The organism is Streptomyces sp. NPDC041940 (assembly GCF_055589465.1).
Genome location: NZ_JBVJBP010000007.1, coordinates 113,812 through 305,393 on the forward strand (window position 1 = coordinate 113,812; position 191,582 = coordinate 305,393).

184 protein-coding genes and 4 pseudogenes (1 of these 188 running past the window's edge) are annotated in these 191,582 nt (G+C 72.2%); 83 read left to right on the forward strand and 105 right to left on the reverse strand.

Going from position 1 to position 191,582, the window contains the following annotated elements; genetic code table 11:
* The 4 genes in view from ACZ6I3_RS14745 to ACZ6I3_RS14760 are tightly spaced (at most 21 nt apart) and all read left to right on the forward strand, a layout consistent with a single transcriptional unit that may run on beyond the window.
* Positions 1-594 carry the 3' portion of an Ldh family oxidoreductase gene (locus tag ACZ6I3_RS14745; RefSeq protein WP_469415027.1) on the forward strand. Its footprint begins 477 nt before the window's first position, so only the last 594 of its 1,071 coding nucleotides appear in the window; its start codon lies off the left edge, out of view; its stop codon occupies positions 592-594.
* Positions 591-893: a putative quinol monooxygenase gene (locus tag ACZ6I3_RS14750; protein WP_469414722.1), complete on the forward strand. Its 303-nt coding sequence runs from the start codon at positions 591-593 to the stop codon at positions 891-893. Before ACZ6I3_RS14745 ends, ACZ6I3_RS14750 begins: the two co-directional genes overlap by 4 nt.
* A 21-nt stretch (positions 894-914) precedes the next feature.
* Positions 915-1,349 (forward strand): cupin domain-containing protein, encoded by a 435-nt coding sequence (locus ACZ6I3_RS14755; RefSeq protein ID WP_469414724.1) that lies wholly within the window; start codon positions 915-917, stop codon positions 1,347-1,349.
* Positions 1,346-2,731 carry an aldehyde dehydrogenase family protein gene (locus ACZ6I3_RS14760; protein WP_469414726.1) on the forward strand — a complete coding sequence of 462 codons (1,386 nt, stop codon included), beginning with the start codon at positions 1,346-1,348 and terminating at the stop codon, positions 2,729-2,731. The genes ACZ6I3_RS14755 and ACZ6I3_RS14760 overlap by 4 nt, the downstream gene beginning before the upstream one ends.
* A 45-nt stretch (positions 2,732-2,776) precedes the next feature.
* On the opposite strand, the gene ACZ6I3_RS14765 is transcribed toward ACZ6I3_RS14760, so the two are convergent.
* On the reverse strand, positions 2,777-4,549 hold the full coding sequence (locus ACZ6I3_RS14765) for an ABC transporter permease subunit (protein ID WP_469414728.1): 1,773 nt from the start codon (positions 4,547-4,549) through the stop codon (positions 2,777-2,779).
* 5 nt (positions 4,550-4,554) lie between these two features.
* Positions 4,555-6,078: an ABC transporter substrate-binding protein gene (locus tag ACZ6I3_RS14770; protein WP_469414730.1), complete on the reverse strand. Its 1,524-nt coding sequence runs from the start codon at positions 6,076-6,078 to the stop codon at positions 4,555-4,557.
* A 159-nt stretch (positions 6,079-6,237) separates the two neighbouring features.
* Between ACZ6I3_RS14770 and ACZ6I3_RS14775 the strand changes: the two are divergent.
* A pseudogene (locus tag ACZ6I3_RS14775) lies at positions 6,238-6,723 on the forward strand (oxygenase MpaB family protein); the annotation flags it as partial.
* 66 nt (positions 6,724-6,789) lie between these two features.
* Positions 6,790-9,018, forward strand: coding sequence for a serine/threonine-protein kinase (locus tag ACZ6I3_RS14780; RefSeq protein WP_469414731.1), 2,229 nt, complete (start codon positions 6,790-6,792; stop codon positions 9,016-9,018).
* Positions 9,019-9,077: 59 nt separating this feature from the next.
* Here ACZ6I3_RS14780 and ACZ6I3_RS14785 read toward each other — a convergent pair whose 3' ends face one another.
* The gene (locus tag ACZ6I3_RS14785) at positions 9,078-9,623 is read right to left on the reverse strand and encodes a GNAT family N-acetyltransferase (protein ID WP_469414733.1); all 546 of its coding nucleotides are present in this window, start codon (positions 9,621-9,623) and stop codon (positions 9,078-9,080) included.
* Positions 9,624-9,715: 92 nt separating this feature from the next.
* On the opposite strand from ACZ6I3_RS14785, the gene ACZ6I3_RS14790 reads away from it, so the two are divergent.
* A complete protein-coding gene (locus ACZ6I3_RS14790) occupies positions 9,716-11,293 on the forward strand; it encodes a phytoene desaturase family protein (protein ID WP_469414735.1) in 1,578 nt (525 codons plus the stop codon).
* A 7-nt stretch (positions 11,294-11,300) separates the two neighbouring features.
* Here ACZ6I3_RS14790 and ACZ6I3_RS14795 read toward each other — a convergent pair whose 3' ends face one another.
* Positions 11,301-13,091 carry a serine hydrolase domain-containing protein gene (locus ACZ6I3_RS14795; RefSeq protein WP_469414737.1) on the reverse strand — a complete coding sequence of 597 codons (1,791 nt, stop codon included), beginning with the start codon at positions 13,089-13,091 and terminating at the stop codon, positions 11,301-11,303.
* A 138-nt stretch (positions 13,092-13,229) separates the two neighbouring features.
* On the opposite strand from ACZ6I3_RS14795, the gene ACZ6I3_RS14800 reads away from it, so the two are divergent.
* The 6 genes from ACZ6I3_RS14800 (at position 13,230) to ACZ6I3_RS14825 (ending at position 20,415) form a co-directional block, all read left to right on the forward strand.
* Positions 13,230-14,342, forward strand: a complete 1,113-nt coding sequence (locus ACZ6I3_RS14800; protein WP_469414738.1) for an NAD(P)H-dependent flavin oxidoreductase — start codon at positions 13,230-13,232, stop codon at positions 14,340-14,342.
* Positions 14,339-15,889 (forward strand): acyl-CoA synthetase, encoded by a 1,551-nt coding sequence (locus ACZ6I3_RS14805; RefSeq protein WP_469414740.1) that lies wholly within the window; start codon positions 14,339-14,341, stop codon positions 15,887-15,889. The genes ACZ6I3_RS14800 and ACZ6I3_RS14805 overlap by 4 nt, the downstream gene beginning before the upstream one ends.
* A 102-nt stretch (positions 15,890-15,991) precedes the next feature.
* Complete coding sequence (locus ACZ6I3_RS14810) at positions 15,992-17,251, forward strand: DUF418 domain-containing protein (protein ID WP_469414742.1); 1,260 nt, start codon at positions 15,992-15,994, stop codon at positions 17,249-17,251.
* Positions 17,252-17,357: 106 nt separating this feature from the next.
* The gene (locus tag ACZ6I3_RS14815; protein WP_469414744.1) at positions 17,358-18,881 is read left to right on the forward strand and encodes an acyl-CoA synthetase; all 1,524 of its coding nucleotides are present in this window, start codon (positions 17,358-17,360) and stop codon (positions 18,879-18,881) included.
* Positions 18,882-18,940: 59 nt separating this feature from the next.
* The gene (locus ACZ6I3_RS14820; protein ID WP_469414746.1) at positions 18,941-19,783 is read left to right on the forward strand and encodes an alpha/beta fold hydrolase; all 843 of its coding nucleotides are present in this window, start codon (positions 18,941-18,943) and stop codon (positions 19,781-19,783) included.
* 65 nt (positions 19,784-19,848) lie between these two features.
* Complete coding sequence (locus ACZ6I3_RS14825; protein ID WP_469414748.1) at positions 19,849-20,415, forward strand: alpha/beta fold hydrolase; 567 nt, start codon at positions 19,849-19,851, stop codon at positions 20,413-20,415.
* On the opposite strand, the gene ACZ6I3_RS14830 is transcribed toward ACZ6I3_RS14825, so the two are convergent.
* On the reverse strand, positions 20,387-22,225 hold the full coding sequence (locus tag ACZ6I3_RS14830; protein ID WP_469414750.1) for an alkaline phosphatase family protein: 1,839 nt from the start codon (positions 22,223-22,225) through the stop codon (positions 20,387-20,389). The genes ACZ6I3_RS14825 and ACZ6I3_RS14830 overlap by 29 nt on opposite strands.
* Before the next feature lie 115 nt (positions 22,226-22,340).
* Positions 22,341-23,960 (reverse strand): acyl-CoA synthetase, encoded by a 1,620-nt coding sequence (locus ACZ6I3_RS14835; RefSeq protein ID WP_469414752.1) that lies wholly within the window; start codon positions 23,958-23,960, stop codon positions 22,341-22,343.
* Positions 23,961-24,135: 175 nt separating this feature from the next.
* Between ACZ6I3_RS14835 and ACZ6I3_RS14840 the strand changes: the two genes are divergently transcribed.
* The 8 genes from ACZ6I3_RS14840 (at position 24,136) to ACZ6I3_RS14875 (ending at position 30,748) form a co-directional block, all read left to right on the forward strand.
* A complete protein-coding gene (locus ACZ6I3_RS14840; RefSeq protein WP_469414754.1) occupies positions 24,136-24,936 on the forward strand; it encodes a crotonase/enoyl-CoA hydratase family protein in 801 nt (266 codons plus the stop codon).
* Positions 24,937-24,979: 43 nt separating this feature from the next.
* Positions 24,980-25,921: a Zn-ribbon domain-containing OB-fold protein gene (locus ACZ6I3_RS14845; RefSeq protein WP_469414756.1), complete on the forward strand. Its 942-nt coding sequence runs from the start codon at positions 24,980-24,982 to the stop codon at positions 25,919-25,921.
* The gene (locus tag ACZ6I3_RS14850) at positions 25,918-26,982 is read left to right on the forward strand and encodes a thiolase domain-containing protein (protein WP_469414758.1); all 1,065 of its coding nucleotides are present in this window, start codon (positions 25,918-25,920) and stop codon (positions 26,980-26,982) included. The genes ACZ6I3_RS14845 and ACZ6I3_RS14850 overlap by 4 nt, the downstream gene beginning before the upstream one ends.
* On the forward strand, positions 26,979-28,145 hold the full coding sequence (locus ACZ6I3_RS14855; RefSeq protein ID WP_469414760.1) for a thiolase domain-containing protein: 1,167 nt from the start codon (positions 26,979-26,981) through the stop codon (positions 28,143-28,145). Before ACZ6I3_RS14850 ends, ACZ6I3_RS14855 begins: the two co-directional genes overlap by 4 nt.
* Positions 28,146-28,251: 106 nt before the next feature.
* Positions 28,252-28,494: a DUF397 domain-containing protein gene (locus ACZ6I3_RS14860; protein WP_215123856.1), complete on the forward strand. Its 243-nt coding sequence runs from the start codon at positions 28,252-28,254 to the stop codon at positions 28,492-28,494.
* A gap of 163 nt (positions 28,495-28,657) precedes the next feature.
* The gene (locus ACZ6I3_RS14865; RefSeq protein WP_469414763.1) at positions 28,658-29,551 is read left to right on the forward strand and encodes a universal stress protein; all 894 of its coding nucleotides are present in this window, start codon (positions 28,658-28,660) and stop codon (positions 29,549-29,551) included.
* Between the two features lie 40 nt (positions 29,552-29,591).
* Positions 29,592-30,191 carry a CGNR zinc finger domain-containing protein gene (locus tag ACZ6I3_RS14870; protein WP_469414764.1) on the forward strand — a complete coding sequence of 200 codons (600 nt, stop codon included), beginning with the start codon at positions 29,592-29,594 and terminating at the stop codon, positions 30,189-30,191.
* A gap of 59 nt (positions 30,192-30,250) precedes the next feature.
* Positions 30,251-30,748 carry a hypothetical protein gene (locus ACZ6I3_RS14875; RefSeq protein WP_469414766.1) on the forward strand — a complete coding sequence of 166 codons (498 nt, stop codon included), beginning with the start codon at positions 30,251-30,253 and terminating at the stop codon, positions 30,746-30,748.
* 77 nt (positions 30,749-30,825) lie between these two features.
* Here the strand turns inward: ACZ6I3_RS14875 and ACZ6I3_RS14880 are convergent, their stop codons facing one another.
* Positions 30,826-31,965 (reverse strand): aminoglycoside phosphotransferase family protein, encoded by a 1,140-nt coding sequence (locus ACZ6I3_RS14880; RefSeq protein WP_469414768.1) that lies wholly within the window; start codon positions 31,963-31,965, stop codon positions 30,826-30,828.
* A 233-nt stretch (positions 31,966-32,198) separates the two neighbouring features.
* Here ACZ6I3_RS14880 and ACZ6I3_RS14885 point away from each other — a divergent pair, with 233 nt between their 5' ends.
* On the forward strand, positions 32,199-33,692 hold the full coding sequence (locus ACZ6I3_RS14885) for a DNA-binding protein NsdB (RefSeq protein ID WP_469414770.1): 1,494 nt from the start codon (positions 32,199-32,201) through the stop codon (positions 33,690-33,692).
* A gap of 5 nt (positions 33,693-33,697) precedes the next feature.
* On the opposite strand, the gene ACZ6I3_RS14890 is transcribed toward ACZ6I3_RS14885, so the two are convergent.
* Complete coding sequence (locus ACZ6I3_RS14890; RefSeq protein WP_469414771.1) at positions 33,698-35,086, reverse strand: PP2C family protein-serine/threonine phosphatase; 1,389 nt, start codon at positions 35,084-35,086, stop codon at positions 33,698-33,700.
* A gap of 271 nt (positions 35,087-35,357) precedes the next feature.
* Positions 35,358-36,452, reverse strand: a complete 1,095-nt coding sequence (locus ACZ6I3_RS14895; protein ID WP_469414773.1) for a baeRF3 domain-containing protein — start codon at positions 36,450-36,452, stop codon at positions 35,358-35,360.
* 112 nt (positions 36,453-36,564) lie between these two features.
* Here ACZ6I3_RS14895 and ACZ6I3_RS14900 point away from each other — a divergent pair, with 112 nt between their 5' ends.
* The gene (locus ACZ6I3_RS14900) at positions 36,565-36,921 is read left to right on the forward strand and encodes a hypothetical protein (RefSeq protein ID WP_469414775.1); all 357 of its coding nucleotides are present in this window, start codon (positions 36,565-36,567) and stop codon (positions 36,919-36,921) included.
* A gap of 36 nt (positions 36,922-36,957) precedes the next feature.
* On the opposite strand, the gene ACZ6I3_RS14905 is transcribed toward ACZ6I3_RS14900, so the two are convergent.
* The gene (locus ACZ6I3_RS14905) at positions 36,958-38,532 is read right to left on the reverse strand and encodes an alpha/beta hydrolase (RefSeq protein ID WP_469414777.1); all 1,575 of its coding nucleotides are present in this window, start codon (positions 38,530-38,532) and stop codon (positions 36,958-36,960) included.
* A gap of 274 nt (positions 38,533-38,806) precedes the next feature.
* Here ACZ6I3_RS14905 and ACZ6I3_RS14910 point away from each other — a divergent pair, with 274 nt between their 5' ends.
* A complete protein-coding gene (locus ACZ6I3_RS14910) occupies positions 38,807-39,478 on the forward strand; it encodes a chaplin (RefSeq protein WP_469414778.1) in 672 nt (223 codons plus the stop codon).
* Positions 39,479-39,671: 193 nt separating this feature from the next.
* Here ACZ6I3_RS14910 and ACZ6I3_RS14915 read toward each other — a convergent pair whose 3' ends face one another.
* The 3 genes from ACZ6I3_RS14915 to ACZ6I3_RS14925 all read right to left on the reverse strand — a co-directional run bounded on the left by ACZ6I3_RS14915 (position 39,672) and on the right by ACZ6I3_RS14925 (position 41,135).
* Entirely contained in the window at positions 39,672-40,406 is a 735-nt protein-coding gene (locus ACZ6I3_RS14915; RefSeq protein ID WP_469414780.1) for a class I SAM-dependent methyltransferase, read from the reverse strand.
* A 6-nt stretch (positions 40,407-40,412) separates the two neighbouring features.
* A complete protein-coding gene (locus ACZ6I3_RS14920) occupies positions 40,413-40,535 on the reverse strand; it encodes a hypothetical protein (RefSeq protein ID WP_469414782.1) in 123 nt (40 codons plus the stop codon).
* 114 nt (positions 40,536-40,649) lie between these two features.
* Positions 40,650-41,135: a nucleoside deaminase gene (locus tag ACZ6I3_RS14925; RefSeq protein ID WP_469414784.1), complete on the reverse strand. Its 486-nt coding sequence runs from the start codon at positions 41,133-41,135 to the stop codon at positions 40,650-40,652.
* Between the two features lie 114 nt (positions 41,136-41,249).
* Between ACZ6I3_RS14925 and ACZ6I3_RS14930 the strand changes: the two genes are divergently transcribed.
* Positions 41,250-42,257, forward strand: a complete 1,008-nt coding sequence (locus ACZ6I3_RS14930; protein WP_469414786.1) for an NAD-dependent epimerase/dehydratase family protein — start codon at positions 41,250-41,252, stop codon at positions 42,255-42,257.
* A gap of 53 nt (positions 42,258-42,310) precedes the next feature.
* Here the strand turns inward: ACZ6I3_RS14930 and ACZ6I3_RS14935 are convergent, their stop codons facing one another.
* Both ACZ6I3_RS14935 and ACZ6I3_RS14940 read right to left on the reverse strand, forming a co-directional pair.
* Entirely contained in the window at positions 42,311-42,574 is a 264-nt protein-coding gene (locus tag ACZ6I3_RS14935; protein WP_184595905.1) for a GlsB/YeaQ/YmgE family stress response membrane protein, read from the reverse strand.
* Between the two features lie 160 nt (positions 42,575-42,734).
* Positions 42,735-43,175: an SPW repeat protein gene (locus tag ACZ6I3_RS14940; protein WP_469414788.1), complete on the reverse strand. Its 441-nt coding sequence runs from the start codon at positions 43,173-43,175 to the stop codon at positions 42,735-42,737.
* Between the two features lie 229 nt (positions 43,176-43,404).
* Here ACZ6I3_RS14940 and ACZ6I3_RS14945 point away from each other — a divergent pair, with 229 nt between their 5' ends.
* Positions 43,405-43,584 carry a hypothetical protein gene (locus ACZ6I3_RS14945; protein ID WP_189725354.1) on the forward strand — a complete coding sequence of 60 codons (180 nt, stop codon included), beginning with the start codon at positions 43,405-43,407 and terminating at the stop codon, positions 43,582-43,584.
* Between the two features lie 146 nt (positions 43,585-43,730).
* A complete protein-coding gene (locus tag ACZ6I3_RS14950; protein WP_469414791.1) occupies positions 43,731-44,945 on the forward strand; it encodes a serine hydrolase domain-containing protein in 1,215 nt (404 codons plus the stop codon).
* On the opposite strand, the gene ACZ6I3_RS14955 is transcribed toward ACZ6I3_RS14950, so the two are convergent.
* Positions 44,942-45,991, reverse strand: a complete 1,050-nt coding sequence (locus ACZ6I3_RS14955) for an acyl-CoA dehydrogenase family protein (RefSeq protein WP_469414793.1) — start codon at positions 45,989-45,991, stop codon at positions 44,942-44,944. The genes ACZ6I3_RS14950 and ACZ6I3_RS14955 overlap by 4 nt on opposite strands.
* Before the next feature lie 146 nt (positions 45,992-46,137).
* On the opposite strand from ACZ6I3_RS14955, the gene ACZ6I3_RS14960 reads away from it, so the two are divergent.
* Both ACZ6I3_RS14960 and ACZ6I3_RS14965 read left to right on the forward strand, forming a co-directional pair.
* Positions 46,138-46,488, forward strand: a complete 351-nt coding sequence (locus ACZ6I3_RS14960) for a YciI family protein (protein WP_382833188.1) — start codon at positions 46,138-46,140, stop codon at positions 46,486-46,488.
* On the forward strand, positions 46,485-47,666 hold the full coding sequence (locus ACZ6I3_RS14965; RefSeq protein ID WP_469414795.1) for an RNA polymerase sigma factor: 1,182 nt from the start codon (positions 46,485-46,487) through the stop codon (positions 47,664-47,666). The genes ACZ6I3_RS14960 and ACZ6I3_RS14965 overlap by 4 nt, the downstream gene beginning before the upstream one ends.
* Positions 47,667-47,679: 13 nt before the next feature.
* Here ACZ6I3_RS14965 and ACZ6I3_RS14970 read toward each other — a convergent pair whose 3' ends face one another.
* On the reverse strand, positions 47,680-48,792 hold the full coding sequence (locus tag ACZ6I3_RS14970; protein ID WP_469414797.1) for a substrate-binding domain-containing protein: 1,113 nt from the start codon (positions 48,790-48,792) through the stop codon (positions 47,680-47,682).
* 77 nt (positions 48,793-48,869) lie between these two features.
* On the opposite strand from ACZ6I3_RS14970, the gene ACZ6I3_RS14975 reads away from it, so the two are divergent.
* The 4 genes from ACZ6I3_RS14975 to ACZ6I3_RS14990 all read left to right on the forward strand — a co-directional run bounded on the left by ACZ6I3_RS14975 (position 48,870) and on the right by ACZ6I3_RS14990 (position 52,827).
* Positions 48,870-49,307: a MarR family winged helix-turn-helix transcriptional regulator gene (locus ACZ6I3_RS14975; RefSeq protein WP_469414799.1), complete on the forward strand. Its 438-nt coding sequence runs from the start codon at positions 48,870-48,872 to the stop codon at positions 49,305-49,307.
* 193 nt (positions 49,308-49,500) lie between these two features.
* Complete coding sequence (locus tag ACZ6I3_RS14980) at positions 49,501-50,391, forward strand: glycoside hydrolase family 19 protein (RefSeq protein ID WP_469414801.1); 891 nt, start codon at positions 49,501-49,503, stop codon at positions 50,389-50,391.
* A 111-nt stretch (positions 50,392-50,502) separates the two neighbouring features.
* The gene (locus tag ACZ6I3_RS14985) at positions 50,503-51,867 is read left to right on the forward strand and encodes a phospholipase (RefSeq protein WP_469415029.1); all 1,365 of its coding nucleotides are present in this window, start codon (positions 50,503-50,505) and stop codon (positions 51,865-51,867) included.
* A gap of 42 nt (positions 51,868-51,909) precedes the next feature.
* Positions 51,910-52,827 (forward strand): oxidoreductase, encoded by a 918-nt coding sequence (locus ACZ6I3_RS14990; RefSeq protein WP_469414803.1) that lies wholly within the window; start codon positions 51,910-51,912, stop codon positions 52,825-52,827.
* On the opposite strand, the gene ACZ6I3_RS14995 is transcribed toward ACZ6I3_RS14990, so the two are convergent.
* Together ACZ6I3_RS14995 and ACZ6I3_RS15000 are read right to left on the reverse strand one after the other, a co-directional pair.
* Positions 52,824-53,282 (reverse strand): pyridoxamine 5'-phosphate oxidase family protein, encoded by a 459-nt coding sequence (locus tag ACZ6I3_RS14995; RefSeq protein ID WP_469414805.1) that lies wholly within the window; start codon positions 53,280-53,282, stop codon positions 52,824-52,826. The two genes, ACZ6I3_RS14990 and ACZ6I3_RS14995, sit on opposite strands and share 4 nt — an antisense overlap.
* Positions 53,283-53,344: 62 nt before the next feature.
* On the reverse strand, positions 53,345-53,740 hold the full coding sequence (locus tag ACZ6I3_RS15000) for a tautomerase family protein (RefSeq protein WP_469414807.1): 396 nt from the start codon (positions 53,738-53,740) through the stop codon (positions 53,345-53,347).
* Between the two features lie 127 nt (positions 53,741-53,867).
* Between ACZ6I3_RS15000 and ACZ6I3_RS15005 the strand changes: the two genes are divergently transcribed.
* Together ACZ6I3_RS15005 and ACZ6I3_RS15010 are read left to right on the forward strand one after the other, a co-directional pair.
* The gene (locus tag ACZ6I3_RS15005; protein WP_469414809.1) at positions 53,868-54,260 is read left to right on the forward strand and encodes a VOC family protein; all 393 of its coding nucleotides are present in this window, start codon (positions 53,868-53,870) and stop codon (positions 54,258-54,260) included.
* A 46-nt stretch (positions 54,261-54,306) separates the two neighbouring features.
* Positions 54,307-55,386 (forward strand): adenosine deaminase, encoded by a 1,080-nt coding sequence (locus ACZ6I3_RS15010; RefSeq protein ID WP_469414811.1) that lies wholly within the window; start codon positions 54,307-54,309, stop codon positions 55,384-55,386.
* Here ACZ6I3_RS15010 and ACZ6I3_RS15015 read toward each other — a convergent pair.
* Together ACZ6I3_RS15015 and ACZ6I3_RS15020 are read right to left on the reverse strand one after the other, a co-directional pair.
* Positions 55,368-55,883 carry a mycothiol transferase gene (locus ACZ6I3_RS15015; protein WP_469414813.1) on the reverse strand — a complete coding sequence of 172 codons (516 nt, stop codon included), beginning with the start codon at positions 55,881-55,883 and terminating at the stop codon, positions 55,368-55,370. The two genes, ACZ6I3_RS15010 and ACZ6I3_RS15015, sit on opposite strands and share 19 nt — an antisense overlap.
* A gap of 41 nt (positions 55,884-55,924) precedes the next feature.
* On the reverse strand, positions 55,925-56,809 hold the full coding sequence (locus tag ACZ6I3_RS15020; RefSeq protein WP_469414815.1) for a LysR family transcriptional regulator: 885 nt from the start codon (positions 56,807-56,809) through the stop codon (positions 55,925-55,927).
* 120 nt (positions 56,810-56,929) lie between these two features.
* Here ACZ6I3_RS15020 and mgrA point away from each other — a divergent pair, with 120 nt between their 5' ends.
* The 5 genes from mgrA to ACZ6I3_RS15045 all read left to right on the forward strand — a co-directional run bounded on the left by mgrA (position 56,930) and on the right by ACZ6I3_RS15045 (position 63,066).
* On the forward strand, positions 56,930-57,922 hold the full coding sequence (gene mgrA, locus ACZ6I3_RS15025) for an L-glyceraldehyde 3-phosphate reductase (RefSeq protein WP_469414817.1): 993 nt from the start codon (positions 56,930-56,932) through the stop codon (positions 57,920-57,922).
* Between the two features lie 278 nt (positions 57,923-58,200).
* Positions 58,201-58,611 carry a hypothetical protein gene (locus ACZ6I3_RS15030; protein ID WP_184595929.1) on the forward strand — a complete coding sequence of 137 codons (411 nt, stop codon included), beginning with the start codon at positions 58,201-58,203 and terminating at the stop codon, positions 58,609-58,611.
* Positions 58,612-58,657: 46 nt separating this feature from the next.
* Positions 58,658-60,988 carry an FHA domain-containing protein gene (locus tag ACZ6I3_RS15035; protein WP_469414818.1) on the forward strand — a complete coding sequence of 777 codons (2,331 nt, stop codon included), beginning with the start codon at positions 58,658-58,660 and terminating at the stop codon, positions 60,986-60,988.
* 9 nt (positions 60,989-60,997) lie between these two features.
* The gene (locus ACZ6I3_RS15040; RefSeq protein ID WP_469414820.1) at positions 60,998-62,083 is read left to right on the forward strand and encodes a hypothetical protein; all 1,086 of its coding nucleotides are present in this window, start codon (positions 60,998-61,000) and stop codon (positions 62,081-62,083) included.
* Positions 62,080-63,066 carry a serine/threonine-protein kinase gene (locus ACZ6I3_RS15045; protein WP_469414822.1) on the forward strand — a complete coding sequence of 329 codons (987 nt, stop codon included), beginning with the start codon at positions 62,080-62,082 and terminating at the stop codon, positions 63,064-63,066. Before ACZ6I3_RS15040 ends, ACZ6I3_RS15045 begins: the two co-directional genes overlap by 4 nt.
* 10 nt (positions 63,067-63,076) lie before the next feature.
* Here the strand turns inward: ACZ6I3_RS15045 and ACZ6I3_RS15050 are convergent, their stop codons facing one another.
* Positions 63,077-64,375 (reverse strand): streptophobe family protein, encoded by a 1,299-nt coding sequence (locus ACZ6I3_RS15050; protein WP_469414824.1) that lies wholly within the window; start codon positions 64,373-64,375, stop codon positions 63,077-63,079.
* A 179-nt stretch (positions 64,376-64,554) separates the two neighbouring features.
* On the opposite strand from ACZ6I3_RS15050, the gene ACZ6I3_RS15055 reads away from it, so the two are divergent.
* Positions 64,555-65,682, forward strand: a complete 1,128-nt coding sequence (locus ACZ6I3_RS15055; RefSeq protein WP_469414825.1) for a DUF6777 domain-containing protein — start codon at positions 64,555-64,557, stop codon at positions 65,680-65,682.
* Position 65,683: 1 nt separating this feature from the next.
* On the opposite strand, the gene ACZ6I3_RS15060 is transcribed toward ACZ6I3_RS15055, so the two are convergent.
* Genes ACZ6I3_RS15060 through ACZ6I3_RS15070 form a run of 3 tightly spaced genes read right to left on the reverse strand, consistent with a single transcriptional unit; the run spans position 65,684 to position 66,818 of the window.
* Entirely contained in the window at positions 65,684-66,100 is a 417-nt protein-coding gene (locus tag ACZ6I3_RS15060) for a PRC-barrel domain-containing protein (protein ID WP_469414826.1), read from the reverse strand.
* Positions 66,097-66,681: a PRC-barrel domain-containing protein gene (locus tag ACZ6I3_RS15065; protein WP_469414828.1), complete on the reverse strand. Its 585-nt coding sequence runs from the start codon at positions 66,679-66,681 to the stop codon at positions 66,097-66,099. Before ACZ6I3_RS15065 ends, ACZ6I3_RS15060 begins: the two co-directional genes overlap by 4 nt.
* Positions 66,678-66,818, reverse strand: a complete 141-nt coding sequence (locus ACZ6I3_RS15070; protein ID WP_469414830.1) for a hypothetical protein — start codon at positions 66,816-66,818, stop codon at positions 66,678-66,680. The genes ACZ6I3_RS15065 and ACZ6I3_RS15070 overlap by 4 nt, the downstream gene beginning before the upstream one ends.
* Positions 66,819-67,008: 190 nt before the next feature.
* Between ACZ6I3_RS15070 and ACZ6I3_RS15075 the strand changes: the two genes are divergently transcribed.
* Positions 67,009-67,473 carry an ATP-binding protein gene (locus ACZ6I3_RS15075; RefSeq protein ID WP_184595941.1) on the forward strand — a complete coding sequence of 155 codons (465 nt, stop codon included), beginning with the start codon at positions 67,009-67,011 and terminating at the stop codon, positions 67,471-67,473.
* Between the two features lie 190 nt (positions 67,474-67,663).
* Here ACZ6I3_RS15075 and ACZ6I3_RS15080 read toward each other — a convergent pair whose 3' ends face one another.
* The gene (locus ACZ6I3_RS15080; RefSeq protein WP_469414832.1) at positions 67,664-68,548 is read right to left on the reverse strand and encodes an RNA polymerase sigma factor SigF; all 885 of its coding nucleotides are present in this window, start codon (positions 68,546-68,548) and stop codon (positions 67,664-67,666) included.
* Positions 68,549-68,849: 301 nt separating this feature from the next.
* Here ACZ6I3_RS15080 and ACZ6I3_RS15085 point away from each other — a divergent pair, with 301 nt between their 5' ends.
* Positions 68,850-69,242 (forward strand): helix-turn-helix domain-containing protein, encoded by a 393-nt coding sequence (locus ACZ6I3_RS15085; RefSeq protein ID WP_469414834.1) that lies wholly within the window; start codon positions 68,850-68,852, stop codon positions 69,240-69,242.
* 25 nt (positions 69,243-69,267) lie between these two features.
* Here ACZ6I3_RS15085 and ACZ6I3_RS15090 read toward each other — a convergent pair whose 3' ends face one another.
* Both ACZ6I3_RS15090 and ACZ6I3_RS15095 read right to left on the reverse strand, forming a co-directional pair.
* Positions 69,268-69,870, reverse strand: a complete 603-nt coding sequence (locus ACZ6I3_RS15090) for a ClpP family protease (protein ID WP_469414835.1) — start codon at positions 69,868-69,870, stop codon at positions 69,268-69,270.
* A complete protein-coding gene (locus tag ACZ6I3_RS15095) occupies positions 69,870-70,511 on the reverse strand; it encodes an ATP-dependent Clp protease proteolytic subunit (RefSeq protein ID WP_469414837.1) in 642 nt (213 codons plus the stop codon). The genes ACZ6I3_RS15090 and ACZ6I3_RS15095 overlap by 1 nt, the downstream gene beginning before the upstream one ends.
* A 227-nt stretch (positions 70,512-70,738) precedes the next feature.
* Between ACZ6I3_RS15095 and ACZ6I3_RS15100 the strand changes: the two genes are divergently transcribed.
* Positions 70,739-71,221 carry a VOC family protein gene (locus ACZ6I3_RS15100; protein WP_469414838.1) on the forward strand — a complete coding sequence of 161 codons (483 nt, stop codon included), beginning with the start codon at positions 70,739-70,741 and terminating at the stop codon, positions 71,219-71,221.
* Between the two features lie 37 nt (positions 71,222-71,258).
* Here ACZ6I3_RS15100 and ACZ6I3_RS15105 read toward each other — a convergent pair whose 3' ends face one another.
* From ACZ6I3_RS15105 to ACZ6I3_RS15130, 6 genes and pseudogenes are all read right to left on the reverse strand, one after another.
* The gene (locus ACZ6I3_RS15105; protein WP_469414840.1) at positions 71,259-72,134 is read right to left on the reverse strand and encodes an aminoglycoside phosphotransferase family protein; all 876 of its coding nucleotides are present in this window, start codon (positions 72,132-72,134) and stop codon (positions 71,259-71,261) included.
* Positions 72,135-72,167: 33 nt separating this feature from the next.
* On the reverse strand, positions 72,168-73,070 hold the full coding sequence (locus tag ACZ6I3_RS15110; protein WP_469414841.1) for an SGNH/GDSL hydrolase family protein: 903 nt from the start codon (positions 73,068-73,070) through the stop codon (positions 72,168-72,170).
* Between the two features lie 114 nt (positions 73,071-73,184).
* Positions 73,185-74,069: a geranyl diphosphate 2-C-methyltransferase gene (locus ACZ6I3_RS15115; RefSeq protein ID WP_469414843.1), complete on the reverse strand. Its 885-nt coding sequence runs from the start codon at positions 74,067-74,069 to the stop codon at positions 73,185-73,187.
* A 44-nt stretch (positions 74,070-74,113) separates the two neighbouring features.
* Positions 74,114-75,139: pseudogene (locus tag ACZ6I3_RS15120) on the reverse strand (family 2 encapsulin nanocompartment cargo protein terpene cyclase); the annotation flags it as partial.
* Positions 75,140-76,352: 1,213 nt separating this feature from the next.
* Positions 76,353-77,810 (reverse strand): family 2B encapsulin nanocompartment shell protein, encoded by a 1,458-nt coding sequence (locus ACZ6I3_RS15125; RefSeq protein ID WP_469414845.1) that lies wholly within the window; start codon positions 77,808-77,810, stop codon positions 76,353-76,355.
* Between the two features lie 378 nt (positions 77,811-78,188).
* A complete protein-coding gene (locus ACZ6I3_RS15130) occupies positions 78,189-79,196 on the reverse strand; it encodes a zinc-binding alcohol dehydrogenase family protein (RefSeq protein ID WP_469415030.1) in 1,008 nt (335 codons plus the stop codon).
* A 144-nt stretch (positions 79,197-79,340) separates the two neighbouring features.
* On the opposite strand from ACZ6I3_RS15130, the gene ACZ6I3_RS15135 reads away from it, so the two are divergent.
* Positions 79,341-80,141 (forward strand): VOC family protein, encoded by an 801-nt coding sequence (locus tag ACZ6I3_RS15135; protein ID WP_469414846.1) that lies wholly within the window; start codon positions 79,341-79,343, stop codon positions 80,139-80,141.
* Positions 80,142-80,182: 41 nt separating this feature from the next.
* On the forward strand, positions 80,183-80,896 hold the full coding sequence (locus ACZ6I3_RS15140; protein WP_469414847.1) for a ribonuclease H family protein: 714 nt from the start codon (positions 80,183-80,185) through the stop codon (positions 80,894-80,896).
* Here the strand turns inward: ACZ6I3_RS15140 and melC2 are convergent, their stop codons facing one another.
* The gene (gene melC2, locus ACZ6I3_RS15145) at positions 80,897-81,718 is read right to left on the reverse strand and encodes a tyrosinase MelC2 (protein ID WP_469414848.1); all 822 of its coding nucleotides are present in this window, start codon (positions 81,716-81,718) and stop codon (positions 80,897-80,899) included.
* Between the two features lie 31 nt (positions 81,719-81,749).
* Positions 81,750-82,118 (reverse strand): apotyrosinase chaperone MelC1, encoded by a 369-nt coding sequence (melC1, locus tag ACZ6I3_RS15150; protein ID WP_469414850.1) that lies wholly within the window; start codon positions 82,116-82,118, stop codon positions 81,750-81,752.
* A 233-nt stretch (positions 82,119-82,351) separates the two neighbouring features.
* On the opposite strand from melC1, the gene ACZ6I3_RS15155 reads away from it, so the two are divergent.
* Positions 82,352-82,477, forward strand: coding sequence for a hypothetical protein (locus tag ACZ6I3_RS15155; protein WP_469415041.1), 126 nt, complete (start codon positions 82,352-82,354; stop codon positions 82,475-82,477).
* On the opposite strand, the gene ACZ6I3_RS15160 is transcribed toward ACZ6I3_RS15155, so the two are convergent.
* Positions 82,467-84,188, reverse strand: a complete 1,722-nt coding sequence (locus tag ACZ6I3_RS15160) for a cholesterol oxidase substrate-binding domain-containing protein (protein WP_469415032.1) — start codon at positions 84,186-84,188, stop codon at positions 82,467-82,469. The genes ACZ6I3_RS15155 and ACZ6I3_RS15160 overlap by 11 nt on opposite strands.
* Before the next feature lie 154 nt (positions 84,189-84,342).
* Between ACZ6I3_RS15160 and ACZ6I3_RS15165 the strand changes: the two genes are divergently transcribed.
* A complete protein-coding gene (locus ACZ6I3_RS15165) occupies positions 84,343-85,326 on the forward strand; it encodes an aldo/keto reductase (RefSeq protein ID WP_469414852.1) in 984 nt (327 codons plus the stop codon).
* Between the two features lie 24 nt (positions 85,327-85,350).
* On the opposite strand, the gene ACZ6I3_RS15170 is transcribed toward ACZ6I3_RS15165, so the two are convergent.
* Complete coding sequence (locus ACZ6I3_RS15170; protein WP_468189451.1) at positions 85,351-85,695, reverse strand: hypothetical protein; 345 nt, start codon at positions 85,693-85,695, stop codon at positions 85,351-85,353.
* A 149-nt stretch (positions 85,696-85,844) separates the two neighbouring features.
* Here ACZ6I3_RS15170 and ACZ6I3_RS15175 point away from each other — a divergent pair, with 149 nt between their 5' ends.
* A complete protein-coding gene (locus tag ACZ6I3_RS15175) occupies positions 85,845-86,342 on the forward strand; it encodes a DUF6328 family protein (RefSeq protein ID WP_469414853.1) in 498 nt (165 codons plus the stop codon).
* A gap of 39 nt (positions 86,343-86,381) precedes the next feature.
* On the opposite strand, the gene ACZ6I3_RS15180 is transcribed toward ACZ6I3_RS15175, so the two are convergent.
* The 3 genes from ACZ6I3_RS15180 to ACZ6I3_RS15190 all read right to left on the reverse strand — a co-directional run bounded on the left by ACZ6I3_RS15180 (position 86,382) and on the right by ACZ6I3_RS15190 (position 88,964).
* Positions 86,382-86,807, reverse strand: a complete 426-nt coding sequence (locus ACZ6I3_RS15180) for an SsgA family sporulation/cell division regulator (protein ID WP_469414854.1) — start codon at positions 86,805-86,807, stop codon at positions 86,382-86,384.
* A 62-nt stretch (positions 86,808-86,869) separates the two neighbouring features.
* On the reverse strand, positions 86,870-87,901 hold the full coding sequence (locus ACZ6I3_RS15185) for a hypothetical protein (RefSeq protein WP_382833262.1): 1,032 nt from the start codon (positions 87,899-87,901) through the stop codon (positions 86,870-86,872).
* Between the two features lie 91 nt (positions 87,902-87,992).
* On the reverse strand, positions 87,993-88,964 hold the full coding sequence (locus tag ACZ6I3_RS15190; protein WP_469414856.1) for an LLM class F420-dependent oxidoreductase: 972 nt from the start codon (positions 88,962-88,964) through the stop codon (positions 87,993-87,995).
* A gap of 73 nt (positions 88,965-89,037) precedes the next feature.
* Here ACZ6I3_RS15190 and ACZ6I3_RS15195 point away from each other — a divergent pair, with 73 nt between their 5' ends.
* Positions 89,038-90,471, forward strand: a complete 1,434-nt coding sequence (locus ACZ6I3_RS15195) for a serine hydrolase domain-containing protein (RefSeq protein WP_469414857.1) — start codon at positions 89,038-89,040, stop codon at positions 90,469-90,471.
* On the opposite strand, the gene ACZ6I3_RS15200 is transcribed toward ACZ6I3_RS15195, so the two are convergent.
* From ACZ6I3_RS15200 to ACZ6I3_RS15230, 7 genes are all read right to left on the reverse strand, one after another.
* On the reverse strand, positions 90,463-92,100 hold the full coding sequence (locus tag ACZ6I3_RS15200; RefSeq protein ID WP_469415033.1) for a serine/threonine protein kinase: 1,638 nt from the start codon (positions 92,098-92,100) through the stop codon (positions 90,463-90,465). The two genes, ACZ6I3_RS15195 and ACZ6I3_RS15200, sit on opposite strands and share 9 nt — an antisense overlap.
* A 343-nt stretch (positions 92,101-92,443) precedes the next feature.
* Positions 92,444-93,403 (reverse strand): threonine/serine dehydratase, encoded by a 960-nt coding sequence (locus ACZ6I3_RS15205; protein ID WP_469414859.1) that lies wholly within the window; start codon positions 93,401-93,403, stop codon positions 92,444-92,446.
* A gap of 99 nt (positions 93,404-93,502) precedes the next feature.
* Entirely contained in the window at positions 93,503-94,573 is a 1,071-nt protein-coding gene (locus tag ACZ6I3_RS15210) for a polyprenyl synthetase family protein (protein ID WP_469414861.1), read from the reverse strand.
* On the reverse strand, positions 94,570-95,634 hold the full coding sequence (locus ACZ6I3_RS15215; RefSeq protein WP_469414863.1) for a tetratricopeptide repeat protein: 1,065 nt from the start codon (positions 95,632-95,634) through the stop codon (positions 94,570-94,572). The genes ACZ6I3_RS15210 and ACZ6I3_RS15215 overlap by 4 nt, the downstream gene beginning before the upstream one ends.
* A gap of 182 nt (positions 95,635-95,816) precedes the next feature.
* Positions 95,817-96,494 (reverse strand): AIM24 family protein, encoded by a 678-nt coding sequence (locus ACZ6I3_RS15220; RefSeq protein ID WP_469414865.1) that lies wholly within the window; start codon positions 96,492-96,494, stop codon positions 95,817-95,819.
* Positions 96,495-96,573: 79 nt separating this feature from the next.
* Entirely contained in the window at positions 96,574-97,998 is a 1,425-nt protein-coding gene (locus ACZ6I3_RS15225) for a CAP domain-containing protein (protein ID WP_469415035.1), read from the reverse strand.
* On the reverse strand, positions 97,998-98,123 hold the full coding sequence (locus ACZ6I3_RS15230) for a hypothetical protein (RefSeq protein WP_469414866.1): 126 nt from the start codon (positions 98,121-98,123) through the stop codon (positions 97,998-98,000). The genes ACZ6I3_RS15225 and ACZ6I3_RS15230 overlap by 1 nt, the downstream gene beginning before the upstream one ends.
* Before the next feature lie 175 nt (positions 98,124-98,298).
* Between ACZ6I3_RS15230 and ACZ6I3_RS15235 the strand changes: the two genes are divergently transcribed.
* Entirely contained in the window at positions 98,299-99,543 is a 1,245-nt protein-coding gene (locus ACZ6I3_RS15235; RefSeq protein ID WP_469414868.1) for an SGNH/GDSL hydrolase family protein, read from the forward strand.
* A 47-nt stretch (positions 99,544-99,590) separates the two neighbouring features.
* Here the strand turns inward: ACZ6I3_RS15235 and ACZ6I3_RS15240 are convergent, their stop codons facing one another.
* From ACZ6I3_RS15240 to ACZ6I3_RS15255, 4 genes are read right to left on the reverse strand one after another with little or no spacing between them, the layout of a single operon-like run.
* Positions 99,591-102,527 (reverse strand): helix-turn-helix transcriptional regulator, encoded by a 2,937-nt coding sequence (locus tag ACZ6I3_RS15240; protein ID WP_469414870.1) that lies wholly within the window; start codon positions 102,525-102,527, stop codon positions 99,591-99,593.
* Between the two features lie 29 nt (positions 102,528-102,556).
* Positions 102,557-102,919 carry a UBP-type zinc finger domain-containing protein gene (locus ACZ6I3_RS15245; protein ID WP_469414872.1) on the reverse strand — a complete coding sequence of 121 codons (363 nt, stop codon included), beginning with the start codon at positions 102,917-102,919 and terminating at the stop codon, positions 102,557-102,559.
* On the reverse strand, positions 102,916-104,361 hold the full coding sequence (locus ACZ6I3_RS15250) for an ATP-binding protein (RefSeq protein WP_469414874.1): 1,446 nt from the start codon (positions 104,359-104,361) through the stop codon (positions 102,916-102,918). Before ACZ6I3_RS15250 ends, ACZ6I3_RS15245 begins: the two co-directional genes overlap by 4 nt.
* Positions 104,358-106,034 carry an NAD(P)/FAD-dependent oxidoreductase gene (locus tag ACZ6I3_RS15255; protein ID WP_469414876.1) on the reverse strand — a complete coding sequence of 559 codons (1,677 nt, stop codon included), beginning with the start codon at positions 106,032-106,034 and terminating at the stop codon, positions 104,358-104,360. The genes ACZ6I3_RS15250 and ACZ6I3_RS15255 overlap by 4 nt, the downstream gene beginning before the upstream one ends.
* A 189-nt stretch (positions 106,035-106,223) precedes the next feature.
* Here ACZ6I3_RS15255 and ACZ6I3_RS15260 point away from each other — a divergent pair, with 189 nt between their 5' ends.
* Entirely contained in the window at positions 106,224-107,105 is an 882-nt protein-coding gene (locus ACZ6I3_RS15260; protein ID WP_469414878.1) for a universal stress protein, read from the forward strand.
* A gap of 15 nt (positions 107,106-107,120) precedes the next feature.
* Here the strand turns inward: ACZ6I3_RS15260 and ACZ6I3_RS15265 are convergent, their stop codons facing one another.
* The 3 genes from ACZ6I3_RS15265 to ACZ6I3_RS15275 form a co-directional block, all read right to left on the reverse strand.
* The gene (locus ACZ6I3_RS15265) at positions 107,121-108,353 is read right to left on the reverse strand and encodes a DUF4032 domain-containing protein (protein WP_469414879.1); all 1,233 of its coding nucleotides are present in this window, start codon (positions 108,351-108,353) and stop codon (positions 107,121-107,123) included.
* Between the two features lie 41 nt (positions 108,354-108,394).
* Entirely contained in the window at positions 108,395-109,141 is a 747-nt protein-coding gene (locus tag ACZ6I3_RS15270) for an MBL fold metallo-hydrolase (RefSeq protein WP_469414880.1), read from the reverse strand.
* 116 nt (positions 109,142-109,257) lie between these two features.
* The gene (locus ACZ6I3_RS15275) at positions 109,258-109,881 is read right to left on the reverse strand and encodes an alpha-ketoglutarate-dependent dioxygenase AlkB (protein WP_469414881.1); all 624 of its coding nucleotides are present in this window, start codon (positions 109,879-109,881) and stop codon (positions 109,258-109,260) included.
* A 119-nt stretch (positions 109,882-110,000) separates the two neighbouring features.
* Between ACZ6I3_RS15275 and ACZ6I3_RS15280 the strand changes: the two genes are divergently transcribed.
* Both ACZ6I3_RS15280 and ACZ6I3_RS15285 read left to right on the forward strand, forming a co-directional pair.
* Entirely contained in the window at positions 110,001-110,633 is a 633-nt protein-coding gene (locus tag ACZ6I3_RS15280; RefSeq protein ID WP_469414883.1) for a TetR/AcrR family transcriptional regulator, read from the forward strand.
* 17 nt (positions 110,634-110,650) lie between these two features.
* Positions 110,651-112,324, forward strand: a complete 1,674-nt coding sequence (locus ACZ6I3_RS15285; RefSeq protein ID WP_469414884.1) for an FAD-binding dehydrogenase — start codon at positions 110,651-110,653, stop codon at positions 112,322-112,324.
* A 19-nt stretch (positions 112,325-112,343) separates the two neighbouring features.
* Here ACZ6I3_RS15285 and ACZ6I3_RS15290 read toward each other — a convergent pair whose 3' ends face one another.
* From ACZ6I3_RS15290 to ACZ6I3_RS15300, 3 genes are all read right to left on the reverse strand, one after another.
* Positions 112,344-112,694: a DUF488 domain-containing protein gene (locus ACZ6I3_RS15290; RefSeq protein WP_469414885.1), complete on the reverse strand. Its 351-nt coding sequence runs from the start codon at positions 112,692-112,694 to the stop codon at positions 112,344-112,346.
* Between the two features lie 75 nt (positions 112,695-112,769).
* Positions 112,770-113,021: a WhiB family transcriptional regulator gene (locus ACZ6I3_RS15295; RefSeq protein WP_193478998.1), complete on the reverse strand. Its 252-nt coding sequence runs from the start codon at positions 113,019-113,021 to the stop codon at positions 112,770-112,772.
* Positions 113,022-113,133: 112 nt separating this feature from the next.
* On the reverse strand, positions 113,134-114,351 hold the full coding sequence (locus tag ACZ6I3_RS15300) for a saccharopine dehydrogenase family protein (protein WP_469414886.1): 1,218 nt from the start codon (positions 114,349-114,351) through the stop codon (positions 113,134-113,136).
* A 112-nt stretch (positions 114,352-114,463) separates the two neighbouring features.
* Between ACZ6I3_RS15300 and ACZ6I3_RS15305 the strand changes: the two genes are divergently transcribed.
* Entirely contained in the window at positions 114,464-115,171 is a 708-nt protein-coding gene (locus ACZ6I3_RS15305; protein ID WP_469414887.1) for a TetR/AcrR family transcriptional regulator, read from the forward strand.
* Positions 115,172-115,182: 11 nt separating this feature from the next.
* Here ACZ6I3_RS15305 and ACZ6I3_RS15310 read toward each other — a convergent pair whose 3' ends face one another.
* Entirely contained in the window at positions 115,183-116,082 is a 900-nt protein-coding gene (locus ACZ6I3_RS15310) for a LysR family transcriptional regulator ArgP (protein ID WP_469414889.1), read from the reverse strand.
* Positions 116,083-116,163: 81 nt separating this feature from the next.
* On the opposite strand from ACZ6I3_RS15310, the gene ACZ6I3_RS15315 reads away from it, so the two are divergent.
* Together ACZ6I3_RS15315 and ACZ6I3_RS15320 are read left to right on the forward strand one after the other, a co-directional pair.
* Complete coding sequence (locus ACZ6I3_RS15315; protein WP_469414890.1) at positions 116,164-116,781, forward strand: LysE/ArgO family amino acid transporter; 618 nt, start codon at positions 116,164-116,166, stop codon at positions 116,779-116,781.
* Between the two features lie 83 nt (positions 116,782-116,864).
* Positions 116,865-118,157 (forward strand): MFS transporter, encoded by a 1,293-nt coding sequence (locus ACZ6I3_RS15320; RefSeq protein WP_469414891.1) that lies wholly within the window; start codon positions 116,865-116,867, stop codon positions 118,155-118,157.
* A gap of 4 nt (positions 118,158-118,161) precedes the next feature.
* Here ACZ6I3_RS15320 and ACZ6I3_RS15325 read toward each other — a convergent pair whose 3' ends face one another.
* Both ACZ6I3_RS15325 and ACZ6I3_RS15330 read right to left on the reverse strand, forming a co-directional pair.
* Positions 118,162-118,617, reverse strand: coding sequence for a cyclic nucleotide-binding domain-containing protein (locus tag ACZ6I3_RS15325; protein ID WP_469414893.1), 456 nt, complete (start codon positions 118,615-118,617; stop codon positions 118,162-118,164).
* Positions 118,618-118,901: 284 nt separating this feature from the next.
* On the reverse strand, positions 118,902-119,123 hold the full coding sequence (locus ACZ6I3_RS15330; RefSeq protein ID WP_469414895.1) for a hypothetical protein: 222 nt from the start codon (positions 119,121-119,123) through the stop codon (positions 118,902-118,904).
* 274 nt (positions 119,124-119,397) lie between these two features.
* Between ACZ6I3_RS15330 and ACZ6I3_RS15335 the strand changes: the two genes are divergently transcribed.
* The 5 genes from ACZ6I3_RS15335 to ACZ6I3_RS15355 all read left to right on the forward strand — a co-directional run bounded on the left by ACZ6I3_RS15335 (position 119,398) and on the right by ACZ6I3_RS15355 (position 122,634).
* Positions 119,398-119,832 carry an ATP-binding protein gene (locus tag ACZ6I3_RS15335; RefSeq protein WP_469414897.1) on the forward strand — a complete coding sequence of 145 codons (435 nt, stop codon included), beginning with the start codon at positions 119,398-119,400 and terminating at the stop codon, positions 119,830-119,832.
* Positions 119,833-120,033: 201 nt separating this feature from the next.
* Positions 120,034-120,897 carry a SigB/SigF/SigG family RNA polymerase sigma factor gene (locus tag ACZ6I3_RS15340; RefSeq protein WP_469414898.1) on the forward strand — a complete coding sequence of 288 codons (864 nt, stop codon included), beginning with the start codon at positions 120,034-120,036 and terminating at the stop codon, positions 120,895-120,897.
* Between the two features lie 29 nt (positions 120,898-120,926).
* On the forward strand, positions 120,927-121,163 hold the full coding sequence (locus tag ACZ6I3_RS15345) for a DUF5133 domain-containing protein (RefSeq protein ID WP_469414900.1): 237 nt from the start codon (positions 120,927-120,929) through the stop codon (positions 121,161-121,163).
* Positions 121,164-121,331: 168 nt separating this feature from the next.
* Positions 121,332-122,171 (forward strand): DUF1206 domain-containing protein, encoded by an 840-nt coding sequence (locus ACZ6I3_RS15350; protein WP_469414902.1) that lies wholly within the window; start codon positions 121,332-121,334, stop codon positions 122,169-122,171.
* Between the two features lie 28 nt (positions 122,172-122,199).
* Entirely contained in the window at positions 122,200-122,634 is a 435-nt protein-coding gene (locus ACZ6I3_RS15355) for a hypothetical protein (protein WP_391111676.1), read from the forward strand.
* 12 nt (positions 122,635-122,646) lie between these two features.
* Here ACZ6I3_RS15355 and ACZ6I3_RS15360 read toward each other — a convergent pair whose 3' ends face one another.
* The 8 genes from ACZ6I3_RS15360 to ACZ6I3_RS15395 all read right to left on the reverse strand — a co-directional run bounded on the left by ACZ6I3_RS15360 (position 122,647) and on the right by ACZ6I3_RS15395 (position 131,997).
* Positions 122,647-124,890 carry an FUSC family protein gene (locus ACZ6I3_RS15360; RefSeq protein ID WP_469414903.1) on the reverse strand — a complete coding sequence of 748 codons (2,244 nt, stop codon included), beginning with the start codon at positions 124,888-124,890 and terminating at the stop codon, positions 122,647-122,649.
* A 91-nt stretch (positions 124,891-124,981) separates the two neighbouring features.
* Positions 124,982-126,355: an NAD(P)/FAD-dependent oxidoreductase gene (locus tag ACZ6I3_RS15365; RefSeq protein WP_469414905.1), complete on the reverse strand. Its 1,374-nt coding sequence runs from the start codon at positions 126,353-126,355 to the stop codon at positions 124,982-124,984.
* Between the two features lie 230 nt (positions 126,356-126,585).
* Complete coding sequence (locus ACZ6I3_RS15370) at positions 126,586-128,316, reverse strand: PP2C family protein-serine/threonine phosphatase (RefSeq protein ID WP_469414907.1); 1,731 nt, start codon at positions 128,314-128,316, stop codon at positions 126,586-126,588.
* Positions 128,313-129,698: an anti-sigma regulatory factor gene (locus tag ACZ6I3_RS15375; protein ID WP_469414908.1), complete on the reverse strand. Its 1,386-nt coding sequence runs from the start codon at positions 129,696-129,698 to the stop codon at positions 128,313-128,315. The genes ACZ6I3_RS15370 and ACZ6I3_RS15375 overlap by 4 nt, the downstream gene beginning before the upstream one ends.
* Positions 129,698-130,138 (reverse strand): anti-sigma regulatory factor, encoded by a 441-nt coding sequence (locus ACZ6I3_RS15380; RefSeq protein ID WP_469414910.1) that lies wholly within the window; start codon positions 130,136-130,138, stop codon positions 129,698-129,700. Before ACZ6I3_RS15380 ends, ACZ6I3_RS15375 begins: the two co-directional genes overlap by 1 nt.
* Positions 130,138-130,557, reverse strand: coding sequence for an STAS domain-containing protein (locus ACZ6I3_RS15385; protein WP_469414911.1), 420 nt, complete (start codon positions 130,555-130,557; stop codon positions 130,138-130,140). The genes ACZ6I3_RS15380 and ACZ6I3_RS15385 overlap by 1 nt, the downstream gene beginning before the upstream one ends.
* The gene (locus ACZ6I3_RS15390; protein ID WP_469414912.1) at positions 130,554-131,441 is read right to left on the reverse strand and encodes an STAS domain-containing protein; all 888 of its coding nucleotides are present in this window, start codon (positions 131,439-131,441) and stop codon (positions 130,554-130,556) included. The genes ACZ6I3_RS15385 and ACZ6I3_RS15390 overlap by 4 nt, the downstream gene beginning before the upstream one ends.
* Before the next feature lie 154 nt (positions 131,442-131,595).
* The gene (locus tag ACZ6I3_RS15395) at positions 131,596-131,997 is read right to left on the reverse strand and encodes an STAS domain-containing protein (protein ID WP_469414914.1); all 402 of its coding nucleotides are present in this window, start codon (positions 131,995-131,997) and stop codon (positions 131,596-131,598) included.
* A gap of 344 nt (positions 131,998-132,341) precedes the next feature.
* Between ACZ6I3_RS15395 and ACZ6I3_RS15400 the strand changes: the two genes are divergently transcribed.
* A complete protein-coding gene (locus ACZ6I3_RS15400) occupies positions 132,342-132,713 on the forward strand; it encodes a PRC-barrel domain containing protein (RefSeq protein WP_469414916.1) in 372 nt (123 codons plus the stop codon).
* 54 nt (positions 132,714-132,767) lie between these two features.
* On the opposite strand, the gene ACZ6I3_RS15405 is transcribed toward ACZ6I3_RS15400, so the two are convergent.
* From ACZ6I3_RS15405 to ACZ6I3_RS15440, 8 genes are all read right to left on the reverse strand, one after another.
* The gene (locus tag ACZ6I3_RS15405; RefSeq protein ID WP_469414917.1) at positions 132,768-133,202 is read right to left on the reverse strand and encodes an ATP-binding protein; all 435 of its coding nucleotides are present in this window, start codon (positions 133,200-133,202) and stop codon (positions 132,768-132,770) included.
* A gap of 114 nt (positions 133,203-133,316) precedes the next feature.
* Positions 133,317-135,215 carry an AMP-dependent synthetase/ligase gene (locus ACZ6I3_RS15410; RefSeq protein WP_469414918.1) on the reverse strand — a complete coding sequence of 633 codons (1,899 nt, stop codon included), beginning with the start codon at positions 135,213-135,215 and terminating at the stop codon, positions 133,317-133,319.
* A gap of 155 nt (positions 135,216-135,370) precedes the next feature.
* Positions 135,371-136,459, reverse strand: coding sequence for a glutamate--cysteine ligase 2 (locus ACZ6I3_RS15415; protein ID WP_469414919.1), 1,089 nt, complete (start codon positions 136,457-136,459; stop codon positions 135,371-135,373).
* Between the two features lie 112 nt (positions 136,460-136,571).
* Complete coding sequence (gene glgB / locus ACZ6I3_RS15420; RefSeq protein WP_469414920.1) at positions 136,572-138,779, reverse strand: 1,4-alpha-glucan branching enzyme; 2,208 nt, start codon at positions 138,777-138,779, stop codon at positions 136,572-136,574.
* Positions 138,780-138,782: 3 nt separating this feature from the next.
* Positions 138,783-140,153, reverse strand: coding sequence for a maltokinase N-terminal cap-like domain-containing protein (locus tag ACZ6I3_RS15425; protein WP_469414921.1), 1,371 nt, complete (start codon positions 140,151-140,153; stop codon positions 138,783-138,785).
* A gap of 28 nt (positions 140,154-140,181) precedes the next feature.
* Positions 140,182-141,900 (reverse strand): maltose alpha-D-glucosyltransferase, encoded by a 1,719-nt coding sequence (gene treS / locus ACZ6I3_RS15430; protein WP_469414922.1) that lies wholly within the window; start codon positions 141,898-141,900, stop codon positions 140,182-140,184.
* Positions 141,897-143,894 carry an alpha-1,4-glucan--maltose-1-phosphate maltosyltransferase gene (locus tag ACZ6I3_RS15435; RefSeq protein WP_469414924.1) on the reverse strand — a complete coding sequence of 666 codons (1,998 nt, stop codon included), beginning with the start codon at positions 143,892-143,894 and terminating at the stop codon, positions 141,897-141,899. Before ACZ6I3_RS15435 ends, treS begins: the two co-directional genes overlap by 4 nt.
* A 75-nt stretch (positions 143,895-143,969) precedes the next feature.
* The gene (locus ACZ6I3_RS15440) at positions 143,970-144,296 is read right to left on the reverse strand and encodes a DUF5133 domain-containing protein (protein WP_469414925.1); all 327 of its coding nucleotides are present in this window, start codon (positions 144,294-144,296) and stop codon (positions 143,970-143,972) included.
* A gap of 363 nt (positions 144,297-144,659) precedes the next feature.
* On the opposite strand from ACZ6I3_RS15440, the gene ACZ6I3_RS15445 reads away from it, so the two are divergent.
* Positions 144,660-145,172, forward strand: coding sequence for a pep a2 (locus tag ACZ6I3_RS15445; protein WP_469414927.1), 513 nt, complete (start codon positions 144,660-144,662; stop codon positions 145,170-145,172).
* Positions 145,169-147,313 carry a glycogen debranching protein GlgX gene (gene glgX / locus ACZ6I3_RS15450; protein WP_469414928.1) on the forward strand — a complete coding sequence of 715 codons (2,145 nt, stop codon included), beginning with the start codon at positions 145,169-145,171 and terminating at the stop codon, positions 147,311-147,313. Before ACZ6I3_RS15445 ends, glgX begins: the two co-directional genes overlap by 4 nt.
* Before the next feature lie 6 nt (positions 147,314-147,319).
* Here the strand turns inward: glgX and ACZ6I3_RS15455 are convergent, their stop codons facing one another.
* Positions 147,320-148,123: a VOC family protein gene (locus ACZ6I3_RS15455; protein ID WP_469414929.1), complete on the reverse strand. Its 804-nt coding sequence runs from the start codon at positions 148,121-148,123 to the stop codon at positions 147,320-147,322.
* 252 nt (positions 148,124-148,375) lie between these two features.
* On the opposite strand from ACZ6I3_RS15455, the gene ACZ6I3_RS15460 reads away from it, so the two are divergent.
* A complete protein-coding gene (locus ACZ6I3_RS15460; RefSeq protein ID WP_469414930.1) occupies positions 148,376-148,696 on the forward strand; it encodes an ANTAR domain-containing protein in 321 nt (106 codons plus the stop codon).
* A 20-nt stretch (positions 148,697-148,716) separates the two neighbouring features.
* On the opposite strand, the gene ACZ6I3_RS15465 is transcribed toward ACZ6I3_RS15460, so the two are convergent.
* Complete coding sequence (locus tag ACZ6I3_RS15465; protein ID WP_469414932.1) at positions 148,717-149,508, reverse strand: RNA polymerase sigma factor SigF; 792 nt, start codon at positions 149,506-149,508, stop codon at positions 148,717-148,719.
* A 255-nt stretch (positions 149,509-149,763) separates the two neighbouring features.
* On the opposite strand from ACZ6I3_RS15465, the pseudogene ACZ6I3_RS15470 reads away from it, so the two are divergent.
* Positions 149,764-150,108 (forward strand): annotated as a pseudogene (locus tag ACZ6I3_RS15470) (MarR family transcriptional regulator).
* A gap of 199 nt (positions 150,109-150,307) precedes the next feature.
* The gene (locus ACZ6I3_RS15475; RefSeq protein WP_469414934.1) at positions 150,308-150,829 is read left to right on the forward strand and encodes a hypothetical protein; all 522 of its coding nucleotides are present in this window, start codon (positions 150,308-150,310) and stop codon (positions 150,827-150,829) included.
* Positions 150,830-150,862: 33 nt separating this feature from the next.
* Here the strand turns inward: ACZ6I3_RS15475 and hemC are convergent, their stop codons facing one another.
* The 4 genes from hemC to ligD form a co-directional block, all read right to left on the reverse strand.
* A complete protein-coding gene (gene hemC, locus ACZ6I3_RS15480; protein ID WP_469414935.1) occupies positions 150,863-151,798 on the reverse strand; it encodes a hydroxymethylbilane synthase in 936 nt (311 codons plus the stop codon).
* A gap of 68 nt (positions 151,799-151,866) precedes the next feature.
* A complete protein-coding gene (locus ACZ6I3_RS15485; RefSeq protein WP_469414937.1) occupies positions 151,867-152,889 on the reverse strand; it encodes a questin oxidase family protein in 1,023 nt (340 codons plus the stop codon).
* Positions 152,890-152,989: 100 nt separating this feature from the next.
* A complete protein-coding gene (locus ACZ6I3_RS15490; RefSeq protein WP_469414938.1) occupies positions 152,990-153,763 on the reverse strand; it encodes an NPP1 family protein in 774 nt (257 codons plus the stop codon).
* 143 nt (positions 153,764-153,906) lie between these two features.
* Positions 153,907-154,887 (reverse strand): non-homologous end-joining DNA ligase, encoded by a 981-nt coding sequence (gene ligD / locus ACZ6I3_RS15495; protein WP_469414940.1) that lies wholly within the window; start codon positions 154,885-154,887, stop codon positions 153,907-153,909.
* An 8-nt stretch (positions 154,888-154,895) separates the two neighbouring features.
* Between ligD and ACZ6I3_RS15500 the strand changes: the two genes are divergently transcribed.
* Both ACZ6I3_RS15500 and ACZ6I3_RS15505 read left to right on the forward strand, forming a co-directional pair.
* Entirely contained in the window at positions 154,896-155,093 is a 198-nt protein-coding gene (locus ACZ6I3_RS15500) for a ferredoxin (RefSeq protein ID WP_469414941.1), read from the forward strand.
* Between the two features lie 48 nt (positions 155,094-155,141).
* Positions 155,142-155,657 (forward strand): MarR family winged helix-turn-helix transcriptional regulator, encoded by a 516-nt coding sequence (locus ACZ6I3_RS15505; protein WP_469414942.1) that lies wholly within the window; start codon positions 155,142-155,144, stop codon positions 155,655-155,657.
* Between the two features lie 453 nt (positions 155,658-156,110).
* Here the strand turns inward: ACZ6I3_RS15505 and ACZ6I3_RS15510 are convergent.
* Positions 156,111-157,267 (reverse strand): annotated as a pseudogene (locus ACZ6I3_RS15510) (MFS transporter).
* A gap of 90 nt (positions 157,268-157,357) precedes the next feature.
* On the opposite strand from ACZ6I3_RS15510, the gene ACZ6I3_RS15515 reads away from it, so the two are divergent.
* The 4 genes from ACZ6I3_RS15515 (at position 157,358) to ACZ6I3_RS15530 (ending at position 161,427) form a co-directional block, all read left to right on the forward strand.
* Entirely contained in the window at positions 157,358-158,104 is a 747-nt protein-coding gene (locus ACZ6I3_RS15515) for an AraC family transcriptional regulator (RefSeq protein WP_469414944.1), read from the forward strand.
* A 75-nt stretch (positions 158,105-158,179) separates the two neighbouring features.
* Entirely contained in the window at positions 158,180-158,560 is a 381-nt protein-coding gene (locus ACZ6I3_RS15520; RefSeq protein ID WP_469414946.1) for a DoxX family protein, read from the forward strand.
* Positions 158,557-159,024, forward strand: a complete 468-nt coding sequence (locus tag ACZ6I3_RS15525) for a peroxiredoxin (protein ID WP_469414948.1) — start codon at positions 158,557-158,559, stop codon at positions 159,022-159,024. Before ACZ6I3_RS15520 ends, ACZ6I3_RS15525 begins: the two co-directional genes overlap by 4 nt.
* A gap of 60 nt (positions 159,025-159,084) precedes the next feature.
* A complete protein-coding gene (locus ACZ6I3_RS15530; RefSeq protein WP_469414949.1) occupies positions 159,085-161,427 on the forward strand; it encodes an ATP-binding SpoIIE family protein phosphatase in 2,343 nt (780 codons plus the stop codon).
* Positions 161,428-161,478: 51 nt separating this feature from the next.
* Here ACZ6I3_RS15530 and ACZ6I3_RS15535 read toward each other — a convergent pair whose 3' ends face one another.
* Positions 161,479-162,309: an aldo/keto reductase gene (locus tag ACZ6I3_RS15535; RefSeq protein ID WP_469414950.1), complete on the reverse strand. Its 831-nt coding sequence runs from the start codon at positions 162,307-162,309 to the stop codon at positions 161,479-161,481.
* 103 nt (positions 162,310-162,412) lie between these two features.
* Between ACZ6I3_RS15535 and ACZ6I3_RS15540 the strand changes: the two genes are divergently transcribed.
* Positions 162,413-163,477, forward strand: coding sequence for a LacI family DNA-binding transcriptional regulator (locus ACZ6I3_RS15540; protein WP_469415036.1), 1,065 nt, complete (start codon positions 162,413-162,415; stop codon positions 163,475-163,477).
* Here the strand turns inward: ACZ6I3_RS15540 and ACZ6I3_RS15545 are convergent.
* From ACZ6I3_RS15545 to ACZ6I3_RS15560, 4 genes are read right to left on the reverse strand one after another with little or no spacing between them, the layout of a single operon-like run.
* A complete protein-coding gene (locus ACZ6I3_RS15545; protein WP_469414952.1) occupies positions 163,440-164,822 on the reverse strand; it encodes a glycoside hydrolase family 32 protein in 1,383 nt (460 codons plus the stop codon). The genes ACZ6I3_RS15540 and ACZ6I3_RS15545 overlap by 38 nt on opposite strands.
* Positions 164,819-165,673 carry a carbohydrate ABC transporter permease gene (locus ACZ6I3_RS15550; RefSeq protein ID WP_215123989.1) on the reverse strand — a complete coding sequence of 285 codons (855 nt, stop codon included), beginning with the start codon at positions 165,671-165,673 and terminating at the stop codon, positions 164,819-164,821. The genes ACZ6I3_RS15545 and ACZ6I3_RS15550 overlap by 4 nt, the downstream gene beginning before the upstream one ends.
* A gap of 17 nt (positions 165,674-165,690) precedes the next feature.
* Positions 165,691-166,647, reverse strand: coding sequence for a carbohydrate ABC transporter permease (locus ACZ6I3_RS15555; protein WP_469414954.1), 957 nt, complete (start codon positions 166,645-166,647; stop codon positions 165,691-165,693).
* The gene (locus ACZ6I3_RS15560) at positions 166,644-168,053 is read right to left on the reverse strand and encodes an extracellular solute-binding protein (RefSeq protein ID WP_469414955.1); all 1,410 of its coding nucleotides are present in this window, start codon (positions 168,051-168,053) and stop codon (positions 166,644-166,646) included. Before ACZ6I3_RS15560 ends, ACZ6I3_RS15555 begins: the two co-directional genes overlap by 4 nt.
* Before the next feature lie 160 nt (positions 168,054-168,213).
* Between ACZ6I3_RS15560 and ACZ6I3_RS15565 the strand changes: the two genes are divergently transcribed.
* Positions 168,214-169,752, forward strand: coding sequence for a glycoside hydrolase family 32 protein (locus tag ACZ6I3_RS15565; RefSeq protein ID WP_469414957.1), 1,539 nt, complete (start codon positions 168,214-168,216; stop codon positions 169,750-169,752).
* 89 nt (positions 169,753-169,841) lie between these two features.
* Complete coding sequence (locus ACZ6I3_RS15570; protein WP_469414959.1) at positions 169,842-170,816, forward strand: TauD/TfdA dioxygenase family protein; 975 nt, start codon at positions 169,842-169,844, stop codon at positions 170,814-170,816.
* A 236-nt stretch (positions 170,817-171,052) separates the two neighbouring features.
* Here ACZ6I3_RS15570 and ACZ6I3_RS15575 read toward each other — a convergent pair whose 3' ends face one another.
* From ACZ6I3_RS15575 to ACZ6I3_RS15595, 5 genes are all read right to left on the reverse strand, one after another.
* On the reverse strand, positions 171,053-172,081 hold the full coding sequence (locus tag ACZ6I3_RS15575; RefSeq protein WP_469414961.1) for an LLM class flavin-dependent oxidoreductase: 1,029 nt from the start codon (positions 172,079-172,081) through the stop codon (positions 171,053-171,055).
* Positions 172,082-172,157: 76 nt separating this feature from the next.
* Entirely contained in the window at positions 172,158-173,663 is a 1,506-nt protein-coding gene (locus ACZ6I3_RS15580; protein WP_469414962.1) for a metallophosphoesterase family protein, read from the reverse strand.
* 46 nt (positions 173,664-173,709) lie between these two features.
* Positions 173,710-174,555, reverse strand: coding sequence for an MHYT domain-containing protein (locus ACZ6I3_RS15585; protein ID WP_469414964.1), 846 nt, complete (start codon positions 174,553-174,555; stop codon positions 173,710-173,712).
* 122 nt (positions 174,556-174,677) lie between these two features.
* Complete coding sequence (locus ACZ6I3_RS15590; protein WP_469414966.1) at positions 174,678-175,433, reverse strand: dienelactone hydrolase family protein; 756 nt, start codon at positions 175,431-175,433, stop codon at positions 174,678-174,680.
* 193 nt (positions 175,434-175,626) lie between these two features.
* Entirely contained in the window at positions 175,627-176,247 is a 621-nt protein-coding gene (locus ACZ6I3_RS15595) for an L-threonylcarbamoyladenylate synthase (RefSeq protein WP_469414968.1), read from the reverse strand.
* Positions 176,248-176,383: 136 nt separating this feature from the next.
* Between ACZ6I3_RS15595 and ACZ6I3_RS15600 the strand changes: the two genes are divergently transcribed.
* Positions 176,384-177,877, forward strand: coding sequence for a helix-turn-helix domain-containing protein (locus tag ACZ6I3_RS15600; RefSeq protein ID WP_469414969.1), 1,494 nt, complete (start codon positions 176,384-176,386; stop codon positions 177,875-177,877).
* 214 nt (positions 177,878-178,091) lie between these two features.
* Here ACZ6I3_RS15600 and ACZ6I3_RS15605 read toward each other — a convergent pair whose 3' ends face one another.
* From ACZ6I3_RS15605 to ACZ6I3_RS15630, 6 genes are read right to left on the reverse strand one after another with little or no spacing between them, the layout of a single operon-like run.
* Positions 178,092-179,318, reverse strand: coding sequence for a cytochrome P450 family protein (locus ACZ6I3_RS15605; protein ID WP_469414971.1), 1,227 nt, complete (start codon positions 179,316-179,318; stop codon positions 178,092-178,094).
* Complete coding sequence (locus tag ACZ6I3_RS15610; RefSeq protein ID WP_469414973.1) at positions 179,315-180,553, reverse strand: cytochrome P450 family protein; 1,239 nt, start codon at positions 180,551-180,553, stop codon at positions 179,315-179,317. Before ACZ6I3_RS15610 ends, ACZ6I3_RS15605 begins: the two co-directional genes overlap by 4 nt.
* The gene (locus tag ACZ6I3_RS15615) at positions 180,550-181,176 is read right to left on the reverse strand and encodes a GTP-binding protein (RefSeq protein WP_469414974.1); all 627 of its coding nucleotides are present in this window, start codon (positions 181,174-181,176) and stop codon (positions 180,550-180,552) included. Before ACZ6I3_RS15615 ends, ACZ6I3_RS15610 begins: the two co-directional genes overlap by 4 nt.
* Positions 181,148-181,510, reverse strand: a complete 363-nt coding sequence (locus ACZ6I3_RS15620) for a DUF742 domain-containing protein (RefSeq protein WP_184598817.1) — start codon at positions 181,508-181,510, stop codon at positions 181,148-181,150. Before ACZ6I3_RS15620 ends, ACZ6I3_RS15615 begins: the two co-directional genes overlap by 29 nt.
* Entirely contained in the window at positions 181,507-181,929 is a 423-nt protein-coding gene (locus ACZ6I3_RS15625; RefSeq protein ID WP_382488620.1) for a roadblock/LC7 domain-containing protein, read from the reverse strand. The genes ACZ6I3_RS15620 and ACZ6I3_RS15625 overlap by 4 nt, the downstream gene beginning before the upstream one ends.
* Complete coding sequence (locus tag ACZ6I3_RS15630) at positions 181,926-183,593, reverse strand: ATP-binding protein (protein ID WP_469414975.1); 1,668 nt, start codon at positions 183,591-183,593, stop codon at positions 181,926-181,928. The genes ACZ6I3_RS15625 and ACZ6I3_RS15630 overlap by 4 nt, the downstream gene beginning before the upstream one ends.
* Before the next feature lie 288 nt (positions 183,594-183,881).
* Here ACZ6I3_RS15630 and ACZ6I3_RS15635 point away from each other — a divergent pair, with 288 nt between their 5' ends.
* On the forward strand, positions 183,882-185,216 hold the full coding sequence (locus ACZ6I3_RS15635) for a hypothetical protein (RefSeq protein ID WP_469414976.1): 1,335 nt from the start codon (positions 183,882-183,884) through the stop codon (positions 185,214-185,216).
* A gap of 13 nt (positions 185,217-185,229) precedes the next feature.
* Here the strand turns inward: ACZ6I3_RS15635 and ACZ6I3_RS15640 are convergent, their stop codons facing one another.
* Positions 185,230-186,084, reverse strand: coding sequence for a fructosamine kinase family protein (locus ACZ6I3_RS15640; protein ID WP_469414978.1), 855 nt, complete (start codon positions 186,082-186,084; stop codon positions 185,230-185,232).
* A gap of 277 nt (positions 186,085-186,361) precedes the next feature.
* On the opposite strand from ACZ6I3_RS15640, the gene ACZ6I3_RS15645 reads away from it, so the two are divergent.
* Positions 186,362-186,685, forward strand: a complete 324-nt coding sequence (locus ACZ6I3_RS15645; RefSeq protein WP_189729797.1) for a hypothetical protein — start codon at positions 186,362-186,364, stop codon at positions 186,683-186,685.
* A gap of 20 nt (positions 186,686-186,705) precedes the next feature.
* Here the strand turns inward: ACZ6I3_RS15645 and ACZ6I3_RS15650 are convergent, their stop codons facing one another.
* Positions 186,706-187,242 (reverse strand): hypothetical protein, encoded by a 537-nt coding sequence (locus tag ACZ6I3_RS15650; protein ID WP_469414980.1) that lies wholly within the window; start codon positions 187,240-187,242, stop codon positions 186,706-186,708.
* Positions 187,239-187,871, reverse strand: a complete 633-nt coding sequence (locus tag ACZ6I3_RS15655; protein WP_469415037.1) for a hypothetical protein — start codon at positions 187,869-187,871, stop codon at positions 187,239-187,241. Before ACZ6I3_RS15655 ends, ACZ6I3_RS15650 begins: the two co-directional genes overlap by 4 nt.
* Positions 187,872-188,122: 251 nt before the next feature.
* On the opposite strand from ACZ6I3_RS15655, the gene ACZ6I3_RS15660 reads away from it, so the two are divergent.
* Together ACZ6I3_RS15660 and ACZ6I3_RS15665 are read left to right on the forward strand one after the other, a co-directional pair.
* Positions 188,123-188,653 carry a hypothetical protein gene (locus ACZ6I3_RS15660; RefSeq protein ID WP_469414981.1) on the forward strand — a complete coding sequence of 177 codons (531 nt, stop codon included), beginning with the start codon at positions 188,123-188,125 and terminating at the stop codon, positions 188,651-188,653.
* A gap of 129 nt (positions 188,654-188,782) precedes the next feature.
* Complete coding sequence (locus ACZ6I3_RS15665; RefSeq protein ID WP_469414982.1) at positions 188,783-189,748, forward strand: NAD-dependent epimerase/dehydratase family protein; 966 nt, start codon at positions 188,783-188,785, stop codon at positions 189,746-189,748.
* Between the two features lie 75 nt (positions 189,749-189,823).
* On the opposite strand, the gene ACZ6I3_RS15670 is transcribed toward ACZ6I3_RS15665, so the two are convergent.
* Both ACZ6I3_RS15670 and ACZ6I3_RS15675 read right to left on the reverse strand, forming a co-directional pair.
* The gene (locus ACZ6I3_RS15670; RefSeq protein WP_469414984.1) at positions 189,824-190,387 is read right to left on the reverse strand and encodes a hemerythrin domain-containing protein; all 564 of its coding nucleotides are present in this window, start codon (positions 190,385-190,387) and stop codon (positions 189,824-189,826) included.
* Positions 190,388-190,462: 75 nt separating this feature from the next.
* A complete protein-coding gene (locus tag ACZ6I3_RS15675) occupies positions 190,463-190,996 on the reverse strand; it encodes a DoxX family protein (protein WP_469414986.1) in 534 nt (177 codons plus the stop codon).
* A gap of 210 nt (positions 190,997-191,206) precedes the next feature.
* Between ACZ6I3_RS15675 and ACZ6I3_RS15680 the strand changes: the two genes are divergently transcribed.
* Positions 191,207-191,395, forward strand: a complete 189-nt coding sequence (locus ACZ6I3_RS15680) for a hypothetical protein (protein WP_469414987.1) — start codon at positions 191,207-191,209, stop codon at positions 191,393-191,395.
* Positions 191,396-191,582 lie beyond the last annotated feature (187 nt).

Sequence of the window (191,582 nt, forward strand, 5' to 3'; positions counted from 1 at the left end):
CCGTGGTCGATCGCCGCGCCCGGCGGCCGCTACGGCACGGTCGTGATGGACATCGCCAACACCGCCGTCGCACGGGGCAAGATCTACCACGCCAAGGAGCGCGGCGAGCCGATTCCCGAGGGCTGGGCCGCCGACGCGGACGCCGTGCCGACCACCGACCCGCGCCGCGCCATCGAGGGCCTGATCCTGCCGATGGCCGGCCACAAGGGCTACGCCATCTCGTTCATGTTCGACGTCCTGGCGGGCGTGCTGACCGGCAGCGCCTTCGGCTCGTCCGTGGTCGGCCCCTACCAGCCCACCGGCCGCAGCGGCGTCGGTCATCTGCTGATCTGCGTCGACATCCGGTCGATGGCCGACCCGGCCGACTTCGAGCGCCGGATGGAGGCCCTGATCGAGGAGACCAAGTCCACCCCCACCGCTCCGGACACGGCCGAGGTCTTCGTCCCCGGCGAGCCGGAGGTCCGCACCGCTGAACGCCTGCGCACCGAGGGCATCACGCTCGTCGACGACACCTGGGCCTCCCTCGGTCGTATCGCCGAAGCCACCGCCGTAGCCCTGCCCACCCCCGTCACTCCGCAGGAGTTGTCCACATGATCGCGCTGACCGTGTCCCTCCAGGTCGCCCCCGGCTGCCGTGACGACTTCCTCAAGGCCATCGAGGAGAACGCCGAGCGTTCCTTCACCGACGAGGTGGGCTGCCGCTACTTCGACGTCGTGTGCGACCTGGCGGACGACCACCACTTCGTCTTCCACGAGATCTACGACGACGAGGCCGCCGTCGAAGCCCACCGCACCGCACCCCACTTCAAGGTCTGGCGCGAGGCCGCGGCGAAGTACGTCGTCCCCGGCAGCCAGGTCAACACGCTCTCCCGCCGCCTCTTCCACCACTCCTGACCTCTCGAACGGAGCCGCCGCATGTGCACCGAACCCGCCGCACCGAACCTGCTCATCCACCCCGACGAGGTCGAACGCTTCGACCGCGGCGGCGGCGTCGCCACCGTCCCCTACGTCGGCAAGTGGAACTCCGAGAAGGCGGTCATCACCACCGGGCAGACCGTCTTCCAGCCGGGTACCGGCCTGCCCTTGCACAGCCACAACGTCGAGGAGTCGGTCCTGATCCTCGAAGGCGAGGCCACCGCCGAGATCGACGGCGAGTTCTTCGACCTCGAGACCGGCCAGGCGACCTGGGTCCCGGCGGGCGTCCCGCACCGGTTCCTCAACCGGAGCGACGGCGTCATGCGGATCTACTGGGTGTACGGCGGCCGGGACGTCACCCGCACCATCACCGCGACCGGCGAGACCTTCGAGCACCTCTCCGCGAGTGACAAGGGAGGGGCCCCCACCTCATGAGCGCCACCATCCGGATCATCAACCCCGCTACCGGCGAGCGGACAACCACATACGAGGGCTGGGACGCGGGCCGCATCGAGGCCGCCGTGGAGCGGGCGCACACCGCGAGCCGCGCCTGGGCACTGGTCCCGGTGCCCGAGCGAGCCGCCCGCGCCGCCCGTCTCGCCCGCACTCTGCGCGAGCACACGGACCACCTCGCTTCCCTGGCCGTCGCCGAGATGGGCAAGCCGGTGCGGGAGGCCGAGGGCGAGGTGGAGAAGTCGGCCGTCACGGCCGAGTACTACGCCCGGCAGGGACCCGGCATACTCGCCGACGAGCACGTCGAGGTCGACGGAGCGGAGGCCTGGGTGGCATACGAACCCGCCGGCCTCGTCCTGGCCGTCATGCCGTGGAACTTCCCCGTCTGGCAGGTCATGCGCTTCGCCGTCCCCTCCCTGGTGGCGGGCAACGGCGTCCTGCTCAAGCACGCCGCCAACGTCACCGGCAGCGCCCTGGCGCTTCAGGACCTCTTCGTCGAGGCGGGCTTCCCCGAGCACCTGGTGACCACCCTGGTCATCGCGGATTCGGACGTACCGGACGTGACGGCCCGGCTCATCGAGGACGACCGCGTCGCCGCGGTCACCCTCACCGGAAGCAACCGGGCGGGCGCGGCCGTCGGATCGGCGGCCGGACGCGCGGCAAAGAAGTCCGTACTGGAGCTGGGCGGTTCGGACGCCTTCGTGGTCCTCGACGACGCCGATGTCGAGGCAGCCGCCGCGGCGGCGGTGCGGGCGCGCTTCACCAACTCGGGCCAAAGCTGCGTCTGCGCCAAGCGGTTCATTGTCAGCGCCTCCGTGGCGGACGCCTTCACCGCCGCTTTCGTGTCCGGCGTCGAAGCCCTGCGCGTCGGCGATCCGCGCGACCGGGAGACCCAGGTCGGCCCGCTCGCCCGCGACGACCTGCGAGCGGCGATCCAGCGGCAGGTCGAGGACTCCGTCGCCGCCGGGGCCCGTCTCCTCACCGGAGGCAAGTCCTTGCCCGGCGACGGGTACTTCTACCAGCCGACCGTCCTGGCGGAAACCGGCCCCGGCATGCCCGCCTTCGACGAGGAGACCTTCGGCCCGCTCGCCGCCCTCACCGTCGCCCGGGACGACGAGGACGCCGTACGGCTTGCGAACGCCACCGCGTTCGGACTCGGGCTGAGCATCTGGACGGCCGAACCGGGCCGTGGCGTTGCCCTGGCCCGCCGTATCACCAGCGGAGCCGCCTTCGTCAACGCGATCGTCGCGTCCGACCCCCGTCTGCCTTTCGGCGGCGCCAAGCGCAGCGGCTACGGCCGCGAGCTGGCCGCCGCCGGCATCCGGGAGTTCACCAACACACGTACGTACTGGGTCACCGCCTGACACCGGCGGGCAGGGCAGAGCCAGGAATGGGCTGATGCCGGGTCTTCACCCGCTGACGCCCCTCGTCCCCGTCCTTCCTCGCCCCACCGCGCTGCCCGTCACCGCCAGTACGGAGAGCACCACCAGGGCGGCGGCCGGACCCAGCACGGTCCAGGGGGCCAGTTCGGCGTAGGGCTGGTTCTCCGACAGGAGGCGGCCCCACTCGGGGGTGGGCGGCTGTTCGCCGAGGCCGAGGAAGCCGAGTGAGGCGAGGACCAGGACGGTGGTGGGCAGCCGGAGCAGGGCGTTGCGCAGAAGGGCCGGTACCACCGCGGGGAGCAGGTGGCGGCGCAGCAGGTGTGTCCGCCCGGCCCCGAGTGCGACGGACGCGGCGATGTGACCGCTCGCGCGTTCCTGTTCGAGCAGGGCGGCGGTCTGGGCGGCGTAGGGGCTCCAGCCGACCGCGCAGACCGCGCAGGCCGCGCCCCACACCGACGGTCCGGTCACGCCCGCGATCAGCAGTCCCGCGAGGACGGCGGGCAGCGTCGACACGACCTCCGTCGGACCGGCGCTCGCCCGCGGGGCCATGCCCAGCAGGAGTCCGGTGACGGCGCTGAGCGTGGTCACGGCGAGGGCGACCCCCGCCGTGCGCACCGCCCCGTGGCCCAGCCGGGCCAGCAGATCCCGGCCCAGAGCGTCGGTGCCCAGGGGGTGGTCGAGGGAGGGGGACAGCAGTCGCGCCGTCGTGTCGACCTGCAGCGGGTCGCGCAGGAGGCCCGCCGTGACCAGGGCGAGCAGCCCCAGCGCGCAGGCCGCGGTGATCCAGCGCAGGGAGCGCGACGGGACGAGTGGCGGCCGGTGCAGCGCCGGCAGGGCGCCGTCGCGCAGGGGGCGGCCGAGGAGCGCGTGGCGCAATGCCCGGATCAGGACGCCGGCGCTCACGCCGAGCAGGACCAGGGCCAGCGTCGCCGTCTGCAGCACCGGGAGGTCCTGCGCGACGGCGGCCTCCAGGGCGAGTCGGCCGAGCCCGGGGATGTTGAAGATCTTCTCCACGGCGACCGCACCGCCGACCAGGGCGACGACGGTCGGCAGCAGTTGCGGCAGCATGCCCGGCAGGGTGCGGCGCAGCGCGCCCCGGGCGATGTGGCCGGGCGGGAGGCCCACGGCGTACGCCGTGCGCGCCCACGGTTCGTGGAAGGCGGCGGGCAGCGCCTGGTCGAGCAGTCCGCCCAGCATCGCGCCCGACGGGATGCCGAGGGCGAGCGAGGGCAGCACCATCGACCGCGGCCCCTCCCAGCCACTGGACGGGAACCATCCCCACCACACCCCGCACACCGTGGCCAGCACGGAGGCGAGCAGGAACTTCGGCAGCGCGGCCAGCACGGCGGCCGTCGTACCCGCGCGGTCCTGCCGCAGCCGGCGCCGGGAGCCCAGGAACACCGTGCGGGCGCATACCAGCGCCGCCACGACGGCGGTGACCGTGAACGCGCCCAGCATCAGCGTCAGGGACACCGAAAGGGCGGCCCCCACCTGCGGCATGACGGCTTCTCCGGACACCCACGAGACGCCCGCGTCCCCGTACGGCAGACCGCCCGCCCAGTCGGCGAGATGCGCGAGCGGGCCTTCGTCCAGGCCCAACTGCTCCCGTACGGTGGCCAGTTCGGCCGGTGTCGGGTTCTGGTCGGCGGCGCGGGCGCGCAGCACCGTGCGGGCCGGGTCCGCGCCGGTCAGCCACGGCAGCAGAGCCACCGCCCCGAGCAGCGCGACTCCGGAGAGCACACGGCCGGCCGCCGCCGGCCAGAGGGACAGGCGGGCGGCCGGGGCGTGGGCGACGCTCATGCGGGCTACTTGACGCGCGTGTCGACGTCGACGAGGGAGCGCTCGCGCGGGTCGAGGATCACGCCCTCGACATCGGCCGCGATGCCCTGCACGGCCTGCTCGTGGACCAGCGGCAGCACGGCGTCCGTGCGCAGGATCTCCGCCTCCGCCTTCATGATCTTCTCCTGACGGCGCTCCGTGTCGCGCTCGGCGGCTGCGGCCCGGATGGCCTTGTCCACGGCGGCGTCCTTCAGGCCGGGGAGGTTGTAGACGCCTTCGCTGGTGAAGTCGCTGGCGAGGTAGTCGACCGCGTCACCGGTGTCGAGCAGCGTCACGCGCGAGAAGACGAGGGCGTCGTACTTGCCCGCGAGCAGGTCGGCCTCCATCTGCGTGTACTCGCGCACGTCCTGCTTCACCGTGAACCCGGCCTTCTCCAACTGCTGCTGGAGCACGGTCGCGGCCTCCGGCAACTCGGCCCGGTTGGTGTAGGTGGCCAGCCGCAGGGTCCTGCCGTCGGCCTCTGACTTCACCTGGGCGGTGGTCGCGCCCTCGGCGCGGCCGGTCACCTTCACACGCCGGTCGGCGGCCCAGGGGACGGCGGGTCCGAACAGACCCTCGGCGGGGTCGGCGTAGCCGCCGAAGACGGAGTCGACCAGAGCGGAGCCGTCGACGGCCCCGCGGGCGGCGGCACGCAGTCCGGCGTCGGTGAACAGGCCGCTGCCGGTGTTGAGGATCAGGCTGTCGGTGCGCACGGAGGGCACTTCGTGCCGGGTGCCCTCGGCGAGCAGCTTCGCCTGGGCGGTGGGGATCCACTCGGCGATGTCGGCCTCGCCGCCGCGCAGGGCGTTGGCGCGGGCCGTGCCGTCCGCGATCCAGCTGACGTCGATGCCCGGCGCCTTCGCCTTGCCGCCCCAGTAGCCGTCGAAGCGGGTGAGGGTCGCCTTGGCCTTGCCGCTGAGCCGGGTGATCTCGAACGGGCCGGTGCCGGTGCCGACCGGGCTGACGGCGCCGTCCTTCGCGTACGCCTTCGCCGACAGGATCGCCAGTGCGGGGCTGGCCAGGCGCAGCGGCAGCACCGGGTCCGGCGACTTGGTGGTGAGCGTGACGGTGTCGGCGTCCTCGGCCTTCGCGGTGAGGGCCACATCGCTCAGCACGCGGGGCTTGGGCTTGGCCCGGCCCGCGTGGTCGAGGGCGTCGACGACGGACCGGGCGCTGAGTTCGGTGTCGTCCTGGAACCTGGCCTTGCGCAGTTCGAAGGTCCAGGTGGTGTCGCCCTCCTGCTTCCAGGACTTCGCCAGCGCGGGCTTGGCCGTCCCGTTCCTGTCGAGGGCGGTGAGGCCCTCGGCGACGGACAGCTTGCTCAGCACGGTGGCGTCGTTGCTGTACGGGGACAGCGCCTGCACCGGCGGCACGGCCAGCGCGACCCGCAGCCGACCGCCCGATCCCGCTCCGGCGCCCTCGCCGTCTCCGCTGCCGCTCGGCGCGAAGCAGCCGGCCAGCAGAGGGGTGAGAGCGAGTGCCGCTATGAGGCCGCGGGAGGTGGTGCGCATGTCGAGTCCTGTCGTGCGGGAGGCCGGGCATGCCGCTGAGGCCCGGTGCGGGCTCGATCGGCGCCGTCAGCCTATAAGGGGAGCCTTACCAAACCTTTAACCGGGTGGGTGAAATCTCAACGACTGGACGGTGCTGCGGGTGCTCTTGCGGTGTCGATTTGTTGTTCGAGCGACTCGTATCCGCACGTGCTGCGCGGGTCCGGGTTCCGGCTCACCGAAGCGGAGGCCGACCGTCACATCGGCGAACACCGGCAGAGGCGCCCGCCTGGTGGGACTCGATCCGGGCACCGTACCGGCCGACCGGAGAAGGCGCGCCCGGACCTGGCCCTCGGACCCGAGGCACGCGCAGTGGACGACTGCCTCCTCCACCCGCCGACGCACCCGCTCCTGGTACCGGCGCGGGAGGTGCTCCGGCGGCGCGTGGCACAACTGGCGTACGCCTCTCTGCCTCCGTACGCCCACGAGTTGTACGGCAGACCGGCCCCCGCACCCGCCACCGCCGCCCGGCAACTGCGCCTCACCGGTCTCCTGTTGCGCCGGATCCCCGCACGTCTGCGATGGCGACTCCCGCCCAAACACATCCTGGGCGCCATGGCGAGGCTCGGCCCCGACGCGCGCCCGGCACCGTACAAACTCGGACGATAGGCCGCCATACTGAGTGGGCCAGTGGGAGGAGCGGGCGAACAGCTACCGGGGGGAGCGTCGCGCGACATGGGGGAGACCAGGCTCATCCACGGCCGATACCGGCTGCTCGATCTGATCGGGCGCGGCGGCATGGGGGAGGTGTGGCGGGCACGGGACGAGTCTCTGGGCCGGCACGTCGCCGTCAAGTGCCTCAAACCGCTGGGCCCCAACCACGACCACGCCTTCACGCGGGTACTGCGGGAGCGGTTCCGGCGTGAGGCCCGGGTGGCCGCCGCGCTCCAGCACCGGGGCATCACCGTCGTGCACGACTTCGGCGAGTCGGACGGCGTCCTCTACCTCGTCATGGAACTGCTGGACGGCCGCAACCTCAGCCAGCTCCTGGAGGACAACAAGCAGCATCCGCTGCCGGTCGCCGACGTCGTGGAGATCGCCGAGCAGGTCGCCGCCGCGCTGGCGTACTGCCACGAGCAGAACATCGTCCACCGCGACCTGAAACCCGCCAACATCGTGCGCCTCGGCGACGGCACCGTGAAGATCTGCGACTTCGGCATAGCCCGCCTCGGCCACGACATCGGCTTCACCTCCCGGCTGACCGGCACCGGCATCGCCATGGGCACCCCGCACTACATGTCCCCGGAGCAGATCAGCGGCACCGAGGTCGACCAGCGCAGCGACCTGTACTCGTTCGGGTGCGTGCTCTACGAGATCGCCACGGGCGTACCGCCGTTCGACCTCGACGACCCCTGGGCGATCCTTGTCGGCCACCGCGACACCCCGCCCCGGCCGCTGCGCGAACACCGCCGCGAAGTGCCCGAATACCTGGAACGCGTGGTGCTGGACCTGCTGGCCAAGGAGCCCGGCCAAAGACCCGACGACGCCCGCGAGCTGGCCCGCCGGATCAGCATGCACCGGGCGGCGCCGGCGTATGTCCCGACCGTGCTGGCGGCCCGTCCCGCGCCTGACGCACTGGCGGGAGCGGGCCGGCTGCCGTCCTGGACCCAGGGCATGACCACCGGCCACAAGGCGGCCGGCGCCGGGCTGCGCACCGCACCGCCGGACCCGGCGGCCGGGCTCTCCGGCGAATGGATCGCCCGGCCCGCCGCCGGCCCCGTCGAGGAACCCGTCCCCGAGGAACGGCCCACCCCGTCCCCGGACGCCCTGACCGTCCTGGCCGGCCGCCACAACGCGGGCCTCAGCCTCGGCCGGCTCGGCCGCTGGGCCGAAGCGGGAGAGGTGCACCGGGCGGTCGCCGCCGAACGCGAGCACCTCCTCGGCCCCGACCACCCCGACACCCTCGCCAGCCGCTACGAGGTCGCCTTCACCCTCAGCCGCACCGGCCGCGCCCAGGACGCCCTGCGCGAGTACAAGCACGTCACCGAGGCCAGGATCCGCAGCCACGGCGCCGACCACCCCGACACGCTCGCCGCCCGCCAGGAAATGGCCTACGCGCTCGGCCAGCTGGGCCGTCCCTTCGACGCCCACCGGGTGTACACCTCGGTGCTCACCGCCCGGGAGCGCACGATGGGGCCCGACCACCCCGACACCCTGCGCTGCCGGCACAACCTCGCCTTCAACCTCAGCCGCCTCGGCCGCCTGGAGGACTCCTACCGCATGGCCCGCGAGGTGGCCTCCGCCCGTGCCCGGGTGCTCGGCACGGACCACCCCGACACCCTGGTCACCCGCTACGAAGTCGCCTACGCCCTCGGCCAGTTGGGCCGATGGCCCGAAGCCCTGGAGACCTACCGTGAGGTCGCCGGCGCCCGTGCCCGTGCCCTCGGCGCCGACCACCCGGACACGCTCGCCGCCCGGCACGAGATCGGCATCAGCCTGGGCCGCCTCGGCCGCAGCGCGGAGGCCCTCGACCTCTACCACGACCTGGCCGAGGACCGTACCCGCGTCCAGGGCCCCACCCATCCCGAGACCCTGCGCGCCCGCCACGGCCGCTGCGTCAACCTCGGACGGCTGGGCCGCTGGGAGGAGGCCCTCGCCGAGTCCCGGGACGTCGCCGCCGTCCGCGAGCGGGTCCTCGGCCCGGACCATCCGGACACCCTGGTCAGCCTCCGCGAGGTCGCCGTCGGCCTGGGCTGGCTGGCCCGCTGGGCCGACGCGCTCACCGAGTACCGGCGCGTCGCCGCCGCCCGCGAGCGCGTCCTCGGCCCCGACCACCCCGACACCCTCGCCAGCCGCAACGACGAGGCGCACTGCCTGCAGCAACTGGGCCGCGGCGCCGAAGCCGTGGCCCTCTACCGCCGGGTGGCGGCCCTACGGGAGCAGCGGGCGTCGGCCGGGCGGTGACACACGGGGCAGCCAGGTCGGACAAGGCCGACCTCAAGGAGTGGCCATGACCGGCCACCTCACGATGGCGCTGCGTAGCAGCGGATGGCCACCGTCTGCTCCGGACTCCACTCCTGCTCGACCGTGCCCATCAGCTCCCAGCCCAGCCGCTCATACAGGGCTGCCGCCGCCGTGTCGGATGCCACGACGTCGAGCACCGGGTGCAGGCCACTCCGCCGCGCTTCCTCCACTGCTTGGCCGATCAGCAGTGCACCGATCCGATGTCCCCTCGCCTGCGGGGCAACGAACAACCTGCTGACCACGGCGGTCATACGCCGAGTCGCCCCGTTCCGCTCACTCCACAACGCAGGGGCCACGTCGTCTTCGCCGCCATGCGACAAGCTGACATGCCCCACCAGGCCGCCTTCGAGTCCGGCGACCCAGGAACCCAGCAACGGACCGCGTGACAGCCACTCGCCTGGCTGATCGGGCCAGTTCACCGGATAGCCGTCGCACGCGTGGACCTCCGCGAGGGCCCGTACGCACTCCTCGACATCGCCATCAGCCCTCGGCCGGACCCAACGGCGCGGACTCTCATCAGGCACCCCGGAGTTCTCGATGTTCACTCCGGCATGGAAACACGGGCCACAGAGCCGCAACCAGCCACTTTCGCTACCGGCCCGTGGCCGACCCGGATCACCCCGTGTTACGAAGAACCATGACCGCACCCGAGGGACCCCGCGCACACCGGACGTACGACGCCGTCATCGTCGGCGGTGGCCACAACGGCCTGGTCGCCGCCGCCTACCTGGCCCGGGCCGGCCGCTCCGTGCTGGTTCTGGAGCGGCTGGACCACACCGGGGGCGCGGCGGTGTCCACCCGGCCGTTCGCCGGGGTCGACGCCCGGTTGTCCCGGTACTCGTATCTGGTCAGCCTGCTGCCGAAGAAGATCGTCCGGGAACTCGGCCTGGACTTCCGCGTCCGGACCCGCACCGTCTCCTCCTACACGCCCGCCGAGCGTGACGGCCGCCCCACCGGGCTGCTCGTCGGCGGTGGCGAGCGGCGGACCAGGGAGGCCTTCGCCCGGCTCACGGGGTCGGACCGCGAGTACGAGGCCTGGCAGGAGTTCTACGGCATGACCGGCCGCGTGGCCCAGCGGGTCTTCCCGACCCTCACCGAGCCGCTGCCCACACGGGCGGAACTCCGCGACCGCCTCGACGACGAGCAGGCGTGGCGGACGCTGTTCGAAGAGCCGATCGGTGTCGCCGTCGAGGAGCGGTTCGCGGACGACCTGGTGCGCGGCGTGGTCCTCACCGACGCGCTCATCGGCACGTTCGCCGACGCCCACGACCCCTCGCTCAAGCAGAACCGTTGCTTCCTCTACCACGTGATCGGCGGCGGCACCGGCGACTGGGATGTCCCGGTCGGCGGCATGGGCGCCCTCACCGACGCACTGGCCGACACCGCACGCGCCGCCGGCGCGGTCATCGCCACCGGCCACGAGGCACTTCGCATCGCCACGGACGGCCGTACGGCCGAGGTCACCTACCGTACGGCCGAGACCGAGGGCACCGTCGCCGCCCGCCATGTCCTGGTGAACGCCTCCCCGCAGGCCCTGGCGGAACTGACCGGCGACACAGCCCCGGCTCCCGCCGAGGGCGCCCAGCTGAAGGTGAACATGCTGCTCAAGCGGCTGCCGACGCTGCGGGACAGCGCCGTCGACCCGCGCGAGGCGTTCGCCGGCACCTTCCACATCGCCGAGGGCTACGGCCAACTGGCCACCGCCCACGCCCAGGCCGCCGCCGGTGACCTGCCCGCGGCGCCGCCCTCCGAGATCTACTGCCACTCGCTCACCGACCCGACCATCCTCGGGCCGGATCTCGCCGAGCAGGGCTACCAGACCCTCACCCTCTTCGGTCTGCACACCCCGGCCCGCCTGTTCGAGCGGGACAACGACGCCGTACGCGAGGAGCTGCTGAAGTCGACCCTCGCCCAGCTCGACGCCCACCTGGCCGAGCCGCTCGCCGACTGTCTGGCCACCGACGCGGACGGCCGGCCCTGCATCGAGGCCAGGACACCGCTCGACCTGGAGCGGGACCTCGGCCTGCCCGGCGGCAACATCTTCCACCGCGACCTGAGCTGGCCCTACGCCGAGGACGGCACCGGCCGCTGGGGTGTGGAGACCGGCCACGCGAACGTGCTGCTGTGCGGTGCCGGAGCGGTGCGCGGCGGCGGAGTGAGCGGGGTGCCCGGGCACAACGCCGCGATGGCGGTCCTGGAGAATGACCCCCGGTGACAGCTCCTCAGTCCGCCGACGGCGTCCACCCCACCGCCTGAAGGCGCGACGCGTCCGCCGGGCGGGTCTCGTCGAACAGGACGCCGTCCGCCGTCTCGACCCGCAGCCCGTCCACGTAGCACCCGCGCCCGACATAGAGCCGGTCCGTCGCGTACCGCCAGCGCACGGCAAGCCCGCGTGCGGTGGGGAGGTCGGCGGTGAGCCGGTGCCAGACGCGGCCGGACCAGCCGGTGACCGAGCCCGACGGATGCTGCCGGGGATCGTCGCCCCGGCGGGACGTCGTGAAGGGCACCGGCCGCCACGTCGTGCCGCCGTCGGTCGTGGCCTCCAGGACCAGGACGTCGGCCTTCGGCTCGGTGTCCCACCACAGCGCGCAGCGCAGCCGCGCCCCGCCGGCGGACGTGTCGAGCGCGGGGAGAGCGAGCGTCGCTGTCGTGGAGACCGCCATACCGGAGAACCAGGCGTCGCGCCCCCGGGCCGGCCGGACCGGCACCGCCCGCGCCAGGTTGTTCGCGGCCGCGACCCGAGGGGCGGACCCGGAACGCCAGCTCCGTACCGGATGGACGGAGTTGCCGAGTACGACGAGGAAGGAGTCGGTCGTCGGGTCGAGCACCAGCGAGGTGCCCGTGAAGCCGGTGTGCCCGGCGGTGCGCGGCGTGGCCATCGCGCCCATGTACCAGTGCTGGTAGAGCTCGAAGCCGAGGCCGTGCTCGTCGCCGGGAAAGGCGGTGTTGAAGTCGGTGAACATCAGCTCCACCGACTCCGGCTCCAGGATCCGCCCCCGGCCGTAGACACCGCCGTTGAGCAGCGTACGGCCGAGGACCGCGAGGTCCCACGCGTCGGAGAACACACCCGCGTGGCCCGCGACCCCGCCCAGGCTGAAGGCGTTCTCGTCGTGCACCTCGCCCCACACCAGGCCCCGGTCCAGGCCGGACCACGGAGGGCGTGCGTCCTCCGTGGCCGCGATCCCCGGCCGCCAGGACGCGGGCGGGTTGTAGCGGGTGCGGCGCATGCCGAGCGGCGCGGTGATCTCGTCCCGCAGGAGGGTGTCCAGAGAGCGGCCCGTGATCCCTTCCAGCACGAGCTGGAGCGAGACGAGGTTCAGGTCCGAGTAGAGATACGCCGTGCCCGGCGCGCTCACCGGCTTCTCGTTCCAGATGAGCTGGAGCTTCTCCTCGTACGTCGGCGCGCTGTACAGCGGGATCCACGCGCGGAAGCCGGAGGTGTGCGTGAGGAGCTGACGGATCGTGACGTCCTGCTTGCCCGCACGTCCGAAGTCCGGCAGGTACGAGGCGACCTTGCCCTCCAACCTCAGCTTGCCCCGCTCGATCTGCTGCACGGCGAGGATCGAGGTGAACAGCTTCGACACCGACGCCAGGTCGAAGACGGTGTCCTCGGCCATGGGGATCTGCTCGTCCGGTGGGAACTCCACACCGGTGTCGGTCTTCTCGTCGTAGGCCCGGTAGCGCACCGCCATGCCGAGGGGCCGGTGCAGGGCGACGGTGCCGCGACGCCCTGCGAGCAGGACGGCGCCCGCGTACCAGGGGTGCGCGGGGGAGGGGCCGAGGAACGCCTCGGCGTCGGTGACCAGCCGGCGAAGGTGCGAGGAGAGCAGTCCGGCGCGTGCGGCGGAGCCGTGCCGCAGGGTGGGGTGGTGACGTGTCGCCGGGGCGGCCGCGGCGGGCCCCGCGGGCAAGGAGGCGAGGGCGAGTGCACCGCCCAAGGCCACGGCCCGTCTGCCCAGTTGCCGCCGGGTCGGTTCAGCGGACGCCGCTCTGTCTGCCGCTCCCTCGGTCACCGCACGCCCCTTCGCCTCGACCGTCTCGCATGTCCCCGAAAGTATGTTCCTCGCACGCCTCCATGAATCTGACCGGGAATCTGACGGTGTATCAGAAAACCCCTTCCGTCCTCCGGAGGACTCCGGCATCCTGCGCCCATGCAGACGGAGCTGAGCCAGAAACTGGGAGTCGAGCACGCCGTCTTCGGCTTCACGCCGTTCCCCGCCGTCGCCGCGGCCATCAGCCGGGCCGGCGGCTTCGGCGTGCTCGGCGCGGTCCGCTACACCGCCCCCGACGAGCTCAAACGCGACCTCGACTGGATCGAGGCACATGTGGACGGACGGCCGTACGGCCTGGACGTCGTGATGCCGGCGAAGAAGGTCGAGGGCGTGACCGAAGCCGACGTCGAGGCGATGATCCCCGAGGGGCACCGGCAGTTCGTCCTGGACACCCTCGCCAAGCACGGCGTGCCCGAGCTCGCCGAGGGCGAGGCGTCCGGCTGGCGCATCACCGGCTGGATGGAGCAGGTCGCCCGCAGCCAGCTCGACGTCGCCTTCGACTACCCGATCAGGCTCCTCGCCAACGCCCTCGGCTCCCCGCCCGCCGACGTCGTCGCACGCGCCCACGACCAGGACGTGCTCGTCGCCGCGCTCGCGGGCAGTGCCCGGCACGCCCGCAAGCACCGGGACGCCGGGATCGACATCGTCGTCGCGCAGGGCTACGAGGCCGGCGGCCACACCGGCGAGATCGCCTCCATGGTGCTCACCCCCGAGGTCGTCGACGCCGTCGCCCCGCTGCCCGTGCTGGCCGCCGGCGGCATCGGCAGCGGACAGCAGGTGGCCGCCGCACTCAGTCTCGGCGCTCAGGGCGTGTGGCTGGGCTCCCTGTGGCTGACCACCACGGAAGCGGACCTCCACTCGCCCGCCCTGACCCGCAAACTGCTCGCGGCCGGCTCCGGCGACACCGTCCGCTCCCGCGCCCTGACCGGCAAGCCCGCACGCCAGCTGCGCACCGAGTGGACCGACGCCTGGGACGACCCGGCGGGACCCGGCACCCTGCCCATGCCGCTGCAGGGCCTGCTCGTCGCCGAGGCCGTCTCACGCATCCAGAAGCACGAGGTCGAACCGCTGCTCGGCACCCCCGTCGGGCAGATCGTCGGCCGGATGAACAGCGAACGCAGTGTCCAGGCCGTCTTCGACGACCTCACCCGCGGCTTCGAACAGGCCGTGGACCGCGTCAACCGCATCGCCAGAAGGAGCGGCCAGTCGTGAGCACACCCGCAGTGGGCTTCTGGGCCCAGGCCACACAGGACCCCGGCCGCACCGTGCTCGTCGCGCCCGACGGCGAGGAGTGGACCGCGGGGCGCCTGCACGCCGCCGCCAACCGGCTCGTGCACGGCCTGCGTGTCGCCGGACTCGAACGCGGCGACACCTTCGCCGTGGTCCTGCCCAACAGCGTCGAGTTCCTGACCGCCTATCTGGCCGCCAGCCAGGCCGGGTTCTACCTCGTCCCGGTCAACCACCACCTGGTCGGACCGGAGATCGCGTGGATCGTCTCCGACTCCGGCGCCCGGGTCCTCCTCGCCCACGAGCGCTTCGCCGACGCGGCACGCGCCGCAGCCGACGAGGCCGGTCTCCCGGTCACTCACCGGTACGCCGTGGGCACCGTCGAGGGCTTCCGGCCGTACGCCGAACTCCTCGACGGACAGCCCGAGTCGGCGCCCTCCGACCGCACGCTCGGCTGGGTCATGAACTACACCTCGGGCACCACCGGCCGCCCCCGAGGCATCCGCCGCCCCCTGCCGGGGAAGCCGCCGGAGGAGGCGTACCTGGGCGGTTTCCTCGGCATCTTCGGCATCCGGCCGTTCGACGACAACGTGCACCTGGTGTGCTCGCCGCTCTACCACACGGCCGTCCTGCAGTTCGCCGGCGCGTCCCTGCACATCGGCCACCGGCTGGTCCTGATGGACAAGTGGACGCCCCGGGAGATGCTGCGCCTCATGGACCACCACCGCTGCACCCACACCCACATGGTCCCCACCCAGTTCCATCGCCTGCTGGCCCTGCCCGACGAGGAGAAGGACCGCTACGACGTCTCCGCCATGCGGCACGCCATCCACGGCGCCGCGCCCTGCCCCGACCACGTGAAACGGGCCATGCTCGACTGGTGGGGCCCCTGTGTGGAGGAGTACTACGCGGCCAGCGAGGGCGGCGGCGCCTTCGCCACCGCCGAGGACTGGCTGAAGAAGCCCGGCACCGTCGGCAAGGCCTGGCCCATCAGCGAACTCGCGATCTTCGACGACGACGGAAACCCGCTGCCGCCCGGCGAACTCGGCACCGTCTACATGAAGATGAACACCGGCGGTTTCTCGTACCACAAGGACGAGGCCAAGACCCGCAAGAACCGCATCGGCGACTTCTTCACCGTCGGCGACCTCGGCCACCTCGACGAGGACGGCTATCTCTTCCTGCGTGACCGCAAGATCGACCTGATCATCTCCGGCGGCGTCAACATCTACCCGGCCGAGATCGAGTCGGCCCTGCTCGCCCACCCCGCCGTCGCGGACGCCGCCGTCTTCGGCATCCCGCACGACGACTGGGGCGAGGAGGTCAAGGCAGTCGTCGAACCGGCCCCCGGACACCGGTCCGGACCCGCCCTCGCGGCCGACCTCCTCGACCACTGCACCCACCGGCTCGCCGGGTACAAGCGGCCCAGGAGCGTCGACTTCATCGCCGAGATGCCCCGCGACCCCAACGGCAAGCTGTACAAGCGGCGGCTGCGGGAGCCGTATTGGGAGGGCCGGAACCGAACGGTGTGAGGTGACGCGGCGGCTTTGGTCGCACAGACGTCATCCTTTGGTCGGAGGGCGCTCGCCCTCCGGCCGATGTCCCGCCCTGCCCCGCTTTCCTAGCGTGACGACATGACGATCGCGACCGAAGAGGGACCGCTGAGGCGGGGAGCCATACGGCCGGGCGAGCGGGCCCTCGCCCCCGATCTCGCCCGCGGGATCATGCTGCTGGGCATCGTGCTGTCCAACACCGCCTTCCACCTCTGGGCGGCCCGGCGCGGGCCCTCCGGATGGCAGCCCGTGGACGGCTCGTGGCTCGACCACGCCGTGCAGTTCATCATGATCATCGTGCTCGACCTGCGGGTCTACCCGCTCTTCGCCTTCCTCTTCGGCTACGGCATGACGCAGCTCTACCTCCGTCAGACCGCCGCCGGCACCGACCCGCGCGACGCCACGAGAATCCTGCGCAGGCGCAGCCTCTGGCTGATCGTCATCGGCCTGACGCACGCCGTCCTGCTGATGGCGGGCGACATCATCGGCTTCTACGGAGTGCTGAGCCTCGTCCTCGGCCTGGCCTTCCTGCGACGCGGCGACCGCGCCCTGACACGGTGGATCGGGATCGGAGTCGCCCTGATCGTGCTCGTCTCGGCCGGGCCCGCACTCTCGGCCCTGCTCCGGGGCGAGCTGGGCACGTTCGGCGACGCCGGGGCCGACCCGGGCTTCAAGGCGTACGCGGCGCAGGAGGGAAACTGGCTCACCGCGGCGGGCACCCGACTCCAGACCGGCCTGTTCGTCACCTTCGTCGCCGCCCCGCTGACCCTCGTCGGCGGCGGGTTCATCCTCTTCCTGCTCGGCTTCCGGGCCGCACGGCGCCGCATCCTGGAGGAGCCGGGCCGCCACCGCACACTGCTGCGCCTGACGGCGCTGCTCGGCATCGCGGTCGGCTGGCTCGGAGCGCTGCCCGCCGCACTCGCCCACATCGGCGTCCTGCACGTACCGGACGACATGCAGAGCGAGTCCGGGGCGCTCACCGTGCTCCGCGACATCACCGGCAACGCCGCGGGCCTCGGCTATGTCGCGGCCGTCGCCCTCTTCGCGCACTGGTGGACCACCCGCGGGCCCCGGCGTGGAGCGACGGCGGTGGCCGCGGTGACTGCCGTCGGCAAACGGTCCCTGTCCTGCTACCTCGCCCACTCGCTGCTCTTCGCCCCGGCGCTGGCCGCCTGGGGACTCGGCCTCGGCGAGCATCTGGGCAGCGCCACCATGGCGCTCTTCGCGTTCGCCGTCTGGCTGGTCACGGTGGCCGGAGCGTACGCCCTGGAACGCGCCGGCCGCCGGGGCCCCGCCGAAACGGTGCTGCGCCGGCTGATGTACGGCCGCCGGGCGGGATGAACGGGGTGCCGCCCCACCGGGAGCGGCACCCCACCGGAAGCGGCCCCGTCCTGGACCACGCGAGGCGACTTGACCTCCCCCGGACGCCGACCCAGGATCGACTCTCATGACAACGCCCGGACACGGCAGCACGGTCGACGGAGTCCTACGACGCAGCGCCCGGCGCACACCGGCGCGCGTCGCGGTGGAGTACGGCGAACGCACCTGGACCTACGACGAACTCGACACCGCCGTCTCCCGCGCGGCGAGCGTCCTCCTCGACCAGGGCCTGTCCCCCGGGGACCGGGTCGGCGCCTACGGCCACAACTCCGACGCCTATCTGATCGCCTTCCTGGCCTGTGCCCGGGCCGGCCTGGTGCACGTGCCCGTCAACCAGAACCTCACGGGCGACGACCTCGCCTACATCGTCGGCCAGTCCGGCAGTTCCCTGGTCCTCGCCGACCGGGACCTCGCCGGCCGGCTCCCCGACGGCGTACGCACATTGCCCCTGCGCGACGCCGACGACTCGCTGCTCGCGCGACTGGCCGAGGCGCCCGTGTACGACGGCCCCGAGCCGCGCGCCGAGGACCTGGTGCAACTGCTGTACACCTCAGGGACCACCGCCCAGCCCAAGGGCGCGATGATGACGCACCGGGCCCTGGTGCACGAGTACCTGAGCGCCATCTCGGCCCTCGACCTCAGCGCGGGGGACCGCCCCGCGCACTCGCTGCCCCTGTACCACTCGGCGCAGATGCACGTCTTCCTGCTGCCCTACCTCGCGGTCGGCGCGACGAACCTCGTCCTCGACGCACCCGACGGCGACCGGCTCCTCGACCTGGTCGAGGCGGGCCGCGTGGACAGCCTGTTCGCCCCGCCCACCGTCTGGATCGCCCTGTCCAGCCGCCCCGACTTCGCCACCCGCGACCTGAGCGGTCTGCGCAAGGCCTACTACGGGGCGTCCATCATGCCGGTCCCCGTACTGGAACGGCTGAAGGAACGCTTCCCGAAGCTCGCCTTCTACAACTGCTTCGGCCAGAGCGAGATCGGCCCCCTCGCCACGGTCCTCGCCCCCGAGGAGCACAAGGGCCGCATGGACTCCTGCGGCCGTACCGTGCTGTTCGTCGACGCGCGCGTGGTCGACGAGGACGGCGAGGACGTACCCGACGGCACCCCCGGTGAGATCGTCTACCGCTCCCCGCAGCTGTGCGAGGGCTACTGGGACAAGCCCGAGGAGACCGCCGAGGCCTTCCGCGACGGCTGGTTCCGCTCCGGCGACCTCGCGGTCCGCGACGCGCACGGCTACTTCACGATCGTCGACCGGGTGAAGGACGTCATCAACTCCGGCGGCGTCCTGGTCGCTTCACGCCAGGTCGAGGACGCCCTGTACACCCACCCCGAGGTCGCCGAGGCCGCGGTCGTCGGCCTCCCCGACGAACGCTGGATCGAGGCCGTCACGGCCGTCGTCGTCCCGCGCGGCAAGGTCACGGAGGCGGAACTGGTCGACCACGTCCGCGAGAAGCTGCCGCACTTCAAAGCGCCGAAGAGAGTGTTCTTCGTGGACGAACTCCCGCGCAACGCCAGCGGGAAGATCCTCAAGCGGGAGCTCAGGAAAGACCTCGGAGGCGGGACGGGGGCGGTAGCGTCCGGGTAGGCACGAGAGGCTGACAACTCCGTTGCCACCGGCCGTGCTTGCGCCTGATGATCGACCGCATGCCGATCTTCAGCGCCCCGGACGGGACCCGACTCGCCTGCCACATCCGCGGCGAGGGCGAGCCGCTCGTCGTGTTGCCCGGCGGCCCCATGCGGGCCTCCGCGTACCTCGGGAACCTGGGCGGACTGGACGCGCACCGGCAGTTGGTCCTCCTCGACCTGCGCGGCACGGGCCGGTCCGAGATCCCGGCGGATCCGACGACGTACCGCTGCGACCGGCTCGTGGACGACGTCGAGGCGTTGCGGCGCCACCTGGGCCTGGAGCGGATGGACGTGCTGGCGCACTCGGCGGGCGGGAGTCTCGCCATGCTCTACTCGGCCCGCTGTCCGGACCGGTTGGGACGGTTGGCCCTGGTCACCGCCACACCTTGGGCGCTGGGCCGGCCGGCGACGGCCGAGGACCGGCTGGCGGCGGCCCGGCTGCGCGAGCCGGAGCCCTGGTTCGCGGACGCCTTCCCGGCGTTCGAGGCCTGGCTGGCCGGCAGCGCGGACTTCGACCCCGTGTTCCTCCCGTTCTTCTACGGACGCTGGGACGACGCCGCCCGGGCCCACGCCGACCGTGAGGAGGACGAGACCAACGACGACGCGGGTGACCTCTACGGTGCGGACGGCGCCTACGATCCGGATGCGACCCGGATCGCGCTCGCCGGCGTCTCCGCCCCGGTGCTCGTACTGGCGGGTGAGGTCGACGGCGGCCCGCGTCCCAGCCTCGCCCGGCGCGCCGCCGAGGTCTTCCCGGCGGCCGAGTTCGCGGTCCAGCCGGGGGCGGGGCACTACCCGTGGCTGGACGACCCGGAGTGGTTCGTGCGCCGCGTGGCCGACTTCTTCTCCGGAGCGGCGTGAGGCTTCCTTCTGCTGTCGGCAGAGAGGGCCCTGCCTGCTGAGCACCGGTCGCTACCGTTCCCGGCATGGACACAGAGCGGCGTACCGTACGGGCGAACGGCATCACCCTGGCCTACCGCGCCTGGGGGCCGCAGGACGCGCCGCCCGTCCTGCTCCTCCACGCCCGCGGGGCCGACGGTGCCGACTGGTCCGGGATCGCCCCCGCGCTGGCCGCCGGGCCCCGCCGGGTCTACGCTCCGGACCTTCGCGGGCACGGCCGCAGCGACTGGCCCGGCGACTACGCCTACGAGACCCTGCGCGACGACGTACGCGCCTTCCTCACCGCCCTCGGCATCGACCGCGCCGATATCGTGGGCCACTCGCTCGGCGGCGCCGTCGCCTGCCTGCTCTCCCAGCACAGTCCGCACCTCGTGCGGCGCCTTGTGCTGGAGGACGTGCCCGCGCCCTTGTTGATCGGTGGCGGGCCGACCAGTCTGATTCCCCAGGAGCAGATCGTCGCCCTGGCCGATCGGCTGCCCGATGCCCGGCGCGTCACCATCGACGCCGGGCATCTCGTGCACGAGGTTCGGCCCGAGGAGTTCCTCGCGGTCGTGGAAGAGTTCCTCAGCCCTGCGGACCGTACGCCGTCATGAAGCGGTCGCGGAACTTGTCCATGCCCCACCGGGGCGCGTTCTCCGCGGGCTTGAGGCCGTCGGTCCAGCCCCAGTCGGCGACCCGGTCCAGGACCTTCTTGTCCTTGGCGACGATGGTGATCGGCACGTCCTTGCCGGTGTCCCCGGCGGTGACGGTCGGCACCGGCTGGTGGTCGCCGAGGAAGACGAGGACCGTGTTTTCGTCGCCGTAGCGCTCGAGCCACTCGGTGAGGCTGCGGATCGAGTACTCGATGGCCTTGCGGTACTCGGTGCGTACCTTCTCCGGGTCCTTCCAGACCTCCGTGGGGTTGGTGCCCTCCTTCTTGATCTGGTGGAACACCGAGCCGTCGCCGAGGTCCTCCCAGTCGATCATCTTCGCGATGGGCGACCACGGGTTGTGGCTGGAGGCGAGGATGATCTCCGCCATGATCGGCTCACGGTTCTTCTTGCCGTGCTCCAGACGCTGGAAGGCCTCCATGCTGAACTGGTCGGGCACGGGCGTCCAGCTGAAGTACGGGCCGTGATAGCCGAGGTGCTCGGAGTCGTAGATGTGGTCCAGGCCGAAGTACTTGCCCTCCGGCCAGGCCCGGCGCACCCCGGGCACGACACCGACGGTCCGCCAGGCCTTCGTCTTGCCGAAGTAGTTGGTCAGCGTCATGCGGTCACTGGTGGTCAGGCTGCGGTACCGCTGCTGGTTCTTGATCCACAGCCCGGACAGGAACGTCGAGTGGGCGAGCCAGCTGCCCGCGCCCGTCACCGGCGACTGCAGCCAGCCGCTGCGCGACTCGAAACCGGCCGCCTTCAGCGAGCTGGTGCCCTCCTTGAGCACCGAGTCGATCTGGGGCGCCATCGCGGGGTCGTCGATCGCGACACGGCCGTAGCTCTCGATGAAGGTGAACAGCACGTCCTTGCCGCGCAGCCCGGTGAGCAACTGGTCGGGCGGCGTCTTCGCGAAGGCGTCCACGGCGGCCTGCTTCCGGAACACCCGCGCGTCGGCCAGGCCCGCTTGCACCTGGTCCACCCGGTTGCCGATGAACTCGGCGTTGCCCTTGGTGGCGAACGGCACGCTGCCGACCTGCACGCCCAGAGTCATCGCGGTGATCCACGCCGTGCCGAGGATCAGTGTCGTACGGGCGGCGACGGGACGGTGGCTGACCATCAGGTTCGTCAGCCGCACCATGGCCAGCGTCGTGAGGACCAGCACCGCGACGAACAGGACGATCACACCGACCACGGCCAGTACCTGGCCGGTACGGCCGAACGTCTCCCTTAGGAAGTCCGTCGCGTTCTCGATCAGTATCCAGTCCAGGACCAGATCGAAGGGCCGGGCCAGCACCTGGTAGAAGCCCATGTCGACGAACTTCAGGATGGTGACGAGCCCGAGGAACGCACCCGAGACGACCGCCGCGATCCGACGGGCCCGCGGCGGCAGCGCGAGCAGCAGGCCCGCGAGCAGCACGCCCTCGGCGGGAATGCGGACGAACGAGGCGAACTCGATCTTCTCCGTCCGGTTGGGCAGGAGGAGCGCGAAGAACACGAGCGCACCGGCGAGAACGGTCGTCCCGACGCTGACGCCGCGAGCCGCACGGGGGTAGCGCCGCCGCCAGCCGAACCAGCCGGCCCTCGCCGTGCCCGCTACCTCAGCAGGGGCGGCTTCCTGCCCACCGTCCGCTGCCGCGTCGCCCGCACCGGCGTCCGACTCCGTCCTGTCGGCATCGCCGTCCGTCCTCGCCCCACCGGCATCGTCATCCGGTTCCGCCCCGTCCCCGTTCGAGTCCGACAGCTGACGGGAGCGAGTGAAGAGCGACACCCGGAGGTCCTTCCGTGCGGTCTTGCTAGGCATGGCAAACAGGGCCCGGTGAACCGAGCCTGCCACCACCAGTACGTCCGCAGGTCACCTTAGGTTCAATCGACAGGCCGGAGAATCACTCGTCCGCCGCCACCGCCACCTCTCGTGCCCACCGGTAGTCCGCCTTGCCGCTCGGCGACCGCCGGACCGACTCGGTGATCACCAGCTGGCGCGGGATCTTGTAGCCGGCGAGCCGGTCACGGCAGTGCGTCCGGATGTCCTCCAGCGACGGCCGCGCCGCCCCGTCACGCAGCTGCACCACGGCCGCCACATGGTGTCCCCACTGAGGGTCCGGCACCCCGGCCACCAGCGCGTCGTAGACGTCCGGGTGGGACTTGAGGGCCTGCTCGACCTCCTCCGGGTACACCTTCTCGCCGCCGGTGTTGATGCACTGCGAGCCGCGCCCCAGGACGGTGACCACGCCCTCCTCGTCGACCGTGGCCATGTCGCCGAGCAGCACCCACCGCTCGCCGCCCCTCTCGAAGAAGGTCCCGGCGGTCTTGGCGGGGTCGTTGTAGTAGCCGAGCGGCACATGTCCGCACTGGGCGATACGCCCCACCTCACCGGCCGTCACCGGCTCATACGTGGCCGGGTCCACCACCTGCGTACGGGCATGGACCCGGATCCGGAAGCCCCGCTCGGGGCCCGAGTCCTCCGTCGCCGTGCCGTTGAAACCGGACTCCGACGAGCCGAAGTTGTTCAGCAGCATGGCGTTCGGCACCAGCTCCTGAAACTGCCGGCGCACCGTGTCCGACATGATCGCGCCGGACGACGACACGCTGAACAGCGACGAGCGGTCGATGTGCTTCAGCGGGCCGGCCAGCGCGTCGATCAGCGGCCGCAGCATCGCGTCGCCCACCAGCGAGATGCTGCTGACCCTCTCCTTCTCCACGGCCCGCAGCACCTCCTCGGGCACGAACTTGCGGTGGATCACGACCCGCTGCCCGAAGTTGAAGCCGATGAACGCCGTGAGAGTGGAGGTGCCGTGCATCAGCGGAGCGGTGGGGAAGAAGGTGATCCCGGCCCCACCGGCCGCCACCCGCTCGGCCAGTTCCTCCGGCTTCTTCACCGGCTCACCGGTCGGGGCGCCCCCGCCGAGGCCCGCGAAGAACAGATCCTCCTGCCGCCACATCACTCCCTTGGGCATCCCGGTCGTACCGCCGGTGTAGATGATGAACTGGTCGTCGGCCGAGCGTGCGGGAAAGCCGCGTGACGACGACCCCGCGGCCTCGGCATCCGCGAACTCCGTACACGGCACCTCGGCGGCCCCCGGCGCCGGCGCACCCACCCGGACCAGATGCCGCAGCTTCTCCGCCCGCGGCCGCGCCGCCGCCACCCGGTCCGTGAACTCGGCGTCGAAGACCAGCGCCACCAGATCCGCGTCCCGGTAGAGGTACGCCAACTCTTCTTCGACATACCGGTAGTTGACGTTGACCGGGACGATCCGGGCCTTCAGGCAGCCCAGCACCGTCTGCAGATACTCCACCCCGTTGTAGAGGTGGAGACCGAGGTGCTCACCGGGCCGTATCCCGCTGTCGAGCAGATGGTGGCCGACGCGGTTGGCCGCCGCGTCCAGCTCCGCATACGTCAGACGGCGCTCCGCGCCCGTACCGGGATGGTCGGCGTACACCAGTGCCTCACGGCCGGGGACCACGTCGACGACCGACTCGAACAGGTCGGCAAGGTTGTACTCCACCGTTCCTCCTGACCCGGGACGTGCCTGGCATCGGACGGTTCGCCGGTCATCAGAGCAAAGGGCGGTCCAAGTGTGAAGGGTCCGCGCGAAGAAAACTGACTACCTGTCAGAAAACCCTTGAAGTGCCTCACGCCCTACTGCAACCTGTTCTCGTTCTTCGAGAGGGGAGTTGGCCATGGGTGGGACGGAACACCTCACCGTGCGGCGCGAAGGCGCCACACTGGTGCTCACGCTCAACAGGCCGGAGGCCAGGAACGCGCTCTCGCTGCCGATGCTCGTCGGCCTCTACGACGGCTGGCTGGAGGCCGACGCGGACGACTCGGTCCGCTCGGTCGTGTTCACCGGCGCGGGCGGCTCGTTCTGCTCGGGCATGGACCTCAAGGCCCTCGCCGGGAACGGCATGGCCGGCGAGGAGTACCGCGACCGGCTCAAAGCCGACCCCGACCTGCACTGGAAGGCGATGCTGCGCCATCACCGCCCCCGCAAACCGGTGATCGCCGCCGTCGAGGGGTACTGCGTCGCGGGCGGCACCGAGATGCTCCAGGGCACCGACATCCGCGTCGCCGGCGAATCGGCGACCTTCGGCCTCTTCGAGGTGAAGCGGGGCCTGTTCCCCATCGGCGGCTCCACGGTCCGGCTACAACGCCAGATCCCGCGCACCCACGCCCTGGAGATGCTCCTGACCGGCCGCGCCTACAGCGCCCGCGAGGCCGCCGCCGTCGGTCTGGTCGGACACGTCGTCCCCGACGGCACCGCGCTCGCGAAGGCGCTGGAGATCGCCGAACAGATCAACTCCTGCGGCCCGCTGGCCGTCGAGGCCGTCAAGGCCTCCGTCTACGAGACCGCGGAGATGACCGAGTCGGACGGCCTCGCGGCCGAACTCACCCGGGGCTGGCCGGTGTTCGACACCGCCGACGCCAAGGAGGGCGCCCGCGCCTTCGCGGAGAAACGACCGCCCGTCTACAAGCGTGCCTGACCGCCTCTCCCGTCCGCGCGCCTGACCGAAGGAGCCCCGTGGCATGCCCGAAGTCCTCAAAGCCCCCCTCGTCGTCGAGTTCCCCTTCACCCGCTCCCTCGGCCCCGTCCAGAGCGCCTTCCTGACCGGCCTGCGCGAACGCGTCGTCCTGGGGGTGCGGGCGAGCGACGGCCGCGTTCTCGTCCCGCCCGTCGAGTACGACCCCGTCACCGCCGAGGAGATCCGCGACCTCGTCGAGGTCGCCCCCACCGGCACCGTCACCACCTGGGCCTGGAACCACGCCCCGCGCCGGGGCCAGCCCCTCACCACCCCCTTCGCCTGGGCCCTGGTACGCCTCGACGGCGCCGGCACCGCCCTGCTGCACGCCCTCGACGCCCCGGGCCCCGACGCCGTGCACACGGGCATGCGCGTCCGCGTCCGCTGGGCCGAGGAACGCACCGGAGCCATCACGGACATCGCCTGCTTCGAGCCGTACGACGGCGAGCCGCCGCGACTCACCGGCGCCACCGGCGAGTTCGAGGACCCGGTCACCGGCATCGTCGCCCCCGCCCGCCTTGACTACACCTACTCACCCGGCCGCGCCCAGACCGCCTACATCAAAGCCCTCGGCGGCCGGCGTACCGTCGGCGAGCGCTGCCCGTCCTGCCGGAAGGTCTACGTCCCGCCCAGGGGCGCGTGCCCCACCTGCGGGGTCGCCACGGCCGAACAGGTCGAGGTCGGGCCGCGCGGCACGGTGACCACGTTCTGCATCGTCAACATCAAGGCGAAGAACCTCGACATCGAGGTGCCGTACGTCTATGCCCACATCGCCCTCGACGGCGCCGGCCTCGCGCTGCACGGCCGTATCGGCGGCATCCCCTACGACGAGGTCCGCATGGGGCTGCGGGTCGAACCCGTGTGGACGCAGGGCGCCCGCTACCCCGACCACTACCGGCCGACGGGTGAGCCCGACGCGGACTACGACACCTACAAGGAGCTGCTGTGACGAGCGCACCGCGGGACCGCGAGATCGCCGTCGTCGCCTTCGCCCAGACCGCCCACCGGCGCACCAGCGAGGAGCACTCCGAGGTGGAGATGCTCATGCCGGTGCTGCACGAGGTCCTCGAACGGACCGGCCTGAAGACCGCCGACATCGACTTCACCTGCTCCGGCTCCAGCGACTACCTCGCCGGGCGTGCCTTCTCGTTCACCCTCGCCCTCGACGGCGTCGGCGCCTGGCCGCCGATCTCCGAGTCCCATGTCGAGATGGACGGCGCGTGGGCCCTGTACGAGGCCTGGACCAAACTCCTCACCGGCGACGCCGACACCGCCCTGGTCTACTCCTACGGCAAGTCCTCGCCCGGCCCGGTCCGCGACGTCCTGACCCGCCAGCTCGACCCGTACTACGTGGCACCCCTGTGGCCCGACTCGGTGGCACTCGCCGCCCTCCAGGCACAGGCCCTCATCGACGCCGGTGACACCGACGAGCCCGCCCTCGCGGCCGTCGCCGCCCGCAACCGGGAGGCGGTCGCCGCCAACCCGCACGCGCAGCTCAAGGGGTCCGTGGCACAGGGCGACTACCTGGTACGGCCCCTGCGCACCGGCGACTGCCCGCCCATCGGCGACGGTGCCGCCGCCGTGATCCTCGCGGCCGGGGACCGGGCCCGGGAACTGTGCGCACGCCCCGCCTGGATCCGCGGCATCGACCACCGCGTCGAGGCCCACGGCCTCGGCGTGCGCGACCTGACCGACTCGCCCTCCACCCGCCTGGCCGCCGAGCGGGCCGGCGCCTTCGAACGGCCCGTCGACACCGCCGAGCTGCACGCGCCCTTCACCTCGCAGGAGATCGTCCTGCGCAAGGCCCTCCGGCTCGACGACGGCGTACACGTCAATCCGTCCGGCGGAGCCCTCGCCGCCAATCCGATCATGGCCGCCGGGCTCATCCGACTCGGCGAGGCCGCCGCCCGCATCCACCGAGGCGAGTCCGACCGCGCCCTCGCCCACGCCACCTCCGGCCCCTGCCTGCAGCAGAACCTGGTCGCCGTACTCGAAGGGGAGCCCCGATGAGCAAGGAGCCCGTGGCCGTCGTCGGCATCGGCCAGACCAAGCACGTCGCGGCACGCCGGGACCTGTCGATCGCCGGGCTGGTCCGGGAGGCGGCGCGCCGCGCGCTCGACGACGCCGAGCTGACCTGGGCCGACATCGAAGCCGTGGTGATCGGCAAGGCGCCCGACTTCTTCGAGGGCGTCATGATGCCGGAGCTCTACCTCGCCGACGCGCTCGGAGCCGTGGGAAAGCCGATGCTCCGCGTGCACACCGCGGGCTCGGTCGGCGGATCCACCGCGCTCGTCGCCGCCAACCTCGTCGCGGCCCGCGTCCATGGCACCGTCCTCACCCTCGCCTTCGAAAAACAGTCCGAGTCGAACGCCATGTGGGGCCTGTCCCTGCCGATCCCCTTCCAGCAGCCCCTGCTGGCCGGGGCCGGCGGCTTCTTCGCCCCGCACATACGCGCCTACATGCGACGCAGCGGCGCACCCGAGTCGATCGGCGCCCTGGTCGCCTACAAGGACCGGCGCAACGCGCTGAAGAACCCCTACGCCCACCTGCACGAACACGACATCACGCTGGAGAAGGTGACGGCCTCGCCCATGCTGTGGGACCCGATCCGCTACTCGGAGACCTGCCCCTCCTCCGACGGCGCCTGCGCCATGATCCTCACCGACCGCGCCGGAGCCACCCGGGCACCGCGACCACCCGCCTGGATGCTCGGCGGCGCGATGCGCAGCGAACCCACCCTCTTCGCGGGCAAGGACTTCGTCTCCCCGCAGGCCGGCCAGGACTGCGCGGCCGACGTATACCGGCAGGCCGGCATCACCGACCCCCGCCGGGAGATCGACGGCGCCGAGATCTACGTGCCGTTCTCCTGGTACGAGCCGATGTGGCTGGAGAACCTCGGCTTCGCCGACGAGGGCGAGGGCTGGAAGCTCACCGAGGCGGGCGTGACCGAACTGGACGGGGACCTGCCCGTCAACATGTCGGGCGGCGTCCTGTCCACCAACCCCATCGGCGCCTCCGGCATGATCCGCTTCGCGGAGGCGGCGCTCCAGGTGCGCGGCCAGGCCGGGGAACACCAGGTGGACGGCGCCCGCAGGGTCCTCGGACACGCCTACGGCGGGGGATCGCAGTTCTTCTCGATGTGGCTCGTGGGAGCACAGCCCCCCAAGTCCTGAAACGACTCCCGACACGACTCCTTGAAGGTCCCCCTCACGTGCCCTGTCGGCCATGGGAAGCGATCGCTAGGCTGGCCGCGGACGACGAACCGGGAGGAGCACGGACGTGGCCGAGACCACCACCCAGCAGCGCCCGCTCATGGGCTGGGACAAGCCGGAGCTGGACCTCACCAACGCCGACTGGCAGTCCAGCAGCCGTGGCGTGGGGGATGTCCAGATCGCCTTCGTGGAGGGCTTCATCGCCATGCGGAACAGTGGCCGCCCGGAAAGCCCTTCCCTGATCTTCACGCCCGACGAGTGGGGCGCGTTCGTGTCGGGAGCGCGGGAAGGGGAGTTCGACCTCACGTGACACGGGCCGGGTGAGCCGTCCCCCAGGGCCGTGATCCGACGGCCGATCCGGGGGTGTCGCGCCCGCATTTCCGGACACGCGACCCGAGACATCCTCCCGGGGCCGGCCGCTGAGCCAGGCTGGCCCCCGGAACGGACGGTCGTATCCCGGAGGTGAGGTATCCGTGAGCACCCTGCCGGTCATCGCGGCGGTCGACGGTTCGGACGACAGCCTGCGCGCCCTGGAGTGGGCCCTCGACGCCGCCCGCGGGCGTTCGGCGCCCCTGCGCGTGGTTCACGTACGCCAGTACGCCCACTGGGCACAGCCCGAGGTCCTCGCCGCCGGGGCGGCGGACCCACAGGACGACCCCGTCCTCGACCGGGTCCGCACCCGCCTGGAAGGACGCGCCGACCGGCCGGACACCGAGTATGTCGGACTGGAGGGCGCGGTCGGCGCCGTCCTGCCCGAACTGGGAGCCTCCGCCCAGCTGCTGGTGCTGGGCTCCCGTGGCCGCGGCGGGTTCGCCGGCCTCCTGCTCGGCTCCAACGGCATGGCCGCCGCGCGTGACGCCGAGTGCCCCGTCGTCGTGGTGCCCCGGACCGGAGGCGAGGTCAAGGACGACGGCCCTCGCCGGCGGGTCGTCGTCGGCCTGAAGGTGGACGGCCTCGACGAGGCCACGCTCGAGTTCGCCTTCGCCGAGGCCGCCCGGCGCGGCGCGCGGCTCCAGGCGGTCGCCGCCTACCCATGGCCCGCGCAGCCCTGGATGATGCCCGGGGAGATGCCCCCGCCGGTGGTCGACCAGGACGTCATCGAGGACGAGGCCCGGGTCCTCGCCGAGGGCTTCCTCGCCCCGTACCGGGAACGGCACCCCGACGTCCGGGCCGAGCCGCTCGCCGCGGCGGGCGACGCGGCCGGACACCTCGTGGCGGCCTCCCAGGACGCCGACCTCGTCGTGGTGGGCCGGCACCGGCGGCACCTGCTGGCACCTGCCCGCATGATGGGCTCGGTCACCCACGCCGTCCTGATCCACGCCGCGAGCCCTGTCGCGGTGGTCCCGCCGGCGCCGCCCGAGGACTGACCTCGCTGTCATGGATACCGGCAGGCCTATCATCAGGCCCATGCGGGAACCGATCAGCAGGGACGCCCGGCTCGCCCTGGACCTGGCCCTCACCGTCCGGCACAACGGCGACGGCGGCGTAGCCGACGATCTGACCGACCTGGCGGGCCTGACCGTCTGGCTCCGGGAACACGCCGAGCTCCTGCCGGACACCGAGGGGTTCGCCGTCGACGCCGCGCGGCTCGCCGCCGTCCGCGAGCTGCGTGCCGCCGCCCGGGCGCTCTTCGCCCGCGCCGTGCGCCCCGGCGAGCCCAGCCCTGCGGACGCGGCCCGCCTCCTGCCCGAGGCCGAGGCCGTGCGGCGCCTCAACGAGGCAGCCGCCCGCACCCCCACCGTGCCGGTCCTGCACTGGCCCCGGGACGCCGGACCCGTCGTCCACCAGCGGCCGGTGGACGGCGCCGACGACTTGACGTCAACCCTCGCGCGCGCCGTGATCGCGTTCCTCGCGAGCCCCGACCGCGACCGGCTGCGAGCCTGCCACGCGCCGCGCTGCGTGCGGTACTTCCTCAAGGAGCACCCACGCCAGGAGTGGTGCAAACCGTCCTGCGGCAACCGCGCCCGGGTCGCCCGTCACCACCAACGGCACCGGGTGCCGGTCTAGGCCGACCGGGACGCCGCCCTCCCGACACTTCGCAGGCCGGGACACGTACCATTGGCGACATGTCGTTCCTCCGCCGCCGCAGCGCCACTCCCGCCGGGCCTGACTTCGACGTACTGGCCATGGACCCGGGCGACTGGCCCGGCAACCTCGGTGCGGGACTGCTGCCCGCCCCCGACGGCACCTGCCAGGGCGTCTTCCTGCGCTACGACCTGTTCGGCGGCCGCGGCCCCGCGATGATCATCGGCAATCTGCCCGAGGGCTCCCCGGCGCGCGAGGTCCCCGAGGGGCAGGTCCCCTTCGAGGTGGCCCAGCTGCTGCTGGCGCTGGAGAACGACGAGGAGGTCACCGTCGTCAGCAGCGAGGACGTGCCGGTGATGCAGGGCGACAACCTCCTGATCGTGCGCCGCGTCAAGCTCTCCGAGGGCCGGATCTCCTGCGTGCAGTTCGACCGCAGCGACAACGTCCTGGTGACCATCGCCGCCTGGGACCGCCCCATCACGGACGATCTGTACGCCCTCCTCAAACCCCTGCCCGCGGAGCTGTTCCAGCAGGGCTGACCGCCGAGGCGGTACGCCACACACACGAAAGGGCCGCTGTACGCCTGTCCAGGCGCACAGCGGCCGCTTCGTCCCCGTCAGCGAGTGCCGACCGCCGCGCGCACGGCCCGCCGGGCCAGCTGGCAGTCGTCGTGCAGCCGCCGCAGCAACAGCCGCTGCTCCTCGCCGGACGGCGCAGCACCAGGGTGGGCCGAGCCCGGTGCCGCCGGGGCCGGGTCGTGCATCGAACGCTGCACGGCCGTCTCATACGTGCGGATCTCACGGGTCAGCACCAGCATCAGGTTCACCAGGAAGGCATCCCTGGACGCCGGGCCCGCCGACTGGGCGATCTGGCTGATCTGGCGACGAGCCACCGGTGCGTCCCCGAGCACCGACCACAGCGTCGCCAGGTCGTAGCCCGGCAGATACCAACCCGCGTGCTCCCAGTCCACCAGCACTGGACCGGCTGGTGACAGGAGGATGTTCGACAGCAGTGCGTCGCCGTGGCAGAACTGGCCCATGCCCTGGCGCCCGGCCGCCTGCGCGATGCCGTGCAGCAGCTTCTGCAGGTCACCCAGGTCCCGGTCGGTGAGCAGGCCCAGCTCGTGGTAGCGCGAGATCCGCGCCGCGTAGTCGAGCGGGGCGTCGAAGGTGCCCGCCGGCGGCCGCCAGGCGTTCAGCCGGCAGATCGCGCCCAGCGCGGCTCTGATGTCCGCGCGCGGCGGTGCCTCGGCCGGGTGCCGCTGGAGTGCCGCCACCCGCCCGGGCATCCGCTCGATCACCAGGGTGCAGTTGTCCGGGTCCGCCGCGATCAGTCTCGGCACCCGCACGGGAGGGCGGTGCCGGACGAACGAGCGGTAGGCCGCTATCTCGTGCTGGATCCGCTCGGACCAGGCGGGGGAGTGGTCCAGTAAACACTTGGCGACGGCCGTGTTGCGACCCGTCGTACCGACCAGGAGCACCGACCGGCCGTTGCGGCGCAGTACCTGCACCGGGGCGAACTCCGGGCAGATGCGGTGCACCGACGCGATGGCGGTGCGCAGCTGCGCGCCCTGGGGGCCGGACAAGTCGAGTCTTCCGCTGAGCGGTTGGGTTCCGAGAACCGCGCCGCGCCGCGCCCTGCCCGCACCGAGCACGGGGGCCGCCGGCCGCGCGGGGGCGAGGTAGGGGCCGCTGTCCGTGGGACGCGCGTGCAGCGACCGGGGCGGTGCGGACACGGAGGACGATGCTGCGTACATGGGCGAGACAGATCCCTTCGTGTGCCTGCGACGACTGCGCCCACCCGGCCCGGACTCCCGGGAGCATCCTGGGGAATGTCCCTGCGGTGACCGGGTCGGGGTGGCGCGTTCCTACCTGACACCGGATGTCCGGTGGCACACCATCTGGCGAACCCTGGCGAACCCTGGCGAATAGTCGCCCGGCATGTCTCCCCGGGCTACTGTCAACTCAGCCGAGTACCTGGGGGCTTGATGTGAGCGGACAACCCAACACCCGTCTCTCGGACCTGTTCGGCCTGGCCGGCTGGTCGAAGGGCGAACTCGCGAGGCTGGTCAACCGGCAGGCGGCGGCCATGGGCCACCCCCAGCTCTCGACCGACACCTCCCGGGTGCGGCGTTGGATCGACACGGGAGAGATCCCGCGCGATCCGGTGCCGCGGGTGCTGGCGGTTCTGTTCACCGAGCGTCTCGGCCGTGTCGTGACCATCGAGGACCTCGGTCTGGTCCGGCACGGGCGTGCGGGGAAACGGCAGGGCGGCGGGAGCGCGGAGCCTCCCGACGGTGTGCCGTGGGCGCCCGAGCGGACAGCCGCGGTCCTCACCGAATTCACGGGAATGGACCTCATGCTCAACCGACGCGGCTTGGTGGGCGCGGGCGCCGCGCTCGCCGCGGGATCCGCACTCAGCAGCGCCATGTACGACTGGCTGCACACCGACCCTGCCCTGGCTGTCGACGCTCCCGATCTCGACCAACCCCTGCACGCCGACCCCGCCGGGTTCGACCGTTACGAGGCCGCCCCCATCGGGTCGCAGGAGATCGAGGAACTGGAGCGCTCGGTCGAGGTGTTCCGCGCCTGGGACGCGGCCCGCGGCGGCGGGCTCCAGCGCAAGGCCGTGGTGGGCCAGCTCAACGAGGTGGGCGGCATGCTCGCCTACCGTCACCCACCCCATCTCCAGCGGCGCCTGTGGGGCGTCGCCGCCAACCTGGCCGTCCTCGCGGGCTGGATGTCGCACGACGTCGGCCTGGAACCCACGGCCCAGAAGTACTTCGTCATCGCCGCGCACGCGGCCCGAGAGGGCGGGGACCGGCCCCGCGCGGGCGAGGCGCTCTCCCGTGCGGCCCGCCAGATGGTCCATCTGGGCAAGCCGGACGAGGCCCTGGACCTGATGAGGCTCGCCACGTCCGGCTCGGGCGACGACGTGCTGCCCCGCACCCGGGCGATGCTCTGCACCATCGAGGCCTGGGCGCAGGCCGCCATGGGCAAGGGCCAGGCGATGCGCCGCACGCTCGGGCAGGCCGAGGACCTGTTCGTCTCCGACAAGGCCGACGTACCGCCGCCGGACTGGATGCAGACCTTCAAGGAGGAGGACCTCTACGGCATGCAGGCCCTGGCCTACCGCACACTCGCCGAGTTCGATCCGGGTGCGTCCGCGCATGCCCAGCACTACGCGGAGAAGGCGCTGGCCCTGCGGGTCGACGGCCGGCAGCGGTCGAAGATCTTCGACTATCTGTCGATGGCCTCGGCCTGCTTCATCGCGGACGACCCCGAACAGGCGGACCGGTACGCGCGGTTGGCCCTGGTGTCGATGGGCTCCAATTCCTCCCACCGCACCTGGGACCGCCTGCGCGAGATGTACCGGCTCACCGCCGAGTACGCCGGCTACCCGAGGATCCAGGAGCTGCGGGAGGAGATCAAGCTCGCCCTGCCGAAGACGAAGGGCAGGGGCGGCAACAGCGCGCGGGCCTGAGTCTCCTATGACGTGACCTTGGCGACGAGCACGCAGGCGTTGTCCTCGCGCGCGCTCTCGCCGAACTCCTGGACGAGTGTCTGTATGCAGTCCTCCGCGGTGTGGTTCCCGGTCAGGCGCGGGGCCAGGTCGAGGAGGAGGTTCACTGCCGCCGCTCCGGTGTGCCCGGGTACCAGCCCGTCGGTGTGCAGGAGCAGCAGGTCGCCCACGTCGAGGCTTTCTTCGGCCTGGCCGTAGACGGCGCCCGAGGTGGCGCCGAGCAGGACGCCGCTCGGCGTGTCCAGCGCGTGCCCCGTCCCGTCGCGGAACAGCAGCGGGGCGGGGTGTCCGGCCTGCGCCCACATCAGGGTGCGGGTCCCGGGCCGGTAGCGGCAGCAGACGGCGCTGCCGAGGGCGGGTTGCACGGTGGCGTCGAGTAACTGGTTCAGCCAGGCCAGCAGCTGTCCCGGCGGGGCGCCGGCCATCGCCATGCCGCGTACGGCGCCGAGCAGCATGGTCATGTTCGACGTGACACCGACTCCGTGTCCGGTGAGTTCGCCGATGCTGAGGAGGGTTTCGCCGCCGGTCAGTTCGAGCGCGTCGTACCAGTCGCCGCCGATCGGCGTGTTCGTGGACGCCGGCAGATGGTGGGCCGCGAGGTCGAGGGTCCCGGGGCCGCGGTGCGGGAGCCGCAGGGAGCCGCGCCACGGCGGCAGCACGGCCTCCTGCAGCTCGACCGCGAGCCGGTGTTCGGTCTGCGCTGCCTGCCCCCGGTGGTGGAGCGAGTCACGGGTCTCGCTGACCACCCGCTGGCTGCGGCGCAGTTCGCTGACGTCCCGCAGCACGGCCCACATCGAGGCGGTGCAGCCGTCAGTGTCGAGCACCGGTTCGCCCATCATGTGCACGGTCCGGACGCCGCCGTCCCGGCCTGCGATGCGGAACTCGCCGTCGATGGGCCGGGCGTCGACGAGGCAGTTCGTGACCATCGCCGTCAGCTTGGGCCGGTCCTCGTCGAGGACCAGCGACGGCATCTCGTCGAGGGTGAGCGGCGGAGCCTCGGGATCGCGGCCCAGGATCTGGTAGAGCTCACCGGACCAACTCGCCTCATCCGTCAGCAGGTTCCACTCGGCGCTGCCGACCCGGCTGAGCAGTGAGCCCTGCGGGGCCGCCGCGGGCGGCGGGCCCTCCCGCAGCTGGGCCAGGTGCTCGTCGAGGTCGTTGAGCTGGTGGAGGGCCAGGTCGTACAGGGCGCGCTGCCAGCGGCCCTGCGGGTGGTCCGATCCGTCCCCCTCGGCGTCGCGCCGCACCGCGTCCATATCGCCCTTGAGCCGCCGCGTCTGCGATATGAGCGAATCGACCGAGCCGCGTCCGGGCGGCTGGGCGGCTGGGCGGTCCGCGGAGAGGTGGGACGGCATGACGCACTCCGATGCGGGGACGATACGACCAAGGCGGACGGAGGGACCGTTACGACTGTCGCACAGCCCGCGACGCCCTGTAAGGGATTCGGCAACACACGATACGGTGGTGCTTCTGGCATATGTCACAGTCTCGCGGAGTTACTCCGAGGTAGGCGCGAGGTGCGTCGCGCGGATGCCCAAGTCGTAGGTTACACAGGCCATTTGGCGACCCGTGGGTAACGTTCCGCCCCGGTGCCGCGCATGTTCGACGGCTCTGTGTTCGACGCCTTCAGTACCGCAGGACCCCGGCGATGCCGTCCGCCTCGCCGAGTGCGCCGTCCGGTACGAAGCGGACGTCGGCGCCCGTCTCCAGGCACTGCTCGACGATCTCGTCCACGATGTCCTCGCGGGAGTCGACGTCGCCGGACTCGGTGAGGATCAGATGGTCCCCGGCGTCGCGGACCGTCACGCGGTAGTTCTCCTCGACGGCCAGCAGCCGGACGCGGCCGACCCGGGCGCTCTGCCACAGCTCGTCGACACCGGCGGCGAACTCCCGCCGTCCGCGGGCCGTTTCGAGGGCACGGCTCACCGCGTCCGTGCTCCTGAGGGCGTCCGCCTCGATCACCGGCCGCATGGCCTGCCACACCGCTTCGGGCGTCCCGTGGGCGAGCCCGCCGTGCGGCACGTGCGTCGCGCCCTTGGCGGCGCCGCCGACCTCGTCCAGCAACGAGAGGGCGGCAGGCTCGCCGGTGACGTACAGCCGTCGCGGGTGGTCGCGCAGGACGGTGCCCAGCGCGGTGTCGGTCTCGCGCAGGAACTGGCGGCTGCGTTCCTCCCGGAAGGCGCTCGGCAGGTCCCCGATCCGCTGCTGCCGTTCCGGGTCGAAGTTCTCCACGCGTCTGGTCAGCGGGAACCCGCCGACGCGTGCCTCGGTCACGCGGTCGACTCCGCCGTTCCACAGCGTGACGCGGTCCGCGGCGAGCGACAGCACCCAGAAGGGCCGCCCGGCCGTCTGGGCGGAGACGAGGTTGCGGGTGAGGAAGGTGTCCGAGAGGACCACGCGCTCGGGCACGGACCGGGCGAGCGACCACACCTGGTGCTCACCGGGAGCCGCGAAGATGACCAGGCCGTCCTCGGCGTGCGTCAGGTCGACCTCGGACAGGGCCCGGTCGAGATGCCGGGCGACCTCGGTCCGCCGGTCCCGGCTGACCGCCGGATCGGACTCCAGTTGCCTCTTGGCCTCGGCCACCCCGTTGCGCAGCCGGACCTGGTCCTGGGTGTTGTGGGGCTCGCGCCGGTGTACCGGCGTCAGCACGGAGACCGCGGGGTAGGGGCGCGGGCGCCGCAGCTCGGCAAGGGTCGCGGGACTCAGAACGTGCTCCATGACAGCACGATAGAGCCGATTCGGGATTGGGGCATTTGGGGCAATCGCATCGCCGGTTCGAGTGCTCCTGAGCGCGTTCGCGGAGGCACGCTGGGGGAGGAGGTGGCTGCCGATGGCACGCCTGGTGGTGGACGGCGCGGAGGTCGTGGTCCGGCTCGCGATGCGGGAAGGGCTGTCGGCCCGACGCCGCGAGGTGCGGGTGCCGCTGGCGCAGGTGCGGGCCGTGCGCGTCGAGGGTGACTGGTGGCGCGGTCTGCGCGGCACCCCGCTCGGCGGGCGCTGCCGTCCCGGCCGGTGGTGCGTGGGGGAGCGGCTGCACCCGCTGGGCCGGGACTTCGTCGCGGTGCGCGCGGGGGTTCCCGTCGTGGTCGTGGATCTGCGGCGGCCGGTGCCGTTCACCCGTCTCGCCGTCTCCGTCACGGACGCGGAGCAGGCCGCCGAGACAATCCGGCGACGCTCACGCGAGTGAGGGCCGGGTGCGCCGTCCCGCAGCGGATCCGTGCTCTCACTCGGTGTCGTGGTCGGAGCCGCAGGAACTGCCGTCCGGCGGGAGAGTGCCGTACAGCAGGAAGGCGTCGACCTTGGCGTGCACACACTTGGAGGACCCGTAGCCGGTGTGGCCCTCGCCCCGGTTGTCGAGCACCACGGCCGACGAGCCGAGCCGCTCGGCCGTCTCCACCGTCCAGCGGTACGGCGTGGCGGGGTCGCCCCGGGTGCCGACAAGCAGCATCCGCGCCGTGTCGACGTCCTTCACCTCGTCGCGGATGAAGTCGGTGCCCTTGGGGCGGCCGTAGCACAGCAGCACCTGGGTGAGCCGGTACCGGCCGAAGACCGGTGACGCCTGCTCGTACCGGGCGCGCAGCCGGCCGAGGTCCCTGGTGACCTGCGCGGCGGCGGGACGGTCGGGATCGTCCGCGCAATTGACCGCCATCAGCGCCGCCGGCAGGTTGTCCAGGGGCACGTCCCCGGGGTCGACGAGTCCGCGGTGCTTGCCCCGCAGCGGCGGCAGCGTGACACCTCCGGACGCGAAGGCCTCCAGGCCGCGCGTGTCGCCCTCCTCGAGCAACTGGGCGACCGCCCGCTGCAGCAAGGGCCACAGCTCCCTGCTGTAGAGCCCCTGCCCGAGCGCGCCCGCGAAGTCCTGGCCGGAGAACGCCTCGCCGAAGTCCGTCGGCACCGGGTCCTCGTCGAGTGACCGGACCACCTGTACGACGTGTCTCCTGGCCTCTCGCGGATCCTGCCCGAACGGGCAGGCGATGTCCTCCGTGCACCAGGTCAGGAAGTTCTCCAGCGCGGTCTGCTGTCCCCGGGCGCTCACCATGCCCTGCTCGGACAGCGGCTCGGTCAGCGTGTCCACGCCGTCCAGCGCCACCCTGCCGACCTTCTCGGGGAACCGGGCCGAGTACACCGCACCGAGCCGGCTTCCGTACGAGAAGCCCAGGTAGTTGAGCTTGTCGTCGCCGAGCGCGTCGCGCATGACGTCCATGTCGCGGGCGGCGTTCACCGTGCCCATGTGGCGAAGGACGGGGCCCGAGTGCTCGGCGCATTCGGCCGCCGCCGCGCGCAGCTTCTCGAGCACGGCCTGCGGATCGGCGGCCTCGGCGTTCCCGTCCGTCGCGTCCAGTGCGCCGGTGGAGGCGTTTCCGCAGCTCACCGGTGCGGAGCGGCCGACGCCGCGAGGGTCGAAGGAGACGACGTCGTAGCCGTTCGTCAGGCCCATGAAGTGTTTGCCGCCGAGGGCGAGTTGGGTCACGCCCGGAACGCCCGGGCCGCCGAAGTTCAGCAGCACCGAGCCCCGGGACCTGCCCGTGGCCCGGTAGCGGGCCAGGGCGAGATCGAGAGTCCCCTCGCCGGGCCTGGAGTAGTCGAGCGGGACGGTGACCTTGCCGCACTGCAGGTCCTTAGGCATGTCCATGCCCTCGCAGGCCGACCACTTGACCTTCTGGTCGTAGAAGCGCGCCAGCCCGGGCGGGGGGTCGTCGGCCGCGGCCGGCAGGCCCGCGCCCAGCAGGGCCAGCCCCGCCACGCCGGTGACCGCGCAGCGCCGGATCGAGAGGTGCGTGGACAGCTTGGCCAGCATCAATGCCTCCAGGGGCGCCCCACAGCGGACCGGGAACCGGCGCCCTCGCCCACCATAAGCGGGCCCCGGAAGCGGCGCCTCCGGGCGGGTGGAGCCGCTCGAAGTGCCTGGTGGCGCGCGGCTTCGTCCCGCATACGAAGGGCTTTACCGCTAGTTCGACAACCGGGCCGCTCGATGGAGTGAAAGGCCGATAAGCCATAACTCGGATCGTGCGCCCCGCGTTCTATCCCGTGCGGGTGAGTGCCCGCGACGATGTCTGGAAGGCAGGGAACCTATGAAACGGGTTACCCGAAACGGTGTGATCGCCGTCGCCGCCGCCTCGGGCGCGATGGCCATGGCCGTCCCCGCGTACGCGGATTCCGCGGCGGACGGATCGGCGGCCGGTTCGCCCGGGGTGGTCTCCGGTAACACCATTCAGCTGCCGGTGCATGTCCCGGTGAACGTGTGCGGGAACACGGTGAACGTGGTGGGGGCCCTGAACCCCGCCGCGGGCAACAGCTGCGCGAACAAGGGCGACGGGCGGGCGGGGCGGCCGGGCAAGCCCGGCGGGGCGGTCGCCGAAGGCGGCGGAAAGGATTCGCCGGGCGTGGCCTCCGGCAACGGCGTACAGCTGCCGGTCGACCTCCCGGTCAACGTCACCGGCAACAGCGTGAACGTGGTCGGCATCGGCAACGCGGCGACCGGCAACGAGTCCTCGAACACCCCCGGTAACCGGCCGGTCCGCCCCCACCACCCACCGAAGCCGACGGCCCCGGAGCCGTCCGTCCCGCCCCGGGCGCACCCGGCCCCCGACCCCGTCCCTGCCCCGCACTCCGTGCCGCAGGCCACGGGTGCCCTCGCCCACACGGGCTCGGACCACACCCTGCCGGTCGTCGCGGCGAGTGCGGCGCTGGTGCTCGGGGGTGTGGTGCTGCGCCGGCGCTTCCGCCCGGCCGCGGACGACTGACCGGAGGGCTCGCAGCGGCGCGTCCGGGCGTATCGCGGTGAGTGGCCCGATACTGCTCCCGGGCCCGGAAGCGGTGGCGCCCTCGCGGCCCCGCCGATCGGTGGCAGGCGACACCGAACTGTTCGGGCCCGGGAGCGGGGCCGGCGTCCGAGCCCCGCCGAGCGGCCCTGGCCGCTCAGCGGGCCCGGTGTCGTCACACCGGCTCCGCCACCCCCGTGAGCAGCACCATCCCGGAGTCGCCGTGGTCCGGCACGGCACGGTCGGTGTCGATGTGGGTTACATCCAGGTCGCGGGTCAGCGGCGTGAAGACCTCGGTGACCGTCGTCGGGTTCACCGGACAGCCCGGCCAGCGCGACGCCGGGCCGATGCGGTAGGTCGGCAGGTTCTCCATGAAGGCGGCGACCAGGTGGCCGCCCGGCGTGACCGCGCGGACGAAGGTGCGGCAGAAGTCGGCGAACTCGGCGAAGTCCTCCGTGGCGCCCTCGGCGACGAAGTGCATGGAGGCGAGTTCGTAGAAGCCGGGCGGCAGGGTCCGGACGTCGGCGTGGACGACGTTCACCGGCGCCAGCGCCCCGGCCAGGGTCGCCGGGACATCGGGGTTGAGCTCTCGGCACAGCGCGTGGAAGGGGAGCCAGCTCGCGTCGAGGCGGTGACAGATCTGTTCCTGGAGGTAGGCGACGCCGCTCGCCCCCGCCTCCACGGCGTCGATCCTGCGGCACGCGGCGGACGCGAGGATCAGCGGGTAGAGGTTGGGGCCCGCCCCGAACTCCACCGAGCGGGCGATGCCGCCGGGCGGGAAGCGCCGGTAGAACGTGCTGTGGTGCGCGATGATCGCCGCGTCCGAGGGATGCACCTCGCGGTAGTTCTCCGCGAGGTAGTCCGCGACCGGCCAGCGGTCCCAGTCCACATCGTCGTTGTGCGTCGTCATGGCCGTTCAGCCCTTCAGCCGCGGCGGGAAACGCTCGGGAAGCCGGGTCAGGGTCCCGTACACGAGGGCGGCCACCGTGACCAGGGCGGCGTGGACGGTCGTCAACCGCCGTGCAGGCAGCGAGGACATGCGCCTCCCCCCCCGTCGGGGAGAACGAGGCGGGACGCCTGGTCCAGTTGAATTCGATCGTAGATTCGCCCATGCGGCCCTGCATCTCGGGCGCGCGGGGAATCCCGGGGCGGCTCAGCCGCGCCCGTGATGGAACCGCACGTGCAGATCCCGGATCCGTTCCGTCAGTTCGGGTACCGGACCGTCCACGGTCACACCGGGTGCGACCTCGTGGACGGGGAGTGTCCGCACCGGTGGCGCGGGGACTCCCAACTCGCCCAGCCAGGATACGAGTTGCTCGGACGAGGCGACGTAGGCGATGCGTCCCAGACCGACCCAGGCGTGCGCCGCCGCGCACATCGGGCAGTGCTCGCCTGAGGTGTAGACCGTGGCCGCCGCCCGCTCCTCGGGCGTGAGATGGGCGGCCGACCAGCGCGCCAGCTCGAACTCGGGGTGCCGGGTGCGGTCGCCCGAGGCCACGCGGTTGCGGTCCTCGGCGAGGACCGTGCCGTCCTTCCCCACCAATACCGAACCGAACGGTTCGTCCCCGTCGTCCAGTGCCTCGGCCGCGAGCTCCACACAGCGGCGCAGGTGAGGCAGTTCCGAGTCCTTCACGACCATGGTGCCGTGCCCTTCCTCGTGACGAAGTGATCAACAGGACTGTACGGCGGGATCGACGCCGGCCGCCCCGGATGTCCCGTCCGATGTCACATCCACGCCCGTCCGGTCCGTCGCATGGTCATGACGACGAACGAGAAGAACCAGAGCATCCTCCTCGCCGGCGCGAGCGGTGTCCTCGGCCGGCACATCACCCACGCGCTCACCGAGGCGGGCCACCAGGTCACCGGACTCGGCCGGAGCCGGGACAACGGCATCCGCGCCGACCTCATGGACCGCGACGCGCTGCTGCGCGCCGTCGACGGACACCGCTTCGACACCGTGATCCACGCCGCGACCGCCCTGCGCAAGACCCCGATGCGCGACCGCGACATGGACGCCACCGACGCGCTGCGCACCCAGGGCACGGCCCACCTCGTCGAGGCGGCCCACGCCACCGGTGCCCGCCGCTTCGTCGCGGAGTCGATGGTCTTCGGCTACGGCTACGGAGATCACGGCGACCGCCCCCTCACCGAGGACGACCCCTTCGGTCCGCTCGGCAGGACTCCGCAACTGGAGCGGCACATCGCCGGCATGCGGACCAAGGAGCGGCTCACCTTCGAGTCGGAGGCGCTGGAGGGCATCGCGCTGCGCTTCGGCCTGTTCTACGGACCCGGCGGCACCGACGCCCTGCTGCCGCTGCTGCGCAGGCGGCAGTTGCCCCTGCCGGGCGATCGCGACCGGGTGCTGCCGTGGGTGGAGCTCACCGATGCCGCCCGCGCGGTGGCCGCCGCCGTGGAACGCGGCCGGCCGGGGCAGGCGTGCGTACAACATCGCGGACCGCACCCCGCTCGGCTTCCGCGCCCACCTCGAGAGCGTGGCCGGGACGTTCGGGCTGCCGAAGCCGATGACCGTGCCGCTGTGGCTGATGAAACCCATGTCGTACGCGCACACCGTGATGGCGTCGCGGCTGCGGGTGTCCTGCGCCAGGGCGGAACGCGAACTGGGCTGGACCGCGCGCTACCCGTCCACTGGCGAGGGGCTCGCCGCGATGCGGTCGACGGGCCGCTGATGCCGGGGGAGCACCGGCCGGTGCGGCTCCGGTGTGCCGGGCCGCCGGGCCGCGGCACACCGGGTACCAGGTGACTCCTGGTGTCGCGCACGTACTGTCGATACACCGTCGTCGCTACGCCGTCAGCTCAGCGGCCTGCCTTCGAGCGGTCCAGCGCGGCGACGCCGAGCGCGGCGAGGCCGATCTGGATGAGCCATTCGACCCAGTCGACACCCTTGGTGTCGGCCACGCCGAACGCGCCGGCGAGTGCGGAGCCGATCAGCGCGGCGATGATGCCGACGACGATCGTCCACAGGATTCCGATGCGCTGACGGCCCGGGACCACGAGCCGGCCCAGGACGCCGATGACGATGCCGATCACGATGGCACTGATGATGCCGTCGACTTCCATCTCCGCCCCTTCTCCTCAGGACCCCCGCTGCACTGCGTGTGCCCCCTGGCGGCCGGGACAGTCCGGGGTCCCGCGCCTCGTGGCCGTTCGCGGCGCGGGCGCGGACACGAAGGGGCCGGTCCGGGAGCGCGGACCGGCCTTCGATTCCGTCCGGCGGGGGCTAAGGCTTCGGGGAGGCCTTCGCCGCGGTGCCGGCGCACACCAGACCCAAGAGCACGGCCAGTGCACCGATGATGATGTTGTTCCACACGACCCCGGCGTCCGGGCTCTCGCCGACGATCCACGGCGAGACGATCATCCACACCCCGAGGGCGCACATGGCCCAGCTCAGCCCGTACATACGCTCCGGAGCGCGAGTGAACCCGAGCGCCAGCAGGCCGATCGCGATGCCCATGATCAGGTTGTGCGTCACGAGCGACGGCTGGCTGGTCGTGTAGTGGACTATCCACGGGGAGGCCGCGCAGTACAGACCCAGCAGGAACACCGGTCCGTCCACGAGCGCCACATCGCGACCACCGAGCATGCGGGCGTACCGATCCCGCATCTCGGAGGCATCAGGGTGGCTGGTGATGTCACCTCTGGTGGGCGAGACGTTGGCCATGACTCGTCTCCTTCGTCTTACAGGGCGACCGCGTCTGGTGGGGTATGCGGTAAGCGCCGGGTAAGCACATTCTGCTCTTATTTTTCCTTTATGTGTAGAGGGTGCGCGGGGAGTACGGACTCCTACCGGGCGGTACATGTCCGGGCGGATCGCGGGCAACCGGACGGGTACGGCAGTGACCGATCGATGCCGCCCGGCGGGCGGCGCAGGGCAGCGGAGGGCAGCGGACATGTCTACGGCGATCAGCGCGAAGGTGTTGGAGCGGTTCCCGGCGGGAGCCCCGCGCGGATCGTGGCCGGCGGAGGAGTACGCGGCACGCTGCCGCGCCGAGGGCGAGCCCGCCACCGTCGTGATGGACCTGGAGTCGGACGCCTTCCTCGTGGTGGTTCCGTCGGACGACGACGCCTGAATCCGTCCGGAACCCTGTCGGACCTGCTCCCGCACGTGGCGGGCTGACGTCTCCGAACCTCCAAAGATCAACCCCGGCGCCCGACTTCGGCGTCCTGGTCACCAAGGGGCAAGCCCTGCCCCTTGGTGACCGGGAGGCACATACGCATGAAGCAGCGGACCGCACGCACTGTCTCATGGGCCTTGGCCGCGGCGTTGTCCGCCGGAACGGCGGCACTCGCACCATCCGCCCACGCGGCACAGGCCGAGCACGGCCACGAGACGACCCGAACCGCCCTGCGGGATCTGACCGAGAAGGGCGGACTCCCCGGTGTCGCGGCCAAGGTCCGTGACGGCAAGGAGAGTTGGTCGGCCGTGTCCGGATACGCGGACACCGGCACCGGCCGCAAGCGTTCCACCGCCGACCACTTCCGCGGTGCCAGCATCACCAAGACGTTCGTCGCGACCGTCCTGCTCCAACTGGAGGCCGAAGGCAGACTGAGCCTGGACGACACGGTCGAGTCCTGGCTGCCCGGCCTGGTGCGCGGCAACGGCTACGACGGCAGCAAGATCACCCTGCGCCGGCTCCTCAACCACACCAGCGGCATCGCCAACCACACCGACGACCCCGCGTTCGTCCACGGCGCCGCCGGCCCCGGCTTCCCGCAGCACCGGTACGACACCCACACGCCCGAGGAACTCGTGGCGATCGCGCTGAAGCACCCGCCCCTGCCCGACCCGGAGACTGCGCCGGTGTACTCCAACACCAACTTCGTCATCGCCGGGATGGTCATCGAGAAGGCCACGGGCCGCTCGTACGCTCAGGAGATCACCCGTCGCGTCATCCGGCCGCTGAAGCTGCGCGGGACGTCCTTCCCCGGGACATCGCCGAAGATGCCGAACCCGCACCCCGTCGGCTACTCCCGGCTCCACCAGGAGGCCCCGGACGCGGAGATCCATGACGCCACCGAACAGAACATGACCTGGCTGGGCGCGGCCGGCGACGTCATCTCCACCAGCGGTGACCTCAACCGGTTCCAACGAGCCCTGATCATGGGCGAGTTACTGCCGCCGGCCCAGTTGAAGGAGATGCTCGACGAGGTCCCGGCCGGGGGCGGCATCGGGTACGGACTCGGAATCGAGTTCGCGGAGCTGTCCTGCGGAGTGAAGGTGGTGGGCAAGAGCGGCCGTGCCAACGGATCCCTGTCCGCGATGGTGGGCACACAGGACGGCAAGCACCAGATGACGTTCAACATCAACGGTGACTGGCTCCAGGACGGATCGCTCTACGTCGATGTGATCGAAGCGGAGTTCTGCGGCAAGGTCCCGTCCCGCACCGGAAAACCCCTGACCGACAGGCCGCTCCTGCCCCGGCTCGGTTAAGCCGACGCCAGCGATCCGAGGTGCCTCCGGCGTGCCTCGGACGTCTGTCCCTGCACCAGGAGGAACATCCCCTCGCGAGCCAGCCGCTGCGCCCGGCTCTCCAGGGCCATGGACCGGCCGCCCCCGGCCACGACCGCCGCGGTCGTGGCCGCGCGCAGGAGGTCGTACGCGCGGGTCTTCACAGCCAGGCGCTCCGGGACGCACTCGTGGGGGACCGGGTGGTCGGCCAGCGCATAGGCCTCCCGCCGGACCTCGTCCAGCCGGACCCGCAGCGCATGGGCCGTGTCCTCGCCGTCCGGGGCGTCCGCCACCAGGTCCAGCGCCGCGTACGCCACCCCGAAGACGGCCGGACTGGCGTTGGCGGCCCTGGGCAGGTCGACCAGGGCGAACTCCTTCTGCGGCACGCGCAGCACGACGGACTCGTCCGGCACCCACAGGCCGTCCAGTCCCAGGGAGACCGTACGGGCGGCGGTGAGGGCCGCGAGCCGCATCGGCGCCGACGGGGACAGCCCCGGCTGCTCGCGGGCCTCGGCGAGGACGAACACCACCTCGGCCGTGTCCGTCACACCGGCCAGCAGCATCACGTCGTTCAGGCCCCAGCCCGTGAACCAGGGCACCGTTCCCTCGAAGCGCCAGCCGCCCCGCTCCGGCACCGCCCGCACCGGGACGCGGGGGAAGGCGCGGACATGGGCGAACGCGATACCGGCCATCACCTCGCCGGTCGCCAGCGGACGCAGGAGCTTCTCGCGGACGGGCGAGTCATAGGTGGCGAGCAGCTTCACCGGAGTGTGGTGCTGTGTCTGCACGAACCATGTGGAGCAGCACGCCCCGGCCAGGATCTCCGCGGTCTCCCGCGCCACCTCGACGGGCGCCTCCGCCCCGCCGTACTCCTTCGGCGCGCCCACCCCGAGCAGCCCGGCCCGCTTCACCGCCTCGATATGGCTTTCCGGCACACCCTCCTGGTCGACGCGCTCGGCGTGCGGGACGAGGAGATCGCGCGCCAGTCGCTGTGCGCGGGTGACGAGGGGATGGGGTGTGGTGGTCATGGGAGAAATTCTCTCGGTCGCGCGGCACGGGGTGTCGATCCGGGGGCGTGTCGTTCGTGTAGGAGGTGCAAGGACACCCCGACACCCCGACATCCCCATACCCCGACATGTCGACAGCCCGACACAAGGACGCCATGGAGGCCGTCATGAAGTACTACCTGCTCAGCGTGATGCAGCCGGTCGGCGGTCCGCCCGCCATCGAGGTCCTCGAAGAGATCGGCAAGAACCTCGACGCCTTCCACCAGGAGCTGCGCGAGGCGGGTGCGTGGGTCTTCGCCGGAGGACTGCACGGCCCGGAGTCTTCCACCGTGCTGCGGCCCCGTGACGGCGACGTCCTGATCACCGACGGCCCGTACGCAGAGGGCAAGGAGATGCTCGGAGGCATCTGCCTCGTCAGGGCGCCCGACCTGGACGCCGCCCTGGAGTGGGGGCGCAAGGCGGCCCTGGCCACCACTCTGCCGATCGAGGTGCGCCCCTTCATGGGCGGCGCCGAATGACGGGTGTGGACGTCGAGGCGGTCTTCCGCGCCGAGTACGGGCGCGCGGTCGCCGTCCTGGTCCGCTTCCTCGGCGACATCGACCTCGCCGAGGAAGCGGTCCAGGACGCCTTCACCACGGCCGTGCGGCGCTGGCCGGAGACGGGCGTCCCGCCCAGCCCGGCCGGATGGATCATCACCACGGCCCGGAACCGGGCCGTCGACCGGCTGCGCCGAGAGTCGTCCAGACCGGCCCGGCACGCCGAGGCCGCCCTGCTGCACGCCTCCGGCGCACCGCCCGAGGAGGGTCCCGTGCGCGACGACCGGCTCCGCCTGATCTTCACCTGCTGCCACCCCGCGCTCTCCCTCCAGGCCCGCGTCGCCCTCACCCTGCGCCTGCTCGGCGGGCTCACCACCGCGCAGCTCGCCCGCGCCTTCCTCGTACCGGAGCCGACGATGGCTCAGCGGCTGGTCCGGGCGAAGGCGAAGATCCGCGACGCCGGGATCCCGTACCGGGTGCCCCGCGACGCCGGCCTGCCCGACCGGCTCGGCGGAGTCCTGGCCGTCGTCTACCTGATCTTCAACCAGGGGTACGAGGGCGCGCCCGGCCTGTGCGCCGAAGCCGTACGGCTCGGCCGCCTCCTGGCCGACCTCATGCCGGACGAGTCCGAGGTGACCGGCCTGCTCGCACTGATGCTCCTGGTCGAGGCGCGCCGCGAGGCCCGTGCGAACGACCAGGGCGAACTGGTGACGCTGCCCGAGCAGGACCGGGCCCGCTGGGACCGTGACCTGATCACCGAGGGACAGGCACTCGTCCGCCGCTGCCTGCGCCGCGACCGGCCCGGGCCCTACCAGATCCAGGCCGTGCACAGCGACGCGCCGACCGGCGACGCCACCGACTGGGCCCAGATCCGGCAGCTGTACGACCAGCTCATGACCCTCGCCCCCAGCCCGGTCGTGGCCCTGAACCGGGCCGTCGCCGTCGCCGAGACCGACGGCCCCGGGCCTGCCCTCGCCCTCGTGGACGCACTCGGCCTCGACGGCTACCACGTCCTGCACGCCGTCCGGGCCGACCTGCTGCGCCGTCTGGGCCGTGACACCGAGGCCGTACAGGCGTACGACGCGGCCCTCGCGCTCGCGGAGAACCCGGCGGAACGCGCGTTCCTCCACCGCCGCAGGACAGCGCTCACCCGGCGCTGACCGGACGACCCGGTCAGGGACGGGAGCCGCGCGGCTCCAGCTCCGTGAGCACGTCGAAGTCGAGACCGTCGGCACGGGCCAGGTAGATGCGCTGGCGCACATGGCCGTCCCGCAGGTGCAGCAGCCCGCGCGGACCCTCGTACGACACCGCGCCCGCCGCCGCGCCGATCGCCGACACGTCCAGCGTCCCGGCCCGCTTCAGCAGCGCGGCCAGCAACAGCACGCCCTCGTAGCAGGATTCGCCCAGGCTGCCGAGGGCGGGTGCCTCGACGCCGTAGCGGGCCGCGTACCGCCCGTGGAAGTCGAGGGTGTCCCCGTTGGCCAGCGAGGCGAAGAAGCCGGCCGTGCTGTAGAGGTCCTCGGTGGCCGCCGGGCCGCTCGCGATCAGCATGTTCTCGTCCATCAACGTGCTCAGCCGCAGACAGCGCGCGTGCAGACCGTGCGCCGCGAACGCCCGGTTGAAGCGCACCGCGTCGCTGCCGACGAGCAGCGTCAGCACCCCGTCGGCGTCCGCGCGCTCGACGCGGCGCAGCACCGGCTCGAAGTCGTCGGTGCCGAGCGGGAGATAGGCCTCACCGGCGACACACCCGCCGCACGCGCGGGCGTACGCCCGGGCCGCCCGTGCCGTACGCCGTGGCCACACATAGTCGTTCCCGACGACGAACCACCGCCGCACCCCGCGCTCGTGCGCCAGCAGGTCCATCGCGGGCCGCAGCTGATCGCGCGGGGTCTCGCTCGTCAGGAAGACGCCCGCCGTGTCCTCCCCGCCCTCGTACAGCGCCGTGTACACATACGGGACGCGGTGCGCGATCCGAGGCGCCAGCGCCTGCCGCACCGAGGAGATGTGCCAGCCCGTGACGCCCTGCACGACGCCCAGCTCCACCAGTGCCTCGACCTGGCCGGCGACCTCGTGCGGCGGGCCCGAGCCGTCGACCGGCACCAGCCGCAGCTCCCTGCCGAGCACGCCGCCGTCCCGGTTGACCTCCTCGGCGGCCAGCCGCGCGCACAGCTCGCACGTCGGCCCGAAGATCCCGGCCGGCCCCCGCAGGGGAAACACGAGGGCCACGCCGAGCACGGAGTCGTCGGCCGTGAACCACTCGGGCGCGGGGAGGTCGTGCCGGAACATGGCGTCATGATTCCGGCTCCACCGTACGAACTCCAGTGCGTCTCTTACCATGGACGCATCTCAGAGCTAGGAGCGGCATGCCCACCCCAACTCCGCGTCGGTCCGACGACCTGGTGCAGCTGCTGACGCGGGCCGAGCGGCTCGCGGCGCGGCGGTTGCGGGCCGTGCTGGAGGAGGAAGGCTGCTCGCTCGACGCGTGGCGGGTGCTGGTCCTGCTGTCCGACGGCGAGGGGCACCACATGGCGGCGATCGCGGAGGCCGCCTTCCTGCCGCCTCCGACGCTGACCAAGCTGGTCGACCAGCTCGTCGACCAGAACCTGGTGCACCGCCGGGTCGACCCGTTCGACCGCCGCCGCATCCTCGCCCACCTCACCCCGCGCGGCCGGGAGCACTGGCAGCGCGTCGACCGAGCGGTCCGCGCCGGCCGGCCCATGCTCGGCGACGGCGACGACGAACTGCTCCGGTCCCTGCTGGACCGACTCGCGGCGACGCTGGCGGAGTCGGCCCACGTGTGAGCCCCTGACAGCCCCGAAGTCAGATGACTGGTCTACACCCTTGACTGGTACAGACCAACGCGGTTGAGTGTGCCTCCACACCCCCCACCACGGTCGCCCCACGCCGTGACCGGCCCCGCCGGTATGTGCGCCAAGGGCCCTGCTTCGCCCTGCCCTGCCGGGTGCGGCCGTGCTCCGCAAAGGAGTTGAGTCCGTGTCGAGACGCCGCCTGTCCGCCGTCCTGGTCACCCTCGCCCTCGCGGGCACCGCCCCGGTGCTGCTGCCCGCCTCGAACGCCTCCGCCGCCGCGTGCTCCAGCTACCCGAACTGGGTGGCGGGCAAGTCCTACGCGGCCGGCGACATCGTCCGCTACACCGACGGGAAGGCGTACATCGCCGAGCACGCCAACCCGGGCTACGACCCGGTCATCAGCACCTGGTACTGGGAGCCGTACGCCTGCGACAGCGGTCCGGGCACGCCCAACGCGCGCTTCGTCGTCACCGAGGCGCAGTTCAACCAGATGTTCCCGAACCGGAATTCCTTCTACACGTACAGCGGGCTCACCGCTGCCCTGAGCGCCTACCCCGGCTTCGCCAACACCGGCAGCGACACGGTGAAGAAGCAGGAGGCCGCCGCCTTCCTCGCCAACGTCAGCCACGAGACCGGCGGCCTGGTGCACGTGGTCGAGCAGAACACTGCCAACTACCCGCACTACTGCGACTGGAGCCGGCCCTACGGCTGTCCGGCCGGCCAGGCCGCCTACTACGGGCGCGGCCCGATCCAGCTGAGCTGGAACTTCAACTACAAGGCCGCGGGCGACGCGCTCGGCATCGACCTGCTGAACAACCCCTGGCTGGTACAGAACAACTCGGCCGTCGCCTGGAAGACGGCCCTGTGGTACTGGAACACCCAGACCGGCCCCGGCACCATGACCCCGCACAACGCCATGGTGAACAGTGCCGGCTTCGGCCAGACCATCCGCAGCATCAACGGTTCCCTGGAGTGCGACGGCAAGAACCCGGCGCAGGTGCAGAGCCGCGTCAGCAACTACCAGCGGTTCACGCAGATCCTCGGGACGTCACCCGGCGGCAACCTCTACTGCTGACGCCGGACCCCAGGGCGTGGTGTCATACGGGATGTCATGAACCTGATCAGCTTTCATCTGATCAGTCTCGATCGGTCCTGATCAGTCCGATGAAGGGCATCCCTCATGCGTCTGCGCACCCCCCACGCCCTGCTCGCCACGACCGCCGCGCTGGCCGCCGCGGTCGTGGCCCCGCCGCCCGCCACTGCCGCCGCGGTTCCGGCCCCGGGCACGTACTACGTCCAGAGCGCCACGACCGGGCTCAACGCGGCCGACAGCGGCGGAGCGGTCGAGCAGCACAGACCCCGCGGCAACGAGGACCGCCAGCAGTGGCGGCTGACGGCGAACGGGTCCTCCTCCCTCCTCGAGAACACCGACACACCGGGCACCTGCCTCGGCCGCAACGGCGACCAGGCCGCGACCGTCGCCTGTACGAGCGCCGACGCCGCCTGGGAGATCGCCCCCTCCGGCACCGACCGCTACACCCTCAAGGCCCCGGGCACCACGCGTCACCTCACGGTTGCCCCCAAGCCGTCCAACGCCAACCATCCAGCCCGGCTGGCGGTCGGTGGGGCGGGCGACCTCGCCGCCTGGTACCTCACCCCCGTGGACCCCGCGACCGGCCCCATGCCGCCGCAGGATCGACGCACCCTGGACCAGGTCACGTTCCTCACCTCGCACAACGCGTACGCCAACGGTGTCGACGGCGGCTTCGCCCCGCCCTTCGTCAATCTCGTGCCCAACCAGACCCGCGGCATCGAGCGGCAACTCGCCGACGGGGTCCGCGGATTCATGCTCGACATCCACCAGACCCCGGACGGGGCGATCCTCTGCCACAACAGCTGCACCCTCGTCAGCAGGCCGGTCGCCCTGTGGGTCGACCTCCAGCGCATGGTGGACTTCCTCAAGGCCCACCCCGACCAGTTCGTCACCGTCTTCCTGGAGGACTACGTCGACCCGGGCGTCCTGCGCGCGGAACTCGCCCGCGTCAACGGTCTGTCGGACGTGCTGTACCGGCCCGACCGCACCGGCGTACGGCAGAACGGCTGGCCGACGATGGCGGACCTGGCCGCCGCCGGCGACCGGCTGCTGATCTTCACCGACCACAGCCGCTCCGCCGACCAGGCGGCGGGCCTGACCCGGGACAGCTTCGGCGTCATGTACCAGCGCGAGTGGACCGTCGAGAACTACTGGTCCATGGGCTCGGGCATCGGCTCCTCCGACTGGTCCTGCTACAGCCGCTGGTACGACGCCGGCACGAACATCCCGCTGACCCGCACCGAACCCGGCTTCCGCCCGCTGTTCGTCATGAACCACTTCCGCGACGCCGGCATCACCTCCACCGCCACGACGGACAACACCAAACTCGCCGACCGCGCGCAGCGGTTCTGCCGGCCGGCCGCCCGCAAGAAGCCCAACTTCCTCGCCGTGGACCACTACGACCGCGGCAACCCGGCCTCCGCCGTCGCCACGCTCAATTCGTACACCTATCCGTAGAACGGCTCCACCGGCCCCCGCGGCGTGTGTGAGACTCCGCCGATGAGCTCACAGACGATCACCGCGGACGCCGCGGGAACCTGGAAACTCGGTGACCTGCCCGTCCACCGCCTCGGCTTCGGCGCCATGCGGCTGACGGGCAGCGCCGCCTTCCATCACGGCACACCGAGCGACCGCTCGCGGTCGATCGCCGTCCTGCGCAAGGCGATCGACCTCGGCGTGAACCACATCGACACGGCCGCCTTCTACTTCTCGTCGCTGCGCTCCGCGAACGAGCTCATCAACACCGCGCTGGGGCCCTACCCGGACGACCTGGTCATCGTCACCAAGGTAGGCCCGTACCGCACCCACGACGGGGAGTGGGGCACCTCGGCCCGCCCCGAGGATCTGCGCGGCCACGTCGAGGAGAACCTGCGCCAGCTCGGCCGCGACCATCTGGACGTCGTCAACCTTCGCCGGATGCCGAAGTACGACTCGATCGCCGAGCACTTCGGGGCCCTCGCGGAGCTCCGGGACGCGGGCCTGATCCGGCACCTGGGGGTCTCCAACGTCGAGCCCCGTCAGCTCGCCGAGGCGCAGGCCATCGCGCCCGTGGTCTGCGTGCAGAACCGGTACGCCCTCGACCGTCCCGACTCCGCGACCGACGAACTGCTGCGGATCTGCGGCGAACAGGGCATCGCCTTCGTGCCGTTCTACGCCGTCGCCGGCGAGAGCGGGGAGCACGGTGCGACCACCGCCCACGACGAGGAGGTGCGAGCCGTGGCCCGCGCCCGCGGTGCGAGCCCCGCGCAGATCCGCCTCGCCTGGACGCTGCACCAGGGCCCGCACGTCCTCGCCATCCCCGGCACCGGCGACCCCGGCCATCTCGCCGAGAACGTGGCGGCGGGTGCGATCCGCCTCACCGACGAGGAACTGGACCGGCTGGGCGCACCGCGGCGCAGGGCCGGGGCCACCGGCTAGACAGCCCAGCTCCCGTCCCGCATGAGATGCCTGCGGGGCAACTCGTGCGCCTCGCACCACGCCTGCACCGCTCGTGGACGCACCCGGAAGAACGCGTACGACGCGTGGTCCTCGCGCGGATCCCAGCCGGTCTTCGTGCGGAACGCCTCGGCCGCGGCGGCCGGCACCCCGGCGGACGTGAAGGTCTCCACGTCGCCGTCGACGAGCACGACGTCCCGGGTGTCCCCGAACGCCAGCCGGGCCCGCCGGCCGTCCCGCAGATTGCGGCCGGTGGGGTTGGTCAGCCGGGTGCACAGCCACACGGCCTCGTCGTGCCACACGAACCACAGCGGAACCAGACACGGCACCCCTTCGGCGTCGGCCGTGGCGACCCAGATGTCCATTTCCCGCTCCAGCCGGACCAACAGGTCAGCCTTGCGCTGGGCGGGGGTGCGAGGTGGCTCGGTGATCTTCATGAGCGGGACGCTAGCGGTCGGTCCCCGGGCGCCGCCTCGGGCTGCAGGCGTAGGCCGAAGGCCTAGGCCTTCGCGGAATCGAGGTACTGCGCCAGCCCTTCGCCCAGTGACCAGTCGGCCGACTCGTTCTCGGTCAGGACCACGAACACGTTCCTCGGCTCGGTGCCCGCGTACGCCTGGGCGACTTCGGCGATTCTCCGGTACAACGCCTGCTTCCGCTCCGGCGTGCGACCGGAGCGGAGGGTGATCACGACGTAGACGATGCCGTCGTCGCGGCGCACACCGAGGTAGTCGTCGTACCGCAGCGAGCCGCTCGTGCCGTCGTGGTCCCTCAGGATCTGGAACCGGTCGTCGGGCGGAATGCCGAGCGTCTCCCTCAGGGCGTCGTGGACGGCACGGCCGATCGCGGCGAGGCGCTCGGGGCCGGCGCGGAGCGTGTCGATGCGGACCAAGGGCATGGGGCCTCCCTAGGGTCGGGGATCGTGAGTGTACATACTAGTAGTTACAGAGCTGGAAATGCAGGTTGGCATCCCGTGCGTTTTACGTATAACCTCTCCCGTCAACCGCACGCTCCGAGAGGTCCCGATGAGACGTATCGCCCTGGTCACCCTCGTCGTCGACGACTACGACGAGGCGATCCGCTTCTACACCGAGGCCCTCGGATTCCGGCTCGTCGAGGACGCGCCCCGGCCCGACGGATCCCGCTGGGTCGTCGTCGAACCCGGCGCCCCGGGAGCCGGCACCGGCCTGCTGCTGGCCCGCGCCAAGGGGGAGGCCCAGGCCGCCCGGGTCGGGGACCAGGCCGGAGGGCGGGTCGGGTTCTTCCTGCACACCGACGACTTCGCCCGCGACCACGCCCGGATGACCGCCGCGGGCGTCACCTTCCTGGAGGAGCCGCGGCACGAGCCGTACGGCGTCGTCGCCGTCTTCCAGGACCTGTACGGCAACCGCTGGGATCTCCTTCAGCCCGCCGGCTGATCCACCCCCTTCCGCTTCGAACCGTCCGCTCAAGGAAAGACCCGCCATGACTGCTACGCGCGTAGACGACGCACTGATCCGCCGGCTGCCCAAGGCCGTGCTGCACGACCACCTCGACGGCGGCCTGCGCCCCGCCACCGTCGTGGAACTCGCGGACGCGGTCGGTCACACCCTGCCCACCACCGACCCCGACGAGCTCGCCGCCTGGTACTACGAGGCCGCCAACTCCGGCGACCTGGTGCGCTACATCGCCACCTTCGAGCACACCCTCGCCGTCATGCAGACCCGCGAGGGCCTGCTGCGCACCGCCGAGGAGTACGTCCTCGACCTCGCCGCCGACGGCGTCGTCTACGGCGAGGTGCGCTACGCCCCCGAGCTGAACACCAACGGCGGGCTGGCCCTCGCCGAGGTCGTCGAGACGGTTCAGGAGGGCCTCGCCGCCGGTATGGCGAAGGCCGCGGCCGCGGGCACCCCGGTCCGTGTCGGCACCCTGCTGTGCGGGATGCGGATGTTCGACCGGGTGCGGGAGGCCGCCGACCTGGCCGTGGCCTTCCGGGACGCCGGTGTCGTCGGCTTCGACATCGCCGGTGCCGAGGACGGCTTCCCGCCCGCCGACCACCTCGCGGCCTTCGAGCACCTGCGCCGTGAGAACGTGCCGTTCACCATCCACGCCGGGGAGGCGCACGGCCTGCCCAGCATCCACCAGGCCCTCCAGGTGTGCGGCGCCCAGCGCATCGGGCACGGCGTGCGCATCACCGACGACATCCCCGACCTCGCGGCGGGCAAGCTCGGCCGGCTCGCCGGCTGGGTGCGCGACCGGCGCATCGCCCTGGAGATGTGCCCGACCTCCAACCTCCAGACCGGCGCCGCGACCTCCATCGCCGAGCACCCGATCACCGCGCTGAAGGACCTCGGCTTCCGCGTCACCCTCAACACCGACAACCGGCTGGTGTCGGGCACGACGATGACCCGCGAGATGTCCCTGCTGGTCGAGCAGGCGGGCTGGAGCGTCGAGGATCTGCGCACGGTCACGGTGAACGCCGTGAAGAGCGCGTTCCTCCCCTTCGACGAGCGGAACGCCCTGATCCGGGACGTCGTACTGCCCGGCTACGAAGCCGCGCTCTGAAGGAGCCCGCGCAGGTAGGCGGCCTGTCCGATGTGCTGGAGATCGTCGGACAGGACGCTGACCAGCCGGACCCCCAGAGTGACCGGGGGGTCCCAGCGCTCGTCGACGACGCGCTCCAGGTCCTTGGCGGCCAGGCCGCGCAGGGCGGTGAGGCTCTGGTCGTGCACGGCGTCGTGGTAACCGGTCAGCAGCTCGCCCGAGTCGACCCGGACCTTGGCGACCTTGGCGGGGCTGTGGCCGTAGCCCGTGTCGTGGCGGGGAAGGCCCAGGCCGAAGCGCTTCTCCCAGTCCTGGGCGAGCCACACCTGATCGAGGCCGAAGGCGTCGGCGATGTGGTCGTCCTGGACGCGGGTGAGGTGCCAGACCAGCCAGGCGACGGAGTTGGCGTCGGGGGAGGGGCGGGCGGCCAGTTCGTCGGGCCCGAGGCCCTCGACGGTGGCGTGGACCTCTTCCCGGATGCGGTCGAAGCCGTCGATGAGGATGTCCTTCGCATACATGGCTCCACCCTCGCGCATCGCCGCGCGGCGTGCGCCCCCGCTCACGCGCCGGTGGCCTCCAGCAGCCCCATCAGCGCACGGGCCGCCGGACTGGTGGCCCCCGGGGGCGGCAGCAGGGCCACCGTCTCGTACACCGCCTCGCCCGTGCCCTTGACGGGCAGCGCGGTCAGGGAGGCGCGCTTGTGCGCGAAGTGCCGCGGCACCACGGCGACGCCGAGGTTCTCGTCGACCAGGTCCAGCAGGGTGTGCACGTCGTTCACCTCCAGGGCCACGGTCCGCCGTACGCCCGCGGCGGCGAACACCGTGTCGGTGCTGCGGCGCGGCCCCCAGTCCGGGTGGAAGTCGACGAACACCTCCCCGCCCAGCTCCTCCGGAGTGACGGCCGCGCCCGCGGCGGCGAGCCGGTGGCTGGCGTGGCACAGCAGCGTCATCGGCTCGCTGGTCAGCGACACCGACCGCAGCTGGTCGCCGTCCTCCTGCGTGCGCACGACGAAAGCCAGGTCGAGCCGGCCCGCCGCGACGTCCTCGGCGAGGGCGCCCGACCCGGCCTGCCGCAGGCAGATCTCCACGTCCGGGTGACGGTGCCGGAACGCGGCGAGCAGCCCCGCCACATGCACCCCGGCGATGCACTGCTCGCTGCCGAGCGCCAGCATGCCGCGCAGTACGCCCTGTACCGCCGCCACCGCCTCGTGGGCCGTCCGCACCTGCGCCAGGATCCGCTCCGCCTCACACAGCAGCGCCCGACCGGCCGGAGTCAGCGTCACCCGGCGGGTCGTCCGCACGAACAGCGGCGTCTGCAGCTCCCGCTCCAGCGCCCGGATCGAGGCCGACAGGCCCGACTGGGAGACCAGGAGGCGTTCCGCCGCCCGGGTGAAGTGCTGGTCCTCGGCGACCGCGACGAAATGCTGCAAGTGGCGCAGTTCCATGACTGAGAAGCGTAACCGCTGAATTCCATCGGATTCTTCTGTTGGACGCATGGGAGCAGGTCACGCCAGAGTGGACAGCGGTTTCATCCGACCGCGCCAGCCAACCCCTCTGGAGTCGCGTTGTACACCGCACACCCCGACCGCTACGCGGACATGCCCTACCGGCGCACCGGACGCAGCGGCCTGAAGCTCCCCGCGCTCTCCCTCGGCCTGTGGCACAACTTCGGCCCGGACCGGCCCGTCGAGACCCAGCGCGCCATCCTGCGCCGCGCCTTCGATCTCGGCGTCACCCACTTCGACCTCGCCAACAACTACGGCCCGCCCCCCGGCTCCGCCGAGTCCGCGCTGGGCGGGTTCCTGAAGTCGGACTTCGCCGCGTACCGCGACGAGCTGGTCATCTCCACCAAGGCCGGCTACCTGATGTGGCCCGGCCCGTACGGCGAGTGGGGCTCGCGCAAGTACGTGCTGTCCTCACTGGACCAGAGCCTCACGCGGATGGGCCTGGACTACGTCGACATCTTCTACTCGCACCGCCCCGACCCGGACACTCCGCTGGAGGAGACGATGGGCGCCCTGCACTCGGCGGTGCAGCAGGGCAAGGCGCTGTACGTCGGCGTCTCCAACTACTCCGCCGAGCAGACCCGCGAGGCCGCCCGCATCCTGGGCGAGCTGGGCACCCCGCTCCTCATCCACCAGCCGCGCTACTCGATGCTGGACCGCCGCCCCGAGGACCAGGGCGTGCTGGACGCCCTCGACGAGCTCCAGGTCGGCTCCATCGTCTTCTCCCCGCTGGAGCAGGGCCTGCTCTCCGCCCGCTACCTGGACGGCATCCCGGAGGGCTCCCGGGCGGCGAGCGACAGCCCGTTCCTGAACTCCGACGCGCTCACCGAGGAACTGGTGGGACGGCTGCGCGACCTGAACGACATCGCCAAGTCGCGCGGCCAGACCCTGGCACAGCTGGCGCTGGCCTGGGTGCTGCGCGGCGGCCGGGTCACCTCCGCGCTGGTCGGCGCGAGCAGCGCGCGGCAGATCGAGGACAGCGTCGGCGCCATCCGCAACCTGGACTTCGACGCGGACGAGCTGGCCCGGATCGACGCGATCGTCAAGCAGTAGAGGTCTCCCCGGCAGGCACCCGGGAGGTCGTGCCCGCCGGGCAGGATCCGGATCGCCGCTCGTGACGAACCCGGCAGGGACCACCCTGCCGGGTTTCGGCCAGCTCGGGGTGTGAATATGCCAGGAGAGTGGCCGGAAAGTCGTGGTGACAGTGTTTCAGCAGTGAACATACTGACCTGCGAGAGCGTTTTCACATCCAGCGACGGCGCCCTCACGCACAGCACGCGAGCCGCGGAGAGTCGAGTCCGGCGGGCGGGCAGGGCAACGGGGGAGGTCACGTGCACGACGAGTTCCTGTGTCACGTCACTGCGTACGGAGTCTGCGACGGCCGCCGCATCGGAGTGCCCCTGGGAACCTACCGGGCGCCCACCCTCGCCCTCGCCCTGTGGTGGCTGCGCGACCGCGCCTCCTGGATCGCCCAGCGCCTCGACCCCCAGCCCGACGCCGAGCACTTACCGCCGGGCGCGCTCGTGCCGGTGGCCGACACCGTGCCCGACGTGCCCACACAGCTGCGCGCCTGGTGCGCCGACCCCGGTCACCAGGAGAGGGTCGCCGAGGAGTTGGCGGCCGGACGGCTGGTACGCATCGCCACCAGCGACGACACCACCGAGTACGAACTGCTCGCCGAGTCCGTGGACGCCCTGCGGATGCAGCGGACGGCCCCCGGCCTGGGAATCCCCGTGGCCTGACCTGCTCGCAGAGGCATATAGCAGGCAAATCGGTAGAATCTTGGTCATGGCGCAGTCTTCGGTAGCACCAGAACTCGTCCTGGAGACCGAGACGGACTCCACCGTGATGATTCCGGGTCGCGACTACCGCGTAGGACGCGACCCGTTGAGCGACATCGTCATCGACGACGACCGGGTCTCCTGGCACCACGCCGTGCTGCGGCCCACCGACGGCCACTGGACCATCGAGGACGAGAACAGCACCAACGGCACCTATGCCGAAGGCCGCCGCATCCACGAGTGGGACGTCGGCCCCGGCACCGTCATCCGCTTCGGCAACCCGGCCGACGGACCGCGCGTGGTCCTGCTGGGCCGCCCCGCACCGGCCCCGGAACGCCCCTCCGCCGTCTCGATGCCGGCGGCGACCGGCACCTACCGGCAGCCCACGACCGTACGGCCGCTGCCCGCCCGGACCGTCCGCATCGGACGCGCCACCGACAACGACCTGGTCATCGACGACCTGGTGGTCTCCCGCCGGCACGCCGAGCTGCGCGCCCTGCCCGACGGCACCTACGAGATCACCGACCTGGGCAGCCACAACGGCACTTACCTCAACGGCAGCCCCGTCACCAGCGCCCCCGTCGGCCAGGGCGACATCGTCGGCATCGGCCACTCGGTGTTCTGCCTCGTCGGCGACGAACTCCAGGAGTACGTCGACACCGGTGAGATCTCCCTGGACGTCCAGGACCTCGCGGTCACCGTCGACCGGGGCCGCAAGACGCTGCTCGACCACGTGTCGTTCCCGGTGGGGGAGAAGTGCCTGCTCGCCGTCGTCGGCCCGAGCGGCGCCGGAAAGTCCACGCTCCTCAACGCCCTCACCGGCCAGCGGCCCGCCGACCACGGCACCGTCCTCTACGACGGCCGCGACCTCTACCGCGACTACGCCGAGCTGCGCCAGCGCATCGGCCTCGTCCCGCAGGACGACATCCTGCACGCCCAGCTGACCGTCCGCAAAGCCCTCTCCTACGCCGCCGAGCTGCGCTTCCCGCAGGACACCGCCAAGGCCGAACGGCGCGCCCGGGTCGACGAGGTGATCCGCGAACTGGGCCTGGAACAGCGCGTCGACCAGCCCGTGCACAGCCTGTCGGGCGGCCAGCGCAAGCGCGTCAGCGTGGCCCTGGAGCTGCTGACCAAGCCGTCGCTGCTGTTCCTCGACGAGCCGACCTCCGGCCTCGACCCCGGCATGGACCGCTCGGTGATGCACATGCTGCGCGGCCTCGCCGACGACGGCCGGACCGTCATCGTCGTCACCCACAGCGTGCTCAGCCTGGACGTGTGCGACCGGCTCCTCGTGCTCGCGCCGGGCGGGAAGACCGCCTACTACGGGCCGCCCGAGGACGCCCTGGCGTACTTCGGCTTCGAGCAGTGGCCCGAGGCCTTCGAGGCCTTCGAGCGGGACAAGGACCGGGACTGGGCGGGGGACTACCGCGCCTCGCCCTTCCGGGACCGCTACATCGCCGACGCCACCGCGCAGCCCCGGCAGCCCCGGTCCGAGCCCGTCGTCATCGCCGCGCCGCCCCGGCCGCGCAGCCGGGCCGCCCAGCTGAACACGCTGGTGCGCCGCTACGCCTCCGCGCTCAGCGCCGACCGCACGTTCCTGATCATCATGATCGCCCTGCCGTTCGTGATGGGCGTGATGGCGCGGGCGCTGTCGGGCGGCAAGCTGACCCTCGACACGGCGATGAACACCCTGCTCATCCTCTGCGTCGGCGCCGTGCTCACCGGCGCCGCCAACGCCGTGCGCGAGCTCGTCAAGGAACGCGTGATCTACCAGCGGGAACGGGCGGTGGGCCTGTCCAGATCGGCGTACCTGATGTCCAAGGTCGTCGTCCTGGGTGCCATCACCGTGCTGCAGGCGGTGGTGCTGACACTCGTCGCCCTGCTCGGCGTGGACCTGGGCGCGCCCGGCGACGAAGGCGTGCTGATGCCGCCCCTGGTGGAGATCGCGGTCGCCGTCGCCCTGCTGGCGTTCACGGCGATGATGCTCGGCCTGCTCATCTCGGCGCTGGTGCGCAAGGAAGAGGTGACGATGCCGCTGCTGGTGCTCGTCGCCATCGTCCAGGTCGTCTTCTGCGGTGCCCTGCTGAAGTTGGACGGCGTGCCCGGGCTGGAGCAGCTGGGCTGGCTGGTGCCGGCGCGCTGGGCGCTGGCCGCGATGGCCGGCACCGTCGGGCTGGCCCGGATCGTGCCGGACGATCTGACCAAGGATCCGCTCTTCGAGCACTCGGCGGGCATATGGCTGCTCGACGTCGGGATGCTGGTCGTGCTGTCGGCGCTCTTCGGCTTCCTCGTGTCCCGGCTGCTGCGCCGGCACGAACCGGCCGTGATGCGGAAGTAGGGAGCCTCCATGACGACTCCCGGATTCCGGCCCACGCACGTCGTCCCGCAGCACGGGATGCCCGCCTGGGAGGCCCCCGACCCGGCCCGGCCCACCGTGGACCTCGACCCCCTGCTGCCGGTGCAGCTCGTCGAGCAGCAGGGCGACTGGGGGCATGTGCTGTGCTTCAACGGCTGGTCGGCCTGGGTCGACGGCCGCCACCTGGTCGCCGTACCGCAGGATCCGCCCGCCGCGGACGCGCCGCTGACCTTGACCGCCGACTCGCGTCCGCTGCTGACCCGCACGCAGGAGGCCCTGGCGCGTTACCGGTCCGCGGTCGAGGACCTCGCGGGCGGCCTCGACCGGGAGGCCTTCCACTCCCGCACCCACGGGCTGCGGATCGGCGTCGTCGTCGACGGCGGGTCGGTGTGGCTCTACGACGCCGCGCACGGGCACTGGGTGTACGCGGAGGGCATCCGGGCGACCACGTACGCGACGGACGAGACCCCGAGTTCCCAGCCGGAGTCCCGACCGTCCGAGACCCCGGCGCCGGCACCCACCCCCACGCGGGTGGTCCCCCCGGAGGCGGTCGAGGACCCGCCTCCGGCAGAGGAGAGGCCTCGGGCCGAGGATCCCGCGCATCCGGCCGGGGCACCGCCCACGCCGGGCGCCCCGCCCGATCCGACGCGGGTGGTGTCGCCTGAGGCGCCTGAACCGGCGGGTGCCGTGCCGCCCGAGGCGCCTGAGCCGACGCGGGTGGTGTCGTCTGAGGTGGCTGAACCGGCGGGTGCTGTGCCGGCTGCGGGGTCTGAGCCGACGCGGGTGGTGTCGCCTGAGGTGGCTGAACCAGCGCGTGCCGTGCCGCCCGAGGCGCCTGAGCCGACGCGAGTGGTGTCGCCAGAGGCGCCCGAGCCGACAGCGGCGGTGTCTGCCGAAGCTCCCGAACCGACCAGGGTCGTGTCGTCCGATGTCCCCGAGCCCACTCGCCTCGTGTCCCCCGAGGACGCTGTGGAGGAAGAGGCCGAGGAGCCGGACAGTACTGCCGAGGCGGCGCCCACGCGCGTCGTGGGGTCCGAGCCCGCCCGGGTCGTCTCGCCCGAGGGTGACACCCGTTGACCCGCGAGACGAGCCTGTTCTCCGGGCGGCCCTCCGAGCTGCTCGGGCAGCAGATCGCCGGGTACCGGATCGAGAAGGAGATCGGGCGCGGCGGCATGGCCGTGGTGTACCGGGCCCGCGACCTGCGTCTGGAACGCACCGTCGCCCTGAAGCTGCTCGCCCCGGAACTCGCCCGCAACGACACCTTCCGGCGCCGCTTCACCCACGAGTCCCGGGCCGCCGCCGCGATCGACCACCCGCACATCGTGCCGGTCTTCGAGGCCGGTGAGACGGACGGCGTGCTGTACATCGCCATGCGGTACGTCGTCGGCAGCGACCTGCGTCATCTCCTCGACCGGGAGGGCCCGCTGTCGCCCGCCACCACCCTGCGTATCGCCGCCCAGGTCGCCTCCGCGCTGGACGCGGCCCACGACCACGGGCTGGTGCACCGGGACGTCAAGCCCGGCAACATCCTGGTGGCCCGCGGCACCGACAGCGACCACCCCGAGCACGCCTACCTCACCGATTTCGGCCTGACGAAGAAGTCGCTGTCACTGACCGGGTTCACCACGGTCGGCCAGTTCGTCGGCACGCTCGACTACGTCGCTCCCGAGCAGATCTCGGGCCGCCCGGTCGACGCCCGCTGCGACGTGTACGGATTCGGCTGTGTCGTCTACGAGATCCTCGCAGGCCATCCGCCCTTCCGCCGGGACGACGACATGGCACTGCTGTGGGCCCACCAGTACGACGAAGCGCCGCCGCTGACCGAGGCCCGGCCCGACCTCGCCCCGAAGGTCGACCCCGTCCTCGCCAAGGCCCTCGCCAAGAGCCCCGAAGACCGGTACCCGTCCTGCCTCGCCTTCGTCGCCGCCCTGCGCGCCGCGACGACCGGCGGCGGGCCCGCCGCCGGCCACACCCCCACCCGGGCGGGCCGGGAGCCGGGGGAGGAGCGGCCGAAGCCGCCGCCGCGCTGGGCCGAACCGGTCTTCACACAGCGGACGTAGAACCCCGGCGTCAGCTCTCGCTGTCGGAGCGGACCTCGCCCCGGCGTCGTACGTGCCGCGCCAGCAGCGCCCCGGCGAACCCGGTCACCAGACCCCAGGGGACGGCCAGGCCGACGGCACCCCACAGCCGGGGTCTGAGGAAGAGTTCGCCCCCGAGGCCCCCGCCCAGGTCGCCGATGCCGAGCACGGACAGGCCGAAGTGCGCGGAGATGCGTCCGACGAGGCAGATCATGAACACCGTGAGCATGAGGGCGACCGCCATGTGCACGGCGTGCTGCCAGGCCCGGACCCGGGCCGGTGACCGGGCCGCCATCACGAACGCCGCGGCCAGCAGCAGCACCACGTCGATGACCAGCAGCCACCACACCCTGCCGTCATGCTCCGAGAGCGTCCGCAGGTTCAGCTCCGAGATGTCCGGAGTGCGCAGCACCTCGTCGAGCACCTGCGGCATGGGCAGTCCGAACGGCCCTTCCACGCGGCCGGTCCAGGTCGCGCCGAGGCCGATCGTCAACGCCAGCCACACCAGGTTGGGCATGCCGAGCAGAATCACGGCGAACGTCTCCGTCGCGTGGCCCCGCGTCGCCGCTACGACCAAGGCGATGACCACGCCGATGACGACGTACGCGAGCAGCAGCGCGACCATCGCGTACGCGGCCGGCCGCACCGACGCCTGGAAACGCAGCAGCCCGGCAGGCAACGGGGCGGCCCGCGACACCAGCAGGGCCAGCACCAGCACACCGGCCAGCCACACCAGTCCGACGAACACGGACAGCGGAACGTCCGTGGTGAAACCGATCTTCGGCGAGGCGCCGAACAGGTCGCCGAGTTCCCCCAGCTCCTCGTCGCCCAGGGAGAGGGCGAACGTGTGACGGGCGGCGAGCGTCAGGCCGATCAGTGCGAGCAGCCACAGGACCGCGATCCTGGCGGCCCAGCCGGCCAGCTCCGCGGCGCCGGCGACCGCGCGATGGCGCAGCGGCCGCAGGAAGCCCCAGGCGATCACCAGCGCCCCGGTGAGCGTGACGGACAGCGGGATCACGGTCAGTCCGGCCTGGGTGTCGGCGAAGTCGCCGGCGCTGCCGGAGAGCTTCACCGTGCCCCCGACGGCGGTGACCACGGTCGCCATGACGACCGGGGCGAACGCGCCGTCCGGAAGGTCCGTGGCCCCGGCGGCCCACAGGCCGAGCGTGGCCACCACCATCATGGCGAGCAGCCCGCCGAGCACCGTGCCGAGGGCGTGCACCCAGCCGTGGCGGGCGACGGCCCGCGCGCCGGAGGTACGTGGCTGCCCGGAGGAGGTGCGCGAACTCACGCTGCCACGCTAAGCAGCGCCCGCGCCGGGCGCCCGTCGGGTGGTCCGTCCGCGTCGGCTTGCGGGCCGGACGGGGCCGGGGCACACAATGAACGCGTGGTGGAAGAAGCGGTACATATCAGGATTGATCGCCTCGGGTGTGCGAAGGCCGTACAGAACCCACGTGGGAAGAAGAGCTCGTGAGCGTCGAACCGCCGTCGTCCGGTCGCCCCACAGGACCTCCCTCGGGCCCGCTGTCGGGTCCCTCCCAGCCGCCCTCGGGGGGCGGCGCGCCACCCCCCGAGCCGCCGAGCGGGGGTGGTGGTGAACCGCCGGAGCCCCGCCGCCCGTGGTGGGGGTCCGTCCCTCGTGTCGCGCTGATCGCCGGCGCGGTCGTGGCCGCCGTGGTCCTGGCCGTGGTGTTCACCCGCCCCGACGGCGGCACGGGCGCGTCAGACGGAGGTACCAGTACCTCCGACAGCGATGTGCTGCTGCAGCCCGCGGCGGACACCGGCCCGGACCCGTTCACCGACTCGACGGCCAAGGAGAGTTCCGCCCCGTCGATCACGCCGACGCCCGCCGGATCGGCGTCGCCGAACGCCGTCCGGGCCGTCCGGGGCGGGGCGCCCGGCCTGTACGGCGGCACCCGCAACGTCGCGAGCTGCGACGTGGAGAAGCAGATCACGTACCTCAAGCAAGCCCCGGACAAGCAGCGCGCGTTCGCCTCGGTCCAGCGCATCGAGCCCTCCGAGGTCCCCGCCTACCTGCGCTCGCTCACCCCCGTGCAACTCCGCATGGACACCTGGGTCACCAACCACGGCTACAAGAACGGCCGCCCCACGCAGTACCAGGCCGTCCTCCAGGCCGGCACGGCCGTGCTCGTCGACGACCGGGGCGTTCCCCGGGTGCGCTGCGCGTGCGGCAACCCGCTGACCCCGCCGGTCTCCCAGCAGGGGAAGACGACCGGGGACAAGTGGGCGGGCTACAAGGCGTCGGACGTCGTCGCGGTCAAGCCCGCCGAGGAGCCGATCGACGTGTTCGTGATGTGCGAGCCCGACGGCGAGTGGTTCAAGCGCGACAAGGGCGACACGGGCGAGAACGACCGCAAGACGGCTCCGCCCAGCAAGCCCACCCCGTCGGCGACCGTCACCACGCCGACCGGCTCGACCTCGTCAGAGCCGACCACGAGCGAACCGCCGACCACGGAGACGACGTCCGGACCGACGACGGACGAATCGCCGCCGGCGGACGACTCGCCGCCCCCGCCCGCAAACGACACAGGCCAGGACACCGGGGGCGGCGCGACGGACCAGGCCCCGGCCTCCTGAGTCACCCGGCGCGGACCACCAGGGCGTAGTCCCCGAGCCCGAGCAGCCGATCGGCCGGCACATCGCCCTGGGCGGTGACGACCGCCTCGACGCGGCCGGTGTCCGGTTCGAACGCGACGTCTTGGACCGTGCCGAGCCAGTCGCCCGTCTCGGTGAGGATCCTGAGGCCCGGCAGCTCGTGGTGCGAGGGCACCTCGGCCGGGGCGGTCGCCGAACGGACGAGCACGGCGTCCGGGCCGAGGGCGTGCAAGGCACCCCAGGCCAGCACGGTCTCCTTGCGGGAGTGCCGGCCCCGCACCCGGACATGGGTGACCACACCGGCCGCGGCGTCGACCGTCAGCGACTTCACGACACCGAGTTCGTCCGCCTCGGCCAGGGTCAGCACCGGCAGGCCCCGCGCCTGCGAGAACAGCATCATGTCGGCGTCCCCCCGTGCCCCTGCCGGAACGCGCCCACCCGGGCGACGAAGGCCGGCAGGTCGTCGGCGACGTAGCGGGTGGCGTCCGCCGGAATGACCAGGGCGCGGCCGGAGACGGCGAGCGTCTCGCCGCGCGGTACGTACACCCGGTGCCGGCGTCGCCGGGAGCCCTTCACCAACGCCTTGACCGCGGCGATCCGGAATCCCACGACCCGGCCGCTGGTACCGCCCTCGACGACCACGTCGAGCACCGTGCCGACCTCGGCGCCCTCGTCCGTCAGCACCTTGGCGTGCAGTACCCGGCCCTGCTGGGCCTCACGCCGTGCCACCACGACGGGCGTGTCCGCCAGGGCACCGGCATCGACGATCATGACCGCGTGCGGGCCCAGCGCGTGCACCGCCGGCCAGGGCAGGCTCTGCTTCAGCGGACCCGACAGCAGCCCCCGGCCGCTGAGCGTGAACCCGGTGATCCGCCCGGCCGCGGCGTCGAAGACGGTGTCCTTGATCTGCGCGACGGCATCGCCGCCCAGGGTGACCACCGGCAGGGTCGTCAGGCTCCGTGCCGCCATCAGCTGGTTCATCGCACGTCCTTCCCGCCGGGCCGGCGACGGACCGCGATGACCGTCCCCGACCGCCGGCCGGCCTGCACGGCCAGCGTCACCACGGCGACGCCGACGAGCGTCGCGACCACCACGACCAGCCATATCCACCAGGCCACCGCACACCTCCGGCGATCCGGCCCGGCCGCCCTCGGCCGGTCCTTTTTCCCTCCGAGTGCCCCTCCCGCGGGGGACAATGCCCAGGGCAGGGGACGGACGAGAACGTGTCAGGACTGCGAAGCCCGGCTCGGGGTACGAGCACTGGTGCAGAGCGTCCGGCCAGTCCGGCTTCTTCCCAGAAAGAAACGAATGATCGACCACCTGGACGGGGCAGTGATACCGACTGGTTTCGACGTGCCCGTGGAACCGCTGAGGCGGGCGGCACACTACACAGGCGAGCAGGGATGTATCGCCGAGGCGCGGTCCTTCGCCGCGCTCTTCCTCGACCAGCTCAGGACCGAGTGGTGCGCGAGCATCGACGACCGGGCCGACGGCGCGGTGCAGCTCGTGGTCAGTGAGCTGGTCACCAACGCCGACCGGCACAGCAACGGGCCGTACATCCTGGAGCTCGTGGGCACGGACACCGCCGTGACCGTGTCGGTCTACGACAGCAGCTCCGCCCTGCCCCGCATCTTCCCGCGCAACCCGGAGCGCGTCGGCCGGCACGGCCTGGAGATCGTCCACGCACTCGCGGAGCAGGTCAGCGTGGAGCGGGTGCCGGTGGGCAAGCGGGTGCGCGCCGTGCTGCCGCTCGCCGGTGCGACCGGGGGCTGAGCAGTCCGGCTGAGCCGTCCGAGTGAGGTTGGTTCCCCCTCCCGGTGAGGTGTCCGTTCCCGGTGAGGTGTCCATAGAGGGCGCTCGCGCGCCATGGTGCCGGCACAGCGTCGCGGGTGCCGTCGCACCCCCGCACAGGGAGGGACAGCACCCGCTGGTCGCCGTATGTCCGGCCGGCCCGCCGTCCGCGTCAGGCGCAGCCGAGTTCGCCCAGCATGCCCTCGCGCAGCCGGGTGATGATCCGCTTGATCAGACGCGAGACGTGCATCTGCGAGCAGCCGAGCTCCTCGCCGATCTCCGCCTGGGTGGCCTCCTCCACGAACCGCATGTGGATGATCTGCCGGTCGCGCTCGCTGAGCTCCGCCATGAGCGGCGCGAGCGAGTGGAAGTCCTCGACGAGCCGCAGCCCGTCCTCCTCGACGCCGATGAAGTCGGCCAGGACCGCCTCGCCGCCCTCCGGCCCGTCGCCGGTGAGCGCGGCGTCCAGCGACGACGAGTTGTACCCGTTCGCGGCGATCTGCCCCTCGACGACCTCGTTCTCGGTGATGTTCATCAGGGTGGCCAGCTCGGCGACGGTCGGCTCGCGGTCCAGCCGGCTGGCGAGTTCCTCGCGGGCCTTGGCCAGCTCCACGCGCAGCTCCTGCAACCGCCGCGGCACATGCACCGCCCACGTCGTGTCCCGGAAGAACCGCTTGATCTCACCGACGATGTACGGCAGCGCGAAGGAGGTGAACTCGACCTCGCGCGACAGCTCGAACCGGTCGATGGCCTTGATCAGGCCGATCATGCCGGTCTGGACGATGTCCTCCATGTCGTCGCCGCGGCCACGGAACCGGCCTGCCGCGAACCGCACGAGCGACATGTTCATCTCGATCAGCGTGTTGCGCGCGTACTGGTACTCGTGCGTGCCCTCCTCGAGTACCGTCAGGCGCTGGAAGAACTGGCGGGACAGCGCCCTGGCGTCCCGAGGGGCCACGGACCGCGGATCCACGACCGGCAGTGCTCCGCCACTCGTTCCGGCCTCGGCGTTCTCCCCGGCGACTTCTGCCTTTGACCGGATCACGGCGGTCTCCATTGCCTCTCCCCACGAAGTCACGGCTACAGCTGCCTAGGTCCTTCCGGGTTGCGGGTACCCGGGAAGGCGCAACACATGCCCCCGAATGCCGTACGGCGGAAAATCGGTGGAGCACGGCATTCCGGTCTGCCCATGCTCACCCACAAGGCCGACCGTGGGCAAGAGGCGGTACCGCTGCCGGAGTGCGGGAGTGAAGCGTCTCGGCCCCAACGCCGTGACCAGGTCTTCGCGTTCCGCTGATTCCACCCAGGGCGGAACGCCGGGCCCTTCCCTCGGGGGCCGGCGCTCCTAGGCTGGAGCGGTGAGTAACCACGTGCCGAACGAAGCCCGCGTCATCCCGCTGCGCCCGCACGGCGCGAGCCCTCCGGCCCCCGCCGTGAAGGAGCCGCTCTGGCGCGACCTGGTCGGCGATGTCCTGCGCCGTGAACGCCTCGCGCAGGAGCGCACCTTGAAGGACGTCGCCGACGAGGCACGGATCTCCATGCCGTATCTGTCGGAGGTCGAGCGCGGCCGCAAGGAGGCCTCCTCGGAGGTCCTCGCGGCCGCGGCCCGCGCCCTCGGGCTGAGCCTCGGCGACCTGCTGTCGAGGACGCAGGGCGAACTGACCCGCGTCACCTCGCGGTACACCGGTGGCGGCAGCCGCCGGGGGATGGCGTCCCCGTCCTCGTACGACGGAATGTGCCTGGCCGCCTGACTGGGTCTGCCTGTCGGCCGGCGCCTCAGACCTGCACGAGGCGCCGGCTGAGCACCTCGTCGGCCAGCCCGTAGTCCACGGCCTCCTGCGCGGTGAACACCTTGTCGCGGTCCATGTCGGCCCGCAGGGTCGCCACCTCGTGGTGGGTGTGCCGTGCCAGCACCTCCTCCACCTGGGAGCGGATCCGCACCATCTCCCTGGCCTGGAGCGCCAGGTCGGAGACCGTGCCGCGCTGCCCTCCGGTCGCCGGCTGGCCGAGCAGCACGCGGGCGTGCTCCAGTACGAACCGCCGTCCGGGGTCCCCGCCCGCCAGCAGCACGGCCGCCGTGGAGGCCGCCTGCCCGATACAGAACGTCGAGATCGGCGCCCGCACGTACGACATGGTGTCGTAGATGGCCATGAGCGAAGTGAACGATCCCCCGGGCGAGTTGAGGTAGATCGCGATCTCGCTCTCCGGGGACGAGGACTCCAGATGGAGCAGTTGCGCGATGATGACGTTGGCGACACCGTCGTCGATCTCCGTGCCGAGGAAGATGATCCGCTCGGACAGCAGCCGGCTGAACACGTCGTAGGACCGCTCGCCCTGCGGGGTGCGCTCGACGACGTTCGGAATCGTGTAGGTACCCATCACTGCAGCCCCATCCTGCGCCGGCCGGCCGTCGGGCGGACGTCCGCGAGGGACTCCACGACCCGGTCGACCATGCCGTACTCCCTGGCCTCCTCGGCCGTGAACCAGCGGTCCCGGTCGCCGTCCCGGGAGATCGTCTCCTCGCTCTGCCCGGTGTGCTCGGCGGTGATCCGCTCGATGGTCCGCTTGGTGTGCTCCAGGTTCTCCGCCTGGATCTCGATGTCGGCGGTGGTCCCGCCGATGCCGGCCGACGGCTGGTGCATCATGATCCGCGCGTTGGGCAGGGCGTAGCGCTTGCCGGTCGCGCCGACGCTGAGCAGGAACTGGCCCATGCTCGCGGCGAAGCCCATGGCCAGGGTGGAGACGTCGTTCGGGATGAGCCGCATCGTGTCGTAGATGGCGAGGCCCGCGTGCACCCCGCCGCCGGGGCTGTTGATGTACAGGCTGATGTCGGTGCGCGGGTCCTCGGCGGACAGGATCAGCAGCTGGGCGCAGACCCGGTTCGCGGAGACCTCGTCGACCTGGGTGCCCAGCAGCACGATGCGCTGCGCGAGCAACTGGGCGGCCAGCTGGTCGTCGAACCGGCTCGGAGGGGTGTCGCCCTCCTCGGCCCGTGGGGCGAGTGCGGTGAGTGGAGTCATCGGTTCTCCTCGTCGTTGCGGAAGTTCCGCGGAAGTGCCGTCGACTCCACTCTTGACCTCGGACGACGCCGTTGTGCGGATTCTCTGCCCGGGGCAGATTCGCTACGGGCAGAGCGGGCGTCAGCCCTTCGTGACGGCCACCTGATTTTGCCGGCGAGCGACCGATGAGTTCCGGGGCGAGAGCCGGTCGACAGTGGTGACAGCGTTCTACGCGCCCGGGAGGACTCATGACCACCGACGGTTTCACCACGTGCCTCTGGTTCGACGGCCAGGCCGAGGAGGCGGCCCACCTCTACGTCTCGATCTTCAAGAACTCCAGCATCGGCGAGATCGCCCGCTTCCCCGAGGGAGCGCTCCAGCCCGCCGGCAGCGTCATGACCGTCGAGTTCACCGCCAACGGCCACAAGTTCCTCGCGCTCAACGGCGGGCCACAGTTCACGTTCACCGAGGCGGTCTCCTTCATGATCTTCTGCGCCGACCAGGAGGAGATCGACTACTACTGGACCAAGTTCACCGAGAGCGGCGGCGAGCCCGGCCCGTGCGGCTGGCTCAAGGACAAGTACGGCCTGTCCTGGCAGGTCGTCCCCGACCGGCTCCAAGAGATGGTCACCGACCCGGACCCGGCGCGGGCGGCCCGGGTGACCAAGGCGTTCATGGCGATGAGCAAGTTCGACATCGCCGCCCTGGACAAGGCCTACGCGGGCGAGTGACACCCCCGGTCAGGGGCAGGCCCGGCCGAGCCTGCCCCTACGCCGCCTCGGCCAGGATCTCCCGGATCACCAGCCGGGAGTTCTCCGCGACGGGCGGGTTCGTGTCCCAGTAGTACGGCAGTGCGATGACCGCGATCGACAGGGCCCAGCCCCGGCCCCGTGCCCACTCGGCCTCGCCGGCGCCCGTGGCCTCGCGGAAGGTGCCGCGGACCCCGGCGGGCAGCACGCACCAGGCGCTGATGAGGTCGACGGCGGGATCTCCCACCCCGACCGTGCCGAAGTCGATCACGGCGCTCAGCCGTCCGCCCGTGACCAGCAGGTTCCCGGCCATCAGATCGCCGTGCGCCCAGACCGGCGGCCCGGCGTACTCCGGGGCGCGCAGGGCCTTCTCCCACGCCTCCGTCACGGCTTCGGTGTCGATCCGCCCCGAGAGCTGGGCGAGCGCCTCGCGCAGGAAGGGATCCCGGGCCGCCAGCGGTACTCCCCGGCAACCGGTCGGGCCCTCTGCCGGGTCGATCCGGCGCATGGCCGCGACGTAGGAGCCCAGGTCCTTGGCCAGCAGCCCCGGTTCATCGAGGGCGCCGGGCACCGGGTTGCGGCCGTCCAGCCAGCCGTACACCGACCAGGGCCACGCGAAGCCCTCGCCCGGCTCGCCCTGCCCGACGGGTTCGGGGGAGGTGACGGGCAGGCCCGGGCTCAGCCGGGGCAGCCAGCGCAGTTCGTGCGTGATGGACTCGACGGCGCGGGGATGACGGGGGAGCCGCACGACCTTGTCCGCGCCGAGGCGGAACATGGCGTTCTCGCTCCCGGAGGACTCCACGCGTCGCAGGGGCAGCCCCGCCCACTGCGGGAACTGACCCGCGATCAGCCGGCCGACGAGCGCGACGTCGACCTCTCGTTCGTCTTCATGCATTCGCACAGCGCACATGACCCCCCATTCGAGCGGTCAGTTCGCCGACTGTCGAATGGTTTTGGTGATCTCCCGGGCGATGCGCAGGATGCCGGGGGAGCGTACCGGGCAGGGCTTCGGCGTGGACGTCGTGGGAGCCAGGCAGAAGTGCAGATAGTCGTCGTCGCGGTGCAGGGCCGTCCGGTCGCGGCCGGGCTGGGTGCAGTAGTCGGGGTGGGCACGCTCGTAGTCCGTGCAGGGCAGGTGCTGCGTCCATGTGTAGCGGTCCGCGCCGGGGCTCACCGTCCCCCCGGCGTCGGCGACGATGTCGTCCGTGCCGGCGGTCAGCCGCTCGTACAGCCCGTTCACGCGCCGCACCCGGTCGGGCGTGATCGGGTCCGGCCCTTGGAGCACCCACACGATCCGCGGCCGTCGCGCCCCGCCGGCCGTCGCGATCTGCTCGACGAGCCTGCGCGCGTCGGCCTCGTACCGCTTGAAGTACCGCTCCCGTGAACCGTCGTACGTGATCTTCTCCATGCACCAGGTGAAGTCCCAGGCGTTGCCCCAGAACTGCAGGACCACGAAGTCCGGCCGCAGCGACCGCACCAGGGCGGCCGCCTTGTCCCGTGCCGGTACGAGCGACCGCTCCGCCGTGCCCTCCAGGTAGTCGCACAGGGTGGTTCCCGAGTAGGGGGCGCTCGTGTACTTCGCGCGCAGGTCCCGGCGCAGCTCCTGGCCGAGGACCTTCTGGTTCTCCATGGCGAGCGAGTCGCCGAGATACAGCACCCGGGGTGCCTTGGCCGGGGTGCGGGGGCCGGGTGAGGCCGGGGCCCGCTGGCGCGTGGTCGTGGACACCTCCGGCGCGGACGGCGGGGACGTGTCAGGTCCGGACGAGGGATCCCCGCACGCCCCGAGCAGCAGCCCGGCCAGCAGGACACCCACGATCCACGGTCCGCGCATACGGCAACTCCCGCCCCGGCCGGTGAAACGGCTCCCCAGGCAAGCACAGCCGGGCCCGGGGCGGAAGACGCGCGTCGGCCACGAGGCGCCCGTGGCCGACGACTTGACGTGCGGTCAGACGCGGTCGGCGACGATCATCAGGTACTGGAAGCTGCCGTTCTTGTACGCGGTCAGGAACGTGTCCTCGATGCCCGTGACGAGATGATCGGCCCGCCGGCGCAGCTCCCAGTAGGGGATGGCCGTGTCGGTGAGGTCCTGCACATGCACGGGGACCAGTCGGTTGCGGGCCATCGCCCGGAAGTACTCCGACCGCGGATGGATGTCGCAGATGTAGTGGGCGTTGATCAGGGAGACCTCGCGGGAGGCCCGCCCGTAGGTGTCGTTGTAGCAGCCGGTGATCACCACGTAGCGTCCGCCGCGGCGCAGCAGCCGGGCGTGCTCGGCGAACAGCAGGTCCAGCTCCACGTACATGGTCGACTCGTTGTTCCACGACGCGGCGAACGCGCCCGAAGGGAACCCCGTGTCGAGCATGTTCCGGCAGTGGTAGCGGACCTTGCCGTCGATGCCGCGCCGCCGGGCCTGCTCGTTCGCGAAGTCCGCCTGCTTGGCCGAGAGGGTCACGCCGTCGGCGCGGCAGCCGTACCGCAGGTTCGCCACGACGCTGCCGCCGCCGCGTCCGCAGCCGGCGTCGAAGGCGCGGTCGGCGGGGGCCAGGGGGCCGAGGTGGGTGGCGAGCAGTTCCGCCTGGGCGTGCTCCAGGCGGTGCAGTTCGGTGGTGACCCGCTCGCGGCGCAGCTCCGGGTCGGACTCGTCGAGCACGGACCAGTCGGCGTCTCCGACGCCGTAGTGATGGTGGTACAGGTCGTCGATCTTCCCCAGTTCGAGGTTGACCGGGTTCTCCTCCGCGTTCCAGTAGTCGGCCACGCGGGTCTGGTACGTCGAGTCGGCGGCGGGCGAGGGCTGCAGTGATGCGGTCGTGGCGTCGGCGGTGGTGGTCAAGGACGGCTCCTCGTGCTTCTGGCGTGATGTCAAGGGACTGTGCTCTACCAGTAGTCGGGCAGGTGGTAGCGGTGGGTGTTGGTGGCGTGCCACTCGTGGTTGCCGGACACCCAGGCCGCCAGGCTCCGGGCGTAGCGCTCGACGAGCGGCGAGCCGGCGGACAGGACCGCGGACTCCTCCTCGAAGGCGTCCATGATCTGGTTGTGGATCTCGACGGCCTTCAGATAGGCGGCCTTGAGTCCGCACCGGTCGTTGGCGGCGATGACCAGCGGCAGGTTGAGGTGGTCGGGTTCGGCCGCGAGTTCCTTCGTGAAGGAGTACAGGTCGTTGACGATCGTGGTGGCGTTGCACGCGAGCGCCGTGATCCGCTGGATCTCCGGCCGGGCGTAGACCGCCTCGGGCAGTTCGTAGCCGTCCACGGCGTCGACGATCGACAGGCAGGGGCGGAAGTTGTTGAACTGCCGCATCACCAGGTACTCCCAGACGCGCGGCACGTGCCGCGTCTCCGCCCAGGCGGCCTCGGCGACGTAGCCGAGGTGCAGCCGGGCGATGTCGTGCACGAACCGGTCGGTCTGGCTGGGCGTGGCGAACCCGGCGTAGTCCCGCAGCGCGCGGTGGTACGAGCGCAGCGGACCGTCGGCCGTCAGCCCCTGGCGCCACTCGCGCTCCGCCTCGGGCGGCCCGTGGAAGGGGTCGAGTGCCGACTGGGCGATGATCAGCCGGCCGCCGACACCGCGTGAGGATCCGCCCCGGTCCTCGTCCTCCGAGCAGTAGCAGCTGTCGACGAGGTTCTCGGCCAGCAGCAGCTCGCCTGCGACGGTGAGGCGGTCCAGATCGGCGGCACCCGGATGCTGGAGCACCACGGCCCGGCCGAACTGGAACCCCGCGAAGTCCCCCGTCCACGCCGGCGGAAACAGATCGAGCCGGTGCGCCCAGGCCTCCAGCCTCCGGTCGATCTCCACGACCTTCTCGGGATCGGCGGGCACGGCGGGCCGACACCGAAGCCCAGGCACGGGCCCGCCGGGCCGGGCCCGTCCGGTACGGGCGAGGCTCGGGGGGCCGGGCGGGGTGAGCCGGGGGGTGGAGGCGGGCGGGGGCGGTTGGGGTGTCGAGCTTGGGGGGCTCGGGACCGAGAAGCTGAGGGTGGGTGGGGCGGGAAGGCGGAAGACCGGGCGGGTCGCGCGGGCTGGTGGAGTCGCGGAGCCGGGGGGTTGAGGGACCGGCGCTTCGGCGGTCGGTGGGCTCGGGAGGCCGACGGTTCTTGAGGCCGAAGGATCGAGGGCTGGACGAGGCTCGGAGCCCGAGGGCAGCGATGCCGGAGCCCTGAGTGCCGGTGGGACAGAGAAGCCGAAGGTCGGTGCGCACGGAGGTCGGAAGACCGCCCGGTGCGCGGAACTCGGTGAGGTCGCGGAGCCCGGGGACAGTGGGCCCGGGGATTCGGCAGTCGGTGGAGTCGGACAGCCGGGGGGTGCTGGGGTGGGAGACCCATGGATTGGTGGGGCGGGTTGGTGCGTGGAACCCGAGGGCGGTGGGGTCGGGGACCCGGGAGCCGGCGGGGTCGGGAAGCCGAGGGTTGGTGGGCCGGGTTGGTGCGCGGAAGCCGAGGGCGGTAGGGCCGGGGCCCCCGGAGCTTGTGGGGTCGGGAGGTCGAGGGTTGGTTGGGCTGGTGGGCCTGGGGGTTCGGCGGTCGGTGGGGTCGGGAAGCCGAGGGGTGCTGAGGTCGGCGACCCCGGGGCCGGTGGGCCGGGTTGGGGCGTGGAGGCCGCCGGGGGACCGGGAGCCTGCGGGGTTGGGAAGGCGGGGGGTGGTGGGGCCGGTGGGGGAGGGGAGCCGGAGCGTTCTGGAGCCGGAGTTCCAACGGCCGGTGGGGTCGGGGACCCGGGAGCCGGCGGGGTCGGGAAGCCGGGGGTTGGTGGGCCGGGTTGGTGCGCGGAGGCCGAGGGCGGTAGGGCCGGGGATCCCGGAGCTTGTGGGGTCGGGAGGTCGAGGGTTGGTTGGGCTGGTGGGCCCGCGTATTCGGCGGTCGGTGGGGTCGGGAAGCCGAGGGGTGCTGAGGTCGGCGACCCCGGGGCCGGTGGGCCGGGTTGGGGCGTGGGGGCCGCCGGGGGACCGGGAGCCTGCGGGGTTGGGAAGGCGGGGGGTGGTGGGGCCGGTGGGGGAGGGGAGCCGGAGTGTTCTGGAGCCGGAGTTCCAACGGCCGGTGGGGCCGGAAGGCCGGGCGTCGGGTGGGGCTCGGAGCCGGGGGGCGGGGGAGTGTTCATGGGCGTACTCGACTCCACCCCGTCAGCCGGCTGTCCGGCCGATCTGGACGTTCTCCAGAATGCCCGCGGCGTCGGGCACCAGGATGGCCATCGAGTAGTACGCGGTGACCAGGTAGCGGATGATCGCCGTCTCGTCGACGCCCATGAACCGTACGTTCAGGCCCGGCTGGTACTCCTCCGGGATACCGGTCTGGAACAGTCCGACGACGCCCTGGTCGGCCTCGCCGGTGCGCAGGGCGATGATGCTGCTGGTGTGGTGGTCGTTGACCGGGATCTTGCCGCACGGGAAGAACGGCACACCTCGCCAGGCGGGCACCTCGTGCCCGTCGACGTTCGCCGTACCGGGCACCAGCCCGCGCTTGTTGCACTGCCGGAAGAACGCCGCGATCGCCTTGGGATGGGCGAGGAACAGCCGCGTCTTGCGCCGCATCGACAGCAGCTCGTCCAGGTCGTCAGGGGTCGGCGGGCCCGAGAACGTACTGATGCGCTGGCTGTAGTCGATGTTGTGCAGCAGCCCGAACTCGCGGTTGTTGACCAGCTCCCACTCCTGCCGCTCACGGATCTCCTCGATGGTCAGCCGGAGCTGCTGCTCGGTCTGGTCCATCGGGTCGTTGTAGAGATCGGCGATCCGCGTGTGGACGCGCAGCACGGTCTGCGTGAGCGACAACTCGTACTCGCGCGGGTCGAGTTCGTAGTCGACGAAGCCGCCGGACAGCACCGGCTCGCCCACATGCCCGGCCTGCACCGGCACATCCGCCTCGCCCTTGCGGTTCATCGGCTTGCTCTGCCGCTCCGCGTAGGCCTCCAGCTGGGCCGCGAAGGACGGGACGCGGTCCGTGTACTCCCGGAGCGCGTCCCAGGACAGCACCAGCACCACGCCCGAGGTCTCCGCCCGTACGGAGGTGAGCCACAGCGGGTCGGCCCGCCCGACCGCCTCGTCCCCGAGCCCTTCGCCGTCCGAGACGACCCCGATGACCTCCTCCTCGCCGTACTTGCCGATGGCGTACCGGGTGAAGCGGCCGTGCACGATCAGGTAGGCCTCGGTGACGGGCTGGCCGGCCTCGAAGAGCACCTCGCCGACGCGCACCTCACGGACCTCGAAGCGCGACGCGATCTGCTTCAGCACCTCGGCGTCGGAGTAGCCGCGCAGCACGGGCAGTTCGGTGAGCGTCTGGGGGATGACCCTGATGTCGTCGGCACCGTTCTGCTCGAACTGCACCCGGCCCCGGCCGAGACGCAGCGTCAGACGCCGGTTGACCCGGTAGGCGCCGCCCCGGACATCGACCCACGGCAGCATCTTGAGCAGCCAGCGCGAGGTGATGGCCTGCATCTGCGGCACGGACTTGGTGGTGGTGGCGAGCCGGCGCGCCGCCTGCGTGCTGAGACTGGTGAGCTGAGCCTCGGCCGCGCCGGTGCCGGCAGCGGGCTCGGGAGCCGGCTCGTCGGTGGCGGGGCCGGTGGTGCTTTCGGGGGCGGACACATTCCCTCCCTGGGATCGAACGGGATGTTCGCTGAGTGAGCGGGGCGAGGCCGTTGCTGAGCGGGGGTGGCCCGGGAAGCCCGGGACGGTGGGGTGGCAGGCGAAGGCGGCGACTCGTGGCGCCCGTGAGCCGGACGCGCCGCGAGGCATAGCCAAACAGCGGCAGAGGTGACCGGATAACCGCGTGAAGGGGGCGGTTTCTCGCGCCGGAGGTGGCAAACCCACGATGGGAGTGGAGGACGAGCGGGCGTATGCCCCCACGCCGCTCGCCGACCCGGCCGCGCCCGGCGCACAGGGTGCACAGCACCGCGTGTCGCCGCGGTCACCGCCCGTACCGCTCCGGCGCACACCCCGTGGTGACTCGCACGCCGACACCACTCACACCCAGTCGTTCACCAGCACCGCCGCCCCGTCGAACCGCCCCGCCTTCAGGTCCCCGAGCGCCTCCACGGCCCGCGACAGCGGGTAGGGACGCGTCGTCGCCCGGACGCCGTGGCGAGCCGCCAGCATCAGGAACTCGCGGCCGTCCGCACGCGTGTTGGACGCGACGCTGCGCACCTGCTTCTCGTAGAACAGCTCGGTCTCGTAGTGCAGGGGAGGCGTGTCGGTGAGGTGGATGCCGGCGATGGCGAGGACGCCGCCCCGGTCGAGGGCGCGCAGCGCTACCGGGACCAGTTCGCCGACCGGGGCGAAGAGGATCGCGCTGTCCAGCGGCTCCGGCGGCCTCGCGTACGCGTCCTGCGCGGACGCGGCGCCCAGTTCCAGCGCCAGCCGCCTCGCGGCCGCACCACGCGTCATGACGTGCACGACGGCCCCCTCGGCCAGCGCCACCTGCGCGCACAGGTGGGCGCTGCCCCCGAAGCCGTACAGCCCGAGCCTCCCGCCGGGCGGCAGCGCGGCCCGCCGCAGCGCGCGATGGCCGATGATGCCCCCGCACAGCAGGGGCGCCAGTGCCACGTCCGGCACGTCGTCCGGCATCCGATAGGCGAACGCGGCCGGTACGGTCGTGTACTCCGCGTAGCCGCCGTCCGCGAACCAGCCCGTGTACTCGGACCGGGGACAGAGGTTCTCCGCGCCGCGTGCGCAGTACGCGCAGTCGCCGTCCGTGCGGCGCAGCCAGGCCACGCCCACCCGGTCGCCCACCGCGAAGCCGCGCACCGCCGCGCCCGCCCCGGCCACCGTCCCGACGACCTCGTGCCCGGGCGTGACACCCGCCCGGTGCACGGGCAGATCACCTTCGGCGACATGAAGATCCGTACGGCACACTCCGCAGGCGCGCACCCGCACCAGCAACTCGTCGTCCGCGGGCACCGGCACCGGTTTCCCGACCAGTCGGAGCGAACCCTCCCCGACCGGACCCGGCCGCTCCACCGACCACGCGCGCATCGTCCCGTCCGCCATACCGCTCCCCGTCCTGCCGAGGGCTCCCGCCCAGTCTGCGGCGGAACGTCCTGTTCGGCGCGCGGGCCGACCCGAGGATGACTAGCGTGAGGAAACGGACCATCCACCCATCCGGAGAGGGCCGCAGCCATGGCCGTGCAACCTGAAGGAGCCCCTTGCTGGGCCGACGCGACGTTCAGTGACCTCGAAGGGGCCAAGAGCTTCTACGGAGACGTCCTCGGCTGGACCTTCGCCGAGGCGTCGCCGGAGTACGGCGACTACACCCAGGCCTATGCGGACGGCAAGGCGGTCGCCGCCGTCGTCCCGCCCATGCCCGGACAGCCGGAGGCCCCGTCGCAGTGGTGCCTGTACTTCGCCGCCCGGGACACCGCCGCCACTGCCGCCCGGATCCGCGACAACGGCGGCGAGGTGCTGATGGAGCCGATGCAGGTCGGCGACTTCGGCACCATGTGCCTGGCCCGCGACCCGAGCGGCGTCGTCTTCGGCGTCTGGCAGGCGGGCACTCACGAGGGCTTCGAGGTGATGGCCGAACCGGGCGCCTACACCTGGGCCGAGGTCTTCACCCGCGAGCCCGAGAAGTCCGACGCGTTCTTCCCCGCCGTCTTCTCCTACCGGCAGCGGGACATGCAGGACGGCGAGATTGACTTCCGCATCTACGACCTCGGCGAACGCACCGTCCTGGGCCGGATGCAGATGACGGAGGAGTTCCCGCCCGAGGTGCCGCCGTACATCAACGTCTACTTCGCCGTCGGGGACTGCGACGAAGCTGTGGCGAAGGCGACCAAGCACGGCGGTGTCCTGCGGTTCGGCCCGATGACCACGCCGTTCGGCCGGTTCGCCGCCATCAGCGATCCGCAGGGCGCGTTCTTCTCGGTGATCGACGTCACGACGACCGAGGGAGACATGCCGAACCTGTCCGACGTGTCGTAGCCACCCGGCCCTCCCGGCCCGGCGGACCGTGCGGCCATGGCATGATCGAGCCCATGCTTGAACGTGTTGTGGCCGCGTGCGACGGGGCTTCGAAGGGAAACCCGGGGCCCGCGGGCTGGGCCTGGGTCGTCGCCGACGCTTCCGAGAGCCCGGTGAGCTGGGAGGCGGGGCCGCTCGGCAAGGCCACCAACAACGTCGCGGAACTGACCGCGCTGGAGCGCCTGCTGACGGCGACCGACCCGGGCGTACCGCTCGAGATCCGGATGGACTCGCAGTACGCGATGAAGGCCGTCACCACCTGGCTGCCCGGCTGGAAGCGCAACGGCTGGAAGACGTCCGCCGGCAAGCCGGTCGCCAACCAGGACCTCGTCGTGCGCATCGACGAACTCCTGGACGGCCGCTCGGTCGAGTTCCGCTACGTGCCCGCCCACCAGGTCGACGGCGACCGGCTCAACGACTTCGCCGACCGCGCCGCCAGCCAGGCCGCCACCGTCCAGGAGTCCGCGGGCAGCGAGCTCGGTTCCCCCGAGCCGCCGCCCGCCCCGGACACCCCGGTCAAGGCACCCCGCTCCCGCCCGCGCGGCGGCTCGGCCCGCACCGCGAAGGCCTCCGGCGCCAAGGGCTCCTCGCGCACGATCAAGGCGAAGTTCCCCGGCCGCTGCCAGTGCGGCCGCTCCTACGCGGCGGGCGAGCCCATCAGCAAGAACGACAGCGGCTGGGGACACCCGGAGTGCCGCGCGGCCGCCACAGCCTGATCAGACGTCGAACGTGTAGTGCGCCGTGTGGTCCAGCAGATCCGCCGGGCTCGTGTCGTGCCACGGCCTCATCGTCTCGTTGAGGTCGATCACGTTCGGGGTGCCCGAGACCGGCAGATAGCCGGAGCCGGGGTGCCGCCGCTGCCACTCGGCCCACAGCTTGTCGATGTACGCGTGGTGCAGCCAGAACACCGGGTCGTTGGGCGAGGCACCGGTGGCCATGTGCCCGCCCACCCACACGTGGACGCGGTTGTGCAGATTGACGCCGCGCCAGCCTTCGAGATGGTTGCGGAATCCGTCCGAGCCGCTGTTCCAGGGCGCCATGTCGTACGTCGGCATCGACAGCACCGACTCGACCTCGGCCGCCGTGGGCAGCTGGCGCCCCCCGGCACCGAGGGACCGGCGCAGGAACGTACGGCCGTCGACCCGCACGTTGATCTGCCAGTTCCCGCCGGCCGCGGCGAACGGACCGTCCGACACCCGGCCGTCCCGGTCGCGCCCGGTGCCGCCGAGGAATTCGGGCGCCCAGAGCGAGGCACGCGGGGAACGGTCGACGGTCCAGTCCCAGTACGGCAGGGCCACCGACGCGTCCACCGACTGGAGAGCCCGCTCGAACTCCAGGAGGAATCTTCGGTGCCAGGGCAGGAAGGACGGTGAGCGGTGGCCCGTCCGCTCGCCGTTGTCGGTGTCGGAGACGATGAAGTCGTTGTGCGTCGTGACGAACGCGTCGTAGCGGCCGCTGCGCTTCAGCTCCACGAGGGCGGCGACGAAACGCCGCTTCTCGTCGGCGGTCAGGGCGGACTGGTTCTTGCGGACGGTCATGTGCGGGTGCTCCAGAGCCTTTCGGTGCGGGTCAGTTGGCGGGGAAGGGCAGCAGCCGCGCGCCCTGCAGCTCGTCCACCGCGGCGCGGGCGGCGGCGCGCGGGGTGGCCACCGGGTCGTAGTGGCTCACGACGCTGATCCAGGTGCCGTCGGCGTTGCGCATCACGTGCAGTTCCACACCGTCGACGAACACCGCGTATCCGGCGCCGTGGTGGTGATGACCGGTCCCGGCGGCCGGGCGGCCCTGTATCCGGCGGCCCTTGTAGACCTCGTCGAAGGTCCCGGGGGAGTCGTGGTGCCCGGTGGCGGCCGTGGCGGGTACGACGGCGGGCAGGACGCCGGCCGTCCCGGCGAGGACGGCCGCGGCGGTGAGCGCGCGGCGACGGCTGAGTTCCGGCATGCGGACCTCCTGGGTCGGTTGGGGTGTTGACCTGGGCATGCCTACCGGTCCGTCCGGTACCGGGAGAAATCCGCGCGAGCCGGTTGGCTGCGATCCGGGCAATTCCCCTTATGTCGTGCAAGGTTGAACGAAGATGATCTTGCCGTCAGGGGGCGGGGCGTGGGCACGGAAGGGGAGATTCCACCTGCTTGGGGTGTCGCGGCGGTTGTTCCTCCCCGTGGGGCCCGCTGCCCGTGGTGCACGTCACGCCGCGAAACTGGCGCGATCGCGCCGAACTGGCCGTCGCCACCCTGCTCGGCCTGGGCGTGATGTACGGCATCGCCCGCGGCACCGAGGTGCAGGCACACCTCAGCCCGTAGCGCCCTGGCCGAACAGCCGGTCCAGGAAGGCGTTGCCGTACACGCGGTGCGGGTCGAGCCGGTCCAGCACCGCGTCCGCCTCGGCCCACTCCGCCGTACCGACGGCGGCCGGCACCACCGATCCCAGTACCTCCTCGTCGCTCCACACCCCGTCGTCCGTGTACGCCCACCCCTTGGACCACTCCACCCGGGTGAGCGCGAACCCGCCGTCGAAGGTGCGCAGCAGGAACCGCTCGATCTCCCGCAGGAACGCCTCCGCGTCCGGGGTGCCCGGCAGCGTCAGGACGTCCAGCCACACGGCCGTGTCCCACTCGGGGTGGTCCGCGCGCGGCCGAAGCGCGGACAGCAGGGGCGGGCGGGCCCCGGCCGCCCCGGCGTCGCCCGGCTCGTCCAGGCCGGTCACCCGGATCTCCACCGAGCCGTTGACCGGGAAGCTGCCCCGGGCCGCGTACGCCGCCAGCCGCTCCCGGTAGAAGGCGGCGAACTCCGAGAGCACCCGCTGCACCTGCTCCCGCGAGGTGAGGACCGCGTAGCCGTCGGCGTGCACCCGCAGGGTGCTCGGCTTCAGATACAGCAGGGTGTTCTTGGACGGTCCCCAGAGGTCGGCGGAGAGCGTCGTCACCAGCCCGAGCGCGGCCGCTTCGTACTGCGCGGCGCCCAGCACCGGCGCCAGATACCAGGCCGCGTCCGACGTCATCCGGCCCACCAGCTCCGCCACCGGCGTCGGGATGTTGTCGGAGAACGGGTAGTTGTACGGCCGCGTCACACGCCGCGAGGTCAGCGGCCGGGTGGGGGAGACGCTCCACACCTTCAGCCAGGGATGCTCGGTGAAGGCGAACCAGATCGCCTCGACCCGCCCGGCCTCGTCCAGGAAGCGTGTGAAGGTACGCCCGTCGGAGCCGGGCGCTGCGAACAGTTCGCCGGCCGGGATGTCCGTACGGCTCAGGCACCGCAGGTTCGTGTTCGCCCCCACCCGCAGCACCACCTCGGTCACCAGGGAGCGTCCGAGATGGGTCAGCAGCGCGGCACAGTCCGCCTCGTCGCGACGGAACGTGCGCACCACGTACGCGCCGGCCCCGGAGTCCCAGACGACCGCCGTCAGGGACAGGACCAGATTGCTGAGCGAGCCGTACGTGTGCCCGGGCCGCCGGTGTTCGCCCCGCGCGGGTACGGCGGTGCCGTGCGCGTCGATCGCCAGGGCGCCGCCCAGGGTGAGGACACCCGGAGCGGGAGCGGCCGTGACGCCCAGGCCGTGTTCCTCAAGGAAGGTCAGCAGGGCCTCCATGGTCACGCCGGTTCCGGCGCGTACGGCCGTCGGCGAGTCCAGCGCGAGGCCGGTCAGACGGGGCGTGGTGTCGACGAGGAGGACGGGCGCGCCGGACGGCGTCCCCTCCGTCACGGTCAGGGGCGACCAGCCGTGCGAGGCGCCCCGGGCGCGCACCCGCCACCCGTGCCGCCACGCCCAGTTGACGACCTCGGCCACCTGCTCCGGGCCGTCCGGCGCGCAGGCCCACAGGCCATCCGCGGTGATCTCGCCGACCCAGTTCCGGTACGCCGAGCGGTACAGCGCGACATCCGCCGGGAAGTCCGGCAGCTCCGCCGCCGCGGCCGCCGGATCCGCCGGCAGACTCGGCGCGGCGGCGAGGGCGGCCGCCGTGCGGAGGAAGCCCCGGCGCGTCCAACGCGGCTCTTGGGAAGGGCAGTTGCTCATTGAACCGGTAGTCACGTGGAGTCACGCTAGGGGCCCGGCTGACACGTGACACGTTCCCGTCGCAACTATTCACTCGTGTGAGTGAACGGGCAGGGGTGGCGGGCCGGAGCGACACGTTCCGCGCGTGGCCGTGACGGATGACAGACTGACGCCCATGGACGAGCGCACATTCGACAGGTCGGGTCAGCACGCCTCCGTCGTAGGCCTGGGCACATGGCAGCTGGGTGCCGACTGGGGAGACGTCGACGACAAGGAAGCCCTCGCGGTACTGGAGACGGCGGCCGAATCCGGGGTGACCTTCTTCGACACCGCCGACGTGTACGGCGACGGCCGCAGCGAGCAGACCATCGCCACGTTCCTCAGCGGCAGGCCGGACCTGCACGTCCTGGTCGCCACGAAGATGGGCCGCCGGGTCGACCAGATCCCCGGGAACTACGTGCTCGACAACTTCCGCGCCTGGAACGACCGCTCCCGGCGCAATCTCGGCGTCGACCGGATCGACCTGGTGCAGCTGCACTGCCCGCCGACATCCGTCTACTCCACGGACGAGGTGTTCGACGCCCTCGACACCCTGGTCGAGGAGGAGCGCGTCGCCGCGTACGGCGTCAGCGTCGAGACCTGCGAGGAGGCGCTGACCGCGATCGCCCGGCCGAACGTGGCGAGCGTGCAGATCATCCTCAACCCGTTCCGCATGAAGCCCCTGCGCGAGGTGCTCCCGGCCGCCCGTGCGGCGGGGGTCGGCATCATCGCCCGCGTCCCGCTCGCCTCCGGCCTGCTGTCGGGCAAGTACACGCGGGAGACGGTCTTCCCCGACAACGACCACCGCGCCTACAACCGGCACGGCGAGGCCTTCGACGTGGGCGAGACCTTCTCCGGCGTCGATTACGCCACCGGTGTCGAGGCCGCCGCCGAGTTCGCGGCGCTCGCCCCCGAGGGATACACCCCGGCCCAGCTGGCCCTGCGCTGGATCGTCGAGCAGCCCGGCGTCACGACCGTGATCCCCGGCGCGCGTTCACCCGAGCAGGCCCGTGCCAACGCGAACGCCGCCCGCCTGCCGGAGCTGTCCGGCGAGACGCTGGCGGCGGTCCGCGACCTCTACGAGCAGCGCGTCAAGGACCAGATCGAGTCCCGCTGGTAGAGACCGCCTGGCTCACGGCATCCGTCACGGCACCAGGAGCAGCTGCCGCTCCTGCTCCTGGTCGCCGGAGGCGACACCGTCGTCGCGGGCCGTGAAGGCCCGGGTGAGCGTGTCGCTCGCCCGCCGCACCGCCTCCGGGGTGCCCTGCACGGTCACGGTCACCGGCGCGGACAGCCGCTCGGCGCTCTCCCCGGCACTGCCGGCGCGCCCCGCCTCCGCATCGCCGAAAGTGGCCATGTGCACCGTCGCGTTCTCGTCGGCGGGAAGCTCGTCCGGCGCCCCGAACGTGCCTTGCAGGGCGCGGACGACCGCTCGTGCGTCGTCCGTGCCGCCGCCGCTGAGCGTCACGGTGAGCTGCGTTCCGGACATGCGTCCACGACCTCCTCGGGTTCTGCGTCATTCGCGTCGTCCGTGTATCCGACGCCTGATCGCTCAAACCGCCGCGCGGCCCGGGACGACGCCGTTTTACGGGGAACTCGCGGGAGAGAAGGACGCGAGGTCTCACACCGGGAGGAACAGTGTCGGACGCGGTAGAGGGCGGGGCCAGGCGCCGGGGGCGCGACGAGACCGAGGAGGAGAGAGCGGACCGGATGTGGCAGGAGCTCATCCAGGAGGTCCGCGTGGCCCAGATGGGCGTGCAGATTCTGTTCGGTTTTCTGCTCACCGTGGTGTTCACCGAGAAGTACGACGATCTGACCAGCACGGACCAGACGATCTACCTCGTGACGGTCGTGCTCGGCGCGTGCGCGACCGGTGCGCTCATAGGCCCGGTGTCCCTGCACCGCCTCGTCTCCGGGCGGCGCGTCAAGCCGCAGGCGGTACGGCTGGCCTCCCGGCTGACGCTGCTCGGCCTCCTCCTGCTGCTGGCCACGACGACCGCCTCCCTGCTGCTGATCCTGCGCGTGGCCACGCACAACGGCTTCGTGCCCTACCTGGTCGCCGGAGTGGTCTGCTGGTACCTGCTGTGCTGGTTCGTCCTGCCCCTGTGGACCAGGTACCGCCATACGTCGGAGTGACGGCCGCCGTGCCGCCGGGCCGGACCGAGGACCCGGGGATCAGCCTCCGGCGATGACGTCCGCCAGGAAATCGTCCACGTGGACCTCCTCGCGGCCCGGCGGGACCATCTCGTGGGTCTCCCGCAGGAACGCCGCGAACCCCGGGGCCCACGCGAACACCAGGGCGTGGTGACGGCCGCCGTCGGGGCGGGCGTCACCGAGGAACTCCAGGCGCAGCTCCTGCCACATGCCCCGCGACACCGGGCGGATCCGCACGTCGCCCACCCCGACCGGACGCCGCAGACCGTCGGCGAGCATCTCGCGGTCCAGCTGCCACCGGGCGAGGACCCGGCCGTCGTGGCTGAACACGAGGGTGACGGCGAACGGGTCCGCGGCGTCGTAGCTCAGGTGGGCGAGCACCGAGAAACGGTCCGTGTCACCGGCCTGGAGCTGCACCACCAGGGTCTTGTGCACGAAGGAGTTCACGAAAGGGCCTCCGGGAAGAACCGACGTAGAGCCCTCTAGTACCCCTCACACGCGCAAGATGCTCAGCCCTCCGGGTGATTCCCCCGGGCACCGCGCAGCGACTCGATGCAAACGGCCACGGCCCGCTGCAGCTCCTCCAGGCGCTCCACCATGTCGTCCTCGTAGAATTCCGGGGTGTCGTCGAAGGTCAGCTCCTCGAACACCTTGGTCGCCCGCTGCAGGCTGCTGTAGAACTTCGTGCGCCGCTCCTGCACCCGCAGCCCCGGGTCGGCCTCCACGGTCTCGACCACAAGGGACTTCATGGTGTCGTACGCCTCGGTGGCCCACTCGCCGGAGTCCTCGTCCTCGTCCAGCTCGTCGATGAGCGACAGATGCCTCTCGGCCTCCTGACGCAGATCGGCGGGCGCGTCGAGGGTCTGCCCGGCGGGCGTCTTGATCTGGCCCGACTCGGCGATCTGGCGCACGTAGCCGATGCGGTCGGCCGCCCTGCTCTCGCCGGCGACGGCCTTCTTCAGCTCGTCGGTGCGCACGACGTCACGGGCCAGCTCGGCCTGCAGGTCGGGGTCCTCCCGGACCCGGTCCAGCAGGGCCTGACGGGCCGCGCGGGCGGTGGAGGGGTCGGCGAGGATCGCGGCACGCAGGGCGGTGGGATTCTCCGCGACCTCCAGCGCCTTCGTGGGCCGGATGCCCTCCGCCTCGGCGGCCTCGGTGATGGCGGTGCCGCGCTCGGAGGTGGCGCTGTTGCGGGAGACGTAGTAGCTCAGCCACACGTCGGCGTCCGGCAGTTCCACGTCCGCACCCGGCGCCAGCGCCTCGAAGTGCGGGACCAGGCCGTCGTCGGCGGCCCGGTCCCACGCCTTGTAGTAGCGCATGACCCGCTCCGGAGAGCACCCGGCGAGCTCCGCGAACTCCTTCGCCGACACCTTCGGCGTCTCGTCCGCGCCCTGCCCGCCGGGCCGCACGCTGCGCGCCACCTTCAGCCCGAAGGCCCACCCTCCGGTCCGGGCGTACGCCCCGAACTCCCGCGCGTCCAGCGCGACCAGGTCGGAGACGGGCGCCGGGGAGGTCTCGGGCGGGGTGATGGCTACGGTCACGGACGACTCTCCTGAAGGGGGTTGGCTGCGTCGAGTACGTGCAGGCCAGCAGCCTATCCCCACCGGCGGAGAGCCATCCGCGCCACCGGCCTCAGCCGAAGGCGTCGCGCAGCGCGGGCAGCAGGGTCTTCTCCGACCAGTCCAGGTACGCCGGCTGAGACTCGCCGCCGATCTGGACCAGGGCGATCTCGGTGAAGCCCGCCTCGGCGTACGGGCGCACGGCCTCGACGAAGGCGTCCGGGTCGTCACCGCAGGGGATGGCGTCGGCCACGTCGTCGGGCGTGACGAACTGGGTCGCCGCATCGAAGGAATCCGGGTGCGGCAGCTCCGAGTTGACCTTCCAGCCGCTGCCGAACCAGCGGAACTGGGAGTGGGCGCGCTCGACGGCCGTGTCCCGGTCGGGGTCGTAGCAGACGGGCAGCTGCCCGATGCGGGGCTTGCCCGCGCCGCCGTGCCGGTCGAACGCCTCCAGCAGCCCCGCCTTGGGCTCCGTGGCGATCACCAGGTCGCCGAGCCGGCCCGCGAGTTCGCACGACCGCTCCCCGGAGACCGCGACACCGATGGGCGGCGCCTCGTCCGGCAGATCCCACAGCCGGGCCGACTCCACGTCGAAGTGCGTGCCGCGACGGTTGACGTGGCCGCCCTTGAAGAGGGCCCGGATGATCTCCACGGCCTCCTCGAACATCTCGTGCCGTACGTCGACGGACGGCCAGCCGCCGCCCACCACGTGCTCGTTGAGGTTCTCGCCGGAGCCGAGTCCCAGCCGGAACCGGCCCTCGGACAGCAACTGCAGCGTGGCCGCCTTCTGTGCCACCACCGCCGGGTGGTAGCGGAACGTCGGGCACGTCACATACGTCATCAACGGGATACGTGACGTGGCCTGGGCGGCCGCGCCGAGCACGGCCCACGCGTAGGGCGAGTGACCCTGCGAGCGCAGCCACGGGAAGTAGTGGTCGGAGGTCACCGAGAAGTCGAAGCCCGCCTCCTCGGCCCGCACCACATGGTCGACGAGCTCTCGGGGGCCGGCCTGTTCGGTCATCATCGTGTATCCGATTTGCACCATAACCGGCGAGTCCCCGGACAGCGGGCGTGAAAACGGCTCGATCAAGGTCCGTCGGCGGGGAGAGGATGCCTCCATGAGTGCCTCCGCCCTGCCGACCGGCAGCCCCGCCTCCCAGGGCGTCGACGCCTCCGGTGTCCACGCCTTCCTCGACGCCCTCGAAGAGGCCCCGGAGATCGAGCCGCACAGCCTGATGATCATGCGGCACGGACACCTCGTCGCCTCCGGCTGGTGGGCGCCCTACACCCCCGACCGCCCTCAGCTGCTGTACTCGCTCAGCAAGAGCTTCACCGGGACCGCCGCCGCCCTGGCCGAGGCCGAGGGCCTGCTCGACTTCGACGCGCCCGTGATCTCCTACTTCCCGGAGTTCGAGGCCGACATCACCGACCCCCGCAGCCGCGCCATGCTCGTACGGCACGTGGCGTCCATGTCGAGCGGCCACGAGCGGGAGACCGTCGAGGAGACCTACGGGCTGGACCGGGCGGAGCCCGTGCGCGGGTTCCTGCTCCTGCCGCCGGACCGCGACCCCGGCACCGTCTTCGCCTACAACCAGCCCACCACCTACACCCTCGCCGCGATCGTCCAGCGGGTGACCGGGCAGCGGCTCACCGAGTATCTGCGCCCGCGGCTGCTGGATCCGCTCGGCATCGGCGAGGTGTTCTGGCAGCGGGACCGCGCCGGCCGCGAGATCGGCTACAGCGGTCTGCACGCCACCACCGACGCGATCGCCCGGCTCGGCGAGCTGTATCTGCGCGACGGCGTCTGGGAGGGCGAGCGCCTGCTGCCCGAAGGGTGGGCGGCCCGGGCCGCGCGCCCGCACATCCCGACCGCCGGTGAGATGGGAGACACGGACCGGCAGGACTGGGACCGGGGCTACGGTTACCAGTTCTGGACCTCCCGGCACGGCTACCGGGGCGACGGCGCGTACGGCCAGTTCTGCCTGGTGCTGCCCGAGCACGACGCGGTGATCGCGACGACCGCGGCGACCGAACGGATGCAGGACTTCCTGAACCTCGTCTGGAAGCATCTGCTGCCCGCCTTCGGCCCCGAGCCGCTGCCCGGCCGGGAGACCGCCGACGCGGCCCTGCGCGAGCGTCTCGCCGGGCTCGCGCTGCCGCCCGCCCCGGGCAGCCCCGCACCGCCCGGACGGGCCGAGGACTGGGCCGCGGCCGCGTTCGGCTCCCCGGTGGGGGACGGCCCGGCCCGGTCGGCCGGGCTCGTACAGGACACGGACGGCTGGACACTCCGGCTCGCCGAGGGCGAGAGCCTCCTGGACCTGCGGATCGGGACGGCGGGCTGGACGGTGGCGGAGAAGCCGCTCCCGACCGCGGTGAGCGGCGGCTGGACCGACGCCGGCACGCTGGCCGTGGAGGTGGCGTTCCTGGAGACCCCGCACCGCCTGGCGCTGACGTGCTCCCTCGCGGACCGTACGCTCACCGCGCGCTGGCGCACGCAGCCCCTGCGTCCCGGCCCGCTCACCTCCCTGCGCGCGCCGCGCGGCTCAGTCTGAGTCCGGCCGGAAGGTCTTGAACACGGTGCGCAACGTCTGCTCGTTCGCGCTGTCCTCCCAGTCGGCGGCCGGGGTCGTCCAGCGCAGCGAGAAGCTCCGGCCGCCGCCCAGCAGGATGCCCCGGCCCAAGGTGCGCACACGGGTGTCCCCGACGTCCGCCGTCCACTCCATGTCGGCGGCCTCGCGCCCCTGGTACGTCGTCGCGCGGATCGCGCCGATCCGGTCGTAGTCATCGGACTGCTTCAGGTTCGGTTCGACGTCGTCCCGCCACACGGCCACGGGGTCCGGGCCCGCGTCCGCGCTGAAGGTGACGGCCAGCGTGCGGTCGTCACCCTCAGCGCCGAAGACGACCCGGTACGCCTGGCCCTGGCGGTCGGTGTCCAGCCGCTTCCAGTTCTTGGGGAGTGCGACGGAGAAGCCCTCCGGCGCGTGGTAGCGCTGGAAGCCGGGGGGCAGGCCGGTGGCCGGGGCGGACGGCGTGGGCTCGGGGGACGACGGGGTGGGCGTCGGGGAGGAGGGCTTCTCCGTCGGGCTGGGCGTCCGGGACGGCTCGGGAGCGTCGCCGCCGGCGCTCTCGCCCGGCGAGGCGGCGGAGGCCGGCGGCCGGGCCGGTGACTCGGCCGCCTCGCTACCGGTGTCACTGCCGGGCAGTCCCTGGGTCGCGGCGAGCACGGCGACCGCGACGGTGACCACGGCCAGGGCCGTCCCGGCCACCATGGTCCGTCTGCTCCAGGCCGGGTTCCCCGGCAGCATGGCGGCGTACGAGCCGCGCAGCCGCGGGGCCTGCACCGACGCCAGGGCCGCTTCCGGGTCCTCGCTGAGCGCGCGGGTCAGTGCCTCCCGGACCACCGGACGGGTCAGCCGCTCGCGTGAGTCCTTGCGGAGCAGCCCCTGCACGACCTGGGTGAGCGGCCCGGAGCGCACCGGCGAACGCAGCGGCAGCCGGTCCACGGCCTTCAGGGTGTTCTCCGGGCGCCCCCGGTCACGGAACGGCGGGCGTCCCTCGGCCATCGTGTAGAGGATCGCGCCCAGCGCCCACAGGTCGGCGGCGGGGCCGATGCGCTCGTCCCGGGCCTGTTCCGGAGAGGCGTACGCGGGGGCCGTGAGCCGGGGCGCGAGGGTGGCGCCGGCCAGGCCGTAGCCGGTGACGACGACCGAGTGGTCCTCACGGACGAACACCTGCCCGGGGCTGAGTTCGCCGTGGGTGATGCCCTCGGCGTGCGCCGCGTCCAGGACGTCGAGCAGCTCCAGGCCGATACGCGCGGCGCGCACGTAGTTGAACGTGCCCTGCTCCGAGAGGAGTTCGCCCAGCGGCGTGCCGTCGATCCACTCGTTGACGGTCCACAGGGCGCCGGCCTCCTCGACGGTGTCGACGACCGCGGCGATCCGGCCCGGGCACAGCAGCGCCATGTTCTCGGACGTGCGCAGCAGCCGGGCGGAGGCCCGGCGCTCCGGTTCGAGGGGGTCGTCCGGAAGCCCGATCTGGGTGACGAGACACGGCCGCGAGACCTCGCCGGCGCCGGTGTCCTCGGCATACCAGCAGATGCGGTTGGTCTCGCGCTGGATGATCTCGAGCAGCCGGTACCGGCCGGCGACCAACTGGTGTGTGGAGACGTGCGCCCTGCCCATGGCCATCCCTCGACTGGAAACCTGGCTCTCAACCTTTTCCAGATGTACGGGGAGTGAGGCGCACTCTGTTCAATCGGATCGCAACTCCGTGTTCATTCTTGTCTTTTGTTCAAGAGATGGGGGCAAGTGCGCGAGGAGAAACGGTCTTTCATGGGCTCCGGCACGGCTCACCTCGGCCGCCCGGTCCACCTTGAGCGCGGAGAATTGGCACGCCGCCGCCCGCGGATTCGCAAATTCCGGGCTGGCCTGGTGGTAACCGCCGGTAAATGCGGCGGTGTACAACAGCTGAACTCGGAGCCCTCCGATGAATTCCGCGACGGATTCCCCGAGGGCGGTCGGATCCTCAGCGCAGCCCGAAGCGATGCGTCCAGGCGATCATGTCTCCCGTGGTCGCGTTGCCCCCGCACACCACCAGGCCGAGCCGGGCTCCGTCACCGACCCGCTCCAGGACCTGCCGGGCGGCGGGCAGCAGACAGCCGGCGGCCGGTTCGGCCCACACCTTGGCGTGGTCGGCCAGCTCCAGCGAGCCCCGCACGGCTTCCCGGTCCGGGACCACGAGCACCTCGGTGACCAGGGCCGAGACATGGTCGTACGTCAGCCGCGACACGGACGGGGCGCTGAGCGTGGAGACGATCGACGACAGCGCGACCGGCAGCGGACCGCCCGCCGCCAGCGCCTCGGACATGGCCTGCGCGCCCTCGGTCTCCACGCCCCACACCCGCACCCCGGGCCGGCGTGCCCGCAGTGCCGCGGCGACCCCGGAGATCAGCGCGCCGCCCCCGATGCTGACCAGCACGTCGGTGAGCTCCCCGGCGTCGGCGGCGAACTCCAGGCCGACCGTGCCCTGCCCGGCGATCACCACCGGGTCGTCGAAGGGGTGGACCAGGGTCAGGCCCTCCTGCTGGAGGCGCGTCATGAGCGCGAACGCGCCGTCCATGTCGTCGGTCAGCCGCACCGACGCGCCGGACGCCTCCGCGATCTCCACGGCACGGGAAGGCGCCGAGCGGGGCATGACGACCGTGGCCTTCACATCGAGGGCCGCCGCCATGACCGCGACGGCGATCCCGTGGTTGCCGCCGCTGACCGCCACCACCCCCGCGGCCTGCTCGGCCTCGCCCAGCGACAGCAGCTTCGCCGCCGCCCCGCGCGCCTTGAACGAGCCGGTGCGTTGCAGCAGTTCCAGCTTCGCGGTGACCGGGGCGCCGAGCAGCGCCGACAGCCCCGGGCTGGGCACGGTCGGGGTGCGCTCGACGTGCCCGGCGATCCGCTCGGCCGTTGCTTCGATCTCCGAGATGCCGATCACTGCTGTCGTCCTTCCGGGCGCGGGTCGCGGAACGCGCCTGGTCGCACCCTGGCCCGCCGACCCGGCCGAGGTCAATCACGCCGGGCGGAGGCCACCGGATCAGACGTCGCGCCGGACCAGGAAGTCGAGCAGCGAGCGCAGTTCGCCGGCGGCTCCCGCCGCCAGTGGCACCCCGGCGAGCGCCGTCTCGACGGCGGCGAGGTGACGCCGGGCCTCGGCCAGGGCCGCCGAACGGCCGCCCGCCTCCTCGATCAGGGCCGCCGCCGCGTCGGGCTCCTCGCCGCCCTCCAAGAGCGCGGCGATCCTGCCGCCGCTCGGGGAGCCGAGCGCGACCAGCACCGGGAACGTCTTCTTGCGCTCCCGCAGATCGCCGTGGACCGGCTTGCCGGTGACCCGGGGGTCACCCCAGATGCCCAGCACGTCGTCGACGATCTGGAAGGCGATCCCGAGGTGCCGGCCCGCCCGGTCGAGCGCGGTGACCGTCTCCGGGGCGGCACCCCCGAGCACGGCGCCCAGCGCGGCCGCGCAGCCCAGCAGGGCGCCCGTCTTGAGCTCCGCCATCGTCCGGTACTCGTCGGGCCGTACCCGCTGCGGTCCCGTCCAGGGCCGCTCGGCGAACAGCAGGTCGTCCGCCTGCCCCCGCACCAGATCGCCCAGCGCCCCGGACAGCGTCCGCACGGCACCGGCACCGCCCGGCTGCGCGGCGAGCGTCTCGACGGCCAGCGCGAACAGGGCGTCGCCCGCGAGCACCGCGGGTCCCGTGCCGTAGGCCTTCCACACGGTCGGGCGGCGGCGCCGGTCCGCGTCACCGTCCATGATGTCGTCGTGCAGCAGGGAGAAGGTGTGCACCAGCTCCACCGCCACGGCCGCCGCCACCCCGGACCGGCCGGGCGCACCGGCCGCCTCGGCGCCCAGCACCGCGAGCGCCTGCCGTACGCCCTTGCCGCCCGAGGCGGCGGCCGGGGCGCCGCCCACCTCGCACCAGCCGAAGGAGTACGCGGCCATCTCGCCGATCCAGGGGTGCAGCCGCCCGACGGCCTCGGCCAGGGCGGGGCGCACGAGGGTGCGGCAGCGTTCGAGGATCTGGTGGGCGTCCGCGGAGCGCGTGGTGCGGGCCGGGGCCGCGAGGTCCTGACGTGTCGCCCGTACCGCCATGGGGAGCGCCGTCATCGGGCCGCCTCCGCCCCGGCGAGAGCGAGCCCCGTGTCCGGTATGCCGAGCTCCTCATGGGCGCGGGCCACCATCTTGCGGGCGTGCTGGAGGCCGATCCGCTCCAGCCTGCCGGCGAGCTCGGCCAGTTCGGCCGCCGTCTCGCCGCGGTCGCGGCCCAGCCGGGCCAGGGACTTGGCCAGCCCGAGGCGCGAGAGCGCCTCCCCGCGCGGCTCGCTCATCTCACGGAACTCCGCGAGCGCCTGCTCGTACAGATCGCGTGCCTCGGCGTAACGCCCGGCCCGGTACAGCACGTTGCCGCGCATCTTGTGGTTGTAGGCCAGCGCGCTGGACAGCCGCATCGCGCGGCAGGTCGTCTCCGCCTCGCTCAGCAACTCCAGGGCTCGCTCGGTGTCTCCGTCGCGCACCGACACCACGTCGGCCAGACCGCGCAGCGCCCAGGCGTGACCACGCCGGTCGTCGGCGCGCGCCGCGATCTCGGCGGACTCCTCGAACAGGGCGTACGCCCTGTCGTAGTCCCCGGTGTTGCGGTGCATCTGCGCGATGCCCTCCAGCGCCCACACCGTGTGCCGCGCCTCCCCGCGCCGCCGGGCCTCGGCGAGCAACTGCTCGTGCAGCCGGCCGACGGCCTCGTAGTCGCCCTGGATGCGGCCGGTCTCGGCCAGGCCCGCCAGCGAGTAGCCGCGTACGACGATGTCCCCGCCGCGTTCGCCCAGGTCGGCCGCGAGCTGGAGGAGGCGGCGGGCCAGCGGGAGCGCGCCGCGCTGCCGGGCCAGTGTGCCGCCGCTCCACAGGGCCCAGGCCATCGCCCCGACGTCCTCGGCCTCGCGGGCGGCGCGGTAACTCGCCTTCCAGGCCCGGTCCGCGTCCGCGACCCGGCCCAGCCTGCGCTGCGCCTCGGCCACCGCGAGTCCGGAACGCGCCACCTCCCCGGGCTCGCCGGCACGCTCGGCCGCCCTCAACTGCTCGGTGCCGGCGGCCAGTACGTCGGTCAGAGAGGAGTTGACGGACAGAGTGGTGAGCGCGCCCTGGTACTCCGGGGCGAATGCCTTGCCGTACATCGATGCCTTTCGGTCCGTATACCCACCATGTATACGCGCTGTGTATACATGGTGGGTATAGAAGGGGGGAAACCGGCCCTGGCCACGAGGGCCAGGGCACACCTGTTGCCGATCAAGACGTCGGTGGAACGGACCGGGTTGCCTGTGAGGCGTAGATCACCCGAGGGGCTTCAGCGCTTCGATCAGTGCTGCCCGGGCTTCTGCGGGGTCGCCTCGCTCGGCCGTACCACGACGTGTCCCTCGCCCTGGAGCAGCAGTTGCACGGCCTCGCCGGAGCCGCCGCGCAGCATCGACCCGATGGACTGGGAGCGGTGCAGGGAGGTCTGCAGGCCTGCGGTCCAGCCGACGATCGCGTCGGTGTCGACGTACACCGGGTACTGCGCGGAGACCGGGATGACGAGCGGGGTCCCCTCGCAGACCAGGCCCAGTTTGCCGTGCCCGGTGAAGACGCTGTTGAACAGACCGCCGCCGGTGATGCCGGCGCCCTTCACGGTCGCGATGCGATACGACAACGTGGCGTCGAAGCACAGCACGTTGCGGCCGTTGACGGTGAACTCGTCGCCGGGTTCGACGTCGACGATGAAGCAGTTCTGCGCTTCGTGGGCGAACCAGGCCTCGCCCTGCCCGCGCACCGCCATCAACGGCAGTCCCTCCCCGGTCACCGCGCGCTTGAGCATGCCGCCCATGCCCTGGCCCTTGCGCTCGAACTGGAGGTTGCCGCGGTAGGCGATCATCGCGCCCTGCCGGGAGAGCATCTCGCCGTTCACCGTGTACCGGACGCACTTGGCGTTCTCGATCGTCATGCCCGCCGCGACGGGCGGCTGGGCCATGTGCTCGCTGGAAAAGAGGTCACCCTTCATGCGGGCATCCTCGCCCGGAGCGTCTCCCTCCGCCAAGATCGCGGGCGGGGGCGACGGCCCGGAGCGCGGTGGCGCGGTGTCAGGCGCCGAAGAGCTGCGTCCAGTACGTGCCCGCCCGGCCGCCGCCCGCGAAGCCGATGCCGATGTGGGTGAAACCGGGCTTGAGGATGTTGGCCCGGTGGCCGGGACTGTTCATCCAGCCCTCCACGACCTCGGCGGGGGAGCGCTGTCCGCAGGCTATGTTCTCGCCGATGGAACGCCGGGTGGATCCGGCCGCGGCGGCCCGGTCCCAGGGCCGGCTGCCGTCGGGCGCGGTGTGCGCGTAGAAGGCGCGGGCCACCATGTCGGCGCTGTGCGCCTGCGCGGCGGTGGTGAGCAGCGGGTCGACGGCCAGGGGCGGGAGCCCGGCCCGTGCCCGCTCCCGGTTGGTGAGGTCGGTGACGGCCGCTGCCGTGCCGACCAGTCCGTCCGGTGTGAACGGCCGGGCCCACAGGGCGGTCCAGTAGGTGTCACCGGAGGGGCCGTCGTGGACGTGGGCCAGTCCGGTGTGGGTGAACGCCGGGTCGAGCAGGGTGCGGCGCGGAGCGTCGGTGCGCAGACAGTAGGCGACGAACTCGGCGGGTGTGCGCGGGCCGGACACGAGGTGCTCGCCGACGGTGAGATACGCGTATCCCGCGCCGGTGACGCGCTGGTAGACGGAGACACCGTCCCGGCTCTCGACGCCGAGGCGTCCCGTCATGGCCATGGCGGCGGCGTGCTCCCGGGCCGCGGACGCCAGACGGGCGTCGAGGGCCGTCGGCGGCGAACCGGCTTCGGCCCGCGCGGAGTTGACGAGCGCCACGAACCCGTCGGGACCGGGTGCGGAGGGCGTGAAGGCGGGAGGTCCGGGGGAGTGGACGGCACGGTGGGCCGGTTCGGCCGCTGCCCGGTGCCGTGCGGCCGAGGCCGCCGCCTGCCCGGCCGCGGGCGCGAGAGCCGCTGGGAGCACCCCGCCGCCGAGCGCGCCCGGCCCCGACGCGGACGTGTCGTCCACGACATCGACGCCGAAGTCCCGGGCGACTCCCGCCAGTCCGTCGGCGTACCCCTGGCCCAGGGCCCGTAGCTTCCAGCGGTCGCCGCGCCGGTAGAGCTCCGCGAGCAGCAGCACCGTCTCCTGCCCAGGGTGTGGCGGGGTGAACCGGGTGAGGGGGCGGCCACCGGCGTCGGTGACGTGGAGCGTGGGGGAGGGCAGGCGGCCCAGGGTGGTTCCGGGCTCTGCCGGACTGACGGCGACGGTGAGCCGGGTGGCTCCGGGACGCAACCTCGCCGGGTCCACGCTGAGCGTGTCATCCCGCAGCGCGGCTCCCGGGGCGGCCGGCTGGTTGTAGAAGACGAAGTCGCCGTCGCCCCGGACCTTTCCGCTGTCGTCCGTGATCAGCGCGGACACGTCGAACGGCCCGGGCACCCGGACGGTCACCGCACCGCCCGGCAACGCCAGATTGCCACCGGGGACCAACTCGCCTATCACGCCCGGACAACGGCCTGGGGAGCGCGAGGGTTCCGGTCGACGACCTCTGCCTCGGTGGCCGGCTCACTTTCCACCAGGCCGTCGTCGGCCGGATCGACGTGCCGCAGTCGTCCTGACGCCATGATCGAGACGCTCGTGCCGTCGCGGCCGGGGGCGTGGAAAGCGTCGGAGGACGCACCACTACCGTGTCGTATGCCGGGACCACCCGGACGAGCCGCCGCGCGCCCGGCGGCTCGACGACCCTACGAGACCTCGCGCCGTGAGAACGCCCGCCGACCGGCCGAAGGAGCGCCGACGATGCCCCGCAGCGCACGCCCCCGCCGCCGTACCGCCCTGGCGGCCCTCTCCACCTGCCTGGTGCTGGGCTGCGGAGCCGGCGCGACACCCCAGGGGGCCGAGCCGGCCCGGCCTCCCAGCGCCCCGGCCGAGCCAGGGGACGGCGTGGTCACCTGGGCCTCCTCGGCCGACCACATCGGCGAGGCGGTCGACGGCCGCGGCTACCGGCTGGTGGTGCACACCAGCGTCGGCGGCAGCGGTATGCGGGTGCGGCTGTCCAACGCCTTCGGCAAGCAGCCCGTGACCTTCGGCAGCGTCCACGCCGGCCTGCAACGGGAGGGAGCCGCGCTCGTCCCCGGCAGCAACAGACGCCTGACCTTCGACGGCGCGCGCTCCGTCACCGTCCCCGCCGGCGGCATCGTCCACAGCGACCCGTTGCCCGGCCACGTCCCCGCCGCGAGCTCGCTCGTCGTCAGCCTCTACGCCGCCCGGGCGGCAGGCGCGCTCACCGGGCACTGGATGGCGATGCAGACGTCGTACACCACCGAGGGCGACCACACCGCGCAGGAGAGCGCGGCCCACTGGAAACAGCGGACCGGTTCCTGGTCCTACCTCGACGCCGTCACCGTGCGGCCACGGTCCGCCGCGGGTGCCGTGGTCGCCCTGGGCGACTCCGTCACCGACGGCTGGCAGTCCACCACCGACCTCAACCGGCGCTGGCCCGACTACCTCGCCCGCCGGCTGGCCGAGTCCCCCACGACGACGGTCAAGGGGGTCGCCAACGCGGGGATCGCCGGAAACAGGGTCCTTACCGACGGTCCCGGGCAGAGCGCCCTGAACCGCCTCTCCCGGGACGTGCTCTCGCTGCCCGGCGTGCGCACGGTGTTCCTCTTCCAGGGTGTCAACGACATCAAGCTCGAACCGGGCCCCACGGCCGCCCAGCTGATCGCCGGGTACCGCACCCTGATCGACCGGGTGCACGCGGCCGGCAAGTGTGTCGTGGCGTCCACGATCGCCCCCTTCAAGGGCTGGCAGGAATGGGACCCCGCCGGGGAGGCCGTGCGCCGGGAGGTCAACGCCTTCATCCGCAACAGCGGCGAGTTCGACGCGGTCGCCGACTTCGACCGCGTCCTGCGCAGCCCCGACGACCCCGAGCGGATCCGCCCCGTCTTCGACGGCGGCGACCATCTGCACCCCAACGACAAGGGGATGCAGGCGATGGCCGACGCCGTCGATCTCGAGAGCCTCGACTGCGGAAGCCGCTAGCCCGGTCTGTTCGGCGCCTCGACGGCGTGCTCACCCGGTCGTGCCGGTCAGCCGGACGCCGTCGGCTCCGGGGTGATCAGGCCCTCCCGGTAGGCGATCGCCACCGCTTCGCCGCGGCTCGACGCGCCCAGCTTGGCGAGGATGTTGGAGACATGGACGCTCGCCGTCTTGCCGCTGATGAACAGCTCGTCGCCGATCTGCCGGTTGCTGCGGCCGAGGGCGAGCAGCCGCAGCACCTCCTGCTCGCGGGCGGTGAGCGCGCCGGCCCGGTCCTCGGCGCCCGGTGTGTCCGAGAGCCGGCCGCGCCGGACCAGGGCGTCGAGCTGCTCCCGCAGCGGCGTGGCGCCGAGGGCGTCGGCGGTCTCCCGGACCGCCCGCGCCTGAGCCACCGCCTCCTCGCGACGCCCGGCCGCCACCAACGCCTCGGCGTACCGCAACCCGCAGCGAGCCCGCTCGTAGACATCGCCGTAGCCGAAGGCCTTCACCGCATCCGACCAGGCCGCGGCGTCCGGCCCCGACACGGCCCGGAGCCACTCCGCCTCCGCCCGGGCCAGCCAGGCCTGCCCCTCGGGGCCCTGGGGGCCGCCGTCCTCGCCGCGTGTGGCGGTGGCCCGTGCCAGTTCCACGAGTTCGGTCGCGGTGTCCGTCCAGCGGCGGGTTCCCGCCTCGTCGCCGGTCAGCCGCAGCCCGGCCGCCGCGTCGGCCACCGCGGACAACGCCAGGGCGGCGAGCCGGACCGCGACGTCCGGGCGGGTGCCCGCCTCGTCGGTGAGGGCCGTGACCGTGGACCGCGTCCACCGCACCGCGTCCTCGGGATCGCGGCGCAGCCCGGCGGCGTCGGTGAGCACGATGCCCGCGACCAGGGTGCCCATCCAGTCGAACGGCCCCTCCAGCAGCGCCCGCGCCCGGTCGGCGGCGACGAGATCGCCGCGCGCCAGCGCCACGGACAGCGCCGGACCGTCCGTGTAGCCTCCGGCCGCCGGCAGCACGTCCGCGTCCGTCGCCGCCGCGCGCACGCACTCGTCCCAGCGGCCCAGCACATGCAGCACCAGCAGCCGCAGGTACCGCATCTCCAGCGGATACGGCGAGGACAGCAGCCCGGCGCGCCGGGCCCGGTCCAGGCCCTCCGTCAGCCAGGGCAGGCACTCCGCCAGCGCACCGGACTCGTAGCACCCCATGGCCAGGTTGAACAGGGCGCGCAGCTCCACCGGCGCGTTGCCCGAACTCCGGGCCAGCTCCCGGGCCTTGATCAGCCGCTCACGGCCCTCCGGGCTGCGCCGCCCGCCGCCGTCGAACACGGCCAGGGAGATTAGCAGGTCCGCCTGGGCATCGGTCACCCGCAGCCGCTCCGCCACACCCAGGGCCCGGCGGGCGACCCGCACCGCGGTCTCGTTCTCCCCGACGTGACGTGCGGCCATGACATGAGTGGCCGCCGCCCACACCCAGGTACGCGACGGCGGATCCTCGGGGATCATCCCCAGAGCCTCGCTGCTGTAGGCGAACGCCGCCGTCAGGCTGTCCACGCTCAGCAGGTTCCCGGCGAGGGTGTAGCGGACCCGGGCGGCGAGTTCGGAGTCGGCGTCCTGGCCGAGTTCGCCCAGCGCGGACCGGGTGAGGGAGACGGCGCGGTGCAGTTCCCCGGCGTGCACGGCCGCCGCCGAGGCGCGCAGCGTCAGCGTCACCCGGTCGATGCCGCCGCCCGAGGGCCGGACCTCGGAACCCACCGCGGGCCACAGGTCCAGGGCCGCTTCGAGATGCCGCTGCTCCTCGGCGGGCGCACCGACCCGCTGGGCGTGGTCGGCCGCCTCCAGGGAGGCGGTCAGCGCCTCGGCGAGGTCGTGGCTCTCCCGGTAGTGGTGCGCGCGCTCGGCGGCGCTCTCGGCGGTCCGGCCGCGCCCGGCGAGCAGCCGCGCGAACGCGCCGTGCAGCCGCGCCCGCTCCCCGGGAAGCAGATCGGCGTAGACGGCCTCGCGGGCGAGGGCGTGCCGGAACGAGTACGTGTCGTCGTCCCCGGCCACGAGAAGCTGCCGTCCCACCGCCTCGCGCAGCGCCGACTCCAGTTCCTCCTCGGGCAGTCCGACCGCCTCACGCAGCACCTCGTGCTCCACCCGGCGTCCGGCGACGGCGGCGGTCCGCAGCACCTGCTGCGCGGTGTCGGAGAGCTGCTCGAAGCGGATCAGCAGTACGTCGGCGAGGCCGCCGGGCACCCCACCGGGCTCCGAGTCGGTGGCCGCGAACAGTTCCTCCGCGTAGAAGGCGTTCCCCTCGGCGCGCTCCACGATCCGCCGCACGGTGGTGTCCGGCAGCGGCCGGTGCTCCAGGGCACGTACCAGCCGGGCCACATCGGGGTCGGCCAGCGGCCGCAACTCCAGCCGCTCCACGGAGGGCAGCCGTATCAACTCCGCCAGCAGCGGCCGCAGCGGATGCCGTCGGTGCAGGTCGTCGGCCCGGTACGAGGCGAGGACCGCCAGCCGGTGCCGGAGGACACCCCGGCCGAGCAGGAACCGCAGCAGATCCCGTGACGACTGGTCGGCCCAGTGCAGATCCTCCAGCACGAGCAGCAACGGGGCGACATCCGCCGCCGCGGCGAGCAGCCCCGCCATCCCCTCGAAGAGCCGCAACCGCCCGTCCACGTCCCGGACACCGTCGGTCCCGGCCCCCAGCAACCGCTCGACGACCGGGTGCGCGGACAGAGCGGCGGCGAACCGCTCATCCCCCGCGAGCACCCCCAGCACCTCGGTGAACGGCAGATACGGCAGCCCGACGTCCCCGAGGTCCACGCAGTGCCCGGTGACGACGGTCATCCCGGCTTCGGCGGCCTGTCCGGAAACCTCCTCCAGGACCCGCGTCTTACCGACCCCTGCGTCTCCGGCGACCAGTACCGCACGGGCTTCCCCACCCCGGGCACGCTCCAGCACGCCACTCAGCCGGGCAAGTTCGGACTCCCGCCCCACAACCGGCGTGACGAATGAACCCTGGGGCACTGAACCAACCTTCTTCTGTCAGGGGGCACCTAGGCCCGCAACACCTTCGCCCAGTCAACCGGCACCCGCCCCGCGGGACCCGGCGTCGGCTGATCCGCGGGATGACTCCCCGGCGGAGCCAACTCGGGCCCGGCCTCGTACAGCTCGTTCGCCGAGTAGTCCCAGTACCAGTTCTCACCGGGCTCGAAGCTCTGCACCAAGGGATGCCCGGTGGCCCGGAAATGCCCCGTCGCGTGCTGCGCGGGCGAACTGTCACAGCACCCCACGTGCCCGCACTGCGCACACCGCCGCAGATGGAACCACCACCCGCCACCCGCATCGCACTCGACGCACCCGTTGCCGCTCGGCGGCACGCCCGGGTCGATCCCGCTGTCACCACTGTCGCCACTCATGAAGGCTCCTCCTCGACCGATGTAAGCGGAAGCAGCACCTGGAACCGTGTGTCCCCCGGCTCCGACTCCACCTGAATGCTCCCGTGGTGCTTGTTGACCACGATCCGCCAGGAGATGTCGAGCCCGAGCCCGGTCCCCTCACCCACGGGCTTCGTCGTGAAGAAGGGATCGAAGATCCGCCCCCGGTCCTCCGCCGGAATGCCGACGCCCGTGTCCCGGAACTCCACCAGCAGCCGGTCGTGGTCCGGAGCCGTCCGCACGGTCAACGTCCCCTCGCCGCCCGCGCTGTTGATGGCCGACACCGCGTTGTCGATGAGATTCGTCCACACCTGGTTGAGCTCGGCCGGGTACGCGGGGATCCTCGGCAGCGTCCGGTCGTACTCCTTGACGACCTTGATCCGCTTGCCGGTCTTCGCCGACAGCATCAGCAGGGTGGAGTCGAGGAGTTCGTGCACATCGGCGTTCTGGAAGGGCGCGCGGTCGAGCTGCGAGTACTGCTTCGCCGCGTCGACGAGATGCGAGATGCGGGTGGTCGAATCGTTGATCTCGTCCATCAGCAGCTCGGTCTCGACGGTGTAGTTGAGCCACCCGATGGCGCTCGGCAGGATATCCTCGTCCACGGCCGCCGCGACCTGGTCCAGCCAGTCCACGTCGAGACCGGCCTGGACGAAGGTGGGCGCGATCCGCCAGCCGTCCGGTATGCCCTGGTCGTCGAGCCAGTCGCTGAGCGCGTCCTCCCGGTCGGAGGCCTCCAGCGGACTCAGCGTGGGGGCCTTGGCGACCCGCTCGGCGGTGCGCTCCTGGAGGTCGATGAGGTTCGCCATGACCTCGGGGGAGTACGAACCCTGCGCGATGATCGCCAGCTTGTGCCGCATCTTGCCGACCCGCTCCCGCAGGGTCGCGGTGGCCCGTACGGCCGCCGCCGCTGGGTTGTTGAGTTCGTGGGTGAGCCCCGCGGACAGCGAGCCCAGCGCCAGCAGCCGTTCGCGCTGCCCGATGGCCCGCTGGGTGCTCTTCGAACCGAAGAACAGCCCCTCCAGCAGATGCACCGCCATCGGGAACCACTCCTGCATGATGTCCGCGAACGTGTCGGCGGGCAGCACGAAGAACCGCGTCGGCTCGGTGACGCGCATGGAGTTGTTGTAGACCTGCCGCACCCGGTCGCCCAGATACGCCTGCATGGACCCGGCGTACACCCCGCGCTGGGAGGTCCGGGTCACCTCCACGTCGTCCCCGCCGACCCGGCGGTACAGCACGACCGTGCCCTCGAGCATCACGTAGAAGCAGGTGGCGGGCTCTCCCTCGGTGTACACCGGACCGGGCTCGAACCGCTCCACCCGCCCCTCGCCGCACAGCCTGCCGAGCTGCTCGGGCGTGAGCTTCTCGAACAGGAACAGCGCCCCGATCTCCTGGGGGCTGCACGGCATCGACCGCCCGCTCATGACTGCTCCAGATACCGGTGGACGAGCATCACGGCCATGGCTCCCTCTCCGACGGCGGACGCGACGCGCTTGGCGGACTCGGCACGGGCGTCGCCCGCCACGAACACGCCGGGCACGTTCGTCTCCAGGTGGTACGGCGGCCGGTCCAGCTCCCAGCTCTCCGGCGGACGGCCGTCGGAGGTCAGATCGGGCCCGGCGAGGATGAATCCGCGCTCGTCCCGCAGCACCGTGCCGTCCAGCCACCCGGTCAGCGGGGCCGCTCCGATGAACACGAACACCCACTGCGCGTCGACCTGTTCGGTGTGCCCGCTGTCCACGTCGCGCAGGGTCAGCCGTTCCAGGTGGCCGTCGCCGTGCGCCGCCTCGACGACCGTGCGGGAGCGCACCTGGATGTTGGGCGCCTCGTCTATCTGCTGGATGAGGTAGTGCGACATCGAGGCCGACAGCGACGGGCCGCGCACCAGCAGCGTCACCGACTTGGCGCCCCGGGACAGGTACATCGCCGCCTGCCCGGCGGAGTTGGCGCCGCCCACGATGTACACGTCCTGCCCCTGGCAGGAGGGGGCCTCCGTGAGGGCCGACCCGTAGAACACCCCGCACCCGGTCAGGTCGTCGCAGCCGGGCGCGGCCAGCTGCCGGTAGGACACGCCGGTCGCCAGGATCACGCTGTGCGCGGCGACCGCAGAGCCGTCGGAGAACCGTACGATCCGGGCGGCGCCGTTGACCTCCAGCGCCGTCACCTCACGCGCGGTGAGGATCTCGGCGCCGAACTTCGCCGCCTGCCGCCGAGCCCGGTCGGTGAGCTGCCCGCCCGACACACCGTCGGGGAAGCCCAGATAGTTCTCGATGCGCGAACTCTGACCCGCCTGGCCACCGGTCGCCGACCGCTCCACCAGCACGGTGCGCAGCCCCTCGGAGGCGCCGTAGACGGCGGCGCCGAGCCCGGCCGGTCCGCCGCCGATCACGACCAGGTCGTAGAAGTCGGCCGTCGGCGTCGTCGCGAGTCCGACCCGGGCGGCGAGGTCGACGGCCTCCGGTTCGACCAGGGGCGTCCCGTCCGGCGTGATCACCACCGGCAGCCGCATCCCGTCCGCGCCGGCCGCGGCCAGCAGCCGCCGCCCCTCCGGCTCCTCGGCGGAGTACCAGCGGTACGGCACCTGGTTGCGGGCCAGGAACTCCCGTACGTCCGAGGACCGCGACGACCAGCGGTGCCCCACGACCTTGGTGCTGGGCACCGGCCTGAAGTCGCTGTTCCGCCACGCCTGGAGCAGGTCGTCCACGACCGGGTAGAGCTTCTCCTCGGGCGGGTCCCACGGCTTGAGGAGGTAGTGGTCGAGGTCGACGACGTTGATCGCGTCGATCGCCGCGTTGGTGTCCGCGTACGCCGTCAGCAGCACCCGCCGCGCGCCCGGGTACACGTCCAGGGCCTGTTCGAGGAACTCGATGCCGTTCATCTGCGGCATCCGGTAGTCGGCCAGGATCACCGCCACGAGATCGCCGCGTAGCTTCAGCTCCCGCAACGCGTCGAGCGCGGACTCGCCGGACTCCGCGCGCACGATCCGGTACGACGCGCCGTACCGCCGCCGCAGATCCCGGGCCACGGCCCGGGAGACCCCCGGGTCGTCGTCCACGGTCATGATGACGGTCCGCGCCGCGTCGGCGGCCTGTGCCATACGTCCCCCACACCGGGCGGTCGACTACCGGCACGGAGCCCCGGGGCACCGCACCGACCTTCGCCCATCGTATGTTCGATCGCCGCGCCGCGCTCCGATACCGAGATCAGCTTCGGACGCCTCGGCTCACCGACGGGGGGTAGTGAAGACTGAGCAGCACGCCGTGACGTTCCACAGGGAGGCAGCCGGATGACACGCCCGATCACCGCAGGGGTCGACGGATCGCGGGAGAGCGTCGCCGCTCTGTCCTGGGCGGCCCGGGAGGCAGTGCGGCGCGGGCTGGCACTTCGGGTGGTGCACGCCTGGCGGCCCCAGCCGCAGGAGGCGCCCGAGGCGCGGATCGCCGGGGACGCCGACCGCCAGGCGGAGTGGGTGCGCAACGCGGTGACCGAGGCCGTCGGGACCGTCACCGAACGGCACCCGGACCTCGACGTCAGCACCGACATCGTGGAGGGGCCGGCCGTCGACACCCTGCTCGCCGCCGCTGCCGGCGCCGAGTCGCTGGTGCTGGGCTCGCGCGGGCACGGGCCGATCGTCGGATTCCTGCTCGGCTCGGTCGGCCAGCAGGTCATCGCCGGGGCCGCCCGGCCCGTCGTGCTCGTCCGGGCCGGCGACGAGCCCTCGGCCGAGGCCGCCGGGCGCGAGATCGTCGTGGGCCAGCAGGGCGATCCGGAGGACAGCGCCGACGCGCTGCGGTTCGCCTTCGAGACGGCGGCCGCGCGCGGGGCGACCGTGCGGGTCGTACGGGCCTGGACCCTGCCGCCCGTGTTCGCCTACAGCCCGGGCTCGCTGAAGCTCCTCGACGAGGCCGGGGGACTGGAGCCGTACGAGAAGAAGAGCCTGGACGCGGCGGTCCGGCCGTGGCGGGAGCGCTTCCCCGAGGTGCCGGTGACGGAGCACGTGGAGATGGGCAGCGCCGGCCAGGTCCTGCTGTCGGTGGCGGGGACGGCCCAGCTGATGGTGGTGGGCCGCCGGGCGCACCGTACGGCCGTCGGCGCCCGGATCGGCTCGGTGGCGCACGGGGTGCTGCACCACGCGGGCTGCCCGGTCGCCGTGGTGCCGCACGCCTGACGCGGCCGCGGCGGCTCAGTCCGCGGTCGGCTGCAGGGTCTTGCGGGCCTTGGGCAGGATGTTCTGGATGTAGTCCTCGACCGCGGTCTCGATGCCGATGTCGTGCTGGGCCCGCTCGGACATGTACCAGCGGTGTTCGAGGAGCTGGTGGTAGATCTCCGCCGGGTCCACGGCGCCGCGCAGCTCGGGCGGCACGGCCCGCACGGTCGGCCGGAACACCTCCCGAACCCAGCGGTGGGCGAGCACCTCCGGGCGCGCGCCCAGGGGGTCGCCCGGCGCGTAGTCGTCCTGGGTCGCCATCCAGCTCTCCAGGTCGTTCAGCAGCCGCCGGGCCTGGTTCTCCTCCGTGTCGAGGCCGGTCAGGCGCAGCAACTGCCGCTGGTGATGGCCGGCGTCGACGACCTTGGGCACGAAGCTGACCGTGTCACCGTTCGAGGCGTGCTCGATCTGCATCTCCGCGACGTCGAAGCCGAGTTCGTTCAGGCGGCGGATCCGCCGCTCGATGTGCTGGTACTTGCCGGCCGGGTAGACGGACGTGCGGGTCAGCTCGTCCCACAGGCCGCGGTAGCGGGCACAGATCTCCATGCCGAACTCGATGGGGTCCACGGACGGGTGCAGCGCCCCGGACGCCTCCAGGTCCAGCAGCTCCCCGCTGATGTTCACCCGGGCGAGGTCCAGGTCGTACTCGCGCTGTCCGACGCTGAGCTGCGGATGCAGGTCACCGGTCTCGGCGTCCACCAGGTAGGCGGCGTAGGCACCCGCGTCCCGCCGGAAGAGGGTGTTGGACAGCGAGCAGTCACCCCAGGCGAACCCGGCCAGGTGCAGCCGCACCAGCAGCACGGCGAGCGCGTCCATCAGCCGGTGCATGGTGGCCGGGCGCATGGTCGTCTCGAACATCGAGCGATACGGCATCGAGCCGCCCAGGTGCCGGGTGACCAGGACGCTCTCCAGCGGGGCGCCGTCCGCGGCGGTGCGGCCGGTCACCACGGCCAGGGGGTCCACCGACGGGATGCCGAGCCGGTCCAGGTCGCGCAGCATGTCGTACTCGCGCTGCGCGGGCCGCGCGGCCAGTTCCTTGACGGCGATCACCTCGTCGCCGGCCCGGGAGTAGCGCACCACGTGCCGGGAGATACCGCGCGGCAGGGGCACGAGGTACTCCTCCGGCCACTCCTCCAGGGGCACGTCCCACGGCAGTTCCAGCAAGAGCGCGGGGTGCTCCGGGTTGGTCGCGCTGATCTGCAGTGCCATGGGCCGGGTGTCCTTGTCTCGCCGCCGATCGTCACATCAGATTAGAGGGCGTGCTCGCGGGCCCGCAGAGCGGCGTCCCGCACCGGACCGCGATGGACCGGACCGTGCCCCGGCAGCAGCAGCTCGCCCTCCAGTTCCGCGAGCAGGTCCAGGGAGGCCACGGCACGCGGGCGCTCGTGGTGGAACATGTCCGGCAGCAGCTGCGGTCCCTCGATCCGCGAGGTGGGGTGCCCGCTGACCAGGGCGTCGCCGGAGATCAGCACGCCGGTCCCCGGCACGTGGTAGGCGCAGTGCCCGTCGGTGTGGCCCGGCGTGTGCACCGGTACGGGCCGTCCCGGCAGGTCCAGGGCACCCGCCGTCGGGAACGGCTCGGGGGCCGTGACCGGGTTGTGCGTCGTGCCGCCGGAGCGCAGCGCGTGCACCACCCACGGCAGCACACCCGGCCGCCAGGCGTTCCCCAGCACCGTCCCGACGGACACCTGGTGCAGGAACTCCCGGCGCGCGTGCGGCACTTCGGCCTCGTGCAGATAGACGGGCGTGCCGTACGTGGCGCGCAGGTACTCGGCGGAACCCAGATGGTCGTTGTGCGCGTGCGTGATCAGCACCGCCGCGACCGCCTCCGGGGAGCCGCCCACCTCCGCGAGCGAGGCGAGGACCTGCTCCCGGTCCCCGGGGTAGCCGGTGTCGACCAGTGTGACGGCGTCCCCCTCCGTGAGGATCACCCAGTTGGTGTTGGAGCCGTGCACCAGATAGGTGCCGTCCGCGACTTGCCGTACGTCTGCCCGCATGATCGCCCCGCGTTGTGTGGTCCCAGCCCGACGAGAGAAGGAAACCAGACCCCGCCGTAGGCGGAATCGCCGGGTCCGCCTCAAGGGGCCCGCGCGACAGGGCGGTTCGGGCTGCCTCAGTGCACGCCGTGCGGGCGGAACTGGACGCTGACGCGCGGCCCCGTCGCCCGGGTGCTCTTGGGGACGGAGTGTTCCCAGGTGCGCTGGCAGGAGCCGCCCATCACGACCAGGTCGCCGTGGCCCAGCGGGCGGCGCACGGTGTCGCGGCCACCGCGCATCGGGCGCAGCAGCAGGTCCCGGGGTGCTCCCACCGACAGGATGGCGACCATCGTGTCCTCGCGGGCGCCGCGTCCGATCCGGTCGCCGTGCCAGGCCACGCTGTCCCGGCCGTCGCGGTAGTAGCAGAGCCCGGCCGTGGTGAACGGCTCGCCGAGTTCGCCGGCGTAGTGGGCGGACAGGGCGTCCCGCGCCTCGTCCAGTACCGGGTGCGGCAGCGGGTCGTCCGCGCCGTAGAACGCGAGCAGCCGGGGGACGTCGACGACGTGGTCGTACATCGTGCGCCGCTCCGCCCGCCACGGCACCTCGGCGGCCAGCTGTTCGAACAGGTCGTCGGAACCGCTGAGCCATGCGGGCAGGACGTCGAGCCAGGCGCCGAAACCGAGGTCGGTCCGGCTGATCCCGTCGAGAGGACCGAGGCGCAGCTCGTCGGTCTGGTCGAAGAGGGAGCCCTGGAGGTGCATGAGCCCAGCCTACTCCGTAATCGAAAGTATGTTCCATCTCGTCGGAGAGGGCTTCCGTGCGCGAGGCTTTCGATACATCGGTGTATCGAATACAGTCATGTATCGAAAGGAGGCCGGACATGGCCGTGGAGGGGACGACGGGGCGCGTGACCAGGCGCCGGGTGCGCACGCGGGCCAAGCTCCTTGACGCGGCGTTCTCGGTGTTCGCGGCCAAGGGCTTCGGGCACGTCTCCATCGAGGAGGTCTGCGAGGCCGCCGGCTACAGCCGAGGCGCCTTCTACTCCAACTTCTCCAGCCTCGACGAGCTGTTCTTCGCCCTCTACCGCGAGCGTGCCGACCTGATCGCCGAACAGGTGTCGGGCGCCCTCGCCCTCGACGGACCCGGCCTCGACGTGCCGGCCGCCGTGGACCGCGTCACCGACGTGCTGCTCCTCGACCGGGACTGGCTCCTGGTGAAGACGGACTTCCTCGTGCACGCGGCCCGCGACCCGGACGTGGCGCGCAGCCTGCTGGAACACCGCGCACGGCTGCGGCAGGCGATCGCCGACCGGCTCGGCCGGGCCCGCGGGCACACCGCACTGCCCGCCGTGCTGGGCGACACGGACGGCGCGGCCCGTGCCGTGGTCGCGGCGTACGACGGCGTCACGACGCAACTGCTGCTGGACCGGGACGTCGAGCACGCCCGCGTCTGGCTGAAGCAACTGCTCACGGCCCTGCTGACCGACGGCAGCGGCACCCCCGATCAGAACTGAGGAAGGGAACGGTCGCCATGGATGCCGACGCCATCGTCGTAGGAGCGGGCCTCGCCGGCCTGGTCGCGGCTCACGAGCTGACCAGCAAGGGCCGCAAGGTCGCCCTCGTCGACCAGGAGAACGCCGCCAACCTCGGGGGCCAGGCCTTCTGGTCCTTCGGCGGGCTGTTCCTCGTCGACTCGCCGCAGCAGCGGCGCCTGGGCATCAAGGACTCCTTCGACCTCGCCTGGAGCGACTGGCGCGGCAGCGCCGGCTTCGACCGGCTGGAGGACGAGGACTCCTGGGCCGTGCGCTGGGCGCGCGCCTACGTCGAGTTCGCCGCCGGGGAGAAGCGGTCCTGGCTGGACGGACACGGCATCACGTTCCTGCCCACCGTCGGCTGGGCCGAGCGCGGCGACCTCACGGCGCACGGGCACGGCAACACCGTGCCCCGCTTCCACATCGCCTGGGGCACCGGCACCGGCGTGGTCGAACCGTTCGTGCGCTACGCCCAGCAGGCCGCGCGCGACGGCCTGCTCACCTTCCACCACCGTCACCGCGTCGACGCACTGGTCGTCGAAGGCGGCACCGCCCAGGGCGTGCGCGGCACGGTCCTGGCCGACGACTCCTCACCCCGCGGCGTCGCCTCCAACCGCGACCCGGCCGGCGAGTTCGAACTCACCGCCCAGGCCGTCATCGTCACCAGCGGCGGCATCGGCGCGAACCACGACATCGTCCGCCGCCACTGGCCCGAGCGCCTCGGCACCCCGCCGCGGGAGATGGTCACCGGCGTGCCCGCCTACGTCGACGGGCGGATGCTCGACATCAGCGCCGAGGCGGGTGTACGGCTGGTCAACCGCGACCGCATGTGGCACTACACCGAGGGTTTGCGGAACTGGGACCCGATCTGGCCCGGCCACGGCATCCGCATCCTGCCCGGGCCGTCCTCGATGTGGTTCGACGCCCTCGGCCGGCGCCTGCCCGGGCCGTACCTGCCCGGCTACGACACCCTCGGCACCCTGAAGCATCTGCGCACCACCGAGGACATCGCCGGATACGACCACTCCTGGTTCATCCTCACCCAGAAGATCATCGAGAAGGAGTTCGCGCTCTCGGGCTCCGAGCAGAACCCCGACATCACCGCCAAGGACCGCGCCGGGTTCCTCAAGGAACGCATCCTCGGCAAGGGCGCGCCCGGACCGGTCGACGCGTTCCTGCGCAAGGGCGCCGACTTCGTGACCGCGCCCAGCATCGAACAACTCGTCGCGAGGATGAACGACCTCACCGACAAGCCGCTCCTCGACACGGCCGGGATCAAGCGCCAGATCGAGGCACGCGACCTGCAGATCGCCAACCCCTACGCCAAGGACGCCCAGGTGCAGGGCATCCGCAACGCCCGCCGCTACATCGGCGACCGCCTCGGCCGGGTCGCCACCCCGCACCGCATCCTCGACCCGGCGGCCGGCCCCCTGATCGGCGTCAAGCTGCACATCCTCACCCGCAAGACCCTCGGAGGCATCCAGACCGACCTCGACTCCCGTGCCCTCGGGGCCGACGGCAAACCGGTGGAGGGGCTGTACGCGGCCGGCGAGGTCGCCGGATTCGGCGGCGGCGGGGTCCACGGCTACAACGCGCTGGAGGGCACCTTCCTCGGCGGCTGCCTCTTCTCAGGGCGGGCCGCGGGCCGGGCGGCGGCGAAGCAGACCGCCTGACCGGCTCGGGCCCGCCTCCTCAGCCTTCGAGGAGGCGGGCCAGCACCGTCGCGTGGCTCCGCTCCGGCGTCTTGGACGCGGTCAGCAACGTCACGTCACCCGCACGGACCAGGTCCCGCACATGGCCGAGGAGTTCGGCGGCCTCGTCGCCGGCGAGCTCCGCCTCGTACCGCCCGGCGAACTCTTCGTAGGAGGCCTCGCCCGTGTGGTACCAGCGGCGCAGCTCCGTCGACGGGGTGATCGCCTTCGGCCACTCGTCCACCCGGGCCGCGTCCTTCGACAGTCCGCGCGGCCACAGCCGGTCGACCAGGACGCGCGTCCCGTCGTCCGGCTCCGGCGGATCGTAGACACGGCGGACGCGCACGCTCATGGCCGGCCCCTTCTGTGACGGACGGGTCTGCCGCGAGCGTAACCCCGGCCGTACCGAACGGCCGGTGGACGGACGTCAGCCGGAGCGGCGCCGGGCTGCCGCGCGCCGCTTCAGCGCACGCCGTTCCGTCTCGCTGGTGCCGCCCCACACACCGATGGACTGCCCCGTGTCCATGGCCCATTGCAGGCACTCGTCCTGGACGGGGCAGCGCCGGCACACCGACTTGGCCTGCTCCGTCTGCAGCAGGGCCGGGCCCGTGGTGCCGATCGGGAAGAAGAGCTCGGGGTCCTCGTGCCGGCAGGCAGCGTGGTCTCGCCAGTTGTCCATCGAAGTCACCTGCATCACAGTAGAAACGTGCCCGTTCGGATGCTTACTCCTTTTCGGGTGGCCTGTCGATGCCTCGTGAAACAAAATCCCCCGGACACGGGTCCCTCACCGGTCACTGCTCGCGCAGGCCCCAGGGCGAGCCGTAGGCCGTCAGCAGGTCCAGGAACGGGCCGGCCGGGAAGGCCTCCGGGCCGAGCACGCCCGTGCCGGACCAGGCGCCGGTGGCGAGGAGTTCGAGCGCGACGACCGGGTTGACGGCGGTCTGCCACACCACGGCCTGGCTGCCGTACTCCTTCATCGACCACTGGTTGTCGACCACGTGGTACAGGTACACCTCGCGCGGCTTCCCGTCCTTGACGCCCCGCACCCAGGTGCCCGCACACGTCTTGCCGTGCATCCGCTCGCCCAGGGTCGCCGGGTCGGGCAGGCACGCGGCGACCACGTCCCGGGGCGAGACCGCCACCGGCCCGTCCGGCCCCGGCACGGTCACCGGGTCGGTGCGGTCCAGACCCAGCAGGTGCAGTGTCTTCAGTGTCTCGACGAACTCCCGGCCCAGGCCGTACTTGAAGGTGACCCGGTGTGCGTCGACCCAGCGCGGGACGAGCAGCACCTCCTCGTGCTCCACGTTGACGCACTCGACCGGACCGATGCCCTCGGGGAAGTCGAAGACCTCGGGCTCACTGAAGGGTGCGGTGGTGAACCAGCCCCGGTCGCTCTCGTAGACGACCGGGGGATTGAGGCATTCCTCGATGGTGGTCCAGATGCTGAACGAGGGCGCGAAGTCGTAGCCGTCGACGGTCAGATTCGCGCCGTCGCGGATGCCGATCTCCTCGATCTCGTCGAAGAGTTCGTCGGCGGCGTACCGCGCGAAGACGTCCGACAGGCCCGGCTCCACCCCCATGCCGACGAGGGCCAGCACCCCCTCCTTCTCCCATTCGGCCGCCTGCGCGAACTGCTCGTCGCCGAGCTTCACCCCGCACTCCGCGTACGGCCGGTCCCCGTGCGGGTGGGACAGCGACATCGCCATGTCGAGATAGGTGGCGCCCGCGGCCCGGGCCGCGCGGAACAGGGGCATCACGAAGCGGGGGTCGGTGGCGTTGAGCAGGACGTCGCAGCGGTGCCGTGCCAGCAGACCGGCCACCGCCGGCTCGTCGCCGGCGTCCACCTGCTCGGCGGTGAACCGCGAGTCGCCGCCGAGCGCGGCGACCGCCGCCTCAGCCCGGGCCGGTGCGTAGTCGGCCACCACCATCGCCTCGAAGAAGGGTCGCCGGGCCGCGATACGGGTGATCGCGCCGCCCACACCGCCGGCGCCCACGAGCAGTACACGCATGACAGAAACTCCCTTTTCGCGAAGAACGTGGCGGGCCCTTGAGGAGATGAAACGCCGCCCCGTGTCTTAAGGTCAATGGCGTTGGCATAAGGCTCCGAGGGAGGGAACCGTCGTGCCGAAGCCCGTGGTGCCCGAGGAGAAACGCCGTCGGCGCAGGCCCACCAAGAGCGGCACCGTGCTGTCCGAGGAGCTGATCGTCGAGACGGCGCTGCGCATGCTGCACGAACACGGCAGCGCGGGACTGACCGCCCGCAGGATCGGCCTGGCCCTGGACGCCGACCCGAGCACGCTCTACCGGTACTTCCGGGGCATGGACGACCTGACGCTCGCCATCGGCGACGCGCTGATCGGGCAGGCGCTCGGCGGCTGGACGCCCACGGGGGAGTGGCGGGCGGACCTGCGGGCCGTCGGGCTGCGCATCCACGCCGCGTACGTGGCGCATCCGCAGGCGGCCGTGCTCACCGCCAGCCGCGTCTCCGGCCGGGCCCACGAACTCGCCGCCGACGAGGCGGTCCTGGACGTCCTGCGCACGGCGGGCTTCCCCCTGCCGGACGCGGTGCGGGTCTACCACGCCTTCGTCGACACCACCCTGGCCTTCGCCGCGCTCGACGCCGCCTCGCTGGCGCTGCCCACCGCCTCACTGCACGCCGACGAGGAGATGTGGCGCTCGACGTACGCCCGCCTGCCCGCCACCACCCATCCCCGCATCGCGGAAGCGGCACCCCTGCTCGCCACCCGCATGCTGACCAGCGCCTATCCGACCGCCCTTGACATGCTGCTGCACAGTGCGGCGGCGCAGTTGGAGAGCATGGGGGACTAGGACGGCACGCCTCAGGTGCGCAGCGCCTCCGCGGCGGTCGCCGTCACCGTCTCCGCGACCTGCGCCAGCGCCGGGGAGTCGAGCTTCCACTGCTGCCAGTACAGAGGAACGTCGACCGTCCGGCCCGGGGCGAGTGCCACGAGCCGGCCGGTGCGCAGCAGGGGATCAGCCTGGGCCTCGGGCACCAGACCCCAGCCCAGTCCGGCGGCCACGGCGTCGACGAATCCCTCCGACGTCGGTACGTGGTGCCGCAGCGCGCTCGCCCCGCTCCGCCCCCGGGTGAGCCGGCGGACGAAGCCGTCCTGGAAGTCGTCCCTGCGGTCGAAGCACACGACAGGCACGTCGAGAAGCACCTGCTCCAGCGCGCGTCCGTCGACGTGGCGTGCGGCGAAGTCCGGCGCGGCCACCGGGAGGTAGCGCATCCGCCCCAGGGACCGCACCGAGCAGCCCGGCACCGCGTCCGGTGACGAGGTCACCGCGGCCATCACCACCCCCTCCCGCAGCAGCGCCGCCGTGTGGTCCTCGTCCTCGCGGCGCAGCTCGAAGTAGAGCCGCAGCTCCTCCGGCACGCGTGTGAGCACCCCGAGGAACCAGGTGGCCAGCGAGTCCGCGTTCACCGCCACCGACACCCGGGTCGGCTCGCCCGTACCGCTCAGGCCCAGCTCCGCGTACGCGTCGCGCTCCAGCCGCGCCACCTGGCGGGCCAGCCGCACCAGTACCTCGCCCGACTCGGTGGGCCGCACCGGCTTGGTCCGCAGCAGCAGGACCCGCCCCGTGCGCTGCTCCAGCGCCTTCACACGCTGGCTGATCGCCGACGGCGTCACATGCAGCGCGGCCGCCGCCGCGTCGAAGGTGCCCTCGTCCACGACCGCGAGCAGGGTCCGCACCTGGTCCAGAGGCAGGTCCGCCATCCCGGAAGTCATCACGTGAGCTAATGATACGTAAGAATCTTTAGCTGTACCCAGCCCGGGTCCATCCGTAGCGTCGAGGTCATGACCAGCACCTTCACCGCCGCAGCCGCGGGGTTCGGCACCGGACTGTCCCTCATCGTCGCCATCGGCGCGCAGAACGCCTTCGTTCTGCGCCAGGGGATCCGCCGCCACTCCGTCCTCGCCGTCGTCGGCATCTGCGCCCTGTCCGACGCGGCCCTCATCACACTCGGGGTCGGCGGCGTCGGCGCGGTGGTGGTGCGGTGGCCTGGCGCGCTGACAGCGGTCGGCTGGATCGGCGGCGCGTTCCTGCTCTGCTACGGCGCCCTGGCCGCACGCCGGGTGATCCGGCCGGACGGCGGCGCGCTGCGGGCGGACGGGGAGGCGGCCGGGTCACGCCGCCGGGCCGTGCTCACCTGCCTGGCGATGACCTGGCTCAACCCGCACGTCTACCTCGACACCGTGTTCCTGCTGGGCTCCGTCGCCGCCGACCAGGGCCCGCTGCGCTGGACGTTCGGCCTCGGCGCCGTGCTGGCCAGCCTGTGCTGGTTCACCGCCCTCGGCTTCGGCGCCCGGCTGCTCGGCCGTCACCTCGCCAAGCCCGCCGCCTGGCGCGTCATGGACGGCCTGGTCGCCGCCACCATGATCGTGCTCGGTGTCGCGCTCATCGCCGGAAGCTGAGACCTCGACCCCGGGGCGCTCGGCGGCCGGTGGGATAGTGATCCCCGGCCCGGTAGATGTAGCGAGCATCCAGGAAGCGGCGAGTGGACACGAGCGAGAGCGGGACCAAAGAGCAGGATCCGGCGCCGGAGGCACCCCGGCGCCGCGGCTGGCGCCGCTGGACGATGGACACCCGCCCCCTGCGCCGGCCCGCCTACCGGCGGTTGTGGGGCTCGACGATCGTCACGGCCGTCGGCAGCCAGCTCACCGCCGTCGCCGTGCCCAAGCAGATCTACGACATCACCGGCTCCTCGGCCTGGGTGGGCGCGGCGAGCCTGGCGGGCCTCGTGCCCCTGATCGTGTTCGCGCTGTGGGGCGGGGCGATCGCCGACAGCATGGACCGGCGCAAGCTGCTGCTGATCACCAACAGCGGCATCGCCGTCACCTCGCTGCTGTTCTGGCTCCAGGCCTTCGCCGGCCTGGAGTCGGTCGCCGCGCTCATGGTGCTGCTCGCGATGCAGCAGGCCTTCTGGGGCCTGAACGCACCGGCCCGCACCGCCTCCATCGCCCGCCTGGTCCCCGAGGACGAACTGCCCGCGGCGGGCGCCCTCGGCTCGACCGTGATGCAGACCGGCCAGGTGGCGGGCCCGCTGCTCGCCGGTGCCCTCATCCCCGTGATCGGCCTGCCCGAGCTCTATCTGATCGACGCCCTGGCCCTGTGCGTCACGGTGTGGGCGGTGTACCGGCTGCCGTCGCTGCCGCCCCTGTCCGGCACGGGAAAACGCCGCGCGGGCGTACGGGAGATCGCCGCCGGCTTCCGCTACATCTCCGGGCACACCGTGCTGTTGCTGTCGTTCCTCGCCGACATCATCGCCATGGTCCTCGGCATGCCGCGCGCCCTGTTCCCCCAGCTCGCCGCCCAGACCTACGCTCCCTACGGCGAAGGGCTCGCGCTGGGCCTGCTGTTCGCGGCGATCCCCATCGGAGCCGTGCTCGGCGGCCTGTTGTCCGGCACCTTCTCCCGGGCGCGACGGCACGGCTGGATGGTCATCGGGGCGGTGGTCGCATGGGGTGTGGCCATCGCCGGCTTCGGACTGAGCGGCAGCCTGTGGGTGGGCGTGGCGTTCCTCGCCGTGGCCGGTGTGGCCGACATGGTCTCGATGGTCTTCAGGGGCGCGATCCTGCTGTCCGCCGCCACCGACGAGATGCGCGGGCGCATGCAGGGCGTCTTCACCGTGGTCGTGGCGGGCGGCCCACGCCTCGCCGACGTACTGCACGGCACGGCGGGCTCCGCCTTCGGCCCCCGCACCGCCGTCACGGGCGGCGGCCTGCTGGTCGTCGCCGTGATGCTGGCCCTGGCCGCCGCGGTCCCGGCGCTGCGCCGCTACCGCGTCTGACGTCTCACAGGGCTCCTCGCCGGTGCAGTGTGTACTGCTCCATCAGCTTGCCCCGGGTCATCTCCAGCCGGTGCGCGAGCACCTCGGCGACCGACCGGACCAGCAGCAGTCCCAGCTTGGAATCCTCCTCGCACAGCTCCAGCACGGCCGCCGCGTCGAACTCGTAGGCCCGTACGGGACTGAACGCCACCGAGCCGAAGTCCCAGGTGTGCGGCGGGAACAGCCAGGACCAGCCGAGCAGGTCGCCCGCGCCGAGGCTGGCCACGGTCACCCGTTGCAGGGAGTTGACCTCCTGGTCCAGGGAGACCGCGCCGGAGCGGATGACCCAGAAGCGATCGGCCGCGCCGCCCGCCTCGAAGATCCGGGTGTCCTCGGCGAAGGACACCTCCCGCGCGAGCGTCATCAGACGTTGCCGCTGGGGCGGAGGCAGGGCGGTCAGGAGTTTGATCGCTTTGGTCATGACGCGGAGCTCCTCGCCGGGCGGTCGACTTCCGGTGCTTTCTCCCTACGCCCATTTCAGCCGCTGGCGGGGTCTCGGGCACCTCGGCGTGCACAACTTTCTCCGGGCATGAAAAAGCCCTGGCTGGACGGGGGAGACCAGCCAGGGCCGTTAGCGGTGATGCACGGAGGACCACGGGTTCGACTCCGGCACCACGTATGAATGAACGATAAACCATCCATGGGCCGGCTGTGCACCCCGGAGCGGGGCGGGTGACCCGTTTCACCTTCCGTGCCGGGCCCCGGTCAGTCCTCCGGACTGTGTTTGCCCGGCGTCAGGATCTCGTCCAGCACCCGGACCACCGCCTCGTAGGACATCCCTCGCACGGTCGCGTCCCTGGCCCCCTTCGGGTCGGTCGCGACCAGTTCCTCGCTTCTGGCACGCCAAGTCCGCTCCTCCCGTACCGCGCAGGTCCTCGCGCGCCGGATGCGCCGCAGCAGTTCGTCCGAGTCCACCACATCGGTCATGCACCCCGCCTACCCACGCATCGCGCCGAGATGGCACCGACCGGCGGCCGTTCGGGGGCTTTTCGACAGGAGGAGGCGGACCGGAGGTTTGCAGGTGCGGGGAGAGGTCAGCCGAAGAGAAGAGGACCGCGGCGCTCGCGAGGTGCGCGCCCCGAACGCCGCGGCAGGCTGAAGGAAGCAGCGGGCACCGTGAGCCCCAGGCGTGCCCGTGCGGGTGGCCATGGAACGCGGGCCGGACCCGGCTTCCCGTCTTCACCGACCAGGGAGCTGCAGGATGTGCGACGAGCACATGATCGAATCCGTATTCGGGCCGCTCGGCGCGGACCGGGCCCGGCCGTACAAACCCGCCGAGGCGCGCCGGGCCGTGGAGCGAGCCGTGGCCGAACGCTGCCGCGACACCCACACCCCGTGCGACGCGGACGCCCTGTCCGACGCGCTGCTCGTCGTCTCGGAACTGACGACCAACGCGATCCTGCACGGCGGCGGCGTCACCGACTTCCGGGTCGACGTCGACGGCCCTGGCGTGCGAGTCTCGGTGAGCGACCGCAGTGACGCACTGCCCGTCACCGCGCCCCCGACCGATCCGCACGGACGGCTGCGGCACGGGGGCCACGGCTGGCCCATCGTGTGCCGGCTCTCCCGTGACGTCCGCGTCGCGGACCTGCCCGCCGGCGGCAAGTGCATCACCGCCGTCGTACCCCTCGCCTGAGACCCGGGTGCCGGCTCCCGGGCAGATTGCACAGCAAAGTGGAGTTTGTTCCACCGGGGGCAGGGCAGTCGCAACCTCGTGCTTCGGACCGGAGGCGCGCCGGCGGGAGCGGTATGACTGCCCCGGAGGCCCTCCAGGCGATCCGGGCGGCGACCTTCCCGCGGTAGACCCTGAAATCACCGTTGTCAGGAGCGAATCCGCATGCTCATCGACACGCCCACGAACCGCCCCGGCACGCCCGGAACGACGACCACCGCCGCCCGGCGGCGGCACGACGACGCCCCGGACACCGCGGCCCTCTTCACCCGGATGGCGGAACTGGAGGAGGGGCCCGAGCGGGAGGCCGTCCGGGACGAGCTCGTCGCGCTCTGGCTGCCCATGGCCCACCGCATCGCCGGCCGCTTCCGCGACCGCGGAGAGTCGCTGGAGGATCTGAAGCAGGTCGCGGCTCTCGGGCTGGTCAAGGCCGTCGACCGCTTCGACCCGAGCCGGGGAGCCTTCGAGAGCTACGCCGTCCCCACCATCACCGGCGAGGTCAAGCGGCACTTCCGGGACCGGATGTGGGCCCTGCGGGTCCCCCGCCGGGTTCAGGAACTGCGCAACAAGGTGCGGGTGGCACGCCGTGAACTCACCCAGAACCCGGGCAGCCCCGAGCCCTCCGTGGCCGACCTCGCCGCCCGCACCGGCCTGACCGAGGAAGAGGTCGGCGCCGGGCTCGAAGCGCTGGAGAGCTTCAGCACCCTGTCGCTGGACGCCGAGCTCTCGGCCGACGACGACGGCTACAGCCTCGCGGACACCCTCGGCGCGGCGGACGCCTCCTACGACGTCGTGGTCGACCGCGAGTCCGCCAAGGAAGGCCTGCGCCGGCTGCCGGAACGCGAACGGGCCATTCTCTACATGCGCTTCTTCGAGGACATGACGCAAAGCCGCATCGCCGACCACCTCGGCATATCGCAGATGCACGTCTCCCGGCTCATCAGCCGCAGTTGCGCCCGCGTGCGCGACGAGGCCCTGGGGCAGCGGACGGGCGCCCAGGACAGCGGCGGCACCTCCACGACGGCCTGACCGACCGACCCACGAGGAGCGAGAACCACATGCTGAGACCCCATCCCGCGGTGCTGCGCCGCCTCGTCGACGAGTACGAGGCACTGTTATCGGCCGCAGGGGCCGCAGGCGCACCGGCGGAGCCCGGTCAGCGGGCACGCGACCTGGCGTACACGCTGTGTGTGTCCACCGGCACCCGTGACATCGGGAGCGCCCTGGAAGCCGCACACCGGTGGCTCGCGACCGCACCCGCACCGCCCCGGGAGACCGCTGCCCTGGTCACCTGACCACGGGCGGAACAGGGGCCCGGCCGACGGCATCAGCCGCGGCCGGGCCCTTTCGCGTACCCGCCACGGCCGGGCACTCCCGGGCGGCCAGGCCGGAATGCGCTGGTCCGGGGGCCGGCCGGGTGTGTGGCCGCCGTGCCGGGGCATCCGGAACGCCGGGAGGCTGACATGAACACAAGTGCGCTGGCACAGACCGGACGGTTCCGAGCCCGACGGGCGGCACGGGGTTCGGTGACCGAGGGGGCGGCACGGGCGGGATTCGCCGCCCGGGGCGTGATCTATCTGCTGGTCGGCGCGCTGGCGCTGCAGATCGCCTTCGGTGACACCAAGGAGCAGGCCGACCGCGGGGGAGCCCTGGCGGCGATCTCGCAGAAGCCGTTCGGAGCGGTACTGCTCTGGGCCCTGGGCATCGGGCTGGTCGGCATGGCCCTGTGGCGGCTGTCCGAGGTGTTCTTCGGCTCCGTCGGACAGGACGGCCGCAGCGCCCGCAAGCGGCTGATGGCAGCGGTCCGCTGCGTGTTCTACGCCTTCGTCGCCTACTCCGTGCTGTCCTTCGCGGCCAGCCGTGACCAGAGCGGCGGCGGCTCCAGCGACCAGCAGTCCCGGGACGCCACCGCCAGGGCACTGGAGGTACCCGGCGGGCAGTGGCTGGTCGGCGCGGCGGGGCTCGCGGTCGTCGCCGCGGGCGGATGGATCGGCGTACGGGCGGTCCTGCGCAAGTACCACGACAAGCTCCGGCTCGGGCAGATGGGCCCCCGCACCCGGCGGCTGGTGGACGTCACCGGCGTGGCCGGCGGCGCCGCGCGCGGGCTGGTCTTCGCCGTGGCGGGTGTCTTCGCCGTCCGCGCCGCGATCGACTACGAACCCGACAAGGCCAAGGGCCTGGACGACACCCTGCGCACCTTCGCCGACACGCCCCTCGGCCCCTGGCTCCTGGTCTGCGTCGCGGCCGGGCTGGTGCTGTTCGGGGTGTTCTCCTTCGCGATGGCCCGCTGGCGACGCGTCTGAGCCGCGTCCCGCGGGGAACACGAAGCCAATGAGCGATTCCGAGATTCCGCATGGCGACGACCGGCCCGTGGACATGTACCTGGACCTCCTGCGCATCCGGATGGACACCGAGGACTACCGCCTTCTGATGCGCGTGGTGGAACCGGTCCTCGAGGCGATCGACGAGGAGCGCCTGTCCAGCCTCGACTTCGCGCTCGATTCAGGGGCCGGCGACGAACTGCCCCAAGAGGTGCGTGACGAGGTGGCCCTCGTCATCGCCACCGCCGTCACCGGCCGCCTGGACAACGAGGTGGTCGAACTCGACGTCGACGAGGCCGGCCCGGTCAGGATCGTCACGGACGCGACCACCGCGTCCGACCCCGACCGCCTCGGCGAGATAGCCGACTACATCAAGGAACGGCACAAGCAGACCGAGGAGCTCCGGGGCATCGCCGAGGTGAGCGGACTGCCCACGGACTTCTGAGCGGTACCCGCCTCAGCTCCGGGGTTCCGCCACCGGCACGCCGAGCGGCCGGGCCAGGCCCACCACGGCCTCGTCCAGTCGCTCCAGGTGCCGCAGCACGCGGTCGGTGATCCGGCCGTAGCGCGGTGTGCCGGCGTCGGACCCCAGCAGTGAGGCGATGCTCGGGCCGGTCTCGACCCGGGCCCCGGTGTGCTCGTCCTCGACCCGGGCCGCGATGGTCCCGATGTTGCGCACGGTACGCGCCGCGGCCCCGCGCAGCCGCGGGTCCGCCGCGATCGAGGGATGCGTGGGCAGCAGCTCGGCGGTCGCCGCCAGCGTCCGCGCGTGGTAGGCGCATGTCTCCAGCAGCGCCACCACGTAGCGGGCCGTGTGGCGCCGCGCCCGCAGCGGCGTGACCGGGTGGGTCAGCGGCTGTGTGGCGGCCCGCAGGTCGGCCAGCGCCTGGTCCAGGTCGCGCGCCTTGTCCAGCAGCTCGTCCGCGGGCCCGCCGCTGAGCTGCCCGACGGCGGCCTCGGTGACGTCGGCCAGCCGGTCGAGCACGGTGCCGAGCAACTCGTTCGTACGGCGGTCCGTCCGCACCGGCAGGACCAGCGCCGCCGCGAACACGCCGCACGCCGCGCCGAGGGCGGTCTCCTCCACCCGCAGCACGAGCACGTCGAGGCTGTAGGTGTGCAGCAGCGTGTACAGCAACCCCAGCATCGCCGTGACGAAGAACGACATCAGCGTGTACGACAACGGCGCCGAGTAGAACATCGCGAAGATCAGCACCAGTACCAGCGCGAACGCCGTCCAGGTGTTGTGCCCGACCAGGCCCGCCAGCACGATTCCGGCCACGACGCCGAACACCGTGCCGAGCAGCCGCCGGTAGCCCTTGACGAGGATCTCGCCCGTGGAGGCGGTGTTCAGGAAGACGATCCAGCAGGTCAGCACCGCCCAGTACCAGCGCTGCGTGGACAGCATCTCGCCGCCCACGATGGCCAGCGTCGAGCCGACGGCGACCTGCACGGCGGCGCGGGTGGTGGGTCGCCGCAGACCCGTCTCCTCCTCGGCGGCCGGTTCTTCGCCGCCGCCGTCGATCGCGGCGTCCTCGGCGTCCAGCTCCTCGCGGGAGCGGGCCGTGGCAGGGGTGTCGTCCGACTCGTCCTGCGGACCGTCCAGCGCGATCCGCAGCCCCATGACCGCGCGGGCCGCCTCGCCGATGCCCCGGAAGACGTCCTGGACGGCCGCGGGTGCGGGCGGCAGGTTCTCCTCGTCCCGGTAGCCGAGCAGCCGGTTGCGTAGGTGCGCCAGCGCCGTTCCCGTATCGCCGCTCCCGGCCCGCAGCACGAGGGTGCGCAGCGCCTGGAGATCCCGGCGGAGCGTGGCGGTGGCCTCGTCCGGCACCGCCGGCGCGCTCAGCGACGGCGCGGGCGCGCCCGGCAGGTGCAGGGTGAGCGTGTCGGCACGCTCGGCGCTGCGGGCGGTCAGCAACAGCAGACCGAGCCGCTCGGCGGCGATCTCCGCGTCCGCGACCCGGCGCTGCACCAGCCGCGCCACCGACTCGTCCGGGGTGCCCTCGTCCAGCTGCGCCTGGATCATCATGGCCGTCTCGTGCAGCCGCCCGGTGCCCTCGCGCACGGCGTCCAGGGCCTTGTCCATCTCGTCCCCGTCGGCGTCGAGGAGGTCGAGCTGCGCGGCCACCAGCTGGGCCAGCCGGGCGCGGAAGGCCAGCCGCAGCCGCATCAGGACGCCCGTCGGCGTCGCGGGCACCACCGCGAAGCGCAGCACGGCACTGGAACAGAACGCCACGGCCATCACGCCGCACAGCGCGGGCAGCGAGGAGACGGTGACGCCGACGAACAGGGACAGGAAGTAGATCTGGAAGCCGATCAGCCCCAGCGCGGTGCCGCGGTCGCCGAACCGGCGGCCGTAGACCGCGCAGAAGATCAGGACGACGAAGAAGATGTCACCGACGTAGAGACGCGCGTTGAGCACCGCGCCCAGGGACACGGAGGCCAGCGCCACCGGCAGGCCCAGCGCCAGCGTCACGGCCTGCGGGCCGAGCTGCTTCTCCCGGATGGCGAAGGTGGCGACCATCGCCGCCATGGCCCCGGCCACCAGCAGGTGCACATCGGCCCCGAACAGGCTGAGCACGGCCAGCGTGAGCGTGATGGCGCCGACCGTGCGCAACCCGGCCGTCAGGCGCAGCAGTCCGGGGTCGTTCGCCGCGATCCGGTCCCGCAGTCCTGTCCACACCGACCGTCCCGCTGCCCTCACGCCGCCGCACTCTCTCCCGACCACACCAAGATCCGCGTCTCAGCATGTCATGCCGGAATCGGAAGCTCCCCTTCGACCCTGCCCAGTCCCGCTAGTCCCGCCGGCCGGTCCCCTCGATGTGCTCCCGCACCTGTTCCGGCGTCAGATAGGCGTCCGTGTACTCGAAGTCCTTCAGCCGGGCGGCCTTGCGGGTCTGGAAGCCGGTCCGCACGAAGTCGTCGCCGGCCACCGCGTTGAGCAGCCAGTTCGTCATCACCCGGGTCTTGGCCACGTTGGTGCGCAGGGCCGACCAGTGGTAGCCGCGGGCGACGGCCTGGGCGGGCAGGCCGCGCAGTTCGATGCCCAGCGGCTTGGAGACCGCGTCGGTGCCGCCGAGGTCGACGACGAGTCCGAGGTCCTTGTGGACGTAACGCTGCATCGACTGTCCCCGCAGCGCCGCGATGACGTTGTCGGCGACATGCTTGCCCTGCCGCAGGGCGTGCTGCGCGGTGGGCGGGCACATGGCGCCGTCGTCGCCCTTGGCCAGATCGGGCACGGCGGCCGAGTCGCCGAGCGCGAACACGCCGTCGCTGCCCGGCAGGTTCATCTCGGGGGCGACCGCGAGCCGTCCCTTGACCGTCTCGGCGCCGAGCGTGGCGATGAGGGGGCTGGCGACGACCCCGGCGGTCCAGATGAGCGTGCGGGTCGGGATCACCCGCCCGTCGGTGAAGGTGACCTCCTCGGGGCCCGCCTTCGCGATGGAGACGCCCAGGGAGATCTCGATGCCCCGCCGCCGCAGGATCTCCTGCGCGCTGCTGCCGAGCTTCTCGCCGAGCTCCGGCATCAGCTTCGGCGCGATGTCGATCAGATGCCACTTGATCAGCCCCGGGTCCAGCCGCGGGTAGCGCTTCACGGCGGCATGCGTCAGACGCTGCAGGCACGCCGCGGTCTCGGTGCCCGCGTAGCCGCCGCCGACCACCACGAACTGCAGCCGCGAGGCCCGCTCGTCCGGGTCCTGGCTCGCGTCGGCCAGATCCAGCTGCGAGATGACGTGGTCACGGACGTACGCCGCCTCGGCGAGCGTCTTCATCCCGAACGCGTGCTCCGTCAGACCCGGAATGTCGAAGGTACGGGTGATGCTGCCGGGGGCCAGCACGATGTAGTCGTACGGCTCGTTGACGATCTGGTCGGTGATGGTGCGGATCACGCAGACCTTGGACTTCAGGTCGACGCCGACGGCCCCGCCCGGAATGATCCGCGTGCGGTACTTCTTGCTGCGGCGCAGGGACACGGCGATCGACTGCGGCGTCAGCACGCCGGAGGCGACCTGGGGAAGCAGCGGCAGGTAGAGCTGGTAGGCGAACGGCGTCACCAGCGTGACGTCGGCCTCGTCCGGGGAGAGTTTCCGTTCCAGACGGCGGACGCACTCCACGCCGGCGAAGCCTGCGCCAACCACCAGGATCCTGGGTCGTGTCACGGTGTTCATCCCTTTCTGCGGCTCCAGGCGGTCTGCCTCGAACGCCTTCCGACTGCCCCTGGATCGCCGGTTCGCACCCCTTCGATCCCACCGCGTGTCCGACCGGGACGCCAGCCGGACGCGGCATGCAGACGAACGCGTCGATCACCACCATGCCCGCCCCATGGCCGAAAAGCACCAGGCGGGAGTGAAGAACGCGTGCAAGGCACGGCCTGCCGGACGCCGGCCGGACCACGCCGTCAGGACGTGGCGTCCCCGTGGAGATGACACAGCAACAGACACACGTCGTCGTCGCGCTCGGAATCGCTCAGCAGCGGAGGCAGGAGCCGGTCCGCCGAGCCCTCCAGATCCGCGTCAAGCTCCGCGGAACGGAACCCGCCGAGCGCCGTGGCCAGCCGCTCGATGCCCGGGTCTATGCCCTGCGCGCGCCGTTCGACCAGCCCGTCCGTGTACAGCGCGAGCGTCGACCCGGGCTCCACGTGCTCCGTGTGGTCGGCGATCTCCTGGGTGAGCGGGATGCCGAGCATGGCGCCGGGTTTGGCGTCGAGCGTGCGCACGGTCCCGTCCGGCAGCCGCAGCACCGGAGGCGGATGCCCCGCGGCAGCCCAGGTCAGGGTGGGCTCGTCCGGGTGGAAGCGCGCGATGACGGCGGTGGCGTACAGGTCGGGCTGCAGATGGTGCAGGAACCGGTGCAGCCGGGTCAGCAGCCGGCCCGGGCTGTCGCCGTCGACGGCGTACGCCCGCAGCGCGGTGCGCAGCTGGCTCATCATGACGGCCGCGTGCAGCCCGTGCCCGGTCACATCGCCGATGACGGTGATGAGACCGCCGTCCCGCTGGCGGAACGCGTCGTACCAGTCACCGCCGATGTTCATCCCGTGCGTGGCCGGCAGATACCGGGCGGCCAGGCTCAGGCCCGGCGTCGTCGGCAGGTCCGTGAGCAGGGCGCGCTGCAGCGTCTCGGCGATGTCGCGGTTGTGCTCGAAGCGCCGGGCGTTGTCGATCGCGATGCTGGCCCGCCGGGTCAGCTCGATGAGCATCACCGCGTCGTCCGGGTCCCAGCGCGCACCGGGCGGCGACAGGGTCAGGACTCCCAGCGGCGCCCGCCGCGTCGGCAGCGGCACACACAGCAGCGGCCGCCCGGGATCCAGCGCCGACGGCGGCTGGTCCTCGACGCCGGGCAGGCCACCCGGATGGTCGGCGGCGTACTGGGGCCGGCCGGTCCGGGCCGCGACCACGGCGGCTGCCGGATGCGGCGCCGACCCGTGCCGGTCGTCCTCGTGGTCGAACAGCCAGATGTCGACGCTGCGCGCGTACTCCGGCACCAGCAGGTCCGGCAGCCGGCGGACGATCTCCTCGTGGTTGAGCGAGGCCGTCAGCACGGCACTCGCGTCCGCGAGGAACGTCAGCCTGCGGCGGGCGCTCTCCGCCTCGGTGCGGGCCCTGCGCTCGGCGGCGAAGGCCTCGCGCTGGGCCCGCCCGGCAGCGTCCAGCTCCGCGTGCAGCGCCAGGACGCCCTGGTTCGTCTGGTGCAGCTCCTCCCGGTGGAAGGAGACCAGGTCCTCCTGCTCGGTGAGCTTGTCCAGCACCACGGCCGTGTCCTCGTCGGCACCGAGCAGTGCCTCCGCGAGGGCGGCCGGGTCGTCCGCGACGCTGCCGCTCTCCCCGGCCCGGGCCGCCTCGGGGCAGGGGACCGTGACCTCCCACGGCGGCTCCCCGGCCGCGGCGGACGCCTCCGGCGACGGGGTCACCACGGCGTGCAGCAGCCCCTCCTCGGCGGGCGAGCCGGCCAGGTCCGTCGTGAGCAGCCAGGTGCCGCCCTTGGTGAGGCACTGGCGCAGGTGGGCGCTGAGCGCGGCGGCCAGCCTCGTCCGCTCGACGGTGGGCACACCGTACGCGGCGGCCAGGCGCGCGAGGGCGATGCGGGCACGTGCCGCATCGGTGACGGTGGTGATCTGCCAAGTGCGCATCATGGGCGTTCCGGCGGGGTCGGAGTCAGCACGGCCACGGCGGTGTCGTCCCGCACCGGCCGGGCGGGACTGCTCGCGTCACGTATCGTCACGGCGGCCGTCACGGCCGGGTCGGCCGCGGGCAGCCCGGCGCCGGACGGCGGCGTCCAGCGGCTGGGCAGGCCGTCGGTGTGCAGGATCAGCAGCCGGTCGTCCGCCCAGTCGGCCTCCTCCTCGCGGAGGGTGCCGGGCCGGTGGACGCCGACGATGCCGGGCCGCGACAGCAGATGGCGCCAGGTGCCGTCCGTGCGCAGCCGCGCCCCCACGTTCCCGATGCCGGCGAACCGCAGCCGCCCGGCCCGCAGATCGAGCTGCGCCACGGCGACGGCCGCGCCCCGGGTGCCCTTCAGCGCGTCGTGCAGTTGCCGCAGCACCTCGGCGGGGGAGAGGTGGGCCCAGCGGTGCAGCGCCACGACCGCGGCCGACGAGGCACGAGCGGCCTCCGGACCGTGCCCCAGACCGTCCGCCAGCATCAGCGTCACCCGCTCCCCGGCCCGCACCCACGCCCAGGCGTCGCCCGAGCACTCGGCTCCGGCGTAGGGGATGTTCACGCCTCCGGCCCGCACAGGGGCGAGGGGAGCGGGGTCGTCGTACGACGATCCGGGCCGCCCTTCCTGCCCGGGCACATCGGAGACCGGCCGGGACCAGGTCCTGTCCCCGGCCTGCCCGGCGCCCGGCTCGCCGGCCACCTTCGCGTGCCCCGTCCGGCTGCCGCACGCCATGGCTCCGCCCGGCGGGCGGCCACCCTCCGAGGCACCTCCCGGCACGCCCGCCGGCCGCAGCGCGCCGCCGGAAACTCCGCCACCGGACCACCCCGGCACGGCACCACCCGGCGTGTCGGCCCCGGGCATGTCACCCCAGCTTCCCGAGACCCCGTCGGCCCACACGCGCACAGCCGGCCCGGCGGGCGTGCCGTCAGCGCGGGGCGTGGCGCCCACGCGCGCCACCGCGACCGTGCCGCGGCCGGGCGTGCTGTGCAGGCCGAAGTCGTCGGCGAGACGCAGACACGTGCCGAGGCCCGCGCCGAGCGAGCGGGTCGTGGAGAAGCCGTCGCGCAGCGCCGCGGGCACGTCGGCGATGCCCGGGCCGTGGTCGATCGCGGTGATCTGCACGACCCGGGACTCGTCACGTCCCTCCCGCAGCACGGTCGGCGCCACGACGTCGATGAGCACCTGACCACCCTCGGCGTGCTTGAGCAGATTCGTGGCGAGCTCGGTCGCGACCAGCGCGGCGGCCGCGGTGCGCCGCTCGTCGAGGCCGGCCAGCGCGGCCGCGTCCTCCGCGGCGACCCGCGCGTCGCGCACCCGCGTCGAGTCGCGTACCGGGACGTCCCACACGCGCGGCATCAGACCTCCTCGCGCGGACGCGGCGGGTGGGCGACCCAGCAGGTCACCCGCACGGTGGTGCCGCCGCCCGGCGTGGTGTCGACGTGGAAGTCGTGCACCAGGCGCCGCGCGCCGCTCAGCCCCATCCCCAGCCCGCCGCCGGAGGTGTAGCCGTCGCTGAGCGCCCGGTCCAGGTCGGCGATGCCCGGCCCCTCGTCGGTGAAGGCCAGCCGCAGGCCCCGCGCACCCGCGCTGCTGACGTGCGTCGCCTCCATCTGCCCGCCACCGCCGTGCACCAGGGTGTTGCGGGCCAGCTCGCTGGCCGCGGTGACCAGCTTGGTCTGCGCCACCAGGCCGAAGCCGAGCAGGGCCGCGGCCTGCCGCACATGCTGTCGCACCCACACCAGGTCCAGGTCCGACCGGATGGGCAGGCAGGCCTCCACGCCCGCGGCAGTGTGCATCACAAACTCTCCTGACGCGGGCCGCCGGGACGGGTCACCGGCTGCTGCTGCGTGAGGAGCTCCATGCCCGCCTCGGTGCTGAGCGCGGTGCGCAGCCCCGGCAGCGTCAGCCCCAGTTCCACCAGGGTGATCGCGACCGCCGGGCGCATGCCGGCCACCACGGTCCGCGCGGCCAGCAGCTTGGCCTGCGCGGCGATCTCGGCCAGCACCCGGCCGAGGAAGGAGTCGACGATCTCCACGCCGGAGATGTCGATGAGGACACCGCGCACCCCGGTACGGGAGATCGTCTCCGCGAGGTCCTGCTGGAGCTGCTGCGCCGTGCTGTCGTGCAGGTCCCCCTGGAGCGTGACCAGGAGGACGTCGCCGAGCCGCAGGACCGGCACATGGCCCGTGACGGGACGGAGGAAGGCGTCGCTCACCGCTGTCCCGTACCCGCGTTCACGATGCCCGCGCCGAGCTGGTGCAGCGCGTACCCCAGCGCGTCGGCGAGGTTCGCACGGGTGATCACGTCCAGGTCCAGACCGAGGTGGACGATGGTCTGCGCGATGGCGGGCCGGATGCCGGAGACGATGCACTCGGCGCCCATCAGCCGCGCGGCGGCCACGGTCTTCATCAGGTGCTGCGCCACCAGCGAGTCGACCGTGGGCACGCCGGTGATGTCCAGAATCGCGAACCGGGCGTGCTGGTCGACGACGGCGTCCAGCAGCGTCTCCATGACCACCTGGCTGCGAGCGCTGTCGAGCGTGCCGATCAGCGGCACGGCCACGATGCCGTCCCACAGCCGGATGACGGGCGTGGCCACCTCCATCAGCTGCAGCCGCTGCCGGTCGCTGAGCGCCTCCCACTCGCTCAGCGCCGTCTGCATGGCCACCAGCCGCAGGGTGCCCATCAGCACGGCGAACGCCGTCGAACACGCCCGCAGGTGCTCGGGCGGCGCCTGCTCCAGGTCGGCGGCCAGCAGGTTCTCGACGGGCGGCCGCAGGGCGGCCAGCTCGCTGGAGACCTGGGTGTTGGACAGCCCGGCACGGGAACGGGCCGCGCCCATCCGGGCCAGCTGCTCCCGCACCCCGCTGAATCCCGCGGAGTCCGGGTCCTCCACCTGGTCCGAGTCGGCCACCTGCGCCAGCGCGTCCACGACGGCCTTGCCCGCTTCCACCGCCTCGTCGCGCGAGACCGTGAACACGGTGCGGAACAGCGGCTCGTCCGCCCACCGCTGGGCGATCTGTTCACGCCGGCGGTGCAGGAAGTCCCTGACCTCCCGCGTGGGCGTTTCGAGCTGTCCGTCCGCTTCCTGCTCCGGCACCTGGTTCTCTCCTCTTCCGCGTTGCGTCGACCGAGCCCGCTTCGGGAAACGAGAACGGCATGATCACACTTGCCGGGCGACAACTCTAACCATGCCCCGACCTCGTACGACACCGGATCCGGCGCAAGCGACGCGGAGCGAGGGCACCGGGTCGTCAGGCGCCCGCTTCCCCCGGCTCCTGGGGGGTGTCCGGCACTTCGTCGGCACGGGCCAGGGCCTCGTCCACGCTCTCCGATATGGGAACCGTGATGCTGACGCCCGTCAGGTCGAGTATGCGTCGCACGGCGGACGTCGGGCTGATGACGTGCACGCTGCCGGCGGTCTTGCGGGTCTCCTGGTACACGCGGAGGATGATGTTCATCCCCGATGAGTCCATGAAGGGGACGGACGACAGGTCGAGCAGGAAGTGCCGTCGGCCGTGGTGGAGTTGGTTGGCCAGATGGGCCTGGAACTCGGTCGCGGTGTCGACGTCCAGGTAGCCGTCGACCGTGATCAGGGCCACGTCCTCCCGGGGCAGCTCGACTTCCACGGACAGCGGGTTCTGGGCGAGGGGCACGGATACCTCCAACAAAAGCTACGGCCTGGGCTGGTCACCTCTCAGGGGTGACCGCGGTACGGGGCGATGCCGGTCGTGGGGCGGGCTCGACTGCCGTGTCTCATGCGCCTCCCTTCGTCACCGGGCTCCGTTTTCACCGCGCCCCCGCGATTACCCCGGAAGCCGCCCTCCATTCCCCCTGACCCGAATCTCTCCGAGACCTGCCGCTCCGCGTCGTACGGTGGCAGGGGTGTGCGCCGAATGCGCGTGCGGCAGGAGGGTAACTGCTGCTGTGGAACCGGGTGTGCGGGAACCGTCCGCCCGGGGATCCGCGATCCGCACACCGCGAAGGAGGATGGAGCAGCGTGGCCATCGACAGAATCTGGTCGTACGCGCCGGACAGCGGTCACGTCGAGGGGCAGGACCTGACCGGGTTCACCGTCGCCGCGACCGACGGCACGATCGGGCACATGGACCGCGAGGCCGCCCCGCACGGCATGCGGCACCTGGTCGTCGACACCGGAGTCTGGGTGTTCGGCCGCAGCGTGCTGGTGCCGGCCGGAGTCGTCATCGGCATCGACACAGAGGCCCGGAAGATCACACTGGCCTGTACCAGGGGAGACGCGAAGGAGGCCCCCCGCTTCCAGACGGACAGCGAGACCAGGGACCGGGAGTACCTGACGGCCGTGGGCGACTACTACGACCGGCTGCCGCCACGCGAGACGGCCTCGGTCTGAGACGGCCTCGGTCTGAGCCGGTCACGGGGGCTCCGCGCCCGTGACGCTCCCGGCTCACCAGGGCAGGAACACGTGCACGTCCTTGCCGCGCTCGTCGGCCACCACGCTGACCTGGTCGCACAAGGTGTGGATCAGGTGCCAGCCGATGCCGCCGCCCCCGCTGCGCGGATCGAAGGGCCGCGGGGCGGGCTCCGTGCTGCTGGTGTCGTGCACCACCACGTGCACCCCGTCGAAGGTCCGGCGCATCCGCAGCGCGAACGGCCCCGGGGCGTACTGGACCGCGTTGGCGGCCAGTTCCGTCACCACCAGCAGGATGTCGTCCCAGTACTCGGGGGCAGAGGGCGGCGAGGATCGTGCCAGGTCACGCAAGAACCCCTCAGCGGCCAGCCGCGCGCCGGTCACGTCGTGCGGCTCGCCCACGAAGCTGTTCGTGCGGCTCGGGATGTCCTCGGAGGTCAGTGCTTCGTCCCCACGCGGCTCGGTTGACATATCGCCTTTCCGGCCCGGTCGTCAGCAAGGGCTGCCGTCAGGGCTGTCGTCCTCTCTCTTGCGTCGCCACTGTCGTGTTCCCGTGCGAGCGCGGACTACGCGTCCGGTCCGCGTTCAACGGAACACGTTGTCCGAGTCGTCCCAGTGCGACGGATCCTCCGGAGTGCTCGGCCGCCCGGGACGCCTGCGCGACTCGTACATCGTGTCGATCTCGGCCGCGTAGTGCCGCACGATCTCGTCCCGGCGCAGCTTCATCGACGGTGTCAGCAGCCCGTTGGCCACGTCGAACGGCTCCGGCAGCACCCGGAACACCCGGATCGACTCCGAGCGCGACACGGCGCTGTTGGCCGCGGCCACGGCCCGCGCGACCTCCTCCCGCAGGGCGTTCTCCTCCCGCGCCTCCCGCATCTCGCCCTGCAGCGCCAGCGCCGCCCGCCAGTGCGCCAGGAACTCCGGATCCAGCGTGATCAGGGCGCCGACACAGGGCCGGTTGTCACCCACCACCACCGCCTGATGGATGAGCGGATGCATCCGCAGCCGCTGCTCCAGGGAGGCCGGGGCGACGCTCTTGCCGCTGCTCGTGATGATGATGTCCTTCTTGCGGCCGGTGATCGTCAGATAGCCCTCCGCGTCCAGTCGCCCGAGGTCCCCGGTGGCCAGCCAGCCCCCGCGCAGAGCGGCCCGGGTGCCGGCGTCGTCACCCACGTATCCCTGGAACACCGACGGGCCGCGCACCAGGATCTCCCCGTCGTCGGCGACCTGGATCTCCGTGCCCGGCAGCGCCTGCCCGACGGTCCCGGACTTCTCCCGGCCCAGCGGCTGCATCGTCACCCCGCCACTGGTCTCCGTCAGGCCGTAGCCGTCGTTCACGTAGATGCCGATGCCCTCGTAGAAGAGGGACAGGTCGCGGCTGAGGGGGGAGCCGCCGGATGTCGCCCGCCGCACCCGGCCGCCCAGCGCGGCCCGCAGCCTGCGGTACACCGTGCGGTCGTAGAGGGCGTGCTGGAGCCGCAGATCGAAACCGGGTCCGCGGCCCCGGCCCAGCCGCTGGCGTTCGAGGGCCGCGGCGAAGCCCCGCGCCGTCTCGGCGGCCCGCTCGAACAGCCCGCCGTGGCCCCCCTGCTGCGCCGTGCGCAGGAAGTTCTTGTAGATCTTCTCGAAGACCGACGGGACCGCGTAGAAGTACGTGGGCCGGAAGGAGCGCAGCGCCGAGAACAGCGCCTCCCCGCCGAGCTCGGCCTGGTGCCCCATCAGCAGGCCGCCGCGCACGCACAGGCCCTGGATCATGAGCCCGTACACATGGGAGAAGGGCAGGAACGCCAGCACGGAGCCCTGCTCCCCGCGCGCCGCCGCCGTCTGACCCCAGCCGGCCAGCAGCGTGTCGCAGGTCCCGGCCAGATTGCGATGGCTGAGGGCGCAGCCCAGGGCGTGGCCGGTCGTGCCGGAGGTGTAGGCGATGACGGCGGTGGAGTCCGGCAGCACGATGCGGCGCATCGAGTCGACCGTGGCGAGCGCCACGGACTCCCCGCGCACCGCCAGCTCCTCCAGCGCTCCCGCGTCCAGCTGCCAGACATGGCTCAGCAGCGGCAGCGCCGCGCACACCGAGCCGACGGTCATGACGCCCTGCTCGTCCTCCACCACCACGGCCACACAGCCGGAATCCCGCAGGATCCACTCCACCTGGTCGCGGGACGACGACGGGTAGACCGGGACGACCTCGGCGCCCACGGCCCACAGCGCGTAGCACAGGACGGTCCACTCGTACCGGGTGCGCGCCATGATCGCCACGCGGTGGCCCGGCGCGATCCCGGACGCGATCAGCCCCTTGGCCACGTCCACCACCTCGTCGCGCAGCTCGATCGCCGTCACCTCCTCCCAGACGGCGGAGGACGGGTCGGTGCGGCGGGCGAGCATCGGCCGGGTGGGTTCGCGGTCCGCCGTCTCGAAGACGCTGTCGGCGAGCCCGCCGGTCAGGGGCGAGAAGGCCGGTGGAGCGAGGGCCGTGTCGCGCATGCACTGCTCCTGACGTGTACGGGGTGTGACATTGCCGACGGGTACCGTCATCGGCGGTGCTCGAATGTAGTCGAGTCGGGACCCTTCGGGGTCGGGAAATACGGAAGTGACACCGCTGATGATCTCGGTGTGATCGAAGGGACGTGCGGGACGGCTCAGCCCTGGGTGTGGCGCACGCACTCGGTGACGACGTCCCGCAGGCTGCCCGTACGCTCCATCAGCTCGCGCTGAACCTGTGCGCCGTTGCCCTCGCGCAGCAGCTTCGCGCAGGCGGTCCGGGCACGGTCGAAGTCACCGGTGTCCGAGAGGGCCGGACCGACATGGTCCAGCAGGGCACGCACCACTGCCTCGGCGGGCATGCGCCGCATGGTCGCGGGGTGCAGCAGCTCGCCCGTCAGACCCGACCGGGCGGCCTGCCAGTAGGCCAGCCGCAGCAGGCTGACGCTGTGATCGAGGGGCTCCCGGCCCGCCCGCCACTCCCGTGCGGCGGTCTCGACGAGCCCGCGGACCAGGGTGGCGACCAGCGCGGCCGTGCCGGAGCGCAGACAGACGTCCGAGACCCGCACCTCCACCGTCGGATACTCCCGGGACAGCCGCGCGTCGAAGTAGATCATCCCGTCGTCGAGGATGACCCCGGTGGCGACCATCTCCGCGACCAGCCGGTGGTATCGCTCGGCCGAGCCGAAGATCCCGGTCGGACCGGCCGACGGCCAGCGCTGCCACACCCGGCTGCGGTAGCTGCTGTACCCCGAGTCGTGGCCCTGCCAGAACGGCGAGTTCGCGCTGAGCGCCAGCAGCACCTGCAGCCACGGCCGCACCCGGTCGATGACCGCCACGCCCTCCTCGTCGGACTCGACCGACACATGCACATGGCAGCCCATGACGAGCTGCTCCCGGGTGGCGATGCCGTAGCGCTCCGCCATCCACTGGTAGCGCTGGTTGACGCTTATGGCGGGGCTGACGGGCAGCGGGGAGGTGGCGAGCGCCGCGACGGTGCAGCCGATCTCCCCGGCGTGCCGGGCGGCCTCCTCGCGGCAGCGGACGATCTCCGCGCGCAGGCTCTCCATGGACGACTGCGGATGGGTGGCGAACTCCAGCATCTGCTCGTGGAGTTCCTTCTCGAAAACGTCCTGATCCGCGCCGTCCCGCGCCGCGTGGGCCAGCACCGCCGCGGACAGCGCCCGCGGCTCGCCGCTCTCCGGATCGACCAGGAGGAGTTCCTCCTCCACTCCGACGGTGCGCACCTGATGCCCGCCCTTCTGCGACCCTGCCGCGTCGTACCACCGGATCCTCCCGGTGGTACGACCCCCAGTGCCCCTCACGGGCGGGTCGGACACCTGGCGCGTCCGTGGGACGTCACGGAGCGAACGGCTTCAGCCACACGGTGGCCAGCGGAGGCAGCGTGATCCGGACCAGGCCGGCCTCCGGTTTGGCCGGATCCGGGTTGGTGACTCCGCTTCCGCCGTAGCGCGTGTCGTCGGTGTTGAGGGTCTCCTGCCAGGCGACGACGTCGTCCGGGACCCAGAGGCCGTAGTCGTGCCGGACGACGGGGGAGAAGTTCGACACCGCCAGCAGCGGACCGCCCTCGGCGTCGTACCGCAGGAACGCGAAGACGTTGTCGTCGGCCGAGTCCACCGCCACCCACCGGAAGCCCTCCGGACGGGTGTCGCACTGCCACAGCGCCGGCGTCGCCCGGTACGCCGTGTTCAGGTCACGCACCAGATCGCGCACGCCCCGGTGGTCGCCCGCAGAGTGGTAGCCGTCGTCGAGCAGCCACCACTCCGGCCCGTGCTCCACCGACCACTCGGCCCCCTGCGCGAACTCCTGCCCCATGAAGAGCAGCTGCTTGCCGGGGTGGCCCCACATGAAGCCGAGGTAGGCGCGGGTGCTCGCGCGCCGCTGCCACCAGTCGCCCGGCGCCTTCGACACCAGCGCCTGCTTGCCGTGCACGACCTCGTCGTGGGAGATCGGCAGGACGTAGTTCTCGCTGTACGCGTACACCATCGAGAAGGTCATCTCGTGGTGGTGGTACTTGCGGTGCACCGGCTCGTGGCTCAGGTACTCCAGCGAGTCGTGCATCCAGCCCATGTTCCACTTCAGCCCGAAACCGAGCCCGCCGGTGTCGGTCGGCCGGGTCACGCCGCCCCAGGCGGTGGACTCCTCCGCGATGGTGACCACGCCGGGAGCACGCCGGTACACGGTCGCGTTCATCTCCTGCAGGAACGCCATGGCCGCCAGGTCCTCCCGGCCGCCGTAGGCGTTGGGCTCCCACTGGCCGTCCTCGCGTGAGTAGTCGAGGTAGAGCATCGAGGCGACCGCGTCCACCCGCAGCCCGTCGATGTGGAACTCCTCGCACCAGTACACCGCGTTCGCCACGAGGAAGTTGCGCACCTCGGTGCGGCCGAAGTCGAACTCGTACGTGCCCCAGTCCGGGTGCTCGGCCCGCCGCCCGTCCCCGGGCTCGTACAGCGGGTCCCCGTCGAACCGGGCCAGCGCCCAGTCGTCCTTCGGGAAGTGCGCCGGCACCCAGTCCATGATCACGCCGATGCTGGCCCCGTGGCAGGCGTCGACGAAGAACCGGAAGTCGTCCGGGGAGCCCAGCCGGGCCGTCGGCGCGTAGAAGCCGGTGACCTGGTAGCCCCACGAGCCGTGGAAGGGGTGCTCGGCGACCGGCATCAGCTCGAGGTGCGTGAAGCCGAGGTCCTTGACGTACGCGGGCAGCTCCTCGGCGAGCTGCCGGTAGGTCAGCCCCGGGCGCCAGGACGGCAGATGCACCTCGTACACCGACATGGGCGCCTCGTGCACCGGCGTGTCGGCGCGGTGCGTCATCCACTCGGCGTCGGCCCACTCGTAGTGCGAGGCCGTCACGATCGACGCCGTGTTCGGCGGCTCCTCGGCGCGGCGGGCCATCGGGTCCGCCTTGAGGAAGCGGTGCCCGTACCGGGAGTGGATCTCGAACTTGTACGCGGTGCCCTCGCCGACGCCCGGCAGGAACAGCTCCCACACCCCGGAGGCGCCCAGGGACCGCATCGGGAACTGCGTCCCGTCCCAGTGGGTGAAGTCGGCGGCGACCCGCACGCCCTGCGCGTTCGGCGCCCACACCGTGAACCGGGTGCCGGTCACGCCCTCGTGGGTCATGGGCTCGGCGCCGAGCGCCTGCCACAGCTGCTCGTGCCTGCCCTCGCGGATCAGGTGCAGGTCGAGTTCGCCGAGCGCGGGCAGGAAGCGGTACGGGTCGTGTACCTCCTGCTCACTGCCCTCGTACGCCACGTGCAGCGTGTACTCCGGGATCGCCTCCAGCGGCAGCACGCCCGAGAAGAGGCCGTCGCCCTCCGAGACGAGGGCGGTGCGCTTCCCGCCGATCACGACGCTCACGGAGCGGGCGAAGGGACGCAGTGCCCGGAACACGATCCCGCCGGGGACCGGGTGGGCGCCTAGCAGCGCGTGCGGATCGTGGTGGGCGCCCGCCAGCAGGCGCCCGCGGTCCTCCGGGCTCAGGGCGGGCGCGGTCGCGCTCGGGACCGGGCCTGACGGCTCCGGGATTGAGGTGTCTCGCAGGGCCACGGCTCAGTCTCCTCTCACAGCGAGGCGCTCGATCGCCGCCATCGGTACAGGCAGCCAGTCGGGGCGGTGCCGTGCCTCGTACAGCACCTCGTACACGGCCCGGTCCGTCTCATAGGCGCGGAGCAGTCCGTGTTTCTTGCGCGGATCCCAGCCGGCGCGGGCGGCATAGCCCGCGCAGTAGGCCTCGCGGCAGCGCCGCGCCCACTCCGGGCGCCAGGGGCGGCGCTGCCGGGCGGCGTAGTCGAAGGAGCGCAGCATCCCGGCGATGTCCCGCACGGGGGAGTGGGCGCTGCGCCGTTCGGAGAGCGGCCGGGACGGCTCGCCCTCGAAGTCGATGACGAACCACTCACGCCCGGCCCGCAGCACCTGGCCCAGGTGCAGGTCGCCGTGGATGCGCTGGGCGGGCGGCCCGGGGTCGCAGGCGGTGAGTGCGGCGAACGCGGTCCGCAGGCCCGGCACGAACGGCTGGAGCGCGGGCACGCAGTGCGCGGCGGCGTCCAGCCGTTCGGTCATCGCCGTCGCCGTACGCCCGTTCTCCCCGGGCGCGCCGACCGGGAAGGCCGAGGCCAGCGCGAGGTGCACATCCGCCGTGGCCGCGCCGAGCGCCTGGGCCTGCACCGTGAAGTCGTCCCCGGCGGCCAGGGCGTGCAGCGCCAGCGTCCAGCCGTCGGAGGCGTCCCGCAGATACGGCTGGAGCACACCGAGCGTCGCCTTGAAGGGATGGTTCATCTGGAACCAGGCCACAGGCGCGGGGACGCGGTGGCAGCCCTGGCGGGCCAGCGCCCCGGGCACCTCCAGGTCCGGGTTCACGCCCGGCTGGATGCGCCGGAAGATCTTCAGGATGTACTCGTCGCCGTACACCAGCGAGGAGTTGGACTGCTCGGCGTCGAGCAGCCGCGGCACCAGTCCGGCGGGCACCCGCTGGTCCGGGTCGCAGTCGAAGCGCAGCGGGCCGGCCGTGCCGGGCTGGCGCAGCCGGTCAAGGAGCAGCTGGGACGAACGGGGGTCGTGCAGCGCGTCGTAGACCGTCAGCCCGGCCAGCGGCCCGTCCTGCACCCGCCCGATGAGTGCCCGGCCGAGGCGCGGCGACGGGTGCTCCCGTACGCCCAGCAGGAGCTGGTAGCAGTCGCCGGGCGGGGGAGCACCGCCGGGCGAGGGCACACCCGTGTGCCCGGCGTGCGCGGCGTGGACCAGCAGGTGCAGACAGCCCGGGAACAGCTCGGTCATCGACAGCAGGCCGAGCTCCGTGACGGGCCGGTCCTTGCCCGCGAACCAGCGCTGGCGGGGCAGCCAGTCGCGCAGCAGCGCGCCGAGCGACTCCATGGGTTCGGCCGGGCGCGTGAGGCTCGGACGGAGGGATACGGTCTTCGCCATGGTCACGCCTCCTTGTCCCGGCGCGTGCTCACAGTCGCCGTCCGATGCGGGATACGACTCGGGTGAGCCGGAACCAGTAGAAGCCGTGACCCCCGAGGGTCAGCAGATACGGCAGCTCCCCGATGGCCGGGAAGCGGACCCCGCCGAACAGCTCCACCGGATGGCGCCCGGCGAACTCGCGCAGATCGAGTTCGGTGGGCTGCGCGAACCGCGCGAAGTTGTTCACGCACAGCACCAGGTCGTCCTCGTACTCCCTGAGGAACGCCAGCACCGCCGGGTTGGAGGAGAGCAGCTCGGTGTACGTGCCGAGTCCGAAGGCGGGGTTCTGCTTGCGGATCTCGATCATGCGGTGGGTCCAGTGCAGCAGCGACGAAGGCGAGGTCATCGAGGCCTCGACGTTGGTCACCTGGTGGCCGTAGACCGGGTCCATGATCGCGGGCAGGAAGAGGCGGCCCGGGTCGCAGGTGGAGAAGCCGGCGTTGCGGTCGGGCGTCCACTGCATCGGTGTGCGCACCGCGTCCCGGTCGCCGAGCCAGATGTTGTCGCCCATGCCGATCTCGTCGCCGTAGTAGAGGATCGGCGAGCCCGGCAGGGCCAGCAGCAGCGCGGTGAACAGCTCGATGGTGTGCCGGTCGTTGTCGAGCAGGGGAGCCAGGCGCCTGCGGATGCCGATGTTGGCGCGCATGCGGGGGTCCTTGGCGTACTCGGCCCACATGTAGTCGCGCTCTTCGTCGGTGACCATCTCGAGCGTGAGCTCGTCGTGGTTGCGCAGGAACATGCCCCACTGGCAGCCCGAGGGGATGGCGGGGGTCTTGGCCAGGATTTCCGAGACGGGGTAGCGGGACTCGCGTCGTACGGCCATGAAGATGCGCGGCATGACCGGGAAGTGGAAGGCCATGTGGCACTCGTCGCCGCCGCTCGCGAAGTCGCCGAAGTAGTCGACGACGTCCTCGGGCCACTGGTTGGCCTCGGCGAGCAGCACGGTGTCCGGGTACTGCGTGTCGATCTCCTTGCGCACCCGCTTCAGGAACGCGTGGGAGGCGGGCAGGTTCTCGCAGTTGGTGCCCTCGGCCGCGTACAGATAGGGCACCGCGTCCAGCCGGAACCCGTCGATGCCCAGGTCCAGCCAGAACTTCAGCGCGGCCAGGATCTCCTCCTGGACGCGCGGGTTCTCGTAGTTGAGGTCGGGCTGGTGGGAGAAGAAGCGGTGGAAGAAGTACTGACCGCGCACGGGGTCGTACGTCCAGTTCGACGTCTCCGTGTCGACGAAGATGATCCGGGCGTCCGGATAGCCCTTGTCGTCGTCGGCCCACACGTAGTAGTCGCCGTAGGGCCCGTCGGGGTCCTTCCGCGACTCCTGGAACCACGCGTGCTCGTCGCTGGTGTGGTTCATGACGAAGTCGATGATCACGCGCATGCCGCGCTGGTGGGCGGCGTCGACGAACTCCACGAAGTCGGCGAGGTCGCCGAACTCCGGCAGCACGGCCGTGTAGTCGGAGACGTCGTAGCCGCCGTCGCGCAGGGGCGACTTGAAGAACGGTGGCAGCCACAGGCAGTCGACGCCGAGCCACTGGAGGTAGTCCAGCTTGGCGGTCAGGCCCTTCAGGTCCCCGACACCGTCGCCGTTGCTGTCCTGGAACGAGCGGACGAGCACCTCGTAGAAGACGGCGCGCTTGAACCACTCCGGGTCCCGGTCCCTGACGGGGGTGTCCTCGAAGGTGTCCAGCACGGGCTCGTTCACGGTCATGACGTTCCTGCCCCTCCGATCGCTTGCGCGGCGGGCGGTGACAGGACGTGGAAGACGTGCGCGGGAGCCCGCCCCGGCTCGAGACGCACGTAGTTGTTCCTGCTCCAGTGGTAGGTCTCGCCGGTGAGCTCGTCCCGCACCGGCACCGACTCGTGCCAGTCCAGGCCGAGTTGCGGCATGTCCAGCGAGACCGTCGCCTCCTGGGCGTGGTGGGGGTCGAGGTTGGCGACCACCAGGACGACGTCGTTTCCCGTGCGCTTGCTGTACGCGATGAGGGCGTCGTTGTCGGTGTGGTGGAAGCGGAGATTCCTGAGCCGGTGCAGGGCCGGGTGGTCCCGGCGGATGGTGTTGAGCCTGGTCAGCAGGGGGGTGAGGGTGCGTCCCTCGCGTTCGGCGGTGTCCCAGTCGCGGCGGGTGAGCTGGTACTTCTCCGAGTTGAGGTACTCCTCGCTGCCCTGCCTGAGGGGGGTGTTCTCGCACAGTTCGTAGCCGGAGTAGATGCCCCAGGTCGGGGAGAGGGTCGCGGCGAGGACGGCCCGGACCTCGAAGGCGGGGCGTCCGCCCTGCTGGAGGTAGGCGTGCAGGATGTCGGGGGTGTTGGCGAAGAAGTTCGGCCGCATGTAGGTCGCGGCCTCGCCGGAGAGTTCGGTGAGGTAGTCGGTCAGTTCCCGCTTGGTGTTGCGCCAGGTGAAGTAGGTGTAGGACTGCTGGAAGCCGATCTGGGCCAGGGTGGCCATCATGGCCGGGCGGGTGAAGGCCTCGGCCAGGAAGATCACGTCGGGGTCGGTGCGGTTGACGTCCGCGATGACCCGCTCCCAGAAGACGACCGGCTTGGTGTGCGGGTTGTCGACGCGGAAGATCCGCACGCCGGTGTCCATCCAGTGCCGCAGGACCCGCACGGTCTCGGCGATCAGGCCGTCCAGGTCGGCGTCGAAGGCGATGGGGTAGATGTCCTGGTACTTCTTGGGCGGGTTCTCGGCGTAGGCGATGGTGCCGTCGGGGCGGTGGTGGAACCACTCGGGATGCTTCTGCACCCAGGGGTGGTCGGGGGAGCACTGCAGGGCGAAGTCCAGGGCCACCTCCATGCCCAGGTCCCGGGCCTGGCCGACGAACCAGGTGAAGTCCTCCAGGGTGCCCAGGGCGGGGTGGACGGCGTCGTGGCCGCCCTCGGGGGAGCCGATCGCCCAGGGCACGCCGACGTCGTCGGGGCCGGGGGAGAGGGTGTTGTTCTTGCCCTTGCGGAAGGTCGTGCCGATCGGGTGGATCGGGGGCAGGTAGACCACGTCGAAGCCCATCGCGGCGATCGCCGGGAGGCGGCGGGCGGCGGTGCGGAACGTGCCGTGCGGCTGCTGCCGGGTGCCCTCGGAGCGGGGGAAGAACTCGTACCAGGAGCCGTACAGGGCCCGCTCCCGCTCCACCAGCAGCGGCAGGGGCTCGGAGGTGGTGACCAGGTCCCGCAGCGGATGCCGGGCCAGCACCTCCTCCACCTCAGGCGTCAGCGCCGCCGCCAGCCGCGCCGGAGGAGGCAGTGAGTCGTCGCGCAGTGTCTGCGCCGCGCCCAGCAGCACGCCGCGGCCGTCGTTCTTCGGAACGCCCGCCGCTGCCCGCTCGTAGAGGTCGGCGCCCTCCTCCAGGACCAGGCCCGGGTCGATGCCGGCCGGCACCTTGATGCCCGCCGCACGGCGCCAGGTGGCCACCGGATCGCTCCAGGCCTGCACCCGGTACGACCAGCGGCCGACCGCGTCGGCGGTGACCTCGGCGCCCCACCGGTCGCTGCCCGGAGCCAGCTCCCGCATCGGCGTCCACGGTCCGGGGCGGCCCTCGGGATCCTTGAGCACGACATTGGCGGCCACCGCGTCGTGCCCCTCCCGGAACACGGTGGCGGTGACCTCGAACGTCTCTCCCACGACCGCCTTCGCCGGCCGGTTGCCGCTCTCCACGGCCGGTCGGACATCCCGTACGGGGATACGGCCGATGGCCCGGGTCCTACTCATGGTCCTCACCTCCACCGTGCTCGGAACCGGGCCCTCGGGGCCCGGTTCATGGGGACAAGATGTACGGAAAGGCCGTTACCTTCCCGCTGGGTACCGCCGCTCCGCCGCCGCCGGTGGTCGTCGTCGCACCGCGGTGGCCGGACGGGGTCGTTCGTTCTGTTCCTGCCGACAGGTGACCTGCTGTTCCTGCAGATAGGTGATCTGGTTCGTGCGCAGGTACCGCTCGGCCGCGTCCGCCGCCTCCCGTGCGCAGCGCTTGCCCATCAGCACGCAGAGCGTGTAGCCGGAGTCCTCGAACGTGGTCCGCACCGTGCGGTCGTTGGGTGCCGCGAGCATCACGCGTTCCCAGGCCCGGTAACGCCGCAACTGCCGGGCGACTTCGGCTTTGGCGGGTAGCAGCATGGCGCCGATCACCTTTCGGGCTCGAGGGGCACGGTCTCCCGACGGTCGGACGGCGGCCGCGCGCACAGCGCCACGGAACCGTCACGGCGATCGAGTTCTGTCACACATGGTGCATGTATGACCACTAAACGTCCTGTTAGAGCTTCAACCAGTGGCGCGTCCGGGTGAGAGGTTCAGGCCGTCAAGGTGCACCCGGTCGTGGCCCGACCGCCTCGGCCGTGCGCTCGTGTTGCACGAACGGGCTAGCCCCCTCACTCTGAGGGTGACTCAGAAGCGATACACGCTCACGTTCCGTGCTCGGGGCTCGTCCCGCAGGACTGCGGGAGCGAGGAGGAGCTGAGCCTCGCGGTGAGGAGCCGACCGATGAAGACCGCAGTGCCCTGCTACTACCACCTCGACGTGGAAGTCAGCCCGGAACGGGTGGGACAGGTCAGCCGCATTCTGGCCGCTCACCTGAAGTTCTGGGACCTGGACAACCTGATCCAGCCCGTCTGCGGCGGTGCCGAGATGCTGCTCGAGGCCATCGACGAACACGCCACGGACAAGAACACCTCGATCGAGATGTGGTGGAACGGGCAGCACCTGATCACCGCCATCGGGGACAACGACCGCGCCCTGCGCCCCGACCAGGAACTGCGAGGCTGCCTGGAGCACCTCGCGGCGATGAGCGACGGCTGGGGGTGCTGCGCCACCGAGACCGGCAGCAAGGTCATCTGGTTCTCGCAGCGCGCCCGCGCCGGCGAACGCGTCCCCCTGGTGCCGACCGCGCCCGCCCCGCGGGCGAGCGAGGGCCTCGACGTGCCCCGCGAGGTGCGCGTCGCACAGCTGGCCGGCCCGGCCGGCACGCCGGACGAGGTCCTGGAGGAGGCTCGGTGACCCGTCGGCAGAACCGGTCAGGGGCGTCCGCCTGGAGCGGGCGCCCCTACCCGCTGGGCGCGTCCTACGACGGGGAGGGCACCAACTTCGCCCTCTTCAGCGAGGTCGCCGAACGCGTCGAGCTGGTCCTCGTCGACGACGACGGCACCCACACCCGGGTGCCGCTGGCCGAGGTCGACGGCTTCGTGTGGCACGGCTACGTTCCCGGCGCCGGCCCGGGCACGCGCTACGGCTACCGCGTGCACGGCCCCTGGGCGCCGGCCGCCGGCCACCGCTGCAACCCGGCGAAGCTGCTGCTCGACCCGTACGCCCGCGCGGTGGACGGGCAGATCGACAACCACCCCTCGCTCCACGAGCGGAACCCGGACGGCCCCGACCCGGCCGACAGCGCCGGGCACACCATGCTCGGCGTGGTGACCGACCCGGCCTTCGACTGGGGCGACGACCACCCGCCCAGCCGCGCCTACGCCGACACCGTGATCTACGAGACCCACGTCAAGGGCTTCACCCGCACCCACCCCGGGGTGCCCGCCGAACTCCGCGGCACCTACGCCGGACTGGCGCACCCCGCGGCCGTCGAGCACCTCACCTCGCTCGGCGTCACGGCCGTGGAGCTGATGCCAGTCCACCAGTTCGTCCAGGACGGCGTGCTCCAGGGCCGCGACCTGGCCAACTACTGGGGCTACAACACCATCGGCTTCTTCGCCCCGCACAACGCCTACGCCGCGCACGGCACCCGCGGCCAGCAGGTCGCCGAGTTCAAGTCGATGGTGAAGACCCTGCACGCGGCCGGGCTCGAAGTGATCCTCGACGTGGTCTACAACCACACCGCCGAGGGCAACGAGAAGGGCCCCACCCTGTCGTTCCGCGGCATCGACAACTGCTCGTACTACCGCCTGGTCGACGGCGACTGGGAGCACTACTACGACACCACCGGCACCGGCAACAGCCTGCTGATGCGCCACCCCTACGTGCTCCAGCTGATCATGGACTCGCTGCGGTACTGGGTCACCGAGATGCATGTCGACGGCTTCCGCTTCGACCTCGCGGCCACGCTGGCCCGGCAGTTCCACGAGGTGGACCGGCTGTCGGCGTTCTTCGACCTCATCCAGCAGGACCCGGTGATCAGCCGCGTCAAGCTGATCGCCGAGCCGTGGGACGTCGGCGAGGGCGGCTACCAGGTGGGCAACTTCCCGCCGCTGTGGTCGGAGTGGAACGGCATGTACCGTGACGCGGTCCGGGACTTCTGGCGCGGCGAGGACCATACGCTCGGAGAGTTCGCCTCCCGGCTGACCGGCTCCTCCGACCTGTACGCGCACAGCCGGCGCCGGCCCCGCGCCAGCGTCAACTTCGTCACCGCGCACGACGGTTTCACCCTGCGCGACCTCGTGTCCTACAACGACAAGCACAACGAGGCCAACGGCGAGGACAACCGGGACGGCGAGAGCACCAACCGGTCCTGGAACTGCGGCGCCGAGGGACCGACCCGCGACCCGGCCGTACGGGAGCTGCGCACCCGCACGCAGCGCAACCTCCTCGCCACGCTGCTGCTGTCCCAGGGCATCCCGATGCTCTCCCACGGCGACGAACTCGGACGCACCCAGTGCGGCAACAACAACGCCTACTGCCAGGACAACGAGATCTCCTGGATCGACTGGCGGCTCACCGAGGAACAGCGCGACCTGCTGGAGTTCACCCGGTACCTCATCCGGCTGCGCACCGCGCATCCCGTGCTGCGCCGGCGCCGCTTCTTCCTGGGTGAGACCCTGACCCGCGCGGACCAGCCGCTGCCCGACCTGGTGTGGCTGGCGCCCGACGCCCGGGAGATGACCGACGACGACTGGCGGCGCGGCGACGCGCACTCGGTCGGCGTCTTCCTCAACGGCGACGCCATCGCCGAACCCGCCCCCCGCGGCCGGCCCGTCGTGGACGACTCCTTCCTGCTGCTGGCCAACAGCCACTGGGAGCCGGTGGACTTCCGCCTGCCGGACGCCGCCTACGGCGAACTCTGGTCGGCGCTGATCGACACCGCCGACCCGGACGGCGTCCCGGACGAGGCGGAGCACAAGGCGGGCACCGGCCTCACCGTCGGAGCGCGCAGCCTGGTCCTGCTGTCCCGGCCGTCCCGGAAGACGGGCTGAGCCGGCTCAGCGGCTGCGGCGCGACGTCACCGTGAACTGGGCGCCGTCGTGGTCGCGCAGCACGGCCTCGTCGCCGCCCTTGGACAGCACGCTGCCGCCGTGCAGCTCCGCCGTCCGGGCGCAGGCCTCCACGTCGTCGACGGTGAAGTGGACCTGCCAGTGCGGCCGGATCGTGGGGTCGGGGGCCGTCTCCAGCGCCCCCGACTCGATCCGCGCCACCACGTCACCGCGGCTGCGCAGTACGACCTCCCCGCCCTCGTAGTGGACCTCGCAGCAGCCGGGACGCTGCGTCGCCCAGTCGAGGATCTCGCCGTAGAAGATGGCCGCGTCGAAGGCGTCACGCGTGTGGAGGGTGATGAAGACCGGCTGCGCGTTGCGCCAGGTCTCCCAGTCGGTGAACAGGTCGCCCTCCCAGATCCCGAAGGTCGCCCCGTCCCGGTCGGCCAGCAGCGCCGCCCGCCCCGGCGGCAGGGAGAGCGGCCCGACCGCGACCGTGCCCATGCGTTCCTGCACCCGCGCCACCGCCTCGTCCGCGCTGCGCACCGCGAAGTACGGCGTCCACGCCACCGCCATCTGCCACATGGTCGCCACCCCCGCGACCCCGGCCACCGGCGAGCCGTCCGCCAACGCGATCCGGTGCCGGTCGCCCAGCTTGGCCGGCCGCCACCGCCAGCCCAGCACGGCACTGTAGAACTCCTCCGTCGCCTTGACGTCCCGGCTGGTCAGGCTCACCCAGCAGGGTGCACCGACCACGGAGTGTGATGAGACGACGTCCTTCGTGCCGGAGGAGGCGGGCATGTCGTGGTTCATGGTGTCGCGTCCTGATCTCGTCGGCCTGGCAGCCACCGGAGGATGTGCACCCAGTGTCCAACCGGAACCGCTGTGGGCGCCTGCCGAGTACCCCGGCGGCGACACGCAAACGGTGTCGTGCACCGGCCTGGTCCGCCCCGGTGGCACCGGGCGGGCCGAGTGACGACGATGGATGGGTCGGACACTGCGTCAAAGCACTCAAGCACCCTGTGAGGCCACACGGACAGCGGCGCACCGGACCCGGAGGTGACCATGCCCACGGACGGGGGCTCGGAGCGGATCTTCGAGCTGCAGGAGGAGATCCAGCAGCTCAAGGAAGCGGTCGTCTCCCACGCCGTCGTGGACCAGGCGATCGGGATGGTCGTGGCGCTCGGCCGGGTCTCGCCCGACCAGGGGTGGGCCGTGCTGAAGGACGTCTCCCAGCACACCAACATCAAGCTGCGCAACGTCGCGGAACTGATCCTTGTCTGGGGGCGCACCGGCATGATGCCCCGGGAGATCCGGGCCGCACTGGAAGACGCCCTCGACCGCGCCGGACCGACGCAGATCCCGGGAACACCGCCGGAGGCGTGACCCCCGGCGGCCCGCGTCGCTCATCCGGTCTCGGCCAGCAGCTCCTCACGCAGATGGGCGAAGCAGCTGCTCAGCAGCCGGGAGACGTGCATCTGCGAAATGCCGAGCTGCTCGGCGATGCGGCTCTGCGTCATGCCCTTGAAGAACCGCAGATAGAGGATGATCCGCTCGCGCTCCGGCAGCGCCTCCAGGCAGGGCCTGACGGCCACCCGGTTGACGACGGTGTCGAAGGCCGGGTCCGGCCCGCCGATCGCGTCCCCGAGGGCGTAGCCGTCCGTCCCCGGCATCTCCGCCTCCAGCGACAGCGCGGAGAAGCACTCCAGGGCCTCCATGCCGGTGCGCACCTCGCCCTCGGTGAGGTGCGCGTACTCGGCGATCTCGGCGACCGTGGGGGCGCGGCCGGGGGTGGTCTGCGACAGCTCCTTGGCGGCGTGCCGCACCCGGTTGCGCAGGTCCTGGACCCGGCGGGGCACGTGCAGCGTCCACATGTGGTCACGGAAGTGGCGCTTGATCTCGCCGGTGACCGTCGGCACGGCGTAGGCCTCGAAGGCGTTGCCGCGCGCCGGGTCGTAGTGGTCGACGGCCTTGACGAGACCGAGGGCGGCCACCTGGTACAGGTCCTCCAGGGCCTCGCCCCGGCCGCGGAATCGGACGGCGATCCGCTCGGCCATGGGCAGCCAGGCCTCGACCAGCTCGTCGCGCAGGGCCTTGCGCTCGGGCCCCTCGGACAGCCGCGTCAGACGTTCGAACGCCGCGGCGGTGTCGGGGGCGTCGTCGTGGGGGTGCGTTCTGGTGCTGCCGGCGATACGCATGATGCGCACCTCCCTGAGCAGGTGCCGAATGGACAGACACCGTGGGAAGCGCGGACTCGGACCTCACGGCAGGCACCGGGGGCCCGGGCGGCTCCCACGGACGTGCCTCCTGTCCGAAGCACTCACAGCCCATTCCCGGGCGGGAAGATTACGAAACAATTCAGACAATACGCCCACTGGCCTTTCTTGACCTCTCCCTGGATCGATTAGCTCTGCTGCAGAGCCTTCCCCGACGCGCTCGTCGGGGTCCAGTGGCTGATCAGGCGGCGCCTGCGGCGAGAGATGTCCGACCGGCGGCTGCGCGGCGCCGAGGCAGAGCTGCTGCGGCTGGTCGTGACACGGTCCGGGATCGGCATCTTCGCGCCGCCAAGGACCCGAGTCTGGGTGCGGCCAATTCGGTGTCGACCCTGGTCAACCGGCTGGCAGGGGCGGGCTGTCTGGTCCGCGAGACCGCCCCGGCCGACCGGCGGCCGCCGCGCCGCCCTCGTGCGACGCCATGTGTCCCGTCTCGACGAGCCGGACCGCCAGGCGCTGCACGCGGCCCTCCCGGCCCTGCGCAAGCTGGCCGACACCCTGCACGAGGAGCCCGGGGAGTCATGACCCGTTGATCTTCACTCGGGAAAGTGATGTGCGGCACGCCTCGGCAACCGCTTTCTCCGGCTGTTTCCGGATAACCGCTGGGCACGGCTTGATCGCCGATTAAATGGGATGAACTGCCTGGCCACAGCGCATTCCGCTCATTTGACAGTGCGCTGAGACCACAGATAGGAAGCAGCTTCCAGAGGTCGAGAGGGGCACCGTGTACGAGCCGAACGTGGTCGGGGACTGGCAGGAGTACGACGAGCATGCCGGTCTGCGGGTCCGCGTCCACCGTCTGGAACCGGCCGAGCCGCCCCGCGGCCGTGACGACGCCGCCGACGGGCTGACGTACTTCTGCCTCCGCGTGACGGTCGAGAACCGCGGCCGCCGGCACCTCGGCGTCCACCTCGAGGACGGCCAGATCGACGTACGGATCGGCCCCGACGGGGAGAGTGCCTTCCTCGACTGGCGCAACTCGCAGTTCATCGAGGGCTTCGACGTCTATCCGCTGCGCCGGGCCACCGCCGTGCTGTACGCGGCCGGCACCGAGGCGTCCCTGAGTCTCGTGGACGTCCAGGTCCAGCTGCGCGTCGAGGAGGAGTGGACCGAGCGCCGGCTGTGGTCGGGCGGCATCGGTGTCCACGACGGGCCCACGGGGACCCAGCAGGGCGCGGTGCGGGACAGCCTGGCGCACCAGGTGAGCGTCTTCCTGAGGGAGCAGGCGGAGGAAGGCACCGCCTGATTCGGCGTCAGAACATCCCCCGCGTCCCGCCGCTCAGTGCGCGATGCCGTCGATGATCTCGCGGGCGCCTTGGCGCAGCAGGGCCACGGCGACCGAGGTGCCGAGCGTGGCCGGGTCGAGCCGGCCCGCCCACTCGTGGGCGTTCAGCCGCGTCTTGCCGTCCGGGGTGAACACGCAGGCCCGCAGGGACAGTTCACCACTGCGGTCCACCCGCGCGAACCCGGCGATCGGGCTGTTGCAGTGCCCCTGCAGTACATGCAGGAACATGCGCTCGGCGGTCGTCTCCCGGTAGGTGTCCGGGTCGCCGAGGCCGCTCACCGCGTCGATGAGCTCCGCGTCGCCCTCGCGGCACTGGAGCGCCAGCACGCCCGCGCCGATGGGCGGCATCATCGCCTCGGTGGACAAAATCTCGCTGATCACGTCCTCGCGGCCGATGCGCTCCAGTCCGGACACCGCGAGCAGCAGCGCGTCGGCCTCTCCGGCGGCGAGCTTCGCCAGGCGACGGTTGGCGTTGCCGCGGAACGGCACGCACTCCAGGTGCGGGTGCGTGGCGGCCAGTTGGGCGACCCGGCGCACCGACGAGGTGCCGATCCGGGTGCCGGCCGGCAGCTCGTCCAGGGTGAGCCCGCCGGGGTGGATCAGGGCGTCCCGGATGTCGTCCCGCTTGAGGAACGCGGCGAACACGGTGCCCGCGGGAAGCGGCCGGTCGGCGGGCACGTCCTTCACGCAGTGCACCGCGAGATCGGCCTCCCCGGCCAGCAGCGCCGCGTCGACCTCCTTGGTGAACGCGCCCTTGCCCTCGACCTGGGACAGATCGCCCATCCACTTGTCGCCGGTGGTCTTCACCGGCACGACCTCGGTGCGCACTCCGGGGTGGGCGGCGGCCAACTCGGCCCGGACACGCTCCACTTGGGCGAGCGCCATGGGCGAGTCGCGGGAGACGATACGGATCAGTTCGGGGACGGACATGCGGACACGATAGACCCTCGCACGGGTGTGTCCGTGCCGTACCTCCCCCGACCGCCCGGCATCGTGCGTCAGTTCGGGACGAGCGGCTCGCTCAGCTCGACCGCGCGCAGGGCCGCGGCGAGGGCCCGCTCGTCGCCGACGTCCAGGGCGGTGTCGGTGAGCTTGATGACGTGTTCGTCACCATGGGCGAGGGCCGTTTCCAGCACCTCCTCGGCCGTGCGGTCCGGTGCGGGGACGGCGGCGACGGGCTCGGCCGGGGCGTACATGGCGGTGACCGCCGCCGACGCCGTCCACGCCGCGTGCAGGCTCGGCGCCCACAGCCCGCGCGGGAGGGAGGGGAGAGCGCGCAGTACGGCGTTGGGCGCCGTCGCCGCGTGCACGAGCATGGTCTCCTCGCCGTGCCCGTGGGTGGCGTACCGGTGGGTCGCGGCCCGGACCAGCTCGGTGAGGCGGGCCCGGGCCGTGTCCGGGTCGGTCACGTCGCCCGCCCACAGCGGCAGTCGCCGTACGGCCGTCAGCCGGTCGGTGAATCCGCCCCGGGGATCGTCGATCGGCGGCACGGCGTCCAGGGATTGCGCCGCATCCGGTGCTCCGGGCAGCGATGCGATGCCGGAGACGGGCCGGTGCCGGGCCGCCCAGTAGCCCAGGCCGTGCGCGAGTTCGGCGAGCCGCGGCGCGTTCTCCCCGGCTTCCAGGGCGCGTACGGCATGCCCGACGCGGATCACGGGATGAGTGGAGCCGCCGTACATCCCGGGCAGCAGCCGGGGCCACCACGCGGCGAGGACGTCCCGCCAGGGCTGCTCGGTGAGCGCCCGGGTGAAGTAGGCGATCCAATCGGCGGCCCGGCGCGGATCACCCAGGGCCTCCCGCCAGTCGGCGTCGGTCACGGGCGCGAGGGGCGCGGGGAACTTTTCCAGCTTGTGCCGGTACAGATCCAGCCAGCGGTGCACGGCCCCCGGCCGGCCGTGCGCGGTCAGTGCCTCCACGACCATGGGGGCGTGGTTGGTGAGTCTGCCGAGCCGCTCCGGGCCCGAGGCGTGGAGCCGTTCGAGGGCTTCTTCGAGGGTGCCGGTCGCGTCGTGGGTGTCCATGACGGGACGCTATGCGGCCGTCCGGCGCCCGTGGATCGGACGCCGGACGGAAGCCGCACCGGCCGAACGGCCTAGGCCTCGAGGCCAGGGCCCGGCGGAATCAGGCGTAGGGATCGAAGGCGATGCCGGACGGCTTGGCGGAGGCGAGGTGGTTGGCGAAGTTGGCGTCCTTCAGGCCGAAGTTGGCGCTGCCGAAGTTGTAGGACGTGAGCTTGTCGCGCACCCCGGCCGGGTAGCCGTTCCAGCCGACCAGCGCCGGGTACTGCCAGTTGCCCTTGTGGTTCTCCGGCGGCTCGTCGCCCGAGTTCGCGAGGCGGAAGCAGTGCGTGCTGACGCCGTCCTTGTGGTAGACGATCTTCGCGTGCGTGCCGTCGAAGCGGACCGCGGACGCCGCGTGCACGTCGAACGAGCCGTGGGCCGACGTCGACACGTACTTGACCTGGTTGTCCTGCACGAACACCGCGACGTGCTCGAAGTCGTGCCGGTGGCCGCCGGTACCGCTCCCGGCGACGGCCTGGTCCTTCTCGAAGTAGAGGGCGTACAGGATCGCGCACCAGCCGTTGTTGCACTTGGAGCGGGAGTAGCCGTTGGTGTTGTCGAGGTCCGAGGCGTCGCGGCAGTCGCCGTTGAGGGCGCCGGTCGGGTTGAGCCCGCCGTTGACCGTGCCGTCCGGGCCGATCGCGGGCGTGGAGTAACAGCCGTCGGTGTCGTAGTCGTAGGCGGGCTGGTACGTCTGCTCCAGCGACTCCGCGTTGGCGGGCAGCGCCCGCGGCGGCGCGGCGAAGGCCGTGGCGGGGAAGGCGAGGACGAGCACGGCGGCACCGGCGACTCCGGTGAGCCATCTCCTGCGGGGGGCGAACGGGCGTGACGACACTGCGTCCTCCTCATGTTCCGGGCGCAGCCCAACGGCTGTGGGGGAAAGGGAGGTTCAGCTTCCAGGTTGAACGCGTCCATGCCAAGAGAAGTGAGGGATCTCAGGAGTGAATCACTGCCCAACAACCGGCGTCCGGTGCCGCTTCAGACCAAGTCGTCCGGGATGTCGGCCGCCGCCTCCTCGGGCGCGAGGTCGGGCCGGAGCCGCAGCCAGGACGGCTGCCGCAGCAGGCCCTCCCGGGTGCGGGTGCTGTAGCGGACCTCGCCGACCAGCCGGGGGACGACCCAGTGCGCGCCCGGAGCGCGCGGGGCCGGGTCGAAGGGGCAGGTGTCGCTCGCGGCGGCCCGCAGCAGCCCGGCGAGTTCCGTCCGTTCGGCCTCGCTCCAGCCGGTGCCCACGCTCCCGACGTAACGCAGCCGCCCCGCGGCACGCTGCCCGACCAGCACCGCCCCCGGCAGTCCGGTGAGCCGTCCCTTGCCGGGCTGCCAGCCGCCGACCAGAACGTCCTCGGTGCGCATGTTGCGGATCTTGATCCAGGCGCGGGAGCGCGTCCCCGGTTCGTACACCGAGTCCAGCCGCTTGCAGACCAGGCCCTCCAGGCCGTGCGCGCGGGTGGCGGCCAGGGCCTCGGCGCCGTGGCCGACCAGCGCGGCCGGGGTCGACCAGGCGGGCCCGGCGAGCCCGAGGCCCTCCAGGGCCGAGCGGCGTCGCGCGTAGGGGAGCCGGAGCAGCGCATGGCCCTCCAGGTGCATCAGGTCGAAGAGCGCGAGGTGGACCGGGACCTCCGCCGCCCGCCGTGCCGCCCTGGCGGGCGCGTGGGCCAGGCCCATCCGGGACTGGAGCAACTGGAAGTTCGCACGGCCCTGTTCGTCCAGGGCCAGGATCTCCCCGTCCAGTACGGCGGGCGTGGGGCCGAGCGCGGTGCCCAGCGGCCGCAGTTCGGGATACGCGGCCGTGATGTCCTCCCCGGACCGGGCCCGCAGCAGCATGCTGCCGTCCCCGGGCAGGTAGACCACCACGCGCTGGCCGTCCTGCTTGGTCTCATAGGCCCAGCGCGCGTCCTGCGCGGCGGGCGGCAGGGTGCCGGACGTGGCGAGCATGGGCGGGATCAGCGGCAGGTCCACGGGTTGAGGTGTGGACGTACCGGGGTGCGGTCACGCGCGTTCTCCGCGTCTTTCGCCTGAACGGCGTCGATGCCGGGACCTTTGATCGGCGTGAGGAGGACGGCGTCGCCTTCGTGCTGGATGAGCGGCCCTCGGCGGACTTCCTGGAGGGGGCGCGCGAGGCCGTGGCGATCTGTCCCGCCGTCGCGATCTGGCTGGTGGAGTGAACCACTCGATTTACTTGAGTTACGCAACGAGATGGTAAAGTGGCTTCCATGTCCACACCACCGCTCCCCGACGTCCCCTCCCCGGAAGTGATCGAGATCGAGCGTGCGCTCACCCGCATCACGTACCTGAGCACGCGCGCCCGCCAGCACGAACGACTGATGGCCCTGGCGGGCGTGCCGCTCGACCGGGCCGCCGTTGCGCTGCTGCGGCAGGTCGCCGACTCCGAGCCGCTGCGGCCGGGGGAACTCGCCGCGCGGCTGGGTGTGGAGGCCTCGCACGTCACGCGCACGGTGCAGCAGTTGCAGAAGTCCGGCTACGTCACCCGCGTCCCCGACCCCGACGACCGCCGCGCCCAGCGCATCGAGCTCACCGACGCCGGCCGGCAGGGCATCGCTAAGGTCCGAGAGGCCGGCGTCCGTGGCATGCAGATGGCCCTGTCCGCCTGGTCGCCCGAGGACCTGCGGCAGCTCGCCGGCCTCTTCCACCGCATGGTCGACGACTTCCTCGCCCACGCCGTCGAGGAGGAGCCCGAGCCTCAGAGTGCCCCGGTGGGCAGTGCCTGATCTCCCGGCGCCGTGTGCTCCGGTGGGCGGGGCTGATTCCCCGGCGCCGTGTGCTCCGGTGGGCGGCGCTTGAATCCAGGCCGCCGTGGGTGGGTCTGATGACAGGTCACCGTGTGCTCGGGTGGTCGGCCTGTGCTCCCCAGGGCGCACGGCCACCGAGCGGGCGGCGTCTGTCCCCGGTCTCCCGTCCGTCCCAGTGGGCGGGCAGGTCCGCTCCCCGGTCACCGCGGCGCCTTGTGCCCCGGTGGTCGGACTGTTCCCCCAGGGGGGACGGCCGTCGAGTCGGCGGCGTCTGCCCCGGCCCCCGTCCGCCCCGGCGGGCTGGCAGGGCCTGATCCCCGGTCACCGCGGCGCCATGTGTCCAGGTAGTTGGTCGGCCTGCGATTCCCCGGGGGCCACGGCCACCGAGTCGGCGGCGCCCGCCCCGGCGGGCGGGCAGAGGCTGACCTTCGGTCACCGTGCGGCCGGGTTCCGTGGATCCGTCCGCTCCGCGACCGCGGGGCCCGGCGGCGCGGGCTCGCGCAGTCGGCACAGCAGCAGCCGGCCCAGCGCGGGGAGCGCGATCAGGGGCAGCAGCGCCGTCCGGAGGGAGGTCGCATCGGCCAGGGCGCCGATCGCGGGAGCGGCGAGGCCGCCGACGCTCACGGTCAGGCCCAGCGTGACGCCGCTCGCCGTGCCCACACGCCCCGGCAGAAAGTCCTGGCCCAGGGTGATGTGCAGCGAGAACGGCACGTACAGGCCCGCCGACGTCAGCGCGACGAACAGATACACCGGCGGCCCGGGCACCAGGACCAGACCGGCCACGGCCAGGACGGTCAGGGCGTACGACCGGCGCACCACCGCCATCCGCCCGTACCGCTCGGCCAGCCTGCCCCGGCCAGCGTGCCCACCGCACCGCCGGCGTAGAGCACGAACAGCGCCGCAGTACCGGCCGCCTCCCCGCCGCCGGTGCGCTCGCGCACGTACAGCGAGACGAACGCGCTCAGGCCGACGAACACGACCGAGCGGCACACCACCGCCCCGGACATCCGCAGGAAGGACGCCCAGTCGTCCCGGCCCTCGGCGGCGGACGCGCCGCCGACCTCGGCGCCGGACCCGGCCGAGCGCACCGCCGCCGCGCACAGGGCCGCTCCCGCCAGAGCGGGGACGACCAGCAGCGGAGTGGCGCGCAGCCCGCCCGTGGCCACCACGGCGAAGACCAGCAGAGGCGCCAGGGCGAAACCGGCATTGCCGCCGAAGGAGAACCAGCTCATCCCCGTGTGCCGGCCGCGCGCGACGGCCCGCGCCACCCGGGCGGCCTCCGGGTGGTAGGCGGCCACACCGACCCCCGACACGGCGACCACCGCCAGCGTCAGCGCATAGGAGCCGGTCACCCCGCTCAGGGCCACGCCGCCCCCGGCCGTCAGCGCGCTGAGCGGCAGCAGCCACGGCATCGCCCACCGGTCGGTGAGCACCCCGAACAGCGGCTGCACCAGCGAGGACAGCAGAGAGGCCGCCAGGACGACCCCCGAAGCGGCGGCAAAGGAGTAGGCGCGCTCGGCGACGAAGTACGGCACCAGAGCGGCCACGGCTCCCTGGTACACGTCCACGCAGGCGTGCCCCAGGGACATCAACAGGACGGGTCGGTCGCGTCTCGAAGCGGTCACCCGGCGATCGTCGTCCGCGGCGCGCCTGGCCCGCTTCCGATAATCTGCCGGACTGTGCCGAACATCCGCCACACCCCCGAGGCGCCGACCCGCGCCCAGCGCCTGACCGCCGGCGACCGCATCGACGCGCACCGGCATGACGACCACCAGATCGTCTACGCGGGCTCCGGCGTCGTCGCCGTCACCACCGACGCCGGCACCTGGTTCGCGCCCGGCACACGCGCCATCTGGGTGCCCGCCGGCACCGTGCACGCCCACCGCGCCCACGGCCGCCTCGACCTGCACCTGGTCGGCCTGCCCGCCGACGACAACCCCCTCGGCCTGGACCACCCCGCCGTCCTCGCCGTCAGCCCCCTGCTGCGCGAGCTGATCCTCGCCTACACCCGCGACCCCGGCGACGACAGCCCCGAACGCCACCGGCTGCGCGACGTCCTGCGCGACCAGCTGCGCCTCTCGCCGCAGCAGCCGCTGCGCCTGCCCACGCCCGCCGATCCGCGGCTGGCCGCCGTCTGCGCGCTCGTCCACGCCGACCCCGCCGACGCGCGCACCCTCGCCGCGCTCGGCGCCGCGACCGGGGTGGGGGAGCGCACCCTCAGCCGGCTCTTCCGCGCCGAGTTCGGCATGACGTTCCCGCAGTGGCGCACGCAGTCGCGGCTCTATCACGCCCTGCGGATGCTGGCCGACGGCCTGCCCGTCACCACCGTCGCCCATCGCTGCGGCTGGGCCTCCGCCAGCGCGTTCATCGACGTCTTCCGCCGTTCGTTCGGCTACACCCCGGGCACGCACCATCGCCGTGCCTGACCTGGTGAACCCCCCGGTCCGGCCATCCCTTTACCGCCCGGTAATATCGCGCGGCAGGCCATCAGAGGAGGAACCGTGTCCCGGTCCGAACGCTCGCCCCTGCTGCTCGCCGGCCTGCTGGCCGCCGCGGGGGTCGCCCACTTCGCCGCCCCACGCTCGTTCGACGCGACCATCCCGCGCGGCCTTCCGGGCGCGCCCAGGACCTGGACCTACGCCAGCGGTGCCGCCGAGCTGGCGCTGGCCGCGGGTCTGGCGGCGCCGCGTACCCGCAAGGCGGCCGCGCTGGCCACCGCGGCCTTCTTCGTCGGGGTGTTCCCCGCCAATGTGAAGATGGCCGCCGACTGGCGCCACCGCCCCACGCCGCAGAAGGCCGCCGCCTTCGGACGCCTGCCGCTGCAGGTGCCGCTCGTGCTGTGGGCCCGCGGCGTCGCACGGAACGCGGAGGGCCGGTCATGAGCGCGCGCGTGGAGACCGGGGACAAGGTCGAGGACTTCGAGCTGCCCGACGAGACCGGCACCGTCCGCACCCTGTCCGGGCTGCTCGCCGAGGGCCCGGTCGTGCTCTTCTTCTACCCGGCCGCCCTGACCGCCGGCTGCACCGCCCAGGCCTGCCACTTCCGCGACCTCGCCGCCGAGTTCGCCGCCGCCGGCGCACGCCCCGTCGGCATCAGCGGGGACCCCGTCGAGCGGCAGCAGGAGTTCGCCGGGCAGCACGCCCTCGGCATGCCCCTGCTGTCCGACGCCGACGGCACGGTCCGCGAGCGGTTCGGCGTGAAGCGCGGCTTCTCCCTGGCTCCCACCAAACGGACCACGTTCGTCATCGCGCAGGACCACACCGTCCTCGACGTCGTCCGCAGCGAGCTGCGGATGAACGCCCACGCCGACCGGGCGCTCGCCGCCCTGCGCGCTCACCGGAGCTGACACCGTCACGAATGCGCCGCCGCGGTTGATAGCGGGGGGCAAAGGGATGATCCTGGACGAATGGAGGACGCCTCCGCTGCTGCGATCATCGACGCCCGCGGCATCGTGACGGGGTGGAGCGACGGTGCCCGGCGGCTGACCGGCTACCCGGCCGAAGAGGCCGTGGGCCGGGCCGTACGGGAACTGCTCGCCGAGGACGTGCCGCGCGAGGCGGTGTCCGCGCGGTCGGGCACCGTCATGGTGCGGCACCGCGACGGCTATCTGGTCGGGCTCCGGGTCAGCGGGTGCGCCGTGACGGGCCCGGGCGGGGAGCCCGGCGGATTCGTGATCACCGCCGAACCGCCCGGCGGTGAGGAGACGTCCCTGGCCGGGCAGGCGTTCCAGCAGGCGTCCATGTCGATGTCCGTGTTCGACGTCGGCCAGCGGTACATGCGGCTCAACGACGCGGCCTGCCATGTCATGGGCGTGTCCGAGGAGACCCTGCTGGGCCGGCACTTCCCGGAGACCGTCGAGGAGGCCGAGCACAGCAAGGGCTTCAACTGGCATCTGCGGCACGTCGTCGAGACGGGCCGGCCGCTCCGCTACGAGAGCTACACCGGCGCCCCGGCCCTGAACCGGGAGCACGCCTGGGTCACCGAGATGTGGCCGGTCCGCGACCCCTCCGGTGAACTCCTCGGCACCGCCCTCGCCGCCTTCGACAGCACCGAGCAGTACTGGGCCCGGCAGCGGCTGGCCCTGCTGAACGAGGCCGCGGCCACCATCGGCACCACCCTGGACGTCGTGCGCACGGCCGAGGAACTGATCGAGGTCGTGGTGCCCCGCTTCGCCGACTTCGCCAGCGTGGACCTGTTCGACTGGGTGCTCGGCGCGGAGGAGTCGCCGACCGTGCCCACCGAGGAGATCGTGCTGCGCCGAGTCGCCCACGGCTCCCACACCGAAGGCACCCCGGAAGCCGCCGTCCGTCTCGGCGAAGTGGACGTCTACCCCGGCTTCTCGCCCATCGCCCGGGCGATGCGGGAGGGTCGCGCGATCCTCAGCCAGGCGGGGGAGCCGTCCTTCATGCGGTGGGTCGCCGAGCGCAACACGCGCGCCCCGCAAGGACGCCCCTACCGCAAGGGCGTCCATTCGATGATGGCGGTGCCGCTGCGGGCCCGCGGTACCACCCTCGGCGTCGCCGTGGCCGTGCGCATCAAGCAGCCGGACGACTACGCCGCCGACGACGCCGTCTTCGCCGAGGAACTCGCCAGCCGGGCCGCGGTCTGCGTCGACAACGCCCGCCGCTTCGCCCGGGAACGCACCACCGCGCTCGCCCTCCAGCACAGCCTGCTGCCGAGGGGACTGCCCGGCCAGGCCGCCGTCCAGGTGGCCCACCGCTATCTGCCCTCCGGCTCGGCGGCGGGCATCGGCGGCGACTGGTTCGACGTGATCCCCTTGTCCGGCAGCCGGGTCGCGCTGGTCGTGGGGGACGTCGTGGGACACGGCATCCCCTCCTCGGCGACCATGGGCCGGCTGGTCACGGCCGTGCGCACCCTCGCCGACGTGGACCTGCCGCCCGACGAACTCCTCACCCACCTCGACGACCTGGTCACCCATCTCGCCTCGGACGACGAGGGCGACGAGGTCGCCGAACTCGGCGCGACCTGCCTCTACGCCGTCTACGACCCCGTCACGCGCCGGCTGAACCTGGCCGCGGCCGGGCACCCCGCCCCCGCCCTGGTGCTGCCCGACGGATCCGCCCGGCTGATCCCCATGAGCGCGGGGCCCCCGCTGGGCGTCGGCGGGCTGCCGTTCGAGGCGACGGAGCTCCAACTGCCCGAGGGGTCCGTCGTCGCCCTCTACACCGACGGACTCATCGAGGACCGCGACCGCGACGTCGACCACGCCACCGACGAGCTGTGCCGCGCCCTGACCGTGCCCGCCGACTCGCTCGACGCCCTCTGCGACACCGTGCTGAAGGCCGTACTGCCCGAGGAGCCCAGCGACGACGTGGCGCTGCTGCTGGCCCGCACCCGGGCGCTGGGCGCCGACCGGGTCGCCACCTGGGACGTCACCGGGGACCCCGCGGAGGTGGCCGCCACCCGGCAGGCCGCCACCGACCAGCTCACCGCGTGGGGACTGGACGAGACGGCCTTCGTCACCGAACTGGTCGTCAGCGAACTGGTCACCAACGCCATCCGGTACGGCGCCGCGCCCATCCAGCTGCGCCTGATCCGCGACCAGACCCTCATCTGCGAGGTGTCCGACGGCAGTTCGACCTCCCCGCACCTGCGGCGGGCCCACCAGGACGACGAGGGCGGGCGCGGACTGCTGCTGGTCGCCCAGCTCACCCAGCGCTGGGGTAGCCGGCAGACCACCAGGGGCAAGACCATCTGGTGCGAGCAGCCGCTCACCCCGCTGTTCTGACCACGGCTGTTCGGGCCACACCCCGAGGTCGCGGCCGGCCCGGGTACCCCGTCAGAACTCCTCGTGCACCTCGGGGTCCCCGCCGACCCGCCGGTGCGCCCGGTCGGCGACGGCCCGTAGCTCCTCCTCGCTCAGCTGGAAGCCGAACACGTCGAGGTTCGCGCGCTGGCGCTCGGGGTTCGCCGACTTCGGGATCGGCACCGCGCCCAGCTGCGTGTGCCAGCGCAGCACCACCTGCCCGGCCGACACCCCGTGCGCCTCGGCGATCCGCGCCACGGCCGGGTCCTCCAGCAGGGGCGTGCCCCGGCCCAGCGGGCTCCAGCTCTCGGTGACGATGTTCTTGCCGGCGTGGAAGGCGCGCAGCTCGTCCTGCGGCAGGAACGGATGCAGCTCGATCTGGTTCACGGAGGGCAGGACGCCGGTCTCCTTCTCCAGCCGCTCGATGTGCCCGGCCGTGAAGTTCGAGACGCCGATCGACCGGACTAGGCCCTCCTCGCGCAGCTTGATCATGGCCTTCCAGGCGTCGACGTACCGGTCCACGCGCGGCAGCGGCCAGTGGATCAGGTACAGATCGACGTACTCCAGGCCCAGGCGGGCCCGGGACTCCTCGAACGAGGCGAGGGTCTCCTCGTAGCCGTGGTGCCGGCCCGGGAGCTTCGTCGTCACGACGATCTCCTCGCGCGGCACCACGCCGGAGGCCACCCCACGGCCCACCCCCGTCTCGTTGCGGTAGTTCGTCGCCGTGTCGATCAGGCGGTAGCCCGCCTCCAGGGCCGAGAGCACCGCCTGCTGCGCCTGGTCGTCGCCCAGCGGCCACGTGCCGAGGCCCAGGGCGGGGAGCGTCGTACCGTCGTTGAGCGTGTGCGTCGGGATGCTGATCACCGTCGGACCTTCCCGTTGACTGTTGACCGTGTCGTCCCTCCAGCGTCACGGATAGGGTGGGCGATGATCAACCGGACGGGTGCGGATGAGAACGGCGGACGGCATGGGCAGCGCCGGGAAGAAGCCGGGGACGGGATCGGGGCGTCCCACCTCGCGGGACGTGGCCCGGCTCGCCGGCGTGTCGCACACCGCGGTGTCCTTCGTGTTCAACGGCCGGGCCGACGGCAACCTCTCGCCCGCCACCCAGGAACGCATCCGGCAGGCCGCGACCCAGCTCGGCTACCGGCCCGACCCCGTCGCCCGCGGCCTGCGCCGCAGCCGTACGGCCGTGATCGGCCTGGTCACCGACGAGATCGCCTCCTCGCCGTTCGCCGGGCGGCTGCTGCGCGGCGCCATGGACACCGCCTGGGCCGGGGAGCACCTGGTCCTCACCGTCGACTCCGGCGGCGACCCGGCCAAGGAGGACGCGGCGGTCGCCGAACTCCTCGACCGGCGCGTCGACGGCATCATCTACGCGGCCATGTCCCTGCGCCGCGTCCGCGTCCCGGAGGGCCTGCACCGCACCCACTCCGTGCTGGCCAACTGCCTGCCCGAGGACGGCTCGCTGCCCGCCGTCATCCCCGCCGAGCGCGCGGGCGGCCGGACGGCGGCCCGGCTGCTGCTGGAGCAGGGACACCAACGGGTCGCGCTCGTCGGCGGGCAGGACGACATCGCCTCGGTGGAGCGGCTGCGCGGCTTCCGCGACGCGCTGCGCGCCGAGGGCATCACCGTGCCCAGGGACTGGGTCGTGCGCACCGGAGGGGAGATCTCCAGCGGGTACGAGGGCACCGTCCGCCTCCTCGACGGTGCCCCGGCCGACGCGCGGCCCACCGGGATCTTCAGCTACAACGACAGGGTCGCGGCGGGCGTCCTGCACGCCGCGACCCGGCTCGGGATCTCCGTGCCCGGCGAGTTGTCGGTGGTGGGCTACGACGACCAGGAGCACATGGCCGCCTACCTCACACCGCCCCTCACCACCGTCGCGCTGCCCCACCGGGCCATGGGCGAGGCCGCGGCGGGGCTCCTCCTCGAAGCCATCGCCACCGGCCGGACACCGCCCGCCACCGTGCGGCGCCTGGCCTGTCCGGTGATCAGCCGCGCGTCGGTGGGACCAGCGCCCATCCGGTGACGGCAGCGCCGGGTGTCACGCTCAACTCCCTTGTGTCGTCCGCACGGCGGTAGACGCGCTCGGTGAGCGTGGCCCGGTCGCCGACGAACAGTTCGTACAGCGAGCCGTCGACGAGGACGCGCACCGTGAGCTCCTCGTGCGGCGGCACCCGGACGACGACCGGGTCGGCCTTCTCGGCCTCCTTGCGGGGCCAGCCGCCCCGGTCGAGGGTGACGGTGCCCTCGTCCGGGTCCAGGGAGACCGTGAACCCGACGCCCGAGGCCGACCGCAGCAGCGTCACGGTGGTGTGGTCGCGGGCGCTGACGGTCAGGTCGTAGGCCGTCGGCAGCGCGGCCCGGCCCGGAGCGGTGACGAACGGCTCCTCGGCGTGCAGCCGGTGCAGCTCCGGGGCCGGGGCCACCCGCAGAGCCCCGTCCGGATGGACGTCGACGACACGGGGAGCGGTCAGCACACCGGCCCAGTCGTGCTCGCCCTGCTCGCGGGCTTCCCACGACCAGCCCCACATCAGGGCCCGGTCCGGCTCCTGGAGCACGGCGGGCGCGTAGAAGTCACGGCCGTGGTCGAGCCGGCCGCCCGTCCGCGCGGTGAAGCGGAGATCCGCGTCCAGCCGGCCCGTCAGGTATGCGGTGGTCCAGGGGTGGCCGTCCCACAGCGACACGACCAGCACCCACTCGCCGCCCCGGGTCGCGTACAGCTGCGGGCACTCCCAGCCGGTCGCCCGGCCACCGAACGCGGCCCGGGCGGCCGGGTCATGGCCGTCCAGGAGTACTCCCGCGAACCGCCAGTCGGTCAGGTCGTCGCAGTCGTACAGCAGCACCGACGGGGTGCCGTCGCCGTGCCCCGCGCCGACCAGCGCCCAGCGCCGTCCGTCGTGCCGGAAGACGAACGGGTCACGGAACATCACCACGTCCAGCCCCTCGGGCGGGCCCGTCACCACCGGCGTGGGCAGGGGAGTCCACTCGGCCAGCGACTCGTCGTCCGGGTCCGCCGCCCGCGCGAGGCAGATCGTGCCGAGCCCGGCGTGGTCACGGTCGACCCCGGTGTAGACGGCCGTCGGCACACCGGAGTCGTCGACCACGCACCCCGACCAGCAGCCCGCCTCGTCCGGGCCGCCCGGCGTCGGGGCGAGCGCGATCGGGTGATGCTCCCAGTGCACGAGGTCGGAGCTGGAGGCGTGCCCCCAGTGGACGTTCGCGTGCACCGGGGCGTCCGGATTGTGCTGGTAGAAGAGGTGGTGGCGGCCACGCCAGCGGAAGGGCCCGTTCGGGTCGTTCATCCAGTTGGCCGGGGGGCGGACCCGGAAGCGCGGGGCGTGCGGGTCCTGCGGGGGAGCGGTGAGGCTCAACGGTTGACTCCTGCGGACGTGATGCCCTCGCGCAGAGGGCGCTGGCCGACGACGAACACGGCGACGGCGGGAAGCATGGAGAGCACGACACCGGCGAGCACGACGGAGATCGAGCCGGTGCCGAGGTTGCCCTGGAGCGAGACCAGACCCAGCGGCAACGTGTAGTTCTGCCCCGACGTCTCGAGGATCAGCGGCCGGAAGAACTCGTTCCAGTGGTAGTTGAAGGCCAGCACCCCGACGATGGCGAGGCCGGGCGCGGCCAGCGGGGCGTACACGGACCGGAAAGTCCGCCAGGGCCCGGCGCCGTCCAGCATCGCCGCCTCGCCCAGGTCCTTGGGCATGCCCAGGAAGTACTGCCGCATCAGGAACGTGCCGAAGGCGGTCGGGAAGGCCGGGATGATCAATCCGAGCAGGGTGTCGGTCAGGCTCATCGACTTCAGCACCAGGAACACCGGCACGATGGTCACTTGCAACGGCACCATCATCGTCGCCAGGACCAGGCCGAACAGCGGCTTCTTGAAGCGGAACTCCAGCCGCGCGAAGGCGTATCCGGCAAGGCCCGCCGTGATCATCTGGCCGACCGCGATCAGACCCGTGACCAGTGTGGAGTTCAACGCCAGCAGCCAGACGTCGATCTGGTCGAACACCCCGCGGTACGCCTCGGTGGACGGGTTCGACGGGACGAGTTGCGGCGGCAGGTCGAACGCCTCGGCGGGCGTGCGCAGCGAGGTGGAGACCGTCCACACCACCGGGCCGAGGGTGAGCAGGGCGCATACGGCCAGTCCGGCGATCCGCGCCCAGGGCGCCAGCCGGTACCGCACACGGCCCGAGGACAGGGTTGCTTGGCTCATGGGAAGACTCACCCGGCTCACTGGTAGTGGACGAAACGCCGGCTGAGCCGGAACTGGAGGGCCGTGACCGCCATGATCAGCACGAACAGCAGCACACCCACCGCTGACGCCTCACCGAAGCGCAACTGCTCGAACGCCGTCTCGTAGATGACCATCACGACCGTGCGGGTGGAGTCGCCGGGCCCGCCGTTGGTGAGGACGTACGGCTGCTCGAAGACCTGGAGCGCGTTGATGATGCCGACGACCGAGGCGACCAGCAGCGTGGGTGACAGCAGCGGCAGGGTGACGGAGAGGTGCTTGCGCAGGCCGGTCGCGCCGTCCAGGGCGGCGGCCTCGTGGATCTCCTTCGGGATGTTGTTCAGGCCGCCGATGAACAGCAGGAACGAGAAGCCGAACTGCTGCCAGACGTAGACCAGGACGACGGTCGCCATCGCAGCGTTCTCCGACGTCAGCCAGGGCACCGGCGCGATCCCGACGAAGCCGAGCAGCCAGTTGACCACCCCGAAGTCCTGGTTGAACAGGTACTTCATCACCACCGAGATCGACGCGGCGGACAGCACGAGCGGGAAGAAGAACGCCGAGCGGAACACCGACCGCAGCCACACCGGCATCCGCCCGTTCAGGGTCAGCGCGAGGGCCAGCGCGATCAGCAGTTGCAGCGCCACCGCGAACACCATGAACACCAGCGTGTTGCGGAAGGACACCAGGACGGTCGAGTCGCCGAACACCGCCCCGTAGTTGGAGAGCCCGGCGTAACCCGGCGAGTCGATCACGTTCCAGTGGAAGAGGCTCAGCACCACCGATCCGACGATGGGGACGACCGTGAACACGACGATGCCGACGATCGTCGGGGTCAGGAACAGTGTGGCCAGCAGGCGGCTGCCGCGGTCGCGGGCCGAGGGGCCTTTGGGCGCCGGGGCCGGCGGGGCCTCGGGGCGTTCGGCGCGCGCCGGCGGTGTCTGGGTGTTCGTCATGCGTCACGCTCCATGGCCTTCTCCAGATCGCCCTGCATCCGGCGCAGCGCGGGACGCACCGAGCGCGGGGAGGCCAGGGCCGTACCGGTGTGCTTCAGCAGCACCTGCTCGACCTCGGCGACCTGCGGCGGTGCCGGGATCGGGCCCGTGTCGGGGAACCGGTCGAGGGTGTCGTAGAAGACCGGCCAGTGCGTCGGGCCGGTCTCCTCGTAGCGGTCGGCGGTCAGCAGGGAGCGGCGGGCCGGGGTCGTCTGGTTCGTGGCGAACAGCCGGGTCAGGGTGTCCTTCTTCGCGGCGTACTTGATGAACTCCCAGGCCTCGTCCTGCATCTTCGAGGTGCGCAGCAGCGCGTAGCCCGCCGCGCCGTACTGCATGCGCTGGGTGCGCCAGCGCGGGAAGTACTGCACGTCGAACCCGTCCCGCTCCATGCCGGCCAGGTGCAGGCCGCCCGCCCAGAAGCCGCCCGCCGGTGTGACACCGACCCGGCCGGTGGAGAACACGCCGATGAGGTTCTGGCCGTTGCCGCCCTCGGGGCGGGTGCACAGGCCGTCCTGGATGAGGGAGGCGAGGTAGTCGTAGACCTCCTCCACTCGGTCGTGGGTGGCCTGCGGCGTCGTCCAGCGGAAGCCGCCGCCGCGGCCCTTGCGCCGGTCCGCCGGATAGAAGCCGTCCCAGAGCCACTGCCCGCCGGGCGCCTTGGACTCGCTGAGCAGGTTGGTCTCGTTGGCGAACAGCCAGGGGACCACACCGCCCCAGAGCCGGTTGGTCCAGAAGTAGGGCGTGAAGCGGGAGCCGCTGGACTTCTTCATGTCCCGCAGCAGTGTGGTGAAGTCGTCGCGGGTCCAGTCGGCCGGCGGGAAGTCCGCCCCCGCCCGGCGCAGCACCTGCCGGTTGAAGTACATGTCGGCCGCGTTGAACTCCACGGGCAGCTGGTAGAGGCTGCCCTCGTACATCATCGACTCCACCAGCGACGGGTGGACGTCGGCGAAGTACTCCTTCAGCTCGGCCGCGTCCCGCCGTACCCACTTGTCCAGGGCCACGCCGAGGCGCTGCGCGAACAGCTGCACGCCCTCGGTGGCGACGTAGACGAGGTCGGGGGCGGTGCCCGCCGCGACCTGGGTGAGGATCTTCGCGAAGAAGTCCGACCAGTCGACGGCCTGTACCGCGTTGATGCGGAGCTTGATGTCGGGGTGCAGCTCGCGGAAGCCCTCCTGGAGCGTGCGGATGGCCTCCGGCCCGTAGGCGGGGCCCAGCGTGGCGACGACTAGGGAGCCGTCGTTCCGGCCGGGGATGTCGGCTCCGGTGAGCCGGTCCCAGCTCGCGGCGGTACCGGCCAGCGCGGCGGCCCCCGCGCCGTAGGCGCCATACCGCATGAGGGCGCGGCGGGTGAGGTGCGAGTCGGTCATCGTTGTGGGCCTAACTCGTGTTAGACGAGGGGTGATGCCCAGATGATGTGAGTGCCGCAGGGACCTGTCAAGGCGTGTGACCGCTTGACCTTTAACGAGTTAGGTCCGAGAGTCCTGGTCCCATGAGCCGCCGTTTCCGACGAGAGGAACGAGGTGTGTGATGGGCGGGATCACCAGGAGAGTGCTGTTCGCCGGGTCGGCCGTGGGTGCGGCCGGCGCGTTACTGCCGGCCGGTCCGGCCGGGGCCGGGCCCCTGCGGGCCGGGGCGAGTTACCGCGCGGCGTACCACTTCACCGTCCCCGAGCAGTGGAAGAACGACCCGCAGCGGCCGGTCTGGATCGACGGCGCGTACCACTACTACTACCTCCACAACGCCGACTACCTCGCCGGCGAGATCGGCACCGCCTGGCGACTGGCCACCAGCACCGACCTGGTCTCCTTCACGGACCGGGGGATCGCCGTACCCAAGGACACCACCCCCAACGGGGATGTCTGGTCGGGCTCGGCGGTGGTCGACACGGACGGCACGGCGGGCTTCGGGGCGGGCGCGGTCGTCGTCCTGGCCACGATGTCGCCGCACGACGGACCCGCCGACCAGGCGCAGTACCTGTACTACTCCACCGACGGCGGCCGCTCGTTCACCCCGCACGGCACCGATCCGGTGCTGCCCAACCCCGGTGTGCGCGACTTCCGCGACCCCAAGGTGATCCGCGACGAGGAACGCGGCCGCTGGGTGATGACCCTCGCCGAGAACGACAAGGTGGGCTTCTACCACTCGGCCGACCTCAGGTCCTGGACGTACGTGAGCGGTTTCGTCAAGGGCGGCATCGGTGTGCTGGAGTGCCCCGACCTGTTCCGGATCCGCGCGGCGGACGGCACGGTGAAATGGGTGCTCGGTGTGAGCGCCAACGGCAAGGGCGCCGGGCTGCCGAACACCTACGCGTACTGGACGGGCTCCTTCGACGGCACCGCCTTCACCGCCGACGCGTCCGAGCCGCGGTGGCTGGACCACGGCTGGGACTGGTACGGCGCCGTCACCTTCGACAAGCGCGGCGCCGACGGCACGCCCGACGAGCAGACCCGCTACGCCATCGGCTGGCTGAACAACTGGGACTACGCCCACATCACGCCCACCATCGACAGCGACGGCTTCAACGGCACCGACTCGATCGTCCGCGAGATCACGCTGAAGCGCGCGGCCGACGGCACTTTCCATCTGGCGTCCCGGCCGGTCACCGCGCTCGACCGGTACGTCTCCCGCACGGTCCGGCTCGGCGACCTGGAGGTCGAGGGCACGCGCCTCCTCGACTACCGGGGCACCGCCTACGAACTGACCTGCGAGATCACCTGGGACCAGGTCACGGGCGCGGGAGTGCAACTGCGGCGCTCCCCGGACGGCGTCCGGCACATCGACGCCGGAGTCCACCGCGACTACGCCTACCTCAACCGCCGTCCCACCGTGTCCCCGGACATGTCGGGCAGATGGCAGGAGAGCCACAGCCCCTTCGACCCGGCCCGGCGCGCGGTGAAGCTGCGGATCCTGGTCGACCGTACGTCGGTGGAGATGTTCGTGGACGACGGCCGGTATGTGCACTCCTCGGCGGCCTTCCCCTACCTGGTCGACGCGGGGCTCGCGCTCTTCACGGTCGAGGGGAAGGCGATGTTCCGGAACACGGTGGTCCGGGAGTTCAGGGTGTGAGGGGCGTCGGGGCGGTGTCGCCCCGGGCGGAGATCACTGTCACGATCTTCGGGACGGCAGACACACGCCCACGACCCAGCGGAGCGCTCATGACGACGGACGGCCCGATCACGGACGAGGCGGCGCGGGAGGCCGGGGTGGAGGTGAGGCCGGTCGCCGGGCACATCGGTGCCGAGATCGGCGGGGTCGACCTGGCCGCGGACCTCGACGACGCCGTGATCGCCGCGATCAGGGCGGCGGTGCTGCGGTGGAAGGTGGTGTTCTTCCGGGGCCAGCGGCTGGACCACACCGGGCATGTGGCGTTCGCGCGCCGGTTCGGCGAGACCGTGGTGCTGCCCCGGCGCGGCAAGGCCTCGCCCCCGGACTTCCCCGAGATCGAGACGACCGCCGACCGTCTCGAACTGGGCGGGCGGTTCGGCATGGAGCACGACGAGTGGCTTCGGCGCCGCCGCCACACCCTGCTGCGCGGCTGGCACTGCGACCACGGTGCCCGCGTCGACCCGCCGGCCGCGACGATCCTGCGCGCCGAGACCGTACCGCCCTACGGCGGCGACACCACCTGGTCGAACCTGGCGGCGGCGTACGCCGGACTCTCCGCGCCGCTGCGGGAGTTCGTCGACGGACTGCGGGCCGAGCACCGGCTCGGCGTCGGCTACCAGCCCCGGCCCGGCGACGACGCGTACGTCCGCCACCTGCTGGACCGTCAGGTCGCCTCCCTGCACCCGCTGGTGCGTGTCCACCCGGAGACGGGGGAGCGGATCCTCTACGTCAACGGCTACTACGTCGAGCAGATCGCCGGCCTCTCCCGGCCCGAGAGCAGCGCGATCCTGGACCTGCTGCTGGAGCAGGCGGTCCGGCCCGAGTACACGGTCCGGTTCCGCTGGGAGCCCGGCAGTGTGGCGTTCTGGGACAACCGCGCCACGATGCATCTCGCCCCCGGCGACACCGCCCACCTCGACCACCCGCGGATCATGCACCGGGTGATGCTCGCGGGGGACGTGCCCGTCGGGGTGGACGGCAAGGCGTCGGAGCCGATCACGGGGACGGCGCCTGGCCGTTGGTGAGTCGTGCCGGCGGGTGGGGGTGCGTCCGCCGGTTGTGTGTCGCGGAGCCTGGTGGGCGGGTGCGCGTCGGCCGGTGGTGAGTCGCGCCGATCGGCGGGCAGGGTTGGCCCCTCGGAGTTGGTGAGGTGTGCCGGTCCGGCGGGCCCGAGTTGCGACCGGCCGCCGGTGGCTCCTGCCGGTCCGGCGGGCCGGGACGCAGGTGCATCGCCTCGGCTGTGCTGACCCGGGCGGACCCCCTAGGCGCCCGCCCGCCACCCCAGCGCCGGGCCGAGCTTCGTCGCCATGTCGGTGAGGATCTGTACGTAGTCCTCGTGCTCGAACGTGAACGGCAGCGCGAACGCCACCTCGTCCACCTCGCGGAACGCGGCGTGCGCGTGCAGGCGCTCGGCGATCTCAGCCGACGTGCCCACCAGGTCCGGGGCGAACAGCAGTCGGCCCGGGCCCTGGGGTTCGGTCGTGCGCGGGGTGCGCTCGGCGGCGTACTTCTCGTAGCGGGCGTGCTGGCCGGGGGAGGCGGAGTCGGTCGGGATGACGACCAGACCCTGCGAGACCCGGGCGGCATCGCCGTCCGGGTGGGCGGCGCGGAAGGCCTGGATGTGGGAGAGCTGGATCCGCGCGAAGTCGTTGGGGCCGTCGGGGTCTTCGGCCTTCACGACGCTGCTGGTGAGGAGGTTCATGCCGTGCTCGCCCGCCCACCGGGCCGAGCGCAGGCTGCCGCCGCCGTACCACATGCGGTCGCCCAGGCCGGGGGAGTGCGGCTGCACCCGCTGCGAGAAGTCCTCGAAGCCTTCCCGCCCGCTGAAGTTCGTCGCCGGCTTGCCGCGCACGAAGTCCAGCAGTCGCTCCACGCGCCCGTGGCCGAAGTCCTCGGCGCCGGCCGTGTCCGGGTAGAGCGCGCCCTTGACCTGGTCGAAGTGCATCGGCGGGCCCACACTGACGCCCGGGTTGAGGCGGCCCCCGGACAGCAGGTCGACGGTGGCCAGGTCCTCGGCCAGCCGCAGTGGGTTCTCCCAGCCGAGCGGAATGACCGCCGTGCCGAGTTCGATGCGGCGGGTGCGCTGGGAGGCCGCGGACAGGACCGCGACGGGGGAGGAGATGCCGTACTGCAGGTGGCGGTGGCGTACCCACGCGCTGTCGAAGCCGAGCCGCTCGCCCAGCTCGATGATCTCCAGCGTCGACTCGTGACCACGGCGTGGATCCGCCTCGTCGAACAGCCCGATGGTCAGGAAACCCAGCTTGCGCAGCGGTCGTGAGGTCGGTGGCACGGAGCCTCCATCATTGAACGTTCAATGGCTACGGTGTCAACCCGGCCACCTCGCGCCCTGTTCCCGCCGGGCCGCGTCAGCGCAGCGGGATCGTCACCTCGTCCTCGACCGGCGGGGAGAGTTCCTGGGCCCGGTCACCGGTGGCCGCGTAGCAGCGCAGGCGGACCGAGTCCGGGGAGACGTCCAGGCGCAGGAAGCACTTGAAGAACGGCGGGCTGTAGGTCGCCGAGCTCGGTGAGAACAGCGACGTGTAGATCTTCCGTACGGGCAGCCGGAACCGCTTGGCCTTGTCGGGCCGGCGGCCGGTGCCGAGCAGCCCGGCGACCAGGCGGACGCGCCGGGTGACGCGGGTCGAGGTGGCCGGCGAGCGGGCGGGCCGGATGCCGAGGCGCTCGGCGATCACGGCCGTGGCCTCGGCCTCGGTGAGCGTGAAGAAGCGGCGCATGCGCAGCCGGCGGCCGTAGAGCCGGCTGTAGAAGGCGAGGGAGTCGCCGCGCAGCGGATAGCAGCGGAAGTCCTGCTCGGTGACGTCCGCGACGGAGACGCGGGGGATGGTGTGGGTGGCGTGCATGAACGCCCCGCCGCCGCCCGCGACCACGTACTGGAGGGTGCGTCCGTCGTCCAGCCGGACGGGGTAGCGCTGGTAGTTGTGGATGTCGCCGCCGATCGCCGCCACATAGTGGTGCGCCGGGTCGCGGACGATGTCGTCGACCGTGCCGCCCCCTTCGACGGCGCACGGCTCGTGCCTGCCGTCCACGTACAGGGGTGAGCCGGTGACCAGGATCTTCGGGCGGGGGCCCTGGGAGACCTCGCGCAGCCAGGCGCCCTGCTCGGCGTCGAGGGTGCCCAGCAGGCCCGTGTCGATTCCGATGATCCGCACCGGTCCGGCGTCGATCGCCCAGTACGGGCCCGGCTGGACGGCCTGCTGGGCGGGGGAGGAGCGCAACTTACGGGCCTCGGCGAGGTGTTGCCCGTCGTCCGGACGCGGCCTGTGCCACAGCAGGGAGCGCAGCCAGGCCCGGCTGAGGGGGCGCGGCCGGGGCTCGGGCGGCAGCGGCGGGGCGTCGTCGCAGAAGACGCGCATGAAGCCGCCGAGGTCCTCGTACCAGTCGTGGTTGCCGGGTATCGCGTAGATGGGCGCCTGGTAGTCCTGGTACGGGCGGAAGAACTTGGTGTCGTAGTCGTCCGCGCTGCCCACCGGGTAGATCACGTCACTGGCCAGTACCGCGAAGCTGGTGTCCTGACCGGTCTTCAGAAAGCCCGGCACGACGGCGTACTGGGGGTCGTCGCCCTCGCCGGTGTCGCCGATGACGAGGAAGGAGAAACGATCCGGCTCCGCGCGCCGGATCACCTTGTCGGCCGGTGCGCCGGTGGCCTCGCGCTGTGCCACCCACCGGCCGCGGATCCGGCCGGTGGGGTCGCCGAACCAGGAGGCCAGCACGCCGTTGCGGGCGGCCCACAGCGTCTTGGGGTTCAGCCAGGAGATCTTCTCGACCCGCCGCGGCATCAACTGCTGGTATGCGCCGCGTTCGGTGCTGTTCCAGCCTGCGCCTTCGGCGGTATCGCGTGAGGAGTCGGACACCGATGCACCGTAACAATCGATCCGGAGGCCGTCCGCGGCGGGTTGCTCAGCGCTTGCGGGTGGGCCACTTCGCCGCATGCCGCGAACCGCCCTGCGAGGTAGCGGAGTTGGCGGCCGAGCCCCGGCCGGTGGTGCCCGGGTGTGATGCGGAGGGCCGTTCGCCCACCACCAGCAGCGGATCGAACATCACCACGACACCGGCCAGCAGCAGGAAGACCACCGGTCCCAGCAGCATCGGCAGCAGCAGCGACATGGGCGAGTCGCCCTCCCACGTCCCGCCGGCCGCGTCGTGCACATGGACGCTGACGGCGGCCATGCCCGTGTAGTGCATCCCGGACACCGCCACCCCCATCACCAGGCTCGCCCCGATGCTCATCAGCAGGTTGCGGATCGTGACGGCCGACCACAGCGCGGCGGTCGCGGCGGCGATGGCGATCAGCACGGACAGCGCGACGCCGAGCGGGTCGTAGCCGACGTCGCCGTTCAGCCGCATCGCCGCCATGCCCAGGTAGTGCATGGTCGCGACGCCCAGTCCGGTGACGGTCCCCGCGACCGCCAGGACCCTGCGGCTCGTGCCGCGGTAGCCGACGATGAACACGCCGATGCCGACCACGACAACGGCCACGACGAGACTGAGCACCGTCGTGGCCGCGTCGTAGCGGATCCGGGTCTCCTCCACGTGGAAGCCGATCATGGCGATGAAGTGCATCGTCCAGATGCCGCACCCGATGGAGGCGGCGCCTAACGCCAGCCAGCCGGGCTTCCAGGATCGCGTGTCGAGCAGCGAGCGCACGATGCATCGCAGCCCCAGTGCCCCGCCCAGGCAAGCCATCAGATAGGCCGCAACCGGGGTCACCGCACCGTAGCGGAACCCGTCGACCGTGCCGTCCATAAGCCAACTCCCCCCAGAGTCTTGGCTGGTGTGGAGGCAAGATCTACGGGCAGTGGACACGTGAAAGCAAGCCCTTACCGTCGGTAGATCGACAACTTCCGTTCATCCGGAGTCGACTTCGGTCAGAATGTGCGCTTCAGGAGGTCGAGCAGAGCCGCCCAGTGCCGTTCGTCGCCCTCCGGGTGGTACGACGCCGTGTCGGACTGCGTGAAACCGTGGGGCGCGCCCGGGTACACCTCGCAGCGGTGGCGGACGCCCGCCGCCGTCAGGGCCTCCTCCAGGCGCTCGATCTGCTCCGGCGGCAGCGAGGGGTCCTGGTCGGCGTGGCCGAAGTACAGCTCGGCGGTGATCTTGCCGGCCACCAGGTGCGGGCTGTCCGGCGTGTCCGTCGCCAGCCGCCCGCCGTGGAAGCCGGCCGCGGCCGCGACCCGCTCCGGGTAGGTGCCGGCGGTGAGCAGTGAGAGGCGGGCGCCCATGCAGTAGCCGGTCAGCGCGACCGGGCCGTCGGCCACCGCGGGAGACTCGGCCAGCCAGCTCAGATAGGCGGCGGCGTCCCGCATCGCGACGTCCGGCGTCAGGGTCCGCATGACCGGCATGATGCGCTCGAATATCTCCGGGCGCGCCTCCGGGTCGATGAACTCGGGCAGCTCGAACAGCGGGGCGCGACCGTGCCGGTAGAACACGTTCGGCACCAGCACCGTGTAGCCCTCGGCGGCCAGCCGGTCGGCCATGGACCGCAGCCGCGGACGCAGGCCGAAGGCGTCCATGTACAGCAGGACCGCCGGATGGGCGGCCCCGTCGTCGGGACGGGCCAGATAGGCGTCCGCGGTGCCGTCCTCGGTGGGGATGTCGACTTCGGTTCCCTGTACGGCGGTCATGGCTGGGCTGCCTCTCTGCGGGGTGTCGGGGCTGCGGGGGGCTCGGTCCCGCGAGGTGTCGGACCTGCGGGGTCCGGCCAGGGACCCGTCCGCGTGACCGGGCGGATCACCGGCATCGTGACACGCGCTTTCCCGGGGCATTTCGCCCACCCCCCGCACACGGTTCAACCGTGAACGGCCCTTGGCGTGCCCTTTACTCGAACCGCGAGGTGTCGCCCGCGCCGTGCCGCACGATCTCCGCCTCCCCGCCGGAGAAGTCGATGACCGTCGTCGGCTCGGTGCCGCAGTCGCCGGAGTCGACCACCCCGTCCAGGACGTGGTCGAGCTCGTCCTTGATCTCCCAGCCCTGCGTCATCGGCTCCTCCTCGCCGGGCAGCAGCAGCGTGCTGGACAGCAGCGGCTCACCGAGCTCGGCGAGCAGGGCCTGGGTGACGACATGGTCCGGGATCCGGACGCCGACCGTCTTCTTCTTGGGGTGCTGCAGCATGCGCGGCACCTCCTTCGTCGCGGGCAGGATGAACGTGTAACTGCCGGGCGTCGACGCCTTGATCGCGCGGAACACGTCCTTGTCGACCCGCACGAACTGGCCGAGCTGCGCGAAGTCCTGGCACACGAGGGTGAAGTGGTGCCGGTCGTCCAGCTTGCGGATCGCCCGGATCCGGTCGATGCCGTCACGGCTGCCCAGGCGGCAGCCCAGTGCGTAACACGAGTCCGTGGGGTAGGCGACAAGAGCGTCCGCGCGGATGCTCTCGGCGATCTGGCCGATGGTGCGCGGCTGGGGGTTGTCGGGGTGCACGTCGTAGTACTTCGCCATCTACCGAGCTTATGCCGCCCGCGCGGGCCGGTGGCGCAGGGTCCGGCTTCGGCCCGGGATGAGTGTGTGGGACACGTGAGGTAACGTCCCCGACCGGTGCGCCGGAGGCGGTGCGAGGAGCGAGGGGAAGGCCGAGGTGGCTGGCCGAGAGGACGGGAACCGGCAGCAGGAGACGCCGGTCGGCGCGGGTCCGGCGTGGGCGGAGGAACTGCTCGAGCATCTGCGCCCGGCGGGACGCGACGTCCGCAGAGTCGTCGCCTGGCTCTCCGGCGCCGTGCGCGGATCGGTGGCCCTGCAGGACGCCGCCGGGAATCTCATCGCCGGGAACCGGCTGCCGCTGGACGAGGACCTCGTCACGGACATCACCACGGGCCGGATCGCCTCCGCCGCCTGGGAGGGCCGGGAGCGCCACCTGCGCCTGGTCCGGGTGGAACACCCCTCCCACGCGTGCGTGCTGGCCGTCTCCCGCGAGACCCCCTTCGACCGGCGGGCCTCCGACGTGGTCACCCACACCGCCCAGGTGATCGAGCTCCTGCTGACGGCGCGCGAGTCGACCGCGGCGGGACACCGGCTCCGGCGGGCCACCTCCGACCTGCGCCTGGCCATCCTGCAGCTGCTCATGGTCGAGGACACCGTCGCCGCCCGCCGCGTCGCCGCCGGGCTCTGGCCCGGACTGCTCGACGCCGACACGGCGTGCGTGTACGTGGTCGAGTCCGGCCCCGCCGTACGCGACCGCATCGCCGAGGAGTGCCTGGACAGCACCGGGGAGGAAGCCCTGGTCGTGCGCTGCCCGGCCATGGACGGGCATGTGATCGTCGTCAGCCCCCGTGACGCCACGCGCGAGGCCCTGCGGTCACTGGTGGGACGGCACCCGGACCTCTTCCTCGGCGGCAGCGTCCGGCAGAGCCTGGCCAGGACCGCCACCGCGTACGGACAGGCCGTCAGCGCCCTCGCCGTCGCCCACTTCCGGCCCGACAAGACGGCCGTCTACGCCGAGCGCACCCACCCTGAACGCCTGATGGACCCGGTGGCGCTGCGCGGCTGGACGTCCCATGTGCTGCGCCCGCTCGACACCCTGCCGCACCACACCCGCGCGGAACTGCTCGCCACCAACCGTCTCGGCCTGGAGTTCACCGCCGTCAACGCCGCCAAGGTCCTCGGCGTCAGCCGCAACACCGTCCGCGCCCGCATGGAACGCGTCGAGGGCCTGCTCGGCACCGACTTCGCCGATCTCACGGTCCGGGCCGTCGTCCATCTGGCGCTCAACACCCAGATCGGCCTGCCCGACGCGCAGCTGGCGAACGGCACCGGCAATCCCGGCCTCCGGCTCTGCGACCTGCTGTCCGGGCCCGCCGTGCGCGCCTGGGCACAGGACCTGCTGGGCCGGCTGGACACGGACGCCAGGAACCCGCGCCGGACCCTGCGCACCTGGATCGCCGCCGGCGGCAACGCCGAACGGGCCGCGCAGACCCTGGGCGTGCACGCGCAGACCGTGCGCGAGCACGTCCGCAGCGCCGAACCCGTCCTGGAACGCCAACTGCTGGCCGCCGGCACCGACCTGTACGAAGTCGTGCTCGCGCACCTCGCCGTAGGCGACCTCGAGCTGCCGGTTCTCCACCGCCGCGACTGACCTGTTTGCCTCTGGGGCAACCGGTTGGCCACGCCCGGGCGGGACGAAACCGGGCCAACCGGACTCAGCTGTGCACGGGTGAGCCTCGTTGAGCGTGCAACGGGCATCGACGCGGTTCACAAGGCCTCTGCCATGGACGTAAGTTCAACGCACCGCGGGGGCACGACCGGAACGGGGGACCGGTCGCGCTCCCGCGAGCTGTCCGCCGGGCACCTCAGCCCCGCAGCCGCGCCGGGATCTCCTGCCAGCCGAAGGCGATGAAGGACGGCACCTGCCGCAGGCCCTCGTCACCGGTGGCCAGGCGCAGGTCGGGGAAGCGGTCGAACAGGGCCGGCAGCGCCGTGAGCGCCTCCAGACGGGCCAGCGGGGCGCCGATGCACCGGTGGACCCCGATCCCGAACGCCAGATGGTCGTCGGCGGCACGTGTGGCGTCGAAGTGGCCGGCGTCCGCACCGTAGTGCTCGGGGTCGAGACCCGCGGCGGCGTACGTCGTGAGGATGGCGTCGCCGGCCGGGACCGTGATGTCACCGACGGTGAGGTCGGTGACGGCGAACCGGAGCGGCAGCGACGCGATCGACGGATGTGCGCGCAGCGTCTCGTCGACGACGGCGTCCCAGCCGATCTTCCCCGACCGCACGGCGGCCAGCTGCTCGGGGCGCCGGAGCAGGGCCACGGCCGCGTTGCCTATCAGATTGACGGTGGTCTCGAAGCCGGCCCCGATGACCAGCAGCAGCGTGTACAGCAGCTCCTCGTCGCTGAGCCGGTCGCCGTCCTCGTCCCGGACCCGGAGCAGCTCGGTGGTCATGTCGTCACCCGGGTGCGCGGCCTTGTACGTGATCAGCGCGGGCAGCACCGTGCCGATCTGCCGCTGGACGGAAGCGGCGTGCTCAGGGCTCGGGTCGGTGGTGTCCATGATGGCCGCGATCATCCGGGCGGTGTCCTCGTGCAACTCGTCCGGCACGCCGAACAGTTCGCAGATCAGCCGCATCGGCAGCGGATGGGCGAACCCCTCCTTGATGTCCACGACCTCGTCACCGGCCGTGTCGAGCGCGTCCAGCAGCTCCGCCGTGATGGCCTCCACGCGGGGCCGCATCGCCTCGGTGCGCCGGTGCGTGAAGCTGGGCGCCACCAGTTTGCGCAGCCGCGTGTGGTCCGCGCCGTACGTGGAGAGCATGTTGACCACCCCCACCCAGCCCAGGATCCAGCCCCAGGACGGATGCTCGCCGACCTCGGGCCACAGCCGCCAGTGCAGCCGCGGGTCCCGGCTCACCCGCGGATCGAGGATGAGCTCCTTCAGCGTGTCGTAGCGCGTGGGCGCCCAGGCGGGGATGCCGCCGGGCAGCTCCACGGGCACGATCGGGCCGAGAGAGCGCAGCCGGGCGCTCTCGCCCGCTATGTCGGCGCCGAACGGGTCGAGAGCGATGCGGTCGGTCACGGTCACGGTCGTCCTCCAGGGTGGTCGGGGGAGCGGGGGCTGAAACGGACGGGCAGCGCCGTCAGCGAGCGGTGGAAGGGACCGGGCCGCCAGGTGAGGCGCTCGCGGGGCAGCACGGGTTCGAGGTCGGGCAGCCACTGGGTGAGCCGTTCGATCGCCTCGGTGGCGATGAGCAGTGTGTGCTGCTTCACCGGGCAGGAGTGCGGGCCCGCCGACCAGGACAGATGGGAGGCGTCCCCCGGGTGGCGGTCCGCGCCGCGCTCCTGCTCGGCGGCCTGCGCCAGCGCCCCGTAGGAGATCACCACCGGCACCGCGGCCCTGATCCACGCGCCGTGGAAGGTCACGGGCGTACGGGCGTAGTGGATGCCGTAGTTGGCGAGCGGCGTCTCGTGGTGCAGCACCTCCAGCACCGCGTCCGTCACGGGACGGGCGCCGCTGGTGAGCGTCGAGTAGTAGGCCGGGTTGCCGAGGATCCTGGACAGCGCGTTGGACACCAGGTTCGCCGTCGGCTCGTGCCCCGCGCCGAGCGTGAGGAACACCTGCCAGGTGACCTCCTCGGGGGTCAGCCCCGCCGGATGGTCCAGCAGCCAGCTCGGCAGGTCGTCGCCGCGCCGCTCCGTCTTGGCGGCGATCAGCTCCAGCACGTACCCGCCGAACTCGGCCTCGCCCTGTGCCGCCTGCGCGCCGCCCTCGATCAGCTTGCCGAGCGCGGAGTCGAGCCGGTCGCTCGCGCTGTCCGGCAGCCCGAACAGGCTGTTGAACACCAGCGCCATCAGCGGCCTGGTGAACTCGCCCACCAGGTCGGCCTCGCCCCGCGGCCCGAACCGGCTCACCAGCAGGTGCACCGCCCGGTGGATCCGGGCCCGCAGGTCGTGCGGCTCCACCAGGTCGAAGGCGTCGATCAGCGTGGTGCGGTAGCGGAGGTGGGCGGCGCCGTCGGCGAACAGGGTGTTGGGCCGCCAGCGCATCATCCCGAGCACCGGCGAGTCGTCGGGGACGGTCGCCTCCCACGGCCGGGGGTCGTGCGAGAACGTCTTCGTGTCGTGCAGCAGGTCCAGCGCCGCCCGCCGGTCCGTGACGACGTACGCCGCCACACCGGGCGCGAGTTCCGCCCAGCCGACCGGGCCGTGGGCGCGCAGGGCCGCGTAGTAGGGGGAGGGGTCGCGGGCGAAGCCGTCCTCCCACAGGCGTACGGGCGACGCGAGGGAGAAGGCCTGCTCGGCGGGGGACGGATGTGTCACCGGTGCTCCGCGGGTCGGTGGTCGATCAGGTGCTGGACCAGGGCGAGCAGGGAGTCGATCGAGGAGTCCGCCTCCCGCGCGTCGCAGGTCACCATCGGGGTCGTCGGCTCCAGGTCCAGGGCGGCGCGCAACTGCTCGGGCGTGTGGTGACGGGGCGAGTCCGGGAAGGTGTTGAAGGCGACCGCGTACGGCAGCCCGGTCTCCTCCACCAGCCCGAGCACGTCGAACGAGGCGTCGATCCGGCGGGCGTCGACCAGGACGAGCGCGCCGAGCGCCCCGTAGGCGATGTCGTCCCACAGCGGCCGGAACCGCTCCTGGCCGGGCGTGCCGAACAGGTACAGCACGATCCCGCCCGGCAGGCTGATCCGGCCGAAGTCGATGGCGACCGTGGTGGTCGACTTGTCCCGCACCCCGGCGAGGTCGTCCACCGGCTCGGACGCCTCGGTGAGCCGCTCCTCCGTGTGCAGCGGGCGGATCTCGGAGACGGAGCGGATCAGGGTGGTCTTGCCCACCCCGAAGGGCCCTGTGACCAGGATCTTCACCAGGTCGCGCGCGGTGTCGGGGAGGTGGACGTCCGTGCCGTCGGGCTGGGCGTCAACGGTGCTTGAGGTCGCGGAGGCCATCGGCCACTCTCTTCAGCAGGTCGGGGTCGAAGCGTCGGGCGGGCGGGATGGGCGCGCGGGCCAGTGCCAGGTCGCGGTCGACGAGGCCGGCGGCGAGCACCAGCACGGCGGAGACCGGCAGCCGCAGCAGGGCGGCGGCCTCCACGACCGTCAGCGACCCGTACTCCAGCTCTTCCAGCAGGGCCGCCTGGGCGGCGGGCAGATCGGGGGGAGCGGGCTCACCGCTGCCGGTGAGCACGGACAGCCGCTCCAGATGGGCACGGCTGGGCCGCGCCACCCCGCCGGTCGACAGGTACGCGGGAACCAGGGGACGGCCGCCTCTGCGGCCGGTCATGCCGGTGTGCCGCCGTCGGCACCTCGGGGCCCGGCGGCCATGGCCTTCTCACCCAGCCGGGCGACCTGCGAGTGCACCCGGTGGGCGAGCAGGTCGAGGCGCACCTCGGGGTCGCCGTAAGCCGCCACGCAGGTGCCGTGGTCCGTGGGCACGATGAGCACATAGCCGTGGTCGGACTCGATGACGACCTGCCGTATCTCGGCCCGGTCGGTGTCGGCGAACGCCGCCGCCGCGGTACGGCAGGCGCCCTGCACGGTGCTGGTGATGGCGGCGACCCGCTCGGCGGACGGCTGCGACAGCGCGTCGGTGTAGCCCGTCACGAGCCCGTCCCGGGTGAGCAGGACGGCCGCCACGACGTGCGGCACCTCCAGGACCGGTTCGAGCACCCATGCCGTGTCCCCCGCTGCGCGGCTGGTCATCGAGCCGTTCCCCCTTCGTCGTCGTTCCGGTCGTGGTCGGTGTCGTCGGATGCCGTGTCGGCCGTGGTCGCGGCCGGGGCACCCTCAGATACGGCTGGGAAGGCGCCGGTGTTCGGCCTCGCGGCGGCGGAACGTCCGGCCGCCGTACCGGACTGGAGCGCGCCGAGGGCGGCGGCGGACTCCTCGGGGCGCCGGGTCCTGCGCTGCGGCGCGGGAGCCGGAGCGGACGCGGGGCCCTGGGTGTCCGACGGCGGCGTGGCCCGGCTGCGGCGACGGCGCTGGGGGAGGCCGCCGCTGTCACGGGGGCTGTGGTGGCCCGGGGCCGGGGCGGCGGCCCGGTCGTCCTCGTCCGTGCCGTAGCCGTGCTCGTGGTCCGGGGCGGTGGCGAGCGGCTCGGGCGTCTCGGCCTCGGCGGTCGGCTCGGCCCCGTCGGCCCCGTCGGCCCCGTCGGACCCGTCGGACCCGTCGGGTCCTTCGGCCTCCTGGGACGCGGAGGCCGGGGAGGGTTCGCTTCTCCGGGACGAGCCGGGCGCGCCCGCCTCCGCGTCGAGGGGCGCGGCGGAGCCGCCCGCCGTGTCCCGCACGGCCTCCTTGCGCGTCGAGCGCGGGGCACTGGCCGCCGGGGGCAGTTCCTCGGGGTCGATCCGCGTCAGCAGATGACGGTCGACCCGCAGCACCGCCCGCACACCGCCGTACGGCGACGGGGAGGACAGGTCGACGCTCAGATCGAACTGCCGGGTCAGCTGGCCGATCGCGGCGAGTCCCATGCGCGGCGGGTCGCCGAGCTCGGTGAGCAGGATCGGTTCGCAACTGCCCACCATGCGCTGGGCCCGGGCCCTTTCGTCCTGCGTCATGCCCAGCCCGGCGTCGTCCACGGTGACACAGACACCGTGGTGGACGGCTTCGAGATTGACCACGATGCCGGTGTCGGGCGCGGAGTGCCGCAGCGCGTTGTCCAGCAGTTCGGCGACGATGATGGCGACCGGCTCGACGGCGTGGGACACCAGGGCGGTGCCGGCCTCCAGGTGGTTGTGGATCCGGACGCGCTGGTAGCCCGCGAGCCGGGCCTGACCGCCCGTCACCGCGTCGACGAGGTGGGACTCCTCCCGGGCGAGCCCGACCCAGGCCCCGCACACCACCGCGGCGATCTGCGCGCGGCGCAGCGACTGCTCGTTCTCGTGGTCCAGTTCGAACAGGGTCTGCGCCAGCTCGGGGTCGTCGTAGCGCTGTTGCAGACCGCGCAGGGCGTCCTGCAACCGGTACAGCGCCGCCTGGATCTCCCGGGTCGCCCCGCGCATCCCGGCCTGCGCGGCGGCGTCGATCCGGGTGCGCTGCGCGGCGAGTTCGGCGTGCAGCCCCTTCAGTACCTGCTCCAGGGCGAATCCCAGGGGCGAACCGGCGAGCTGCGGGCTCAGCGGGCCGGGCACGGTGACATGGGGATGCGCGACCTGCCGGGCGGCGGAGGGCAGGCGCCGCGCCGCCAGATGCTCGACCTCGGCCGTGAACGCCCGTGAGGTGCCGTCGAGTTGTGCCCGCAGCGCGGCCGTCTTCGCGCGCTGGGCGGCCAGTTGCCGCCGGGAGCGGAGCAGCCCGCCGCCGAGGGCGAACGCGGACAGTGAGCCGAGGGCGAGACCACCGACGGCCAGGTCCGGTAGTTCGATCATCGAAGCGATTCCAGGGGGAGTGGGCAGGGCGAAGTCCGAGGTGCTCTGGCGAGCTACCCGCAGCACAGTACACACCGTCATCGACCGATCTCGCACGGTGGAGCGCCACTTCGTTCCGAAAGTGATCGCTGTCTGTTCGCATCTGGGGTCAACTGTCGGGATTGCCGTGCGCAGGAGGTCAGAGCCCGAAGCCTTCGCTCACCCGCTCGGCGAACTCGACCAGTTGTCAGTGGCGGATGCCACGATGCCGCAGCTCACCATTCCACCCCTTGCGAGGAGGAGCTGATCGTGCGCAGGCCGGTCGAGGGAGAGGTACATGTGCACTATGGCCAGATCTACGTCGAGAGCGATCCGGACGGCTACGGGCCGAGCCTCGCCGAGGCGTTCGCGGGGCAGAGCGCGGGGCTGTGCGGGGCGGCGTCACCGGGCTCCCTCCACCTGTGCACAGGCCTGCACACCGGCGATGTCGGCTTCACGGTCGAGGTGTGTGAGGAGGCCCCGCCGCTGGACCCGGTCTGGGAAGACGTGGTGGAGGTGTCCTTCCGGCCGGTGTCGCCGGACAGCGCGCTCGTGCAGTGGGCGGGCGAGGAGGCCTGGCCGCTCGGCCTGGAGGAGACCGACTACCGGGTGCGGTACTGCGCCCAGGGCATGGACCGGGCGGGCGAGAAGGACACCCGGATGGACGACGAGCCCCAACTGGACTGCTACCTCCTGCAGTTCTGGCCCGCCCCGCCCGAGCCGGACCGCATACTGAAGCAGACCTCGCTGAGCGCCGCTCACCGGCACCGTTACGCCCGCGAACTGCCGCCGCCTCCCACCCCCGCCGAACGCGCCGAAGCCGAAGGCCGGGAGCGCCTCGCCGAGGAGGCGGCGGAACGGGAACGGCTGCTCGCCCGCGAGCGCTGGGAGTGGGGCGGACAGTCGCCGAGCCAGGCCCTGCGTGACGTCGGCGGCAACGTCCGGGGCCTCCTCCCGTTCGACCCCGCCCTGCTCCACGCCCTCGACGCCTCCGGTCCCGCGATCCAGCGCGCGGTGGCCCTGCTCGCCGCCCGCCGTGCCTGTGAGGCGGCCGGTCTCGCCACCCTCGACTGGGTCGCCGACGCGCTCACGGCCCTGGCCGAAAGCCGCCCGCTGCCCCCGCCCTTCGACGACGACGCCCTCATGTGGCAGACCTTGGCCACCGACCCGCACGTCCCGGACCGCACCGTCGGCCGTGCCGTCCCGCCCGAGCGGCCCCCCTTCCGGCCGTCCCTGTCCCCGGGCGACCACGGCCTGCACCCCCACGAGGCGGCACAGGCCGTGGTCGGCCCGGCAGCGGCCGTGGCCAGAGCGGCGGCCGCCGAGGCGGAACCGCCGACCACCACGGCGAGTCCGCCGGCATCCGACTCCACCCCGTACACCATGATGATCAGCTTCGGCCCGCCGGACCCGTTCCTGCGTATCTCGCAGCCCCACGCGGCCCTCCCCGCGATCACCGGCGCCGCCGAATCCGACCCGCTCCAGGCCTCTCTCGACGCGGTGTACGCGGCCGTCGTCACGTACGGCGAGGACCACCCGGCCCTCCTCGCGGAGGTCTGGTCCGCCGTCGAGGGGCAGCCCGGCCCGCTCCTCGGCTCGGCGTGACCCGCCGACCGGCTCACCCCGTCAGGGCGCTACGGGCCACCGAAAGGGCTTGTTCCGCGTAGCTCCGGCCGAACAGCACGGCGTGCACCAGCAGTGGGAACAGCTGGTGCACGCCGACACGGTCGGCCCATCCGGCGGCGAGCGGCGCCTGCTCCTCGTAGCCCTCCAGTACCGCCTCCAGGTGGGGACAGCCGAAGAGACGCAGCATCGCCAGGTCGGTCTCGCGGTGCCCGCCGTGCGCGGCCGGATCGATCAGCCACACCTGCCCGTCGGACCCCCACAGCACGTTGCCGTTCCACAGGTCGCCGTGCAGCCGGGCCGGCGGCTCGGCCGGCCCCGCCAGCCCGGGCAGTCGCTCGCACAGCCGCTCCACGACGGTCGCCTCACCGGGACGGACGGTGCCCTGGTCGACGGCGCGCCGCAGATAGGGCAGGACACGATGCCCGGCGTACCAGCGCGGCCAGTCGGTGCCGGGCTCGTTGCGCATCGGGGCGAGCCCGATGTACGCGTCGGCGGGCCCCTCCGGGGGCGGCGAGCCGAACGCGGGCGCCCCGGCGGCGTGCAGGGCCGCCAGGTCATGGCCGAAACGGACCGCCGCCCGGCGGCTCGCCCGCCCCTGCGGAACGTGGTCGATGACCAGCCAGCTCCCGTCGTGACCGTGCACGTCCGGCACCCGCACCGCCCCGGCCCGGGCAAGCCAGCGCAGCCCGGCCGCCTCCGCCCGCGTCGCGCCCGGATCGTCGGCACGCTTGACGACCACCACCCGACCGTCGTCGAGGGAGACCTCCGCGAGGGCCCCCGACAGGGGCCGGTCGCCTGTGACCACCCGTCCGGTGAGCCGGGCGGCGGCGTCCGTACGGGCGGTCATACGTGGTCCTCCTCGACTCCGCGGCTGCTCCGCGGCCAGCGTACGGACGGGGCGGAGCGGTTCAGTTCCCGGAACCGCAGCCGACGTCGAGCAGCCGACGGTGTAGGCGCGCCAGCGGGCCGGACGCGCGGTGGTGTGGATCATTCTGGATTCCCCTGTTGTGCTGGGCTCGACTGCCGTTTCGATTCCGGGACATTCGCCACGCGCCGGTCACGCGGGACGGTGAAATCCCGTCGCCCACCGACAGAACCGGCCGCCGCCGGGGGAGCAGTCGGGCATGACGACTTCACCGTTCCAGCGCACCATCGCCCTGCCCGCCCCCGTGTGCGAACAGGCCGCACAGCACCTGGAGCAGGCCGCGCAACGGGCCATCGACGGAGCCGCGATCCCCCTGAAGGCGTTCCGTGCGGCCGCCGACAGCGACTTCACCCTCCCCGTCTCGGTCGTCGAGCAGGCGGCGGCCTGCCTGCTGGTCCTGGCCACCGAGACCGCGCAGACCGTACGCCCCTCGGCTCTGCGCGCCACCATCAGCGTCGCGCTGCGGCTGCGCGACGCCGTGGATCTGACGCATCAGCCCGCCCTCAGCAGCAGATTCTGGTGAAGCCGGGCCGGGCCTGCGCGTCACCCGGCTTCGCGGAAGGCGACATCGACCTGCCTGCGGCGCAGTTCCTCCAGCGAGGTGTGCTGCCGCCGGGCCCGTTCGACGAGGTCGTCGAGCTGCCGCCCGTCGAGGCGTCGGTCCGTGCCGGCCAGGGCACGCAGTGCCTGCCAGACCGCGGTCTTGCCGTCCACTCCCAGCCGCAGCGCCTCCAGCTCCCACAGCGTGCTCAGCGGGGAACGCCGTACCAGGCTGCCGTTGCTCTTCAGACGCCCCATCTGCTCGGCCGCCCGGCCCGCGTAGACCTTGTAGCGCCGCACCGGGACGTCCAGCCGCCGCATGATGTGGAGCAGGCTCGCCCGGTCCTCGGCGATCTCGTCGGCGATCGGAGCCAGCGCGTCGGCGAGCACCGGATCACCGCACGAGCGCAGCAGATAACGGACGCGAGCGGTCCCGGCGGTGGCACCGGCGAGATGGTCGTTGAGATAGATGCCCAGCAGGGACATGTCCGTGGCCGGAGCACCCGGTGCGCCCGGCGGGTCCGCTCGCTGTTCCGTCATGGCACTGCTCCTGTTCTGCTCCGGCCCTGTGCCACGGCCACCCGCGTGGTGACGCGTACGAGGCAGGGACTTCGGGGCGTCGAGCCGGGCCCGAACCGCACGGGAGGCTCGACCGGGGCGAGGGCGCCGAGGCTCTCGCCCTCGTAGGTGACCATGGCCGAGGTGACGGGGTGCAGGTCCCGGACGCCGTACCACTGGTGCCGGCCGGCCCGGGCGCTGCCGTGGGTGCGCGCGCCCAGCAGCAGCCGGGCGGGCCGGTCCCACAGCGCGATCCAGCCCGGGCTGGTGGCGAGCCGGACCGGCACCGCCCGCAGCGCGAGGCCCGGCAAGCCCCTGCGGCCGGTGCTGAAGCGGAGGTCGAGCGGCGGCGCCGAGACGGCCCAGTGCCGACGGTCGGTGACCCGCACCCCGACCGGCACGACCCGAACCTCGTCGAAGACATACGTACCGGCGACGAAGTCCGCGGTCTCCCGCGAGGGCGCCAGCAGCAGCCGCAGCCCGCCGGGCTCCTCGAGCATCACATCGCTGAACGGCCCGAACGGCGATCTCGCCCAGTGCCCGAGCACCACACGAGCGCCGGACGCCGTTCCGATGCCCGCGATCCAGCCGTCAAAGCGCAGGGTGCGCAGCGGCGACCGGGTTCGGGTACGCCGGGCCGGACCACTGGGTTCGCCGGACTCACCGGGACCGTGGAAGAGCACGCGGGCCGGGTGCCCGGCCCCTTCACGGCGAAACGGCACGGGGCTCTTCCGTCCTGGTTCCGGCGATGTGGCCGAGGCCACGTCACGGCCGAGGTCCCTGTCACGCCCGGGCGAGCACGGCGGCGGCTACCGTCTACGAGCAGATCCCCACTTCCCCCACCCTTTCGGACGGCCAGGCAGTGCAAGCAGATCTCTCCCCTGTCATCGCGGCGACCGCCCAGTGGCTGACCCGCTCCTTCCCCGCCTCCGGGGGTGCGCTGGCCGCCGCCCTGTGCGAGGTGCAGGCCCGGCAGGCCGTGACGGTCGCGGCGTGGCTCAGGTACCCGACCGAGATGGACGCCGCCCTGCTCGGCATGGCGGGCCCCGGCGGCTCCGCGCGGCTCGACTGGCTCACCGGCGCCGACGCCGCCCCGGACGACGACGGGGACGACGCGCACGCCTGGCGCACCTGGGTGGACGAGGTCGTCGCGAGCTGGGCGGCCGGCCTGCTCACCGACGCGGAGCTGGCCGACCGGGCGGTGGCCGCGCTCGCCGAGGGCAGCCACAGCACCGGTACACCGGCCGAGTTCCGCAGGCTCCTCACCCCCGACGACGGCGACCGCCGCGCCGCCGCCCTGCTGCGCCACCCCGACCTGCTCGCCCCGGTGGCCGGCCTGCACCACTCCCAGCTCCTGGACCGCCTCCACCCGGGCCGCACCCTGATCGCCTGACGCGGCGCCCCGGCCGGGCCACACACATCACCCTCCGTCACTCACCTCTTTGCCGTACGCGACCGTGCCCCGCTCATACGGGCGGCGGACGCTGAGCGTGGGAACGCCGCTGACGGAGGAGAGACCGACATGACCACCGCCCTCACACGGAGCTGGGAACACGCCGTCGTCACGGGCGGTGCCGGATTCGTCGGGTCCCATCTGTGCGCGGCCCTGCTGGACGCGGGCGCCGCCGTCACCTGCGTGGACGACTTCAGCACCGGCAGGGCGGAGAACATATCCCCGCTGCTCGAACGGCCCGGCTTCACGCTCGTGCAGGCCGACGTCGCGGAGGGACTGCCGGTCAGGCAGCGGCCCGACCTCGTCCTGCACTTCGCCTCCCCGGCGTCCCCGGCGGACTACCTGAGGCTGCCGCTGCACACCCTGGAGACGGGCAGTATCGGCACCCGCAACGCCCTGGACCTCGCACACTCCGCCGAGGCCCGCTTCGTCCTGGCCTCGTCCTCCGAGGTCTACGGCGACCCGCGGCAGCACCCCCAGGACGAGCAGTACCGGGGCAACGTCAACCCCGTCGGCCCGCGCGGCGTCTACGGCGAGGCCAAACGCTTCGGCGAGGCGCTGACCACCGCCCACGCCGAGGCCCGCGGCACCGACACCTGCATCGTGCGGCTGTTCAACACCTACGGCCCCCGGATGCGCGGCGACGACGGACGCGTGGTGCCGGCGTTCGTGCGGCAGGCCCTGGCGGGCGAGCCGCTCACCGTGACCGGCGACGGCCGGCAGACCCGGTCGCTGTGCTACGTCGACGACACCGTGCGCGGCGTCCTCGCGGCGGCCGCCCACGGTATGCGCGGCCCCGTCAACATCGGCAGCCCGACCGAGATCAGCATGCTCGACCTGGCGCGACTGGTCGTCGAACTCACCGGGTCCGCCTCGGAGATACGCCCCGTCGCACGCCCGGTGGACGACCCTGCCGTGCGCTGCCCGGACATCACGCTGGCCCGCGACAAGCTCGGCTGGGAACCGCGGGTACGCGCCGAGGAAGGGCTGCGGCGCGCGATCGCCTGGTTCCGCGAGGACGCGACGGCCGGCTGACCCGCCCGGGCACGCCCCCGGTTCCTCGCCGCGCGCACCGCCGCGCCCCGGCTCCCCGGTGCGCGCGGCTGTGCCCTAGTCGAACTTGCCGCGGCCGGTCAGCGCGTCGCGCAGCCGGTCGACCATCCCCGTGCCCGGAGCCAGGAGCTTGTTCGCCGGAGGCCTGTCGGGGGCGGCCGGGTGGGGCCGGGTCGGGGCCGTCTTCTTCGCCTTGCGGACCTTGTCGCCCAGCTCGTTGAGCGTGTCCATCGGACAGGCCTGCCGCAGCGCGGGGAAGAGGACCTTCTCCTCGTCCGCGAGGTGGGAGCGGATCTCGCTCATCAGCATGCCCATCAGCCGGTCGAAATCGGCGTCGCCCGCGTCGCAGGCCTCCAGGTCCTTCATGATGCGCTCGGCCGTCGCGTGGTCGGCGAGTTCCCGGTCGGCGAGGACGTCCCCGTTGGCCACGTGCTCGCGTACGGCCGGATACAGGTAGGCCTCCTCGGCCACCGAGTGCCGTACCAGCTCGATCGTGACCTGGTCCGCGTACACCTTGCGGTCCTGGTGACCGGACGGCAGCGCCTCGATCCTGCCGAACATCTCCTCGACTTCGCGGTGATCGGTCACCAGCTCGTCGATGACGTTTCCTCCGTGTCCCATGTCCTTCACCTCCTGTCCCCGGGTCCCCCTGGCCCGAATGGGCTAACGCGCGCTCCCGAACAGGTCCCGGGCGGCTCAGACGGGGAGCTTGGCCCGGACCCGGCCGGCCGCGGCGGCAGGCCGCGCGGTGGCACGGACGGAGCGGCGCACCAGTCCCGCGTCGTGCCGCAGGCCTTGCGCGGCATGGGTGCCGCGCCACAGCAACGAGGGGCGTGCGCCGGTGTCGTCGGCGGCGATCAGCAGCCCGCCGAGCATCGACATGTTCTTGAAGAAGTGGACGCGCTGCCGGTCCCGTTCCGCGGGGTCCTCCGCCTCCCAGAACCGGTGCGCCGCCAGCGTCGTGGGCACCAGCGTCGCCGCGATGGCCAGCGCGGCGGGACGCGGCATGCGCCCCGTGGCCAGCATCAGGCCCGCCACGACCTGTACGGCGCCGTTGAGCCGTACGACCTGCTCGGTGCGGTCGGGCAGTGCCGAGACACGGTCGGTGACCGGTTGGACGACCGGCTCGGCGACCGGGGCGACCTCCTCCGGGGCACGGACGGAACTCAGGCCGCCCGTCAGGAACATCGAGGCCAGCATGGGGCGGCCGAGCACGCGCAACAGACTCATGGCCCTCTCCAGGGGTGTCGGTGGGTACAGCGCTCGCCGGGTTCCCCGCCAGGGGCGAAAGCACGCACCCGGTTCGCCCTCCGGAGCTGATACGTGTGCGTCGGATGTTGAACAAGTGATGTAAATAAACTCATGGGTAAGTTGGCATGATTTGTCACCATCAGGTGCACTAGAGGAGAAAGCATCCGCTTCCCCCAAGGAGATGGTGCAATGTCCCCCACCGACAAGGCCACCAAGGAACTGACGGGCATCCAGAGCGCCGACATCGAGGCCGCACTCGACCCGGCAGAAACCGACGGTATCTACCGCGACAGCCGTGAGTGCGCCGCACTCGCGCTGTTCAAGGGCGGATTCGGTCTCCTCCTGTCGCCGCCCACCCCGCGCCCCAAGAAGGGTTGAGTGGATCGACAGGAGCAACCATGAAGCAGTCAGGCACTTCGTCTCTCTTGCAGGACGCGGTGCAGGACCTCGCTTCCGGCGTGGGGTCCGCCCCTCTGGGGGGGGAACACACCCGGGTGGCCACCCCCCCGGCCGGTGAACCGGAAAACGAGGGACCCTCCCCCCCCGCCCTCCGTTTCCCGGGGGC

Coding starts and splice junctions, on each gene's coding strand:
- ACZ6I3_RS14750 (WP_469414722.1), top strand. CDS start 591: ATGATCGCGCTGACCGTGTCCCTCCAGGTCGCCCCCGGCTGCCGTGAC.
- ACZ6I3_RS14755 (WP_469414724.1), top strand. CDS start 915: ATGTGCACCGAACCCGCCGCACCGAACCTGCTCATCCACCCCGACGAG.
- ACZ6I3_RS14760 (WP_469414726.1), top strand. CDS start 1,346: ATGAGCGCCACCATCCGGATCATCAACCCCGCTACCGGCGAGCGGACA.
- ACZ6I3_RS14765 (WP_469414728.1), bottom strand. CDS start 4,549: ATGAGCGTCGCCCACGCCCCGGCCGCCCGCCTGTCCCTCTGGCCGGCG.
- ACZ6I3_RS14770 (WP_469414730.1), bottom strand. CDS start 6,078: ATGCGCACCACCTCCCGCGGCCTCATAGCGGCACTCGCTCTCACCCCT.
- ACZ6I3_RS14780 (WP_469414731.1), top strand. CDS start 6,790: ATGGGGGAGACCAGGCTCATCCACGGCCGATACCGGCTGCTCGATCTG.
- ACZ6I3_RS14790 (WP_469414735.1), top strand. CDS start 9,716: ATGACCGCACCCGAGGGACCCCGCGCACACCGGACGTACGACGCCGTC.
- ACZ6I3_RS14800 (WP_469414738.1), top strand. CDS start 13,230: ATGCAGACGGAGCTGAGCCAGAAACTGGGAGTCGAGCACGCCGTCTTC.
- ACZ6I3_RS14810 (WP_469414742.1), top strand. CDS start 15,992: ATGACGATCGCGACCGAAGAGGGACCGCTGAGGCGGGGAGCCATACGG.
- ACZ6I3_RS14815 (WP_469414744.1), top strand. CDS start 17,358: ATGACAACGCCCGGACACGGCAGCACGGTCGACGGAGTCCTACGACGC.
- ACZ6I3_RS14820 (WP_469414746.1), top strand. CDS start 18,941: ATGCCGATCTTCAGCGCCCCGGACGGGACCCGACTCGCCTGCCACATC.
- ACZ6I3_RS14825 (WP_469414748.1), top strand. CDS start 19,849: ATGGACACAGAGCGGCGTACCGTACGGGCGAACGGCATCACCCTGGCC.
- ACZ6I3_RS14840 (WP_469414754.1), top strand. CDS start 24,136: ATGGGTGGGACGGAACACCTCACCGTGCGGCGCGAAGGCGCCACACTG.
- ACZ6I3_RS14845 (WP_469414756.1), top strand. CDS start 24,980: ATGCCCGAAGTCCTCAAAGCCCCCCTCGTCGTCGAGTTCCCCTTCACC.
- ACZ6I3_RS14855 (WP_469414760.1), top strand. CDS start 26,979: ATGAGCAAGGAGCCCGTGGCCGTCGTCGGCATCGGCCAGACCAAGCAC.
- ACZ6I3_RS14870 (WP_469414764.1), top strand. CDS start 29,592: ATGCGGGAACCGATCAGCAGGGACGCCCGGCTCGCCCTGGACCTGGCC.
- ACZ6I3_RS14875 (WP_469414766.1), top strand. CDS start 30,251: ATGTCGTTCCTCCGCCGCCGCAGCGCCACTCCCGCCGGGCCTGACTTC.
- ACZ6I3_RS14880 (WP_469414768.1), bottom strand. CDS start 31,965: ATGTACGCAGCATCGTCCTCCGTGTCCGCACCGCCCCGGTCGCTGCAC.
- ACZ6I3_RS14890 (WP_469414771.1), bottom strand. CDS start 35,086: ATGCCGTCCCACCTCTCCGCGGACCGCCCAGCCGCCCAGCCGCCCGGA.
- ACZ6I3_RS14895 (WP_469414773.1), bottom strand. CDS start 36,452: ATGGAGCACGTTCTGAGTCCCGCGACCCTTGCCGAGCTGCGGCGCCCG.
- ACZ6I3_RS14900 (WP_469414775.1), top strand. CDS start 36,565: ATGGCACGCCTGGTGGTGGACGGCGCGGAGGTCGTGGTCCGGCTCGCG.
- ACZ6I3_RS14905 (WP_469414777.1), bottom strand. CDS start 38,532: ATGCTGGCCAAGCTGTCCACGCACCTCTCGATCCGGCGCTGCGCGGTC.
- ACZ6I3_RS14910 (WP_469414778.1), top strand. CDS start 38,807: ATGAAACGGGTTACCCGAAACGGTGTGATCGCCGTCGCCGCCGCCTCG.
- ACZ6I3_RS14915 (WP_469414780.1), bottom strand. CDS start 40,406: ATGACGACGCACAACGACGATGTGGACTGGGACCGCTGGCCGGTCGCG.
- ACZ6I3_RS14920 (WP_469414782.1), bottom strand. CDS start 40,535: ATGTCCTCGCTGCCTGCACGGCGGTTGACGACCGTCCACGCCGCCCTG.
- ACZ6I3_RS14925 (WP_469414784.1), bottom strand. CDS start 41,135: ATGGTCGTGAAGGACTCGGAACTGCCTCACCTGCGCCGCTGTGTGGAG.
- ACZ6I3_RS14930 (WP_469414786.1), top strand. CDS start 41,250: ATGGTCATGACGACGAACGAGAAGAACCAGAGCATCCTCCTCGCCGGC.
- ACZ6I3_RS14935 (WP_184595905.1), bottom strand. CDS start 42,574: ATGGAAGTCGACGGCATCATCAGTGCCATCGTGATCGGCATCGTCATC.
- ACZ6I3_RS14940 (WP_469414788.1), bottom strand. CDS start 43,175: ATGGCCAACGTCTCGCCCACCAGAGGTGACATCACCAGCCACCCTGAT.
- ACZ6I3_RS14945 (WP_189725354.1), top strand. CDS start 43,405: ATGTCTACGGCGATCAGCGCGAAGGTGTTGGAGCGGTTCCCGGCGGGA.
- ACZ6I3_RS14950 (WP_469414791.1), top strand. CDS start 43,731: ATGAAGCAGCGGACCGCACGCACTGTCTCATGGGCCTTGGCCGCGGCG.
- ACZ6I3_RS14955 (WP_469414793.1), bottom strand. CDS start 45,991: ATGACCACCACACCCCATCCCCTCGTCACCCGCGCACAGCGACTGGCG.
- ACZ6I3_RS14960 (WP_382833188.1), top strand. CDS start 46,138: ATGAAGTACTACCTGCTCAGCGTGATGCAGCCGGTCGGCGGTCCGCCC.
- ACZ6I3_RS14965 (WP_469414795.1), top strand. CDS start 46,485: ATGACGGGTGTGGACGTCGAGGCGGTCTTCCGCGCCGAGTACGGGCGC.
- ACZ6I3_RS14970 (WP_469414797.1), bottom strand. CDS start 48,792: ATGTTCCGGCACGACCTCCCCGCGCCCGAGTGGTTCACGGCCGACGAC.
- ACZ6I3_RS14975 (WP_469414799.1), top strand. CDS start 48,870: ATGCCCACCCCAACTCCGCGTCGGTCCGACGACCTGGTGCAGCTGCTG.
- ACZ6I3_RS14990 (WP_469414803.1), top strand. CDS start 51,910: ATGAGCTCACAGACGATCACCGCGGACGCCGCGGGAACCTGGAAACTC.
- ACZ6I3_RS14995 (WP_469414805.1), bottom strand. CDS start 53,282: ATGAAGATCACCGAGCCACCTCGCACCCCCGCCCAGCGCAAGGCTGAC.
- ACZ6I3_RS15000 (WP_469414807.1), bottom strand. CDS start 53,740: ATGCCCTTGGTCCGCATCGACACGCTCCGCGCCGGCCCCGAGCGCCTC.
- ACZ6I3_RS15005 (WP_469414809.1), top strand. CDS start 53,868: ATGAGACGTATCGCCCTGGTCACCCTCGTCGTCGACGACTACGACGAG.
- ACZ6I3_RS15010 (WP_469414811.1), top strand. CDS start 54,307: ATGACTGCTACGCGCGTAGACGACGCACTGATCCGCCGGCTGCCCAAG.
- ACZ6I3_RS15015 (WP_469414813.1), bottom strand. CDS start 55,883: ATGTATGCGAAGGACATCCTCATCGACGGCTTCGACCGCATCCGGGAA.
- ACZ6I3_RS15020 (WP_469414815.1), bottom strand. CDS start 56,809: ATGGAACTGCGCCACTTGCAGCATTTCGTCGCGGTCGCCGAGGACCAG.
- ACZ6I3_RS15035 (WP_469414818.1), top strand. CDS start 58,658: ATGGCGCAGTCTTCGGTAGCACCAGAACTCGTCCTGGAGACCGAGACG.
- ACZ6I3_RS15040 (WP_469414820.1), top strand. CDS start 60,998: ATGACGACTCCCGGATTCCGGCCCACGCACGTCGTCCCGCAGCACGGG.
- ACZ6I3_RS15060 (WP_469414826.1), bottom strand. CDS start 66,100: ATGATGCTGTTCTCGCAGGCGCGGGGCCTGCCGGTGCTGACCCTGGCC.
- ACZ6I3_RS15065 (WP_469414828.1), bottom strand. CDS start 66,681: ATGAACCAGCTGATGGCGGCACGGAGCCTGACGACCCTGCCGGTGGTC.
- ACZ6I3_RS15075 (WP_184595941.1), top strand. CDS start 67,009: ATGATCGACCACCTGGACGGGGCAGTGATACCGACTGGTTTCGACGTG.
- ACZ6I3_RS15080 (WP_469414832.1), bottom strand. CDS start 68,548: ATGGAGACCGCCGTGATCCGGTCAAAGGCAGAAGTCGCCGGGGAGAAC.
- ACZ6I3_RS15090 (WP_469414835.1), bottom strand. CDS start 69,870: ATGGGTACCTACACGATTCCGAACGTCGTCGAGCGCACCCCGCAGGGC.
- ACZ6I3_RS15095 (WP_469414837.1), bottom strand. CDS start 70,511: ATGACTCCACTCACCGCACTCGCCCCACGGGCCGAGGAGGGCGACACC.
- ACZ6I3_RS15100 (WP_469414838.1), top strand. CDS start 70,739: ATGACCACCGACGGTTTCACCACGTGCCTCTGGTTCGACGGCCAGGCC.
- ACZ6I3_RS15105 (WP_469414840.1), bottom strand. CDS start 72,134: ATGCATGAAGACGAACGAGAGGTCGACGTCGCGCTCGTCGGCCGGCTG.
- ACZ6I3_RS15110 (WP_469414841.1), bottom strand. CDS start 73,070: ATGCGCGGACCGTGGATCGTGGGTGTCCTGCTGGCCGGGCTGCTGCTC.
- ACZ6I3_RS15130 (WP_469415030.1), bottom strand. CDS start 79,196: ATGCGCGCGTGGTCGGTGGAGCGGCCGGGTCCGGTCGGGGAGGGTTCG.
- ACZ6I3_RS15135 (WP_469414846.1), top strand. CDS start 79,341: ATGGCCGTGCAACCTGAAGGAGCCCCTTGCTGGGCCGACGCGACGTTC.
- ACZ6I3_RS15140 (WP_469414847.1), top strand. CDS start 80,183: ATGATCGAGCCCATGCTTGAACGTGTTGTGGCCGCGTGCGACGGGGCT.
- melC2 (WP_469414848.1), bottom strand. CDS start 81,718: ATGACCGTCCGCAAGAACCAGTCCGCCCTGACCGCCGACGAGAAGCGG.
- melC1 (WP_469414850.1), bottom strand. CDS start 82,118: ATGCCGGAACTCAGCCGTCGCCGCGCGCTCACCGCCGCGGCCGTCCTC.
- ACZ6I3_RS15160 (WP_469415032.1), bottom strand. CDS start 84,188: ATGAGCAACTGCCCTTCCCAAGAGCCGCGTTGGACGCGCCGGGGCTTC.
- ACZ6I3_RS15165 (WP_469414852.1), top strand. CDS start 84,343: ATGGACGAGCGCACATTCGACAGGTCGGGTCAGCACGCCTCCGTCGTA.
- ACZ6I3_RS15170 (WP_468189451.1), bottom strand. CDS start 85,695: ATGTCCGGAACGCAGCTCACCGTGACGCTCAGCGGCGGCGGCACGGAC.
- ACZ6I3_RS15190 (WP_469414856.1), bottom strand. CDS start 88,964: ATGGTGCAAATCGGATACACGATGATGACCGAACAGGCCGGCCCCCGA.
- ACZ6I3_RS15195 (WP_469414857.1), top strand. CDS start 89,038: ATGAGTGCCTCCGCCCTGCCGACCGGCAGCCCCGCCTCCCAGGGCGTC.
- ACZ6I3_RS15200 (WP_469415033.1), bottom strand. CDS start 92,100: ATGGGCAGGGCGCACGTCTCCACACACCAGTTGGTCGCCGGCCGGTAC.
- ACZ6I3_RS15210 (WP_469414861.1), bottom strand. CDS start 94,573: ATGACGGCGCTCCCCATGGCGGTACGGGCGACACGTCAGGACCTCGCG.
- ACZ6I3_RS15215 (WP_469414863.1), bottom strand. CDS start 95,634: ATGTACGGCAAGGCATTCGCCCCGGAGTACCAGGGCGCGCTCACCACT.
- ACZ6I3_RS15220 (WP_469414865.1), bottom strand. CDS start 96,494: ATGAAGGGTGACCTCTTTTCCAGCGAGCACATGGCCCAGCCGCCCGTC.
- ACZ6I3_RS15230 (WP_469414866.1), bottom strand. CDS start 98,123: ATGGCGTCAGGACGACTGCGGCACGTCGATCCGGCCGACGACGGCCTG.
- ACZ6I3_RS15235 (WP_469414868.1), top strand. CDS start 98,299: ATGCCCCGCAGCGCACGCCCCCGCCGCCGTACCGCCCTGGCGGCCCTC.
- ACZ6I3_RS15245 (WP_469414872.1), bottom strand. CDS start 102,919: ATGAGTGGCGACAGTGGTGACAGCGGGATCGACCCGGGCGTGCCGCCG.
- ACZ6I3_RS15250 (WP_469414874.1), bottom strand. CDS start 104,361: ATGAGCGGGCGGTCGATGCCGTGCAGCCCCCAGGAGATCGGGGCGCTG.
- ACZ6I3_RS15255 (WP_469414876.1), bottom strand. CDS start 106,034: ATGGCACAGGCCGCCGACGCGGCGCGGACCGTCATCATGACCGTGGAC.
- ACZ6I3_RS15260 (WP_469414878.1), top strand. CDS start 106,224: ATGACACGCCCGATCACCGCAGGGGTCGACGGATCGCGGGAGAGCGTC.
- ACZ6I3_RS15265 (WP_469414879.1), bottom strand. CDS start 108,353: ATGGCACTGCAGATCAGCGCGACCAACCCGGAGCACCCCGCGCTCTTG.
- ACZ6I3_RS15270 (WP_469414880.1), bottom strand. CDS start 109,141: ATGCGGGCAGACGTACGGCAAGTCGCGGACGGCACCTATCTGGTGCAC.
- ACZ6I3_RS15275 (WP_469414881.1), bottom strand. CDS start 109,881: ATGCACCTCCAGGGCTCCCTCTTCGACCAGACCGACGAGCTGCGCCTC.
- ACZ6I3_RS15280 (WP_469414883.1), top strand. CDS start 110,001: ATGGCCGTGGAGGGGACGACGGGGCGCGTGACCAGGCGCCGGGTGCGC.
- ACZ6I3_RS15285 (WP_469414884.1), top strand. CDS start 110,651: ATGGATGCCGACGCCATCGTCGTAGGAGCGGGCCTCGCCGGCCTGGTC.
- ACZ6I3_RS15290 (WP_469414885.1), bottom strand. CDS start 112,694: ATGAGCGTGCGCGTCCGCCGTGTCTACGATCCGCCGGAGCCGGACGAC.
- ACZ6I3_RS15295 (WP_193478998.1), bottom strand. CDS start 113,021: ATGGACAACTGGCGAGACCACGCTGCCTGCCGGCACGAGGACCCCGAG.
- ACZ6I3_RS15300 (WP_469414886.1), bottom strand. CDS start 114,351: ATGCGTGTACTGCTCGTGGGCGCCGGCGGTGTGGGCGGCGCGATCACC.
- ACZ6I3_RS15310 (WP_469414889.1), bottom strand. CDS start 116,082: ATGGCGGACCTGCCTCTGGACCAGGTGCGGACCCTGCTCGCGGTCGTG.
- ACZ6I3_RS15315 (WP_469414890.1), top strand. CDS start 116,164: ATGACCAGCACCTTCACCGCCGCAGCCGCGGGGTTCGGCACCGGACTG.
- ACZ6I3_RS15325 (WP_469414893.1), bottom strand. CDS start 118,617: ATGACCAAAGCGATCAAACTCCTGACCGCCCTGCCTCCGCCCCAGCGG.
- ACZ6I3_RS15330 (WP_469414895.1), bottom strand. CDS start 119,123: ATGACCGATGTGGTGGACTCGGACGAACTGCTGCGGCGCATCCGGCGC.
- ACZ6I3_RS15335 (WP_469414897.1), top strand. CDS start 119,398: ATGTGCGACGAGCACATGATCGAATCCGTATTCGGGCCGCTCGGCGCG.
- ACZ6I3_RS15340 (WP_469414898.1), top strand. CDS start 120,034: ATGCTCATCGACACGCCCACGAACCGCCCCGGCACGCCCGGAACGACG.
- ACZ6I3_RS15345 (WP_469414900.1), top strand. CDS start 120,927: ATGCTGAGACCCCATCCCGCGGTGCTGCGCCGCCTCGTCGACGAGTAC.
- ACZ6I3_RS15350 (WP_469414902.1), top strand. CDS start 121,332: ATGAACACAAGTGCGCTGGCACAGACCGGACGGTTCCGAGCCCGACGG.
- ACZ6I3_RS15355 (WP_391111676.1), top strand. CDS start 122,200: ATGAGCGATTCCGAGATTCCGCATGGCGACGACCGGCCCGTGGACATG.
- ACZ6I3_RS15365 (WP_469414905.1), bottom strand. CDS start 126,355: ATGAACACCGTGACACGACCCAGGATCCTGGTGGTTGGCGCAGGCTTC.
- ACZ6I3_RS15370 (WP_469414907.1), bottom strand. CDS start 128,316: ATGATGCGCACTTGGCAGATCACCACCGTCACCGATGCGGCACGTGCC.
- ACZ6I3_RS15375 (WP_469414908.1), bottom strand. CDS start 129,698: ATGCCGCGCGTGTGGGACGTCCCGGTACGCGACTCGACGCGGGTGCGC.
- ACZ6I3_RS15380 (WP_469414910.1), bottom strand. CDS start 130,138: ATGCACACTGCCGCGGGCGTGGAGGCCTGCCTGCCCATCCGGTCGGAC.
- ACZ6I3_RS15405 (WP_469414917.1), bottom strand. CDS start 133,202: ATGTCAACCGAGCCGCGTGGGGACGAAGCACTGACCTCCGAGGACATC.
- ACZ6I3_RS15410 (WP_469414918.1), bottom strand. CDS start 135,215: ATGCGCGACACGGCCCTCGCTCCACCGGCCTTCTCGCCCCTGACCGGC.
- ACZ6I3_RS15425 (WP_469414921.1), bottom strand. CDS start 140,153: ATGGCGAAGACCGTATCCCTCCGTCCGAGCCTCACGCGCCCGGCCGAA.
- treS (WP_469414922.1), bottom strand. CDS start 141,900: ATGACCGTGAACGAGCCCGTGCTGGACACCTTCGAGGACACCCCCGTC.
- ACZ6I3_RS15435 (WP_469414924.1), bottom strand. CDS start 143,894: ATGAGTAGGACCCGGGCCATCGGCCGTATCCCCGTACGGGATGTCCGA.
- ACZ6I3_RS15440 (WP_469414925.1), bottom strand. CDS start 144,296: ATGCTGCTACCCGCCAAAGCCGAAGTCGCCCGGCAGTTGCGGCGTTAC.
- ACZ6I3_RS15445 (WP_469414927.1), top strand. CDS start 144,660: ATGAAGACCGCAGTGCCCTGCTACTACCACCTCGACGTGGAAGTCAGC.
- ACZ6I3_RS15455 (WP_469414929.1), bottom strand. CDS start 148,123: ATGAACCACGACATGCCCGCCTCCTCCGGCACGAAGGACGTCGTCTCA.
- ACZ6I3_RS15460 (WP_469414930.1), top strand. CDS start 148,376: ATGCCCACGGACGGGGGCTCGGAGCGGATCTTCGAGCTGCAGGAGGAG.
- ACZ6I3_RS15465 (WP_469414932.1), bottom strand. CDS start 149,508: ATGCGTATCGCCGGCAGCACCAGAACGCACCCCCACGACGACGCCCCC.
- hemC (WP_469414935.1), bottom strand. CDS start 151,798: ATGTCCGTCCCCGAACTGATCCGTATCGTCTCCCGCGACTCGCCCATG.
- ACZ6I3_RS15485 (WP_469414937.1), bottom strand. CDS start 152,889: ATGGACACCCACGACGCGACCGGCACCCTCGAAGAAGCCCTCGAACGG.
- ACZ6I3_RS15505 (WP_469414942.1), top strand. CDS start 155,142: ATGTCCACACCACCGCTCCCCGACGTCCCCTCCCCGGAAGTGATCGAG.
- ACZ6I3_RS15525 (WP_469414948.1), top strand. CDS start 158,557: ATGAGCGCGCGCGTGGAGACCGGGGACAAGGTCGAGGACTTCGAGCTG.
- ACZ6I3_RS15530 (WP_469414949.1), top strand. CDS start 159,085: ATGGAGGACGCCTCCGCTGCTGCGATCATCGACGCCCGCGGCATCGTG.
- ACZ6I3_RS15540 (WP_469415036.1), top strand. CDS start 162,413: ATGGGCAGCGCCGGGAAGAAGCCGGGGACGGGATCGGGGCGTCCCACC.
- ACZ6I3_RS15550 (WP_215123989.1), bottom strand. CDS start 165,673: ATGAGCCAAGCAACCCTGTCCTCGGGCCGTGTGCGGTACCGGCTGGCG.
- ACZ6I3_RS15555 (WP_469414954.1), bottom strand. CDS start 166,647: ATGACGAACACCCAGACACCGCCGGCGCGCGCCGAACGCCCCGAGGCC.
- ACZ6I3_RS15560 (WP_469414955.1), bottom strand. CDS start 168,053: ATGACCGACTCGCACCTCACCCGCCGCGCCCTCATGCGGTATGGCGCC.
- ACZ6I3_RS15565 (WP_469414957.1), top strand. CDS start 168,214: ATGGGCGGGATCACCAGGAGAGTGCTGTTCGCCGGGTCGGCCGTGGGT.
- ACZ6I3_RS15570 (WP_469414959.1), top strand. CDS start 169,842: ATGACGACGGACGGCCCGATCACGGACGAGGCGGCGCGGGAGGCCGGG.
- ACZ6I3_RS15585 (WP_469414964.1), bottom strand. CDS start 174,555: ATGGACGGCACGGTCGACGGGTTCCGCTACGGTGCGGTGACCCCGGTT.
- ACZ6I3_RS15590 (WP_469414966.1), bottom strand. CDS start 175,433: ATGACCGCCGTACAGGGAACCGAAGTCGACATCCCCACCGAGGACGGC.
- ACZ6I3_RS15595 (WP_469414968.1), bottom strand. CDS start 176,247: ATGGCGAAGTACTACGACGTGCACCCCGACAACCCCCAGCCGCGCACC.
- ACZ6I3_RS15615 (WP_469414974.1), bottom strand. CDS start 181,176: ATGGCCTCCGCGACCTCAAGCACCGTTGACGCCCAGCCCGACGGCACG.
- ACZ6I3_RS15620 (WP_184598817.1), bottom strand. CDS start 181,510: ATGACCGGCCGCAGAGGCGGCCGTCCCCTGGTTCCCGCGTACCTGTCG.
- ACZ6I3_RS15625 (WP_382488620.1), bottom strand. CDS start 181,929: ATGACCAGCCGCGCAGCGGGGGACACGGCATGGGTGCTCGAACCGGTC.
- ACZ6I3_RS15630 (WP_469414975.1), bottom strand. CDS start 183,593: ATGATCGAACTACCGGACCTGGCCGTCGGTGGTCTCGCCCTCGGCTCA.
- ACZ6I3_RS15640 (WP_469414978.1), bottom strand. CDS start 186,084: ATGACCGCCCGTACGGACGCCGCCGCCCGGCTCACCGGACGGGTGGTC.
- ACZ6I3_RS15645 (WP_189729797.1), top strand. CDS start 186,362: ATGACGACTTCACCGTTCCAGCGCACCATCGCCCTGCCCGCCCCCGTG.
- ACZ6I3_RS15650 (WP_469414980.1), bottom strand. CDS start 187,242: ATGACGGAACAGCGAGCGGACCCGCCGGGCGCACCGGGTGCTCCGGCC.
- ACZ6I3_RS15665 (WP_469414982.1), top strand. CDS start 188,783: ATGACCACCGCCCTCACACGGAGCTGGGAACACGCCGTCGTCACGGGC.
- ACZ6I3_RS15670 (WP_469414984.1), bottom strand. CDS start 190,387: ATGGGACACGGAGGAAACGTCATCGACGAGCTGGTGACCGATCACCGC.
- ACZ6I3_RS15675 (WP_469414986.1), bottom strand. CDS start 190,996: ATGAGTCTGTTGCGCGTGCTCGGCCGCCCCATGCTGGCCTCGATGTTC.
- ACZ6I3_RS15680 (WP_469414987.1), top strand. CDS start 191,207: ATGTCCCCCACCGACAAGGCCACCAAGGAACTGACGGGCATCCAGAGC.